Raw genomic sequence first — 230,686 nt, 5'->3', positions numbered from 1 at the left:
GACCACTGGCACGATTGCCGCCGGAATTGCCGGCCAGCGCCAGGCTGTCACCGGCTGATACCCACTCGCCCACTTCCCGCAACAGGCTCTGGTTATAACCATACAGGGTCAGGTAGCCGTTGCCGTGATCGACAATGGTGAGCAGGCCGTAGCCGCGCAGCCAGTCTGCAAACACGACGCGGCCGGCGTACACCGACCGCACCGGTGTGCCGGCAGACGCATTCAGGATGACTCCCTGCCAGCGTAGTGCCCCTTCGCGGGCACTGTTGTAGCTGGTGCCGATATTTCCATCCAGAGGCCATGGCAGTTTGCCGGCCAGCTTGCCGAAGGGTTTTCCGCCCAGGTCGGCGGGGATATCGTCGAGACTGCGCTGCATGTCTGCCAGCAATTTTTCCAGCTGCTGTTGGTCTTGCTTGAGCTGGTTGAGGCTGGAGCTGCGGTCATCCAGGGAGCGGTTCAGGCTGGCCAGGGTCTGCTGGCGGCTTTTCTGGGCCCCCTGCAATTTATCGGCATGGCGCTGTACGTCGCTGCGCTTGTCGAGCAGGGCCTGGCGTGCCTGCTCCACGCGCAGGCTGACAGCCATCAGTTCATCAAGCTCACCATTCACCTGTTGCAAGCGATCACTGCGAGCACGCTGGTAGTATTCCTGGTAGCGCAGCAGGCGGGCAATCTGGTCCGGTTGCTCCTGGTTCAGCAGCAGTTTGATGCGTTCCTGGCGGCCGGCCTGATAACTGGCGCGGACGGTTTTGGCCAGCCAGTTGAGCTGGGTCTGCTTTTCCCGGGCCAGCTGAGCCTGTTCCTTTTCCAGTTTGGCCAGTCGCTGGCGGGCCTCGCCGGCCTGTTGTTCCAGATTGCGTTGTTCACGGGACAGGCGACTGATGCGAAGCTCGGCTTCGCGCAGATCCGCCTGAACTGAATCCCGCTTGCGCAGTTCCCGGTTCTGGGCGGCACTGAGCTCGCTGATGCGGTCCTTGAGCTGCGCCAGTTGGGCCTTTGACGGTGTGTTTTCGCCCCAGGCCAGGGTGGGCAGGAGCAATAGCAGCAGTAATCCGGGGCGCATGGTTTTACCTTACCCCCTTGCGGGTGTGTATACTTGGCGCCGATTTTCCATCGGCGCGGGGCTGTCCAATTATCTGCACAGCGTCGGCCATTGCCACTGATTCGGGGTTCCAATGAGCCAATTGCTTGAATTTGCCAGTAACCATTACCTTCTGGTGTCCGCCTTTTTTCTGCTGTGGGCCGTTTTCTTTGTGCTTGAGTCCCGCCGTGGCGGCAAGGCTCTGAGTCCTCAGCTGGCCACCAATCTGGTCAACCAGAAGGATGCGGTGATTGTTGACCTGCGCGATAGCGATGAGTTTCGTGCCGGACATATTGCCGGCAGCATCAATATCCCTGCCAGCCAGGCCCTTGAGCGTATTGCAGAACTGGAAAAATACAAGGACAAACCCATTATTCTGACTTGTGATATGGGCGCCAAGGCCTCACATCTCGGTCGTCAGCTGCGTGGTAAGGGCTTTGACGAGCTGTATCGCATCCAGGGCGGTCTCAACGCCTGGCGCGGGGCTTCCCTGCCTGTGGTTAAAGACTAGGCGGGAGGTGAATATGGCCAAAGTGGAGCTTTATACCACAGGTTGGTGCCCTTTTTGCGTTCGCGCCAAGCAGTTGCTGAACAGCAAAAACATTCCGTACCACGATACGGATGTGGATCGAGAGCCTGATCAACGTGCGGTGATGATGCAGCGTGGCGGGGCTCGTACGGTGCCACAGATCTTTATTGATGATCGCCCCATCGGCGGTTGTGATGAACTTTATGCTCTGGAGCGCGCAGGGGAGCTGGATTCGCTGCTCGGCGCCAATTCGGGGGAGTCGGGAACAAAGTAACAGGAGAAAAACCATGGCCGAACAACAACAGGTTTTCCAGCTGCAGCGTATTTATCTGAAAGATGCCTCTTTCGAGTGCCCGGGGGCGCCGGAAGTGTTCCTGGAAGAGTGGAAGCCCAAGGTTAATGTACAGCTCAATAACGGCGCCCGCCGCATTGGCGAGACCGATGAATTTGAAGTGGAGTTGACTGTCACGGTCACCGCTAAGGACGAGAAGGAAGAGAAAACCTTCTATCTGGCAGAAGTGAAGCAGGCCGGTATCTTCACCGTGAAGGGTGTGGAGGGCGAAGAGCGTGCCCAGTTGCTCGGTGCCTACTGCCCGAACCTGCTGTTCCCTTATGTGCGCGAAGTGGTCTCGGACCTGGTCGCCAAGGGCTCCTTCCCGCAAATGGTCCTGCAGCCGATCAACTTCGATGCCCTGTACCAGCAGCAACGCCAGCAGCAGGCGAAAGCGCAGGCTGAAGCTGAGGGTGAGACGGTTCAGTAAGAATTGATAATTGAAAATGGATAATTGATAACGCCACGGATTGACGTTGCTATTGTCTTTAAATGCAAGAGGCCGCGTCCAAACGCTTGGACGCGGCCTCTTGCGTTTCAGGACTTGATGTCCGTTCCCGCGAGTTATCAATTATCCATTCTCAATTGCCCCTATGTAGTCCAGCTGCCGCCATGCCTCATACAGCGTCACCGACACCGCATTGGCAAGATTGAGGCTGCGGCTGTTCGCCACCATGGGCAGGCGCAGTTTTTGGGTGGGTGGCAGGCTGTCGAGAATGTCGGTGGGCAGGCCGCGGGTTTCCGGACCGAACAGCAGCACATCCTCGTCTGCGAACACCGCATCACTGTGTGGCTGGCTGGCCCGGGTGGTCAGGGCAAACAGGCGTTTACCCTCCATTGCGTCCAGAAAAGCGACAAAATCCGCATGCACGGTGAGGTGGGCCAGTTCATTGTAGTCCAGCCCGGCGCGGCGCAGTTTCTTTTCCTCCAGGGAAAAGCCCAGTGGCTCTATCAGGTGCAGGTGGGCCCCGGTGTTGGCGGCCAGGCGGATGATGTTACCGGTGTTGGGGGGGATTTCCGGTTCGAACAGTGCGATATGGAGCATGGGAACCTGTTTCAAGTCTGGGCGCAGCGAATTCTGTCGCCGGGCTCTTATTGCGACTGCGCAGTGTAGTCATTCTGCCTTAACAAGGGTAATCGCCCGTTCGTGTTGCGGCGAAGCACTGCTCTTATGTTTTGCCTTGGTGGGCCGCGCATGGTACTGCTTGTTACCTGTGAGGGAAAAAATAACAAGGCTGGTACCATGATACTGAAACACACGCTGTTTGCGGCGCTGTTTTTACTGGTTGCTTGTGGTGAACAAGAAGACAAGCCCGGCGATATTCTGCATGTTGCTCCTTATTCTTCTGCCTGTATCGGTGCGGGGCCAATGGATTGTCTGAGGGTGCGCAGTGATGACGAAGCCAACTTTCAGCTTTTCTATAATCATATCGATGGTTTCGAGTTCGAGCCCGGTCACCGCTATACGCTGCGAGTAAAAATAGAGGAAGTGGCGTCACCGCCAGCAGACGGCAGCAGCTTGCGTTACACCCTGCTGGAGGTGGTGAGCAAGGAAGCGGTCAACCCCTGATGAATGAGAGGACACTGCCGTGAAGCGTGTTTTCCATGCCCGCGACGGTATTGAAGCGCATATGCTGGCGGACCTGCTGGATCAGGTGGGTATCATGGCGCAGGTTCAGGGCGACATGTTGCAGGGAGCCGTAGGAGAGCTGCCTGCGGCGGGCCTGGCGTCGGTGTGGGTGGCGGAAAGCGATGAGTCGAGAGCTCGTGAGGTGATCGCCGAGTTTGAGACGAGTCAGCCTGCAGACACCGTGCAAGCGGCTCGCCCTGAGGCGCAGCGCTCTTTCACCCAGGGGTTGTTGCTGGGAATGGTGATCGGCGCTGTGGTGATGTTGATGTTGCTGCGTTGAAAAAGCTTGGACACAAAAAAGCCGGGCATCGCCCGGCTTTTTTGTGTCAAACGTTGGCGTAGCGGGAGGAGTTCGCTTTGCGCATTCCTCCCCGCGACCATTGTTGCGTTTACCTTCCGGCGCGCTTGCGCTCGGTTTCGGTAAGCAGCTTCTTGCGGATACGCAGACAGTTCGGGGTCACTTCCACCAGCTCGTCATCTTCGATGAAGTCCAGTGCCTGCTCCAGGCTGAAACGAATCGGCGGAGTCAGGACGATGTTTTCATCGGTGCCGGAGGCGCGCATGTTGGTGAGCTGTTTGCCCTTGGTGGGGTTGACCACCAGGTCGTTGCCGCGGCTGTGGATGCCGATGATCTGGCCTTCGTACACATCCACGTTCGGATCGATCAGCATCCGGCCACGCTCCTGCAGGTTGAACAGGGCGAAGCCCAGCACCTTGCCCTTGACCATGGACACCAGCACACCGTTGATGCGCTTGGCCATGTCGCCGGCCTTGTATTCGCCGTAGTGGCTGAAGGTGCTGTTGAGGATGCCGGTGCCGGAGGTGAGGGTCAGGAACTGGCTACGGAAGCCGATCAGACCACGGCTGGGCACCAGGAACTCGAGGCGTACCCGGCCCTTGCCGTCCGGCTCCATGTTGGTCATTTCCGCACGACGCAGACCCAGATGCTCCATGATGGCACCCTGGTGTTGCTCTTCCACATCGGCGATCACGGTTTCGTAGGGCTCCTGCTTGACGCCATCCTCTTCACGGATGATCACCTGCGGGCGGCCAACGGCCAGCTCGAAGCCTTCGCGACGCATGTTCTCGATCAACACGGACAGGTGCAGCTCTCCACGGCCGGAGACGCGGAACTGGTCGGCGCTGCCGGTTTCTTCCACGCGCAGGGCCACGTTGTGCTTGAGCTCCGCTTCCAGGCGTTCGCGGATCTGGCGGCTGGTGACGAATTTGCCATCCTGGCCGGCGAACGGCGAGGTGTTCACGTGGAAGAACATGCTCACGGTGGGCTCGTCCACGCTCAACGGCGGCAACGCTTCCACGCTGGCCGGATCACACAGGGTGTCGGAAATGTTCAGCGGGTCGAGGCCGGTGATGCAGACGATTTCGCCGGCAGAGGCAGTGGGGGCGTCAACACGCTCCAGACCGTGATAGCCCATGATGGTGAGGATCTTGCCATTGCGGACATTGCCATCGGCGCCGATTACTTTCACCGGGCTGTTGGCCTTGATGTTGCCGCGCTTGACCCGGCCAATGCCGACGATGCCCAGGTAGCTGTTGTAGTCCAGGGAGGAAATCTGCATCTGGAACGGACCGTCCGCGTCCACGTTCGGGTAGTCCACCTTGTCTACGATGGTCTGCAGCAGCGGGGTCATGTCGTCGGCCATGTTGTCTGCTTCCAGACCGGCAATGCCGTTCAGGGCTGACGCGTAAATGACCGGGAAATCCAGTTGCTCGTCGGTGGCGCCAAGGTTATCGAACAGGTCGAATACCTGATCCATGACCCAGTCCGGTCGCGCGCCCGGGCGGTCGATTTTGTTGATTACCACGATTGGCTTGAGGCCGGCGGCAAAGGCTTTCTGGGTTACGAAGCGGGTTTGCGGCATGGGGCCATCCACCGCGTCTACCAGCAGCAATACGCAATCCACCATGGACATGACCCGCTCTACCTCGCCACCGAAATCGGCGTGGCCGGGGGTGTCGACGATGTTGATGCGGTATTCATTCCACTGGATGGCAGTGTTCTTGGAGAGGATGGTGATGCCCCGTTCCTTCTCCAGATCGTTAGAGTCCATTACCCGCTCAATATCGCCAGCGCGATCTCCCAGGGTGCCGGATTGTTGCAACAGCTTGTCCACCAGGGTGGTCTTGCCGTGGTCAACGTGGGCGATGATGGCGATATTGCGCAGACGTTCAATCACAGATGTAGCTCCGTTAAGAAATGGGCGGGATGACGCTCGTGCCTGATCTCGACCTGTACGCAGCCACGTAGTGGGCGTTGAAAAGGGTCTGGCATCCCGCGGGGGCGCGCATTATACCAGCGCTGGGCGCAGGTGATAGCCCGTCGGTCAGGCTTTCGCGTAACATTTGCGAATGTGAAAAGATTCAAAAATTTACGGTTGTTCCTGCGAGTGGGCTGCGGATCGCCTAGAATGGCGCAACCATTTCCCCGGAGAAGGGTCAGACTCACCGTCTTTCTCCGTTGTCGGTGCCGAAAATTCGGCAATAACGCTTTTATAATCAGGTTGTTATGATGCGAATCCCCTTGGTGCTGATAGGGGCGCTGGTGCCTGCCGTGGCCCTGTCTGAGGTGCCACCAGTCAACAAGAGAATCTATGGTCTGCACGAAAGCGTGCATGTCGGTGAACTGGGTATTACGGTGCCGGCCAAGCTGGACACCGGGGCGGACTCCGCCTCCCTGAGTGCCCGTTACATAAAGACCTTTGAGCGTGACGGGGTGAAAATGGTTGAGTTTGATATAGCCATCGACAGGGATGACCGTGAAGAGTGGGGCATCCAGCAGAATCAGTGGGATGACGTGGAATTGCCACTGGCCGGGCATGTGCGGATAAAGCGCCGGGCAGAGAGTGTTCAGGACGGCGAGCGGGATTTCAGCCGCCGGCCAATGGTGACGTTGACGATATGCATGGGCGATCGTGAGCAGAAAATAGATGTCAATCTGACAGACCGGAGCGAGTTTCGTTACCCGCTTCTGGTCGGTGCGGATGCCCTGATGGGCCTGGGAGCCCTGGTAGACCCGTCGTTGTCCATGTCTGTGGGCGCGCCACGCTGCCGGGAGGATCAGGAGGATGAACTGATGATGGAGGCTGCCGGGGCGCATTAACATGGGGTCTGTCAAACTACAGGCACGGATTTTGGCCGTGTTTCTCTTGCTGCTGGGTGGCGGCAGTATCGCTTACCAGTTGCTAGTGCAGAAGGTGCCGCTGACTCAGGATGAGAAGGACCCGGTGTGGGTGGTCGATGCCCAGGTCAGCTTTACTGCCAGGGCCAACAAACCGATCAAGGTGCGCATGTTCGTGCCGCCACAGGGGGCCGGTTACACCACCCTCAACGAAAGCTTTATCTCCAATAACTATGGCGTAAACGTCAATGTGGAGAAGGGCAACCGACAGGTCACCTGGTCCGCCCGTCGTGCCGAGGGTAATCAGTATCTTTACTATCGGCTGATGCTTACCCCCCGTTTTGCGGAAACCCGCGAGAATGAGCCGGGCCCCCAGTTCCGGCCGGCCCCGGTGCTGGACGGAGCGGAAAAGTTGGCGGCCGAAGCGCTGTTGCAGCCGATCCGTCAGCATTCCGCCGATGTGGAAACCTTCATTGGCGAAACCATCAAGCGGGTGAATGAACTGGAAAACGACAACGTCCAGTTGTTGCTCGGCGGTGATGTGAGTCCGGAAAACCGAGCCCAGGTAGTGGATCTGCTGCTTGCCATGTCCCATATTCCTGCTCAGCCGGTGCATACCCTGCGACTGGTGGAAAGTCAGGAACAGCAGCCCGAACTGTGGTTGCGGACCTATAACGGAAAGCGCTGGCTGTACTTCAACCCGCTGGATGGCCAGCAGGGTTTGCCGGATGACCGAGTGGTATGGTGGAGCGGCAGTGAGTCGTTGCTGAATGTCGAAGGCGGGCGCTCGGCGAATATGACACTGAGCGTGCACCGTAATGAAATGAGTGCCCTGCAACTGGCTCGGTCCCTGCGGCTGCAGGATGCCAGCAGCTTTATCGATTTCTCCCTGTACGAGTTGCCGCTGCCCTCTCAGCAGCTATTCCGCATTCTGATGATGATCCCGGTGGGCGTACTGCTGGTCCTGCTGATCCGTTCCCTGGTGGGTATGGAAACTCTGGGCACTTTTACGCCAGTGTTGATTGCCCTGGCGTTCCGGGAAACCTAGGTGATCTGGGGGGTGCTGCTGTTTACCTTCATCACCGCTATTGGCCTGTCGGTGCGCTCCTATCTTGAGCATTTGAAACTGCAGCTGTTGGCGCGGCTGTCCATTGTGCTCACCTTTGTGGTAATCCTGATGGCAGTCATCAGTCTGTTTGGCTATAAGTTGGGTGTGTCATCAGGGTTGTCGGTGGCACTGTTCCCCATGGTGATTCTGACCATGGTGATCGAGCGGGTTTCCATTGTCTGGGAAGAGCGCGGTGGAACCCAGTCCCTGAAAGTGGCGCTGGGTACCCTGGTGGCTGCGGTGTTGTGTCATTTGCTTATGGTATGGCCGCCGCTGGTCTATTTCGTCTTTACCTTCCCGGGTGTGCTGTTGTGCATGTCCGCAGTGATGGTGTTGATGGGGCATTACCGTGGCTACCGCCTCACTGAATTGATGCGCTTCCGGGCGATGGTGGAGCGCTGACATGTTCTGGTCCAAGACCCGCAAGGCCCTGCGTGCCCGTGGCGTAATGGGTATTAACCAGCGCAACGGTGATTACATCCTCCGCTATAACAAGCGCAGTCTGTATCCGCTGGTGGACGACAAGCTGCAGACCAAGCAGATGGCGCTGGATGCGGGCATTCGGGTGCCGGAGCTGTACGGTGCCATCGCCACCGAACAGGGAATCAGCACCCTGCACCGGGTGGTGGAAACCCATCGGGATTTCGTCATCAAGCCGGCTCAGGGTGCGGGCGGTGACGGTATCATGGTGATTGCCGATCGCTTCGAGGACTATTTCCGTTCCGCCTCCGGGCGCATCGTGACTACCGAGGAGCTGGAACATCATATTTCCGGGATTATCTCCGGTATTTATTCCCTGGGCGGCCACCGTGATCAGGCCCTGATTGAATACCGGGTGCGGTCCACCGAGCTGTTCAATCGCATCAGTTTCGAGGGGGTGCCGGATATTCGCATCATCGTGCTGCAGGGTTACCCGGTGGCGGCCATGCTGCGTCTGCCTACCCGCCAATCCCAGGGCAAGGCCAACCTGCATCAGGGTGCTATTGGTGTGGGTCTGGACCTGTCCAGCGGCGTGACTCTGGGTGGCACCTGGCACAACCAGAGAATCGAGCGCCATCCAGACACCGCCAATGCGGTGGCCGGCCTGACCGTGCCGGACTGGGAAGAGTGTCTGGAGCTGGCCGCCCGTTGTTATGATCTGACCGGCCTGGGCTATCTGGGGGTGGATCTGGTGATGGACCGGGAATTCGGGCCGATGATGTTGGAGCTGAATGCCCGACCAGGGTTGAACATCCAGATCGCCATGGATGATGGTCTGCTGCGTCGCTGCAGTATTATTGAGGACCACCTGGACAGCCTCGGCAATATCCGTCGCCCGGTGGCGGAACGTATCGCGTTCTCCAAAAAGCATTTCGCCGTGGCCGGACCGGTGCCGGTTAGCGAACCTGATTCCGCCGTTACGCCTTGATTCTCTGAGCGCGCTGATCTCCCTCCCATAGCTGAAGATCAGCAGGTCTTCGGGATTCCTCGCACACAGTAGAGGCGGTAGCTGCCGTTGACCGTGGGGTTGTGCGGAAAGACCCGGTTCAATTCAAAGGCTCAGGCCACTGCTCAAATTAGTTGTAGCGGGGCTTGGATCAGTGATTGGTGCTGTGCCCTCCGGCCAGGTTTTGGCATTTTGATTCCCCGATTATGCACGGACGCTGCCTGTCTTGAGGAGCCCTGCGTGCCCTTCAGGTGACAGCCAGGCCGGGGTGAAGGGTGCGTCAGGAGCGCGTGATTGCTATACTGCGCCGCCCATTTTTTGAGCGCCGATCAAGGCAGCAGGTTTTTTCACATGATGTCTTCTGTAACTGAGTCAACCCAACCGATTAAGCGCCGTGCTATCGCACTGGTGTCCGGCGGGCTGGATTCCATGCTGGCAGTGAAGGTGATGCAGGAGCAGGGGATTGAGGTGGAGGGCGTCAATTTCTTCACCGGTTTCTGTGTGGAAGGCCATACCCATGCCATCCGCAAGAAGGACAAGGACAAGGAAAAGCGTAATAACGCCCTGTGGGTGGCCGAACAGCTGGGCATCAAGATGCACATCATTGATATCTCCGAGGAGTACAAAGATGTGGTGCTCAACCCCAGACATGGCTACGGGGCCAACCTCAACCCTTGTCTGGACTGCAAGATTTTCATGGTTAACCAGGCCACCCTGATGATCAACAAGGCCCGGGAGTTGGCCGGCGATAGGGGTTTTGATTTTATCGTCACTGGCGAGGTGATCGGCCAGCGTCCGAAAAGCCAGCGCAAGGCAACCATGCCGATTATCAGCGCGGAATCCGGCGCGGACGAGCGTCTGCTGCGGCCGCTATGCGCGAAGAACTTGCCAGCTACCCTGCCCGAACGTGAGGGCTGGGTAGACCGGGAATCCCTGCACGATTTTTCCGGCCGCAGCCGTAAGCCGCAAATGGCCCTGGCCAAGAAGTTCGGGCTGGATGACTTTGCCCAGCCTGCCGGTGGTTGCTGCTTTCTTACCGACGAATCCTATTCCAACAAGTTGGCGGATCTGTGGAAGGCCCGCAACGAGCGTCGCTACGAGCTTGATGACATCATGCTGTTAAAGGTGGGGCGTCATATACGTCCGCAGCCCCATTTAAAGCTGATCATCAGCCGGGAGGAAGGCGAGAACCGTTTCCTGGAGGGGTATCGCTACCAGTTTACCAGCATTACCACAGTGAGCTGCCCGGGGCCTTTGGCCTTGGTGGATGGCAATTTCCAGAATGATGAGGAAATGCAGCAGGCGGCGGCGATCGTGGCCCGTTATTCCAAGGGGCGTTCGTCGGATGAGGTTACCCTGGAAGTGCGCAGCCCGGATGGTGTGGCGCGCCAGGTCACTGTAGAGCCATTTCACCCGGATGCAGTGCCGTTGGCCTGGAATGTGGGGTAAAGGCAGCTATGAGCTGTTGGCTGCGAGGAAAACAAAAAAGTGCTGCTGGGGTTGTGCTTCGTTTGGGGCGCGGCACCCTCTTTAGAAGCTAGAAGCTAGAAGCTAGAAGCTAGAAGCTAGAAGCTAGAAGCTAGAACCCAGGGATCCCTGATGACCGAAGCTGTTCATGAACTGGATGTGCGCCGCATGTTGTGCCCCATGCCGGTGATCAAGACGCAGAATAAGGTGCGCACTCTGGCCACCGGCGATTGCCTGCGTGTGGTATGCACGGACCCCGGAGCGCTAAGCGATATCCCTGCCTGGTGCCGTATCAACGGGCATCAGGTGCTGGAAACCGGCGAGGCGGGCAACGAGGTGTTTGTGGTCCTGCGGGTCGGCGAAGACAATGGTGCACTATTTTAGTGCCATAAAATGGTGCGGCGCACCACAATAATGCACTATGAGGTGTTATCTTTCCCCTGATTCTGTATTTTAGCGTCAAATGCGCTAAAAAAGGGCTGGCATGGAACTTGCCTCCCTATTGGCAAAGCAGGCCTGGTGGCCGAGAATACCGGCTCTCTGTTCTGCCCTGATGCGGGGCGGGGCCATGAGCCAGAGACAAACCCGCTGTTCCTTAGGAGGACGCACGACAATGTCTGAAAAGACCCTCAAGCTGATTAAAGAAAATGATGTGAAATGGGTGGACCTGCGCTTCACCGATAGCCGTGGTAAGGAGCAGCACGTAACCCTCCCCGTGGGCGAAATCGACGAAGATTTCTTCCAGGATGGCAAAATGTTCGATGGCTCTTCCATCGCTGGCTGGAAAGGCATCAACGAGTCCGACATGGTGATGATGCCGGACGACGAGTCTGCCGTACTGGACCCGTTCACTGATGTGGCGACCGTCAACCTGCGCTGCGACATCCTCGAGCCGTCCACCATGCAGGGTTATGAGCGTGATCCGCGTTCCGTTGCCCGTCGTGCCGAGGAATACCTGAAGTCTACCGGTATTGCTGACACCGCACTGTTCGGTCCGGAGCCGGAATTCTTCGTATTTGATTCCGTGCAGTGGAAATCCGACATGCAGGGTTCCATGTACAATATTCACTCCGAAGAAGCAGCGTGGGTATCCCACGAAGACTTCGAAGGTGGCAACATTGGTCACCGTCCGGGCGTGAAAGGCGGCTACTTCCCGGTTCCGCCGGTAGATAGCCTGCACGACCTGCGTGGCGCCATGTGTTCCGCCATGGAGCAGATGGGTCTGCAGATCGAAGTGCATCACCACGAAGTGGGTACTGCGGGCCAGTGTGAAATCGGCGTTGGCGCCAACACCCTGACTGCCAAGGCTGACGAAGTACAGATTCTCAAGTACTGCGTACACAACGTGGCTCACGCCTACGGCAAAACAGCCACCTTCATGCCCAAGCCGCTGATCGGTGATAACGGTTCCGGTATGCACGTTCACGTGTCCCTGGGTAAAGATGGCAAAAACCTGTTCGCGGGTGACGGCTATGCAGGCCTGTCCGACGAAGCGCTGTACTTCATCGGCGGCATCATCAAGCACGCCCGTGCCCTGAACGCGTTCACCAATGCGTCCACCAACGCCTACAAGCGTCTGGTGCCCGGCTTCGAAGCCCCGGTAATGCTGGCCTACTCTGCCCGTAACCGTTCTGCTTCCATCCGGATTCCGTTTGTGAACAGCGCCAAGGCGCGTCGTATCGAAGCGCGTTTCCCTGATCCGTCTGCGAACCCGTACCTGTGTTTCGCGTCTCTGCTGATGGCTGGCCTGGACGGCATCAAGAACAAGATGCACCCTGGCGATGCCATGGATAAGGATCTGTACGATCTGCCGGCAGAAGAAGCCAAGGACATCCCGACCGTGGCGCATACCCTGACCATGGCGCTGGATTGCCTGGAAGCCGATATGGACTTCCTGACCGAAGGCGACGTGTTCTCCAAGGATATGCTGGAAGGCTACATCGCCCTGAAGCGTGGTGAGGTTGAACGTCTCAACATGACCCCGCACCCGGTCGAGTTCGATATGTACTACTCCTGCTGATTTCCCCTGGGAAAGCTCGCAGAAAGAAGGCCCCCGCTAGTCGGGGGCTTTTTTTGTCTGAAGAAAGACGGTAATGCATATGGTGTTTTGTGCATTTTGCCCTTTTCATCTTTCCAGAGGCTGTTCAGAATCGAAAGAAAGAGGGAGGTGTCCAGATGCTCAGGTTGATAGCGGGTATTGCCGTGCTGCTTATGACGGTTGTGTTGCAGGCTGAAGACGGGATTGTCGACGAAGAGGGCGCTTCCGCCGCGCAATCCAGAATTTACAAGCAGACGATGCCGGACGGTTCGGTGCAGTTCACGGATAAGCCTTTGTCTTCAGGGGCAGAGCCCGTTGATATCCGTAGTGTGAACACTGTGGAGGGTGCGAAAAAGACAGTGCGCCCGGTGGACAGCGAGCTACGGAAAAGTGCGCCTCCGGTAGTTTCCCGGCAGGAGTATGCCGGTCTGGCGGTCTCCAGTCCTGAGCCGGGTGCGACCATCCGTAACCCGGTGGAGTCGATACCCATTGAAGTGGCCATCAAGCCACAGCTACAACCAGGCGATCGGCTGGAGTTGACGCATAATGGTCAGGTTCTTGAAGGAACTTCACTGGATCGGCCAGAGCGAGGCACGCATCAAATTCAGGCTCGGATTTTGAGTGCCGAGGGTGAGGTCCTGATCGAATCTGAAATTGTTGAGATCTATATCCACAGGACAACGGTGGGGGATATCAAACGGCAGCAGCAGCCCTCGAACGGGGGTGATACCGCCATACGTCCTGGCACATCGCAGCGCCCTGTTCAGCCGCTGCGCCCCTATTCGGCCCGCCCTTAAAGCACTGCTTTGGTGCAATTCTGCCTTGCCATCCCCTAAACTCATTATAGGCTCTGAGTCCTGTCGGGTTGTAGTGCCTGTTAGGTACGCATTATAGGTGCCAGCCCAAGTGGCCTGATAATTGCTTATGCCCTGTTATGGGCCAACAGTTGATGGGTGGTGTCACCTTGCACAAACGTTTACTCGATCACCTGCGTACCGCAGTGATCATGCTTGATGACAATCTGCAGGTCCGCTACCTGAATCCGGCGGCGGAAATGCTGCTTGCGACCAGTGCCAGCCGTGCCATGGGTCAGCCATTACCGGACTATTTCTTTGATGATGAGGAAGCCCGTGCTGCCCTGCGCCAGTGCATTCGGGACGAGCATCCGTTTACCCGTCGGGAAGCCCGCCTGGCAGTGTCCCCCGGCTATGAAATAACGGTGGATTACTCAGTCAGCCCGATCAATGAGCCGGGGCAGACGCTGTGTCTGTTGATGGAACTTCAACCGCTGGACCGGCTGTTGCGCATTACCCGGGAAGAGGCGCTGATCCATGCTCATCAGGCCACCCGGGCGCTGGTGCGCGGTGTGGCACACGAGATCAAGAATCCGTTGGGCGGCATCCGCGGTGCTGCACAGTTGCTGGAGCGAGCCCTGCCGACCCCGGATCTGACCGAGTACACCAAGGTCATCATTGATGAGGCGGACCGGTTGCGCACGGTGGCAGACCGTATGCTGGGTCCGCGCAAACCGCCGGAATTCAAGGCGGTGAATATCCATGAGTGCCTGGAGCATGTGCGGCAATTGTTGCTGGCGGAACATCCCAGGGGTGTGTCCATCTGGCGGGATTACGATATCAGCCTGCCGGATGTGATCGCCGACCGGGATCAGATGATCCAGGTGCTGCTCAATATTATCCGCAACGCCACCCAGGCCTTGTTGGAATCGCACACCGAGGATGCCCGCATCATCATGCGCACACGGGTGTTGCGGCAGTTCACCATCGGCTCACTGCGCCACCGCCTGGTGCTGCGGGTGGATATTATCGACAACGGCCCGGGCATAGCTCCGGATGTGCAGGAGACCCTGTTCTATCCCATGGTCAGTGGCCGGGCCAGTGGTACCGGGCTGGGATTGTCCATTGCCCAGTCCATCATCAGCCAGCACCAGGGGCTGATCGAGTGCGAAAGCGTACCGGGCAAAACCGTATTCAGTATTTTGCTGCCAATGGAGCAGCCGGAAGTAACGGAGAGCGAACAGTCATGAGCGCCTATGTAGCCGTGAGTAACGACAACAGTGAAAATCCAGGGAGAGGCCGGTCATGAGCGTAACCGTATGGGTAGTCGACGATGACCGCTCCATTCGCTGGGTGCTGGAAAAGGCACTGAGCCAGGAAGGATACGCGGTAACCTGTTTCGAAGATGGCGATGAGGCGCTGAATACCCTGGAAGAGGGAGCGCAGGAGCCGGAGGTGCTGATCAGTGACGTGCGAATGCCCGGTACTGATGGCCTGCGCATGCTCAAGATCCTGCAGCGCAAGAATCCGGACCTGCCGGTGATCATCATGACCGCCCATTCCGATCTGGATTCGGCGGTGGCCTCCTACCAGGGCGGGGCCTTTGAGTACCTGCCCAAGCCGTTTGATGTGGATGAGGCGGTAGCGCTGGTGCGCCGCGCCATCAAGCACCGGGAAGAATCCCGTGGTGAACAGCCGGCCGCGGTGGAGGAAGAGTCCACTGAGATTATCGGTGAAGCACCGGCCATGCAGGAGGTGTTTCGCGCTATTGGTCGGCTCAGCCATTCCAACGTCACCGTATTGATCAATGGCCAGTCCGGTACCGGTAAAGAGCTGGTGGCGCGGGCACTGCATAGCCATTCCATGCGGCGGGAAAAGAATTTCGTTGCCCTGAACATGGCGGCCATTCCCAAGGATCTGATCGAGTCGGAACTGTTTGGCCATGAAAAAGGTGCCTTTACTGGCGCCAACAACCAGCGTGTAGGCCGCTTCGAGCAGGCCAATGGCGGCACCCTGTTTCTCGATGAAATCGGTGATATGCCGCTGGAAGCGCAGACCCGTCTGTTGCGGGTATTGCAGGAAAGTGAGTTTTACCGGGTCGGAGGTACAACGCCTATCCATGTGGACGTGCGGATTATTGCCGCCACCCACCAGGATTTGGAAAAACTGGTGAAGGAAGGGGACTTCCGGGAGGATTTGTTCCACCGGCTAAACGTGATTCGCATCCATATTCCGCGTATGGCCGAGCGCCGCGAAGACATTCCCCGGCTGGCCAATTATTTTCTCCAGCGTGCAGGCCATGAATTGGGTGTGGAGCCGAAAATTCTGCACAAGGATACCGAGAAATACCTGTCTGCCCAGGCGTGGCCGGGCAATGTGCGGCAGCTGGAAAATACCTGTCGCTGGCTGACCGTAATGGCGTCCGGTCGCGAAGTCCTTGTGGATGATTTGCCCCCGGAATTGAAAGAAGCGGGTGCCGCCAAGGGGGCTGATGTGTCCGGCGACTGGCTCAAGTCCCTGCGCAACTGGGCCGATCGCGCCCTGTCACAGGGTGAGCGCAGCATCCTCGAACAGGCGGTTCCCGGCTTTGAGCGCACCATGATCGAAGTGGCCCTGCAGCACACCGGCGGCCGCAAACGTGACGCCGCCGCTCTGCTCGGCTGGGGGCGAAACACTCTTACCCGCAAGATCAAGGAGCTGGATATGGAAGGAGAGTTGACAGCAGGGGAAGAGGATTGAAAGGCAATTGATGATTGAGAATGGATAATTGATAACTCGCCAGAAGGGATAGTAAAGCTTAAAACGCAAGAGGCCGCGACAATGGTTTAGTCGCGGCCTCTTGCACTCAAAGATAACAGAACGCCAACCCGCGTCGTTATCAATTATCAATTCACTCCCTAAGCCCGTTCGCCGTCAGCCCCTCAATCTTCCACTCTCCGTCCTCGCGCCAGTCGCTCACCACCCGGTAGCTGTCGGCGTTGTCGGGCATCACGCTTTGCCCGCCCCAGGCGAAGGCGGTGAAGGTGACGCGGGCGTGGCGCTGGGTAACCGGATCCAGCTCGATGTTGATCTGGGTGAGTGCGAGCTGACGCTTCGGGTAGCGCAGGAAAGTGCCCATCACCAGGCGCCGAAGCTCGTCGCGCTGCAGGATCTGGCCGCCACGCTGAATCTCTGCCGGATCGGTGAGGGCATCCATAACCGTGCCGGTATCGCCGGCTTCTATGGCTGTCTCAAGCTTTTCCAGAGCATCCAGAATGGCTTGCTCCGGTGGTGTTTTGTTGCAGCCAGCGATCAACAGTTGCAGGGCAATCAGCAGCAGGTATGCTGAAATCTTTCTGCAGACAAGTGCAGTTCTCATGGCGTTATTTCCCTTGCCGAACAGTTATCGGCAGTCTCTGGTGCCGGTGGGTCAGGGGCATCAGCTTTATGTGGAAGAAAGTGGTAACCCGAACGGCGTGCCAGTGATCGTGTTGCACGGTGGCCCCGGTGGCGGTTGCTCGCCGTTCATGGGCCGCTTTTTCGATCCCCGGCGGTTTCGCATTATTCTCTTCGACCAGCGGGGTAGTGGTCAAAGCCGTCCCTTTGCGTCTACCAGCCACAATACCACCTCGCATCTGATTGCTGATCTGGAATCTCTCCGCGAGGCCCTTGGGGTGGAGCGATGGCGAGTGTTTGGTGGTTCCTGGGGCGTCACTCTGGCTCTGGCCTATCTGGCGGCGCATCCGCAGCGAGTCGTCGGTATGGTGCTGCGGGGCGTCTTCCTCTGTCGTCAGCAGGATCGTGACTGGCTTTATACGTCAGAGGGTGCGGCGCGGCTGTTCCCTGAAGAATGGGCTGCATTACAGAAGCAGGCCCCGCCTGGCGAGGGGAGCCTGCTGCAGCGCTATCATCAGGGGCTGAAAGGAGATCGTGCCCGCTATCATGCCCGCAGCTGGTGTAACTGGGAGTCCACGCTGGCGTTAACGTCGGTGCTACCGTCCGGTGAAGCCAGTGACGATGAGTTATGCATGGCCATGCAGGAAACCCATTATTTTCTTCATGATGGTTTCCTGACAGCGCCGTTGCTGGAGGCTTGTGCCGGCATGACCCTGCCGGTGGAAATGGTTCACGGCACCCGGGATTTTGTCTGCCCGGCGGATCAGGCCCTTGCTCTGCATCAGGTATTGCCAGGCAGTCGACTCCACTGGGTGGAAGGGGGCAGTCATTCTTCCTCCGACCCGGCGATTTCCAATGCACTGATGGATGCGGTAAATCGACTGGAAAAGAGGATTGACGATTGAAGGTGTTGTTGCAGCGTGTCAGCGAAGCGTCGGTGACGGTGTCCGGTGATTGTGTGGGGCGCATTGGTCAAGGTCTGCTGTTGCTGGTTGGCATTGAGCCCGGCGACGATGAGGCTACGATTGCGCGTATGGCCGAGAGGACGGTGGGATATCGGGTGTTTGCCGACAGTGATGACAAGATGAACCTGGATGTGCGAGATATTCATGGCGCAATTCTTGCTATATCCCAGTTCACTCTGGCGGCAGATACCCGCAAAGGGCGTCGGCCCAGCTTCAGCAAGGCAGCCCAGCCGGAGCAGGGCAAACAGCTATACGAGGGTTACCTGCGGGAGCTGGAGAAACAGAATATTCCGGTGCGCAGCGGAGTCTTTGGTGCCGATATGCAGGTTCAACTCGTCAATGATGGACCCGTCACATTTCTTTTGAGCTCGTGACACCGGTTTTGCAATTGTATTGCAAAGGTCCTCGCCTTGTTTATGATGAAGTTTGTTACCTGATTACGGGTGACGGGGAGAGCACTGAGCAGCATCGCTGCAAAAGGGTTGCGAAATACAGCCTGGTGCTGTGAAGTATCCCCAGGGACGACATATAAAAACTTGGAGGTATCTCAGGATGAAAAAGACGCTTATCGCTGCCACTCTGCTTGGCGCTTCTACTTCTGCCATGGCTGTAGCACCGGGTGGTCCGGGCTGTGGTTGGGGCAACTTGTTGTTCGAAGGCAACTCCGGTCTGCCCATGCACCTGCTGGCGACCATTGTGAATGGCACCTCCGGCAACGCCACCTTTGGTATGACTACCGGCACCAACGGTTGTGATACCAATGGTTCTCTGACCTACAGCGGCCAGAGCCTGCTGGGTATGACCGGTGTGATGGAAGAAGTGGCTCAGGATATGGCAACCGGTGAAGGCGAAGCCCTGACCGCACTGTCCGTATCCATGGGCATCGAAGCTGGCGACCGCGCTCGCTTCAATGCTGCCATGCATGAAAACTTTGCAGTTATCTTCCCGCACCAGGATGTGACTGCCGAAGAAGTCATGGCCAGCATCACCGAGGTAATGAAGCAGGACCAGAGCCTGTCCAAGTACCTGGCGTAAACGGCTAGCACGTTTACCGACAAGCCCCGCCCAACGGCGGGGCTTTGTTTGTCTGATCTGAAATCACGGATTCAGGTCTGAATTTCCCCCGCCCGAATCACGGATAATACCGGATGCGCACTGGACTGTTTTGTGTGCTGCTGTGCTGGATTGCCCCGGCGTTGGCCGCGAACTCCTCTCCCTCATTGGTTGATCTTGCCGCTTCATCACGATGGCAGGCTCTCATGCATGTAAATCCCGGTGCCACCCTGCGTGACCGGGGACGCAGTTATATCGACGACGACAATTATTTTCTGGCAGACAATGGCAAGGATGATGTGCTTGCCGAATTGCGGGCAACGGCTGCTGCGCTTGAGCCGGCAGAAGCCCCGGATCGTTGTCGTTTCCCTGCCCGCTATCGTTTCCTGGCCGGGCATTTCAATTGGCAGGATGATACGCCGTTTGCCCACTGCGAGGATTATTCCGAATGGCGTGCTGCGGTACAGGCCAGTCGGGCAGTGCTGGTTTTTCCTGCGGCTTATCTGAACAGCCCGTCTTCCATGTTCGGTCACACTCTGTTGCGCCTGGATCAGGGCGAAGGCAGTGCCGTGTGGTTGTCCTGGGCGGTGAACTTCGGTGCGGTATCCAGCGAGGCCGACAATTCCCTGTTTCATATTTACCGGGGTCTGGCGGGTGGTTATCCCGGGCGATTTGCCCTGGTCCCTTACGTGCAAAAAATTCAGGAATACTCCCACATGGAAAACCGCGACATGTGGGAGTACACCCTGGACCTGGATCAGCAGGAAATTGACTGGCTGATTGAGCATCTGTGGGAATTGAAGGACATCAATTTCGATTACTACTTTTTTGATGAAAATTGCTCCTTTCGTTTGCTGGAGCTGGTGGAGGTAGCACGTCCGGGGTCGCAGCTGCTGACAGAATTACGGTTTGCCGAAGTGCCGGTGAATACGGTGCGCGCCCTGGATGACCGGGATCTGATCAGCGAGCGCCACTACCGGCCCTCCAAGGCGGTGGAGCTGGATAACCTGCGCCGCCAGATGACGCCGCGCCAACAGAAGCTGGCCCGGCGTCTGGCGGATGATCCCGGTTTAATGGAATCGGAAGAATTCCTGCAAGCCGGTGCGGAGCAGCAGGCGCAGATGGTCACCACAGCCTACCGCTATCTGCGCCTGGTCAACCGCAAGGGGGCACGGGATCCAGAGGTCGCCAGGGATTCCTTTGTCTTGCTGACAAAGATGAATCAGTTGCCCAGGGTCGATGTGCCGGAAACGCAGGACCCCGAGCCGCCGGAAGCCGGCCATGGCACCCAGATGCTGGCGCTGGCTGGTGGTCAGCGCGAAGGAAACCAGGATTTTGGGGAACTGAGTTACCGGCTGACCTATCATGACTTGCTGGATAATAATTACGGGTTTCTGCGCGGAGCACAGATCCAGGGGCTCGGACTGACGTTGCGCAGCACGGAATCCGGTGATCCACGACTGGAAGAACTGGATGTGGTGAGCATTCGCTCGCTGGCCCCCCGTAACCGCTTCAGCAAACCGCTGAGCTGGTATGTGGAGGGTGGCCTGGAGAGAGCCTGGGCGGGGCGTCGCAGACTGGTTCGCTATGTTCAGGGCGGTGCGGGTGGCAGCTGGGCCATGGGGAACTGGCAGCCTTACCTGTTAACCAGCCTGCGAATGGAAAATAATAGCGACTTCGATACCTTCCTCACCCCCGGGGCCGGGCTGGATGCCGGTCTGCTCTACCAGCGTGGGCGCTGGCAGTGGCAAGTGGGGAGCGTGGGGCATTACTTCAACAACGATACCTATCGACATACCTCCGAGCTTGCCGTGCACTGGGCGTTTGCCCGACAGCACGGACTGCGGGCATCGCTGAGCCGGGAAGGCTGGCGCGGGGATGGTGATAACGAGTTCAAACTGCAATGGCGATGGTACTTCGACTGATCCTGCTGACTGGGCTGGCCATGGCGCTGGCCGGCTGCAGCAAACTGTTCTTCTATCCCATGGAGCCCTGGGTACAAAACCCGGAAAACCAGGGGCTCAGCTACGAGGATGTGGTGTTGATCCATCCGCGCGGGCTGCGCCTGCATGGCTGGTGGCTGCCGGCAGCCGGTGATGGTCATGTGCGTGGCACCGTGTATTTTCTTCATGGCAATGCTCAGAACATCAGCACCCATCTGGCCAGTGTGCAATGGTTGCCAGAGCAGGGGTATAACGTTTTTCTCCTTGATTACCGTGGCTATGGTTTGTCAGAGGGAAAGCCGAAACTGCCGGCGGTGTTCGACGATGTGCAGCTGGGGCTGGACTGGTTGCGCAATGCCAAGAGTGCCGAGGGCCCGCTGACAGTGTTTGGTCAGAGCCTGGGGGGCGCCATGGCAGCGACGGTGCTGGGAGATGCCGAGAATCAGGGTGCGGCGGACTGCGTGGTGCTGGAGGCGGCGTTTGCCAGTTATCGGGGTATCACCAATGATGTGATGAAAGGCAGCTGGTTGCTGTGGCCGCTGCGTTGGTTGGTGCTACCGGGTATGCCCGGCACCGACCTGGACCCGGAATCCCGTATTGCAGGGGTGGCACCGACGCCCTTGCTGGTGATGCACAGCGAAGACGACCCGATTATTCCCTATGACCACGGCAAGCGGTTGTTTGCTGCTGCCAGCGAGCCGAAAACGTTCCAGCGCTTGCGTGGCGGGCATATCGAAAGCACCCGGGATCCGTCGGTGCAGCAACGCATAGTGGATTTTCTGCAGCACAATGGCTGCGCCGCACCGGCACCAGCGCCACCGGCCCGTGATGACGGTATGGATGGCCTGGCGCCGTTGCCGTTGCCGCCAGCGCCAACCGGCAATAATGGCTACCGCTTTTAATGAAGGAGGCTGCCGAGCGCGAGACTGTGCGTAGGGGGTAGATTAGGCCAAAGGGCGTAATCCACCATAAGGTGGGAGAGTGTTCGATGTGCCTGGTCTGGTGGATTACGCCTTCGGCTAATCCACCCTACGGGTCGGGCGTCTCCTGCTGTTTCTGCTTTTCCCGACGTATCAAACGCGCGGCCATCAGGCCAACCTCGAACAGGAACCACATGGGCAGCGCCAGCAGGGTCTGGCTGATGATGTCCGGTGGTGTCAGCAGCATGCCTACCACGAAGCAGCCCACCACCACATAGGCGCGGGCGCTGGCCAGTTTTTCCACTGTGGTGGCCCCGGTACTGACCAGCAGCACGATGGCGATGGGTAACTCAAAGGCCAGCCCGAACGCCAGGAACAGGGCCAGCACAAAATCCAGATAGCTGCTGATGTCCGTGGTCACCGCCACCCCTTCCGGGGCAATGGCGGTAAAGAACTGGAACATCAGCGGGAATACCACGAAATAGGCAAAGGCAGCGCCGGCGTAAAACAGCAGCACGCTGCTGCCCAGTAGCGGGATGGCCAGGCGTTTTTCATGCCGGTACAGGCCAGGTGCCACAAAGGCCCAGGCCTGATGCAGGATAAAGGGCATGGCCACGAAGATGCTCAGATACAGGGTTAGTTTGAAGGGCGCCAGGAACGGCGAGGCGACGCCGGTGGCGATCATGCTGGTACCTTCCGGCATGGCCTGCATCAGCGGTTTGGCCACGAGGGTGTACAGTTCTCGAGAGAAATAAAACAGCCCCAGGAACACCACGGAGATGGCTGCCATGGCTTTGAGCAGGCGATTGCGCAGTTCCAGCAAATGGGCAATCAGTGGCTGGCCGGAATCGTTGCTGGCGTCATTCATGGCGCGGTGGTTCCTGGGTTTTTTCACTGTCGTCGGCGGAGTCCGCTTGCGAGTCGCGGGGGGTTCTCGCCTTGGCAATCTGTTCCGGGCTTAGCAGGCTTTCTTTGGCGTCGCGGATGCTGTCTTCATCCAGGCCCATCTCGCGCATCTGTTTTTCCATGCGTTCGCGCATGTCCTGGGTGACCGCTTCGCGCTCCAGTTCGCTTTTCAGATGATTGAAGGTGGAGCGGGCACGACCGATCCATTGCCCCAAAGTGCGCGCCACCGTGGGAAGACGCTCGGGGCCAAGCACCACCAGACCAATGACGAAGATCAGGGTAAGTTCGGCAAAGCCGATATCGAACATGGAAACCTCTTAACGGGGCGTTGGAGAAGCCGAAAGCCCGGGCCAGATCAGGCTTGTTCTTTTTCCTTGTCCTTTTCGGTTTTTTGTTCGGGAGCCTCTTTCTCTTCGTCGGCCAGGCGCTTCTGATCCTGCTCTTCCTCGCCGTCTTTCATGGCATTTTTGAAGCCTTTTACGGCTCCGCCAAGGTCGCCACCCATATTGCGCAGCTTCTTGGTGCCGAACAACAGGACCACGATGGCCAGAAGGATCAGTAACTGCCAAATGCTGATGCCGGAAAACATGCTGTCTCTCTCCAGTAGGTCAGGCGCCGATAGTCAGGGCGGTTCAGTGCTTGCTGCCGCGCGCCGCTTTTTCGTCATGGCCGGACAGGCCGAAGCGGCGCTCCAGTTCTGCCAGTACCTTGTCAGGGTGTTCTCCCAGTTTGGCCAACATGACCAGACTATGGAACCACAAATCTGCGGTTTCGCTGATCAGCGCATCGGTTTTGCCGCTGACCTCCGCGTCGCGGGCGGCGAGAATGGTTTCCACCGCTTCCTCGCCCACTTTTTCCAGGATCTTGTTCAATCCTTTGGCGTACAGGCTGGCCACGTAGGAGCTGTCCGGGTCGGAGCCCTTGCGGGATTCAAGCACCTGATGGAGCTGACTGAGTATATCTGACATAGCGTTTGTACTTTCTTTATTGTTGGCGCCTGCTGCGGGCGGGCGCCGACGGATTATCCGGTGTGCCGCAGTGCGGTGCCACAGTCTAGCGCCGCCAGCTCCAGCTCACCAGCAGCATGGCAGCCGCGGCCAGTGGCCAGCTGAAATGGGGGGTTGCCAGCCACACGGCGGTGCCGGCGCAGCCCAGGCCGGCCAGACCGGCAAACAGCTTGTGCCGATGGCGTAACAGGGCCTGTTCGAAGCGGGCTTCCAGGCGGTCCTGTTGATAGGGCAGTTCGCGCAGGCTTTCCAGACCGTCGCGCAGCAGATCCGGCATGTCTGGCAGCTGGGCGGTCCACTCCGGCATGCGGTTCTGCAGCTTTTTTAGCGTGGCGCTGGGCCCGTATTCGGCCAGCATCCAGGCCTCCAGCAGCGGCCGTCCGGTGCTCCAGATATCCAGTTGCGGGTAAATGCTGCGCCCCAGCCCTTCGATATGTACCAGGGTCTTCATCAGCAGGATGTACTGCACCGGCATTTCGATGTGGTAGTTGCGCGCCATATCGAACAGCTTCATCACCAGCGGCGCGAATTCCAGCTGGTCCAGTTGGGCGGAGCGCACCGGCTCGACAATGTCGATCACGGCCCGCTCAAAGCGGGGGCGGTCGATGGGGGCGGTATTCCAGCCGGCGCGGATCACCGCATCCACCAGGGCGCTGTAATCCTCGCGCATGACGGCCAGCACCATGCGGCCCAGCACGTTCAGGTCTTCCTTCGACAAGCGCCCGGCGATGGCCGCATCCACGGCCATATACTGGGGGGATTCCGGGTGTTCCGGGTTGACGAAGATGTTGCCCGGGTGCATGTCCGCGTGGAAAAAGTTGAAACGGAATACCTGGGAAAAGAAGATCTCCACGCCCCGTTCTGCGAGCACCTTGGGATCAATGCCGGCAGCCTTGATGCGCTCGATATCATTCACCGGGATGCCGTGAATGCGATCCATGATGATCACGGTGGGACTGGACAGCTCCAGATGAATGGCCGGGATATGCAGCAGCGGGCTGAACAGGAAGTGCCGGCGCATGGTTTCGCTGTTGCGGGCCTCGGCGGCCAGATCCAGTTCGCCAAGGATGATGTCCCGATAATCCTGTACCACCCGGGCCGGGCGGAAATAGCGGGCATCGCGCCACAACCGTTCCAGCCAGCGGGCGCCGAAGGCCATTACCTTCAGGTCCCGGTGCACCACCGGACGGATGGTGGGGCGCAGTACCTTGGCCACCACCTGTTGGCCATTGTGCAGGGTAGCGGCATGGACCTGGGCCACGGAGGCGGCGGCCATGGGCGTTGTGTCAAAGTCGAGGAATACCTCATCGAAGGGTTGGCTCAGGCTGGCTTCCACCAGATCCCGGGCCTGTTGCCCGTCGAAGGGCGCCACCTGGTCCTGCAGTCGGGCCAGGGCGCTGGTCCACTCCGGTGGCAGCATGTCCTGGCGGGTGGCCAGCAGTTGGCCGAACTTGATGAAGATGGGGCCGAGGCGTTCCAGGGCCTTCTGCAGGCGCTCGCCTTCGCTGAGTTTGCCGGTGCCAAGCCAGCTTGAAGGTACCAGGAATGACAGCATCAGCAGCACATTGCGCAGCGGATGCGAGGGCAGCAGGGCAATCAGCCGGTAGCGGCACACCACATGGGCGACCACCAGAATGCGGGTAACGGGCAGCATCAGTCGGTGGCGCTCCCGTTGCTGGTATTGCCGGACCGTGCAGTGCGCAGGCGCTGGATACGGGCATCCAGACGGTCCACGTCCATGCGCAGCTCGTCCACGTCCTGACCGAATTCGTAGACGTCCCGGCGCCCGGGGGTCAGGCCGGATTCGTTGCCCACGTAGTCGGCCAGTTGCTCGGTCAGCCGACCGGCGGCCTGGCGGGCCCAGCCGAACAGGCGACGGGCGCTATAATCCAGTTGCTGGGCCAGTTCCGAGCCGGTCACCGGCTCTAGGATGGCGCCCCAGTCGATTTGCAGTTCACGGGCCAGTTGCTGCATTTCCTGCAACAGTTCCCGGTTGCCGCTGATATCCACCGGGCCGCCAATGACGCCGGGGCGGGTATTCCAGTTGAGCAGCAGGGAGGCCAGGTCCATGGGGTTGCCCTTTACCGTGACATCCGCGTTGGCATCGCTGCGGTGATATAACTCCACCCCGTCTTCCACGATCAGCGCATAGATGGCCAGCGGCGGTAAGGTCACCTCGATGGCCAGCAGGCGCCCGGCATGCAGCGCCAGCCGGTCGGCGCTGGCCGGATCGGAGCGCAGGGCGGTGTTAATGGCTCGTTCCACCGTAGCCAGAGCGGTGGTGGAGAGGAGGCCGGGGGAGCGGGACTGGTCTTTCAGACTCAAAATTTGAACCCTCTGTGCAGCGCCACGATGCCACCCAGCATGTTGAAGTATTCGGTACGGGCGAAGCCGGCCTGGTCCATCATCCCCTGCAGAGTGTCCTGGTCCGGGTGCATGCGGATGGACTCGGCCAGGTACTGGTAGCTGTCTGCGTCATTGACGATCAGCTTGCCCAGTTTGGGCCATACGCCGAAGGAGTACAGCTCGTAGGCCTTGGCCAGGGGCTTGTGCACCGGGGTGGAAAATTCCAGTACCAGCAGCCGGCCACCGGGTTTCAGTACCCGCAGCATGGAGCGCAGGGCGGCATCCTTGTCGGTGATGTTGCGCAGGCCGAAGGCAATGGTGATGCAGTGGAAGCTGTTGTCTTCGAAGGGCAGGCATTCGCCGTTTACCTGGGCGACCTGGGTATTGTGGCTGCAACCCGCGTCGAACAGACGGTCGCGGCCCACTGCCAGCATGGCGTCATTGATATCTGCCAGCACCACCTGCCCAGTTTCGCCGACAAGACGGGAAAACTTGATGGCCAGGTCACCGGTGCCGCCGGCCAGATCGAGTACCTTGTGGCCCGGACGAATGCCGGCAAGTTCGATGGTCATGCGCTTGAGCAGGCGATGGCTACCCATGGAAATCAGGTCGTTCATGACATCGTATTTGCCCGCCACCGAGCGGAATACGCCAGCCACTTTCTGCTGCTTTTCCTGCCACGGTACCTGCTGGTAACCGAAGTGGGTGACCTTGGTTTCGTCGTTCATGTCAGTCCTCGAAGGGGGCCGGGTGATGGTCGTAGACCTTCTGCATGATGGTCTCTTCCCGTGCGGCCAGCTGCTCCAGCAACAGGCCCACACTGGGCACTGGCTTCATCACCCGGAAGCTGCGATCCATGAAATCATACAGGTTCGTAAAGCCTGCCGCATGGGCCGGTCTGCGTACCATGCGAAAGGTGGTCTGTATCATTCGCGAGCGGATATAGCGGTCCAGCCGATGGCCAAGCTCAGCCACCAATTGTAGCTGGCGCTGGCGGGCAGGGTGATGGCTTTGCTGGCGAAACCCCTTGAGGTAGGTCAGCTCCGTGAGCGGTTGATCCAGCTCGTCACTCAGCCAGTCGGTGACCTGCTCGTCCAGCTCCTGGGTGAGAATGGCGGCCTCCAGAGCGCTGGCGGAGGTGGCCATGACCTTGTCCGGCAGCAGCTTCATGGCCTTGGGCAGGGCGCGCCGGATTTCCCGGGCCACCGGTAGCAGCTCGCGACCACCGTAGACTTCCTCGAGGAGAAAACGGATGCCCTCCGCCGTGGCCGGAGCGTTCAGAAGATGGCGATGGGTGTGCTTGAGACGTTCCCCCTGCCAGTCCTGTAGACGTTGCAGGCGGGCGAGAAACAGGGTGTCGTCGCCATGCTGGCGCAGGGCAAAGAAACGGTCCAGATAGTGTTGTAGTTGTTCGCCGGCGGTCATGGTTTTTCCTCCGGCGGGGATCATAGCAGGAAAGGGGGTGGACGACGGAAGTCAGGCATCCAACACTTGCAGGTTTCGTGTCAGATGCCCGACCTCAGACGCGGGCCATCAGAGGATGTAGCGGCTCAGATCCTCGTCATCGGCCAGCTCACCCAGATAGCGGTCCACCGCTTCGGCGTCGAGTACCAGCGCCTTGTCGTGGTACTGGGTGGCCAGGGAGTCGGCATCGTAGCTGATCTCTTCCAGTAGCTTTTCCAGTACCGTGTGCAGACGGCGGGCACCGATATTTTCGGTGCGCTCGTTGACCTGCCAGGCCACCTCGGCGATGCGCCGGATGCAGTCGTCGGTGATCTCCAGATTAAGCCCTTCGGTGTCCAGCAGGGCCTTGTACTGCTCGGTGAGCGAACATCTGGGTTCGGTGAGAATGCGCTGGAAGTCATCTGGCGTCAGCGCGCTTAGTTCCACGCGAATGGGCAGACGGCCTTGCAGCTCCGGGATCAGGTCGCTGGGTTTGGACAGGTGGAAGGCGCCGGAGGCGATGAACAGGATGTGGTCGGTTTTCACCATGCCGTATTTGGTAGACACGGTGCAGCCTTCGATCAGCGGCAGCAGATCGCGCTGGACCCCTTCCCGGGATACATCGGTGCCGCCGCTTTCGCCGCGTTTGGCCACCTTGTCGATTTCATCCAGGAACACAATGCCGTTGTTTTCCACCGCATCAATGGCCTGCACCTTCAATTCGTCTTCATTGACGAAACGTGCCGCTTCCTCGTCGCGGATCAGTCGGTAGGCTTCGCGGACACGCAGTTTCTGGGTGCGCTTGTTACCGCTGCCGCCCATTTTCGAGAACATCTGCTGCAGCTGGCTGGTCATCTCTTCCATGCCTGGCGGTGCCATGATTTCCACCCCGGCCGGGTTGCTGGACACCTCGATCTCGATTTCCTTGTCGTCCAGCTCACCCTCGCGCAGTTTCTTGCGAAAGATCTGACGGGTGCTGTTGTCGGTCTTGTTCTCTTCCTCGCCGCGGGCGGCGGGTAGTAGGGCATCGAGAATGCGTTCCTCTGCGGCATCATCAGCCTGGCTGCCGACGCGGGCGATGGCTTTCTCGCGTAGCATCTTGATGGCCATTTCCACCAGGTCACGAATGATGGATTCCACATCGCGGCCCACATAGCCCACTTCCGTGAACTTGGTGGCCTCGATCTTGATAAAGGGGGCATCGGCCAGTTTGGCCAGGCGGCGGGCAATTTCGGTCTTGCCCACGCCGGTAGGGCCAATCATCAGAATATTTTTGGGCGCCACTTCAGCGCGCATTTCTGCCGGAAGCTGCATGCGACGCCAGCGGTTGCGTAGGGCCAGGGCAACGGATTTTTTCGCCGGCTCTTGGCCGACAATGTGCTTGTTCAGTTCATGAACAATTTCGCGCGGGGTCAGGTTTGGCATCGGATTACCAGCTCAATTCTTCAATGGTTTGCTGTTGATTGGTGTAGACGCAGATATCGCCGGCAATGGTCAGGCTCTTCTCGACAATATCTCCGGCAGCCAACTCGGTGTTGTGTAGCAGGGCGGTGGCGGCTGCCTGGGCAAAGGGTCCACCGGAACCGATAGCGATCAGGTCGTTTTCCGGCTCAATGACATCGCCATTGCCGGTGATGATCAGTGAGGCTTCCTTGTCGGCCACGGCCAATAGAGCTTCCAGGCGACGCAGGGCGCGGTCGGTGCGCCAATCCTTGGCCAGCTCTACAGCGGCACGGACCAGATGGCCCTGGTGTTTTTCCAGTTGCGCTTCAAATCGCTCAAACAGGGTGAAGGCATCGGCGGTGCCGCCGGCAAACCCGGCAATGACCTTGCCGTGGTAGAGGCGGCGCACCTTGCGGGCATTGCCTTTCATGACGGTGTTGCCCAGTGACACCTGGCCGTCACCGCCAATCACAACGCTATTGCCGCGGCGTACGGATACGATAGTGGTCACGGTAAGCTCCTTTTATAGTGGTTTTGCAGATGTGGGGCTGGCGATAAGGGATTCAAGGGAAGAGAGGGCATTTGATGATTGATAGTGGATAGCTCGCGAGGGGGTTTGGTGCCGGGCCAGCAGAGGGTGCGCTCATGGTTTCGTTGCGACGTCTGCGCTTTGAGAGTCACAGCCATGGATTGGGTCGTTATCAATTATCCATTAGCCGCAGGAGCTTGATCCCGCCTCGCTTGCGGGCAAGCTCCTGCAGTTGGAACGTCCTCACTTCTTCATCTTGATCGGCAGGGTCTCAATGCCATTGCCGGCCAGTTGATCCTGGGCCCGGTGCATGGCGTTAAGGTTGTCGTAGGGGCCGATCATGACCCGGTGCCAGCTGTCTCCGCTTTCCAGGTCCACGGACTGAATGGAGGCATCGAAGCCCTTCAGGATCAGCTCGGCACGGCGGCGGTCGGCATCCTCGTTGCGGCGAAAACTGCCCGCTTGCAGCAGATAGCGCTCGCTGCTGGAGCGTGTGCCGGCGTCCGGTTTGCGTTCGCTGGTCGGTTTGTCCTGAGCGGGTTTGCGGCTGTCCCGGCTGCCAGAATCGGTTTCATTCTGCGGCACGATCACTTCCATCTTCGGCAGTACTGCGTAGAAATCGAATTGCGGGGAATCGTCGCTGCTGTCCTTTTTCGGTGCTGGCTTGGCCGGTTTGGCGGGCTGCTCCGGCTTCTGTGCCACCTTGCCGTTATTTCCTTGCTCCAGCTGGGTCTTGCCCAGGTGAAACAGGAACGCCACAAACAGGCCCACCATCAGCCCGGTGAACAGCCACACCCAGCCCGGGACCTGGCGTTGCGTCTTCTTGCGTACCGGGCCGCGGCTGGCCCCTCGTTTGCTGGTGTTCTTTGCCATGGGGTGTCCTGTGGTTCTCGGCTACATCCGTTCGAGCGGGCTCAGGCCCAGCAGTTCCATGCCCTGTTTCAGGGTGCGGGCGGTAAGGGCTGCCAGCTTCAGGCGGCTCTGTTTGAGGGCCTCATTGTCGCCGGAGAGGATCGGGCAATGCTCGTAAAAAGTGGAAAACAGGCCGGCCACGTCATACAGATAGGTGCAGAGCAGGTGTGGCAGGCCTTTTTCGGCCACGCTTTCCAGTACTTCCCCGAATTGCACCAGGCGGGCGGCCAGTGCCTGCTCCGCGTCTTCCTGAAGCTGGAAGTCACCGCTGACCTGGGCCATCTCCAGACCGGCCTTGCGGAATACGCTGGCCACCCGGGTGTAGGCGTAGAGCAAATAGGGGGCGGTGTTGCCTTCGAAGCTGAGCATCTGCTCGAAATTGAAGATGTAGTCACTGCTGCGGTTCTTCGACAGGTCCGCGTATTTCACTGCGCCAATACCCACGGCGTGGGCGATGGTTCGCAGGTCCTGGTCGTCCAGTTGCGGGTTCTTGTCCTTGACCAGGGTATAAGCGCGTTCTTCAGCTTCGTCGAGCAGATCAATCAGTTTCACGGTGCCGCCGTCGCGGGTCTTGAACGGGCGACCGTCCGGGCCGTTCATGGTGCCGAAGCCCATGTGTTCGAGCTCGGTGGGCTCAGGCACAAAGCCGGCCCGTTTGGCCAGGCTGAACATCTGCTGGAAGTGCAGGGCCTGACGCTGGTCCACGAAGTAGAGCATGCGGTCGGCATGCAGGGTGCCGGCCCGGTAGCGCAGGGCGGCCAGGTCGGTGGTGGCGTACAGATAGCCACCGTCGGCTTTCTGCACGATCACCGGCAGCGGGGCACCTTCCTTGTTCTTGAATTCGTCCATGAACACGCACTGGGCGCCCTGATCCTCGCTGAGCAGGCCTCTGGCGTCCAGATCGCTGACCACTTGCGCCAGGTCATCGTTGTAGGCGCTTTCACCGCGCACGTCCGCTGGAGTCAAGCTGACGCCCAGGCGGTCATAGACGGCCTGGCAGTGGCTCAGGGAGACGCTGTTGAATTCCCGCCACAGAGCCAGGCAGTCTTCGTCGCCGGCCTGAAGTTTTACTACCAGGCTGCGAGCGCGGGTGGCGAATGCGTCGGATTCGTCAAAGCGCTGCTTGGCGGCACGGTAGAAACCTTCCAGGTCTCCTAGCTCGCGGGACAGCTCGGTGTCGCTTTCCTCGCTTTTCTGTTCGTCCAGGTAGGCCAGCAGCATGCCGAACTGGGTGCCCCAATCGCCCACGTGATTCTGGCGAACCACCGCGTGGCCGAGGAATTCCAGGGTGCGCACCACTGCATCGCCGATGATGGACGAGCGCAGGTGCCCCACGTGCATTTCCTTGGCCAGATTGGGGGATGAGTAGTCCACCACCACGGTCTGTGCCTGCTCAGGGCGGGGTACAGCAAGGTATGGGTCCGCCAGTGCCTGATCCAGCAGGCCGGTGAGCCAGTCATCGGCCTGGAAAAAATTGATAAAACCGGGGCCGGCGATTTCCACTTTGGCCACGGCGTTGTCCGCCGGCAGGGCGGCAATCAGTTTTTCCGCCAGGTCGCGGGGCTTCATGCCAGCGGGTTTGGCCAGCATCAGCGCGATATTGGTGGCGAAGTCGCCGTGGCTCTTGTCCTTGGTGCGGTCGATCTGCGCCGGGCGCTTGGCCTCGGCGGGCAGAGCCCCCTCGGCAATCAGGGTGTCCAGGGCGCTGTCGATCAGGGTAATCAGGCGTTCTTTCATGGCATTCTTTTGTGGAGGGCATCTGGGCCGTTCGATTGGGCGGCGATTGTACGGGAAATGGCGGGATTACGCAGCACGGGACACGCAGCGCGCGCCCCGCGGTCCACAGCATGCTGCCTTCTCACAACATATCAATTGGATCCACATCCAGATGCCAGCGGCACTGGCGGGCGGTGGGCAGGGTGCGGGCCTGTTCCAGCAACAGGCTGATGGCCTGGTGCAGGGGGGGGCGGCTGGTACATTGCAGCAACATCTGGGTGCGGTAGCGGCCGGCGCGTCTTTCCATGGGGGCGGGGACCGGGCCCAGCAGGTGCACGTCCGGGGGCAGGGGAATACCTGCAAGCTGCTGCAGAAACTCCATGGCCTTGTTCATGCTCATGGCTTCGCAGCGGAACAGGGCCAGGTGGCCGAAGGGGGGCAGGCCGGCCATCTTCCGTTCCTCCAGCAAGGCGCTGGCCAGGGCCGGGTAGTCGCCGCTGGCGGCCAGTTGCAGGAGTGGGTGGTCCGGGTGGCGGGTCTGCAGCAGTACCCGCCCCTGGTTTTCCCGGCCGCTGCGGCCTGCCACTTGCAGCAGCAGTTGGGCGGCCTGTTCCGGGCCGCGAAAGTCGGCGCTGAGAAAGCCGGCATCCATATCCAGAATCACTACCAGAGACAGTTTCGGGAAGTGATGCCCCTTGGCCAGCATCTGGGTGCCCACCATTACCACCGGGTTGCCTTGCTGGATGGTGGCCAAGTGGGCGTCCAGGCTGCCCTTGCGGCGGGTGGCATCCCGGTCGATGCGGATTACCGGCACCTGTATTGACTGTTCCAGCAATTCGGTGAGTTTTTCGGTGCCGCTGCCAGCTTCATGGATGGCGCTGGAGCCGCAGTCCGGGCAACGCGATGGCACCCGTTGCTGATAGTCGCAGTGGTGACAGCGCAGACTGCCTTCGCTGCGGTGCCAGGTGAGGAAGCTGTCGCAACGGCGGCATTCCGCCTGCCAGCCGCAATCCTGGCAGAGAATCATGGGGGCGTAGCCGCGCCGGTTGATAAAGACCAGGGCCTGGTTGCCCTGCTCTACGCAGTGTTTTATCGCCTGCAGGGACTGGGGGAGCAGTGGCTGGCCGGGGGCGGCCAGGGTGCCATCGAGGATTTCGATGGGCGGGCGTCCCTGATCCGTGGCCCGTTGCGACAGTTTCAGCCATTGAAAGCGCTCTTGCCGAGCGAGCTGCAGTGTTTCCAGGGCTGGGGTGGCGCTGCCGAGTACTACCGGGATGTCCAGTTGCTGGGCTCGCCAGGTGGCCAGGTCGCGGGCGTGGAAGCGAAAGCCATCCTGTTGTTTCAGCGAGGCGTCGTGGGCTTCGTCGACGATGATCAGGCCCGGGTCGGCGAGCGGGGTAAAGATGGCAGAACGGGTGCCGATGATGATGCGTGCCTTGCCATCCCGGGCGGCCAGCCAGTTGTCCAGCCGTTCCCGGTCGCTGAGTCCGGAGTGCAGGGTGACCACCGGCACGGCGAAGCGCTGGCGGAAGCGTTGCACGGTCTGCGGTGTCAGGCCGATTTCCGGAATCAGCACCAGTACCTGCTTGCCGGCGGTGAGATGCGCGGTCATGGCCTGTAAGTAGACCTCGGTCTTGCCACTGCCGGTGACACCGTCGAGCAGGAAGGGGGTAAACCCCCTGGCTTCCTGCAGGGCACGGATGGCCTTGCGCTGTTCTGCGTTGGCGGCCAGGGGCGGCTGGGCCAGAATGTCCTTGGGCGGCGCGTCATCGTCCAGAGCCACCTGCTCCGCCCAGCCCTTGTCTCGCAGGCTGGCCAGGGTGGCTGAGGGAACCTCCAGGGCGGCGAGCATGGCGCTGCTCAGCCCCTTGGGGTGATCCCGCAAGGTGTGCAGGGCCTGGCGCTGGCGGGGAGCCCGGCTGACCTGGTCGTCGCTGACATGGTGGCCCCGTTCGGTAAGCTGCCAGCGCTTTTCCTGGCTCGCTTCGGCGTCGTTGCCCTGGCGCAGCAGGGCCGGCAGGGCGTAATTGAGGACCTCGCCGAGGGGGTGGTGGTAGTAGCGGGCGGCCCGTTCGCACAGCTGGTAAAGCTCTGTCGGCAGGACAGGGCTGTCGTCCAGTACCCGTTGAACGGCTTTGAGTTTGGGGTAATCGCTGTTGCCGTGACCGTGGACCAGGCCCACCAGGGTTCGCCGACCGAAAGACACTTGTACCCGGCAGCCGCGCGGAGGCGGGGTGTCGCCCGGGTACAGGTAGTCAAAGCAGCCTGTTAGCGGGACCGGCAGGGCAATTTGCAGGGTTTTCTTGGCTGACAAGGGCGTTCCTGAAGACTGCTGCGCCAAAGAGCCTTCAAATAGGCCCTCAGCGCTTGCGGATTGGGATTAAGCTGTTATGATTCGCCTTCTTTTTCCCAGACGCAAGCCGTGTGGTGCCTGTCGTAGAGCCAGGTAGCGACACATATTGGAGCTCAGCCATGAAACCAGAGATTCATCCCGAATACCAGGCAGCGACTTATACCTGCAGCTGCGGTAACGTTATTGAAAGCCATTCCACCCGCGGTGGTGCGATGGACCTGGACGTTTGTTCCGCTTGCCATCCTTTCTATACTGGCAAGCAGAAGCAAGCCGACAGCGGTGGCCAGATCGACAAGTTCAAGCAGCGCTTCGGCATGATGCGCAGCAAGAAGGACTAAACAGCGTTTTCACCGCAGTTTATGTAGCCTTTAAAAAGCACCCTGCGGGGTGCTTTTTGCTTTGAGATCTTGCGTACACAGTGTTTAGCCTGACAGTTTAGCCCGACTAGGGACCAGCGGAGACCAGCATGTCTGAGGATTTGAGAACGGCGGCCCTGGAATACCACGCCAAACCGCGGCCAGGGAAAATCAGCGTTGAGGTGACCAAGCCGGCGGCAACCAGCCGTGATCTGAGCCTGGCCTATAGTCCGGGTGTGGCGGAACCGGTGCGCGAGATCGCCCGGGAGCCGGAGCTGGCCTACCGCTTTACTGCCAAGGGCAATCTGGTGGCCGTGATCAGTGATGGCACTGCCATCCTGGGCCTTGGCAATCTGGGTGCGCTGGCGTCCAAGCCGGTGATGGAAGGCAAGGGGATTCTGTTCAAGCTGTTTGCCGGTATTGATGTGTTCGATATCGAAGTGGACGCGGAAGACTCCCAGGCCTTTATCGACACTGTGGTGCGTATCCATCGCACGTTTGGCGGTATCAACCTGGAAGATATCCGGGCGCCGGAGTGTTTCGAGATCGAGCGCATCCTTAAAGAGCAGTGCGATGTGCCGGTCTTCCACGATGATCAGCACGGTACCGCCATCGTGGTGGGGGCCGGTCTGATCAATGCGCTGGAAATCCAGAAAAAGCGTATCGAAGACATCAAGGTGGTCTGTGTGGGTGCCGGCGCCGCTGGCGTGGCATCGGTGCGGCTGCTGATCGAGATGGGTGCGCGCAAGGAAAATATCCTGGTGCTGGATCGCAAGGGCGTGATTCATAGCCGTCGAGACGATCTCAACCAGTACAAGGCGGCGCTGGCCAACGATACCGACAAGCGCACCCTGAACGATGCAGTGGAAGATGCGGATGTGTTTATCGGTGTTTCCGGCCCGGATATGCTGACCCCGGAAATGGTCAAGAAGATGGCCCCTCGGCCGATCATCTTTGCCCTGGCCAATCCGGATCCGGAAATTCGCCCGGAGGTGGCCAAGGCGGCGCGCCCGGATGCGATCGTGGCTACCGGTCGTTCCGACTTTCCCAACCAGGTGAACAATGTGCTGTGTTTCCCGTACATGTTCCGTGGTGCGCTGGATGTGCGCTCCACCTCGATCACCGAGGAAATGAAGATCGCTGCGGTGCACGCCATTGCCGAGCTGGTGCGCGAAGCGCCGCCTCAGGAAGTGCTGGACGCTTATGGCGGTGAGCCGCTGACCTTTGGCGCCGACTACATCATTCCCAAGCCCAATGATCCTCGTCTGTTGGGCCGTGTGTCCTCGGCGGTGGCTCGTGCGGCGGTGGATTGTGGTGTGGCTCGCAAGGGGTATCCCTCGCACTATCCGTTGAGCTCCCTGGATGAGATTTTCCCGGAGTTGTGATGGGGCGCGCTTGATCCAAGACGCTTGATGCAAGACGAAAAAACCGCCGAAAGGCGGTTTTTTTATGGGCCTGTCGAACCTGATGCTTGACGCGAAAACGCTGTCCTTAAAGTGATTAGCGTCAGGCGTCAGGCGTCAGGCGTCAGGCATTAAAATATCTGTTCCGGCGCGCTGTTGCTGCCGCCGGGGCCGCGCTGGGGTTCTATTTCCGGCACTTGGTCCTCAATAAAGTACTCGCGGATGGCATTGGGGTTGTCCGGGCGCGCTAGCAGGCCGCTGTCGGGGTCGATCCGCACGGTGGAGATGCCGGAGGGTTGTTCCAGCTGTCGTTCCGGAACCCCTTGCAGGGCAGGGCCCATGTAATCGATCCAGATTGGCAGGGCCGCCTTACCGCCGTATTCGCCCCAGCCCAGGTTGGCCGGGTTGTCGAAGCCTACCCAGACAGTGGCCACCAGGTCCGGAGAATAGCCGGAGAACCAGGCATCCACCTGGTCGTTGGTGGTACCTGTCTTGCCGGCCAGGTCGTCACGGCCCAGGGCACGGGCCTTGTTGCCGGTGCCTACCCGAATCACGTCCTGGAGCATGGAGTTCATCAGCCAGGCAATGCGCGGATCCAGTACCCGGGGGGCCATGACCGGTTCTGGCTGAATTGGTGTGCCCGGTTTGTCGGCGCTATCCTTGTTGTCCGGATCCGATGGCTCCGGCGACGACGCCAGTTCGGGGATCTCGTCCTCCAGTTTGAGGGGCGGCAGACAAGGGGGCTCGCACAGAATGACGTCCGCTGCCTGCCAGAGGATGTCGCCATCCGCATTTTCAATGCGCTGAATGGCCCAGGGGGTCACCCGGTAGCCACCGTTCGCGAAGATGCCGTAGGCGCTGGCGATATCCATCGGAGTGACGCTGGCACTACCCAGTGCCAGCGACAGGTCACGCTGAAAGCCGTCAGCGGGCAGGCCGAAGCGCTTCAGAGTGCCCATGGCCTGGCTGATGCCGATCTGACGCAGAATGCGAATGGAGACCAGGTTCAGGGAGCGATACAGGGCCTCGCGCATGCGGGTGGGGCCGTAGAACTTGCCGCTGGCGCCGGTGGGGCGCCAGGCGGTTTCCAGTTTGTCGTCATCGAACACCACGGGCGCGTCATTGATGATGGAGGCAGGTGTGAAGCCGTTCTCCATGGCCGAAGTATAGATAAAGGGTTTGAATACGGAGCCTGCCTGGCGCTCACTTTGCACGGCTCGGTTGAAGTTGGAAGCCGAAAAGCTGTAGCCGCCCTGCATGGCGAGCACGGCGCCGGTGGCCGGGTCCAGTGAGACCAGGGCGGATTGCGCGACGGGCAACTGGGCCAGGCGCCAGCGGCGGTTATCGTCGGGGCCCACCGGACGGACGCGGATGATGTCGCCCCGGGTTAGTACATCGGCGGCTTTCTGGGGCTCTTCGCCGACATATTTGTTGTTGAGCTGGGGGCGGGCCCAGCGGATATCATTCCAGGCCAGTTGGGCGCGCTTACCATCGCGGAACAGTATGTCTGCATCCTGTTCGCCAACGCGGGTGACGATGACCGGTTGCAGGGGGCCGATTCGTTGCTGGTTGCGGATCATCTTTACCCAGCGGGCGACGTTCGGATCCAGTCCGGTAATAGTTTTCTCGATTTCCGCTTTTTCTGCCTGAGCAGGCAGTTCGCTCTCTTCTGTTGGAGGTTGTTCGCTGTCTGACACGTCGATGGCTGATAATGCCGGGGCTTCGCTGATATCCTGCTGCACTACGGGGCCGCGATAGCCATGGCGCTCATCGTAGCTGTGCAGGCCGGTGCGCAGTGCCTGAACGGCCGCTGTCTGGCGCTTGCTGTCGATGGTGGTGATGATGCGAATGCCATCGGTAAAAATATCCTGCTCCACCAGTTTCGCAGCCTGCAGGCGGACCATTTCGCCCACATAGGCGGCGTCCACCTCGGGCTGGGCGGCATGGAAGCGGGCGCTTACCGGTTCGGCCTGAGCTACCTTGCGAGCCTCAGGAGTAAGAACACCGGTTTCTTCCATGCGAAACAGGATCCAGTTGCGCCGCACCCGCGCCCGTTCCGGGTTGGTGATCGGGTTATAGGCTGAAGGGGCCTTTGGGAGGCCGGCGATCATGGCCTGCTGGGCGATATTGAGTTCTCCCACCGATTTGCCGTAATAGACTTGGGCGGCGGCTTCGGCGCCGTAGGCCCGGTGCCCCAGATAGATTTTGTTCAGGTATAGCTCAAGTATCTCTTCCTTGCTGAGTACCCGCTCGATTTGGATGGCCAGGACAATCTCGTTGAATTTGCGCAGAAAGCGCTGGTCCCGGCTGAGGAAGAAGTTACGCGCCACCTGCATGGTGATGGTGGAGCCACCGGAGCGGATTTCCCGGTAGCGGGCCAGTTCCACGGCGGCTCGTACGAGACCCTTCAGGTCAACGCCATTGTGTCTGAAGAAACGCTCATCTTCGGCAGCCAATACCGCCTGGACCAGGGTTTCCGGCAATTCCCCGTAGGATACCGGTTGTCGGCGTTTTTCCCCGTATTCAGCAATAAGTTTTATATCGCTGCTATAAATGCGCAGGGGAATCTGGTATTCCACCTCGCGGATCTGGCTGGCTGGTGGCAGTTGTGGGGCCAGATACAGATAGCTGGCGGCCAGAATGGATAGCCCGCTACCGGCGCCGGCAATCAGGAGAAGGAGCAGGTATCGGGTCCAGGAGGGTAAGCGCATGTTTTCGACAACTACTGGCTGGTATCGGTAGAAAGGCCTAGCGGGCCCGTGAAGTGGGTCATTATATGGTGGAAAGGTTGTTGTGATCTAATATCTGTTCTGCTATTACTACACCTAAAGTGATTCGACATAAAAAACGTGTAAGTGTATCTTTATCAAGAAAAAACACTTTAATAATAACCAGACGGGACGACAACAGTGCTGCCTTTCCTCAGAAAAAAGGCCCAGACACTACTGGGGATCGACATAAGCTCCACGGCGGTGAAGCTGCTCGAGCTGTCGAAATCGGGGAACCGCTACAAGGTCGAAAGCTATGGGGTTGAGCCCCTGCCGGCCAACGCGGTTGTCGAAAAAAACATCAGTGACGTGGAGGGCGTCGGGGATGCTATCGCCCGTCTGGTGAGCCGCGCCCGTCCCGGGGTCAAAGCCGCGGCGGTGGCGGTGTCCGGCTCTGCCGTGATCACCAAGCTGATTGAAATGGACGCCTCTCTCAACGAAGACGAGCTGGAAAGCCAGCTGAAAGTGGAGGCGGATCAGTACATCCCTTTCCCGCTGGATGAAGTGCGTATGGACTTCCAGGTCATGGGGCCTGTTGAAGGTAATGACGAGCGCGTGGAAGTGCTTGTGGCAGCGTCTCGCACCGAAAACGTGGAAATGCGGACCGACGCTCTGGAGATTGGTGGCTTGCAGGCCAAGGCGGTGGATGTGGAAGCCTATGCCATGGAGCGGGCTTTCCAGCTTGTGCTGCCGGGTCTGCCCAACGCTGAGGAGCTGGAGACCGTGGCGGTCTTTGATATCGGTGCCACCATGACCACGTTGAACGTCTTTCATCAGGGTCGCAGCGTCTATACTCGTGAGCAGTTGTTTGGTGGTAAGCAGCTGACCGAAGAAATTCAGCGGCGTTATGGTATTTCCATGGAGGAGGCTGGCCTGGCCAAGAAAACCGGTGAATTGCCCGATGATTATGAGGCGGAAGTCCTTCAGCCTTTCAAAGATGCTGTCGTTCAGCAAGTCAATCGCTCCTTGCAATTTTTCTACGGCTCCACCCAGTTCAATGAGGTGGACTATATCCTGTTGGCCGGCGGGTCGGCTTCTATCCAGGATCTGGCAGAGCTAATCCAGGAGAAGGTTGGTGCCAACTGTTCCGTGGCCAACCCGTTCAGTGATATGGCACTGGCAAACAAAGTGGGAGCCTCTGCCATTGCCAATGATGCGCCAGCACTGATGATCGCCTGCGGCCTGGCATTGAGGAGCTTTGACCAATGACAACAACAATTAACCTGTTGCCGTGGAGAGAAGAGCGTCGTAAGCAGCAGCAGCAAGAGTTTGTCATGATGCTGGTGCTTGCTGCTATCGCGGGTGGACTCATTTTCTGGTTGTGGAAGGGGTATGTGGATCAGCAGATCTCGGACCAGCGAGCTCGAAACAGTTTTATCCAGACGAAGTCGGCAGAATTAGAGGAGAAAATCAAGGAAATCAAAGAGCTAAAAGCTCGGCGAGAGGAACTTGTTGCTCGTATGGAAGTGATTCAGAGCTTGCAAGGTAATCGGCCTACAATCGTTTATGTGTTTGACCAGCTTGTTAAGACCCTTCCGGATGGCGTCCATTACAGTCGAATAGAGCGAAAGGATGGGGAGTATACGATTGAAGGTGTGGCGGAGAGCAATAACCGCATTTCCAGGTTGATGCGAAATTTTGATAAGTCCGCATGGTTCCGGCAAGCAGCATTGCAGAGCGTTGTTGCACAAGAGAATCAGTCTGGGGCAAATAGTTTTGTGCTGACGGTCTTGCAGGACACTCCAAACAGCAAAAATGAGGAAGAAAAACAATGAAAACCTCTGAGCTGAAAGATATGGATTTGAGGGAGTTAATCGACCAACTTAACTCTCTTGATTTTGAAAATGTAGGGGGCTGGCCAGCACCGGCTAAAGCGGGTGTGGCTACTCTTGTCTTATTGGTTGTTTTGGGTTTGGGTTATTTTTTCTTTATCGCGGATGCGAACCAGCTGTTAGAGCAACAGCGCAACGAAGAAATATCGTTATTGAAGAGCTATGAGAAAAAAGCTTTTGAAGCCCATAATCTGGATCAGTTCAGGGCGCAGCTCGTCGATATGGAGCAGACTTTTGGGGCGTTGCTCAAGCAGCTGCCCAAAGAAACTGAGGTTCCCGGTCTTCTTGAAGATATCACTCACACAGGTCTCGGTAGTGGCTTGGAGTTTGAAGAGATAAAACTGGAAGATGAGGTTGAGCAGGAGTTCTATGCAGAGCTCCCGATCAAGGTCACCGCTATCGGCGACTATCATTCCTTTGGCGCTTTTGTTTCTGGTGTTTCCGGGTTGCCCAGAATCGTGACGCTGCATGATTTTTCTATATCTGTTCCTGATGAGGGGAAGGGCAAAGAAAAAGAGATGGCTTCTCTTGGCCTTCTCCGCCTAGATGTCACAGCGAAAACTTATCGCTATTCCAGCAATGACGGGGCTGTCACAAAGAATGCCTCCGCAGGTAAAAATAAATAGGTGGGGTATGCGTAAGTTAATAGCTTTCAGTGTGGCGATTTTTGCTGCCTTTGGTCTTGCAGGATGTAGCGGCGGAAGCGGGCTGCAGGGCTTGGAGTCTCGACTTGAAGAAATCAAAGCTCGTCCCAGAGGGAGAATAGAGCCGCCACCCGAATTCAAGCCAATTGCGACTTATTCATATGCCGCACATAAACTTCGGTCACCGTTCAGTAAGCCGGTAGACGAAACTGGAGCGTTTATTCCCGACGGACGCAATGTGGAGCCTGACATGGGAAGGCCAAGAGAGTACTTGGAGCGTTTCTCTCTGGACGCCTTGACAATGGTTGGTACGATTTCCCGGCCTGGCGGGGAGCTTGAAGCGCTCATCGCTGATCCAGGTGGGGCTGTTACGCGAGTGAGGCCAGGCAGTTATTTAGGGAAAAATTTCGGTGAAGTGCAGGCTGTCAGTGAAACGAAAGTTCAGCTTGTGGAAATCGTTCCAGATGGACGAGATGGCTGGGTAGAGCGCGCCAACTCCGTCTCTATTGCTGAATAATGATCGCTGGGGATCAATGATGATAAATATAGATTTTAAAACAAAAAATGGTATGTCCCGGCGTGTGACGGGGTTTTTCCTTTCTGTTCTTCTGTTCGGGGCTTTATCCTCTGCCCAGGCAAGCACTCTTAAGTCGGTTCAGGCCAATGCTCTATCTGGTGATAGTCTTGAGGTGCGCCTGACATTCAGCGGAGCTGTGCCTGAGGTAAAAGGTTACGGTATAGAAAAGCCAGCGCGTATCGCTCTCGACTTAATCGGGGCTGATAGCGTTGTTGATGAAAAACGTCAAAATATGGGGGCAGGCAATGTTCGCAGCGTCACCATCGTTGAGGCAAAAGATCGTACGAGATTGATTTTCAATCTGGATTCCTTGGCGGGTTACTCGACGAATGTAGATGGCGACACCTTGGTTGTTTTGATCGGTGACAATTTGCCTGCCGGGTCAGGGGGAGTCGGTACTGCTTCTGATGTTGTTGCTGACGCTGAGGCGGCTGTGACCGGGGTTGATTTTCGCAGGGGAGATGATGGTGAGGGCCGTGTGCTCGTTAAGTTGTCTCAGGCGTCGATCCCGGTAGATGTACAAGAAAGTGGCGATAAAATTGTTGCCCGCTTTGTCGGTGCAGGTGTATCGGATGAGCTGGTAAGGAAGCTGGATGTTACCGATTTCGCAACCCCGGTAAAGTTAGTTGAAACTAAGGCGTTAGATGGATCTACAACTATTGAGATTCAGTCTTCAGGGGCGTGGGAGTATTTGGCTTATCAGGCTGACGAGCTTTTCAGTATTAATGTGAAGCCTGTTTCCAACGATGCGGCTGAAAGGAAAAAACAGGATGCGTTTGAGTACACAGGAGAGAAGCTTTCACTGAACTTTCAGGATATTGAGGTTCGCTCAGTGCTTCAGTTGATTGCTGATTTTACCGGACTTAACTTGGTCGCTTCGGATACGGTGGATGGTCGCATCACTTTGCGGTTGCAAAATGTTCCTTGGGATCAGGCACTGGAGCTGATACTTAAAACCAAAGGTCTTGATAAGCGCAAAGTGGGTAACGTTTTGCTTGTGGCGCCTGCAGACGAAATTGCAGCTCGTGAGCAGCTTGAGCTGGAAAGTCAAAAGCAGATTGCCTCTTTGGCACCTTTGCGTACGCAGTATGTAAATGTGAATTATGCGAATGCCACTGAAATTAAAACCTTGATCAGTGGTGCCGACAAAGAAGTGGGCTCTTTGCTCAGTGAGCGTGGTTCTGTGGTTGTTGATAAGCGAACCAATACCCTCATTATTCAGGATACCCAGGCCAGACTGAATGATATTGGTGATCTTATTGAGCAGTTGGATATCCCTGTGCAGCAGGTGCTGATTGAGGCCAGAGTGGTTGTGGCTTCAAATGATGTCTCTAAAGAATTCGGTGTTCGCTGGGGCGGGCTTGGCTATGATGGTTCTCAGCTGGCGAATGAAGGTGAAACTTCAATGTTCTCCGGCCGTCTAACCAGTCTTCGCCAGCTTCATTATGCCAATATTGATCGTGATGACGATGGCTCTCTTGGTGAAATTGAAGAGTTCAATGTAGATACCAATAATGATCTGATCGTTGATTTGGGGGTTGAGTCTAGCGAGGCATCTCGTTTTGCTGTCGGCTTTACCTCTTTGGCGTCCGGGTTGATTGAGCTTGAATTGTCCGCTCTGGAGGCTGAAGGCCATGGTGAGCTTGTGGCCACGCCCAAGGTCTTGACAGCGGATCAGCAGCCGGCTGTTATCGCTGCTGGCCAGCGAGTTCCTTATGAAACGGCGACATCCTCTGGTGCGACAGCGGTGGAATTTATCGATGCGGAGCTTCGTTTGGAGGTAACTCCTCACATCACTCCGGATGGCAATATCATAATGACTCTGAAAGTGTTCAATGATGCGATAAGTGGTTTTGTAGCGGATACGCCGGTGGTCGACACAAATCGAGTCGAGACCTCTGTTTTGGTGAGTGATGGCGAGACAGTTGTTCTTGGTGGTATTTTTCAGCAGGAGAAAAGAAATTCTGTTGCGAAAACGCCGTTCCTGGGTGACTTGCCCTGGATTGGTAAGTTGTTTAGTCGAACTACAAAAGTGGATGACAAGCAGGAGTTGTTGATTTTTATTACTCCTAGGCTGATGAAGGATGCTTTGGCGAATCGGTGACCAAGACGACTAACCCCTCTCTGATACTGGTTGGCCCCATGGGTGCTGGGAAAAGCACCCTGGGTCGCCACCTTTCCCAGATACTGGATTATCCCTTCTTCGATTCTGATCGGGTTATTGAGGAAAAGACGGGAGCAGATATCCCGTGGATCTTCGATATGGAAGGCGAGGCCGGTTTTCGCCGCCGTGAGCAGGAAGCGATTGACGAGCTCACCCGTCAGAACGGTATCGTGTTGGCCACTGGTGGTGGTGTCGTGGTGACGCCCGAAAATCGGGATATGCTTCATGATCGCGGCTGCGTGGTCTATCTTTGGACCCCTGTGGACGTTCAGCTTGCCCGTACCCGCAATGACAAGAATCGCCCTCTGCTGCAAACGGCGGACCCGCGCGCCAAGCTGGAGGCGTTGTTTGCCGAGCGGGACCCTCTCTACAGACAGGTGTCTCATCACGTGGTATCCACGGCCTCAGGAAACCTGAAAAAGGTGGCGGATGACGTGTTGGCTTGTTTGGTGTCTCACCGGCAAGGATAATGTGGTCGTGAGAGGCGATGTTCGCATCGCGACTGGGTGGTGGCATGTTTAGCGACGCCTCACCCTGTCTGCAAGAATGACTCGATCCCCCCTTGCCCTTGCATCGAACCAAATGTCTGTCGGAGACCCAATGCGAACACTTCAGGTGGCCCTGGCCGAGCGTAGTTACCCGATTCATATCGGTGCCGGCTTGCTCGACACCTTTCCCCTTGCCGAGCAGGTGCGTGGCAATCAGGTAATGATCATTACCAATGAGACCATTGCCCCGCTGTATCTGGAACGTTTGACCCGACATTTTGCTGCCTCCCAGTGCGATACCCTGGTCCTGCCGGACGGGGAAAAGTTCAAGAACCTGGAAACCCTGGAGAGTATTTTTGATGCTCTGATGGCCAGGCGCCATTCGCGCACCACCACCCTGATTGCGCTGGGTGGTGGTGTGATCGGAGATATGGTCGGTTTCGCGGCGGCCTGTTATCAGCGCGGGGTGGACTTTATTCAGGTGCCTACCACGTTGCTGGCCCAGGTAGATTCCTCTGTGGGTGGCAAAACCGCGGTCAATCACCCCCGTGGAAAGAACATGATTGGCGCGTTCCATCAGCCGCGCTTGGTGTTGATAGACACTGATGTGCTGGCCACCCTGCCGCAACGTGAACTGGCGGCAGGCTATGCGGAAGTGATCAAGTATGGCCTGATTCGCGATCCGGATTTTTACCACTGGCTGGAAACCAACAATGACAAGCTGTTGTCCAGAGACAATGAGGCATTATCCGAAGCCATCTATCGCAGTTGTGAGAACAAGGCGCAGGTGGTGGCCGATGATGAAACCGAGCAGGGTAACCGCGCCCTGCTGAATCTGGGCCACACCTTCGGCCATGCCATAGAAACGGCCACGGGCTATAGTCAGTGGCTCCACGGTGAAGCGGTAGCCGTTGGCATGCTGATGGCGGTGCATATGTCGGTCAGGCTTGGCTGGGTGGATGCGGCGCTGGAGCCAGGTCTTGCGGGTGTGTTGGCGCAGTGGCAGCTGCCGGTCACGATTCCCCCGGGGATGACCCCGGATCAGTTCATTGACCTGATGGCACTGGACAAGAAAGTGCAGAATGGTCGGCTTCGTCTTGTGTTGCTGAGGCAGCTGGGTGAGGCTGTGGTCACAGCAGACTATGATGCAGTGGCATTACGGCAGACGCTGGAGGCTTTTTGTGGAACATGATGATGATCGTTTTTTCAGTGGTGCATCCCGGGGCGATTATCTGGATGCGCTGACTGCCCATGCTGGCCTGGGTTCCGTGGTGGCGCTGGAAGGGGATAGTGGTAGCGGCGTGTCTACCTTGCTTGGTCACACGGTGATGGCGTTGCTTGGTGACATGGAGATCGTCCGGATTGATGGCGCGGCTGAACATAATGCCAATGTGGTCGTCGAGTCCCTACTGCGGCACTTCGATATTGACCGGGCTGCACTGCCTGACAAACTTCGGGGAACCCTGGCTGACAGCCGGATTCTGGTAGTAGTGGATAACAGCGAAGATCTGCTGGATGAGGCGATTGCAACCATGGCCGCCCTTAAGCAGAAACTGGGCGCCCGCCTGGGTTATCTGTTCGGTGGCTTGCCCGGCACAGTGGAAAAACTGAAGGGGGCGGATCTGGCCCTGGACGATGTGCTCGATCTGCCTTCGCTGGTTGCTGATGATATTCAGGATTTTGCCTGGTTTGTGCTGGGGCTTGAGCTGGATGAGGCCCAGGCGGAGCGTCTCCGTCATGACAGTGACGGCAATATTGCCCGGTTGATTGAGTTGCTGAGCAACGGTGATGTCGGCGCCCCGGTGATGATGTCCGCTGCTGCTGAAGAGGAGGATGACTCCGAACCCGCTGCCGTATTTGCATCTCGCCCGGTTGATGAGGACTCGCAGGAAGAGTTTCATCTTTCTTCATCCGCAGTTGATGATGAGGCCGAGAGTTTTGCTGAGACTGGCGATGACCATGAGGATGTTGAACAGGAGCGGCGTGCCGCAGTGACTCCACCATGGCGCCATGTGGCGGCGGTGGTTGGTCTGCTGGCCGTGGTGGTCATCATCTGGTCGGTTTTCTCCGGCGGTAGCGATGACGGCTACGGGCAGGGAGAATCTCGTCAGCTTGCCCTTCCGGTTCCGGAGCAATCCGGCGCTGAAGAGGGTGCTGCTGCCGAAGCTCAAGAGCCTCAGACTCGCCCGTTGGCGTCATCCATGGAGCCCGTTGCCAGACTGGAAGACCTTCCCGATCGCCAGGATCCCGAGCCTGATTCAAAGACGGATGGTGATGCTGGAAGTGTGTCCTTGACGCCGGTAACGGATCCGGTCATGCAGTCAGCGCCTGCCCGGCAGGAGCCGGAAGTGCGTGTGGCACAGGAGTCTGCGGAGGCGGCGTCGCCAGAGCCGAAACAGGAAGAGCAATCGCAGGACACGCCTGCCGAACCTGATACAGTGCCCGCCAGCGAGCCGGCTCTGAGCGGCCTGGATGCGGAGTTGGGCTACCAGCGGGAAGACTGGTTGGCAACGCTGGATGATAGCCGCTGGTTCCTGCAGATTACCGTGACCAGCCAGGAGGCCAATGCTCGCGGGGTGCTGGACCAGCTGGAGCGCAAGGGGGCCTATTATCGCGCCGAGCGTAACGGAAAAGCGGTCTATCTAGTGCTTTCCGGGGACTATTCCAGCCGTCAGGCGGCACTGGATGCAAAGTCGACGTTACCTGCAAAGTTGCGCTCTGCAGGCCCATTTCCCCGCAATATAGCCGACATTCGCAGCGAACTTTGAAAACGAAAATACCCCTTGGGTGACTGTTCAATTTGTCGCCCAAGGGCGCAATGTGTAGAATGCATATCCCTTTTTTGCCGTCACCACTATCCTGACGCCATTCGCCTTCTGTAAGTCTCTGAATTTCAAGAGGAAAGGTTTTGATGCAGCAGAACTCAACGCTGGTGCGGGGGCTCACTGAGCCCGGAGAATTCCGGGACAACTGTGGTTTTGGTCTGATTGCCCATATGGAGGGCAGCGCCAGCCACGAGCTTTTGCAAACGGCCATCGAAGCACTGACATGTATGACTCACCGGGGCGGCATTAATGCCGATGGAAAAACCGGTGATGGCTGCGGTCTGTTGCTCAAGAAACCCGATTCTTTCTTCCGCAAGGTTGCGGAAGCTCAATCCATTAGTCTGCCGGACAACTATGGCGTGGGGATGATCTTTACCCACCCGGATGCCGACCAGGCGGAACAGCAGAAAGCCGCCATCAATACGGCCCTGGAAGCGCAGGACGTGCAGGTGCTGGGCTGGCGCGAAGTGCCCACCGACGACGCCTGTCTCGGTGATCTGGCCCGTGCCTCTCTGCCCGGCTTCTGGCAGGTGCTGGTGGCAGCTGACGGCAATACCGAGCAGGAGCTTAACCGCCGCCTGTTCTTTGCCCGTCGTCATGCGGAGAAGGCGTTGGAGAGCGATGGCTACTTCTACGTCTGCTCCCTGTCTGCCTCGGTGATTTCCTACAAGGGTCTGATGATGCCGGTGGACCTGCCGGCGTTCTTCCCGGACCTGGGTGACAGTGCCATGGAAACCGCCATTGTGGTGTTCCATCAGCGCTTCTCCACCAATACCTCGCCGCAGTGGCCGCTGGCCCAGCCGTTCCGGTATCTGGCTCACAACGGGGAAATCAATACCGTACAGGGCAACCGTAACTGGGCACTGGCCCGGGAAAACAAGTTCGAAAATGAACTGTTGCCCGGTCTGGAAGAGTTGAGCCCGCTGGTTAACCGCACCGGCTCCGACTCTTCCAGCATGGATAACATGCTGGAAGTGTTGTTGGCTGGCGGCATGGATCTGTTCCGCGCCGTGCGCATGATGATCCCGCCGGCCTGGCAGAACGTGGAAACCATGGATTCCGATCTGCGGGCTTTCTACGAATATAACTCCATGCACATGGAGCCCTGGGATGGCCCTGCCGGCCTGGTAATGACCGACGGCCGTTACGCGGTTTGTATGCTCGACCGTAACGGTCTGCGTCCGGCCCGCTGGGTAGTGACCAAGAACGGCTTTATTACCCTGGCTTCAGAAATCGGCGTTTACGGCTACAAGCCGGAAGACGTGGTGGCCAAGGGTCGGGTCGGGCCGGGCCAGATCCTGGCCATTGATACCGAAACCGGTGAAGTGCTGCACACCAAGGACATCGACAACCGTCTCAAGGTGCGCCACCCCTATCGGGACTGGCTGAAAGGCAACGCCCTGCGTATCGAAGCGGATTACGACCACGAAGTGGAGCGTACCGACGAGGTGGATCAACAGGATCTGCTCAGCTACCAGAAGTTTTTCCAGATCAGCTTTGAAGAGCGCGATCAGGTGCTTCGCCCGCTGGCAGAATCCGGCCAGGAAGCCACCGGCTCCATGGGCGATGATACGCCCATGGCGGTGCTGTCCCGTCGCGAGCGCTCCCTGTACGACTACTTCCGTCAACAGTTTGCTCAGGTGACCAACCCGCCCATCGATCCGCTGCGCGAAGCGATCGTGATGAGCCTGGAAACCTGTGTGGGCGCCGAGCGGAATGTGTTCGAAGAAACAGCGGATCATGCCGACCGGGCGATTTTGTCTACCCCTGTGCTGTCTCATTCCAAATTCACCAACCTGATGAAGATCGATCGTCCCGGGTACGATGTGGCCAAGCTGAGCCTGCATTACGACCCGCAGATCGGCCTGCGTCAGGCGGTGGAAAATCTTTGCGAGCAGGCCGCCCAGGCAGTCCGTGATGGCAAGGTCATTCTGGTGCTTACCGACCACGGTATTGCCCAGGATCAGCTGACCATCCACGCCCTGATGGCCACTGGTGCCGTGCACCATTACCTGACCGAAAAAGGTCTGCGCTCCGACGCCAACATCATCGTGGAAACGGCCACCGCCCGTGATTCCCATCACTTTGCTGTGCTGTTCGGCTTCGGCGCCACTGCCGTCTACCCGTACCTTGCCTATGACGTGATCTCCGACATGGTGCGCTCCGGCGAACTGCTCGGCGATGCGGTGGAGCTGCAGAAGAACTTCCGCAAGGGCATCAACAAGGGCCTGATGAAGATCCTCTCCAAGATGGGGATCTCCACTATCACGTCCTACCGCGGTGCCCAGCTGTTTGAAGCCGTGGGCGTTGCCCGCGATGTGGTGGATCTGTGTTTCCGTGGTGTGCCCAGCCGTATTCAGGGTGCCAGCTTCGAGGATTTCGAAGCGGACCAGAAGAGCCTGGCCAAGGATGCCTGGAAGCAGCGCAAGCCCATCGATGCCGGCGGTATTCTCAAGTACATCCACGGCAAGGAATATCACGCCTTCAACCCGGACGTGATTTATGCCCTGCACCGGGCTACCCAGGACAGTGACTACGACGCCTACAAAGAGTATGCCGAACTGGTCAACAAGCGCCCTGTGGCCACCCTGCGTGATCTCTTTGCCCTGCGCGATGACGTGGAAGCCATTGATGTGGAGCAGGTGGAGCCGCTGGAAAACATCCTGCTGCGCTTCGACTCCGCGGGCATGTCCCTCGGTGCTCTCAGCCCGGAGGCCCACGAGGCCATCGCCACCGCCATGAACCGTCTGGGCGGTCGCTCCAACTCCGGTGAGGGTGGTGAAGATCCGGCCCGCTACGGCACCGAGCGGGTGTCCAAGATCAAGCAGATTGCTTCCGGCCGTTTCGGTGTGACCCCGCATTATCTGGTCAACGCCGAGGTGCTGCAGATCAAGGTGGCCCAGGGCGCCAAGCCCGGCGAGGGCGGTCAGCTGCCCGGTGGCAAGGTGAATGCGCTGATCGCGCGCCTGCGTCACTCCGTGCCCGGCGTAACCCTGATTTCGCCGCCACCGCACCACGATATCTACTCCATTGAGGATCTGGCCCAGCTGATCTTCGACCTCAAGCAGGTCAACCCGGACGCCCAGGTGTCCGTGAAGCTGGTGTCCGAGCCCGGTGTGGGTACCGTGGCTTCCGGTGTGGCCAAGGCCTACGCGGACCTGATCACCATTTCCGGTTACGACGGCGGTACCGCGGCCAGCCCGCTGACCTCCATCCGCTATGCCGGCTCCCCCTGGGAGCTGGGCCTGGCGGAAGCCCATCAGGCCCTGCGTGGCAATGATCTGCGCGACAAGATCCGTCTGCAGACCGATGGTGGCCTGAAGACCGGCCTGGACGTGATCAAGGCCGCTATCCTGGGGGCCGAGTCCTTCGGTTTCGGTACCGTGCCGATGATCGTGCTGGGTTGTAAGTACCTGCGTATCTGTCACCTGAACAACTGCGCTACCGGCGTGGCGACCCAGCGTGAAGACCTGCGCAAGGAACACTTTATCGGTGCGCCGGAACTGCTGATCAACTACTTCACCTTTGTGGCCAAGGAAGTTCGTGAGTTGCTGGCGCTGTTGGGCGTGAAGAGCATTCCCGAGCTGATCGGCCGCACCGACTTGCTGAAAGTGCTGGAAGGCGAAACCGTGCGTCAGGGCAAGCTGGATCTGACGCCGATCCTGCGCAATGATCTGGTGCCGGCTGACAAGCCTACCCACTGCCAGGTCAGCCGCAACGAGCCGTTCGACAAGGCGGTGCTGAACCAGAAAATGGTTGAGGACATGCTGACGGCCATCGACAGCAAGTCCGGCGGCTCCTTCCACTATGAGATCACCAACTGTGATCGCTCCGTGGGGGCGCGGGTGTCCGGTGAAATCGCCAAGCGTCACGGCAACCTGGATATGGAAACCGCGCCGATCAAAGTCCGCTTCACCGGTACCGCCGGGCAAAGTTTCGGTGTGTTCAACGCCGGCGGCCTGCACATGTACATCGAAGGCGATGCCAATGATTACGTGGGCAAGGGCATGGCCGGTGGCAAGCTGGTGATCCGTCCGCCCAATGGCAGCCCGTTCAAGAGCCAGGAAACGGCCATTATCGGTAACACCTGCCTGTACGGTGCCACCGGCGGCAAGTTGATGGCTGCGGGTACCGCTGGCGAGCGCTTCGGGGTACGTAACTCCGGCGCCCACGCCGTGGTGGAAGGCGCTGGCGATCACTGCTGTGAATACATGACTGGCGGTTCCATCACCGTGCTGGGTCGCACCGGGCATAACTTCGGTGCCGGCATGACTGGTGGTTTCGCCTTTGTACTGGACGAAGACAACGATTTCTTCGACCGCATCAACCCGGAACTGATCGAACTGCATCGCATCAGTTCCGAAGCTACCGAATCTCACCGCAGTCACCTGCGTGGCGTGATCTCCGATTACGTGCAAGAGACCGGCAGCGAGTGGGGCCAGTACATTCTGGATAACTTTGATGCCATGAGCCGCAAGTTCTGGCTGGTTAAGCCCAAGGCCGCAAGCCTGGAAAACCTGCTCAAGAGCACGCGTGCCAATCCGGCATAACGGGGGAGACCATGGCTGAACGTTTGAGCAATAACTTCCAGTTTCTCGACGTGCCCCGGCACGATCCGAAGAAAAAGGACATTGAAGATCGCAAGCACAAGTACGAGGAAATCTACCACCCGTACGACACTCGGGAAGTGGAGCATCAGGCGCACCGTTGCCTGCACTGCGGCAACCCGTACTGTGAATGGAAGTGCCCGGTCCACAACTACATCCCCAACTGGTTGAAGCTGATCAGTGAAGGCAACCTGATGGAAGCGGTGGAGCTGAGTCACCAGACCAACTCCCTGCCGGAAGTCTGTGGCCGCGTGTGCCCGCAGGATCGCCTCTGTGAAGGGGCCTGTACCCTGAATGACGGCTTTGGTGCGGTCACCATCGGTGCCACCGAGAAATACATCACCGACACCGCCCTGGCCATGGGCTGGCGTCCGGACATGTCCAAGGTGGTGTGGACCGACAAGAAGGTCGCCGTGATTGGTGCCGGGCCTGCGGGTATCGGCTGTGCCGACGTGCTGGTACGCAGCGGTGTGAAGCCGGTGGTCTTTGACCGTTACGAGGAAATCGGCGGTCTGCTCACCTTCGGCATTCCCGAGTTCAAGCTGGAAAAACCGGTCATGGCCAAGCGCCGTGAAGTGTTTGAAGGCATGGGCGTGGAATTCCGTCTGGGCGTGGAAGTGGGCAAGGACATCACCATTGATGAACTGCTGGCCGACTACGATGCCGTCTTCATGGGCATGGGCACTTACACCTACATGAAGGGTGGGTTCCCCGGTGAAGACCTGGATGGTGTGCACGAAGCGTTGCCGTTCCTGGTGGCCAATGCCAATCGCAACCTGGGTTTCGAAAAAGACCCGGCTGACTTCATCGACATGAAGGGCAAGCGTGTTGTGGTGCTGGGTGGTGGTGACACCGCCATGGATTGTAACCGCACCTCCATCCGCCAGCAGGCGGGCAGCGTGGTCTGCGCCTACCGCCGTGACGAAGAGAACATGCCCGGTTCCCGCAAGGAAGTGGCCAACGCCAAGGAAGAAGGCGTGCAGTTCCTGTTCAACCGTCAGCCCATCGAAGTGGTGGGGGAAGACGGCAAGGTCACCGGCGTGAAAGTGGTGGAAACCAAGTTGGGCGAGGCGGACAACAACGGTCGTCGTCGTCCCGAGCCGATTCCGGGCAGCGAGGAAATTCTGCCGGCGGATGCGGTCATCGTGGCCTTTGGTTTCCGTCCCAGCCCGGCGGACTGGTTCGAGCCCAAGAATGTGACGACTGACGATTCCGGCCGTGTTCAGGCTGTTGAAGAACAGGAATTCCCATTCCAGACCAGCAACGAGAAGATCTTTGCTGGCGGCGATATGGTTCGCGGCTCTGACCTGGTGGTGACTGCCATCTGGGAAGGGCGTGAAGCGGCCAAGGGCATTCTCGATTATCTGGATGTGTGATTGACGTAGCACGCAACACGGTGCATGCGACACGCAACATCAGGGCCTGCTTTTGCAGGCCCTTTTTCTATATGATATTGAGGATTTTTTGATTTTCGCGTGTTGCGTGCAGCGTGATGCGTGGAGCGTTTCCAAAGGAACCCACATGACTTTCGCTCCTCTACAAAACGACCGTATTCTCCGTGCCCTCAACCGTGAGCCTGTGGATCAGACACCGGTGTGGATGATGCGCCAGGCCGGGCGCTATTTGCCGGAATACCGGGCCAGCCGCGAGCATGCGGGCTCTTTCATGGATCTGTGCCGGAATGCGGACCTGGCTTGCGAGGTCACCCTGCAGCCGCTGGAGCGTTACCCGCTGGACGCCGCCATTCTGTTTTCCGATATCCTCACCATTCCTGATGCCATGGGCCTGGGGCTGTATTTCGAGACCGGGGAAGGGCCGAAATTCCGCAAGGTGGTGCGCACCGAAGAAGACGTGGCGGCGTTACCGATTCCCGATGCGGAAAGCGATCTGGGTTATGTGATGAAGGCGGTCAGCACCATTCGTGGGGCTCTCAATGGCCGGATTCCCCTGATTGGCTTTTCCGGTAGCCCCTGGACTCTGGCGACCTACATGGTTGAGGGCGGCTCCAGCAAGGACTTCCGTCATCTCAAAGCCATGGTCTACAGCCAGCCAGAGTTGGCTCATGCCCTGCTGGATAAGCTGGCCCAATCGGTCACCTCGTATCTGAATGCCCAGATTCGTCATGGGGCCCAGGTGGTACAGATCTTTGATACCTGGGGTGGGGCCCTGTCCGCCGAGGCCTACCAGCAGTTTTCCCTGAAATACATGAAGAAAATCGTCGGTGGCCTGATTCGTGACCACGAAGGCCGCAAGGTGCCGGTGATCCTGTTCACCAAGAACGGTGGGCTGTGGCTGGAGTCCATGGCGGAGAGTGGCTGTGATGCCCTGGGCCTGGATTGGACCATCAACATCGGCGAAGCCCGTCGCCGCGTCGGCAACAAGGTGGCCCTGCAGGGCAACATGGACCCGGCGGTGCTGTATGCGTCTCCGGATGCCATCCGTGCGGAAGTAAAACGCATCCTGACGGATTTCGGTGATCACCCCGGGCATATTTTCAACCTGGGGCACGGCATTACGCCGCAGGTGGACCCTGCCAATGCGGGTGTCTTTATCGACGCGGTGCAGGAATTCAGCAGGAAGTAAGAGAACGATAAGCTTGAAGCTGCAACGCGAATCAGGGGCTTGTCTGGTTTGCGTTGCAGGTGCAGCGCCGGGGCTTTGGAGGCGGGCTGTTGGGTTCAGCACAGATAAAATATTCAATCGCGTTATAGCTTGAGGTCCCAAGGGGGAAATAGAGTGCGCACTGTTATAGCGGTCCTGTTGCTGGTGTGGGGTGCACCTGTAATCGCTGTGTCACTGGCTCTGGCCAAGGTGGAGCGGGCCGGGGAGGGGGAGAGCGAGCAGCAGGTCTGCGACCGGGCCTTGCAGATGATGACAGAAGAGCTGCATGTCAGCTTGCTGAGCGTTATTGCTGCTACCGATGATTATCAGAAACGTAAGCTGGCCTACAAACAGCAGGACCGGTCTGAATTCCTGCTCCGGGATGCCTATCTAAGCCAGTTGCAGGAAGAAAAGCCCTCGCTGCAGGGGCGGCGCTGGAGTGGTTCGCGCTGCACGCTGCGGGCGCGTTACGAAGCGGATATTGATGCCCTGGCCCGGCGGGTGCCGATTCCCGAGAAATCGCAGGCAAGTGGTCCGCAGCACAAGGACGAGCCGCCGCCAGGTATCGACCGGAAAACCTGGCAGCTTTTCAGCACTAGCCGGGATCGGGCCTCTCTATCACAAGCATTCAGTACCGTGTCGGTGCTGCGCATGCGGATCAGTGAGTACTACCTGTCCAGCGGCAAGTGGCCGGGCAGCCTGAATGATATGGAGATTGCGCCTGAGCAGGTGGTGGATCAGCGTATCAAACGGGCCTATATGCTCCGCGAGGGCATGCTGAAGCTGGAGCTCGCTGGCCGTCTGGAGGGCCATGAACTGACCACTTGGCCGGTGGAAGGTGGGGTGCGTGGGCTGGAGTGGCAATGCTCAACCACCGTCAATATGGGGCCGAACGGCTTCTGTGAGCAGGCGGAATAACAAACCGAGTTGAACGTTAAAAGTTGAAACGCGAACTACCTGATCTTGCTCTGAAATCTGGGTGGCCGCGTTCATTGCAGGTGGGTTGATAAGCCTTTCTTGGAGCGCGGGCATCGCCTTTGTCATGTGGCATTACCCTTGCCCGCGCTTTGTAACTTTCAACTTTGCACTTTTAACTCGATTCACCCGCCGATCTTGCGCATCTGATAGACGTTATGGGTGATGGCAACCACCTCGCCATTGGCGTCTTTCAATTCCACGTCCCATTCGAAGTCGCATTTACCCACCTCTTCGGTGGTCTTTTCGATGCGTGCGATCTCTTCCTCGCTGAGGGTGACCTCCACTGTGATATCGGTGGTAGCCGGGCGACGGAAGCGGATCGACATGTCCTTGACGATGGGGTAGCAACGCTTGGTGTCGAAGGACGTCAGGTAGATCACCCCGCCGGGCAGTTCGGCGATGGTGTAGAGGGCGCCCGCATACATGATGCCAACATGATTAATGTTGGGCTCAAAAGGCATCACCATCTTGCAGTAACCTCGTTCCACATCCAGGGTCTTTACCCCGCAGCGCTCCACAAATGGAAAGGTCTTGTCGCTGGCGGCTTTAATCAGGGTTTTCTGTTCTTCGGAAAGGGCCATGCTGTTTCTCCTTCGGTTGAGAAGAATGCTAGCAAAGGCCGGGACGGTTGCCGCAAGCCGTTTTGATCATGGCGGTGGAGGAAATGGTCAAAGAGAGCTTCAAGCGGCAAGCCTCAAACTTCAACGCCTAACCGAGTGAGCCTGGCCCATGTTTGACGGTGAAAGGGAAGCCGGGAACTTCTCACGCCGCCACTATCCAAAAGCGTAGCTCGTGCTTAAAGCGCGTCGGTCTTGGCTGCGCTGATAAAGTCATTGCGGTGCAGACCGCCAATTTTGTGGGTCCACCAGGTCACCGTCACCTTGCCGTACTCGGTGAGGATGGCCGGGTGATGGCCCTCTTTTTCGGCCAGCTCGCCAACCTGATTGGTAAAAGCCAAGGCGTCGACGAAATTCTTGAACGAGAAATGCCGTTGCAGTTTCTCGATGCCGTCTTCCTCTACCAGAATCCACTCAGGGATTTGAGGATGCAGCTCTTGGCGTTCCTGGTCGGTTACCCGGGGTGCGTCAGCCCGGCATGCTTCGCAGCTCTGTGTTGTCAGGGAAGTCATAGCAGCAGTTAATAGTGAATAGTGAATAGTTAACAGCGAAAACCCAAAAGTCAGTTTTGGGTGCTGTTTCCCGAAGTGCATAGGACCCGCGCCATTGTCATGAAGCGCGGGGTTCTGCCTATCCAGTACACACCAAGCCTGTTGCTCGTTGCAACTTCCAACTGGCTAATGTTCTCAGGCGGGTTCGCACAGTCGGACCGGATCACCATCGGTGCCGCCCGGGGCCATTTTCTTCAATAGCCGGCGCAGCTTTTCCATATCCGTGTCGTCGCGGACGCGGCCGGGAATTTCCATGCCGTCGGCCAGATTCAGCAGCACAGCCTTCATTTTTTCAGGCATCAGTACCGGTTGGCGGTGCTGCAGCACATAGATGCGGTCGCCACGCTTGAACAGCATGAAACCATAGTAGTACGTGCCGCTTTCCACCTCGCTGTCTTTCACCTGGGCGGCATCCACATTGATACCAATGATGGCGAACAGAGCACGGGGATCGGCGTCTTCCAGGAATTCCCGGTAAGAGGCTTCGGCACTGGTGATCATGGGGGCCTTGGCCACCACCTCACGCAAGTAACTGTTCAGGGTCAGGTTGAGCAGGGTCAGATCCGAGGCAAACCGCGGTGCCTGGATCATCGGATGGTTTTCCGCGCTCAGATAGTCCACACGGAAAAGACGGCCACTGCCGTCCCAGAAGGTGGTTGAGCCACCATGGCGGTCGCAGCGTTCATCAAGCACCACTTCACCCCGGAAGGTGTTGATGCTCATGTCCAGAATATAGGCGCCGGCGGGAGAGAAATAGTAATCCCCTTGCCGTTCGCCCTGCAGATTCTGGCAGCTGGCGAGCAGTAGGATGCAGATCAGTAACGCGGCAGTTTTAATTGTTTTCATTATTCGCCCCGGATAGAAAAAGCCCGTCGATCATAGCACACCCAACCGGATGTGCAGCGATTGGCAGTGATCTTCAAGGCTTAATATCAGAGGACAGGTAAATCCGCCAGGGGAATCACGATTTTCTGTGGGCTGGCCTTGCGGCTGCGGTTGTAGTGCCAGGTGGCCTGGTGGGGTTTGTCATACACCCGGGCGGGCAGTTCCGTGACGGGGGTCCGGCAGGCGCTGATCTTGCTGGCAGCCTGGTTGAAGCGGGCCAGTAGTTCGACGGCGATGGGTTGCTGCCGCTCGGTGACCGCGTCGCTGCATTGCTGGCCTTCAGCTTGCAGGTAGTTCACCGCCGGGGAGATCAGCACATACTGCTGCAGCTGTCTCTGGCTGGCATCGACCACTTCGATGCACTGGTGCACCCAGTAATAGTAGCAGTCCTGCGCACGGGCCATGGCGGCGCAGCCCATGATCAGGCATACAAGCAGGCCACGTATCATGAGGGCAATCCTCCTCGTTGCTGGCGGGCGGGTTCCCACTGCAGCAGGATGTTGTCGGTAATCAGGTGCTCGGGGATGCGATGGCGGATCTTGTCGTGCAATGCCGGCAGCTGGCTCCAGTGAATCCCGGGCAGCATATGGTGGGCCGTGTGGTAGCCCAGATTCCAGGACGGCAGATTGTAGCGTTTCAGTTCCACATTGCGCGAGGCGTGATAATGGTCCTCGAAACCGGTGCCGGCATGCTGGCCGTAGGTGTTGTCCAGCAGCATGAACAGCATTGCCGTCATGGGCAGAATGAAGAGGATCAGGGCGTTGCGTGGGTCATGGAGCATCGCCAGCAGAAGCGGAATGTTTGCAAGTACTAACAGACGGAGAAAGCGCCGGTAAAGCTGGGGGTGCTGCTTGCCGATACGATGGATTTCCGGGTAGACCTTCAGCGTATTGATAAGCACATAACGCCAGCGGGGCATAAGCGAGCCATCCGCTTGCTGCCAGGACGAGGGATCCTGTTCCGGCTCTAAATAGTACTTATGGTGGCCGATATTATGATGCAGGGTCCAGCTCAGGGGGCTGGTGCCGGTCTGGAGGTAGAGGATGCACTCGAACAGTCGGTTCAGCGGTTTTTTGACGAACACATTGACATGGTGATGGTTGTGGCAGATGGCGCCACAGGATACCTGAACCGGTAACAGGGCCAGCATGGCCAGCCAGGTTGTCAGGCCGTCACTATAGAAAAACAGGCCCAGTTGAATGGAAAACACCGCCAACACCAGGGCAACTGCGGCGAAATCAGCCCTATAGCGTACTAACATTTCAACCACCTAGACTGATGTGTCAGCCCCTACTACGAATAATGGTTGAGTGTATATTGAAACTTAGAGTGTGATGAAGACCACAAAAACCATTTTGCCGGGCGCGATGGTCAATATGCTGACATTGCACCCGGCAAAAGCTTACAGGCTTTATGGTCAATCTCTTACACGCGGCCCAGCAAGTCCCGGGCGATGGCGATGATCTGCATTTCGTCGGTGCCGGCGTAGATCTGCAGGATCTTGGCGTCGCGCATCAGCTGTTCCACACGCGATTCGCGCATGTAACCGTAGCCGCCATGGATCTGTACCGCTTCAGTGGCCACCTCCATGGCAGCCTGGGCGGCGTATAGCTTCATGGCGGAGGCCTCGGCCAGGGTCATCTGCTGGCCGGCGGCGGTCATTTCGATATAGCGGAACACCATGTTCTGCAGGTTGGTGCGAGCCACTTCCATTTTGGCCAGCTTGAGCTGGATAAGTTGATTCTGACCGATGGCTCGGCCGAACTGGACCCGGTCGTGGGCGTATTGGGTGCTCAGTTGCAGCGCCCGTTCTACCATCCCCAGGGCCATGGCGGCGACACCGGCGCGCTCCTGCATGAAGGTGCCCTTGGCGCCGCTGCGGCCGTAGCCGTCTTCACTACCGCCCAGCAGCCGGTCGGGGCCCACTTTGACGTCAGACAGGAACAGTTCGCCGGTGGGCGAGGAGCCGATGCCCATCTTCTTGAAGGGTTTGGATTGCTCCAGGCCTTCCATGCCGCTGTCGAGAATGAAGGAGACGATCTTGCGCTGGTCGGCTGGGACCCCTTCCTCATCCAGCTTGCAGATCAGGATGATGGTGTCGGCGTAGGGACCGTTGGTGATCCAGGTCTTGCTACCGTTGATGATGTAGCCACCATTGCCGTCACGTTTGGCCAGTGTCTTCATCTGTCCGAAGGCGTCGGAGCCGGCATTGGGCTCGGAGATCGCCCAGGCGCCCACCTTCTCCAGGGTGAGCAGCGGCAGTGCCCAGCGTTCTTTCTGCTCGATGGTGCCCTTGCTCATGATGGCGCCACCGCCCAGACCCATGGACACGCCCATGGCCGTGACAAGCCCTTGGGCATGTTTGCAGATTTCGATAATGGGGATCATGCGCATGGCGGCCTCTTCGCCGGCCATGGCAGAAGGGCCATCCTTTTTCTTTTCCTCGACGGTTTCCCCGGCGGCAATGGCCTTCTCCCGGGCCAGCTGTTTCTCGAAGGATTGCTGGGCCATCACATCCATGCCGAAGGTCTTTATCAGCTTGCGAAGGATGTCGTAGGGCGGCACGCCGTTGTATTCGATGTCATCCAGGTGCGGCACGATTTCCTTTTCCACGAAATCGCGCACCATCTTCTGGATCATCTGTTGTTGTTCGGACCACTGGATCATGGGGCTGTCCTGTCTGTTGAAGTGGTTTCAACAGTAACAAGCCGGACAGGCCCACCGCATTGATCAAAAAGAGCGGAAACCTTGACGTTCCGGGTCAGCAGGTTGCTAGGGAGCCGGGTGGGCGGTGATGCAGGGGAAAGGATCAAAGCTGACTCGCATGATCAGTGCGTTGTCGCCTTCGCTTGCCGCCGCAGCGTCAATGTCCTGGGGCCGCAGGCGGGGGTGGGAGCCGTCGTAGAATTTTTTGGCGGCCCTGGCATTCAGGGTGCGTTCGCGGGCAATGGCATAGCTGACGCCTTCGCCGCCCAACAAGTGGCGGATGTATTCCGCACAGGCCACATCTTCATCGCCCGTGGGATGAGAGGCCACCAGCACCACGGTGGGTGGATTCTGTTCGCGCAGATAGTTGGCCGTCGCTTGCGCATTCACCAGCCCGGCAACCAGCACTTCCTTGCTGTCCCGGGCTTTCAGGGTGGCCGCCACGCCGTTGGTGGTGCGCAGGATCAATTCCCGGTCCTGCAAGTCCGCCTGATCGATTTCCCAGGGAGAGTTGCCGAAATCAAATCCCTTGATCGGCAGGGCATCCACTTCCCCGGCCAGCAAGGCGTCGGGCAGGTGCTCGTCACGCAGGGCAAAGGCCTGTTCCGCGTTCTCCACCGGCCAGATGCAGCGCAGACCTTTGCGGAAGGCATGGTGGCTGGTGGTGAACGCACGGATCACGTCGATGATCACGGTGATGCCGTGAATATTGTGCGGCGGGTTATGTCCCTGGGCGATATGTACTTCCATCAATGATCCTTTCTTGATCGCTGGCTCAGAACAACAGACCCACACCCCAGGTGGCATTGTCGAAAATCTCTTCGTCACTGTCCTGGTATTGTTCCACCGCAATGGTGAAGGTAATGCGGTCGCCCAGGGTCATGCGGTCCTTGGGGGTACGTTTTCCAGTAAAGAAATCCACCACCGAGCGGTAGTTGAAATCGGAGCGGAAGCGCAGCAGGTCGCCGTGGTTGCCGTAGCCGTACTGGATCTGCACGATGCGACCGAACCCGATGCCGGCATAGGCGTTGTTGACCCGTTCGCCATCAGCTTCGGAGAGGTCGTCCTCGCGCTGGTCTGAGCGCAGCGGCGAATCGCCGAATTTCTTGCTGCCAACGCCGGCGTTGATGGCCACGCTGCTGTAGTTGGCATCCACAAAGAAACCGGTATCCACGTTTTCAGTGGGGTCGACACGGCCCACTGAAAAAACGGTGCCGCGAATCAGGGTGACGCCGCTGTAACGATCTTCGGCATGGGCATGGCTGGCAAGGGTGCCTGCTGTTAGTAAAAGCAGAGTTATCAAGGTTGTTATTGTTTTCATGGGTATCCCTCCGTGAACAGGGATTCATTATGCCTAACAGGCGGTTGAAATACAGTCCGGGCAGCTGATTCTGTGGTAAGTGATACTTGCATCGCGAAGCTGCCGTCAGGACCGCCGTTATTCGCGACGCAAGTATCGCTTTCCACAGTAGAAGAGACCTTTTTCAGAGGCGTCTCAACGCTCTGGAGTCCGTGCCAGGGTCCACACCCGCACTTCCGCGGCGCCATGGCGCAACAGACATTCACTGGCGGCCCGGGCGCTGCTGCCGGTGGTCATGACGTCATCCACCAGTACCAGCTTCAGCCCGCTGACTGGCCGGGTGCAGGCAAAGGCACCACGCAAATTGCGTCGCCGCTGGCTACGGCTGAGTCCTTGCTGCATGGGGGTTGATTGTTGGCGTTGCAGTGCGGGTAAGGACGGTATTTTCCACAGGCCGGCGAGACGATCGGTCAGTCGCTGGCTCTGGTCGAAACCCCGCTGCCAACGCCTTCGCCAGTGTGCGGGCAGGGCGCAGAGGGCATCAATGTCGGGCCAGGGGCAGGGAGTGTCTGCCAGTAACTGTTCGATCCCTCTTTCCGCCACCAGATCGCCGCGGTACTTGTAACGACCAATTAGCCGATCCAGTGGGAAACTGTAGCGCAGAGGGGCCTGGCTGGCGGTAAAGGGGGGAGGCTGACGCAGGCAGCGTCCACAGAGCGGAGCGGGGATGTCTTCATCGTCGTTGCCAGCAGGATGTTGCAAGCCGCACCGACACAGAGGGCCATCCAGGCGCGCCAGCAATACCAGGCAGGACGGACATACCTGGTTGCTCTGGGTTTGTCCGCTGTGCGGTTCGGCATAAGTTGGCGAAAACTGCCATCTTATGCTGGAAAACCAAGTTAATCTTAATTTAAACAATGAGTTACGAAGTGCGCCTGCTTCTGTGGGATGGCTGTCGTCATTTGGAACCTGGGTATGGTCTTGTGAAAATGTTGCAATTTGTTACAGGTTGGCCTTCTAAGCAGTTAACCCGATAAAAGCGGGTTAACTAAATACCCCATGAAGAAGCCGCCCTATCAAATCCTGGACTTCTTTTAAGCCCTCTTCATTTTGAGCTCTTTCGTATGGGGCTTGCCCTCCTAGAATGGCCAATGGCGTTGATAGCCAGCGTTTGGTTTGTGCCTCATCTTCAGAAAAGAGAGGGGAGGCTTTTGCTAAAAGGTGCTTAAAAAGTGCGGAGTCATTTTGGTCTATGCTCTGCATAATATCGCTCCATTAATAAAATAAAATTGCTTTTCGAAAATACTAACGATCACCTTTGTTTTGTGGGAAAGGGGCAGTATCGAGGAGAATATTTTTTGCTGATACGAATAGTGTATTAAAGGGGATGGATGTGGACCTTGATAGAGATCTGGCGATGTAAGTCGGTGAGGTTGTAATGCCATCATTGATCAGTGTGCTGATCAATTGATGACACATTCTTTCAGCTTCTATATGTGATTGGATTTTGAGTCTCTGGCTGTGATTTTGATATCGAGATTTTGCTTTTTCTACAAGGTTCGGCCAATTATGTTTTATGAGCCGTATTGATAAATTGGAATCTTCCGCAAGTTGTCTGAGTGTTAGGGGTGGTTCGCTATTATTTATCAAATCAGAGATGCGGAGTCGATGCTTTTCTAAGAGTTGGGCGCGCTTATGCTTATTGGGAGATATCGGGCGCCCTCGTTTAGTAGCGAATCCGTGCTGGGCTAGATAAGGCTGGCCTGTAGGGAAGTTTAAGGGGAGCTGCGCGAAGTCGGACTTCCCATTTAATGCTTCCCAAATAGAAATGTCGCAGGAATGGCAAGCCAAAAAAATATCGTGGGTGTTACTTAAATGTATGCCGCCATGTATGGCTTTCTTGAAATAAGGGTGTGTTATTTTAGAGTGATTGGCTGAGTTTTTATATTTGGCGATAGCTGCTTTTCTAATGTTGTCTTTTATTTTGAGTATATCGTAATGCATGCCTTTGGATATTGTTTCAACAATATCACTGTAGCCCCAGAAAAAACTGCCAATGTCAGATTCAGAATAATGACTCCAGGATTCAGTTAACCGGTTGTTGCAGTGTCTACATTTAGATAAGTCTCTCCATGGAATACTGGCTTGGTTTTGATATCTGCCGCATGAGGGACATCTTGATTCAAGCTTTACCCAGTGTTTTTCGCAGGCAGTTATATCCCTTAGTTGCCAGATGAGCCTGAAATAAGGTGGTGCCTGTGAATCTACGTCTTCCTTTAGGCACAGTGGGCACCATCTGAGGTCATGAGCTGCTATGTCTCTACCAAACCTGGAAAGTTCGCGGATGGGCATATAAAGATATGATCGATGGATGTTCGATTCACCTACAAGATTTTGTATTAACTTGTGGATTTTTGAGGAGCCATAAGAAACTCTGTTAATGAAGGACATGTCGCTCAGGGAGGAATTAAGGGGGGGCTTTCTTAGTGGTAATGAAGAGTTATGATCATGGAATAACATCGCTCGGTGTAGTTCAGTGCCGGTAAGGCCGTGGGCTTCAGCAAGTCTTATATAATACGATGCGCAGCATTCAATATGCCTTGTCCCGACTCCAATTAGCTTAAGCGGGTAAAATATGCTCATGTTCAAACTCCCCTTTCCCCGGGGGGCTGCATAGCGCTAACTTTACGTGGCCTTTTTGAGGCGAACGATCTTCGTTTTGTTTTGTGCGGTTTTGCATCAGGTTTGCTAATGGATTGTTGTTTGCTTGGCTGCCAATTCCACCTCTCTAAGGATTCATCCAAGGGGGATGGGTAATATTGGGATGCAATAGCTGCTTCTCGTTCCCGAAGCTCGACGTCCCTTTTAGATGGGCTTTTGGCTAGTATGCATTCAAGAGAAAGCTCTGAAAGACCTAGAGATGCACATTTGCAGCAGGCAGTTGTGATCCAGTTTAAGGCGAAGCCCGGTGATCCAGCGGAGCCTTTCATCAGAATCCGCGAGAGGTCTCCTTGAGAATTTAAAGATGCCATGCCAGGTATATGTTCTTCGAATGATTTTATGAAGAAATGAAAATTTTTCCTGTCTTGCTCTATTTTTATGTCGTAGTGCTTAAGGAATATGTTATTAGACCTCCTATGCAAATGAGTGGTTTTAGATATCATGTCTAAAGTTTCGTGGGTCCCGGTCAAGATGAGGCAGAGCTGGTTGTCCTCTGCAAAGGTTTTTAATCTGCTCATAAGTGGAACAGGGTTGTGGCAGGTTGCGGGACTAAAGCCAAGATGGGATGCCTCATCTATGACGATAAATGCGGTTTTTTTGGATTTGATCTCATTTGATAAGGTTAGGTACAAATCAGTCGTAGATTTTCGAGGGTAAAGATCGATCTTTAGTCTGGCGGTTTCTTCGCCTATTTCAATGACAAATCCAGGATTTCCTATGTCAGACAGGAGCGACTTGGCCAGCCATTTGGGGTCGATCTGATTATTGTGATCAGAATTAAGGAATATCGATCTAATAGCGGGAACGTTGGTTTCAGTCCTTTTAAAAACTTTGCTATTGAAAAGCTTGTTTATCATCGTGGTCTTGCCGGTTCCTGATGTCCCGCTTAATACGATAATGTCCCCTGGCCTATGGATTGATATGGCTGTAATTAACTCTTGATAGGCTGAATCAAAATTAGGATGAGGGACATGTCCGTTAATAATGGGGTGTAGTGCATCGCTCCACTCATCAATGTTCATTGTCGACTCCGGGTGCTGTTAAATATAACAGCGTTGATTCTTCAGCGGGGTCCTGTTTGAAGTTGAAGTCGTAATCCTCTGGTTCGGTGCTATTTAGGGGGGCTGGTTCTAAAGGTGGGTTTTGGAACTCGCTTTCAATATCGATAAGAAGTTTTGCAGTTCTTAGTTTTGCCTGGAACTTCGCATGGCTTCTAATAGACTTGCCACCAGTTATCCATAAGTTGTAAAAGGCTTGCTGAGCAGGGCTGGAGTTTTCGAATGCATCAAGGTCTCTGTGTGACGCGGTGGTCCACTGATTATTGACTCTTACATAAACAAGGCAGGGGTTTTCAGGATCGATTCTTACTTCAGTATTCTTTTTGTCAAGCTGATGATTATTCAAGGCGCTGCTGAAATATCTTCGACCCGAGACATGAAGTCCGCGACGATAGTCGAAACTGTAATCGGTAATGTTAATGGCTGTGTCTAAGTCAAAATTAAAGCCTTGTTCGTATGGGATGCCAGCCAGGGATGTTTTTTCTATTGAGCTTTTAACAAGCTGCTCTGGGGATTGGCTTCTTTCCCCATGGATTCTTTTGTTTCTCAATTTTATGAATTCATCAAAGCGTTCAATAAAATTGAGAAGAGGGAGAACTGGAAGATTTGAAGGGTCTTTATGAGAATCCATTTCGCGCCTATTTATAATCGAAGGGGTGTATCCGGGAAGGCCTGAAACAAAATCATTAATGACTTCAGAAAATGAACGCTCCACCTCTCCTCCGCCCCGGCCATATGACTTAGGGCTCAATGTTTTTTCGATGCCTAGGTGTGCCATCAAATCTTCACTATGATGAGAGGTGAGATCGGATCCACGATCTGTTCGAATCGATACGGGGAGGCGTCCCCATTCTCGTAGGGTTTTTCTGATTAATATGCTGACAATGGATTGGCTTGGTTCGCAAATATCTATATGCCATGAGAGTACAGCGTTGGAGCCACGATCCAATAATATGCTTAAAATTGGTTTTCTTGTGATCGTTTCATATCCGTCGGAAGATATCTCAACTAAGCAATCAACAGTGTGATGATCTAAGGTCGTGTCAAAAAGCCCAAATGTTGAAACGATTTCTCTATTTTCTGGAAGTGAGGGTGGCTTTTCAGCATTGAAGCCTCTTCTTCCTTTGTGTGCCTGTGCTACAGTTTCGGGAGGTATTGAATTAAGTTTGTTATAAAAGCTAGTTTTTCCTATAGGCCTATAAAGTGGATGGTGGTTGGTTGCTTCCAAATAATACTTTGCATATAAAAGACTCTTTTTAATTGGTCTTCCCATTAGCCAGTTTTTTTTGACAAAGCAGTCCAAGTAGTCAAAAACAATTTTTTCTCTCTTGGGTTTCCTGTTTCCTTTTTTTGAATGATTCGGTGCCAGTGCTGCTATTGAAGGTATCCCGCGTTGCTTGGCATCGCTTATTGCTTTTCTGTAGCGATGTACAGTTCGGCAGTGCTTCTTGTGCGCCTTGTACTTGTTTGCGGTGAGCCACTTAAGCTTTTTTATCCCTTCATCAATTTCGGATTGTGATGAATTGAAGAAGTGGGACTGATATGCATGATTTGATTTATTCGATGGTGCGTACGGCAGTTCGGTGTTTTCACTATCAGCCCCCGCCAGGCGAATTTTGGATGATCGTATGTCTTCTAGTAGGCCGTTGTTTAAAGATGTAATAACAACCCCTTTGCCTATCATTTGATAAATAGTGACTGGATCGGCATGGTCGATAAGCCTTAGTGCATTATGAACTGTTATTTCATCCGTTTCTTTGAGAAGCAGAAGTAGCTTAACGATGCTATCTTCGCTGACTGATGATGTTCTGCGTAGCGATTGGTCTAGGATTCTTAAGTTGTGCATTCGAAGTTTTCCATAGAGATCGGGAATAACAATCGAATGGAGCATTCCAAATGACTCAAAGTACTCGGAATATGATCTGTGATGTGCCGTGACTCCATCAAACTCCCACTCGAATGGGTTGCTTATTGCTAACTCTTTTACTTTCTCGTGGGATTTAACTTCAATAACAGAAATTTCATTGTCTGATTTATATACGAAGTCAGGGGTGTAGGTTACGGTTCCTTTCTTCCCGTTTTTCTTGGTTATCTGGATATTGCATGCAGGTGGCTGGCAAAAATACGCATCAATGCTGGGGTTTATCTCTAAACCAATTGCTGCAATTCTTTCTAATGCAGATTCGCAGCGTATCAGGAGATCCATTTTCCTAGACGGGTACCCAATAACCTTATTCTCTGTGGCTTTTCCGCCTGGGATTCGGCTGGGTGAGATTTTGGCGGCCAAATAAAAGTATCGTTCGGCCTCTGTTATTGAGGGGTTCCATTCATCAAAGGTATTCATTCTATTCTCCTGCGTTAGGCACAAGTGTGTCCGAACCACAGTTTGAATTGTGGTTTCTAATAGACGAGCAATGCCGCAACAGTGATTTGCTCTGTTGACATTGGTGTATTTGAGGGGGGAGAATGGAATGACTGTGCCAACAGTCTTGGGCCCCGGTTGCAGCCGGGGTCCATCCTCCCTTCTAAGTTTATGTATTCATTCGCTATTTTCTCCTCGGGCTGCTGTTTACGGTGTTGCCCTATCTAAATTGTGACATAAAGGTTCACACCTAAATTTGCACAAAATAGAGTGCGGATATCAAGGGGTTTCAAAAAAAAGATAATGGAATCAATAAGGTGGAATCATCTTTGATTCTGGGGCGGGTATGGTGACTAGAGAGTTATCCTAACCTGGCAAGGGGGTTAAATTGCATTGTGGATGTACGGGTCACCATAAATAAGCAATAACAACCGCTTTTAGATGACCGCTGAACCGAGAACCTGTTTTCTAGTAGCTTCCGGTCTGAGAGCCCTTGCCTGTCTGCAATTTCTTACATCATGTTAATCCACCAGCTATTGCCGTCGATGCCTCTGCCTTATAGCCTTTCGTGAAAATTGCAAAATGGATTGACCTAAATGAAGCGTTACTACGCTAGCAGAACCCTTTCCAAGGAAGGATTCTATGAGGTTCATCGGCAAGGATGTGATTCTTTGCCAGAAGAAGAGTATAGGGTTTTCCTGGGGATCTGGGCTGCGAGCAATCATGCTGTAAGTGTGGCACAAAATTTATTCAATAGAGCCTGCCCTTGCTCATGCTGTCTGGCTGCTGCGGTTGCGAATATAGACAGCAGTAACCATGACCAATCATTGAAACAAAATGGGTAATTACAGATTTCGGTCTAGGGCTACTATGCGTTCAAGGCAGACATTACTGCGCTAAAGAGTTCGCTTGCGTTGTTTGTTGCTTCAAGGGCTCCCCGATCTTTGGCTTGCTGCTTGTATCGCTGAGAATTCGCACCTGCGTAGATCACAAATGGGGTGTTGTTCTTGGATTCTCTTAACTTATCAAGAAGTACATAGCCCTCAGAGCTTCCTTCCTTGCGATTCATATCTGAGATGATAACCCCGTATTGATTACGGTACTTATTTACTAGATCAAGTGCTTCTTCTGTCGATGTTGCTAAAGTGATCTCTATTCCCTGTGCTTCAAAAGCATTTCGCTCATAGATATTATTATCAGGTTTGTCATCCACCCATAAGATCTTCTTCTTTTTGCTCTTATGTAATGTCTTAGGTGGCTTGCTGATCAATTTGTTAACTATTGATTCAAGGTCAGATTCGGCATTTATGGTGCCGGATTCGTCATTTGTAGCATATTTCGCAGTCGCTGCTGCTAAGGATACAGCTGAAGCTAGGTTGGCTTTTAAAAAATTCTCTTCATTAGCAAAGTCGGATGGCCCATATAGCTTCGAGTGATGCTTGGCTACCAGCCAAAGAAAGCCAAAAAAAACAACGAACGGAAATATGAAAAGGAACCAGATAAGGGGGCGGGAGTTATCGCCTAGGGAGTTTCCGAAGCCGACAACTATTGAGGCAAAACCATAGACCAATACAATGAATAGCGCAATTATACCAAGGGGACTTTTGGTGAAGCCTTGTGCTGATTCAGCGAAATCCTTGACGCCCATATCCCCGCCCCTATGTATTGTGGCTTATGCATCAATCGAAGAGTTTTTGTACGGCGTTAACAACTTTGGTGACCTTGTCGATCATCTCTGCCGTACTGCTTAGGCTTCCAAGGCATCTGGTGACGGATTCTTTGGCTTCTGAGAGACACTCTATAGCCTCATGGTACCTTGTTGTGGCCTTTTTAATCTCGATTGCTTGCTTTTTCGAAAGTAATTCAAAAATACGTCTCCTCAAGGCTAGCAGCTCACTATCATAGCTGCCCCGGTCAATAAGCTTGTCTAGGTCATAAATAAACGATTGGAGCTGATCTGTTAGTTGGGGCATGGATCCACCTTATTCCTTGGTAATGAGCACTTTTAGCGAGGAGGAAAGCGACTTCAGATCCTTGCCTAGCTCTTTGATGTCTTTTGATTTGTAGTTTTTGTCTTTGGCTACTCGACCTAAGTCTTCAGCTGAATCTTTCAGCTTGCTTAAGAGTTTGACTCCTGTATTGGATATGATGAAGCCGTTGACTTGAGCATTATGGGCCATGACGTAAGCATCAACGGCATCAACGCGGATAGCGTGTGGTAAATCGGTGCTGTTTCGGCCGTCAATCAGAACCTTAGCATTTCGTTTAAGGTTATATGCAGTTGAACAATAGACATCCAGGATGCCGTCTTCCTTATCTGCACCAGTTGTTGGGGCATTATCTGCACGTCCGTCTCTAAAAGCTGGTCTACAGGGTGAATTCCACTTTATTGAGAGGTCTTGAATCAGCATTGGAGTCACTTGATCAATAACGGTGGCGTAACTTTCCGATATCTCGATCAGTGCCTTCTTTCTCTGCCTTTCGAGGTTCCAGCGTCCCGCAACATCTATAAGTGCGGATATCGCGTCTAATTGATCTTCAGACAGGCTAAGCTCATCGGATTTTTCTGAGGCAGAAGAAAGTGAGTCCTTCAAATCATTTGCTGCTTCGGCGATGTCTTCCTTGTGGTCTGCATTGATAAGGGAGTCAATGGCGTTGCCATAAGCTGCCAGTGCGTCACTAATAGCGACTCTGGGTGCTAGATCTTCAGTGGTTACTCCCTGGTCAAGAGGGATTGCACATGTGCCCACATCAGTGTCCAGGCACTTCGCGTTCGGATTGATCTTGTAGTAAGCGACTTGAAGATCAATGATCTCTCTACGTAATTGAGTTAGGCTTTCAGAAGAAAACTCTCCTGATTCTGTGGTTGCATTGGCTATTGCCGTTGAGTCAGCTTTCTGCTGGACCGTCAGTCCGCAGCCGGTGATTGCCACCATCGCGAACAAAATAAGCCATTTCATAGACCGGTTCCCTTGCTCTGTCGCTCCTTAATGGATCCAGAGTATCCAAGATTGAAAAAAACATTGCAATGCAGTCATTTGCTTATGAGCAAGAGATGGATATATTCTGCTTGATCGAAGCTAAATCAAGCGGGAAGGATTCCAGGATGCAAATCGACGGCCACCACGCAATGACCTATGTCGCTGCACGCTGTGCAGGGTATACGCACCAAGATTCAGAAATTATCGCTTATTGCGCCCAGTATGTAGACGATGCCACTAATGACGGGTGTATCGAGTTTGATGTGGGGGCGATGTACTCAAGAGCGGCTTCCGCGCACAAAATGCTGGATTATCGGAATCTTGAAGAGCTTGCTAACCATAAGGTTTGGGTCCCGTTTCATTTTCTTCCTGGTAATGCTGGTAAGCCCGCCGAGTCTGATCACGAAGGAGACTCCTTTGTTCGAAAGCTTGTTTGTTACCCCAATTCGTTTGTGGCCCGGGATATGCTGAAGGCTTGCTACGAATCAGCAGGGAAGCCTTACTTTCTGCATCGTATCGGGATTTGCATGCATGTATTTGCTGACACTTGGGCCCATCAGGGCTTTGCGGGTGTGAATCACGCGATCAATGAGGTCGAGGAGTTGGAGAGTAATGAGCCTGAGGAAGATCAGAGCTTATTTGGCAAATTGGCAAACTTCTTCTTGTCTGAAGCCTTTCCTTTGGGGCATGGAGCGGCATTGAGCCACCCAGACAAGCCCTACTTGAAGTGGCGTTATAAGAACGGTCTAGGTGAGATTATAGATCGAGACAATCCAGCAATATTCCTGGAAGCAATTGACTATATGTGTAGAGCTCTACGGGCATTCAAGAATAATGACCGGGACTTAGACTTGGTGAATGTGTCGGGGCTTAGCGATACGGATTCAGCGGAGGTAAGACGCTTGATTCTTTCTTGCAGGGGAGGCGGTGATGCCCGTCACGAGCAATGGTTAGAGGCTATTGCGGAGGGTCGATTTTCATTTGGTCCTGCAGATTTAGGATATATACCTAAAGGGGTTGGGTCTTGGAAGCATGTGGCGATAGGCCAAGAAAAAGAAAAAGATGAAAAGGACGAGGTATTTGAGTATCGGCCAGAGTTCCTGATCTCAAACTGGAAATGCTTTCATGACGCGCTGCAGGCGGTCAGGTTCTCTATCGTGAAAGATGTCTTGCCACGATACGGGATTTGTGCTGCTTAAATAAGAATCTATTTAAGATGTTAGGGATGTTGCGTAAAGCGTTGTGTCTGATTCTGTTGCTGGCTTTCTCATCTGTGAGTGCGACAAAGAAGGAGCCTTATTGTGAGTGGGATGAAGAAATAAGTTCTAGATTTATTAAGAAGGCTGATAAACGGTTGCTTACAGAAAACAGAAAAGGGGCAAGAGAGATTGTCCGAGAATCCCTTCCTTTTGAATTGTCGACTCTTAATTTTGAATCCGATAACGAGCAGCTATTGGTTCAGCCAAACTACATAATTTGGTACGACAGTGATCTCCGTTCACCTTTGTGGGTGGCATATCACCTAAAGGGGAGCGATCTTCGTGATGGGGTTCCCCGTGAGGAGTCTTTTAGGTCGGACCCTAGATTAAAGTATTGGGAAAAATCTGACTGTGCTGATTATAAAGAGCCGATATTTGATCAGGGGCACATGGTTCCTTCGGCCGATATGAAGCGAAGCCGAGAAGCAATGGCTAGCACCTATTTGATGAGCAATATGACAGCGCAGCATTGCCACTTCAATCGTGGTCAGTGGCAGGTGCTTGAGGCTGTAGTGCGTAATTGGGCGGAAAGATACGGGGAGATATGGGTGATAAGCGGTGCAATTTATGATCGCTACGGGGAGGGTGAAAGAGATCCCGATCAAATTGCCTGGAGAATGAGCGGAGAAAGAGGGGTGCGTGTAGCAATACCGAGCCACCAATACAAAATTGTGATGCGTAAAGATGAAACGGGACTGTTGGGCGTCGCGTTCCTTATGCCTAATGAGGATAGGGTGGTCAGAACTGAAGACATGAGAGAGTACTTAGGTAATGCATCTGTGGATATTGAAGCAGTTGTTTCTAGATCAGGTTTTGATTTTGGTAAAGGGATAAAAATTAGGGAGGATGGTGAGGAATGGTTGCTGCCAATAAATTTGCCTTCGTCATTGGCGGGGCTATGTAAAGAAGGTTATTCGAAGTACTAGGATCGGCTTCACTAAACTGCTGACGCATTCATTAGATGAATGCTTGCTTCTGTATTGAGGCGTGAGCGCGACTCATATGGGGCAATCCGGCTGACGATTTTCTCTCAATAAAATAATGGCTTACAGAAGATTCTTCGTTGATTGGATTGTGGGTTGCTGGATTATGTGATGGCCTGGCTGATCGTTCCAGCCAGGACAGATTATGATTGTGCGCGATGTCATATTTCTCAGTTCAATGAAGCTGATACGACGTTTGTAGCCAATTTGTTTCCATTCTGCCTAGCGGAAAACATTACTATTGCTGATGTGAATAAATAATATTTCCACCCTCCGGGGAGCGAGGGGATAGCGTCGTAGTAAGCCGATATTAGGCTATATATGGTCAGGATTACCAAGCTGCTAAATGTATCTCTTAGCGATAGGTACCAAAAGTGCGGGGTTGTGACCTCTGCGCTATCCTTGTGCGCTTTGTACATTTTCAACCAAGTATAATGCTCTTCGTCAGGGGTTTCAGCATTGGCTATCTCAGGAATATTCTGAGTGACGAAGTGTCTGCCAAATCTATGGTCGCTATATAGAAGCTTCTTTATTCTCCATGACGGAAGTGCTTTTTTAAATCGAGTAAAAATAATTGAGTCTCGGATGTTGGATGGTAACAATGTCGTGATTATCACTGTTGCAATGAGCAAGACCGTTAACTTTGAAGCGCTTTCAATTTCATTTGAGAACGACGTTATCTCATCTATACCGTTAATGTTAAAGGAAGGAAGGAAAACTATTGCAAGTAGTGTTACGCAAGATGTTGGAAAGCTGATGGACTTTAGTGGGATTTTCATTAATTCCACTCCTCGGGAGTGATCATGGATAATGTCTTCTGATGATTTCTTCCATTAATTAGCATTATGTACGGCTGAGGCCTTTCAGAAATAAAGCGGCTAATGTTCGATAATGTGGCTTTGTCTTTAGGAGAGGCCTCGGGAGATGTTTCCGGGTGAGAGTGCCATGTTCCGACTGGAAACACTTGGTTGCCTGTTAGTTTGACTGTGTTCATTGTTTCTTCGTGATCATGTGCCGCAGGCAGGGTGGCGCTGGTGCGGCTTGGTTTTTTTTGGGCGCAATATGTAGCATCGATTACCGTGAGACGATTAAGGGTTGTGCTAAAGGAGCCCATTAAATACCCGGCGGCCTCGTTTGGGGTGTCGTGCTCTGTCCAGCGCTCTATTTTTTTGTGAGCTTCAGTTGAGATGGTGATGGTCCAGCCGTTTGTGTTCTGCTCTGTAAAGCCTGGGACTGGAATTTCATAGTGCCCTGCAGGCAAATAGTCGTCGTCTAAAGTGTTAATAAAAACCCCACTTTCTTTATCGCCTTCAAGCTTTCGGTTAATCAGGGTTTGGAAAAATGAGTTGTGTGACTGTATCGTGGAATAAGGCATTTCTAATGTGTTGCTACCGCAGCCAACTCCTAGAGAGGTTGCCCTAGAATTAGGCTGGTCTCTGCTTGAAAGCCACTCCGACACTTTTTCATTGTGAAGAGCTGAAAAGTAACTTGTCAGGGTTAGATCAAAAAGTGACTGATATTTGTTTCTGTATAAGAATATTCCAATCTTCCCTGCATGTGTGATGTAGCATTTGCAAACTGGAAGTGAGTTTATTCCAATATCAATTTCATCGGAAACTTTTGGAGATGCTGTGCAGTCGATGAGTAGATTCGCTCTTTGAACTTCTGGAGATAATAATTTTTCTCGATCGATTTCTTGGTGAATGGCTGTAATGCTATTACAGTAATAGTTGTCTTCGAGATGGCTTTTAAGTGCATGCGCTTTTGATTGTGAAATATTTAACTTTCCTAACGCATGTCGTGCTGTGTTGTGAGGTGAGAAAATGTCGTTGTCTATCAGTGTTATGTATTTTTCTCCCTGTTTGCAGAGCATGTCGGATAGTGATGACCCAATTGCACCACAGCCAGCTATGACGACATGGCTATTGCTAGCGCCTGTTGTGCCGGATATTTTGTTTAAAAGGGATCTTGATCCTATTCCTGTTACTGTGCAGGGATGTATTTTGATGGAGGATTGATTCTTAACTTCAAGCTCTATAAGAAGAGCTATGACTTCAATCGCTCCAGCTGGGCCTTCAGCTAAATCTGGGATATCTTCAATTAATCGAATTGGCCTTTTATGGGCTATTAGCACATTTAAATAGATTGAGCTGTACTTGTTATTTTTCTTGGGGAGTAGAGTTTGAGCGTATTGTTTTAGCTTGTGAGTAGAGTATTCGATGCCGCAGTATTTCAGGTATTGCTCAAAGTCCTCCCCAGATTTTATGTCTATCGGGTTGTGTGTATTTGGTTCAGAGTCTGAGGGTGCGCAGAGAAGAACTGTTGCTGTTTGGGCGGAGATTGTATTGTTGGACAGCGTTTTTTTGTATTTTTGTTTTTTCTTGGCGGTGAGATCGTGGCCTGGAAATATGCAGCCTTGAAGTTGGGTGTTTTCATATTGGAATAATGTGATATTTGATTTCGAATATAAAACCTGAGTCTCTTGTTTCATGGATGAAAAGACAAGGTTTTGCAATTCCCCGATGCGGCAGTAGCAATCTATATTTGATCCGCGTGGTGTTGGCTCCCATCCATCATGTTGTAATTCGCCATCTTGCGCATCATTCAGCCATTCGACCAAAGTATCAATGAGTCCTCTGGCTCCTTGATGTTCGTATAATGAGTTGTTGCCCCCATCTCTCCATAAACATATCGATGCGTAGCTGTTTTCAGGGGCAGGATTTAAGTGAGGGAGGTCTTTAGGAAACTCATCCCTAGTCGCCCAAATGCTAGGGCAATGGTTCGGTCGGGAGAATTTGCTGTATTCAAATGCAATTTCTTCTGGGCATACGATTCTCGGGTCTAGAGGGGCGCAAGATTCATCAATGAGTATTTCAAATGCGATAAAGAACGAGCTTCCGGACTGATGTGTGCTGATGTTTTGGGTGTTGGCGTGTGCCTGAATAAGTGAATAATCAACCCTTACTTGTTGTGGTGCTTCACTAAGGCTTACTTGGTCTGCGTTGAACCTTTTCATCGGAAAGATTAGCCTCCGTACTGAGTCGGCTTAGAGGCTGCGCCAACTGATAGGCTCTCGCTGGAATACTCGGTGTTACGTTGTTTTATCTTGATTCCTTTGTCGCTGAGTTCGAAGGTTACAGGCTTCGGTGTGTTCTGGGGGCTGTGAGTTTCCGGGTTAAAGAATCGCTTTTCGCCGCCAGTTTTTTGCTTTTCCAAAAGCCCGATATAACGCTCCTTTGCATGATAATGGGGAGGGTTGTCATCGTTTTTTTTGATTTGCTTACATGAAGCAACAACAAAACCGTTTCCTGAACAGTTGGATAGAGCCTCCCAGGCTTTGTCAGAATTCACGTACTGTTTGTTTTCGTTTTTATAGCTATAAGGCGTTCTGCTGCAATGATGGGGGGCTAGCAAAAGATTCCAAGATAATTCTTCTTTGCTGTATTCGTCATTTAATCGCTCCCAAACCTGGTACTCTGCATCTCCGGCCAACATGATGTGGAACTGCCGTTCGTTTGAAGAGTATTCCCAGCGTATGACAATGGAAGAGTTATTCCGCTTGCGCTCATCTTTCTCGGCATCATTACACTCTTCGTCTGTCGGTGCTAAAACTCTGCCCGCAAGATTGCTTGAAAGTTTGAGCTTATCCCCCTTTCGGACAATTATCAGGCGATTTCCATCCTTTCTCCTGTCTTCAGCTTTTACCTTTTTTCTGCGCTTTATTTCATCAATTAACGGCTTGGACTGAGCGGTGGTGTCTGTGAGTTTGTCTGTGTATGACGTGATCCAAATTTCTTTCACAAGAATGAGGTCTGATTCCTTAGACCAACTGGTCGGGCAGCCTGTGTGAAATAAGTCCTTGAACCCTGACACGTGGTCCTTGTCTGGGTGAGTGTTAATAAATACATCAAGCTGGCCATCTTCAAGGGCATCTCTAATGTCTTGGCCGATGTTATGTGCTTCATCATCGTTCTCATCCTGCGCGGATCCGCGATAATGAATGTCGGTGAGTACTGAATACCCTGCTTTAAGCAAAACGGTATCCGCGTTATTTACTGGATAGAACGTAATTGAGTGCATCTTCCCTTCCAATAGAATCCATTTGTATATGGGAGGCTTTGGGGGGCTGAGGAAAGAATTTCAAGTAGACAAAGAAAAATATTTCATATTCTTGTGTTTGTAGCCATCTATTCCTGTTGAGGGGCCCCAATCCCAGCTCCCGCTTTATAGCCCTCTTAGCTGAATGCGTTTCCATCATAAGTTGCTGTTTCCGCCATAAAGTGGCGTTTTTCGCCAACTTATGCCGAACCGCACATCCGCAGAACAGGCAACGGCAGGATTGATCAAAAAATAGACTGCAGTAAACTTTTGTTGCCTCTATCAGGTTGACAGGTGTCATATTGCTCCCTAGCCTGCTTGGATTCCCGAATGGAGAAGAAGCATGCCCGCAACCGCCAGCCCCGCCCAATCGCCAGCCTCTGACGTTGCTGTACGCCATGACTGGAAACGCAGTGAGATCGACGCCCTGTTTGCCCTGCCGTTCAACGATTTGCTGTTTCAGGCAGCCAGCGTGCACCGGGGCCATTTCGATCCCAATGCCGTCCAGGTGAGCACCTTGTTGTCCATCAAGACCGGCGCTTGTCCGGAGGATTGCAAATACTGCTCCCAGTCCGGTCACTACAACACCGAGCTGGAAAAGGAAAAGCTGCTGGAAGTGGCGCGGGTGGTGGAAGAGGCGCAAGCGGCCCGCGACAAGGGCGCTTCCCGTTTCTGCATGGGGGCTGCCTGGCGTAGCCCTCGCGAGAAAGATATGCCCTATGTGCTGGACATGGTGCGGCAGGTAAAATCCCTGGGGCTGGAAACCTGCATGACCCTGGGCATGCTGGATCAGGGCCAGGCGGATGCGTTGGCGGACGCTGGCCTCGATTACTACAACCACAACCTGGATACCTCGCCGGAATACTACGGTCAGGTCATCACCACCCGCACCTATAATGATCGGCTTTCCACGCTCGCCAATGTGCGCGATGCCGGCATGAAAGTGTGTTGTGGCGGTATCGTAGGAATGGGCGAACAGCGCGATGACCGGGTCGGTCTGCTGCAGCAGCTCGCTAACCTGCCGCACCATCCGGAATCCGTGCCCATCAACATGCTGGTGAAGATCGAAGGCACGCCGCTGGCGGATGTGGATGACCTGGACCCGTTCGAGTTTGTCCGCACTGTGGCGGTGGCGCGCATCCTGATGCCGCAATCCTATGTGCGTCTGTCTGCGGGTCGTCAGGAAATGAACGATGAAGCCCAGGCCCTGTGTTTCCTGGCCGGTGCCAACTCCATCTTCTACGGCGAGCGGCTGCTGACCACGGATAACCCGGAAGCCAACCACGACCAGCAACTGTTCAAGCGTTTGGGCATTCATCCCCTGGATTTGCGTCATGAAGCGTCCGACGAAGCCCATGAGGATGTGATCAAGGCCCAGGTGGCTGAACAGCAGGCAGAAGAAGCCGGGCTGTTCTACAACGCCATGTCGCAGAATGACGGCGGCAAACGCCCCGCCAAGCATGTGCTGGACAAGGACACCGGCCGTCCCGCTGCCACCGAACATTGAGTCATGGCTTTCGATCTGGCCGCCGACCTGGCGGCTCGCCATGAGCAGCACCGTTACCGCCACCCCTTGATTCAGGACGGCCCCTGTGGCCGTTATGCGGTGGTGGACGGGCGTCAGTACCTGAATTTTTGCAGCAACGACTATCTGGGGCTGGCCAATGATCCGGCGGTGATCACCGCCTTTCAGGAGGCAGCGGCAGACTGGGGCGTCGGCAGTGGTGCCTCCCATCTGGTTTGCGGTCATCAACGCCCTCACCAGCAACTGGAAGAGGCGCTGGCCGATCATGTCGGTCGTGAAAGAGCGTTGCTGTTTTCCAACGGTTATATGGCCAATATGGGCGTGATGACCGCCTTGCTGGGCAAGGGCGATGCGGTGTTTCACGACCGCCTCAATCATGCCTCCCTGCTGGATGGTGGCTTGCTCAGTGGTGCCCGTTTTCGTCGTTTTTCCCACAACGATTCATCTGCCCTGCGTGGCCAGCTGCAGCGCAGTGACGCGCGCCGTAAGCTGGTAGTCACTGACGGGGTGTTCAGCATGGACGGCGACGTGGCGCCGTTGGCTGACTATGCGACTGCCTGCGAAGACAATGATGCCTGGCTGATGGTGGACGATGCCCATGGCTTGGGCGTACTGGATGCACAGGGGCGTGGCAGTGTCTTTGCGCAGGGCGTCAATAAGCGGGTGCCGGTACTGATGGGCACGCTCGGCAAGGGGCTGGGCACCGCCGGTGCCTTCGTGGCTGGCAGCCACGCCTTGATCGAGACCCTGATACAATTCGCGCGCACTTATATCTATACCACCGCCATGCCGGCAGCGGTGGCGGCGGCCACCCTGGTGAGCCTGTCCAAGGCCCGCGAAGAACAGTGGCGAAGAGAAAAACTGGCGGCGTTGATCCAGCATTTTCGTCTCGGCGCCGAGCAACTGGGTTTCTCCCTGATGGACTCGACCACCCCGATACAGCCTTTGCTGATCGGCGCCGATCAGCAGGCCCTGGCGCTCAGTCAGCAGCTGCGCGAGCAGGGTTTTCTGGTCATCGCCATTCGGCCGCCCACGGTGCCGGAGGGCCAGGCACGATTGCGGGTCACCCTGTCGGCGGCCCATGAGGAAAACGACGTGGATGCGTTGCTGGTGGCGCTGGCGCGGTGTCAAAGAAAAGACGTTTAACCACAGAGGACACAGAGATCACTGAGAAAAACCGATAACAGCGTAGGGGGGTGTTTCTGGTCGCCCTCACCCTGCTGGGCTGTCTTGTTTTCACTCTGCGATCTCTGTGCCCTCTGTGGGTAAAAAAAGGAAATTGAATGGCCAAGTTGATCCCTTTCCACAACACCTACAAAGCCACTGGCGTCCCGGATGCGGATGCCCAGGATGTGGTGCTGATCCATGGTTGGGGTCTGCATGCCATTGTCTTTGACGACATTGTGCCGGCGTTGCTGGAACGGTTCCGGGTCACCGTGGTGGATCTGCCGGGCATGGGGCAGAGCCCGTTGCCCAATGATGACTACACCCTGGACTTTCTCGCCGACCAGGTGTTGGCGATCATGCCGGAACAGGCCCATTTGCTGGGCTGGTCCCTGGGGGGGCTGGTGGCACTGGCCATGGCAGAGAAGGCGCCGCAGAGAGTGGAGTCTGTCGTCACCGTGGCCACGTCCCCTCGCTTCACGGCGGCAGCAGATTGGCAGCCAGCCATGAAGGCGGACATCCTGGCCAAGTTTGCCGAGATGTTCGACGAGGATTACGAGGGCACCCTGGTGCGCTTCCTGGCCCTAAACTGCAAGGGCAGCGCGGCCATGCGTGAAGACACTGCGCGCTTGAAAGACATTCTTTATTTCTGCGGCTTGCCGGCGCGCCGGGCCCTGCGTGGCGGTCTCGATATTCTTCGTGATGCAGACCTGCGCGGCACGCTGAAATCCCTGCCCATGCCGGTACTGATGGTGTTCGGTGAACAGGATCATATCGTGCCGGCCGCTGCCATGGCGGCGGTGGAGCCCCTGATTCAAACCGGCCGCACCGCCTTGATCGAACAGGTGGCCCATGTGCCTTTCCTGTCCGCCCCCGATACCTTTACCCGGGCCGTCTATGACTTCTATCGCGACCATCGACTGGTTGACTGAGCCGACGATGGAGTCGCCACTCAAGACTGCCGTCAGTCAGCATTTCAGCCGCGCCGCGCGCAGCTACGATGCGCATGCTGAGCTGCAGCTGGCGGTAGGGCGCTCGCTGGTCCAGCGATTGCCCAGCCAACTGGTGACGCCGGCGGCTCTCGATCTGGGCTGTGCCACCGCCCCCTTTGCCCGTGCCCAGCAACAGGCACTGCCGGAGGTGTTATGGCAGGCGGTGGATCTGTCGTCCGAGATGCTTAACGAAGCTGCTGAACGGGGCCGACTTAACGACCATTACCAGCCCCTGTGCGCGGATGCGGAATCCCTGCCGCTGGAAGCGTCGTCCCAGGGACTGGTGTTTTCCTGTTTTGCCTTGCAGTGGTGCCACCCGGTCAGAGTCATGGCGGAGGTGTGGCGGGTGCTGGCGCAGGGCGGCCGGTTGTTGCTGGCGGTGCCCCTGGCTGGCTCCCTGCAGGAATTGACTCAGAGCTGGCAGGGGGTAAATCACCGCCCCCATGTGAATCCCTTGCCGTCGCTGAAGGACTGGCAGGACGCTGCCCTGCAGGCCGGGTTTGCCGATGGGCAATGGCAGCAACAGGTGATGGTGGAATACTACGATTCAGTCAAGCAGATAGCCCGCCGCCTCAAGGCCACCGGTGCCGATCATGTGAATGGCGCTAGCGGCCTCACCGGCAAGAATGCCTGGCAGGCCATGGTGGCCGAATACGAAACCAGGCGTACCAGCCAAGGGCTACCGTTGACCTGGAATGTGCTGTTCCTGGAATCGGAAAAGCTTGGAGGTTCGCGGGGGGTCTGATGTTTCTACAAAGCCGCTTGTAGGAGTTCCTCTTGAGGGACGAACCGTGCGAAGCACGGAATCGACCGAAGGGCGATCAAAGCGATAAGCTCAACCCAAGGATAGCTATGGAAAACCAAAAACCCCCCCTCCCCGCCCTCAAGGGCATTTTCTTTGTCACCGGCACCGACACCGAAGTCGGCAAGACCTGGGTGAGCTGTCGTCTTCTGGAGCGCGCCCGCGAAGCGGGATTGAGTTGCTACGGTCTCAAGCCGATAGCCGCCGGGTGTGAGGAAACTCCAGAGGGTTGGCGCAATGATGATGCCTTACAGTTGATGGCGGCCAGCTCGGTGACATTACCCTACGAGCTGGTCAATCCGGTGGCGTTGAAAGCGCCGGTTGCGCCTCATATTGCTGCTCAAAAGGAGGGGAAGGCCATTACCCTGTCACGCCTGGTGGGCTATGTGCGCGGTGCTTTGAGTGCCCACAAGGCAGATCTGATTCTGATCGAAGGCGCGGGCGGCTGGCGGGTGCCTCTCAATGACCGGGAAATGCTCTCCGGCCTGGCCAGTGCCCTGGAGCTACCGGTGATTCAGGTAGTGGGCATGAAACTGGGTTGCATCAATCATGCACTGTTGACCGCAGAAGCGATTGAAAAAGATGGGCTGCATTATGCGGGGACCATGGCCAACTGCTTCGGGGAGATGGACGTGCAGGAGGAGAATCTACTTACCCTGCGCCAGCATTTGCCCGGTGCGTTTGCCCTGGTGTAGCGCGTTTTTCCCGGCCGATTTCACGGCTTTTTTAGCCGTTATTCATGCCTCTGTCACCTTTAACTGGGCGGTTACAGGAGGCTACATAGTACTACAGTGCAACTACCCAAGGCCCACTGTGCCGATGCAATTTCCTGCCTAATCTTGAGTCGTCATCGCGTGAAGCGATGGCGTTCAATCAGGGGGAAGTTCCATGGATCGCAAACGACGTCGCCTGGTACAGGCGCTGGGTGCAGGCAGTACGCTCGCGCTGGCGGGTTGTGGGGGCGGTAGCAGCTCGTCACCGACACCGGTTAATACACCGACACCGAATCAGCCCGAGGTTCCGGATGAGCCTGATGCACTGCCTACTGCGTCTTTTCTGCATGGAGTGGCATCCGGGGACCCATTGTCCGACCGGGTTATTCTGTGGACGCGGGTAACACCTGACCTTGGCAATGGTGAGGATGTGGCGGTGGCGGTTACCGTGGCCAGTGATCCGGCCATGCAGCAGATTGTTGCTACCTATGCGGCAACGGCCACGGCGGCAGCGGACTACTGCGTAAAGGTGGATGCCTCGGGCTTGCAGGCAGACCGCTGGTACTACTATCAGTTTGCGGTGGCGAACAGGACCTCTGCGGTGGGGCGTACCCGGACCTTTCCGGCATCCGACCGATTTATTGATCGAGCCCGCTTCGCGGTGGTGTCCTGCTCCAATTACCCCAACGGGTTTTTCTCGGTGTACCGGGCCGTGGCCAATCACCCGGACCTGGATTTTGTCCTCCACCTTGGGGATTACATCTACGAATATGGCGCGGGAGAGTATGGGGATTTTCCCGACCGCGACCCGCTGCCTGCCCATGAAATGGTGTCGTTGAGCGATTACCGCCAACGCCATGCCCAGTACAAGACCGATCAGGATCTGCAGGCGATCCATCAGCAATTCCCCATGATCGCTGTCTGGGATGATCACGAATCCAGCAACGACAGCTACCGCGACGGTGCCGAGAATCACCAGCCGCTCACCGAAGGCGACTGGGAAACCCGCAAACAGATTGCCCAGCAGGCCTACTTCGAATGGCTGCCCATTCGCCCCCGCGAGCCGGGCAATCACAGCGTTATCTATCGCCGTTTCCAGTTCGGGGATCTGCTGGATTTGACCATGCTGGACACTCGCCTGGAAGGCCGTGACGAGCAACTGACGATTCCCGCTGACCCGGCGCGCAACGATGAAGACCGCCACCTGATCAGTGCCGAGCAAATGGACTTTCTGCTCGACAGTCTCAGTGCCTCCACCAGCCAGTGGCGTTTCATCGGCCAGCAGGTCATGTTTGCCCAGCTCAATATCGCCGAGCTGCCCAGTCTCAGTGAAGACCAGGCGCAACTGCGCGGCAATCTGTCGGCCATCAATATGGATCAATGGGATGGCTATGCGGCGGACCGGCTGAAAATTCTCAACCATATCGACGACAACAATATCGACAATGTGGTGATTCTCACCGGAGATATTCATACCTCCTGGGCCAGTGAAATCTATCGCAATCCGGGCTCATTACTCGGTGACCTGTTCGACAAGCCGCTGGCAGCGGAGCTGGTCACCCCGGCGGTGACCAGTCCGGGCTTCCCGGAGGGCGCCGCAGAGGTTGCCGGTGTGCTGATTCCAGTGGTTAACCCGCATATCCGTTATGTAGAAGCCAAATCCCGCGGTTTCATTCTGGTGGACGTGGATCGCCAGCGTACCCAGGGCGAGTTCTACTACGCGCAGAGCATCGAATCCTTCGATCTGCGTGGCCAGATTGATACCAGCAAGACCAAGGTGGTGGCGGTGAAAAGCGGCGACAGTCGCATTGTCGAAGACCTGCCCCCGTCTCGCCCGCGCACCCTGCGCACTGCGGTGTTCCATCCTCCTGTACCGAATTCCGATGAGGTGATGTCATGACTTTTCCCTGGAAACTGCTGCCCCTGGTGGCGGCATTGACGCTGACAGCCTGTGGCGGCGGAGGATCTTCCGGTTCCGGTCCGGCTAACGATGCCAATAGCGGTGGTAATGATGAGACCCCCAATACTCCATCGGAACCGGGGGGCGAGGATGGCGGAGATGAAGGCGGGGAAGGGCCGGTGGCCAGCAACCCGCCAGCGGCGCTGCGTTTTATTGTGATCGGCGATTCCGGCAGTGGCTCCGCCGGTCAGTATGCGGTGGGTGAAGCCATCGCCGAAGTCTGCCAGCGTAAAGATGAGTTCGTGGACGACATGGCGTTCCCGGGCTGTGATCTGGTTGTCGGGTTGGGCGACAACATCTACGAGTCCGGGGTCACCAGTGTGGATGATCCCCAATTCGCAGAAAAATTTGAGAAGCCTTTCGATCCGGTGCAGCTGCCGTTCTATATGGTCCTGGGCAACCACGACAATACCGCCTATGTGGGCGGCGACGGCGCGGGAAATTCGCGTGGTGAATTCCAGGTCGATTACACCTATTTCGACGGCAAACTGTCCAACCGCTGGAATATGCCGGACCGATATTTCCTGCATAGTGCCGGCACCACCCACACCAATCCCCGCTCGCTGGTGGATTTCGTGGCACTGGATTCCAACCCCATTGCCGGTGGTTTCGGTGATCCGGATATCGCCTATGCCTACCACACCTATGGGATTGATCAGCGTAACTGGACGGTGAACACTCTGGCCGGCTCCAATGCAGTGTTCAAGATCGCCATGGCCCACCATCCTTATTTATCCAATGGTACTCACGGCAACGCCGGAAACTATGATGGTGTGCCCAGCGAGATTCTGCCGGTGCTGGCCGGCGAGCGCTGGAAGGCGTTTATGGAAGAAGCAGTCTGTGATCAGACCGACTTTTTCTTTGCCGGTCACGATCATGATCTGCAGGTTCTCGAAGCGGTGCCGGAGTGCGGTCGCACCGAGTTCGTTGTCAGTGGCGCCGCCGGCAAGACCCGTTCCATTGATGACCCGGAACGTAATGCTGCGCGTTTCCAGCAAGGCGATGTCTATGGGTTCTTCTGGATGAAGGCCACCGAAGCCGACCCCGTTACCCTGGCGCCGGCCACCCTCTGCCTGGATGCCTATGTGGTAGACCCGGAGGCAGAAGGCCTGGGCGTGATCAGCAACGGCGAGCTGACTCCGGCCTATACTCACTGTTATGACAAACAGCCCATGGCGGGGCTGGTGCCGGGCAATGATTTTTCCGGCCTGCCCCTGGGTGACGGCGCCTTGCCGCTGCCATTGCCGGACGGTTTTGATGCGGATTTTACCGGGCCTCTCAAGGAGCTGCGTGAAACCCTGGTGTCCGGTTTTACCCAGGCCGGTGCCAACCTGCCTGAAGACCAGCGTCAGGTGTTCGACCAGATGATTGCCGGTACCGACATCCTGTTCAATGCCATGGATGCGGCCACCGCTGCGATTCTGCAAGGCGACAGTAGTGGAATCACCCAGTCCGTTCAGGCGGTGCTGGCGGCGTCGGAGCAATTGCAGGCCATCGATACCAGCGGTCTGCCGGCGCCCTTTGATCAGCTGGGCGGTGCGTTCGATGCCCTGGCCGCCGGTTTTGGTGGCGGTGGTGGTGACGCCGGTGAAGGCGGCACGGTGGAAGACATTGCCTTTATTGCCGGCCCGCTGGTGGCATTGTCCCGCAACCTGAACAATATCCTTGATGGCATCGAAGAGCAGGTGCCTGGTGAGGTGCCGGTGTTTGCCGGGCTGACTTCGGTGCTGTCCACCGTTTCCCTGGGCCTGGCTAATACCCTGGAGCAATTGGTGCTGCTGGATACCAGTGCCACCGGTGAGCAACTGGTGGGCACCGTACAGCAGACCCTGGAGAACCTGGTCAACGATGTGCTCTGGCTCAATCAAATTCCCGGCGCGGAGGATTATGCGACCTTGCCCGGTGATGCGCTGTCTTCAGGGCTGCTGATCGTGGTTCGGGAAGTGACCGAACAACTGGATGAGCGACTGCTCAGCCCGCTGGCTCCATTGCTGGATCTGTTGTCGCCGATCACCGGGTTGCTGGCTGGATTGTTTGATGGTTTCTGATTGCCAATAAAAACAGACAGTCTTCCTTGTCCATAAACCGTGAGGTGGAAACGCCTCGCGGTTTTTTTGAGAGAGCAATAGGGTAGAGGGAAGAGGTCGTTGGAGCCTTGCTTGCAAGGCGAAGGGCCGAAAATCTCCGGATTCTGTTGACACCTTCGCCTTGCAAGCAAGGCTCCAACGGGTAAGCGGTATCGCTTCAGGAAATGCGCAACGTCTTCACCGGGCCCGAGTGGGATAGAGGGATCACTCCCAGTTCTTCCAGGGTATTGACCACCTGGTCCACGGTAATCCGCTGCAGGCAGGGGTAACTGTCCAGGGCGCAGCTGCAGCGTTCGCAACTCTTATGACAAGGCTGCCAGCGCAGCACCCGCGCATCGGGTGAGAGTGGTCGCCAGAGGGTGTCATCGGTGGGCCCGAACAGGGCCACGGTGGGCAGCCCGCAGGCCGCGGCCAGATGCATGGGGCCGCTGTCGTTGCCGACAAAACCGCGGCTGCGTTTCAGCAAGGCGATCAGTCCGTTCAGGCTGAGCTGATCGCACAGGTCGATAACCGGCTCGCAGAGAAAGCTCTGGATGCGGGCAATCTGTTGGCGATCTTTCTGGCCGGCGCCAATCAGCAAGGGCGTCAGGCCGGCACGACGCAGGCGTTGGCAGAGGGCCGCGAATTGCTCCGCATGCCAGATCTTGTAGGTCTTGGTGGCGCCGGCATGGATGACGATCAGAGTGTCAGATTTGTGGGCGCCTTCCAGAATGCGGTTCGCTTCGTCCTGGCCTGCCACCGTGTCTTTCAGTGGCAGGTAGTGTGCCGGTGATTTCGCAGCGGGGCAGCTAAGGCTGGCATAGGCCTGCCAGCGATGGCCGGACCAGTCCGCTTGCCGTTGTCGGGTGTAGAGCCACTGGCCATGGCGGCGGCGCGGGCCGATCCGCTCGCCGGCCCCACTGAGCCGCGCCAGCGTGGCGGACTTTTGCTCACCTTCGATATCCACCACCACCTTCGCTTTGAAGCGACGCATGGTCATGACCAGTTGCAGGTAACTGCGCGCGCGCTGAAGTAATGGCGTCTGACGGGTGAGTGACTGTTCCGGGTAATACAGCAGGCGCGTTTCGTCGGGCAGGCTTTGTTCCACCAGCGTTTGATAGCGCTGACTCACCACCAGCAACGCGTCCTGTTGTGCGGTCAGCATGGCACGCAGATGGGGCAGAGCAATCAGCAGATTGCCCATGTGGCTGCAGGGAAACAGAATCAACAAGCGGGACATGACAGGCTGGTAGTTATCCATAACATGGCATAACAGCCTAGAGGGATGGGGTGTCGTTTACATGACAACAGGCAGTTACGAGCTACGAGCTACGAGCTACGCTGGTTGGATAGGGAAGGTCTGGAAAGTTACTCGTGCTTCGTCATTTCGACGAAGCCGCTGTAGGAGCGGCGCTTGAGCCGCGAACCGCGCTTGCGCGGAAATCGCCCATAGAGCAATCAGGCATTTCAGCACTCGACAGCTTCCAGAAAGAACGGCGGACAGAGCTTTGCCTCTGCCCCCTCGCTACGCTCGGTTCGCACCTCAAGCGGTGCTCCTACATTGAATTCTCAAATCCTTGCCAGGGCTTGGATCGCGCCATCAGCGACGCTCCTGCATCCTAGCTGTTCGCGACGGCACAATTCGGTTGGCACGGACGAGCCCGTCTAGAAGCTGGTAGCTAGCCGCTGCTTTCAATCCCGCTCAATCAGCCAGTCGGCAATTCGTGCCCAGCTCTGTTTCTGTGCCGCGGCGCTGCCAAGGATTCCCATGTGTCCGCCTTCAATGGTGATGAAGGTCTTGTCCTTGCTGCGGATCAGCGGCTCCATGGCCTGGCTGCATTCCGGCGTCACGATAGGGTCGTTGGCGCCGGTGATGTTCAGCACATTGGCCGTGACCTGATTCAGGTGACCTTCGGTTCCCTCCATGGGGAGCTGACCGTGGGCCACCACATTGTCGGTCCACAGGTAACGGATGATGTCCTGAATTACGCCGCCCGGGTAGGCCACCATGTCGTCCAGAAAGGCGCCGTTGGTGGCATGGGCGGAGACGAAGTCCCGGTCGTGCAGGTTCTTCACCAGATTCCAGTAGCCTTGCAGGCTGCCCACCGGGTTGGTGAGTTTGAAGGCCAGACTATTGACCCAGCCGGGAGAGCGCAGCAGTCCCGCCGGCACATCATGGATGCGCAGGCCGGTGGTGCGACGGATCCATTTGGCCCGGCGGCTGAAACGGCGGTACTGGGCACCCAGGGCGCCGTTACGGTGATAATCCGTGGGGGCGCCTACCAGTACCAGGTTCTTCACGTCCGGGTCTTCGCCCAGCGCGCTATAGCAGAGACTGAACAGGCCGCCGAAGCTCCAGCCGTGCAGGCTCAGCTGCTGCTTGCCGCTGTGCTGACGCACCTGCACCAGCAGTTTGGGCAGGTAGTCGGAAAAATAGCTGCTCAGACTCAGATGGTTGTGGTACTTGCCGGGACGACCCCAGTCCACCATGTACAGCTCGAAGCCGCGGGCGCGCAGATAGCGCACCAGACTGCGCTGGGGGAACAGGTCATAGATCAGCATGTTCACCGCCAACGGCGCCACCAGTACCAGCGGTGTACGTTGGGCGTCCCGATTTACGGGCATCACCGTGCCGTCCGTGAGGGGGATGGCGTTCTCCTGCAGCGGCGGGTAATAGCGCAGCTTCACCAGGCCGTCGTCGAACAGGGTCTCGTGGGGCGTTTGTTCGGCCTGGCTCAGGGCGTCCGCCTGAAACAGCCGGGCGCGGCCGTTATCCAGGCGCTGTAGCCAGGGGCGAGTGGTGTTGTGGAGAGCCTGTTGCAGGGTGTCAGTGATCATGGTTACACCGGCGATCAATTCGTTGGGCGGCCATTGTAGGGAAGATGCGGCAATCTGCAGTTGCTCTGCGGACCGGGCCTGATGTCAGGCGGGACACCCGGTCAATCCGGGTCATTGAATGATGGGAGGATATGGAGTAGACGAGAAAAGCGAAAATGTTTCGGCTTCAGGTGGGGCAACGGGCCGATGGCATCGGCCCGTTATTCGGAATCAGGCCGGGGTGTGTTCGCTGTACTGTCCCAGCTTGCCTTTCACCCGCACCAGGCTGCCGGCTTTCAGGTCGGCTTCGAAATTCGCTTTGCCTTCCGGGAACAACAGCACCACGGTGGAGCCAAGCAGGAAACGGCCCAGTTCGTCGCCTTTCTCCAGGGTAATGGGGGCGGTGCGCTGGTAGTCGGTGGTAACCACCTGTTTCGGCAGGGGCGTCACCTGACCGCTGAACACGGTTTCGATGCCGGCCACAATCATGGCCCCCACCAGAATCACCGCCGCCGGGCCGTGCTCGGTGTCAAAGATGCACACCAGTCGCTCGTTGCGGGCGAACAGGTTGGGCACGCCGTTGGCGGTGGCTTCGTTAACGGAAAACAGGTCGCCGGGCACGTAGCGGGTTTCGCGCAGGGTGCCGGTGACCGGCATGTGCACGCGGTGATAGTCCCGGGGAGACAGATAGATGGTGGCGAACTGGCCATTGGTGAATTCGCTGGCCAGGGCGCTGTCGCCGCCGAGCAAGTCGTACAGGGAGTAGTCGTGGCCCTTGGCCTGGAACACCTGGTTGGCGCGAATGGCACCCAGCTGGCTCACCGCTCCGTCCGCCGGGCAGGCTATGTCGGCGGCGTCCGCTGCCTCCAGTGGCCGGGCGTCCTCTTTCAGTGCCCGGGTAAAGAAGGCGTTGAAAGTCTCGAACTGGTCCGGGTCTTCGATCTGGGCTTCCGACAGGTCGATGCCAAAGCGCTTCATGAAGATGTTGATGAAAGTGGTCTTGATCCACGGCACTTCGCTACGCGCCAGCATGCCCACCAGCCGGGACAAGGCATGCTGGGGAATCAGGTATTGCAGGGTAACGAAGAGCTTGTCGCGCCAGTTATTCAAGAGAAGTCCTTAACGTGGGTTATTCGGATTTTTCCGCCGGGGTGTCGGGGTGGTTGCCCCATTCTGCCCAGGAACCGGCGTAGCCTCGGAGCATGGGGTAGCCCAGGATCTTGCCCACCAGCCAGGAAAAACTGGAGCGATGGTGGGTCTGGCAATGGCAGATCACTTCCTTGTCGGGCGTGATGCCGCGGGCCTCCAGCTCCGCACGAATGTCATCCAGGGGACGCAAACGCAGGTTGTTCTGCTTGTCCATGGGGTCGGTCCACTCGTAGTGGACAGCGCCGGGAATATGGCCGGGCTTCTGGGCAAAAGCGCGCACGCCGGAATATTCTTCTTCCGAGCGGGAATCCCAGATTGCCACCCCGGGATCCTGATAATGGGCCAGCAGGTAATCCAGGTTCACCTCGGTCAGCGGATCATGTTCGCCCACTTCGTAGTCGCTGGGGGTGGGTTCAGTGGATTCGCTACTGGTGGGGTGCCCCTCTGCCAGCCAGGCATGAATGCCGCCGTTCAGATAGCTGTAATGCTTGTGGCCAATGGCATCCAGGGTCCACAACAGTCGCCCGGCCCAGCCGCCGCCTTCGTCGTCATAGGCGATCACATGGGTATCCGGCGTCAGCCCCAATCCGGAAAACAGGTCACCGAGGGTGTCGTCATCCGGCAGCATGCCCGGTGCCGGCTGGGCGCCAGTCTGCAGGCGTCTGAAATCCAGATGAATCGCCCCGGGCACATGGGCCTGGACATAAATGGTGGGCTTGCTCAGATCAATGATGAGCAGCTTGTCATCGCCCAGGTGCTTGGCGAGGTCGGCAGGTTCGAGCAGCAGAGGAAGCATAAAAGGCAATTGATAATGGATAATTGAAAATGGATAACGAGAGACTCTGCCCGTTAGCGAGCCCCATTATCAATTATCAACTATCAATTATCCATTGCCGTCAGGAGTATCTCTCCCGCCCGTCCTCATCTAGGGTGTCGGCAATCTGGTAGAAGTTGGCCAGCCGTTCTTCGCTGATCTCGCCGCTTTCCGCCGCCATGATCAGGGCGCAGCCGGGCTCGTTGCGGTGGGAGCAGTTGCGGAATTTGCAGTGGCCGGCCAGGTCGGACAATTCCCGGTAACCGTGCAGCAGCTCATCTTCGCTGATATGCCAGAGGCCGAACTCGCGGATACCGGGGGAGTCGATCAGCTCGCCACCAGTGGGCAGGTGAAATAGCCGTGCGGTTACCGTGGTGTGCTGGCCCAGGCCGGAGCTGGCGGACAGGTCGCCCACTTGCAGGTCAGCCTCTGGCAGCACCGCATTGACCAGGGAGGATTTGCCCACCCCGGATTGCCCCACGAACACGCTGGTCTTGCCGACCAGGGCCTCCTGTAACGGCGCCAGGCCTAGGCTGTCATGGGCGCTGACTTCCAGCACCGGGTAACCGAGCCGTTGGTAAAGCGCCTTCATGTCGTCAATAAAGGGGCGCAATTCCTCATCGATCAGGTCAGCCTTGTTGAGCACCAGGGTGGCGGGAATGTCAGACAGTTCTGCCGCCACCAGATAACGGTCCAGCAGGGCGCTGGAAGGCGTCGGCAAGGGAGCAAACACCACCAGCATCTGCTCCACATTGGCGGCCACCGGTTTCAGGTTGCCGTACATGTCCGGCCGTTTCAGTACCGTATGCCGTGGCTCGATGGCCTCCACCACGCCCAGGCCTTCGCTTTTCGGCGGCTGCCAGATGACCCGGTCGCCCACCACCAGTTGTTCCAGGGTGGCGCGGAAGTGACAGCGCATGGATTCGCCATCGGCACTTTCCACGCCCACCTGCTGGCCGAAGTGGGCGGTGATGGTGCCGGTCTGCTCGTCGCCGAGATCGTCCGCCACCAGGGTCTCCAGCTCCGCGTTGCGTCGCTGTGCCCGATCGCGTTTTTCCGCCTGGATTTTTTCAATACGCCACTGTTGGCGTCGGTTGAGCTTGCGTTTGGCCACGAGGTATTCCGGTTGATTGGTGGCCGCATGCTACCATGTCGGCATAAAGCCATGATACGGAATGCCCATGACTGACAAGCGCAACAATCTGATCTGGATCGATCTGGAAATGACCGGCCTGAGCCCGGCCAACGATCGCATCATCGAAATCGCCACCATTGTCACCGATGCCCAGTTGAACCCGCTGGCCGAAGGGCCGGTGCTGGCGGTGCATCAGAGTGATGCCCTGCTGGATGGCATGGATGAGTGGAACACCGAGCACCACAATAATTCCGGGCTGGTGGCCAGGGTAAAGGAGAGCCGCATCAGCGAGATGCAGGCCCAGGCCCAGACACTGGATTTCCTGAAGGAGCATGTGGAGGCGGGTATGTCACCCATGTGTGGCAACAGCATCTGCCAGGATCGCCGTTTTCTGGCCAACTACATGCCAGAACTGGAAGCCTTCTTCCACTACCGTAACCTGGATGTGTCCACGCTGAAGGAGCTGGCGCGACGCTGGAAGCCGGAGATTCTGCCGGGCTTCAAGAAGGACAACAAGCATCTGGCGCTGGACGATATCCGCGAATCCATCGCCGAGCTGCAGTACTACCGCGAGCATTTTATTTATTGCTGATGCTGGCACGCAAAACTGTTGGTGCCACCAGTGGTGGAGAGAGCTTCCCTGTTGCCGTAGGAGCGGCGCTTGAGCCGCGAAGAGTCCCGGGAAAGACTAACCAGGATCCTCGCTACGCTCGATTCGCGGCTCATACCCACAGGGCACAGAGAGCGCCGCTCCTGCGGAGGGGATATTATGTTTGGGTGTGTCGCTCCAGCGCCCAGCACACATGCTCTTGCACTGTCTCGTCCGGAAAGTCCCGCCTGTCTCTTAGCGCCTGCACAATCTCTTCTGATCCCGGCGCATTCCCCAGCGCCACGGCAATATTTCTCAACCACTTGCGATACCCGGCCCGGCGAATGGCGCTGCCTGCGGTGCGCTCCAGAAATTCTTCCTCGCTCCAGGAAAACAACGTCACCAGATCGCTATCGCCCAGCCCGTGGCGGGGGTGAAAGTCGCCTTCGCCGGTGTGTTGGGCAAAGCGGTTCCAAGGGCACATAAGCTGGCAGTCATCGCAGCCGAAGATACGGTTGCCGATGCCTTCGCGCAGGTCTTCGGGGATGCTGCCTTCATGCTCGATGGTCAGGTAGGAAATGCAGCGCCGGGCATCCAGCTCATAGGGGGCGACAATGGCGTCGGTGGGGCAGACGGTGATGCAGGCCCGGCATTTGCCGCAGTGATCTTCACCGGGCTGATCCACCGGCAGAGGAATATCCGTGTAGATCTCGCCGAGAAAGAACCAGCTGCCCGCTTCCCGATTCAGCACCAGGGTGTGCTTGCCCTGCCAGCCCAGCCCGGCTTTGGCTGCGAGGGGCTTTTCCATCACCGGGGCACTGTCCACAAAGGCCCGGGCCAACTCACTGTCGGCCACTTCCTCGCGAATACGCGCGGCCAGGATGGCCAGGCGCTTGCGGATCAGTTTGTGATAGTCGCGGCCCAGGGCGTAGCGGGACACATAGGCCTTGTCTTTCTGTTGCAGTATCTTCACCGGTTGCGTATCCGGCGGCAGGTAATCCATCCGCGCTGAGATCACCCGCAGGGTGCCCGGTTCCAGTTCTTCTGGCCGGTAGCGTTTGTTGCCGTGGGCGGCCATCCATTTCATCTGGCCCTGGTAGCCTTTTTCCAACCAGGCTTTCAGGTCTGCCTCGGCGGCGCGCAGATCCGTGTCGGCAATGCCTATCTGCTGGAAGCCGAGCTCGCGCCCCCAGAGCTGGATCTTTTCTTTCAGTGCCTGCAGGTCCATGGTTTGAAGGGATATAATGCCGGGAAATGAACGATGAAGGGTAACATGACGACACTGTCGAAGGCTCTCTATACCGCCGCCCAGACCCGCGAACTGGACCGACTGGCGATTGCCGCCGGCACCCCGGGTGCCGAACTGATGGCCCGTGCCGGGCAGGCGGCTTTCGATACGTTGTGTGAGCGTTGGCCGGAAGCCCGGCAGATCGCCGTGCTGTGTGGCGGTGGCAATAACGGTGGCGATGGTTATGTGGTGGCGCGCCTGGCCCATGCTGCCGGGCTGGCACCACAGATCCATTTCACCACGCCACCGGAAACGCTCAAGGGTGACGCCCTGACCATGGCCGAACGCTGCCGGGATGCCGGCATCCCCATGACGCCACTGACGCTGGATCGTCTTCCCGGGGGGATGGACCTGCTGGTCGATGGCCTGCTGGGTACCGGCCTCAGTGGTGCGCTACGCGATGAAATGGCGGCCTTGCTGACCGCCCTGAATGCCTTGCCGGTGCCGCGCCTGGCGCTGGATATTCCCTCCGGCCTGGGGGCCGATACCGGCATGCCGCTGGGGGCGGTGCTGGCGGCGGATCTGACCTGTACCTTTATTGGTCTCAAGCGTGGCCTGCTGACCGGGCAGGGGCCGGTGTATAGCGGTGAACTGTGCTTTTTTGATCTGCAGGTTGACCGGGACGTGTATTCCCAAGTGCCAGCGGATTGCCGGGTGCCGGTGCCCGCCAACCTGCATGCCTTGCTGCCGCCGAGACGGATTGATGGTCACAAGGGCAACTACGGCCATGTGGTGGTCATCGGCGGAGACCACGGTTTTGCCGGTGCGCCAGTGATGAGCGCCCAGGCCGCCGCCCGCTGCGGGGCGGGCAAGGTCAGCCTGATTACCCGCCCGGATCATGTGGCAGTGGCGCTCACACGGCAGCCGGAAATCATGGTTCGCGGAGTGGACAATGCCAGCGACGCGGCGTCCTTGCTGGCGGCGGCCAGTGTTATCGCCATTGGCCCGGGCCTGGGGCGCGATGACTGGGGGCGTGCCCTGTTGGCCCTGGCGCTGGAAAGCGGCAAGCCGCTGGTGATCGATGCGGATGCATTGACGCTAATGGCGGACGATGACCGCATTGGTCAGGGAAACTGGGTGCTGACCCCTCACCCTGGTGAGGCCGGGCGGCTGCTTGGTGGGTCTGCAAAGGATATTCAGCAGGACCGCTTTGCTGCCCTGGAAACCCTGACGGCCCGTTACGGCGGCTCGGTTCTGCTGAAAGGGCTCGGTACCCTGATTCAGGGCGAGGATAGACAAGGCGAGCGCAGTTGCGCCCTGATCCGTGACGGCAACCCGGGAATGGCCTCCGGCGGTATGGGCGATGTGCTCACCGGCGTGATTGCCGCCTTACGCGCCCAAGGCCTGACAGGCTATGATGCGGCCCGGCTGGGGGCCATGATTCACGCCCGCGCCGCTGACGCCTGTGCAGCCCGGTGTGGTCCACGGGGTATGCTGGCCACGGATCTGTTGCCGTATTTGCGCGCCGAGCTGAATGAAACCTGTCTGGCTGAATGACGAGAGCGTAGATGACTGTTGAGCATGTGGAGTTGCCCGATGAAGCTGCCACCCTGGCGTTGGGGGCCCGTCTGGCCCGCCGTCTGAGCGGTGGAGGCTGCGTTTATCTGGAAGGGGACCTGGGCGCCGGCAAGACCACCCTGGTGCGCGGAATGCTGCGAGGCCTGGGTCATGAGGGGGCGGTAAAGAGCCCGACTTACACTATTGTGGAACCCTACGAGCTTGGCGGCGTCCATATCTATCACTTCGACCTGTATCGTCTTGGCGACCCGGAAGAACTGGAGTTGATAGGCGTACGGGATTATTTCTCCTCCGACAGCTTGTGCTTGCTGGAGTGGCCGGAGCGGGGCGCCGGGGTGGTGCCTTCACCGGATTTGACCATTACACTGGCCGTCAACGGCCGTGGACGAAAGGCGACCCTGGATTGGGCCTATGACGCATCGTGACAATAAGAAAAACCTTACCGCAGTGTTTGTGCTTCTGCTCAGTGGCTTCTGGGCCAGCCTGGGGTTTGCCCAGACCAACATTGATTCGGTGCGTCTGCACCGGGCCCCGGACCACACTCGCATAGTGTTTGATCTGCCCGCCCCGGTGGATCACAAACTCGACAAGCTGGCCAACCCGGATCGCATCGTGCTGGATCTGCTGGATGCCAGCCTGGGTTTCGACGTCAACACCCTGGATTACGCCAGCAGCCCCATTGCCAATATTCGTGTGGGCAAGCATAGCGACAAGACCCGTGTTGTCTTCGACATGAAAAACGGTGTGCGAACCCGTACCAATCTGCTCAAACCCATCGAGCCCCATGGCTGGCGTCTGGTGGTGGATCTGTTCGACAGCGAACTACAAAGTGCTGCCAAAACCAGTCCGGAACCGGTGAAGGAAAAGGAGGCACCCAGCGAGCCTCGATTGATGGTGGTGGCCATTGATGCAGGCCATGGTGGTGAAGATCCGGGGGCTCGCGGGCCCAGCGGTGTTTACGAGAAGACCCTGGTGCTGCAGATCGCCAAGAAGGTGGAAAAGCAGGTTAATGATCAGGCCGGTATGCGGGCGGTGATGGTTCGTGACGGGGATTATTATGTGCCTCTCGCCGAGCGTCGCCGCATCGCCCGTGAAGATCACGGGGCGGATGTGTTTATTTCCATCCACGCGGACGCCTTCACCGATGCCCGCGCCAACGGTGCTTCCGTGTTTGCCCTGTCCAGCAGTGGTGCCACCAGCGCCCGGGCCCGCTATCTTGCCAAGATTGCCAACGAATCCGACCGGGTGGCCGGGGTCTACGAAGAGGAAAAGGACGACAGCTCCTTGCTCAGCGTGCTGGCGGACCTGCGCATGAATGGTTCCATGGCCGGCAGCCTTTACCTGGGTCGGCAGGTGCTGGGAGAAATGGGCAAGGTGACCAAGCTGCACGGTAACCGGGACCGGGTGGAGCAGGCCGGGTTTGCGGTGCTCAAGGAGCCGGAAATGGTCTCGATCCTGGTGGAGACCGGTTTTATTTCCAATCCGAAGGAGGAGCGCAACCTGCGCTCCTCCGCCCATCAGAGCAAACTGGCCCGCTCTATCGTCAACGGGGTGGATGCCTATTTCCGCAATCACCCGGCACCGCATAGCTGGTATGCGGCCCAGCGCCGTGAGCACGGCGAGCAGTATCGTATCCAGCCCGGTGATACACTCTCGGAAATCGCTCGTCAGTACAGCGTCTCCGAACAAGCGATCCGTAGCGTCAATGCGTTGAATGGGGATCGAATCGTGGTCGGCCAGGTGCTGAAAATTCCCGGTTCGTGAAGACCTCCTAGTGTGGCGAACGATGTGCGGGAGCGATCATTGCACACACGTTGCCAGTGACGAGTCGCGAGTTTCGAAAAGCAAAACGTTTTGGCGTTCGCTTCTCGTTACTCGCGTCTTGCCAACGGGCTGTCCGATCGCTTTGGCATTACCTGTAATCTTTACCTGAATTCCATCAACAGAGACGCCCGTGACAAAGATCCAGCTGCTTGATTCCCGCCTTGCCAACCAGATCGCCGCCGGTGAGGTGGTGGAACGTCCTGCCTCGGTATTGAAAGAGCTGCTGGAAAATGCGCTGGATGCGGGGTCGGAATCCATTACCGTGGATGTGGAGCAGGGTGGTGTGAAGTTGGTACGGGTGCGCGATAACGGTAGCGGCATTGATCGCGATGATCTGCCCCTGGCCCTGTCCCGCCATGCCACCAGCAAGATCCGTGGACTCGACGATCTGGAAGCCATCGGCACCCTGGGGTTTCGCGGCGAGGCCCTGGCTGCAATCAGTTCGGTATCCCGGCTGACCCTGGCCAGCAACGTGGAGGGCGAAGCAGAAGGCTGGCAGGTGCAGGTGGAAGGGCGCGACATGGCTCCCTCGGTCACCCCGGCCGGGCACCCGCGCGGCACCACCGTGACCATGCGCGACCTGTTCTTCAACACGCCGGCCCGGCGTCGTTTCCTGCGCACCGAGAAAACCGAATTCAATCACCTGGAAGAAGTGTTCCGGCGCATTGCGCTCAGCGAGTTCAATACCGCTTTCCGGCTGACCCACAACCAGAAGGTGATCCACCAGTTGCCCGCCGGGCTGGATGACACCCTGCGCGCGGCGCGGGTGGCCAAGCTGTGCGGCAAGGGCTTTATGGAGCAGGCGATTCCGGTGGACGTGGAACGCGATGGCATTCGTCTGCACGGCTGGATGGGGCTGCCGACGTTTTCCCGCTCCCAGGCGGATCTACAGTATTTCTATGTGAATGGTCGGGTGATTCGCGACAAGGTGGTCAGCCACGCTGTGCGTCAGGCCTACGCGGATGTGCTTTATCACGGTCGCCATCCAGCCTATGTGCTGTTTCTGGAGCTGGACCCGGCGCAGGTGGATGTGAACGTACATCCCACCAAGCACGAGGTGCGTTTTCGCGAGCAGCGCATGGTGCACGGCTTCCTTTATAGCTCCCTGCATCGGGCCATCGCCGAAGTGCGCCCGGGCCAGTCACTGGCCGCCAGTGTGGTGGACGAAGGTGAGCCGGTGATGCCGGCCATGGAGCCCAGTCAGGCCAGCATGTCTCTGTCCGCCCCGGCGGGTCGGCCTTCCTATGCATCACCGCCGGCCAACGGATTCGGCTATGGTCAGGGCCAGCGGCAGGCGGACGCCTACGGGGCCCTGGTGCGCCCCGGGGTGGCTGAAAACCCGGTCATGCCGCCGGCCTCGGAGCAGGAAACCGTGCCGCCGCTGGGTTATGCGGTGGCGCAGTTGCATGGCATCTTTATTCTCGCTGAAAACCAGCAGGGATTGGTGGTGGTGGACATGCATGCCGCCCACGAGCGCATTACCTACGAGCGGCTGAAACAGAGCTGGTCCGATGACAAGGTGCGCAGCCAGCCATTGCTGGTGCCGGTGTCGCTGGCGGTGTCCTCCCGGGAAGCGGATTTTGCCGAGCAGCAACCCGAGGTGTTTTCCCGCCTGGGGTTCATGGTGGACCGCGCCGGGCCGGAGACCCTGGTGGTACGGGAAGTGCCGGCCATGCTGCGCGACAGTGACAGCGAAGCCATGGTGCGCGATGTCTTGTCCGACCTGCTGGCCCAGGGCAGCAGCGAACGGATAGAACAGAAGCTGGATGAGTTGCTCTCCACCATGGCCTGTCACGGCAGTGTGCGCGCCAACCGCCGGCTGACCATCCCGGAAATGAATGCCCTGCTGCGCGATATGGAAGCGACTGAGCGCTCCGGCCAGTGCAACCATGGCCGTCCCACCTGGACCCAGATGAGCCTGAAAGATCTGGATCGGTTGTTCATGCGGGGGCAGTAGGTGGACGCCGGACGCGACAGAACACCCTGTGCCATGCCGGTTCTTTTGCTGATGGGGCCCACCTGTTCCGGCAAAACTGCACTGGCCATCGAGGCGGCGCAGACCCTGCCCATCGACATCATCAATGTGGATTCAGCGCTGGTCTACCGGGGGCTGGACATCGGTGCGGCTCGGCCCTCTGATGAGGAGCTGGCGGCGGCGCCGCATCGGCTGTTGGGTTTCCGCGAGCTGGATGCGCCGTATTCGGCGGCGGATTTCCGCGCCGATGTCCTGCAGGAAATCGAACAGATCCATGCCAACGGCAAGCTGCCCCTGCTGGTCGGTGGCACCATCCTCTATTTCAAGGCGCTGGTAGAGGGACTGGCGCCTCTGCCGGAAGCGGACCCGGCGGTGCGTGCCGATATTGCCGCCCTGGCCGAACGCGAAGGCTGGCCGGCGGTGCATGCGGCACTGGCCCAGGTGGACCCGGTCAGCGCCGAGCGGCTCAAACCCACGGACCGCCAGCGCCTGCAGCGGGCACTGGAAGTCTATCGGCTAACCGGTCGGCCCCTGTCCGCTTTTCACGCGGATCATCATACAACTGTCACACAGAACCGGGATGGTCTGAGTGAGTTCAGTGCCTTGCCCTGGCCGGTTTACAGTGCGGCCCTGCTGCCACCGGATCGGGCCTGGCTGCACCACATGATCGAGCACCGTTTCCGGCAGATGCTGGAGCAGGGGTTGGTGGACGAGGTGCAGACACTGCGACAGCTGCCCGGAATCCATCGGGATCTGCCGGCCATGAAGGCGGTGGGGTATCGGCAGGTATGGGACTATCTGGACGGCCAGTATGATTATGAAAGCATGGTGGAACGGGGGATTATCGCTACCCGGCAACTGGCCAAACGACAGTTCACTTGGCTGCGTAAATGGCCGTATCTGCACGGCTTCGACAGTAACGATGCGTCACAGCGGCGGGCGCTAGTCGAGCAGCTTGCGAAGATCTGTAAATCTGTGTTTAGTTAGCCCTGTTACTGGACTTTTTGGTTTATAATTCGCCGATCATCGATTTTGAGCCATTCTGCGGCGATTTGAGAAGCACGGCGCAAATGTGTTGTGTCGGCACCTGGAACCAATTTGCCGGGTTGTTGACAAAAATTTGCCCGATAGCGCATCGGGCGAAGGCAGTGACCGTATGGGACGGTTTCACTGTGTTACAGCGCTGATTGCCCGAAGTGTTGGGCACTACTTTTTACTGTTATTTCAAGGAGACTTGCCATGTCAAAGGGGCACTCGCTACAAGACCCTTTTCTCAACGCGCTTCGTAAAGAGCGTATTCCGGTATCTATCTTTCTGGTAAACGGAATAAAGCTCCAGGGGCAGATTGAGTCTTTTGACCAATATGTCGTGCTGCTGAAAAATGCAGTCAGTCAGATGGTTTACAAACACGCGATTTCCACCGTCGTGCCTGCCCGCAACCCCCGTGGCGGCGGTAACCCGGCCATGACTACCACCGGTACAGGCGGCACCGCCGTTCCTGCTGCCGATGAGGGCTTCGGCAACCAGTAACGCTGCCGCAGATCCTGCAAAGAGCCACCTTCGGGTGGCTCTTTGCGTTGTGGCCGCGTTAACGCCTCCGATCGGTACTTTTCATGCCGGTTTCCCTGTCTTCTTCCTCTGACTGGTTTAAACTGGCGGTCTCATCCCCCATATCAGGCCTCTATGGACCTATTTGATCGTACAGAGCAGACCAGAACCGGCGCCGGTGAGCGCGCTATTCTGGTGCACCTGGATTTGCCCGATGCCATGGGACGCGAAGATCTGGATGAGTTTTATCATCTGGTCACCTCCAGTGGCGTGGAGCCGGCGGCGGAGTTGACCGGCAAGCGTGATCGGCCCGATCCTGCCCTGTTTATCGGCTCCGGCAAGACAGAAGAGCTGGCAGCGCTGGTGGCGGAAATCAACGCGGATGTGGTGCTGTTCAATCATGCTCTGAGCCCGGGCCAGGAACGCAACCTGGAGCGAGTGGTGAAATGCCGGGTACTGGATCGTACCGGCCTGATTCTGGATATCTTCGCCCAGCGTGCCCGCACCCATGAAGGTCGCCTGCAAGTAGAGCTGGCTCAGTTACGGCATCTGTCTTCCCGGCTGGTCAGAGGCTGGACTCACCTGGAACGGCAGAAGGGCGGTATCGGTCTGCGCGGTCCCGGGGAAACCCAGCTGGAAACCGATCGTCGCCTGCTGCGTGATCGTATTCGTGGCATTGAGTCGCGTCTGGGGAAGGTGCGCAAGCAGCGCGCTCAGGGGCGTCGGGCTCGCCAGCGTTCCGAAACGCCGCTAATTTCCCTGGTGGGCTACACCAACGCGGGGAAATCGACTCTCTTCAATGCCATCACCACCGGTGATGTCTATGTGGCGGATCAGCTGTTTGCCACTCTGGATCCGACCCTGCGCAAGGTAAAGGTGCCGGGCGTGGGGCCGGCGATTCTGGCGGATACGGTGGGCTTTATTCGCCATTTGCCCCACCGGCTGGTGCAGGCGTTTCGCGCCACCCTGGAAGAGACCGTTAACGCCACCTTGCTGCTGCACGTGACAGACTGCAGCGCAGAAGAGCGTGACAGTAATGTGGCGGCAGTGAATGAGGTGCTGGAAGAAATCGGTGGCGACAAGCTGCCGGTTCTGCACGTTTACAACAAGGTCGACAACCTGGGCCAGTCGCCGAAAATTGACCGGGATGAGCATGGCCATCCCTGGCGGGTGTGGATTTCCGCGCAGACCGGTGATGGCTTTGATCTGCTGTTCCAGGCCATTGCCGAACGACTGGCCGCAGGTTGGGTGGATTGCTGGGTGCGTTTGCCCGCGTCCGCCGGCCGCCTGCGCGCCCGCCTGCACGAGGCCGGTGAGGTGCTGGAAGAGCAGGCAGCGCTGGATGGCAGCATGCTCCTGCGCATCAATGTGAACCGGGTACATTTTGAGCGGCTCTTGCGTGAGCAGGGGCTGACAGAGGAAGAACTGGTGGTGCCGGCTCCTACGGTTGCAGGGGATGACGGCCCTTCCTACAATTCACAACGCTCGCACGATGCGAGCCATCAATAATCCGGTGGGCTCAGCGCCCTGACCGATTGGAGACCTACATGGCGTGGAATGAACCCGGCGGCAACAAGCCGAAGGATCCTTGGGGTGGAGGCGGTGACCAGGGGCCGCCGGATCTGGATGAAGCCCTGAAGAATCTGAAAGAAAAAATTAACAGCGTATTCGGTGGCAAGGGCGGCAAGTCCGGCGGTAGCTCCGGCAGTGGGGGCGGTTCCCCCTGGCCGGTATTGATTATCGCTGCCGTAATCGGCGTGGTGGTCTACGCCCTGGTCGGCTTTTTCCAGGTGGATCAGCGCGAACGCGCCGTGGTGCTGCGTTTTGGTGAATACAACCGCACCGTGGATCCCGGTCTTCGCTGGCGTGCGCCGATCATCGAGCAATTCCAGAAGGTCGACGTGGAGCAAAATCGCCGCTACGACATTACTGAGGCGATGCTCACCCGCGACACCAATATTGTCAGCGTGACCTTGCAGGTGCAGTACCAGGTGCTGGATCCGATTCCCTTCCTGTTGAAGGTGGCCCGTCCGGAAACCATTCTGGAGCACGCCACCAGCTCGGCCCTGCGCCATGTGGTGGGTTCCGCGACCATGGATGATGTGCTCAAGGACAACCGGGAAGCGATCCGGGTGAAGGTTCGTGAGCGTCTGGATGAGTACCTGAACCGTTACGATACCGGCCTGGTATTGAAGCAGGTGGTACTGGATCAGACCCAGGCACCGGATGCGGTACGTGATGCCTTTGACGATGTGTCCAGGGCCAAGGAAGACGAGGATCGCTTCAAGAAGGAAGCGGAAGCCTACCGTAACTCGGTTATCCCTCAGGCCCGGGGTGAGGGCAGGCGTCTGGAAGAAGAGGCGGAAGCCTATCGAAACCGTCTGATCGACAGCGCCAAAGGTGACGCGGAGCGCTTTACCGACCTGTTGGCGGAATACCGCAAGGCGCCGGAAGTGACCCGTGAGCGTCTCTACCTGGAGACAATGACCCAGGTATACAGCGCCACCAGCAAGGTGATGGTGGATGTGGATAAGGGCAACAGCCTGATTTATCTGCCACTGGAACAGCTGGTCAAGGGCGGTGCCAGCAAGGCCAGGGCGCCGCAGCAAAACGGTGCCAGCTCGAGCAGCCCATCATCGGCCGGTGCGGATGACGGCGGCAGTGGCCGCGAGGCGTCTCGCAGCCTCTACAGCACACGAAACGGGGAGTTGCGCTAATGAATAATCGTGGATGGTTGGCGCTGCTGGCGTTGGGTGTCCTGGCGCTGCTGGCGCTGGATTCCTTCTTTATTGTGAACCAGACCGAAAAAGCGGTACTCAAGCAGTTCAGCCGGATCGACAAGTCCGATATCGAACCGGGTATCTACTTCAAGTGGCCTATGGTCGAAGAAGTGGTCCGCGTGGACGGTCGTGCCCTGGTGTACGACGTGGCTACCCAGTCTTTCCTGACCGCAGAGAAGAAGCTGCTCAATGTGGATGCCTTTGTGGTCTGGCGGATCAATAATGTGCAGCGTTACATCGTCAGTGTGGGCGGTGGCTCTTCCAATGCTCAGGTAATGGAGGGCCGCGCTCGGCAGTTGCTGGACCCACGGGTCAATGAAGCCCTGCGTAACGAGTTTGCCTCACGCACGGTGTTCCAGGTGGTTGCAGGTGAAAGCAACGTGGAAAAACTGGAAGGCGACAAAGCGCTGCTGCGCGACCCGGTCACCGGCGAAGTGACCGAGGTGCCGAAGAATCAGCTGGACGAATCCATCATCCGTGCAGCAGAGGGCGAAACGCTGAACGGTGACGCTGCCGACGGAAAAATGGCCAGTGACCAGCGCGAAGCGCTGATGGATCAGGTTCGTGCGGAAGTGAACAAGTCCACCATGGAAGATTTGGGTATCGAAGTGGTGGATATCCGGGTGAAACAGGTGGACTGGCCGGACCAGGTACGTGGCCGGGTGTTCGACCGTATGCGTGCCGAGCGCCAGCGGGATGCGGCGGCTCACCGTTCCCAGGGTCGCGAGGAAGCGGAGAAAATCCGGGCCGGTGCGGACCGCAAGCGCAGTGAAATCCTTGCCGAAGCCTACCGGAAGTCCCAGGCCACCCGTGGTGAGGGTGACGCGCTGGCCGCTGCGACCTACGCTGAGGCCTACAACCAGGACAAGGAGTTCTTCCGCTTCTACCGCAGTCTCCAGGCCTACAAGGAGAGCTTCAAGGACAAGGAAGATGTGTTGATTCTGGAGCCGGATGGCGAGTTCTTCCGCTACCTGAAGGGGTCACAAGGGCAGTAGCCCTGCAGTAAGCCCATAAAAAAACCCGCTTCGGCGGGTTTTTTTATGGGCTTACTGTTTTGGGGGTACTCGAAATACCATTGTTTTTGCTTAGTTTTTTATTGATGTCGGTCAAAATGTAAGAATATGGGGTTATTCTTTTACAAAGTTCACATGAAAACAACACAAAAATCGTGCAAAATTCAAACTCTGTCACATTATGTATGTGACTAAATCGCCAAATAGCCAATTATTGGCATATTAAATTCGGCAGGATGCCTGCGAGCTGGTGTTGGGGCCAGAAGGAAGAAGCCTGCCAAGATCATAGGGGATCACGAGATGAACCGCATTATTCTTGGGGCTTTGCTGTTCTGGACAACCACTCTGTGGGCGGATGGCCCACTGTCCAGCAAGATGGACACCTATCTGGTCACTGAAAAAAATGGCCAGGAAGAGATGATTGCTACGCAAGAAGCCTCTCCGGGTGATGTGATCGAATATCGACTGGTCTATACCAACGAAGCGGAACAGCCGCTTTCCGGCCTGGAAATCACCGGGCCAATTCCCGCCAATACCGCCTACCTCAAAGACTCCGCCTCTGCGGATGTGAATGCTGAATTCACTGTCAGCATTGACGATGGCAGCAGCTTTGAGCTTGAGCCTGTAACCAGAACAACGACCGGTCCTGACGGCCAGTCAAAGAACATCATTGTTGCTCCCAGTGATTACACCCAGCTGCGCTGGGTTCCGGAAAACGGAATCCAGCCGGGCCAGGTACTGGAATACCGGTACCGGGTAAAGGTGCAATAACCGGGGGAACATGATCAGGGCCCTCCCGGGCCCGGGAAGTCTTGTGCGAGCGACTTGTGTCGCACTGGGGGAGTGGCTCACACCATGTGTGGAGGGTCGCTCTGGCAAGGCTTTCAGATCAGAAGTAGTCCGAACTTAAACTCCAATTAAAGGAAACAGCCATGAAACTTGCCTTTCAAAAGGGCCTGTTGTCTGCGCGTGTGTCCGCCTCAGCGATGGGGTTGGGGTTGGTGCTTGCCGCCGGGCAAACACTGGCTCTGACGCCTGCCGGGACCGACATTAACAACCGGGCGACAGTGACCTACGAGGACGCCAATGGCAACAGCTATTCGGCACAGTCCAATGAATCCACGGTAACCGTGGCCGAAGTGTATGCGGCCACCCTGGAGAATGACGGCAGCAAGTCCGGTGCGCCCGGTGAAACTGTCTACTTCACCCATACGCTGACCAACACCGGTAACGCCGATGATTCCTTCAGCGTTGACGGCCTGGCCGGGCTGGATGCTGCCACTGGCGCGTCCACCTACACCGTGTACCTGGATGCCAACGGCAATGGCGTACCGGATGCTGGTGAGGCTGCGGTGAACACGGTCAATCTGAATGCCGGCCAGCAGGCTGAGCTGATCGTTGCCGTACCTGTGCCGGCGGGTGCCGGTGCCGGCGATACCATCGAGTCCACCCTGCTGGTGGAATCTGTCGGTGGTGGTGCAGGCACCGTTGAGGATATCGGTGCAAACGGCGATGCCGCTACCTATGACGCTGACGGTGATAGTACCCCGGACGGTAACGACACCAACAACAATGTGGTGACGGTGACCACCGATGCGGTACTGCAGCTGAGCAAGACCGCGGTGCCGAACTTTAACGACAACACCATTACCTACACCCTGGAAGTGAAGAACAATGGTGGTCGAGCTGCGCAAGACGTGGATATCTTCGATCCGATTCCTGCCAACGCCACCTTTGCGGAAATCGTTTCTGTAAACGGTTTGCTCACCTCCAGTGGTGACCAGTGGCTGGACAGCACCGGTGCTTTGCAGGCGCTGCCGCATTCCTATGCGGGTATTGCTGACCTGGCCGATGTGACTGAGCCGGCGGGAGTGGACCTGGATGGTAACGGCACCACGGGTGAAACCCTCAAAGGTATCAACTTCCGTGATGCCATCATGGGCGTTAACACCACCGTGACCGTTGTCTATAAGGTCGACTTTGACGGCACCCTGGCCTCTGGCACCCAGATCCGCAACACCTTTGCGGCAGAAGGGGATCTGGATGGCGATAACATCCCGGATGATCCGTCTACCTCCAACACCACCACCACTACCATCCAGCAGGTTTATGCGGTGGATGCAACGGACACTGGCGATGCGGCCGATGCCGATGCCACGCTGAACGATATCGCTTTGCAGGATGAAGCAAACTCTGGCGCCGTGGTGGCGTTTGCCAATATCGTTGCCAACAACGGTAACGGCAGTGATGTGTTTGATCTCAGTATCGGTAACGATGCGGGCGCCGGTTACGCAGGTGCTGGCACGGTTCCGGCCGGCGCACAGTCCTACCCGGCAGGGACGCTGTTCACCTTCTGGAACGCAACCAACAATACCCAGCTGACTGACACCAACGGCAATGGCGTACCGGATACCGGCTCCATTGCAGCGGGCGCCGATCGCCGCATTACCGTGCGTGCTCAGCTGCCGGCAGGTGTTAGTGGCACTGGCCCGTTCGTGGCAACCATGGTGGCCACTTCCTTTGGTGACAACAGCGTCAGTGATGACAAGCTGGAAGTGCTGACTGAAATCGTGGCGCCGGCTGTGGATTTGGCCAACAGTCATTCTGCAGATCTGACTGACGCGGTTATCGATGCGGATGCCTTTAATGCGGCAGCCCCGACCACGACTACGGAAGTCGCTGTTGGCGGCATTGCTACCTTCCCGCTGTTCGTGGCCAACAACTCAGGTAATGCCCAATCCTTCACCCTGGGTGCGGACCTGCCTGCTGGCTGGGCGGTGACCTTCCGTGAGGTCGGTGTGGATACCGATGCTGATGGTACTGCCGATAACACCAGTAATGCCGGTAATGTGGTAACCGCAACCCCCAGCCTGCCTGCAGGCGCGGTGTACCAGTACCAGGCTGACGTGCAGGTGTCATCCAATGTGGCTCAGGCAGCAGCAGATTTCACTGGCGCAGGTACTGTGAATACCAACGATAGCGATGGCGATTATCCGATTCGCTTCACTGTGGTGTCTTCCTCTGACGGCACGATCACCGACCAGAAACTGGATGCGGTGGATGTGATTGCCAACCGTAATATCACCGTGTCTCCGGATGGTGCCAACCAGGTACAGCCCGGCGGGAACGTGGACTACACCCATGTGATTGCCAACGGCGGCAACACCTCCGAAGCGGTAGAGATCACCGCGGCCAACTCCCTGGCTGCAGATGGCTGGAACAACAACACCCAGCTGTTTATCGATACCACCGGTAACGGTACCCCGGATGCCTGGGTGCAGTTGGATAACCTGCCCACCGCCAATGATGTGGCAGTGCGCACGCCCAATGGCAACACCATCCTCGTGGATATCAATAACGCAGGTGCCAATCCTCTGGTCACCCTGGAGCCGGGTCAGCGTCTGGATGTTCGCGTCACCGTATTCGCGCCGTCCAATGCGCCTGCCGGTACCGTGGACAGCTACACCCTGACCGCCAGTAACGCCAATGTGTCCGATACCGCCACCGACACCACGGAAGTGGTGGTGGGTCAGGTGCGTTTGGACAAACAGGCAGCCGTTGATGCGGCGTGTGATTGTGCGGGTGGTACCTGGCCTGCTGGTGGCTTTGAGCCCGTGCAATCCACCCAGGTTGAACCCGGCCAGTGTGTTGTGTGGCAGCTGACCGCCACCAACGAAGGGGCAACCACTGCAGAAAATGTGGTGATCACTGATGAGACCACCGAGTTCACCACCTTCCAGGCGGCGGACGACGCGGTGCGCGCTTCTGACAGCGCCACCACAGCCAATACCGGCACTCTGCCGGTGGTGGAGTGGGAAATTGGCCAGCTGGTGTCGGGCGACAGTGCCCGTACCCAGTTCTGTGTCGAAGTGAACTAACGCTCCCCCAGGCATTGCCCTCCCCTTCGGGGGAGGGCTTTTCCAGGGCCGGTGCGCCGGGTCTGGAAAAGCCCCTGAGGCAAATAACAACGGGTACTGAACGCTTAATGAAATTGCTTGCCGCCCTTCGCATTGCTGTTGTCAGCATGCTGGTCTTGACCAGCGTGCTGCTACATGCTGCCACGGCGCCAGGCACAGCCTTGTTGAACCAGGCAGAAATGCGCTATTTCGATCCGCTGACAGAGCAGGTTGTTGTGGTGCGCTCCAATATTTCCCGGGTCATGGTTGGAGAAAGCCCCGCCTTTGAGGTGGACCAGGGCAAGACTCGTCAGGCCTCGGCGGGCCAGTCCGTCAGCATCGAACATACGCTCACCAATACCGGTAATGTGACCGACAGCTACACTCTGACCCTGGCTAACCTGGGTGGCGATGCGGGCGATCTGCAGGTGCTGAGGGTCTACCGCGACATCAATGGCAACGGGATCGCCGATCCTGGCGAGCCGGCTATCACGGAGATTACCTCCTTGCCGGCGGGACAGACTGTCAACCTGGTTATCAGTGGCACGGTGCCGGCATTCTTGCAGACCGGCGATGAAATCCGCTTGTCATTGCAGGGTCAGTCGCAGCTGGATAGCACTCTGATCGATACGGCATTGGATCGGATTGTGATTGGCGATGGCGCCGCTCTGGTACTCAGCAAGTCTTCCAGTCAGAGCTGTGATCTGCCGCAGCCAGAAGGCGCGATACTGGATTATCAGGTGTCGGTCACCAATGTGGGTAACACCGCGCCGGTAGAAAGAATGCTGCAGGTTTCCGGGCAACAGGAGCAGGGCGTACTGATCGAAGACTCCCTGCCGGGTAACGTCAGCCTGATGCCTGCGGCGATCAACAATATCGCGCCACTTCAGGCACAAGCTCTGGTGCACTTTGCCGGTGATGGGCAAGATGTCTGGCAGCGTTATGACGACTGGGATGGCAGCGGCACGGTAGATCGTCTGGGGCTGTTGATTCCGGCGTATCAGATTCGCAATAACCAGAGTGGTGGCTTTGCCTTCCAGGTGCAGATCAACAGCGGGCTGACCCAGGGCACCATGCTATTCAACCGCGCCTTTGTGGATCTGCAGGGCGACGGCCTGGCCGATGTGCAAAGTAACCGGGTCTGCCATCGCATTGCGGCCACCCTGTCACCGGGTATTACTTTCCAGCGCCCTTCGAATGCGGTCTTCCAGCAGAACCGTGCGCCTGTCCATAGTGAAGACAGCGATTTTGTCGATGCCGCCATTTATCCCCTGTTGCCGGAACAAAGCCAACGCATTCTGCTGGACGGGGTCTACCTGCGGCTCACGGCTTCCCAACTGAACCAGGTATTGGCCGATCAGGACTTTGTGCAGACCACCCCGGGTGGGGCGCGGCTGCTGCAAGTCTCGCTAACCTCCCGATTGACGGGTGATACCTTGCTCATGGCGGTCAAGGAGACCGGGGTTAACACCGGGGTATTCCGCAGTGTGTACCCGTTCTCTCTCAACGAGACGCGCTCCGGGGGCGGTGGTCTGTGCCCGGCAACGGCCAATGCAAACAATCTGGTGCAATATTCCGGCAGCACAACCCTGAACGAAGTGTTGGGCCTTGGCTGTGTGCTGCAGACGGGGCCGGAAGATCGCATCACCGCCACCTTCACCGTGCCGACCTTCGGTCCGGATGGCAGCGTGGTGAATGTGCAGACTGTCACGGCTCTGGCGGCAGTAGATCCGGCAGGAACGGTGTACGATTCCAGTAATGGTCGTCCTTTGCCGGATGCGGTGGTGACGCTGTTTCAGTCTCGCCAGCCCTTGGTTGATACCGGTGCCGCCAGCTGTGCCGCCTTGCCGGAAAATGCCTACGAGCGTGGGCTGCATCCTTTTACTGGCGAGATTCTGCCCAGGGAAAACACCAACACCACTGCCGCGGATAATACTCAGCAGCCAGGGCGTTATCAGTTCCCGCTGGCGACGCCGGGGCACTGTTATTATCTGGACGTGGTGCCCCCCCCGGGCTACACCTTTCCTTCCACTGTTTCACCGGATGCAGCAAAAACCTTTTTTGCCAATATCTCGGAAAGTTCCTACGGTCTCGGCGGCTATGACCCGGCTGCAGCACCGGTGGGTCGGGCAGCGGCACGAATGGCCAGCGTGGATAACCAGGGCGCGTTTCTGCTTGGGCTGGCTGATGTGTTTGTGGATATTCCCCTGGACCCGTCCGCTGCGACAGCCGCCGGGGTACTGGTGCTGGACAAACAGGTAGAAGCGGAGCGGGCGGGTGTGGGTGATGTGCTGGCCTACCGTATTGATATCACCAGCAACCATGACGGTGAGTTGTTCGCGGCCCGCATCGTTGATCGCCTTCCTTATGGGTTCCGTTATATCGAGGACAGTGCCTGGCTGGAAATCAACGATCAGCGCATCGAGATTCCCGCGCCTGCCAACAACGGCGGCAATCAACTGACCTTCCTGGTCCAGCAACAGACCGCCAGCGGGCCTCAGCCGTTGCCATTGCAGCCAGGCAGCACGGTGACCCTGCATTACGGCCTGCGCCTGTCAGCCGGCGCCGTGGATAGTGACGGCATCAACCGTGCCACGGCTCAGGCCAACAACGCTTCCGGGTTCACTTACTTCTCCAATCAGGGCGAAGCGAAAGTCCAGGTGCGTAGCGAAGGCGTACTCTCGGACCGGGCCATGGTGTTTGGCAAGGTCTACGTGGATAACGACTGTAACAATCTGCAGAACGACGGCGAATACCCGGTGGGCGGGGTGAAGCTGTATTTGTCTGACGGCTCCTGGGTGATCACCGATGAAAACGGGCAATACAGCCTCTATGGCCTGCGCCCGGGACTGCATACCATCAAGGTGGATCCGCTAACGTTGCCTGAAGGGCTGAAACTCAAGCCCATTGATAATCGCCATGCTGCAGATCCACAAAGCCGCTTCCTGGATCTGCGCCCGGGGGAATACCACCGTGCAGACTTCGCCGCCATGTGCCCGCCTGCGGACCAGCGTGACGCCATCGTCGAAAATCTGAAAGCCCGTAATGCGTCACTCTCCGGTGACTGGATGCTGGATGAGGCGGCCCGCTTCGATCCACTGCGCCAGAACAACGTGAATAACCGTCTGCGCCAGGCCGATGGCGGCGGCGATCTGGGCAGTGGTGTTTACACCCAAACCGGCGATGCCAACCTGGCGGAAGTCTGGGATCAGGTCAGCCGCAGCCAGCCGGCTACCGGCCTGGAGAGAAACATGGATCCGGTGGCCGACGCCCAGATGGGCGAGACCAAGGACATGGCAGCAAAAGTGACGCGCGAGCAGGGCGTCGCCGGTACCTGGTTATGGCCGCAGGACGGTATCAGTCGGGATGGTCGTTTGCAGGTGGTAGTGCGCGCCGGTGTGGAGCCGGAGCTGTACGTGAAAGGCAAGAAGGTGCCGCGCAGCCAATTGGGTGAGCAAGTGCTGAACCGTCGTGAAAAGGTCCAGGTGCTGAGCTGGTATGGTGTATCACTGGATGAGGGTGACAATCAGGTTGAAGTAAAAGCCCTGGACCCCTTCGGTAACGAACGGGTGCTTGCCAGTACCAAGATCCTGCGCCCGGAAGCGCCGCGCAGCCTGGAACTGGAACCGGCAGAAGATACCCTGGCGGCGGATGGCGGTCGTTCCACGCTGGCGATCAGGGTGCGAATGCTCGATGCCCGTGGTAACCCGGCGCGGGGCACCTATTTTGTCACTCTGGAACATGACAGGGGCGATTGGCTGGAAGAGGATCTGCAACCGGACAACCCTGGCCACCAGATACGGGTCAGCGACGGTGAAGGGATGATTCACCTGCGCAGCACCGAATACACCGGGCCGATCCGGCTACGAGCCCTGGTAGAAGACTTTGTCGCCACGGCGCGAGTCGAGCAGGTAGCGCCCATGCGGCCTCTGGTCGCCACCGGCTATGTGCAATTGCGTCAGGGCTTTGGTGCAAATCTGCGTGATAACGGCAATGCGCCTACCGACATCGGCGATTCACTGCCTGAAGAAGGTCTGGATGCTAACGGTGCCGTCTTCCTCAAAGGGGCGGTGCGCGGTGGTGCTCACCTGACGCTCGCCTACGATACGGATAATGATTTGGACGATGATGAAGAAATTCGCCGCGACCTGAATCCGTCAGACTCCTATCCCATCGCCGGCGATGCCTCGGTGCGCGGTTATGATGCCCGCAGCCGCAGCAAACTCTACGCCAAGCTGGAAAAAGATCGCAGCAGTCTGTTGTGGGGCGACTACCTGACCGACCCCAATTACGACTTCCAGGATCTTGGTCGGGTGCAACGCACCCTCACCGGTCTGAACGCCATTTATGAAAATGATCGAGCCCGCTTCCAGGTGTTCGGCGCCCGGCCGGAATACGAACAAGTCAGCGAGGAAATTCCCGGTAACGGTACCGCCTTGCTGTTCACCCTGGCCAATCGTCCGGCTCGCGACAGCGAAACCCTGGAGCTGATTGTCCGCGATCGCGGCAATCCGGGGCTGGTGATTTCCACTCAGCCACTGACCCGTTACGTGGATTACTCGGTGAATTACTTCACTGGCGATATCCGTTTTCATGACGTCATTCCCACCGTGGATGAAAACCTGAATCCGGTATTCATCCGTGCCAGCTATAACGTGGAAGCCTCTGATGCCGAGGAATACAACGTGCTCGGCGCCCGCTTCCGCTACCAACTCAATGACAAGCTGACTGTCAGCGCCAGCCGCACCCGCGACGAGCATGAAAGCGAAGGCTTCGACCTGAGTAGCGTGGCTGCGGAGTACGCCCTCACCGATCAGAACAGTATTTATGCGTCGTCAGCCACCATGGAAAACAATGATGACGATAGCGAAGGGGGGGCGATCAGCCTGGGCAGCCAATGGCGCTGGCAGGATGGCTCCAGCACCGATCTTCGCTGGGCCCGGGCGGAAGAGGGTTTCCGTAATCCGGCGGCGGGCATTGCTGAATCCCGGGAAGAAATGCGTCTGGATCACGAGCAGGTGCTGTCGCGCAGTCTGTCCGCCCAGGTGGAAGCCGTGCATTCCCAGTCCCTGGAAAACGACGACGCGCAAAGTAGCCTGGGTCTGATCGGCAAGAAACAGATCGGTGCCACCCAGTTACGTGCCGGGGCCCGGGGCATCGAGCAGAAAGATGACCAAGGGGAAGACCGCTTCGCAACCTGGGTTCTGGGTGCCAGCCAGGGGACGCGCCTGTTCGGCAAGCCGTTGACCGTGGGCTCGGAATACGAGCAGGCCTTCAATGACCGTGATCGACGCCGTATTGCCGCCGATGCGGACCTGGGTATTACTGACAAGACCAGCCTCTACAGCCGCTATGAGCTGATCAACAGTCTCAGTGGTGTCAATCTGCTGAACAACGAGGTGGAGACCCGCCAGTTCACCTTTGGCGTCCGTTCCGCGCTCAGCCGCAGCACCGATGTATTTTCCGAGTACCGCCTGCGCGGTGCCCAGGATGGTCGTGATGTGGCGGCAGCCAACGGGGTACGTTCGCACTTCGAAATCGAACCGGGCCTGACTTTCAGCCCGTCGGCGGAATGGATTGAAACCCTGGAGGGTAATGCCAGTCAGGATTCCACTGCCCTGTCGCTGGCGGCAGAAGACAAACGTAACCCTAATCGCCGCACTCTGGGCCGGGTGGAAACCCGCTTCGGCGATGAGCGCACCTACTACGGCTTCAGTGCTGCCAACATCTGGCGCGTCAATCTGGACTGGTCTGCCGTGGTACGTGACGACCTGCGGCTGCAATACTTCGATGGCCAGCCCAAGCAGGGCGACAATATCGTCACCCTGGGCATGGCTCGCCGCCCGCGTCTGGACAACCGCCACCACATGCTGTTCATGTACAAATGGAAAACCCAGTGGGGCGGCGACGCCGCCAGTGATCGGCGCGTACACATCCTCTCCAACCACCATAATTTTCAGCCCCACGACGACTGGATTTTCTCCGGCCGCATTGGCGCCAAGTGGCAACAGACTGAGCTGGGAAATCTGGATGTGGATACCGATGCCTATGTGGCCGATGGCCGTATTATCTGGGACATTTCTCGTCGTTTTGATCTGGATCTGCATGGCGGCGCGCTGACCACTGAAGGAGTCAGCGAACGCCGCTACAGCTTTGGCGTTGGCGTCAACGCCCTGGTGCGCCGCAATCTGCGTATGGGCGTTGGCTACAATTTCTCCGGTTTCCGCGATGATGACCTGGATCCGGAAGGCTATAACGTGGAAGGCCTGTATATCGGCCTGGAATACAAGTTTGATGAAGATGATCTGGGCTGGCTGGGAAGCAAGGCTGCCGGCCAGCGCAGTTATATGGGAGACGCGCGATGAACCGTTTGGTCATGGCGGCATACATGATGCTGGCGGCAGGTTTGTCTGGCTGTGTCAGTACTGAAGCACTGTATGCCGAGTACGAAGAAGTGTGTCCGGTAAAAGCTTCCGTGACTAACACCGGCATGGTAATGGTCACGGCGCTGGCGGCCCAGTCGAAAGGCCAGCTCTGGGAGCCGGCGTTGTATTTCGGTTTTGATGATTACGGTCTGATTGAGGATGAAGTGAAGCGTCTCGACCGCAATCTTGTCATTCTGAAGCAGTATCCGGCGTTGCAGATCAGTATTCAGGCCTTTACCGACCAGTTGGGCAGTAAGGACTACAACCGCGCTCTGGCCGAAAAACGCATGGACCAGGTCAGTGATTACCTGCAAGAAAATGGCCTGGATCGCTCGCGGATCAAAAAGGCGCCGCTGGGTAAAGAACTGCCGATCCTGCCCAGCGATAGCGAGCAGGATCGCATCGTCAACCGTCGGGTGGAGTTGATGCCGCTGGATGCACAAGGCCGTCCGCTGGTGTTGAGAGTGGATTTCCAAGGCAGCGGTGGCGACAGCTTCGTGGCACCCGAGCCGGTGAGGTAACGGGATGAATGTGACGCGCAAATCTCTGGGTATAACGTTGCTATTGTTGACTGCCGTGGCAGTCAAGGCGGCGGCGCCGGCGGCGGGAACGGTCATCAAGAACCAGGCATCGGCCAGTTACCGGGCCTGTCTGGATGATGGCTGTTCTGCGTTGGCCGAGACCCAGCGTGTCACCTCCAACCTGGTGGAAACCCTGATACAGGCGGTGCCCGGCATCGAACTGGTCAGCGCGCAAAGCAAGCCGTCGCTGCCGGGGGGCGTGGTGTATTTCCCCCACACCCTGACCAATACCGGTAATGGTCGGGATCGCTACCAGCTCTGTCTGGACAGCATCGATGCGGATATCGCTGCCTGGTCTGTATTCCCGGATGCCAATGGCGATGGTCAGCCGGACAGCGGCGCCCCCCTGTTTGCCCATACTGATCCCGATGGCTGCTGGGATTCCCCGACCCCGGACTTGTTGGCCGGTGACAGCTTTGCGCTGGTCATCGAAGCCGAGGTGAGCGGCGTGGCCATTAGCGGGCAGTCCCTGTCGCTGGATGTCACCGCTACCAGCAACAGCAATGCCGCCCTGACGGCAGCCAATACCGACACCATCAACCTGATCGAGGGGCCGGTGCTGGAAGTGGTCAAATCCCTCAGTGTTCGCCAGGGTCGCTCGCCCTCAGGGCCGGTTACGGTGACCCTGGCCTATCGCAATCCGTCCGATCAGGTTGCCACCCAGGTGGAAATCGAGGATCTGCTGCCGCAGATTTCCGTGGACGGTGTAAATGCGGGAATGACCTATGTGCCGGGTTCGGCACGCTGGACTGTTAGCGGCGCCACCGTGCTGACCGATGACGGTGACGATGGCAGCCAGGGTAGTGCCCCGGACCTGATCGATTACTGTGCCTACGATACCGGTGCGGCAAACAGCGACTGCCATGATCGGGTTCGTGCTGTCATTGCCCAGCTGCCACCGGGAGCGGTGGGTTCCCTGGCCTTTGACGTCAATATTGATGCAGGGCTGGCCGCCGGCGACCGGGTGCGCAACCTGGCAACGCTGAATTATCAGAATGGCGACGGCAGCAATGCCTTTGGGCCCTTTGATAGCAACACCGTGGATTACCGGATTATCGAGCGAGCTCTGCTGCCCGCCGTGGTGGCCAACAACAGCGAATCCGATAGCCTGACCGGCGAGGATGATAGTAGCAACACCGGTAACCGGGTGGAGTTGGCCAGCCTGGGGCAGGGTGGAGTGGCATCGTTCAGCAACGTGATCTGGAACCGGGGCGATGGCGAAGACACTTTCGATGTTCTTGTGGACCCGGCGGAGGATCGACTTGGCGCGCCTCTGGCCACGCCCTTCCCGGCGGGTACCGTGTTCCAGTTGTACAAAAGCGACGGTGGTACGCCATTGGTGGATACCGATGGCAATGGTGTTGCTGATACCGGGCCGATCCCGCTGCCGGATGCCGGTGGCCAGTGTCCGCCCCGCTTCGTGACCGACAGCATTAACTTGGCCTGTGGGGTGCGCGTGGTAATGCAGGCCACCCTGCCTCCGGATGCCCTGGGCGGTCCCTTTGAAGTCACCAAGATGGCGCGTTCTGTCACCGACCCTCAGGTCACTAACGCGGTCAGCGATATCCTCCTCAGCATTCTCGCCAACAGCGTGGATCTGACCAATGATGTGCCGGTGAATGGCGGTGCCCCCGGTGAAGGAGCGGGCCCGGAGGCGGCGCCGGTTCAGACAGTTAATGTGGCCCCGGGGGAACAGGCCATACTGCAGCTGGTGGTTAATAACACCGGCGCGCGGCAGGACTCTTATGTCCTGGCGGTCAGCGACATGGATTTTGCCCCCGGGCAGTTACCCGCAGGTTGGCAGGTGAGTTTTTATCGCGACGGTGGCAACGGCGATTGCAGCTCACTGGGCGCGGTGCTTAACAACACCGGGCTGATCCCTGCCAGCGACAATCGTCGGATCTGTGCCCGGGTAACCGCACCGGCAAACGCACAGGGCGGCGATACCCTAAATCTGTATTTCCGTGCCTTGTCGCAGACCAGCGGCGCCAGCGATATCAAGCTGGATGCGGTGGCCGTGGTGGCTGGCCCCGCCCTGGCCCTGACCCCGGATCAGGTGGGGCAGGTAGAGCCGGGAAGCTCGGTGGTCTATACCCATCAACTGGCCAACACCGGCAATGTGCCGCTCAGCAATGTGCTGCTTTCGGGCACCCCGGATGCGGCGTCCGACGATGGCTGGTCCGTGGTGCTCTATGAAGACAGTAACGGCGATGGTGTCTGGGGCCCGACAGATACGTTAATCGGAGATGGCGTGGCACTGCAGACGGCTGGCGCCGATGGCGTTCTGGATGTGGGTGAAAGCCTGGCTATTTTTTCCAAGGTGTTTGCTCCGGCCTCCGTGGCCTTCGGCATCACCAATGTGAAAACGCTCACCGCTAACGCTGAGGGCGCCAGCCAGAGTGTTAGCGATTCCGCAACGGATACCACTACAACCAACAACACCGACGTGGCCATCACCAAGGAGCAAGCCCTGGATGCGGATTGCGATGGTATTCCCGATGGCCCTGGCGCATGCAGCGGCGACAACTGTTTTGTCTTCACTCGCTTCGAAGTGACTCCCGGCGAGCAGTGCGTCATTTATCGTCTGACCGCCACCAACACCGGCGCGGAGCCTATGTATCAGGTCATCATCAACGATCGTACCCAGCCATTCACCAGCATGTTGGCAGCAGCAACCAGCTGTGAAGCCCCGGCGGGTGTTTGCAGCGTGGTGGAACCAGCGGATGCAGCCACTGGCGATGTGTCTGCCGAGATTGGGTTGCTGGGTCCCGGCGAAGCCGCCATGCTGATTTTCGGCTTACGGGTGGAATGAAAATGGCTCACAGAAACCCTTCTTACAACAATCCTTTTTTAGCGGGTATGCCGTGCGGGGTGTTTTTTGTCCTGTTGATATCGTTTTTTTTAAGTCAACAGGCATGGGGCGTCAGTGTTCCTCTGAGTGGAACGAGAAGTGTTACATCTGGCCAGGATTGTGGAGTGGCCAGCTACCGGTTTGGTACCAATACCACGTATGAAGGGCAGCCCCTGGATCTGCTTGTCGACGTCTTGAGCGAAGATAATGAGCATTCGCCAGGAGGGGGGCGACCAAGTTGCGTCGGTGTCGGCAATCAAGTCCTGGAAGTGTATATCAACGATCAGGATTTTGCAGACAATGCGGCCCATGTAGATATGCGCTTAACACTGGTGCGGGCAGGAACCTCAACCCCTGTAGAAGTTGATCGCTTGATCGTCACCGGGTTCGATCTGGATTCATCTTCAGGCACTTCCACAGATGACCTGTACTTCAATACCGGTCCTGCTACTCAATCCTACGTATCAGAAAATTCGCAGACATCTGTTCTTTCCGGCTCGTATTTTGGCGGCAACTACAATACTCGCATTCAAGGAAGAACTTCTGGTAACTGTACGGATGATAGCAATTCGGTCGACCCGGAATGCCGCGCCAGTGTGGTTTTTGTAGGAACATCAACAGCCGACATTCGTATTCAAAACGATAACGCCTATGGCAACAATTCAGGTCTGGGGTCGTATAGAGGGTACTTTATTTCCTTCAGGGTCGATGATTTTGAGGATCTTATCGAAAGCAATACGGATTATGGTGATACCTCGGCTGCGTATCCATCATCGCGCCAATCAATTTCCAGCCGGTTAGGGCTTGGCAGAGGCCTGGTGCCAGACAGCGATGGTGCGCAGCAACAAAGCGCTGATGCGCGGGGTGATGACACTGATGGTGCTGGTGGGGCGGTTGTCAATTTTGATGATGAAGATGGCATTTCCGTTGCTGGCAATGTTCTGGATGGTCGGGTTTTTGTGCCTGATGAAGATGTTGATATTGACGTTTCCACTTACGGAAGTGGTTATTTAAATGCCTGGTTCGACTGGAATCGTGATGGTGACTTCTCCGATCCCGGGGAGCGGGCAGTAAGCAATGTTTATATTGAAAATAATGGTGAGACGGTCAGCGGTGCAGGCTCCAGTAACTTTGTTACGGAAACGGCTATTCCGGTATCGGTTCCGTCGGCTATTTCGGATGGAAACAGTTATGCCAGGTTCAAGTTCACACAATCGCCGGATCCAGGGGTTGGTAACAGCCCAGATGATGGTGAGGTAGAAGATTACGCGATAACGTTGAGCTCTCTGTTCTGTGATCTTCCTGTGTCTACGAGCATGCAGTTAAGTGGCTCTGCAACCAGGGATAATGGCACGGGGGAAATCACGTTAACGCAAGATTTGGGCAATCAGGCGGGCTCGGCGTGGTCTAATGAACGCATCAGTTTGCTTTCAGCGTTTACTGTTGAGTTTTCCGTCTATCTGGGTACCAAGAATGCTGCAGGGGCTGATGGTATAGCGTTTGCGTTTCAGAATGATCCTGCGGGGAATAGTGCTACGGGTGTGTTTGGTGGCGCGTTGGGCGTGGGCGGGCTCAATCCTGCTGTTGCCGTTGAGTTTGATACCTATGATAACGGCAGCGGTTACGGCGATATTGCTAACGATCATACTGCTATTTATAACCCCGAAAATTATGCGAATTCATCCGGTGGTGGTGCTGCCAGTCTTTATAGTTCCGTGGAAGATCTTGGGAATATAGAGGACGGTAACTGGCATACCGTTCAGTTGAACTGGGATCCGGCTAGTGATCAGCTGCAGTATTTTTTTGATGGCAATCTGACGTCCACGGTGAATGTGGACTTTGTTAACACGGTTTTTTCCGGTGATCCCAACGTATATTTTGGATTCACCGCATCCACGGGTGGCTCTTCAAACTTGCAGAAAATCTGTGTCACCAGTGCGCCGCCACAGGTGCTGGTAGATTATGGTGATGCCCCAATCAGTTTTGGTGAGCCATCACATATCCTCGGCTCAAATCTGCAACTGGGTGATGAGGTGTCACCGGATGCCCTGAGCTATGACGATGAGGATGCTGCCGCTGACAGTTTCGATGATGGTGTGATCTTTCCTGGAGCGCTGCCCAATCTGACTCCCATCGAAGTCTCGGTTTCCGGTGATGATGGTTACCTGCAGGCCTGGGTTGACTGGAATGGCGACGGTGTTTTCGACGACCCACAAGAGCGTATCGCCACTGACCTCCAGGATGAGGATGGCGACGGCATTATCCTGGTGACAGCGGCACCCAGTGGCACCGTCGTAGAGGGTGACACCTATGCCCGCTTCCGTTGGTCGTCCGTGCAGGAGCTGGATGCAACGGAAGGTGCACCGGATGGTGAGGTTGAGGACTATTTGATTACCTCTCGCTCTGTTTCCCTCTGTGAGGCGGGCTCGTCCGCTTCCGGTGGAGGGATCGCTTCTGGTGGCAATGGCCCTTTCCGGGACGCAATCTACTGGCTGGACTGGAACTGTCTGGGGAAAAGCGTTTTCCAGACCTCGGATGTGATCCTGAAAAGCTGGGTGTACGGTCCCGTTGAAATTCGCGCCACAGTGTCGGATATCACGTCGCCGATTGAGCCTTATGTGACGGGTAGCTGGACGGGTGATCTCCTTGATGACCTTTATGTAGGGGTGAATCCCATCGGGTTGGGGAATGTTGACAATACCAATCCTTCATTCCGGATCGATTGGGAGGTTTTTCTTCAAGGTGATCCGATATCCGCTGAGATTATCATCGCTGATGCGGAAGATACGGATAATGGTGAATCCATTATCTCGGAAACCAATGGCGGTCCATGGGAGCTATTTGCCGTCGCCCCGGGGACCAACGATCTGCAAATGCGTTTTGAAAATGGTGGCGAGAGGATGCTGTTGTCCAGTTTGCCTGGCAATGGCGTGGGCAGCTTCCTGGCAATGACCCAGGGCGTTATGACCACCCGGCATACCATCAATACCGGTGGCGGTCAGGCATTGGCGTTCGGCGTGTTTATTCAGAAAGATCACGGTGATATTGCTGGTGGCTATCCGGAAAGTGGTGGCCATTTCGCCTCTCGGGTAGCTCAGGGCGGCGGCAAGCCGACAGCGGATACCGATATCAATAATATTTCTCTGGCAACCCTGGCTGCTCCTGAACCATATCTGGGCGTGATTCCGCCAGGCCCGGAAGAGGCGGACCAGAATTCAGCCAACGCCGATGCGGACGGTGCGGAAGAAGAGGGGGTTGTCTTCTCCTCATTAGTGCCGGGTAGTAATGCGACTCTGGACATTATCGTTACCGAGACCTCAGCGGGGCAGGGTTACCTGCAAGGCTGGATCGACTGGAACCGGGACAGCGATCTGAATGATGCTGGTGAGCAGGTGGCACTGAACGTGCGGGATAATGGCCCGGAAGATACCAACCCGGCGGCGGGTGAGATCCGGCTGAATGTGTTTGTCCCTCCGGGAGCCTTTGTAGGCGATACCTATGCCCGCTTCCGTTTCGCCAATGCCCCGGACGTGCCTGCGGGTGGCTTGCTGGTCATGGGCGGTGAAGTGGAGGACTACAAGGTGACGGTGGCCCCGGCGGCTACCGCCGGGCCATTGTCCGGCTGGGTATTTGAAGACAACGGCGTTGGGGCAATGGCCCACGATGGCCAGAAAGGGCCGGATGAGCCGGGGTTGGCGAATGTGCCGGTAACCCTGTACCACGACGTGGACAATAATGGGCAATGTTCTGCCAGCGACCCGGTGCTGGCGGAAGCCACCACGGATGGGGATGGTGCCTGGCAGCTGGTAGCGGCTCTGGCGGATGTGGGCAAGAGCGCCTGTCTGGTGGTGGCTACTCCAAATGGTTTGCTGTCGGTCTCCGAGAATAGCGGCAGCGCCGGTGCCGGTATCAATAGCGGTGCCGCCAATGACGATGTGATGAGCCTGACGGTGCCTGCCACCGGCACTGTCTGGGATGGCATCCTGTTTGGTGATGCCGGCCTGCCGATACTGGAGCCGGATCAGCAGGGCGTGGTAGCGCCGGGCGGCAGCCGTTTCTATAGCCACCGCTTTACCGCCCGTAGTGCCGGCAATGTGGACTTTGTACTGGAAGCCCCCACCACCAGCCCGGCGGCACCCGCCTGGAACGATGCGCTGTATCGTGATGACAATTGTAACGGCGAGCTGGACGGCGCGGATGCCTCCTTGCCTCTCGTCGGTGTCAATGTGACGGCGGGTGACCGGCTGTGCCTGCTGGCCAAAGTGTTTGCACCTGCGGATGCACCGGTGGAGGCGCTCCACAGCCGCCCGCTTTCCGCTACCCAGACCTATACCGGTACCGCGTTCCAGGCCACTGCGCAGGTGACGGATACGACCCGGCTGGCTGCCGGCCAGCTACAGCTGGAAAAGCAGGTGCGCAATATTGGTCCGGATGGCATCGCCAACACCGGCGATGATGTGGACGCGACCGACACCACAGCCAACCAGGCGGCGCCGGGGGATGTGTTGCGCTACCGGCTGATATTCCGTAATCAGGGAAGCAATCCTCTGACCGAGGTTATCGTCACAGACAGCACCCCGGCCTACAGCGCCCTCAATGCGGCGGCGACTTGCCCTGCTGCATTGCCGGCAGCGCTCAGCGCCTGTGCCCTGTCTGCCCCGGATGGCAGCAATGGCAGTGGCTATCAGGGTGGCCTGCAATGGCAGTTTACCGGCGAGCTGCAACCCGGCGGGCAGGGGGCTGTCAGCTATGACGTAAGGGTTAGCCAGGACTAGCCCGAAGGCCCGTTCCAGGCCCTCTGTCAGCCAGTCGATGATGGGGCGCCCGGAACCTATCTGCCGCCGGGCGACCGTGGTAGAATGCTGCAACCGGGGGCCGAGGCTCCCGGTTTTTTTGTGGCTGTCTGGCAGGAACAATGGATTTAGGCTTATTGATCAAGGCCCTGTGCCTGGTACTGGTCATAGAGGGCATTCCGCTGTTTCTGGCGCCTAATCGTGCGCGTGAGGCAGCGCTGCAGGTTGCCCGGATGCCCGGGCGAACACTGAGAATTCTGGGGCTGGTGCTGATGATACTGGGTGCCGGCCTGCTACTACTGATGCGGTCGTAAATGATGAACCAGGAAGAACAGTGGCTACTGCCCGACGGGGTAGAAGAGGTTCTCCCGGGACGAGCCCGGGCCATTGAGCAATTACGCCGGCAGACGCTGGATCTCTACCAGCGCTGGGGCTATGAACTGGTATTTCCGCCACTGATCGAATTCCTCGAATCCCTGCTCAACGGCGCCGGTCGTGATCTGGAACGGGAAACCTTCAAGATTACCGATCAACTGACTGGCCGCCTGATGGGCGTACGCGCGGATATCACGCCCCAGGTGGCGCGGATGGATGCCCACAGCCTGCGCCGTTCGGCCCCCTCTCGCCTTTGCTACTGCTCCAGCGCGCTGCGTACTCGCCCGGCCGTGGCCGGCGCCACCCGTCTGCCTTACCAGCTTGGTGTAGAGCTGTTTGGTCATGCTGGCAGCGACAGCGATCTGGAAGTGATGAGTCTGCTGCTGGATACCCTGGCTCTGGCCGGTGTGGCCGATCAGGTGGTGCTGGATCTGGGCCACGTGGGCCTGTTCCGTGGGCTGCTGGATGCCTGTGACCTGAGCGATGCCGAGCAAAGTCAGCTGGAAGACATTTACGTGCGTAAGGCGCGGGTAGAGCTGGATACCTTCCTGGCAGAGCGTGATCTGCCGGCTCCCGCGGCTCGTGCCCTGGCGGCCCTGCCCTGGTTGGCGGGTGGCGTCGACGTGATCGATCAGGCTCGCACCCTGCTGGGTGATTTTCCCGGTGCTGTGGCGGCGCTGGATGAACTGGCGGTGCTGGCCGGAGTACTGGATGCCCGGGGTGTAAAACTGCACCTGGATCTGGGCGAACTGCGTGGCTATCACTACCACACCGGCTGTGTCTTTGCCGCCTACCTGCCCGGTGAGAGCGAGCCGGTTGCCAAGGGCGGCCGTTATGACCATATCGGTGAAGTGTTCGGGCGGGCTCGCCCGGCGACCGGGTTCAGTGCCGATCTGAAAATGCTCGCGGCGCGCACTGACGCTGCCGCGCTGAGTGGCATTTTGGCGGAGGGCTCCCTGCAGGATGCTGCTTTTGTCGCCCGGGTGAACGAGCTGCGAGGTAGCGGTGAGCGGGTGGTCCTGGCCCTGACCGGAGCAGACAATGACCCGCAGGAACTGGGCTGTCAGCGCAAGCTGGTGTCAGAAGGCAGCGACTGGGTCATCAAGGATATCGACTGAACCCGTAGGAGCCATGCTTGCATGGCGAATTTGCTTGCGATGGCGTTTGTCATGCGAGCACGGCTCCTGCGATAAAGATCGTGCGTGCCCCGTTAAGCGGGTCGCGTGCAAGCGTTTGTTATAACTCAACACGGCAGCTAGCAATCATGGGTAAGAACGTAGTCATTCTCGGCACCCAGTGGGGTGATGAAGGCAAGGGCAAGATCGTCGATCTGCTTACCGATCAGGCCTCTCTGGTGGCCCGTTTTCAGGGTGGTCACAATGCCGGCCATACCCTGGTGATCGATGGCAAGAAAACCGTCCTGCATCTGATTCCTTCCGGCATTTTGCGCGATGACGTTCAGTGCCTGATCGGCAATGGTGTGGTGCTGGCCCTGGATGCCCTGCTCAAGGAAATCGGCGGCCTGGAAGACAATGGCGTGCCGGTACGTGAGCGTCTGCGCCTTTCTGCCTCCTGCCCGCTGATCCTGCCGGTGCACGTGGCACTGGATCAGGCCCGGGAAGCGGCCCGTGGCAACAAGAAGATCGGGACTACCGGTCGTGGTATCGGCCCGGCCTATGAAGACAAGGTGGCCCGTCGAGGCCTGCGCCTGGGAGATGTCTATTCCCGTGAGCGCTTCGCCGCCAAGCTCGGCGAAGTGATGGACTACCACAATTTTGTGCTGCGCAGTTACTACAATGCCGAGCCGGTGGATTTCCAGAAAACCCTGGATGAAACCCTGGCCATGGGCGAAGACGTGCGCAGCATGGTCACCGACGTGACCACCGTGCTCCACGGCGCCCGTGAGCGCAACGAGAACATCATGTTCGAAGGCGCCCAGGGCACCCTGCTGGATATCGATCACGGCACCTATCCCTATGTGACCAGCTCCAACACCACCGCTGGTGGCGCCGCCACCGGCACCGGTTTCGGCCCGCTTTATCTGGACTATGTGCTGGGCATCACCAAGGCCTACACCACCCGGGTAGGCAGCGGTCCTTTCCCCACCGAGTTGTTCGATGAGAATGGCCGTTACCTGGCAGAGAAAGGTCACGAGTTCGGTTCCACCACCGGGCGTGCCCGCCGTTGCGGCTGGTTCGATGCGGTGGCTCTGAAGCGCTCCATCCAGATCAACTCCATTACCGGCCTGTGTCTGACCAAGCTGGACGTGCTCGACGGTCTGGAAGAAGTGAATATCTGTATCGGCTATCAGGATGCGGAAGGCAACTCCCTCACCTGCGCCTGGGATGCGGATAGCTACGAAGAAGTGAAACCGGTTTACGAAAGCCTGCCCGGCTGGACCGAGTCCACCCTGGGTGCCAAATCCGTGGATGACCTGCCTGCCAATGCGGTGGCCTACCTCAAGCGAATCGAAGAAGTGACCGGTGCGCCCATCGATATTATTTCCACCGGCCCGGACCGTGTGGAAACCATCATCAAGCGGCACCCGTTCTCCTGACGGCTCCTTCCGTCACGTCACCGATGCCCGCCGGGCATCTGGTGACGTGACGGTTCGCGCTATTTGCGCCTTCCTGTTCTGCCCTGATTATCCCCCGCGCTGACTGTCTTTTGATAGACACATCCATGCATTGAAAATGACATGGTCTGTACCCCTTTTTGTCATTCGTTCTGCCTAACCTCGTTTGCGTACTTTCACCGACTCAGTGGCCGGTACGTCCGGCTGCAGGCAGGCAACGAAAACAGACACAGGGAGAACAGAGATGGGCCACCATCCCGTAGAAGACAGCAACCGTTCCGATAACACCACCATCAACACTGTGCTGGAGCAGCACCTTTCCCGTCGCCAGATCCTGCGCGGCGGCGCTACCGCTGCCACCATGGTGGCAGGTGCCAGCCTGGTGGCCTGTGGTGGCGACAGCAACAATCGTAATGGCGGTGATGCGGGTAGTGAGACGCCTGCCGAGTTGGGTTTTGCGGCGGTGCCGCGGTCACTGGAGGATCGGGTGGTGCTGCCTGATGGCTACCAGGCCAGTGTGCTGATCGCCAAAGGTGATGCGCTGTTTTCCGATATCGCGGATTACCAGAACGATGGTAGCGGTGAGGACTTCGACAAGCGTTCCGGCGATGAGCACGACGGCATGGAGTTCTTCGGCCTGGGGGCTGCGGGTGTCTGGGAGCCGAATGCCTCTGAGCGTGGCGTGTTGTGCATGAATCACGAGAATCTGGAAGATGACACCCTGCATGAGAATGGGGTGACCGATGCCGCCGATAACGGCGGTGCCCGTCCGCAGGTGGAGATTGACCGGGAAATCCTCGCCCATGGTGTGGCGTGTCTGGAAGTGATCAAAGAGGATGGCCAGTGGCGTTACGTCAAGGATTCCGCATTCAACCGTCGTGTTACCGGTGCCACTGAAGCGGTGATTTCAGGCCCCTGCGCAGGCCATGACGCCTTGAAAACCAAACTGAGCCCTGCCGGCGACAAGGGCTTTGGCACCCTCAATAACTGCGCCAGCGGCCGCACTCCCTGGGGCACCTACCTGACCTGTGAAGAAAACTGGTTTTCGTATTTCAATCGCAACGACGCGTCTGATGCGCGCAGTGCGGTCGAGAATGACCTGTTCGCGCGCTACGGCATGGGGCTGGTGAGCAAAGGGTTTTCATATCGGGAATGGGACACCGTTGCCGGCGACATGTACCAGCGGTTCAATATCAGTGTCATCGGTGCCACGGCCACGGATGATTTCCGCAATGAGCCGAACACCTTTGGCTATATTGTGGAGGTGGATCCTTTCGATACCGCCAGCAAACCGGTCAAGCGTACCGCCATGGGCCGCTTTGCCCATGAAGGCGCCATCTTTGCTCCCGCCGAAGCCGGCAAGCCGCTGGTGTATTACATGGGCGATGATTCCCGCAACGAATATCTCTACAAGTTTGTCAGTGCTGCCAGCTGGGATCCCGCTGACGTGGGTATGGGAACCACTGCGGGCAACAAATATCTGGATGACGGCAAGCTGTATGTGGCGATCTTCAACAATGACGGCACCGGCGAGTGGAAAGAGCTGAGCTTCGGAGTGAACGGGCTGGATGCAGCGAATCCCCTTTACCCCTTCTCCAGTCAGGGTGATGTAATCCTGGCGACCCGTCTTGCCGCAGACCATGTTGGTGCGACCAAGATGGATCGCCCGGAGTGGGCGGCGGTCAACCCGATGAATGGTGAGTGCTACCTGACCCTGACCAACAACAGCGGCAGAAACCGTACCCCGGATACCGTTGATGGCGTCAATCCGCGCACCTATGGCGGCTCGGGCGGTAACCCCAATGGTCACATTATCCGCTGGCGCGAAGAGGGTGGCGATCATGCCGCCACCAGCTTCGATTGGGATGTGTTCCTGTTCGGCGCCCCTGCCGACAAGGATGCTCAAAGCATCAATCTGTCCGGCCTGACCGCCGACAATGATTTCTCCAGCCCGGATGGTTTGTACTTCGACCAACGTGGTCTGTTGTGGATTCAGACCGATGATGGCGCCTATCGCGATACGGTGAATAACCAGATGCTGGTGGCTATACCGGGCGAGGTCGGTGACGGTGGCATGCTTACCTTTACCAATGATTTTGGTGCTGAGGAAAATACCACCTTCGTTGGCAAGGATGCATCGGCGGTGGACCTTCGCCGTTTCCTGGTCGGCCCGAAAGGCTGTGAAATTACCGGTATCACCATGACGCCGGATGCCCGCAGTCTGTTCATCAACGTGCAGCACCCCGGCGAGGGTGGCTCTGCCGCCAACTTCAACACGGATGTAAGCACATGGCCAAACCCGAATGGTGATGCCTTGTCATTGGGCAATGGTGTCAGCCGTCCCCGTTCTGCCACTATCGTGATCACCCGTGAAGATGGTGGTGAAATCGCACTGTAAGTCGGCAATCTAACGAAAAAAGCCGCCCACATTGTGGGCGGCTTTTTTCGTTCCGGGTTGTGTTTTTTAAAGTCAAAGCGTCACTGAGATAGCGCGTTGCTGTCATCGCGGAGTCATGCGGAGTCGGGACAATGTTCGTCATATCCCATCAGACAAACGCAGGTGAAAAACATGCTTTCCGGTATCAGCCTCTGGCAACTTCTTATTGTTCTGGTCATCGTCATCATGCTGTTTGGTACCAAACGAATCCGTAGTCTTGGTTCTGATCTGGGAGGCGCTTTCAAGGGCTTCCGGGATGCGGTCAAGGATGGCGAGAAAAGCCTGCAAGCGGAACAGGAGGATTCGGCGTCATTGGTGTCCAGTGATCTGGACTCGCAGAAAGACACCCTGCGGAGCTGAGAGTCATGCTCGATTTCGGGTTCATGGAAGTGCTGCTGGTCTGTGTGATCGCGCTGGTGGTGCTGGGGCCGGAAAAGCTACCCAGGCTGGTGCGCACTCTGGGGCAGTGGCTGGGTAAAGGCCGCGCGATGATGAAGCAGGTGCAGCAACAGCTGGAAAGCGAAGCGCGCAATCTGGATATGAAAGAACGCCGTGAAAAGATCCAGCGAGAGTTGGCGTTATTGCAACAAGAGCCTGTCGATAAGCCCCCCATGGAGGAAAATGGGCCGGCGAAGAAAATGGAGTCATCATGAATTCCATGCCGCTGACCCGGCATTTGCTGGAACTGCGCCAGCGACTGTTGCGCTCAGTCGTTGCTGTTGTGTTGATTTTCATCCCCTTGTTCATGTTTGCCGGGGACATTTATACCCTGCTGGCGCAGCCGTTGATGCAGGCGCTGCCCGAAGGCGGCAGCATGATCGCCACTGATGTAACCGGGCCTTTTCTGGTGCCCTTCAAGTTGGCGTTGTACCTGAGCATGTTATTGGCCATGCCGTTTTTACTGCACCAATGCTGGAGCTTTGTATCACCAGGGCTTTATCGGCGTGAGAAGCGTTTTGCGCGCCCGCTGTTGTTTGCCAGCGTGCTGTTGTTCTATTTCGGTGCCGTGTTTGCCTGGTTTGTGGTCATGCCGCTGTTGTTTGCGTTCTTTATCTCGGTGGCCCCGCAAGGGGTGGCGGTGATGACGGATATCGGTGCCTGGCTGGGGTTCACCATGACATTCGTGATGGCTTTTGGCATGGCCTTTGAGTTGCCCGTGGCTGTGGTGCTGCTGGTGGCTTCGGGAATTGTCACGCCGACAGTTTTGGCCGGTGGGCGGGCTTATGTGGTGGTGGGGTGTTTCGTGGCGGGCATGTTGCTGACGCCGCCGGACATTATCTCCCAGAGCCTGCTGGCGATCCCCATGTGGGTGCTCTTTGAGGTGGGGTTGCTGTGTTCGCGCTGGGTGGAGCCGATGGCGGATGACAGTGAGGCGCTGTCCTGACGGGGCGCAGGCAGGGTGTGGGGTCTAGATCACGCGGAGCCTGTCGGCAGGGGCGCTGCCAGGGCCAGCTGGTTACTTCCTGCGGCGGGTAATGATGATCAGTGCCACGGTGATGCCGATGACTGCCGCCGGAAACACTAGCAGGTAGCGTTTGCGATTGGCTTCTTTCTCGCGTTGGGCATCAGCTTGCTGAATAGCGGGGTGTTTGGCGCTGCCATCGTCGGCATAGGTGGCAACCGGCGCCAGGAACAGACTGGTGGCCAATACGAAGGCTGCGATCATGGAACGTAGGATATTCATGGCTTTCTGCACCTTGGCTCTGGGACGGCTGGCGGTGTTTGGCCTGAAACAAAAAAGGGCCCCCGTTTGGGAGCCCTTTGAATTGGTGCCGAGGAGAGGACTTGAACCTCCACGGGGTTGCCCCCACTAGCACCTGAAGCTAGCGTGTCTACCAATTTCACCACCTCGGCGTTTCGTGCTGTACCGAACCCTTCAATATAAGGTAAAGTTGCTTACCGTTTCCGGCCGGTTCATCGCGAAAGCGCGTGCATTCTAGTATATGATGGCCGGATGTCAAACCCTCTTTCCGAAAAAAATTTAATGCCCCCTAAAAAACGTTACCGTGACCCCCATGCCGATCGTGAGGCCGAAAACTACGAAAACCCTGTTCCCAGCCGGGAACTGATCCTTGAGGTGCTCAACGACCATGGCAAGCCCATGGAGTTCGAGCAAATCGCCTCCCTGCTGGAGGTGGACGAGGATGGTGAAGTCGGCCTCGAACGTCGTCTCAAAGCCATGCTGCGTGATGCCCAACTGGTACAGAACCGCAATGGCAAGCTGGGCGTGGTGTCCCGTATGGACCTGATCGCCGGCCGAGTTCAGGCTCATAAGGACGGCTTTGGCTTCCTGATTCCCGATGACAAAACCCAGAGCGACTTGTTCCTGGGGCCTCGCCAGATGGAAAAAGTCCTGGATGGGGATCGGGTGCTGGTCAGCGATGCCGGCTATAACCGCTTTGGCAAAAAAGAAGCCCGCATCGTAGAGATCACCGAACGGGTTGCCACCGAAGTGGTCGGCCGCTACTCCCGCGAGGCCGGCATCAGCTTCTTGCAGCCGGAAAACCGGCGTATTACCCGTGAAGTGCTGGTTGAGGACAAGAATGGCCTCAAACCCAACCCGGGTGACCACGTACGCGCCACGATTACCCAGTACCCCAGCCGTGACCACCATGTGCTGGTGCGTCTGGAAGAGATTATTGCCACTCCGGATCAGGCTGGCATGGAAATCGAGGTGGCCCTGCGCCGTTTCGAGATTCCTCATGTCTGGCCGGACGGTGTGGAAGCCGACGCCGAGCGTTTTGGCACCGGTGTGCCCCACAAGGCGAAAGCCCATCGGGTGGACCTGCGTGATCTGCCGCTGGTCACCATTGATGACGAAACCGCCCGGGATTTTGATGACGCGGTCTATGTGGAGCGTCGCCCCCGTGGTGGCTGGCGCCTGATCGTCGCCATTGCTGATGTCAGCCACTATGTGGCGCCGGGTTCTGCCCTGGATCGGGAGGCCGCTACCCGTGGCAATTCGGTGTACTTCCCCAACCGGGTGGTGCCGATGCTGCCGGAGGCCCTGTCCAACGGGCTGTGCTCGCTCAATCCCCATGTGGATCGGCTGTGCCTGTATTGCGACATGAGAATTTCCGCCAACGGTCGTCTGACCGGGTTTGTCTTCCGTGAAGGGGTGATGCGCTCGCGGCACCGCCTGACCTACAACAAGGTCGGCGCGATCATCGAAGAACCGGATTCCCAGTTGGCCCAGGACACCGTGGCCAGTCTGGACGACGAGTCCCTGGACATGATCTGGTCGTTCCATGAAATGTTCCTGGCACTGCGCAAGCGCCGTGCGGAACGGGGCGCCATCGATTTCGACAGCGATGACACCCGCATCATCTACGATGAAAACCAGAAGATTCAGGCCATTGTGCCGGTGACCCGCAATGTGGCGCATATCATGATCGAGGAGGCCATGCTGGCCGCCAACATCTGTTCCGCCAAACTGCTGGAAAAATCAGGTCTGCCGGCCCTGTTCCGTAACCACGAGCCTCCCAAGGAAGAGCGTCTCAGCAAGCTGCAGCAATTCCTGGGTGGCCTGGGGCTGAGCCTGGGCTGGTCGGAAGGCGCGCCCAAGCCGCACGTCTATCAGGATTTGCGTGAGCAGATTCTGGATCGACCGGATCGCAACGTGATTCAGACCATGATGCTGCGCTCCATGACCCAGGCCAAATACGAGGCGGAGAACAAAGGGCACTTCGGGCTGGCCTACAAGGCCTATACCCACTTCACCTCGCCGATTCGCCGTTATCCGGATTTGCTGGTACACCGGGCCATCCGCTTCCTCATTCGTAGCGAAGGTGAGCCCAATCACGTGGACAATCCCGGCAAACTGCCGAAGATTCCCGCTGAGAAGCTGATTCCCTACAGTCAGGCAGACATGGTGGCCATCGGTGAGCAGTGCTCCATGACCGAGCGCCGGGCTGACGACGCCACCCGCGATGTGGTGTCCTGGCTCAAATGCCAGTTCATGGAATCGCATATCGGTGACGTCTTCGAGGGTGTCATCAGCGGTGTTGCCAACTTCGGTCTCTTTATCCAGCTCAATGAGCTGCATATCGATGGCCTGGTACACGTGGCCAACCTGGATAGCGACTACTACCACTTCGATGAGGTCAATCTGACCCTCACCGGGGAAAGCAGTGGCCGCAAATTCGGGCTCGGCGATGGCGTCACCGTGCGTGTGGCGGCAGTCCATACCGAAGACCGCAAGATTGATCTGCAGCTGGAGTCGTCCACGCCTTCCGGCAAGGGTCGTCCCAAGGGCGGCAGCAAGAAAACCGGTGGCGGTAATCGCAGAGGCGGTAACAGCGAACGGGAAAAGCTGGCCAAAGGCGATATCCCCAAGGCCAAACCCAAACGGAAAGGGCCGCCACGCGGTAAAAAAGCGGCCCGGCGTAGCAGCAAGAGCTAGAGCCCTCCCTGTAGGAGCTTGCTTGCAAGCGAACCCGCTTACGGCGTTAGTAAATTCGCTTACAGGCAGGCTCCTACATCCAATCTTTGCCCGACCGTGTTGCGTGCAGGCGTTATCATGAGCAAACCCCAGAAACCCCAGATGTATTCCGGCTTCCACGCGGTGGAGGCCCTGTTGCGCCATCGTCCTGAGGCGGTGCTGGAGCTGTTTGTACAGGACAGCCGTGCCGAGCGGGAGGAGCCCCGGCTGGAGGCCATGATCCAGTCCGCCAGGGACTTCGGCATCGCGGTACAGCGGGCTCGCCGAGAGGTGCTGGAAAAGCACGCCGGTCCCCAGCATCAGGGTATCGTGGCCCGGGCGCGGCCCCGCAAGCCTGGCGATGAGAGTGGTCTGCTGAAATGGCTGGATGGCAAGCCCGCGCGGCCATGGCTGTTGATTCTGGAAAATGTCACCGACCCCCATAACCTGGGCGCCTGCCTGCGTAGTGCCGATGCGGCCGGGGTGGATGCGGTGATCGTGCCGCGCCGCAACGCCGCCGGGCTCACGCCGGTGTCCTGTCGTACGGCGGTGGGGGCGGCGGAAAGCCTGGCCTATTACGAGGTGGGCAACCTGGCCAGCCTGCTGGATCAGCTTCGTGAAAGGGGCGTTTGGGTGGTGGGCACCGCGCTCGAAGAGCGTAGTGAGTCCCTGTTTACGTTCCAGGCCCCGGATGCCCTGGCGGTCGTGATGGGCGCCGAAGGTGCCGGCCTGAAGCGGCTGACCCGGGACAAGTGCGACCAGCTACTGGAAATCCCCATGGCCGGCGAAGTGCAGAGCTTGAACGTCTCCGTGGCCACGGGGGTGATGCTGTTTCATGTGCGGGCACAGAGGGAAAGCAAGTAATAATGAATAATTAATAGTTGCGTGAGTAACGGCTTTGGTTTTCTCAACGCAAGAGGCCGCGACCAAAGGATGGGCGCGGCCTCTTGCGTTGGCAAAACCACGAACCAGCATTGCGAGTTATTAATTATTCATTATTAACTATTAATTGCCTTTCCAGCGTGGGTAGCGGCAGCGGGGTGCGGCTGACGGACAGTTCCCGCTGGATGCGCACGTTGTCCTCCAGCAGTATTTCCGGAATCTCGTCGTCATGGTTCTCGGGCAGGGCGCCGGGGACGCTGAGCGCTTTGTCGGCCAGCGTCTGGCCGGGCAGTGGCGCCAGCGGAAAGCTGATATGGGTGGTGCGGTTATAGCGAATCGGTTCCCGGTATTGCGGCTGCACATAGCCATCGGCATTGCGCACGGCGGTGTCCAGATCCTCCGGGCCGGTGACATGATGCCAGTCATTGGGGCTGCTGGGCCGGGGCGGGGCAATGGATTCGCCACGGGCGAGTCTGGCGGTCAGGCGGCTCTTGCGCTGTTGCCAGGCCAACAGATCGGTGACGAACTGGTCCTGGCGGTTGTACTCATGAATGTCCGGTCGAGGCCCCAGTGCCTGCCTCAGGGCCTGTTGCTGGGGCTGGCTCAGCCCGCTGCTACCGGCGGCCGCTGCCACCGTCGGCAGCAATGGCCCCAGCAGGGTCAGCAGGATGATTAAGCGGATCAGGGACATGGCGTGCTCCGGGGCCTCTTTCACATCTGTGCGGGGTCAGGGCGAATTCTCGCAGCCGCTGCTCAGGCAGCTTTCCACTTCAATGAGGCCGGTGGTTAACACTGACTCATTGTTAACATCCAGATAGAGCATCAGGTTACCGTTGCTGGATATCTCGACGATGGCATTGGGGTTGCCGGCCATCAGGGTGGCCAGGTCCGCCTTTCGCTCCTCGCCAAACAGGTTTCGGTAAAGCTGTTCGGTGAGCAGGTTTCGGGCGTCGCCGCCATCGTTCAGCCCGTTTAGCTGCATGCCGACAATGGTCATCGGCAGCACCAGCGGGGTGTCTGATCCGGCGTTGCCGAGCAGGGTGCGGATATGCTCTCCGGCCAGGGAGTTGCCGGGCAGGGCCGGCAGGCCAAAACTCTGTGACGTGGAGCGGTTATACCAAGTGCGGTTGCGCTGGTAGTCAATCGGGCTCAGGCGCTCTGTGCGGGCCAGGGCGCTGTCCAGGGTTTCCGGCTGGTCGATGACGGTGGGGTCGCTGCTGGCCACTGGATCGGGCTCATAATCCTGCGGGCAGGCTGCTTGATGATTGGCTTGCTGACGATTGGCCTGCTTGTACTGCATCACCTGCAGCAGGAAGTCCGAGTAGTCCGGGTAATCCTCTAGAGCCGGTTTGTCCGGCACGGCCACCGGACTGCCGCAGGGTGGCGGGGCCGATTCCTGGGCGGACAGGGGGCTCAGCAGGCATAGGCTGCACAGGCCGAAGGCCAGAGCGCTAAATTTCATGGTCGTATCCCGTTCTTGTTGTTTTCCCTTTTATTTCAGGGATTTAGGGTTAACGACGCTTCTTGTAAGCGTTTGTAGCGTTTTGTTTCTACTGAGCATACGTCCGTCTTTGCCGGATGGCAACGGATATGCCTTGAGGAAAGGGCGTGCAATGGGATAGAATCGCGCGCTTCCTGCGTCCTATAGGCTTTAGCCTGTCGAGCAGGTCTCCTTGCTTCACCGTCCTGCATTTGGCGGATGGGAAGCTGAATTGATGCCGTGAGGTATCGCAACCGTAAGGAGCTAACATGCGTCATTACGAAGTTGTGTTCCTGGTTCACCCGGACCAGAGCGAACAGGTGCCGGCCATGATCGAGCGTTATAGCGCGATCGTGACCGATGGTAAGGGCACCATCCACCGTCTTGAAGATTGGGGCCGTCGTCAGCTGGCTTACCCGATCAACAAGATCCACAAAGCCCACTACGTGATGCTGAACATCGAATGTGACGGCGAGACCCTGGGCGAGCTGGAAAACACTTTCCGCTTTAACGATGCCGTAATCCGTCACCTTGTGATTCGTTGCGACAAGGCGGCCTCCGAGCCGTCCCCGCTAGCCAAGAATGACGAGAAGGAGGGGGCTGCCAGCTGATTTTGGAAAGCAATCGCTGTGAACTCACTGGTGTGATTGTCACTTTGGAAAAAGTGATAGTGACGCCGGCAGGGGTACCGCGCCAACGCCTGTGGCTGGAGCATCGCTCCCGGCAACTGGAAGATGGCCATCCCCGCGAAGTCCAGGCCCGCGTTGCCGTGATACTGGCAGGTGGGATGACCCGACAGGCCCAGAGCCTGAAAGAGGGTCAGCGCATTAAAGTTACCGGTTGCCTGAGTCGCGCCGGTTACAAAGGTGACGCCCGGGACCGTTTGCAACTGATTGCCCAAACGCTGGACACCCTCAACCAGGATTAAAGAGGAGATTATCCAATGGCCCGTTTTTATCGCCGCCGCAAGTTCTGCCGCTTTACCGCGGAAGGTGTTGAGTACATCGATTACAAAGATCTCGACACCCTGAAAGCTTACATCACCGAAACCGGCAAAATCGTGCCCAGCCGTATTACCGGCACCAAGGCACGCTACCAGCGTCAGCTGGCCTCTGCGATCAAGCAGGCCCGCTTCCTGGCGCTGCTGCCGTACACTGACAGCCACGACAATTAAGCCGAGGGGACCATCATGCAAGTGATCCTGCTGCAAACGATCAAGAACCTGGGTGACCTGGGTGCTGTGGTGGATGTGCGTTCCGGTTACGGTCGTAACTTCCTGATTCCGCAAGGTAAAGCGTTGCCGGCTACCAAAGGCAACCTGGCCGAAGTGGAACAGCGTCGCGCCGAGCTGGAGAAGCAAGCTGCCGAGCAGCTGGCCGCCGCCCAGGAACGTGGCGAAAAACTGAACGAAGCCAGCGTGACCGTGACCTCCAAGGCCGGTGACGAAGGCAAGCTGTTCGGTTCCGTGGGTACCCGCGACATCGCCGACGCCATCACTGCTTCTACTGGTGTGGAAGTGGAAAAGGCCGAAGTGAAGCTGCCCCACGGTGCGCTGCGTAACACTGGTGAGTACGACATCGACGTGGTTCTGCACGCCGACGTGACCGTGACCATCAAGCTGGCTGTGGTTCCTGCCGAGTAATCGACAGTTGACCGACAACCGGTTTGCCCCTTGCGGGGCGCGGTGACAGAATTAGGGCATTGTCCGCAAGGGCAGTGCCCTTTTTCGTTTAGTGACAAGTTGAAAGTTCAAAGTGGAAACGCGAGCCAATCCGGTCACAATTTCAGGGTTGCTGGCCGCGTTCAGGGCGTTGGCGCGGAGAGACGTTTAGAATGGCGCTTTCGCCCCCTGTCGCGTTGCAACTTTTAACTTTCAACTTTCTCCTCTTATGTTGGTTGCCCCATGAATGATGCCCTGTCGCTGGATAAACACCTGCCGGAAAACCTCCGGGTCCCCCCCAATTCCCTGGAGGCGGAACAGGCCATTCTGGGTGGCTTGTTGCTGAATAACAGCGCCTGGGATGACGTCGCCGAGCGGATCAGCACGGAAGATTTCTATCGCAAGGAGCATCGCCAGATCTTTTCCGTCATCGGGCAACTGGTGGAAGAGGAAAAGCCCTGTGACCTGGTCACCGTGTCTCAGGCGCTGACTCATCTGGACCAGTTGGACGATGTGGGCGGCATGAACTATCTGTCCGAACTGGCTCGCAATACGCCCAGTGCTGCCAATATCAACGCCTACGCGGATATCGTGCGCGAGCGCAGCATCCTGCGGCAGTTGATCCATGTGTCCCAGGATGTCACCAAGAACGCCTTCACCCCCCAGGGCCGCAAATCCCTGGAGATTCTTGATGAAGCGGAATCGGCGATTTTCCGCATTGCCGAACAGCAGAAGAAAGGGGCGGGCCCGCTGGACATCAAAACCGTGCTGAAAAAGGCGGTGGACCGCATTGATGAGCTCTACAAGCACAAGGGCTCGCTGACCGGTCTGACCACCGGTTTCGAGGAGCTGGACAAGATCACCTCAGGCCTGCAGCCCTCCGACATGGTGGTGATTGCTGCGCGTCCTTCCATGGGTAAAACCACCTTTGCCATGAACCTGTGCGAGAACGTGGCCATCAAGAACGGCAAGCCGGTGCTGGTGTTCTCCATGGAAATGCCCGCCGATGCCATCGTCATGCGGATGCTCTCGTCCCTGGGCAGAATCAATCAGAGTTCGATTCGCTCCGGTAACCTGGACAAGGATGATTGGCCGCGCATTACCTCCGCCATTCATATGCTCAGTGAGCAGAAGATTTTCATCGACGACACCGCGGCCCTGAGCCCGCTGGAAATGCGCGCCCGGGCGCGCCGGGTTGCCCGGGAATGCGGCGGTGAGCTGGGCCTGATCATGGTCGATTATCTGCAGCTCATGCAGGTGCCCGGCGTGGAAAACCGGGTCAACGAAATCTCCGAGATTTCCCGTAATCTGAAGGGGCTGGCGAAGGAAATGAACTGCCCGGTACTGGCGCTTTCCCAGCTCAACCGCTCCCTGGAACAACGCCCCAACAAACGCCCGGTGATGTCCGACCTGCGCGAATCCGGGGCGATTGAACAGGATGCGGATCTGATCGTGTTCCTCTACCGCGATGAGGTCTATAACAAGGAAACCAACGAAAAAGGCGTGGCGGAAATCATCCTCGGCAAGCACCGGAACGGTCCCATCGGCACCGTGCGCCTGGCGTTCCGGGGTGAATTCCTGCGCTTCGATGACCTGGCACCGGAATACTATGCCCAGTTGTCGGCCATGGATGAGTGATTGAGTTGCAAGTTTCAAGAGGTAAATTGCAAGGGAGTGCTCTGGTGTGCCGGCGCGAGGCATGGTGGCGTGGGAGTGTCTCTCAATGAGAGGAACCCGTATCGAAATCCGTCCCGGGGCGCTCAGGAACAATGCGCGGCGAGCCAGGATTCTGGCAGACGGTGCCGAGGTGTTTGCCATGATCAAGGCCGACGGCTACGGCCATGGTCTGACACTGGCTGCGGATGCCCTGGCTGGAGAGGTGGATGGCTTCGGGGTGGCGGTGCTGGAAGAAGCCCGGGCCCTGCGTGAGCATGGCATCAGTGCACCGATTCTGGTGGCGGAAGGTTTTTTTGATCGCGAAGAGCTGGAGCAGGCCAGGGCCTTGTCTCTGGAGATGGTCGTGCATTCCCCCTGGCAGGTCGCCCTGTTGCAAGACAACCCCGGCCCGCTGCGCCTCTGGCTGAAGCTGAATACCGGCATGAACCGGCTGGGGCTGCGTCCTGACATTGCCCTGGAAGCCGCCGAGCAGTTGGCCGCTGCGAGCATGAACCCGGTGGGGGTGATGAGCCATTTTGCCTGCGCCGACGAAGCCGATGAGGGTCGTACTGATCCCCAGATGGCGCTGGCCGGTGAAGTGGCAGATCGCCTGGGTTTGCCTCTCTCGGCGGCCAATTCGGCGGCCCTGATCCGCTACCCCCATACCCGTGCCCAACGGGTACGGCCGGGCATTATGCTGTATGGGTCGTCACCCTTCGACTGGCAGAGTGCCGCGCAGCTGGATCTGGCGGTAAGCCACCGTTTCAGTGCCCGCCTGATCGCCATTAATGAGATCCAGCCGGGTGACACAGTGGGTTACGGCGCCACCTGGACCGCCACCCGTCCCGGTCGCATCGGCGTGGTGGCCGCCGGATATGGTGATGGTTACCCGCGTCATGCCCCCAGCGGCACTCCCGCCGCCGTTAATGGCCAGCTCACGATGTTGGTGGGGCGTGTCTCCATGGATATGCTGACCATTGACCTGCATGGCATTGAGGCCGATATCGGTGATGAGGTAGAGCTGTGGGGCGACCACGTGGACGTGGACAAGGTCGCCCGCGCCTGCGGCACCATCAGCTATGAACTGTTCTGCCAGATCACCGGTCGGCCGGAACGCGTCATCGTTTGATTCGCACAGTCGGTATCATGCGAAGCCGCTGTAGGAGCGCCGATTGAGGCGCGAAAACCAAGTGCGATTTCACCACAGAGAACACAGAGCTCTCAGAGAAAACCGGCTTATCCTCAGTTGTCTTTGTGTCCTCTGGGGTAAAAAACTCTTCCCTTCAGGCCTGGATTCGCGCCTCAAGCGGCTATCGTAGAGAGTAATACATAAGAAGGATTTTTTTGTGGCCAAGAAAAAAACTGCCTTTGTCTGCACCGATTGTGGCGCTGATTTCCCCAAGTGGCAGGGGCAATGCCCCGCCTGTGGCGCCTGGAACACCCTGCAGGAATTCGTTCATGATCCGGCCACGCCCATGTCCAAGGGCGCAGGTAGCCGTGGCGGCTTTTCCGGGCAATTGTCCGAGGTGCAGAACCTTGGCGAGATCGTGCTGGCGGAAACCCCGCGCATCAGTTCCAGCATGGGCGAGCTGGACCGGGTGCTGGGCGGAGGCCTGGTGCCGGGCTCGGCGATCCTGATTGGCGGGCACCCCGGTGCCGGCAAATCCACCTTGTTGCTGCAAATGCTGTGCAAGCTGGCGGCCACCCAGAAGTGCCTTTATATCACCGGTGAAGAATCCCTCTCCCAGGTGGCCATGCGCGCTGACCGGCTCAAGCTGCCCAAGGAGCAGCTGCGGCTGGCGGCGGAAACCGATGTGGAGCAAATACTGGATCTGGTTCGCAAGGAGCAGCCCCGGGTGCTGGTGGTCGATTCCATTCAGGTCATGTTCCTTGCTGCCCTGCAGTCCGCCCCGGGCAGTGTGGCCCAGGTGCGCGAGTGTGCGGCGGCGTTGACCCGGTTTGCCAAGCAGACCGGCACCGTGCTGTTGCTGGTGGGCCATGTCACCAAGGATGGCACCCTGGCTGGCCCCAAGGTGCTGGAGCATATGATCGACTGCTCACTGATGCTGGAAGGTTCCACGGATTCACGTTTTCGCACCTTACGTGGGCTGAAAAACCGTTTCGGTGCAGTCAACGAGCTAGGTGTGTTTGCCATGACCGGCGAAGGCCTGAAAGAAGTGAAGAACCCCTCAGCCATCTTCCTCAACCGGGCCGACGACATTGCGTCCGGTTCCCTGGTGACGGTGGTCTGGGAGGGTACTCGTCCCTTGCTGGTAGAGCTGCAGGCGCTGGTGGATGCCTCCCACTTCGGCAACCCCCGCCGGGTCTGTGTGGGCCTGGAGGCAAATCGTCTCGCCATGCTGCTGGCGGTGCTGCATCGCCATGGTGGCATCCAGGTAGGCGATCAGGATGTGTTCATGAATGTGGTGGGTGGCGTCAAGGTCACCGAAACCGCCGCCGACCTGGCCCAGGTACTGGCCATCGTCTCCAGCTTTCGCGACCGGGCTCTGGGCCGGGAACTGGTGGTGTTCGGCGAAGTGGGCCTGTCCGGCGAAATCCGCCCGGTGCCCCAGGGCCAGGAGCGTCTCTACGAAGCGGTCAAACACGGCTTCAAGAAAGCTATTGTTCCCAAGGCAAACCTTCCACGACAACTACCGGAAGGGGTGGAGGTGATCGGGGTGAGTACGGTGGGGGAGGCGCTGGAATACCTTTAGTTAATTGATAGTTGAGAATGGATAATTGATAACGTCGCGAGAAATGCCCTCACGACCTAAAACCTATGAGGCCGCGCCCAAAGCATGGGCGCGGCCTCATAAATTTCAGAAAGGGTAATGCCGCATCGCGAGTTATCAATTATCCATTCTCAACTATCAATTGCATTTCACGGGTGGAGCGTCACCCGATCTCCCTGCGCCCAGCACCAGGCATCGACGATGTCGAAGAACAGACTGACGGCGTTGGTCATCACGATGGCCACGGTGAAGGCCCATTGGCTGGCGGTCATGAAGTCGTCGCCCCAGAGGCCGGCGAGTTGGCCGAGCAGGCCCAGCTCCAGGGGGATCCAGGCGAGCAGGTGAACCAGGGACATGTCCTTGTTCATGCCGCCGTGGTGCCACATCAGTGACAGGTTGACTGCCAGAACCAGCAACAGGGCCAGGGCGGTGGCCTGGCCGCTGAAGCTGCTCAGCAGTAACAGGCTGGCGCCGTTCAGGGGCATCAGGATCAGTAGTACCCAGCCTTGCAGCCACAGGGGCAGGTTGCGAAAGGAATGCCAGGTGCCCAGCAGGCGATGTGAGGTGGAGTTGCCTTCCATGACTCAGCTCCCGTTGGTTTCACTATTCAGTGACCAGTCATAATCCAGAAATTGAATCTTCAGCCGTTCTGCGTCCAGTGATTTTCGGTGGTTGGCGGGTATCTCCAGCGTATCCGCATACTGCAGAAGGTAATGAGACAGGCTGCCGGCGGCATCGATGAAATCGTCTTCATACCAGTCGAAGATCTTTGAGACTGCCAGATGGGGCGGTTTTTCATTGAAGCGATTGCGCTGCCGGTCGGCCAGAAAGCGGCGGGTGCTGTCGGCCAGTTGCTGTTCCAGCTCCTTGGCCCGATAGGCTTCCGGGCGCAGGGCGGGGCAGCCCACGGAGGCGCAGTTCACAGCAAAATGAATGCGCGGATCCATCAGTGCGGGGTTGCCGCGAATCATGTCGTGCTCAACTTCGTCCAGGGTGCGTGCTTCACCCAGCAGGGTAAAAAAGCGCTGATCCCAGGGGCCGGAGAAGAAGGAGCCGATATCACGGATGGAGTCGGGCAGGGTGTCCTGGCGCAGGACCAGGTCGATGGTGAAGGCATTGTAGGCATTGATCAGAAAGGCAAGCTTCTTATCCCGAGGCCAGCTTTCGAAGTCATCTTTTGATACCTGCGAGAGAGCGCCCAGATATTCGTCGAGTGCTGCCCGATCCTTGCGCAAGCCAGGGTAATCAACACTGGTGGTGACTCCGCCCCGTTGCCATTGCACATGGTTGTCCAGCAATGCATCCCAGCGCTGGTGATCAAAGGCCATCAGCGGGCTGGCAAGTAATAACAGTAGTGGTAGCAGTAGCCGAGCAGCCATGGGGCCTCCAGAGAAATCGATGTGAAAATCTGTTGGCGCCCGGTCTGCAAGACGAGAGCGCCGGATGAAAATGGCAGTCTATCGTCGCCAGTTATGGAAGCGCTCCACCCACCGCAGCACGCCTTCCGGCTTGTGGGCCTTCTTCCATTCACCGGCGGCAAACTTGTTGGCTTCCGCCATGGTCGGGTAAATGTGGATGGTGCCGAGAATTTTGTTCAGACCCAGGCCGTGTTTCATGGCCAACACATATTCGGCGATCAGGTCGCCGGCACCGGCGCCGACGATGGTAACGCCGAGAATCTTGTCGCTGCTCTTGGCGGTAATCACTTTCACGAAGCCGTGATCATTGCTGTCGGCAATGGCCCGATCTAGGTCGTCGATACCATAGCGGGTCACTTCGTAATCCACTCCCTGCTCTTCGGCCTCCTGTTCGTTTAGACCAACGCGAGCCACTTCCGGGTCAGTGAATGTACACCAGGGGATCACACGGTAATCCACGGCGAAGCTTTTCAAGGAACCGAACAGCGCGTTCACTGACGCATACCAGGCCTGATGGGCGGCGGTGTGGGTGAACTGGTAGGGCCCGGCTACGTCGCCACAGGCGTAGATGTTCGGGTAGCGGCTTTGCAGTCGCTCATTGACGGTGACGGTGCCATTGCCGTTGGTGGGCAGGTTGAGCTCATCCAGACCCAGGCCATCGGTATTGGCGCGGCGACCCACTGCCACCAGTACCGCATCGAACACCAGGCGTTTTTCTTCGCCGTTGTGTTCGACATAGAGCACCTTGTCGTCGCCTTCCCGGGCAAAACGCACGGCCTTGTGTTCGGTGAGCACGTCCACGCCATTGTCGCGGAGTGAGGCGGTGACCAGGGCGGCGGCGTCGTCATCTTCGCGGGGCATGATCCGTGGCAGCATTTCCACCTGCATCACTTGGCTGCCCAAGCGAGCGAAGGTCTGGGCCAGCTCGCAGCCAATCGGGCCGCCGCCGAGTACCACCAGCCGTTTGGGTTGATCCTGCAGCTCCCACAAATTATCGGAAGTAAGGATATCCATGTCCTCGATGCCGGGAATGGGTGGCACAAAGGGGCGCGCGCCGGTGGCGATGATGATGCTGCGGGCGGTGAGTGTCTCGATGTTGTCACCGTTGCGAATTTCCACTTCCCAGGGTGAGACCATGCGCGCTTCTCCCTGGCGGCAATCCACCCCCAGTTCCGAGTAGCGTTCCACGGAGTCATGGGGTTCGATTTTTTCGATCACCCGGTGCACCCGGGCCATCAGGTTGCTGAAACGGAAATCGCTACGGATGGCATCGAAGCCGTACTTGTCTGCTTCCTTGTCGTGCCAGGCCAGACGTGCGCTTTTGATTAATGCCTTGGACGGCACGCAACCGGTGTTCAGGCAATCACCGCCCATCTTGTGCTTTTCAATCAGGGTAACCTTGGCTTTGACAGTGGCAGCGATATAGGCGCTGACCAGTCCGGCGGAACCAGCGCCAATGACGATCAGGTTGCGGTCAAAGTGATCGGGTTTCTGCCAGCCGCGATATACCTTGCGGGCCTGGAGTCTGGCCATGATGAATTTGGCAATCCAGGGGAAGATGCCCAGCAATACAAAGGCGCCGATCAGTTCCGGTGACAGCAACCCGCTGGCGCTCTCTATCTGCCCCAGTTGCGTGCCCGCCAGTACATAGACGGCGGTGCCCGCCAGCATGCCCACCTGGCTGACAAAGTAAAAAGTGCGGACCTTGATGGGGGTCAGACCCATGACCAGATTGATGACAAAAAACGGAAAAGCCGGCACCAGACGCAGGGTAAAGAGATAGAACGCCCCGTCTTTCCTGACACCTTCGTTGAGCTTTTTCAGGCGGTCGCCGAAGCGTTGCTGCACCGTATCGTGGAACAGAAACCGGGAAGCGAGAAAGGCCAGGGTGGCCCCCATGGATGAGGCAAAAGACACCAGCAGCAAGGCCACCCAGAAACCGAAAAGAGCGCCGGCGGCCAGTGTCATGATGGCAGCGCCGGGCAGGCTCAGGGCGGTAACCACCACATACATGAGAAAGAAGCCGCCCAGAATCAGTGCCGGATTTTCCTGATACAGGGCATCAAAAGAGGCTTGTTGATTCTTGATGTAATCCAGGCTCAGGTACTGGCCAAGATCGAAGAAGAAGTAGCTGGCGATCAGAGTGGCAAAGACCGCCAGCAGGATGAGTTTGCGAACATTCATGGAAAAGTCCTTGCCGGATTAACCCTGGAAAATCCAGGGTTGGTCGATCAGGGTCCAAAGCGAGCACTGCTCCTGCTCGCCAGGAGAATAAGCCGTGCCCGCCAGGGTAAGGCTGCTAAATGCCAGTAATGCCAGCACGATCATGGCCCGTTGCATTATCTTCTCCTGGTGACCGGATGCAGCAATAGGATGCGTGTCGAGAACCGGTGTTACACCGCGAGTCGATAACAGCAGGCGTTACGTCGGCGTCTCAGCAGCAGGGAGCGGCGCCGTTGCTGGCATCGTTCTCTTCAAAGGGGACGTTCAGTCCGCACCCTTCAAAGATGCCGTAATGAGTATCGAAGTTCCCGATAAAGGTGAAATGCTCGGCGAAGCGGCTTTTCTCCAGCATCAGCCAGGTGTTACCGCAGACCGGAAACACCTTGCCGGTTTCAATCACATGGTGATCATCCAGCATGAACGCATGGGGATGCTGGTCCACGGTGCCCTGATAGATCACCGCCTGGCCGTAGTCTTCGCAGGCCGGTTCCAGGCCTTCGATATTGAACAAACGGTAGGTGGCGGAATAAAAACGTTGTTGGCCGAGTCGTGCTTCGATATCCGGGTTTTCGATGGTCAGCCGGCGGGATTCCACCAGGCGGGGATCGGCAAAGCCGTTCTGCTTGGCCAGGTTGATAAAATCATTCCAGTACAGGGCACCAGCCAGACATTCACCGTACAGCACCGGGTCGTTGAGGAGCGGTTGGGGTACGCGACGATCGGCATATACATCGGAGAAAAAGAATTCGCCACCGGGTTTCAGCAGGCGTTTCACGTCACGTATTACCTTGGGCTTGTCGGTGCTGAGATTGATCACGCAGTTGGAAATAACAATGTCGAAATAGCCCTCTTGCAGATCCAGCTGATCCAGCTCTTCGATATACCCTTTCAGAAAGCGCACATTGCTTTTCGCGTAGCCGAACACGTCCCGGTGGTAGTCCTGATGACGTCTGGCTACCTCCAGCTGCTCGTCGGTCATGTCCACGCCTACCACTTCGCCCTGTTCGCCGACCAGGGCGGACAACAGATAGACGTCGCGCCCGGAGCCGGAGCCCAGGTCGAGAATACGCATGCCCTTCAATTGCTGGGGGGCCACCAGACCACAGCCGTAGTAGCGCATGACCACTTCATCATGGAGCTGCGCAAGGAGGGGTTTCAGATAGGCCGGCGGCTCCTGGTCACAGCAGGCGTTGGTCTGCAGATCGTCACTGGAGTGCAGCTGTTGGCCGTAGTAGTTCTGTACCTCTTCACGCATTGTTGATCCTCTGGTGGTGGCTTCGGTGTAACGTGGTTTCACTGCGTACGGTTTAGCGCAATGAAGTAAAGATGCCATCTTTGTGTTCAGGTTACACCGGTGAGCGGCCGTTACTGTAATTATTGCGTCAAGATGGCATCCAAGACGGCAGTAAAAAGTGAAAACAAGGACAACAGATGCAACGGAAAAGATGGAGCGCATTATTTCTCGCGCTGGCAATGGCGGGCTGTCAGCCGGCAACGGACAAGTTGGTGATTACCGGTTCCAGCACCATCGCGCCGCTGATGGCGGAGCTGGCTGAACGTTATGAGGCACAAACCGGGGTGCAGGTGGATGTGCAGAGCGGCGGTTCCGGTCGCGGCATCAGCGATGTGCGCCAGGGGCTGGCGGATCTGGGCATGGTCAGCCGTGCGCTGAAGCAGGACGAGCAGGACCTGACCGGTCATGTGATCGCCCGTGATGGCATCGCGCTGATTGTGCACGCAGAGAATCCGGTGGCGCCGCTTACCCGGGACCAGGTGATCGATATCTACACCGGAAAGCTGGACAGCTGGTCGCTGCTGGGTGGCGCAGATCGGCCCATTACTGTGGTGCACAAGGCCGACGGGCGATCGACGCAGGAGCTTTTTCTTGAGCACTTTGGCCTGGATGGCGATCAGATCCGGGCGGACCTGGTGATTGGTGAAAACCAGCAGGGGATCAAGGCGGTCGCCGGTGACCCGTATGCCATTGGCTATGTCTCCATCGGTACGGCGGTTTATGAGGCGGACCATGGTGTACCGCTGCGGTTGTTGCCGCTGCAGGGTGTGCCGGCCAGCCTGGCGACGCTGGATCAAGGCGATTACCCGTTAAGCCGCGAACTGAACCTGGTCAGCCAGGGAGAGCTACAGGCCCAGGCACAGGCGCTGCTGGATTTCATCTCCGACCCGGCGCAGGCCGAGATATACCATGCTTACTACTTTCTCCTCGCCACGCGCTGACCGGCTGCTGAGCTGGGCGCTCAGACTGGCCGGCGCGATGGCCGTGCTGGTGCTCGGCGGTATCGTGCTGGTACTGCTGATCCAGTCCGCGCCGTTTCTGTTTGATCATGGTAGTGGCCTGTGGCGCAACGACTGGCAACCCGGTCAGGCCCGTTATGGCATGGCGGCCATGGTGGCCGGCTCCATCGTGGTGAGTGTGCTGGCGCTGCTGATGGCCGGGCCGTTGGCGGTATTGTTGGCCGCCTGGTTACGATATTTCGCCCCTGTACTGCGCCGGCCGACGCTGGCGCTGGTGGAGTTGATGGCTGGGATTCCCTCGGTGGTTTATGGCCTGTGGGGGATGCTGGTTCTGGTGCCCTGGATTAACCAGTGGGCACCGCCGGGGGCCTCCTGGCTGGCGGCATCGCTGGTATTGGCCCTGATGATTTTGCCGCTGGCATTGCTGGTCACCGATACGGCCCTGGACCAGTTGCCCGCTCGCTACCTGCAGGCCGGGCAGGCGTTGTCCCTGTCCCGGGTGGGCATGCTCCGCCGGATCCTGTTGCCCCAGGCCGGGCCATCCATAGTCAGTGGGTTGGTGCTGCAATTCGGTCGTGCCCTCGGGGAAACCATGGCGGTATTGATGGTGGCGGGTAATGTGGTGCAGTGGCCAACCTCCCTGTTCGACCCGGTACGGACGTTGACCGCCAATATCGCCCTGGAAATGGCCTATGCTACTGGCGACCATCGAGTGGCACTGTTTGCCAGCGGGCTGTTGCTGTTACTGGTTACCGCGCTGCTGTTGTTGCTGAGCTGGCGGTTGCGGGGAGAAAAGCATGCGCTGGCCTGATCGTCTGGCGGCAGTGACCGGTGCATTACTGCTGCTGGCGGTGCTTGTGCCCATGGGCCTGATGCTGTGGTCGCTGATGGCGCAAGGCAGCAGTGTGTTATCCGTCGATTTTCTGTTTGAGGATCCGAGTCAGGCTGGCCGTGCCGGTGGTATCGCGTCGTTGATGATCAGCACTGGCTGGATTCTGGCGGTGTGTCTGCTGGTGGCCGTGCCGCTGGGGCTTGGCTGCGCACTGTATCTGAGTGAACAGGTGCCAGCGGGCACCCGCCGCGCCCAATGGCTGGGTGGCGTGCTGGATATGCTGGCGGCAGTGCCCTCCATTGTTTACGGCCTGTTCGGCTACCAGTTTTTTGCCATCAGTCTGGGGCTGGGGTTTTCCATTCTCAGTGGCGGTCTGGCATTGGCGCTGATGGTGTTGCCGCTGATGATTCGTAGTGCAGAGCAGGCCCTGCGGGCGGTGCCGCTGTCCTATCGGCAGGCCGGTGAGGCGCTCTCGATCAGTCGTTGGGGCTGGGTAAGACGCATCCTTGTACCGCAGGCCGCGCCGGGGATTGCGGTGGGGATTATTCTCAGCATCGGTCGGGCACTGGCTGAAACCGCCGTGCTGTTGTTCACCGCCGGCTATGTGTTGCGGCGGCCGGATTCGGTTATGGATTCCGGTCGTGCCCTGAGCGTGCATATCTACGATCTGGCCATGAACGTGCCCGGTGGTATGCCCCGGGCCGCGGCCACCGGCCTGGTGCTGGTGGCCATATTGGTGATACTGAATCTGCTGGTGCGGCGCTGGCTGCGTCCGGCTCAAGGAGTGTTGTACTGATGATGCCCCCTTCGTTGGAACTACAAGGCGTGTGTGTGCATTACGGCAACCAGGCAGCGATTGAACATGCCAGCCTGACCGTGGGTGGTGGTGAGTTGATGGCACTGGTCGGCCCCAGTGGCTGTGGCAAAAGCAGCCTGCTGGGCAGTATCAACCGCATGACCGACAGCATTCCCGGATGTCGGGTCAGTGGACGTGTATTGCTGGGAGATGAGGTTATTTCTGCCCGCCGCGATCCGGCAACGTTGCGCCGCCAGATCGGTATGGTGTTTCAGCAGCCCAATCCCTTCCCGTTGTCGATCATCGATAATCTGCGTTTCCCCCTCTCTGAACACGGCGTGCCTCGTCGCGATCGTGATGCCCTTGCTGAACAGGCCCTGCGGGCAGTGGGGCTGTGGGAGGAGGTGAAAGGGCGGTTGAATCAGTCGGCCCTGGGGCTGTCCGGCGGTCAGCAGCAGCGCCTTTGTATTGCCCGGGCGTTGGTGCTGGAGCCGCAGGTGCTGTTGCTGGACGAGCCCTGTTCCGCACTGGACCCGGTGTCCTCAAAGGTGGTGGAGGAGCTGATTGTCTCTCTGAAAGGCCGTTATACCCTGCTGATGGTCACCCATAATCTGGCGCAAGCCCGGCGTATTGCTGACAGCGTAACGGTGTGTTGGGTCGAAGCGGGGTGTGGTTGCGTGGTGGAATCCAACGGCTGCCGTCAGGTGTTCGAACACCCCAGCCACCCGATCACCGCCGCCTATTGTGCCGGGGAGGCGGGTTAGTGACATGTGGCGGCTAGGGTTGTTGGTCGGGCTCATCATGGCTGGTTGCTCAGAGCCGCAACCGGATCTGCACTGGCTTTACGGTGAGGCACTGGAAGCCCGGGTGCCTCCACCGCTGATTGTGGTGCCGGGGGTCATGGGCAGCCGGCTGGTGGCGACGGACAGCGGCAAAGAGGTCTGGCCGGGTGGGCTCGGGCGGCTGTTGTTTTCTGACTATGCGGATCTGGCCTTGCCATTGTCGGGTGACCCTCAGGAGTCAGAGTGGCAGGTGGCCGGGTTCTTTGATGGTGTAGCAGGTCAGGATTTCTATGGTCGCATTGTGCGCACCCTGGAAGAGGCGGCGGGTTACCAGCGTACCGAACCCGGAAGCCCGATTGATGAACCTGTGGCTCGCTACTACGAGTTTGATTACGACTGGCGACAGGACAACGTGGCCACTGCCCGTCACCTGCATGCTCTGATCGAACAGATTCGTCGAGACCATGATGATCCCGCCCTGAAAGTAGATGTGATTGCCCACTCCATGGGTGGCCTGGCGCTACGTTATTACCTGCGTTATGGCACCGTGGATGTGCTGGAAAGCAACGATTTTCCTGTCAACGGCGTGGGCGCCGAGCGGATTCATCGGCTGATCCTGTTGGGTACCCCGAATCTTGGCTCGATTACCGCCATGACCTCGTTGCTGGAAGGGCAGAGAGTAGGGTTGCGTCGGGTGCCGGCGGAGGTGATGTTGTCGTTTCCTTCCGTCTATCAACTGATGCCCCATGCTCTGACGCCCTGGTTGGTGACGGAAACCGGTCAGTCTTTATCCCGTGACCAGTTTGATGCCTATATCTGGAAACGTTTTCAGATCGGACCCTGGGATCCGGCGTTGGCGAAGCGGATAGAGCCGCAGCACCTTGAGTCCCTGCAGCAGGCCAGTCAACGTTACCTGGAAAGAGCCCGTCGGTTCTCCTGGTCTTTGACGGTGCCGGTGCCGGCGGGTGAGGCAGACATTTACCAGCTTGGCGGCGATTGCCATCCCTCTCACAGCCGTTTTCTGGTGGAGGAGGTTAACGGGACGTCACATCTGCGGCTGTGGCCTGAGGACATTGCGGACCGAAAGCCGGGCCGGGACTATCAGCGCTGGATGTTGGAGCCGGGGGATGGTGTGGTCACCAAGTCCTCGTTGTTGGCGCGTAATGTATTGAACCCGGCCTTGCCGCGTCACCCCCATATTCACTTTCCTCCACGCAGTGCTTTTTTTCTTTGTGAGCAACATGATGGTCTCACCGGCAATGTGAATTTTCAGGACAACTTGCTCCATCTTCTGCTCAGCATCGATCATTGATGTGAATCAGCCTGTGTCGTTTTTGCGCCAAGGGGGGGGGCGGTAATTAAAAGGAGGAAAAGGGAATGAAAAGACTGGTGACAAAGTGGAAGCGCTGGTTTCAGGGCTCGGATTCGCCGGCGCTAGGGCGCTCTCCCGCACAGCAGCGAACACTGGATCAGGCCGGTGAAAACCTGACATTGTTCTTTTTTCCCTCCTGCCCATTTTGTCGAAAGGTATTGCGTGAGATTGAGCACATGCAGCTGACCATCGAGTGTCGCAATATTCGGCAGGATGTAGGTGCCCGTGATGCCCTGAAGGCGGGAGGTGGGCGCACCACCGTGCCCTGTCTGCGTATTAGCGAGGGCGAGCAAGTCCAGTGGCTGTATGAATCGTCTGATATCGTCAGGTTCTTGCGTGCCTGGTCGGCATCGGTGTTGTCTGGCTGATACATCTTCCTATTGCCAGGGTGTAACAACCCAGGTTGCCGGGCGTCTCTCTTGTTCAATAACAATGTACCGGGGACCATTATGAATCGTATCAATGACATCTGGCGTTCGTTGCGTAGCTTGCCGCTGTGGGTGCAAATCTGGGTGGTAGGGATTCTTGTGCCGGTGAATGGTTTGCCATTTTTTCTGCTCGATACCCGGGTAGGGTTAGCTGCCAGTCTGGCGGCGCTGTTCGTAGTAGTGACCAATGTGCCGCTGATGTGGATTTACAAAGGCATGAACAAGGTGTTGTCGATCCCGCACTTGATTGCCTGGGGGCCGCTACAAATCTATCTGTTGATGCTGCTGGCTGATAGCGGCTTCCGTGCCGAAGCGGGAGCCCTGGAGTTGGGGTTGGCGGTGCTGCTGCTGGTGGTCAATGGCATCAGCCTGGCCTTTGATGTGATGGACAGTGCCAAGTGGGTGGCAGGAGACCGGGCAACACCGGGGCTAACATAACGGTGAGGCTTTGACTAAGTAAAACAGCAGGGGGATCAGGGCTGATCTTGTGGTGTATCCAGCTTTTTCAGAATGTCCTCAATCGCTGCCTCTTCCAGAGGTTGCTTGTCCCGTGGCAAAAAGCCAAGCAGGGCGCGAAGCTGGCGCACATAGCGCCGGCAATGGTGGCACATCATCAGATGCAAGCGCAGAGCAAGGCGCTCGCGAAGGCTGATCGGACTGCCATCTACCAGTGCGTCCGCTTTTTCAACGAGGTGTTGGCATTTCAGCATTCGCCTGTCTCCTGGAAGTGATCCACCATTTCGAATAAACGGGCCCTTGCTCGGTGAAGCAATACCCGCACATTCGATGCACTGATTTCCAGCATGTTACAGACATCCTCTGCGGGCAGGCCTTGCATATCACGCAGCTCCAGCACCAGGCGCTGACTGTCAGGCATGAAGTGCAGGTGCTTTTCCATACAGTGGCGCAGTTCTTCGCGGGTCAGCAGGTTGTCAGGGCTGGATAGTTCCCAGTGTTGCGGTGGGTGCTGCCAGTGGCCATCACCGTGAAAGCGATGCGCCAGTGCGTCAGGGTCGTTGGTGGGATCAAACTGAACTTCCCGGCCGCGTTTTCTGATCATCATTTTCGCCTGGTTGATCACGATGCGCGTCAGCCAGGTGCGCAACAGGCTGCGGCCCTCGAATTTTGCGATCGCTCTATGGGCGGCTATCCAGGCATCCTGTACGGCCTCTTCGGCATCTGCCGGGCTGAGTAAGGTGCGGGCGGTGGCCAGCAGCATGTTGTGATGGCCTTTGACGAGTTTGCCAAAGGCGGCCCGGTCTCCCTGGCGGAGCTGTTCGATGAATTGGGGATCTTCCAGCTGAATATCGGCCATTGGCGATTCCGGTTAGCTAACGTGGGAGCAGGTCGCTGGGGTTGTCTTCACCCTCATCCCCCTGGTGCAGCATGACCAGACGGCGCAGGTGCTGCATGTCGTCCACGGAAGGACGGCTGAACATGATGCCGATTTCCAGGCCCTGCTGACGTTTCACGGTGCCGGGCAGGGTCAGGTGAATGTCCGAATCTTCCAGGATAATGGTCAGGGTGACCGGCGAGGCATCGGGCAGGGCCAACGGCTGGCTGCTGTGCACCTGGGCGCCCATGACGGACAGGTCCGCCAGTTCTACCGCAACGGTATCCTGCTGAAAGATCAGTGTGGCTTCGCCATCAAAGGCAACGCGGTTGGCCCGGCGCCGTTCATTCATGTTGTTATGTCCTTGTTAATCCCCGCACCCCGGCGACGCTCCTGCTGCCGGGGTGACCCTCTCTCGTCTTACACCTCGATACGTTTGTATTTCATGCGCTTGGGCTGCAGGGCGTCATCACCCAGTTGCTTGCGCTTGAACTCCTCGTACTCGGTATAGGAGCCTTCAAACCATTCTACCCGTGCATCCCCCTCAAAGGAGAGAATATGGGTAGCCACCCGATCCAGGAACCAGCGATCGTGCGAAATCACGATGGCACAGCCGGGGAAGGCCAGCAGGGCTTCTTCCAGGGCCCGCAGAGTTTCCACATCCAGATCGTTGGTGGGCTCATCGAGCAGTAGCACGTTGGCGCCCTGCTTGAGGAGTTTGGCAAGGTGCAGACGGTTTCGTTCCCCGCCAGACAGATCGCCGACCCGTTTCTGTTGGTCGCCACCCTTGAAGTTGAACCGGCCCAGGTAGGCGCGGCTGGGAACTTCGTAGTTGCCGATCTTGAGAATGTCGTTGCCCTCGGACACTTCTTCCCAGACGGTTTTCTTGCTGTCCAGGTCCTCGCGGCTCTGGTCCACATAGGCCATCTGTACGGTGTCGCCGGTAACGATTTCACCGCTATCCGGGGTTTCCTGGCCCGCCAGCATGCGGAACAGGGTGGTTTTACCGGCACCGTTGGGGCCGATAATGCCGACGATAGCACCACGGGGAATCTGGAAGCTCAGATCTTCGTAGAGCAGTTTGTGGTCGAACTGCTTGCCCACGCCGTGCAACTCGAAAACCTGCTCGCCGAGACGGTCACCCGGTGGGATATAGAGTTCCTGGGTTTCGTTGCGTTTCTGGAATTCCTGGCTGGCCAGCTCTTCGAACGCGCTCACCCGGGCCTTGTTCTTGCTGCGCCGGCCCTTCGGGTTCTGGCGCACCCATTCCAGCTCCTTCTCCACGGTCTTGCGGTGGGCCGATTCGGATTTGGCTTCCTGCTCCAGGCGTTTTTCTTTCTGTTCCAGCCAGGAGGAGTAGTTGCCTTTCCAGGGGATGCCTTCGCCGCGGTCCAGTTCCAGAATCCATTCGCAGGAGTTGTCCAGGAAGTAACGGTCGTGAGTCACCGCCACCACGGTACCGGGAAACTCGTGCAGGAAACGCTCCAGCCAGGCCACGGACTCTGCGTCCAGATGGTTGGTGGGCTCATCCAGCAGCAGCATGTCAGGGGCGCTCATGATCAGGCGGCACAGGGCCACCCGGCGGCGCTCACCACCGGACAGATGCTCGACGCTGGCGTCCCAGGGTGGCAGACGCAGGGCATCGGCGGCGATTTCCAGCTTGCGCTCCAGATTATGGGCATCGCTGGTTTCGATGATGGCTTCCAGCTTGGCCTGCTCGGCGGCCAGCTTGTCGAAATCCGCATCTTCTTCCGCATAGGCAGCATAGACTTCGTCCAGCCGCTGCTGGGCGCTGAGAATCTCGGACAGGGCTTCTTCGACGATTTCGCGGACATTCTTGCTTGGGTCCAGCTCCGGCTCCTGGGGCAGGTAGCCGATATTGGTGCCCGGCTGCGGCCGTGCTTCACCCAGATAATCCTTGTCCACCCCGGCCATGATGCGCAGGAGGGTGGATTTACCCGACCCGTTCAGGCCCAGCACGCCGATCTTGGCGCCGGGAAAGAAGGACAGGGAGATGTCTTTGAGAATGTGCTTTTTCGGCGGGACAACCTTGCCCACCTTGTCCATGGTGAAGATGTACTGGCTCATAAACTCCGACCGCAGTGTCATTGAGTGTACGGGGCCCGGCGGGCCCCGTCGGAATGGCGCCTAAGCTAACGGAAAGCGCCTCTGAGTGAAAGGCCGCCGGGTCTTCCCGGGGAGGCGGGTGGAGCCGAACGGCGGATGAGATGACCGGCAGGTTCCCATGAGTCGACTTCATGTGTCTTTGCGGTCGGTTTTGGTTAGAATATGCGCCCCCGAATCCACCAATGACTCCGTAGGGTAGCCCATGTTCCCGAAATCCATGTCCATCGCCGAGTTCGATCCGGAAATCCAGGCGGCCATTGAGGCCGAGGAAGTTCGCCAGGAAGAGCATATCGAGCTGATTGCCTCTGAAAACTACGCGTCTCCACGGGTCATGGAAGCCCAGGGGTCCGTGCTGACCAACAAATACGCGGAAGGCTACCCGGGCAAGCGCTATTACGGCGGTTGCGAGAATGTGGATGTGGTCGAGCAGCTGGCCATCGACCGGGCCTGTGAACTGTTTGGCGCCGATTGGGCCAACGTACAGCCGCATTCCGGTTCCCAGGCCAACGGTGCGGTCTACATGGCCATGCTGCAGCCGGGCGACACCGTGCTGGGCATGAGCCTGGACGCCGGCGGTCACCTGACTCACGGTGCCAAGCCCAACTTCTCTGGCAAGACCTACAACGCGGTGCAGTACGGCCTGAACAACGACACCGGTCTGATCGACTACGAGCAGGTGGAAGCCCTGGCTCGTGAGCACAAGCCGAAAATGATTGTGGCCGGCTTCTCTGCCTATTCCCAAGTGGTGGATTGGCAGCGTTTCCGCGACATCGCCGACGAAGTGGGTGCCATCCTGCTGGTGGACATGGCCCACGTGGCCGGCCTGGTTGCTGCGGGTGTCTACCCGAGCCCGGTGGGCATTGCTGACATCACCACCACCACTACCCACAAGACGCTGGGTGGTCCCCGTGGCGGTCTGATCATGGGTAAGGCCAACGAAGCGATTCAGAAGAAGATCAACTCCGCGGTATTCCCCGGTGGCCAGGGTGGCCCGCTGGAGCACGTGATTGCCGCCAAGGCGATCTGCTTCAAGGAAGCCATGCAGGCTGATTTCAAAGGCTACCAGCAGCAGGTAGTGAAGAACGCCCAGGCCATGGCCAGCGTGTTCATCGAGCGTGGCTTTGATGTGGTTTCCAACGGCACCGAAAACCACCTGTTCCTGCTCAGCCTGATCAAGCAGGACATCACCGGTAAAGATGCGGATGCCGCCCTGGGTAGCGCCAACATCACAGTGAACAAGAACGCCGTCCCCAACGACCCGCGTTCCCCGTTCGTTACCTCCGGCCTGCGCATCGGCTCCCCGTCCATCACTCGTCGTGGTTTCGATGAAGCCGACGCCAAGGAACTGGCCGGCTGGATTTGCGACATCCTCGATAACATGGGCGATGAGTCTGTGATCGAGACCGTGAAGGGCAAGGTGAAGGAGATTTGTGCGCGGTTGCCGGTGTATGAGCGCTAGAAGATGAGTTGACAGTTGACAGTGGATAGTTGACAGCGAAAAGCGAACAAATACGTAGGGTCACGGATGACGACGAGGTATGCAGCGCGGGAGAAATCCCGCGCTTTTGCTTTGCGGATGATAAAGGTTTATCAGTATCTACAAGAGCAGAAGCGAGAATTCATATTAAGTAAGCAATTGCTGCGCAGTGGAACAGCAATTGGAGCCTTGGTCAGGGAAGCTGAGCAGGCTGAGAGTCGTGCAGACTTCGTGCATAAGCTGTCTATCGCTCTCAAAGAGGCTAATGAAACGGAATATTGGCTGGAGTTATTGACGGAGTCCGGCTATTTGGAGCCTTCGTCTGGTCAGTCAGTTATGGCTGACGCCAAAGAGCTAGTAAAGATATTGACGGCAATTATCAAAACCACCAAAACGCGCCGATAAACGGGTTTCAAGGTTTTAGCTGTCAATTGTCAACTATCAACTGTCAACTGGGGTTTCCATGTATTGCCCGTTCTGTAGCGCCCAAGACACCAAAGTGATCGACTCGCGTCTGGTCGCGGATGGCGGGCAGGTGCGTCGTCGGCGTGAGTGTCTTAGCTGTAACGAACGCTTTACCACCTTTGAAACGGCGGAGCTGGTGATGCCGCGGCTGGTGAAGTCCGATGGCACCCGTCAGCCGTTTGACGAAGCCAAGTTGCGGGCCGGGATGTTGCGGGCGCTGGAGAAGCGGCCGGTGAGCATGGAGGATCTGGAGGCGGCGATCAGTCGTGTCTGTCACCGCTTGCGCGCCACTGGGGAACGTGAGTTGCCGGCCCGGGAGCTGGGTGAGTTCGTGATGGAAGAGTTGCAGCAACTGGACGATGTGGCCTATGTGCGTTTCGCGTCCGTGTATCGCAGCTTCCAGGATATCTCCGAGTTTTCCGCAGAAGTAGATCGCCTGCGCGGAAGAAGTGACAAGAAAGACGACTAGTCTTTTCGTCAGGTTGAGCATCGAAAAGCCACCGGTCACAGGGCGTGACCGGTGGCTTTTTTCGTTGTGTTGCGAGCGAAGCTCAGCTGCCATGCAGCCATTGAGCAAGCAGCAGATACAGCGGGATACCTGCCAGCACATTGAACGGAAAGGTAATGCCCAGTGACGCGGCCATGGACAGGGTGGCGTTCGCCTGGGGCAGGGCGACGCGCATGGCTGCGGGCACCGCGATGTAGGACGCGCTGGCGCCCAGGACGGCGAGCAGGGTGATGCCGCCCACCGACAGCCCCAGACCGTGGCCCAGCAGGGCGCCAAGTCCGCCGGCCAGCAGCGGCATGAAGATGCCGAAGGCGGTCAGGAACGGGCCGTCTTGCTTGAGGGCGCCCAGCTGTTCCGTGGTAATCAGCCCCATCTTAAGCAGGAACAGCGCCAGGGCGCCCTGGAACAGGTCCATGAAGAAGGGGGAAATCTTGGTCAGGCTATCGCCGGCGAAGGCACCGATCAGCAGGCCGCCCACCATCAACACGATCCCCGGGCTGAGCAGGGTTTCATGGGCAAGCTGGCGGCTGGCCAGGCCGGCAGACAGCCCCTTTGCCAGCACCAGGCCGACGATGATGGCGGGAATCTCCAGCAGTACCACAAACAGCGGGAAGTAGGGCTCGTAGGCCACGCCAGCGGCATCCAGCACTGCCACGGCGACAGCGTAGGTGGCCACACTGACGCTGCCGTAATGGGCGGCAATGGCGGCCGCGTTGACCCTGTTCAGGCCGCCCACATAGCGTAGCAGCGGGAAGGCCAGTAATGGCAGAACCACGCCGAACCCCACCACCAGTAACGATTCCTGGACGATTCGCAGGCTGGCATGTTCCGCCAGGGCGGCGCCGCCCTTCAGGCCGATGGCCAGTAGCAGAAACAGGGTCAGGGTCTGATAAAGGCCGCCGGGAAAGGGAAGACGAACCTTCAATATGCCGGCGGCCAGCCCCAGCACGAAGAAAAGCACTACCGCATCAAGCTGCATAGCTATCCCCGCCTTGCTGATCACCGGTGGCGACGGCCGGGTTGCGCCCTGTCAGCCATGCCAGGGGCAGCAAGGCGATGCCGATTACCCCCAGTGGAATGCCGGCGTGCCCGTTGGCGATGAGGGCCGTGGCCAGGCCAAGGTTGATCAGGGCAACGAAGAGAATGAAAAAACGCTGTCGGGTGTGTTGTGGCATGGGACCTCCGGGTGAAATCGGAGGCCATTATCAGAGAGACAAAGATTAGATAAAAATAGATACTATCTAGGTTTGATATAGATGAAGGTCTAATCATGAGCCGGTTACATGCCCGCGTGGGTACCCTCAGACAACTGGAAATCCTGCTGGCAGTGCATGAGGCGGGTACCGTGACCGGGGCGGCGGAAACGCTGCATCTGACGCAGCCCACAGTATCCATGCAGTTGCGCAAACTGGTTGATGCCATGGGCATGCCGCTCTACCAGCAACAGGGTCGCAAATTACGCTTTACCGATGCGGGGCTGGCGGCAGTGGCCAGTGCCCGTCGGGTTATGGAGGAGTTCGAGCATCTGGACATGACCCTAGCGGACCTGCGCGGACTCAAGGCCGGGACACTGCGCCTGGCGGTGGTCACCACGGCCAAGTATTTCGTGCCCCATCTACTCGGGCCCTTCTGTGCCCTCTATCCCGGCGTGGAAGTGTCTTTCCATGTGGGCAACCGTGAGCAGATTATCGAGCGGCTGGAGCAGGGGCTGGATGATTTCTGTGTCTTCAGTCATGTTCCCGGTGGGCGCCCGCTGATCTCCAGCGCCTTCCTGGATAATCCGCTGGTGGCCATTGCCGCGGAAAACCATCCGCTGGCTCGCCGTAACCATCTGACCCTGGATGACATCGCCAGCGAGCCCTTTCTGATGCGCGAACCTGGTTCCGGTACCCGTCACGCCATCGAGCATTATCTGCAGCAGCAGGGCAAACAGCTGAATGTGAAGATGACCGTGGAAAGCAATGAAGCCATCCGCCATTCGGTGATGGCCGGGCTGGGTATTTCCATTCTCTCCGCCCATACCCTCAATCTGGGCGGTTGGGTGGGGCTGGCGCCGCTGAAGGTGGTCGGCCTTCCCATTGTGACCCAGTGGTACCTGGTGCGGCCTTCCGGGAAAAAACTCTCTATCGTGGCGCAGGCGTTCCAGCAGTTCATGGCGAACGAGGGCAAAGCGGTGCTGGCGGATTTTGTCGAGGATGCAGATCGCTTTGTTGCGGCACCGGACGCCGGCATCCAGTAGAATGCCAGCCATGTTTACGCGTCTGGATCATCAATATATGGCCCGTGCCCTGCAGCTGGCAGAGCAGGGGCTCTACACCACCGACCCCAACCCGCGGGTGGGGTGCGTGCTGGTGCGCGATGGCGAGATTGTCGGGGAAGGGTTTCATGCCCGTGCCGGCGAGCCCCATGCGGAGCGTCATGCCATGGCGGAAGCGGGTGATCGGGCTCGCGGGGCCACTGCCTATGTGACTCTGGAGCCCTGTTCCCACACCGGCCGTACCGGGCCCTGCGCGGATGCGCTGGTGGCCGCCGGGGTGGCCAGGGTAGTGGTGGCCATGGAAGACCCGAATCCCCAGGTAGCCGGTAATGGCATGCAAACGCTGGCGGCAGCGGGTATTGAAACCGCGTCCGGCTTGCTGGAAGCCGACGCGCGGGCGCTGAATCCCGGCTTTATCTCGCGTATGACACGCCAGCGGCCCTACCTGCGCATCAAGATTGCCGCCAGTGTGGATGGTCGCACGGCCATGGCCAGCGGCGAATCCCAGTGGATTACCGGCCCTGCGGCTCGCGAGGATGTGCAGCGCCTGCGTGCCCGCAGCTCTGCGGTGATTACCGGTGTCGGCACCGTGCTGGCGGACCGGCCTTCCTACACGGTTCGCCCGCAGCAGTGGGCCCTGACTGACTATCAGCAACACTCTGGGGGCAGTGACCGCGTGCGCCAGCCCTTGCGGGTGATCCTCGATCGTACCCTGCAAACCCCGCCGGGTGTGCCGGTAGTCAGCGCCCCGGGGCATTGCCTGCTGGTAGCCGGGGAGCAGCACCCGGGGCGGCAGAATGCGCTGGAGTCCGCCGGTGCCGAGGTGATGCTGCTGCCCGCCTCCGGGTCCGGGATCGACCTGCAACAGTTACTGATCGAACTGAACCGGCGCGAATGCAACGAAGTACTGGTAGAATGTGGCGCCACGCTGGCCGGGGCCTTCGTTCGCGAGGGGCTGTTCGACGAGTTGATCGTCTATATGGCGCCGGCCCTGCTGGGCTCATCGGCCCGTCCATTGCTGGGGTTGCCGCAACTGGCCAGCATGAGCGAGAAGGTGTCGCTGCAGTGGCAGGACGTGCGGCAGGTGGGTAATGACCTGCGGCTGACGCTGGTTCCGGCGTGATGGAATTTCGCCGTAGGAGCGGCGCTTGAGCCGCGAAGCGCTTCGGCAAGGTTCCCGCAGTTGGCTTCGCGGCTCAAGCGCCGCTCCTACAGCCTGAAATAACGAGGTTTTCCATGTTTACCGGCATTATTGAAGCCATGGGCCAGGTCGCGGCCATGACCCCGAAGGGGGGCGACGTGACCTTGTTGATCAAGAGCGACGCGCTGGACTTTTCCGATGTGCAGCTGGGTGATTCCATCGCCGTCAACGGCGTCTGCCTGACGGCCACGGCCCTGCCCGGTGGTGCCTTCGAGGCGGATGTATCCGGGGAAACCCTGTCGCTGACGTCACTCAAGCAGATTGCCGTGGGCAGCCAGGTAAACCTGGAAAAGGCCCTGACGCCGACCACCCGGCTGGGCGGTCATCTGGTCAGTGGTCACGTGGATGGCCTGGGCAAGATCGTGCAGATGAAGCAGGATGCCCGCTCGGTACGCATCGATATCGAAGCGCCGGCGGAGCTGGCCCGCTACATCGCCCACAAGGGCTCGATCACCGTGGATGGCATCAGCCTGACGGTGAACAGCGTGGACGGTGCGGTCTTTTCCCTGAACATCATCCCCCATACCCAGGATGTCACCACCATTGGTCAATGGAAGGTGGGGACGCCAGTGAACTTGGAAGTTGATATAATCGCCCGCTATCTGGAGCGCCTGTTGCTGGGCGACAAGGCCGCCGAGCCGAATGCGGAAGGTATCTCTATGGCATTTCTGGCCGAAAACGGGTTTTTGAAAGGCGGCTGAAGCCGCCAGTAACAAGCCGCAAGTGACAAGCTTCAACGCGATAAAAGCGGGTTGCCATCAATTGCAGGCTGGAGTGCGCCAACATCGCGGCGTACCGGAAAGACAGGGTTCGCACTGGTTTTCCTTGTAGCTTGCGGCTTGTAGCTTGCAGCTCATCACCGGTGAAAAATGCAGAGGAAGTGCCGTTTGCTTCCACGCTAAATAGGTCGAGTACCACTATGCAGCTCAACAGTATTGAAGAACTGATCGAAGATATTCGCCAGGGCAAGATGGTTGTCCTGATGGATGATGAAGACCGGGAAAACGAGGGCGATCTGGTGATGGCCGCCGAGCATGTCACCGCCGAGGCAATCAATTTCATGGCCCGCTACGGCCGTGGCCTGATCTGTATGCCCATGTCTCGCGAGCGCTGTGAGCTGCTGGAACTGCCGTTGATGGTACAGAGCAACGGCAGTGGTTTTGGTACCAAGTTCACTGTCTCCATCGAGGCCCGTGAAGGGGTGACCACCGGGATTTCCGCTGCCGATCGTGCCCGCACGGTGCAGGCCGCCGTGGCCCGCAATGCCCGCGCCTATGACATCGTCCAGCCTGGCCACATTTTCCCGTTAATGGCCGAGCCCGGTGGCGTGCTGCGGCGTGCCGGTCATACCGAGGCATCCTGTGATCTGGCCATGCTGGCCGGTTGCGAGTCCGCCGGGGTGATCTGTGAGGTGATGAACGACGATGGCTCCATGGCCCGCCGCGAAGACCTGGAAGTGTTCGCCAAGGAGCACGAGCTGAAGATTGGCACCATTGCCGATCTGATTCAGTATCGTGCGCTCAACGAGAAAACCATCGAGCTGATGTCCGATAACACCCTGGATACCTGGTACGGTGATTTCCGTCTGGTCGCCTTCCGCGACACCGTGGATGGCCTGACCCATGTGGCCCTGGTCAAAGGTGAGATCAGCGAAGACAAGGAAGTGACCGTTCGGGTGCATCAGGTGGATCCGCTGCGAGATCTGATGAGCGCCAAGATGAATGGCCGCACCGGCTGGAACATGCATCGCGTTCTGGAATCTGTCTCCCAGGCGGATGCCGGCGTGGTGATTATTCTGGGTCAGGATTATGAATCCCAGGATACCGTGGAGCGGCTGGAAGCCTTCTTCGGCGGCACTGCCAGCAAACCCAAAGGGGAATCCCGTGCCTACCGCAACATCGGTACCGGCTCCCAGATTCTCAAGGCCCTGGGGGTGCGCAAGATGCGCCTGCTCAGCTCGCCGATGAAGTTCAATGCGCTCAGTGGTTTCGATCTGGAAATCACCGAGTATGTTGAAGCAGATAGTTGAGATACGTCGGACGTCTGAAGTTTGGCGTCGGACGACAATTTCAAGAGCGTCAGACGTCCGACTTTCGACGTCCGACTGCAAGTTAAATACTGAGTCGGTCGCCGTGAGCCACCGGCACTGACAGGAAGGCAAGCATGCAAAACATCAAAACCCTGGAAGGCACTCTGAACAATGTGGGCGGTCGTTACGGTATCGTCGTTGCACGTTTCAACAGCTTTGTGGTGGAAGCCCTGCTGGAAGGCGCGGTGGATGCGCTGGTCCGTCACGGTGTCAGCCCTGATGATATCGAGATCATCCGTGTCCCCGGTGCCTGGGAGATGCCGGTGGCAGTGAAGAAGGTCATCGAAAAGCGCGATTACGATGCAGTGATCACCCTGGGTGCGGTGATTCGCGGTGGCACCGCCCACTTCGAATATGTGGCCGGCGAAGCAGCCAAAGGCATTGCCGCTGTCCAGAACGCCACAGGCGTACCGGTGGTCTTCGGTGTGTTGACCGTGGACACCATTGAACAGGCCATCGAACGTTCCGGCACCAAGGCTGGCAACAAGGGTGCCGAAGCGGCTATGAGCGCGCTGGAAATGGTCTCCCTGTTTAAGGCACTGTAATTATTCGGGACGCGGCGCGGGGCGCAGGCGTCCCGCACCACTTCCTGACGTTGAGGCAGCATGAACAATCCTTCCACACCCAGTGCCCGCCGCAAGGCGCGCCGATTCACCATGCAGGCCCTGTATCAATGGCAGCTGGCCGGTGCCGCCGTAAGCGACATCGAAGCCCAGTTCCTGGCTAACCAGGATTTTGCCAAGGCAGATCGCGAGTATTTCCATGACCTGCTGCACGGGGTGCCGGCCCAGGTGAAAGAGCTCGACGAGCTGCTGACGCCCTATCTGGATCGTCGGGTAGAGGAGCTGTCCCAGATCGAGAAAGCGATCCTGCGACTCGGCGCCTACGAGCTGAAAGAGCGCCTGGATGTACCCTATCGGGTGGTGATCAACGAAGGCATCGAACTGGCCAAGGTGTTCGGTGCCGACGATTCCTTCAAGTACGTCAACGGCGTGCTCGACAAGCTGGCGCGCAAGCTGCGCTACCAGGAAGCGTCAGAACGTCCTTTCCGCGATTGAGCGGATGCGCGCAGGGCTCCCTGCGCGCTATGCTTCTCCCATGACAGACACCCCAAAGCCGCAGAGCCTGGATGAATTTTCCCTGATTCGGCGTTACTTTCATCGCCATGGTCACCACGGTCCGGATGCCGGCGTGGTGCTTGGCCCCGGTGACGATGCGGCGATTCTGACTCCCCCCGCCGGTCAGCAACTGGTGATGACCCAGGACACAAGCCTGGCCGGGCGCCATTTCCCTGACGACATGGATGCCGCTGATGTGGGCTACCGCTGCCTGGCGGTGAATCTGTCCGACCTGGCGGCCATGGGCGCCGACCCCCTCTGGTTTCTGCTCTCGCTGACCCTGCCCAACGTGGATGAAGCCTGGCTGTCAGGCTTTGCCGATGGCATGTTTACCCTGGCCGACCAGGCCGGCATCTCCCTGGTGGGGGGCGACGTGACCCGGGGCCCGCTGTCCGTCTCCATTCAGGCCACCGGGGCAGTGCCGCCGGGGCAGGCCCTGCGCCGTGATGGCGCGCAGGCAGGCGATCAAATCTGTGTGGGCGGTGTCACCGGCGCAGGCCTGCTGGGTTTACAGCAATGGCAGCAAGGGATGCGCAGCGGTGCCGCCATCGATCACTTCCGACGTCCGTCTCCACAACTCAGCCTGGGGCAGGCGCTGCGGGGACGTGCCACGGCCTGCATCGATATCTCCGACGGGGTGCTGGCGGACCTGGGCCATATTCTGGCCGCATCCGGTAGTCTGGGGGCCTGTTTGCAGGAAGACGCCTTGCCGCTGGGCAATGCTGTGCTTGCCGGTTGCAGCGATGCAGAGCAACGTAGGCTGCAGCTCCAGGGCGGCGATGATTACCTGCTGCTTTTTACCCTGCCAGCGCAGGAAAGCCTGCCGCCGGGCTGCTATTGTCTGGGCACGGTGGACGGGCCTGCGACTGGCAGGCCAGGACGGAACAATAACGACGTTGCACGCCACTGGCTGGCAACATTTTTGAGTAACGCACACGGGCTTGTCGGCATGATGGGTGAAGCATGTTGCGTGTTGCGTACAAGCGAGAGATGTCGATGGAACTGAAACGCCCGAAGATGACAAACCCGGTCCACTTTCTTGCCTTCGGCTTTGGCTCAGGCCTGGCGCCCATTGCGCCAGGGACTTTCGGCACGGTGGCGGCCATGCCGATCTGGTGGTTGTGTGCCCAGTTGCCGATGTGGGGCTATCTGCTGGTGACGGCGCTGGTGATCGCGGTGGGCCCGTTCCTGTGTGGGAAAACCTCCCACGACATGAATGTGCACGATCACCCTGGCATTGTCTGGGATGAAATCGCCGGTCTGTTGATCACCATGATTGCGGTGCCGGTGACCTGGTGGGGGGCGCTGGCCGGGTTTGTGGCTTTCCGGGTGTTCGACATTATCAAGCCCTGGCCCATCGGCTGGCTGGACCGTCGCGTGGAAGGCGGGCTGGGGATCATGGTAGATGACCTGCTGGCCGGGGTGTATGCGGCAGTGGTGGTACAGTTGCTGATTATTTTTCTGCCGCAGTGGTTTACCTGAGTAATCGCCAGGAAGCGTCGCCACTAAGGGCTGTGGCCACAGGGCTGTCCAAGAGGTTTGTTGCATTGATCTGAATTGCCCTAATATCGTTTTGTCACTACCGCTGGCACGAAAAGGATGGCGCCACGCCGGGTTAGCCCTTAGCCTGAATGGATAATAACTGATCAACCGCAGGCAGGGATTTGCCATGTCGGATACCGATCCCCGTTCCAGGCGGGTGGTGGTGCCGGGGGTGCGCTGGTTACGCTTTCCCCGGCGCCTGGAAACCGAATACCGTGAATATCAGTGCCGGGAAGCCGTGGAAGGTTTCCGGGTCAATGCCTTCTATATTCTTCTGCTTTATCTCCTCCTGATCACCGGTATCTATGCGTTGGCGCCGGAAGCGGTACGTGGCCGCTGGCTGGCCACCTATATCTGGGTGGGGGTTATCGTGCTGGTGGCCGGCGGCCTGGCCCAGGTGTCCGCCCTGAATCGTTATTTTCCCTGGTACGCGGGGCTGGGTAGCTTTCTGGCGGTGGCGGTGTCCATGGCCATTCCCGGTTTTATCGATGGGTCGGTTTCCGTCCAGTTGGCCCATGTGTCGGTGATCTATGCGTTGGTGATTGTCTACGCCATGGTGGGGCTGCGCTTCCCGGTGGCGGTAGCGGCCTGTTGGGGTGGCGGGTTGCTGGGCTGGTGGCTGTCTGAGCGCTTCGGTCACGGGGTGGACTGGCAGGTGGCTCACCGTACCTATACCGGGGTGAGTCTGCTGGGCATGTTCCTGTGCTATACCTCAGAAGTGCGAGATCGCCAGCTGTTTTTCAACCAGCGGCAATTGCTGCGCCAGCAGCAACGCACCCAGGCTCTGGCGGAACGGCTGCATCGGCTCAGTCGCGAAGACAGTCTTACCGGGCTTGCCAACCGGCGTTCCTTTGATGAGGCCCTGGATCGGGAATGGCGGCGCTGCCAGCGTGAGCAGCAGCCGCTGACTATCATGCTGGTGGATGTGGACTGCTTCAAAGCCTACAACGACCATTACGGACACCTGCAGGGTGACCGCTGTCTGCAGCAGCTATCCAGTGAGTTACGGCGTTACGGGCGGCGGGGCGGCGACGTGGTGGCGCGCTTCGGTGGTGAAGAATTCGTGTTGCTCTATCCCGGCATTGCGGACACCGAGGCACAACAACTGGCTTCCCGGATATGTCGCTCGATACGCGCTCTGGCAATGCCGCATTCCTGCAATCCCGACACCGGCGAAGTCACCGTCAGTGTGGGCGTAGCCGTATTGACCCCCGGCCCGAAACAGACCGCAAGGGCCTTGCTGGATGCGGCGGACCGTGCCCTGTACCAGGCGAAACAAAGTGGCCGGGACACCTGGCGACTGTATGAGCCGCCACCCAGAGTGCGGCTGGTCAAGGATGACAAGGGGTTGTAGGGCTCACGCAGAATGCCTGCTGGGTGGGGCAGGTCCACCCACAAGATCTCAAACCCGATTTTCACCACAGAGGACACAGAGCTTTCAGAGAAAATCCCGAAAAGTTTTTCCTCAGTGAGCCCTGTGTCCTCTGTGGTAAAAACGGTTCGCTGTTCAGCGTGCTTCGCGCAGGCGTTGTTGTTCGCTGAGGCGGGTGCGGATTTGCGCCTCGATACCCTGGGCATCCAGTCCGGCCTCGGCCAGCAGCACATCCCGTTTGCCGTGGTGGATGAAGTGGTCCGGTAGAGCCAGGTTGAGCACATCCACCAGCAGGCCTTCCTCGTGAAGCAGTTCGTTCACCGCCGAGCCGGCGCCGCCCATACGCTGGTGGTCTTCCACGGTCACCAGCAGGGTGTGACTGGCGACAGCCTGGAGGATGGCGTCACGATCCAGCGGCTTCACCCAGCGCATATCCAGCACGGTGGCATTGAGGGCCTTGCCCGCTTCCTGCGCTGCCGGGGTGAGGGCGCCGAAAGCCAGGATCGCCACCTGCTGACCGTCACGGAGAGTACGCGCCTGGCCGATGGGCAGGGCTTCCATGGCCTTTTCAATTGCTACGCCGGGCCCGGTGCCGCGCGGGTAGCGCACCGCCGCCGGACCTTCGTGCTGGTAGGCGCTGTATAGTAACTGCCGACACTCGTTCTCGTCGGAGGGGGCGGCGATGATCATGTTGGGCACGGTGCGCAGGTAAGCCAGATCAAACACGCCGCCATGGGTGGCGCCGTCTTCGCCGACCAGGCCGGCCCGGTCCAGGCCGAAGGTCACATCCAGATCCTGCAGGGCCACGTCATGAATCAGCTGGTCGTAGCCGCGCTGCAGGAAGGTGGAGTAGATCGCCACCACCGGTTTCTGGTTTTCACAGGCCAGGCCACCGGCCAGGGTCACCGCGTGCTGTTCACAGATGGCCACGTCATGGAAGCGATCCGGGAAGCGCTGGCTGAACTCCACCATGCCGGAGCCTTCGCACATGGCCGGGGTAATGCCCACCAGGCGCTTATCCTGCTCGGCCATGTCGCACAGCCACTGGCCAAAGATGTCCTGATACTTGGGTTTCTTAGGCTGGCTGGGGACGGCCACCTGTACCTTGGGTTTGGGCTCGATTTTGTTGATGGCGTGGTAGCCCACCGGGTCCGCTTCGGCGGGGGCGAAGCCTTTGCCCTTGGTGGTGTAGACATGCAGTAACTGCGGGCCTTCCAGGGCACGCATGTTGCCCAGGGTGCGCACCAGTTCGTCCACATTGTGGCCGTCGATGGGGCCGATGTAGTTGAAGCCGATGGCCTCGAACAGCATGTCCGGGCTCACCATGTTCTTCATGCTTTCTTCCGTGCGGCGGATAAAATCCCAGGCCGCCGGCATGGTGGAGAGAACCTTCTTGCCGCCTTCGCGCAGGGCGATATAGCTCTTGCTGGCCCAGATGCGAGCGAAGTAGTTGGACAGGCCCCCCACGTTGTGGGAAATCGACATGTTGTTGTCGTTGAGAATCACCAGCAGGTTGGAGCGGGTGTGGGCGGCGTGGCTCATGGCCTCGAAGGCCTGGCCGGCGGTCATGGCGCCGTCGCCGATGATGGCCACCGCACGCCGGTCACTGCCTGCCATTTCCGCGCCCAGGGCCATGCCCAGGGCCGCGCTGATGGACGTGGACGAGTGGCCCACACCGAAGGTGTCGTACTCGGACTCGCTGCGCTTGGGAAAACCGGACAGGCCATCCTGCTGGCGGATACTGGTGATGCCTTCACGGCGGCCGGTGAGAATCTTGTGCGGGTAGCACTGGTGGCCCACATCCCACACCAGCCGGTCGTCGGGGGTGTTGTACAGATAGTGGAGGGCTACGGTCAGCTCCACCACGCCCAGACCGGCGCCGAAGTGGCCACCGCATTGGCCCACTGCGTAGAGCAGGTATTCACGCAGTTCGTCCACCACCTGTTCCAGCCGGGTGGCTGGCAGCCTTCGTAACTCGGCGGGACTGGTCAGCATGTCCAGCAGCGGAGTGGCCGGGCGAGTCAGCGGGATTTGCGTAAATGTCTTGGGCATAGAGGTATGCAGCCTGAAATGCACGGCGAAATGAGACCCTAGTATACCTTCAGCAGGCGTCAGGCGTCAGTGATCGCGGGAGATGATGTATTGCGCCAATTGTTGCAGTGGTTGGGCGCGTTCTCCGTAGTCCGCCAGGGTCTGTTGGGCCTGTTGGCAGAGCTCCCGGGCCCGCTGTTGGCTCTGCTCCAGGCCTAGCAAGGAAGGGAAGGTGCTTTTCTGCAGTTTCTGGTCGGAGCCGGAGGGTTTGCCCAGCTGTTCGGTGCCGGCGGTGATATCGAGAATATCGTCCTGTATCTGGAAGGCCAGGCCGATGGCATCGCCAAACCGGTTCAGGTCGTTGATCAGCGCAGTGGCATCCACTTCCGCGGCGAAATAGCCCAGTTGCAGGCTGGCAGTGATCAGCCGGCCGGTCTTCAGATAATGCATTTCTTCCAGTGCCGCGACAGTCTGCTGCTGGCCCTGGGCGAGCATGTCCTGCATCTGCCCGGCGGCCATGCCGTCCACGCCGGCGGCCAGGCAAAGGTGCTGGATCATGGCGATGCGGGTTTCTGCGCGGTAATGGCCGCTGTTGGCGAGCAATTCGAAAGCACGGGTATGCAGGGTGTCGCCGGCCAGGATGGCGGTGGCCTCGTCGAAAGCCTTGTGGCAGGTGGGCTGGCCCCGGCGCAGGTCGTCATCATCCATGGCGGGCAGGTCGTCGTGGACCAGCGAATAGGCATGAATCAGTTCCACGGCGGCGGCGGGCACATCGGCTTTGGCCGGTTCGGCCCCGGCCAGCTGGGCGGCACCGTAAACCAGCAGTGGGCGGATACGCTTGCCGCCGCTGAGGGCCGCATAGCGCATGGCCTGGCTCAGTCGTGGTGCGGCACTGGCGGCGGGCACGAAGGTGGCCAGTGCCTGCTCCAGACGGGCCCGGCTGGTCTCGCCGAGCTGGTCCAGGGCGGGGAAGTTACTGGCCATTGTCTTCACCGGCAAAAGGAGCCGGCTCGGCGTCAGTGTTCTGCTCCAGCAGAATACGTACCTTCTGCTCGGCCTGTTGCAGGGCCTGTTGGCACTCCCGGGAAAGGCGAACCCCTTCTTCAAAGGCTTTCAGGGACTCTTCCAGGGTCAGGTCACCAGATTCCATCCGTTCCACCAGGGATTCCAGATTGTCCAGTGAGGTTTCCAGCGCGGGGGCTGCCTGCTTTGCCATGTGTTTCTCCTAGCCTGAGTATGTCACCAAAACGCGCTAAACCATGCACAGGTGTGATGATAGCAGTCGGAAAGGCGATTTGGGCGGTCTGGGCCGGTGTATTTGGCGGGAACAGTAATGCACAGGCGGTGGTGAATCAATTGCTATCTGACCGTCTGTGGGGCCTTGAGGCGCCATTGTTCGATTTTTTTGATGGGTCGCAAGTGGCTGATAATGAAAGGGTAAAAATGGGCTTTTAGAAGCCGGGGAGAATTGATTCCAAATGGTTCTAAACAGGGGGTTCCGGTGCTGGCGGTGGCCTGCTTATAGTGAAAGGCCCACCGGGGGTCGCAGGCAGCTTCTTCCTCTGATCTCCTAAGCTATGGCGTTTAGTCTGCGTCCCCGGCGGGGATCCTATCGACGCGGCAACAACGCGAAAGGCTCAAGGGTTAAATAACGAAACAGGCCGCGCCCTGGCTGGGCGCGGCCTGTTTCGTTTCAAGCTGCACTAAGCCGTACTGTCGCCTTCAGAAATCGTAGCGCAGCCCCACAGTGAAGACCTGTCCGTCACTTTGTACCTGGTAGCCAGCCAGCGGGTTGAAGCTGTCCGAGTTGGGGGTGTAGATGGCGTAGCCCAGCTCCTCATAGAAGTATTCGGCGAAGAACTTGAGCGCCTCGGTATGCTGGTAGTCCACGCCCACATGGGCGGAATCCCCCTGAAAAAAAGCTTCGGCTTCTCCGTCGCTCTCTTCCCCCTGGGCGTACATGGCCTTGAAGGTGTACTTGTTCCAAGTGTAGGAGCCATACAGGTTGTAGGTGACGGGATCCTCATCCACGGTGACGCTGCTGTGGGAAAGCAGTTGTTCCACCTTGGCCGCAAAACGCCAAGGCCCGGTGGTGTAGGTGGCTGAGGCGCCGACCTGATCCGGGCGGTCACCGGAGTCCTGTTCGGTGTCCTGGTAGCCCGCCGCCAGGGTCAGGTTGTCCACTGACCAGGACAAGGCATATTGCATGGTATCCAGATAGCTGGTGCCGGCTTCGTCAGTCATGTCCACCCCGGATACCGTGGCGGTGATCCCGGCCATACTCGGCGAGGTATAGGTCAGGGCGTCGCGGCGGAAGGCGGCCTGGGTGGCATAACCGGAGTAGAACGAACTGAAAAAATCCACCGGGTAGGCCACGTTGTTGTAGTAAGCCAGCCACTGGGTGCCCACCGTCACGCTGCCGAACTGATCATGGGCCGCAGAAATCGTCGCCACCCGGGGCATGCTGTTGTTGTCTTCTTTATAGAGTTCATGAAAGAAGGTCGGGTCCTCGGCGCGCAGTCGGGCAGAGTTGATCGGAAATTCCAGCGTTCCAGCGATATCTACGTTGTCAAAATCGTTATAGCTGGCGTTGACGCCGAGCCGCGAATAGGCGTCGCGCAGGCCGGTGTAGGAGTCGTCCTCTCCGGGTTGAGCTTCATCCACGGAAACCGCTTCCGCCTGGATGCGTAATGAACCGTAGGGGGTCACGGTCAGTTCCGCATTGGCAGGCAGGGCAGCCATGCCGCTGATTAGCGCCGCGCTGAGCGGCAGAGTGTATGGGTATTTCATCCTTGAGCTCCCTTCTTTCGTTTTAAATTCAGACAATCAGTACCGGGCAGTGCGACAGGCTGGCGACCCGCTGGGAGACACTGCCCAGAAAGTAGCCGTCCACATCGCCACTGGTGCCCCGTGAACCCATCACGATCAGGTCCACGTTGTTGTCCTTGGCAAAACGGATAATGGCCCGGGAAGGTCTGCCTCCCTTGACGAAGGCCCGCACCTGTTCGGCGCCGGCGTCGGAGGCCAACTGTTTTGCCTGCTCTGCAACGGAAGAGGCATATTCCTTCAATGCTTCATCCGGTAGCTGCACATCGTTGGGGCGAACCATGGACAGGGACGCCTCGAACAGACTGTGATGTTTGAAAACGCAGAGCAGATACAGCTCGGCATCGTTGTCCTGCTGAAGCTTGGCGGCATGGTCCAGGGCTTTGAGCGAGCCCTGGGAGCCATCCACGGGAACCAGAATCCTTTGGTACATAACTGCCTCCTTGCGGGGAGTTATTCCTCGCTCCAGTTAGTTGAAGACCAGATCTCGCAGGGACAAGGCGATCTGTGGAAACACGATAACCAGCAGCGTGGCTAGCAGAAGCATGATGACGAAAGGTGGGGTGCCTCGTATCACCTCCCAGTACGGGCGTTTAAAAATGGCGATGGCAGTAAAGATGTCACAACCAAAGGGCGGCGTTGCCGAGCCGACCGCCACCATCATGGTAATCAGTATCCCCACATGCACCGGGTCAAGACCGGCAGAGGCCACCGCCGGAGCGAAAATGGGGGTGAGCACCAGGATCACCACGATGGGATCCACAAACATGCAGGCAATAAAGAAGGCTACGGCAATGGCCATCAGTACGCCGAAAGGCCCCGCTTCATTGATACCGATCGCTCCGAGCAAGGTCTGCGGAATCTGGGCAAAGGAGATAATCCAGGAGAAGCCGTTGCCGACTGCCACCAGAATAAATACCACCGCGGTGATCAGGCCGGTGGACTTGGCAATGGCATAGATATCCATGGCCTTGAGTGACCGGAAAATCACGAACTCCAGAATGACCGCATACAGCACACAAGCTGCGGCCGCTTCCGTCGGGCTGAAAATGCCGCCGTAGATGCCGCCGACAATGATGACGGGAAAGCCCAGTGGCCAGAGTGCTTTTCGCACCGAGGAAAAACGCTCATTCCAGCTGGCCTTGGGTTCGGTGGGCACCTTCTGGATATGGGCGTAGGCGACACAGTAGGCGGAAAACATCAGCAGGATAAGTAAGCCGGGGCCGATGCCAGCAATAAACAGTTCGGCAATGGAGGTGCCGGTAATCACCCCGTAAATAATCATGCCGATGCTGGGCGGAATCAGAAAAGCGATATCGCTGGCGTTAATGATCAGCGCCAGAGTAAAGGAATCCTTGTAACCGGATTCCAGCATGCGCGGGCGCAGCGGCGAGCCAACGGCCACCACGGTGGCCTGGGTGGAGCCGGACACCGCCCCGAACAGGGTGCAGGAGGCAGCGGTACTGACCGCCAGGCCACCTTTGATATGGCCGATAAAGGCCATCACCATGTTGACCAGCCGATTGGCAGACTGGCCACGAGTCATGATATCTGCAGCTAGAATAAACATGGGAACCGCTATCAGGGCGGTAGGGCGAATGCCGGCGAGCATTTGCTGAATAAAGAAGTCCATGCGGTCGAAACCGTCGAACATCATCACGAAGCCGACCACGGCGCCGACAATCAGCGGTACCATCATCGGAAACCCGAACAGCAAAAGCACCAACATGACGAGAAACATGATCCAGGCCATCATCCGTCAGATCTCCGTTTCCTGTTCGTCGTAACCATCGAGCACAGTGGTGGACAGATACACGTCCCGGGAGAAAATATTCTTTATCCCGGCCATGAAGTACTGAATGCCTGTGACGGTGAGCCCCACCGGCACCCATAGATAAATCAGATAAATCGGGAAGCCCAGAGTGGGCAGTACCCGGCCGCTGCTGTACACCGAGTAGATATAGCTGATCGAATACCAGCAAAGGAAAAACATGATCACGGAGGTGACGAAACTGATCAGAATCATCATCCACCTTCGGACCGAAGTCGGGAACACATCATAGATGGCGGACATGCGTATATGTCGGCCATGTCGGGCGGCATAGCCCAGCCCGGCAAAGGTGATCATGACGATCAGGATGCGGTTGAGTTCTTCGGAGAAGTGCAGACTTTCGCCAAGAATGAAACGGCCTACCACGTTTGCCACCGTGTTGATGGCCATGAGTAGGACGCCGGTAGCGAGAATAACGGCTTCGACTTTGGCGATGCCGTTGTCGAGGGTGCCGAGAAAGCCTGGCAGGGTGGACTTCTGCGGTGATGGCGCCCCATCGTTCATGATAGCGTCCTTCTGCGATTGCCGGTTGAGCGGATCATCCTGATCCGCGCCCCCGGCTTGTGGTGATTCTGGTGTTGCCGGGGAACCCCGTGGAATCCTGTGCTGCTATTCAGGGTTCCGGAATTGATTAGTCGCCGGGAACCGACCGCAGAGCTGTTCGGCCCCGGCGTGGTATTGCCTGTTATTCGTTTTCGATGGCTTCAAGGTCAGCCTTGAACTGCTCAAGCAGTTCGGCGCCGCTTTCGCCGGTCATTTCCACGAAACGGTTTTCCACCTGCGGAGCCCGCTCCCGGAATGCCTGACGCTGTTCTTTGGTCAGGCGGGTCACGGTCACCTCGTCACTGTCCTCAAGAATCTTGTCGAGCATTTTTTCACCAAGACCGGGCACGTAGCCTGCAATATGTTCAAAGGCGTGATCAGTGGCATTGCGAACCAGTTCTTTATCTTCTTCAGACAAGCCGTTGAAGAATTCCTGGTTGGCCATCATGGCCGTGGTGAACTGGTTATGGCCGGTGAAAATCAGGTTTGGCGATACTTCGTAGAGTCCGCCGGACTGGATCCAGAAAATGGGATTTTCCTGCCCCTGAATGATATTGGTCTGCAGGGCACCGTACACTTCGCCCCAGGGCAGGGGAGTCGGGGTGGCACCGAATGCCTGGTAGGTTTCGGAAAGCAGCGGATTGGTCATGGTGCGAATATTTTTGCCCTGGAAACCTTCCGGTGACGTCACCGGTTCATCGGCGGTTATCACCACTTCCCCTTCCGGGTACATGGTCAGCAGTTCCAGGCCCTGTTCAGCGTAGAGCTTGGGGAACATCTCGTTGATGGCTTTGCTTTCCTCAAAGAAGGTAACCACTTTTTCGGATTCCACCGGCAGCAGGTAAGGAATGAAGAAAATCTGTGCCTCGGGGATCAGGGAACCGGTAAAGCCCGGTGACTGGTTGACGAACTGCAGCACGCCGGCCTGGGTCAGTTCCATGATGTCATCGGATTCACCCAGCTCACCAAAGCGGTGAATCTGTAACGTGTGTGCCGAGTTGTCTTCGATGTATTCCTTGAATTTGTGTGCGAAAACATCCTGCACATCACCTTCGTATTCTTCGTGGGCATAGCGCCAGTTCTGTCCCTGTGCTTCGGCGCTGGCGGCGGGCTCTTCAGCGTTATCGCTACATGCTGCCAGTGACGCCATCATCACTGTGGCCGCGGCGGCGCCTGCTAGTGATCGAATGGTCATTGTGTACCCTCATGTCTGGTTGACGGTGAAACAATGCCCGCAAAATCTTCCATTTTTCACGAACATTGAGGTTCACCTTGGCAAAGGAAAACCGGAAGTGCAAGAAACCGGGTCCCGTTTGTGTCAGGAATATCACCTGTTTTGTGGACCGGTGCGGAGTGTGCCGAAGTGCGTCTTTTTGCGGTTTCTGGTGTAGTCGGGCTGTCGAGGAGTGCTGATGCGCTGCGGGTTTCTACGGTAAAACACCAGGGGAGCTGGTGACGCTTTCTGTTAGAATCCGCGCCATGAAACTGATCCTTGCCCCCATGGAGGGCCTGGCGGACTTCTGGGTTCGCCAGGCCCTCACCGACGTGGGCCGTTATGACTGGTGTGTCAGCGAGTTTGTCCGTGTCAGCGGCCAGCTGTTGCCGCCCCGTGTCTTCTATCGCTGGTGTCCGGAGCTGAAACAGGGCTCCCGTACCCGGGCGGGAATTCCTGTGCACGTTCAATTGTTGGGCTCGGACCCTGCCTGCATGGCGGAGAATGCGGCCCGGGCGGTGGAACTGGGCGCGCCGGCCATCGATCTGAATTTCGGTTGCCCGGCAAAAACCGTCAATCGCCATCGTGGCGGGGCTGTGCTGCTTGATGAGCCGGACGTGGTGCATGCGGTCACGGCGGCAGTGCGCCGCGCGGTGCCGTCATCCATTACCGTGTCGGTGAAGATGCGGCTGGGTAATGAAGAGGATGCGCTGGCGGTGGATAATGCCCGGGCGGTGGAAGCGGCGGGGGCTGCCTGGCTGACGGTTCATGGTCGCACCAAGCGGCAGGGTTACCGGCCGCCGGCCTACTGGGACCGCATCAGCCATATCCGTGAGGCCATATCGCTGCCGGTGATTGCCAACGGGGAAATCTGGACCCCGGAAGACGCCCGCCGTTGCCAGCATGAAAGTGGATGCCAGGATTTGATGCTGGGTCGCGGTGCGGTGGCTGATCCCTGGTTGGTCAATGCGCTACGTGATGAAGGTCGCGCCACTCGCTGGGAGGATATCCCGCCAGTGCTGAGCCGGTTTCTGGCCGATGTGATCGGCACCGGCACCGATGCCCAGGTAGCGGGGCGGGTCAAGCAGTGGCTCAGCTATCTGCGTCGTCAATGGCCCCAGGCCGGTGTGCTGTTGGAGCAGATCAAGCGTGAATCTGATCCTCAGGCTATGGCGCCGTTTCTGGCGGCGCCGATGTCGGGCCAGGCGGCGTCAGAGTAAAGCGCTGGAACGGCGGCAACACAAAAAAATCACCGTCGTGACGGTCGGCCATGGCCCGGAATGAGGCATCCAGATTGTCCAGTGCCCATGGCAATGGCGCCACGTCGTCACGAAGTTCTGCGAAAAAATCATCCCAATGCACCGGTATCACCGTGTGCGCCCCCACCGCCTGGGCGGTTTCCTCCATGAAGGCTTGCTGATAGGCCTCGCTTTGCTTGCCAAGGCTGGCGCTGGCCAGCAATGCATAATCGGCCTGGTAACGGTCCAGTTCGCCGGGCTGCATGCCGGCGCTACCCTGAATAAGCAGGCTGCCGGCCGGGTGGCTGATCACCAGCCCGTAGCTAGTGCCTTCTTCCCAGGCGCCCAGTGGCGCTGGTGGCGTTACCGGTTCGGTAATTTCCCCCTTGCCGGTCCAGTTTTCGATGGCTGCCGGTAAGGGCACGTGGCCGGCGGGTACAAAGTAGAGCGTGAAATCGCCGAACCGGTAGGGGTGGTGAGTCTGTACCGTGGTGATGCGTGCTTCCGGCAAGCCGCCACCGCGGCCCACCATGGCAGTGGACGCGGACCCTAGCAGCTGAGCGCCAGTACGCTGCGCCACCATGGGCGAATCCATGGCATGGTCGAAATGGGAATGCAGTACCGGGATGGCATCCAGCTCGCTGATGTTGGCCTGTTTCAGGGCATTATCGATACGCTGCTGATTGGGCTCGATCGTACCAAAAAGCTGGGGGATGCTGACCCGGGAAAAGTAGCCGTCGGTGAGCAAGTGGGTGGTGCCGTCGCTGACCAGCACGGTGCTGGTGCCAAGAAAGGTAAGGGTAACCTCGCCGGGTTGGGCCTGAGGCTGAGCCTGGGCAACGGGCCAGTGATCCCGTGAGGGGGATAACTGGAATGACACAGTGATAGCAACAGCCGCTACCAAAAGGGCGCCGATCATCCATCGCGCAATTTTCATGGGACATCCAATGTTGTTCTGTGGGCAGGCCGTTCCGGGCCTGGGGACGCATTTTAACGGAAAACCTGCATTCTGACAGGGAATCTACTGCAATAGACTGTGCTCTTTCGCAAAGTCGACACGATGCTGGCGGGTTTTCTGTCAGTCATATCGTTGCCCATCCCGTCCGCCCTCTCTGCCGGGGCTTCGACTAAAGTCATACTGTGCCGCCGGTGCCCTTTGGCTAGTCTTGATAGCGAGCCTATCCCGATTTGTGGATAGCCCGTTACAACGAGGACGCAGAGGGACGAGTAATGAAAGAAGAAAATGCCCGCGCCTATTGGGCTGCCAACCTGCGATTGATTCTGACCTACCTGGCTATCTGGTTCGCGGTTTCCTATGGCTGCGGAATCCTGCTGGTGGATGAACTCAATCATATTCAGTTTTTCGGATTCAAACTGGGTTTCTGGTTTGCGCAGCAAGGGGCCATCTATGTGTTCCTGGTGCTGATCATCATGTATGCGCGATCCATGAACAAGCTGGATCGTAAATTCGACGTCCACGAAGACTGAGAGGGGTAAGATTATGGATGTTCAAACACTCACCTATCTCTTTGTGGGCGGTTCCTTTGCGCTCTACATCGGGATTGCGATCTGGTCACGAGCCGGGTCGACCAAAGACTTTTACGTGGCTGGTGGCGGTGTGTCTCCCATCGCCAACGGCGCGGCGACGGCGGCGGACTGGATGTCCGCAGCCTCTTTTATTTCCATGGCGGGGATTATTGCCTACTCCGGTTACGATGCCTCGGTTTACCTGATGGGGTGGACGGGGGGCTATGTGTTGCTGGCGATGTTGCTGGCACCCTATCTTCGCAAGTTTGGCAAGTTTACGGTGCCCGATTTTATCGGTGACCGTTACTACTCGAACGTAGCGAGGACCGTGGCCGTGATCTGCGTGATCTTTGTGTCCTTTACCTACGTGGCCGGGCAGATGCGTGGCACCGGTATTGTGTTTGCCCGTTTCCTGGAAGTGAATGTGAATACCGGTGTGGTTATCGGTATGGGCATCGTGTTCTTCTATGCGGTACTTGGCGGCATGAAAGGGATTACCTATACCCAGGTGGCTCAGTATTGCGTGCTTATCTTTGCCTTCCTGGTGCCGGCAGTCTTCCTGTCCATCATGATGACCGGTCATGTGCTGCCGCAAACCGGTTTCGGTGCCACCGTGCTGGATGCGGCAGGTAATGATTCCGGGGTCTATCTGCTCAATAAACTGGATCAGGTGGTGACGGACCTGGGCTTTACTGAATATACCGATGGCTCAAAATCCACCATTGATGTGTTCTTTATCGCCGCTGCGCTGATGTGTGGTACTGCCGGTCTACCCCACGTGATCGTTCGTTTCTTCACCGTGCCGCGCGTGAAGGATGCTCGCATCAGTGCTGGCTGGGCGCTGTTCTTTATTGCCCTGCTGTACACCTCCGCTCCTGCGGTGGGTGCCTTTGCCCGACTCAACCTGATCGATACGGTTCACCAGACCCAGTATGAAAAACTGCCTGACTGGTTCTATAACTGGGAAAACTCCGGTCTGATCGGTTGGGTGGACAAGAATGGTGACGGTGCGGTGCAAATGAGTGCCGGCGCTCCCTTCGAAGGCAAGCCTACCTTTGCGGGCACCCGTGCCGAAGTCCAGGGCAGCTATGGCGAGCGGGTTCTGACCAATACGCCCACCGACAACGATGCCGAGGTATATATCGACCGTGACATCATCGTGCTGGCCAACCCGGAAATCGGCAATCTGCCGGCCTGGGTGATCGCGCTGGTCGCGGCCGGTGGGGTAGCGGCAGCATTGTCCACGGCGGCAGGGCTGTTGCTGGTGATTTCCAGTGCCATTTCCCACGACTTGTTGAAGAAGACCCTGAAGCCGGATATCACCGAGAAGCAGGAATTGCTGGCGGCTCGGGGGGCGGCAGTGGTGGCGATCTGTATCGCTGGCTACTTCGGTATCAACCCGCCTGGCTTTGTGGCGCAGGTGGTGGCGTTCGCCTTCGGTCTGGCAGCGGCGAGCTTCTTCCCGGTCATCCTCATGGGCATCTTCTACAAGCGCATGAACAAGGAAGGGGCCATCGCTGGCATGCTCACCGGGTTGGCCTTTACCTTCTGCTACATCGTCTTCTTCAAGTTCGTGTCTCCGGAGCTGAACAGCGCCGAGCACTGGCTGCTGGGCGTGTCTCCTGAAGGTATCGGTACCGTTGGCATGCTGCTCAACTTCGCCGTGGCCTTCACCGTATCCCGGTTTACCGCCCCGCCACCGGATCATATCCAGCATATCGTGGAAGATATCCGTGTTCCGCGAGGTGCCGGGGAAGCTGTGGCGCACTAAAGGTAGGAGATGAGCGAAGCCGGTGTGGAAGCAGTCAGTCCGCACCGGTTTTGCGCTTTCCGGAATAAGGGAGGAGAGTTAAAAGTTGAAAGTTCAAAGTTGAAACGAGGGCTAGGCAGACGCCTGCCAGTTGCTTTGCTTCTCGCGCTTTTAGGCGTTGAACTTTCCACTTTTAATTGATCGGTCCGTGGCCATGATTGAAAAGGAACTCGACCAGTATCCGTTCAGCCTGCTGGGAACAGCGGGTCGGCATCGTCTGAATCAGGGCACTGATCTGGCCTATTACGAGCCCGGCGATATTATTCTGGAGGCGGCCAGCCCCAGTGATTACGTCTACGTGGTTCACAAGGGCAGCGTGGCGGAGCTGGACGTGAATGCCCCGGATGGGCGCAGCCAGGTGGGAGTGTATGCCGCCGGGGATCTTTTCGGGGCCATCAGTGTACTCAACGGCAAAAGCCGTTACCGCTTCCGTGCCGAGCAACAGACCCTGTGCCACCTGATTCCCGCCGCCCTGTTTCTGGAGCTGTGCGACAGTGAGCCGGAATTTGGACGGTTCTTTCGCCAGACGCTGGCGGAAAAAAGCCAGCGTCTGGCAGAGCGGCGGGAGGGGGGCGTCACCCTGGCCGGATTCATGCTGGCACGGGTGGATCAGTGCATGCGCGAGCCCCTTGTCATGGCCCCCAAGGCGACCCTGCGCGATGCAGTGACGGCGCTCAAACAGCACGGTGTGGACAGCGTGCTGATTCACAGTGATGAGGGCTTTGCCATTGTCACCAAGACCGATCTGCTGACAGCCCTGGTAGTCAATGAACAAACTGCCGACACGCCGCTGGAAGCGGCGGCAGAGCGGCAGCTGGTGACCACCCGCCCGGACGACTATCTGTTTACCGCGCTGACCCGCATGACTCGCCACAAGGTGGCCCGGGTAGTGGTGATGGCCGGCGAGCAGGCGGTGGGTGTGGTGGAACTCACCGATGTACTCAGCTTCTTTTCCAGCCGTTCCTATGTGGTGGGTCTGGAAATCGAGAAGGCAGAATCCCTGGATGAGTTACGGCAGGCCAGCGAGCGTCTGCCGGAACTGGTGGAAGCCTTGATGGCCCAGGGCGTAAAGATGCGCTTCGCCATGGATCTGCTGGCCGCACTGAATGGGCGCATCATGGCCAAGACCTTCGGCATGGTTATGCCTGAGGAACAACAGCAGGCCTGTTTGATCATCATGGGCAGTGAGGGGCGCGGGGAGCAGATACTGAAAACCGATCAGGATAATGGCCTGATCCTGGCGGATGGTCAGCACTGGCCCTCCTGTGAAATCGACGCCCGTCGTTTTACCGAAACACTACTGATCCTGGGCTACCCGCCTTGCCCCGGCAAGTTCATGGTGTCCAACCCGGAATGGGTGGGCAGTCTGAGCCAGTGGCAGCAACGCATTCATGACTGGGCGGGGGATGTCGGTGGAGAAGGGTTGATACGCATCACAACGCTGATGGATGCCCATTGTGTGGCAGGAGACAACCGGTTGCTGGAAACCGTTCGTTCGGCCTTGTTTGATCGCTGCAGTAATGACGATTTGTTCATGGCGCATTTTGCCCGTCCTGTTCTTCAGTTTGCCACGCCACTGAACCTGTTCGGCTCCTTGAAAAAACCGCAGCATGGTATCGATATCAAGAAGGGTGCCTTGTTTCCTGTGGTTCATGGCGTGCGCGCTCTGGCGTTGCAGCAACGTATTCGTGAAACCTCAACACTGTCACGGCTGGAAAAGCTGGTGGCAGCGAAGGTGCTGGAGCCAGGCATTGCGGAAGACCTGGGCGAAGCCATGGAGCTGTTCAGTGAGCTGCGTCTGAATCATCAACTGGAGCACCTTCATGGCGATGCCATGAATATTCCCGACAACCATATTGTGGTGCAACGGCTGTCATCCCTGGAGCGGGATCTGCTCCGTGATGCCCTGCATCTGGTCAGTGAGTTCAAGCAGCGCCTGTCCCGTCGTTTCCATCTGGAATACTGAGGGCGGCCCATGGGTGCGAGGATACAAGCCATGCTGAGACAACTGCGACGTTTTAGTGATAGACACCGCCACGCTCATGGGCCTTTCGCACATCTGTTCATGCCCTATGAAGGCAGCGATGTGATCGCCATCGATTGTGAAACCACGGGTCTGGATAGCCGCCATGCTGAACTGGTATCCATTGCTGCGGTGCCTGTGAAGCAGGGGCGGGTGCTGACCAGCCAGGCGCTGGATATCAAACTGGAAGCCCCGGATAGCCTGGAAGGCAGTTCCATTCGTATTCACCGTTTGCGGCCGGTGGACCTGGATGAGGGGGAGTCCGTAGTCGCTACACTGGAGCAGCTGCTGGAATTTATCGGCAATCGTCCCCTGGTGGGCTGGTGCGTGGATTTCGATGTGGCCATGGTCAACCGCTATCTGCGCCCGCTGATGGGGTTTGATCTGCCCAACACTACTATCGAGCTGTCGTCCCTGTACCAGAAAAAAATGCGCCACTGGAAGCCGGAGCTGGAACCGGATCTGCACTTTGATGCCATGGCCGCCGCCCTGCAGGTTCCTGTCATGGAGCGGCATACCGCCCGTGGCGATGCAGTGACCGCGGCACTGATGTATCTGCAGCTGCAGAAGTCGACGATGAATTAGGTGATGGATCACGCCGTGGTCAGGACGTCTTGACCGTTGGGGCTCTGCTTGCAAAGCGAATAACTCCGACCGGTCATAAGTGCTTGGCCTTTCGCCTTGCAAGCAAGGCTCCAACACACCGATGGTGGAGAGGAAAATGCTCTACGCAGAAAAAATGGCTTTGATCGCCGGTCTCTGTATCGTGCTGTATGCCTACCTGCGTTACTGGCAACGGACCCGGGACACCCGTGGCCTGCTGATGTTCTGGCGACGGGAAATGACACTCACTGTGAGTGAATTCAAATGGCAGCGGGCAGGCGTCGCCCTATTGCTGGTAGCGGTGGCGCTACGTTTCGTTCAGGCGTTGCTATAAGCTGAAATCTGTATCCGTTAACCGGGAGCGGCGGTGTTTTCATTGTGGCAGCTGAGTGGCCTGGCACTGGGGTATGTGCTGGTGCTGTTCGTGATCGCCTGGTGGGGCGACCGGGCGGCACGCAAGGGTCGCAAAACCTTTCAGAATGCCTGGGTCTACAGCCTGGGTCTGGGTGTCTATTGCACTTCCTGGACGTTCTACGGGGCGGTGGGGGAAGCCGCACAGAACGGCTGGAACTACCTGCCCATCTACCTCGGCCCGATTCTCACGGTACTGCTGGGCGGTGCCCTGATCTACAAGATGGTGACGGTGGCCCAGCAGCATCATATTACCTCCATCGCCGATTTCCTTGCTGCCCGTTACGGCAAGTCCCGCCGGCTGGCGGTCCTGGTCACCCTGGTGGCGATCATCGGTGTGCTCCCCTATATCGCCCTGCAGCTGAAAGCCGTCACCCTGTCGTTTGATTATGTGCTCAAGGATTCCGCCCAGTACGGGGTGGATACCGCCCTGGTGGTGGCGGCACTGATGGCGGTCTTTACCCTGCTGTTCGGTACCCGCCATATCGATACCACCGAACACCAGTCCGGCCTGATGCTGGCGGTAAGCTTCGAGTCCTTTATCAAGGTAGTGGCCTTTGTGTTGCTGGGGCTTTACTGCCTGTATGCCATTTTCGATGGCCCCATGGATATGTGGCAGCAACTGGAGTTGCAAGGTGACGTGCTGCAGATTTTCGAGCCCACCCTGTTCTCGCAGAGTTTTGTCACCGCCCTGTTGCTGTCCATGGTCGCGATCCTCTGTTTGCCTCGTCAGTTCCATGCGGGGGTAGTGGAGAACAATGACCTGCGACACCTGCGCACCACCCGTTGGCTGTTTCCGCTGTATCTATTGATGTTTGCCATCTTTGTGCTGCCCATCGTGGTGGCCGGGGTCATCACCCAGCCTTATCTGATTGGTCAGGCAGACACCTATATGCTGTCGTTGCCCATAGCCCAGGACAATTCCGCCATGCTGATGGTGTCCTTTATTGGCGGCATCGCGGCGGCAACCGGCATGGTGATTGTGTCCACCATCTCGCTGGCCATCATGCTCACCAACGAGGTGCTGTTGCCCTTGTGGTTGCAGTCCCGGCTCCATGAAAAGGATCAACTGGCCGGCTTGAGCCGGCAGCTGCGATTCCTGCGCCGGGCCAGCATTCTGGTATTGCTGGGCTTGGCCTTTGCCTTCCATACCCTGATTGACCGTTTTGATGGGCTGGCCAGTATTGGCCTGCTGTCCTTTGCGGCGGTGGCCCAGTTTGCCCCGGCGCTGGTAGGGGCGCTGTATTGGCGCACCGGTCACAAGCAGGGCGCTTTTGCCGGGTTGGGTGTCGGCTTTCTGCTGTGGTTTTACTGTTTGCTGGTGCCGGTGATATTGCCCATGGAATGGGTGCAGGTGCTAAACGAACGGGGCCTGCTCGGACTGGGCTTGTTGCGGCCCCATGCCCTGTTTGGCATCGAGGGGCTGGAGCCGCTCACCCATGGCGTGTTCTGGTCTCTATTGGGGAACCTGGCAGCGTTTATCTATTTTTCCCGACGTGCGACCCACGATGCCCTCGACGAGGCTCAGGCGGCCCGGTTTGTGGACATGCCCATGGACTGGTGGCGCGAAGGGATTGGCCACCCGTCCATTACTACCGCAGAGCTGCTGGAAGTGTGCAAACGCGGGCTTGGCCATCCCCGAGCCGAGCCGCTGTTCTTCGATTACATGCGTCGGCGCAGTGTGTCCGAGGAGCTGGCATTACCGGCGCCTTTGCATCTGGTGCGCTACGTGGAGCGGTTGCTGGCGGGCACCATGGGGGCGTCTACCGCACGGATCGTGATGAGCACCCTGCTGCGCAAGCAGAACAGCCGTCATGACGATGTGGTGCGGATGATGGATGAGGCCTCCGAGCTCATCCAGTTCAATCACCAGTTGCTGCGCACCACCATCGAAACCATCAGCCAGGGTATCTGTGTGGTGGACCGAGAGATGCAGGTGGTGGCCTGGAATCAGGCCTACGTGAAGCTGTTCGATTATCCGGAGGGGCTGATCCGGCTGGGGCGGTCCATTGAGGATGTGTATCGCTATAACGCGGAGCGCGGCTACTACGAGGGTGACAACCTGGAAGAGGATGTGAGCAAGCGGGTGCAGTTGCTGCGCGAAGGTCACTCCCACCAGTTCGAGCGGGAGCTGCCCAACGGCATCGTCGTGGAAGTGCGCGGCACGCCGATGATCGGGGGTGGCTTTGTCAGTACCTACATGGATATCACCGAACGAAAACGCGACGAACAGGCCCTGCGTCAGATCAACGAAAACCTGGAAAACATGGTCTCCGAGCGCACCCGCAAGCTTACCGAGGTCAATGAAAAACTGGCCCGCGCCAACGATGGCAAGACCCGTTTCCTGGCTGCCGCCGGGCATGACCTGATGCAGCCACTCAATGCGGCCCAGCTGTTTACTTCGTCACTGCGCCAGCAGTTGATCAAGCGTGATGGTGGTGGCTTTGCCCATGAGGTGGCTGTGCTCGGGCATGTGGATACCTCCTTGCAGGCCGCCGAGCAGATCATTAGCGCGCTGATGGAAATCAGCAAACTGGATACCGGCACCATGCCCGCCCACGTGCACCCGCTGCGCCTGGGTAGTCTGATGGAACCGTTAAGCCAGGAGTTTTCTGCGCTGGCCGCCGCCAATGACCTCAGTCTGCGGGCTGTCATTTGTAACGCCGTGGTGGAAACGGATGAAGGCCTGTTGCGCCGTGTGTTGCAGAATCTGCTCTCCAATGCCATTCGCTATACCGAGCAGGGGCGTATCCTGTTTGGCTGTCGTCGCCAGCACAATGCCATCCGCATTGACGTGTGGGATACAGGCCCGGGGATTCCCGATGATCAGCACGAGGCGATCTTCCGGGAATTCCAGCGCCTGCCGCAACAAAGCCGTAAATCGATAAAGGGCCTGGGGCTGGGCCTGGCCATTGCCGATCGCATCTGTCGTCTTCTGGGACATCGTTTAACGGTTCGCTCCTGGCCGGGCAAGGGCACCGTATTCAGTGTCACCGTGCCGTTGGCCAAGGGTGAGGTGCCGCCGGTGCTGCAGGAAACAGAAACCGTCAGCCAGGGCATTCAAGGCATGCGGGTTTTCTGCGTGGATAACGATCCGGCGTTGCTCGCCAGCCTGGTGGCTGCCCTGGAGATGCTCGACTGTGAGGTGATCGCCGCCAGCGGCCTTGATGACGCCCTGAAAAAAGCCGCCACCTGCCCGGTCCCGGATATGCTGTTGGTGGATTATCAGCTGGATAATGAAGACGGCTTTACTGTTATCGACGGCCTGGACAGCGGCTGGGAAGACGTGGTCCCCGCCATCCTGATGACCGCCGACCGCAACCCGGCCGTACGCGAACGAGCGGAAGAAAAGGGGATAGGTTTTTTGCAGAAGCCGTTGACGGAGGGGATGTTGCGGCGAACGTTAGAAGCAGTGAATAGTTAACAGTGAACAGTGAACAGTTAACAGCTCGCGGTTTGGTGTTTATTTTTCTTCAAGGCATGAGGCCGCGACCAAACCATGGTCGCGGCCTCATGCGTATTAGAAACACATGCGCTCGGCGCGCACTATTAACTGTTCACTGTTAACTCCCTTCCATCCCTTGCGGTTCAATCGCCAAATCCTTCAAGGCCAATACAGCCTGGGTGCGGTTGCGTACGCCCAGTTTTCGGAAGATAGCGGTCATGTGGGCCTTGATGGTGGCTTCCGAGACATCCAGCTCGTAGGCGATGACCTTGTTCTGCATACCTTCCATCAACATTCCCATCACCCGGAATTGCTGGGGGGTGAGGCTGGCGATGCGTTCGCTCATGGCGGAATGGTCGGGCAGGGTGGGGGGCATGGCCCGGCGGGCATGTTCGGGGAGCCAGCGCTCACCCTCCATGATCTTGCGCATGGCATCGGTCATGGTATCGATGGAGGCCGACTTGGGAATAAACCCATCGGCACCAAAGTGAATGGCGCGTTGAATCACGTCGACACTTTCGGTGGCGGAAATGACCACCAGGGGCACCTTGCGATACTGCTCGCGCAGATAGACCAGGCCGGAAAAGCCATGGGTACCCGGCATGTGCAGGTCGAGCAGAATCACATCAAAGGGAATGGCCTGTTGGCCCAGGGTTTCCAGGGTGGCCAGGGAGTCCGCTTCGTGGATGGTGGCATCGACAAAGCTGGCCTCCACCGCCTGTTTCAGGGCAGCGCGGAAAAGGGGATGGTCATCGGCTATCAGTATTGTTGTCATGACCTCGATTTAATCATGAAAGAAAAAAAGATGCTGCCCTGGCGGGCAGCATTGAAGGTGGAAAAACAATAAAACAACAGACTCCCTTCAGCGTAAATTCTCTGGCTCTTGATGCATGGAGCCCTGAGAGTCGGGTTGTGCACGCTCAGGGCTCCCTGTGCTGACATGAAATTACCGGTTCACCCGGGTCTCCACCAGGCTGGCCACCACGGCCGGGTCTGCCAGGGTGGAAATATCTCCCAGGCTGTCGTGCTCGTTGGCGGCAACCTTCCTGAGGATGCGGCGCATGATTTTGCCGGAGCGGGTTTTCGGTAGCCCGGCAGTGAAATGGATCAGATCCGGTGTGGCGATGGGGCCGATCTCCCGGCGTACCCACTGGCGCAGTTCCTGGAGAAGGGCATCGCTGGCGGCTTCGCCGTCATTGAGGGTCACATAGACATAGATGCCCTGGCCCTTGATGTCGTGGGGGTAGCCGACCACGGCGGCTTCGCACACCTGCGGGTGGGCGACCAAGGCGCTTTCCACTTCGGCGGTACCCATGCGGTGGCCGGACACGTTGAGCACATCATCGACTCGCCCGGTGATCCAGTAGTAACCGTCTTCGTCGCGACGGGCGCCGTCGCCGGTGGTGTAGTAGCCGGGAAAGCTGCTGAAGTAGGTCTGCACAAAGCGCTCATGGTCGCCCCACAGGGTGCGGGCCTGGCCCGGCCAGCTGTCGGTGATCACCAGATTGCCCTCGGCGGGGCCGTCCAGCAGGTTGCCATCGTTGTCCACCAGGGCCGGTTGTACGCCGAAGAAGGGCAGGGTGGCAGCACCGGGTTTGGCTTCAATAGCTGCCGGTAGCGGACAGATCATGATGCCGCCGGTCTCTGTCTGCCACCAGGTATCCACCACGGCCGCCTGGCCGTTACCGACCACATCATGGAACCACTGCCAGGCCGCCGGATTGATCGGCTCGCCGGCGGTGGCGAGCACACGCAGTTTGTCACGGCGACTGCTCTGGCAGCAGTGATCGCCGCCGGCCATCAGGGCTCGGATCGCGGTGGGGGCGGTATAGAGAATTTCCACCTCGTAGCGGTCGATGATATCGCCCACCCGCTGATCGTTAGGGTAGTTGGGCACCCCTTCAAACATGACGCAGGTGGCACCGTTGGCCAGAGGACCGTAGACCAGATAGGTGTGCCCGGTGATCCAGCCCACATCGGCCGTGCACCAGTACACCTGGCCGGGCTGGTAATCGAATGCCAGCTGATGAGTCAATGAGGCGTAGACCATGTAGCCGCCGGTGGTATGCAGTACGCCTTTGGGTTTGCCGGTGGAGCCGGAGGTATACAGGATGAACAGCGGGTCTTCCGCGTTCATGGCTTCCGCCGGGCAGTGGCTGTCGCTCTGCGCCTGTTCCTCTGTGTAGTCCAGATCGCGACCGGGCTGCCAGTGGATGTCATTGCCCACGTGGCGAACGACCAGCACTTTTTCCACCACATCGGTGCCGTCCTGGAGCAGGGCCTCATCCACATTGCCCTTGAGTGGAACCGGCTTGCCGCCGCGGCGACCGGCATCGGCGGTGATCACCATTTTGGCGCCGCAGTCGGCAATACGACCGGCCAGCGCATCCGGGGAAAAGCCGGCAAACACCACGGAATGGATGGCGCCAATGCGGGCGCAGGCCAGCATGGCGAAAACGGCTTCCGGGATCATCGGCATATAGATCATCACCCGGTCGCCCTTGCTGACACCTTGTCGCTTGAGCGTATTGGCGAGCTGGCAGACATGCAGGTGCAGAGCCTGGTAGGTGATCTCTCGGCTCGGTTGGCCGGGTTCATCCGCTTCCCAGTACAGGGCGACCGCATCGCCATTGCCGGCCAGGTGACGGTCGATGCAATTGCTGCTGGCGTTCAGCTCGCCGTCATAAAACCAGCGAATATGGACATCATCCGGGTGGAAGCGGGTATCGCGAATTTGCTGCGGCTCGCGTAGCCAGTCGATTCGCTGAGCCTGGCTGCGCCAGAAACCGACACTGTCCTGCAGACTTTGCTGATAGAGAGACTGGTAGTCGTTGGCGTCTATCCAGCAATGGGATTTCAGTGCGGCTTTTACCGGCACGCGTTTACCCGTTTCCATGGGGCTTCCTCACTGATGTGATGCAGTTGTTATAGGAGTATTGCCAGTGTGCGAAAGCACGACGGGGGTCTGAATTAGACCTTGGTCTTAGTAGCGCAACAGGCGGCAGGCTTCAGGCAACAAGGCAAAACCGGCAAGGCATCGTAGTGGGCCTGCTGCTCCGGGCTTCTGGGATGTCACGGACTTCGACCTATGGCTAATAGTTGAGCACACAGGGTCCGAGCAAGCTGTTCGTGGAGTGACTTACGTGTTGATGAAAACAAGAGGACAGGGCCATGACAGCAATAAAACCCACGTACCTGTGTGCCGCCGTTTTGTTTGCCCACGCGGGTATCGCAGGTGCCGCAACGCTGGAGGAGCGCGTTGCCGATCTGGAGAACAAGCTGCAGCACAGCGGTGGCAATAGTCAGATCACCTTCGGCGGTTTTATCAAAGCCGATACCATTTTCAGCAAATACAGTGATGGGGAAGAAGCATCGTCGGCAATCGGGGAAGACTTTATGGTGCCCTCTACCATTCCCGTCGCCGGTGAAGAGGGTTCCGGCAAGCTGCACATGATCGCCAAACAAAGCCGTTTCTGGCTAAAGAGCGTGACGCATACCCCGGTGGGGGATGTGAAAGGCCACATCGAGATCGATTTTCAGACCAACGGCCTGGGTAATGAGCGTATTACCAACAGCTATGCGCCGCGGATTCGCCATGCCTATCTGAGCTGGGACAAATGGTTGTTCGGGCAAACCTGGTCCACCTTCTTCAATGTGAGCGCGCTACCGGAAACCCTGGACTTTGTCGGGGCTGCCGGCACCGTGTTCCAGCGGCAAGCGCAGATTCGCTACACCACTGGCCCAATCATGCTGGCCCTGGAAAACCCGTCCACCACCCTCTACGGCGGTGCGGAAAATCCCTACGACGATAACGGTGTGCCTGATGTGGTGTTGCGCTACAACCTGACCGGCGACTGGGGCAATGTGAGCCTTTCCGGCATGGGGCGTGAGCTGGCCTATCAGGACAATATTGGTGGGCAGGACCGTGACGAAAGCGAATACGGTTATGGTCTGGCTCTGGCGGGCAAGATGATGTTGGGCGAGATGGACGACGTGCGCTTCCAGCTCAATTACGGCAACGCCATTGGCCGTTACCACACGCTGAATGCGTTCCGCTCCGGGCAGATTGAAGCGGACGGTGATATCGATCTGATTGATCAGTGGAGTGCGGTTCTGGCCCTGCGTCACCACTGGAATGATACTTGGCGGTCCAATTTTGCGGTATCCATGAGCGAAGCGGACAACCCGGACACTGTGGCGGGCACCAGTAATGAAAGCGTGCAGAGCGCCCATGCCAACCTGATCTGGCAGGTGGCCAAGCCGCTGTCTCTGGGGGGCGAGTTGATCTATGCCGAGCGGGAAACCGAGGCCGGTGATGACGGTAACCTGAAGCGCGTACAGCTTACGGCCAAGTACGCATTCTAAAGAAAACATTTCACCTCAGAGGTCGCGGAGCGCATAGAGAAAAGGGTTGCACTCTGGGCCCTCTATGCTCTCTGTGGTGAAAAGATGTTTGTTTCACATAAAAAACGGGGCGCTGAAAAGCGCCCCGTTTTTTTACGTGCATTCGTGTAGCTGCGTCTCTTAATCAAGATCCGCCGGGTACACGCCGTGCTCGTCGTGCACTTCCTTGCCGCTCAGGGGCGGGGTGAAAGCGCAGGCCACCACCATGTCTTCGTCGCCACCGTAGAGCCAGTGCTCGTCGTGTTCGTCGAGCAGGTAGATAGTGCCGGGGGTGAGATCATAGACCTTGCCGTCGGCGATGGTTTCGATCTTGCCGTTGCCGGAAATCACGTACACGGATTCCCAGTGGTTCTTGTAATGGATGTGGGTCTTGGTGCCCTTGAAGATGGTGGTGATGTTGAAGGAGTGACCCATCTTGTCATCTTTCAGAGACAGGCGCACAGACTGCCAGTTGCCGTTTTCGGCTTTGACACAACGCTCTGATTTTTCGGCTTCAGCCAGAGTACGAACGATCATGAATATGACTCCTGAGCAAAAAGGGAGAGAGGAAAGGCTCCCCCGGGGAGGGGGAGCGGGCAGCCTGTTAGGCAGAGATGCTGGCAACAGAGTGCGCTTCACCGCGCTTGATGCGGTCAGTCATCACTTCGGCAACGCTTTCCTTGACGATATCCAGAGCCCGGGTCAGGTCTTCTTCATCAATGGTCAGCGGGCACAGGGTCTTGATCACCTGATCATCGGCACCGGAGGTCTCGATCACCAGCTGGCGCTTGAAGCAGGCCTTGGTGATTTCGCCGGCCACTTCGCCATCGCGAGCTACCAGGCCCTGCATCATGCCGCGACCGTTCAGGTAGAACCAGTGGTCGTCATAGGTGTTGGCGATCTCGCGGAAACGGTCGGTGATGATGTCCGCCTTGCGCTGTACTTCCTTGGCGAACTTGTCGTCGCGCCAGTAGTGGTTCAGCGCAGCGGCAGCAGTCACGAACGCCAGGTTGTGGCCACGGAAAGTACCGTTATGCTCGCCGGGTTTCCACATGTCCAGTTCCGGCTTCAGCAGCACCATGGCAAACGGCAGACCGTAGCCACTCAGGGACTTGGACAGAGTGATAATGTCCGGGGTGATGCCGATATCATCGAAGCTGAAGAAGGTGCCGGTACGGCCACAGCCAGCCTGGATGTCATCCAGAATCAGCAGCATGTCGTGTTTGCGGCACACTTTTTCCAGATTGCGCAACCAGTCAAAGCTGGCTGCGTTGATGCCGCCTTCGCCCTGCACGGTTTCTACAATCACAGCAGCCGGGTGGTCCACGCCGCTGGAAGAATCGCCCAGTACCTTGTCCAGGTACTCGGTAGTGTCGAAGGCATCGCCCAGATAGCCGTCGTACGGCATCGGTGTGACACCACCCATGGTGACACCTGCAACACCACGGTGGTGGCTGTTACCAGTAGTGGCCAGGGCGCCCAGGCTCACGCCATGGAAGCCGTTGGTAAAGCTGATGATGTTCTCGCGACCCTTGATGTTACGGGCAACCTTCAGTGCCGCTTCTACCGCATTGGTACCGGTGGGGCCGGTGAACTGCATGACATAGTCCATGTCGCGGGGCTTCAGGATCACTTCATAGAAAGCGTCCATGAATTCCCGCTTGGCGGTGGTGTGCATGTCCAGGCCATGAACAATGCCGTCACGCTGAATGTACTCGAGCAGCTTCTCTTTCAGAATCGGGTTGTTGTGGCCGTAGTTCAGGGTGCCTGCGCCGGCCAGGAAGTCGATGTATTCCTTGCCGTTTTCGTCGTACAGGTAGCTGCCTTTGGCCTGGTCGAACACTACCGGGAAGCTGCGCGCGTAGCTCATTACTTCCGATTCGTGACTGTCAAAAATGTCGGTATCCATGATTCCTGTTCCTCGCGTGAATTCGGTGCTTGTTCGTTCTGGTCTGGGTTTCAGGCTTCGTCTCTATTGAACGGCCCGATACGCAGCAGGTATTCGTCATTGTGTTCGCCGGCAAAATGAATGCGCGAATCGAACAGAATAAATTCTTCCGTGGGTATGCTGCGCTGGTAGGCGAAGCTGCGGAACATTCCCCAGGACGCTTCATTGTCCGGAGTAATGGTGGTCTCGATAAACTGAACGTCGGCGCTTTCTTCGCGCTCTATCAGCTCGGCCAGCATGCGCTTGGCCAGACCCTTGCCGCGGGCTTTCTCATGCACGGCCACCTGCCAGACAAACAACGTGTTTTGCTGCTTGGGCGGAATGTAGCCGGAGATGAAGCCCACCAGGTCGCCATCCATTTCTGCGGCGACGGAGGTGTCTGCAAAGTGCGTGCATTGCAGCAAATTGCAGTAGACGGAGTTCTCGTCCAGCGGCTTGCACTCACTGATCAGCTTGTGCACCCGGCTGCCGTCCTGGCTTTCCGGTTTACGGAAAGTAATGTCATCCTGATTGTCGGTGGATGAGTCCGTTTTCTTTGCACTGTCTGCAACCATGGTTTCACTTTTGGTCCGTTTTAGAGAAAGAGTTGGCTTCGCGTTCGCGGCGGCTGCTTAAGTCCACCGCTGGTTGGGCGCGGTCAATAGCGCCCAGGTCCAGTACTGGAGACGCATCGATGTCTCCGGCATTCATCATGGCGGCCACCCGTTGCAGGGAGCTCAGTATCAAGGACTGCTCCCAATCTTCCAGGCGGTCAAAACGCTCGATGAATTCGTCCTGAAGCGGGGTAGGGGCCTTGTCGATAATTTCATCGCCGGCCCGGGTAAGGTGGGCATACACCCGGCGTTTGTCCTGCTCGCCGCGCTTGCGCTCGACCAGCTCCCGCTTTTCCAGGCGATCCAGAATCGTGGTAATGGTGGCCTGGCTGAGGGAAACCTCATTGGCCAGATCTCCCATGGTGATTTCACCGTGGGCAGAGATCGCCTGCATGATAAGCAGTTGCGGCGATGTCAGGCCGGAGACCTTGCTCAATTTCCGTGAGTACAGGTCGGTGGCGCGGATAATCTGTCGTAAAGCGATCAGCACGTCTTCGTGTCTGGCCATTGCCGTGAGTTCTCTTGATAACAAAGTAATGTGACCGTTATTAGACATAGGATGTCTGCAATCACCTTTGAGATGTAAGGATTTAAGGAGCCTCTGAGTAACTCCTTGCGTACTCAGCGTGGCCTGAAGGGTGCAGCTGTTGTGTTTTGTTGCGACGGTCAGGGTGGTTCCCTTTCCTAGCGACAAAGCGCAGCAGATGTGCCCTTCAGGCCGCGCCCTCCGGGTCTTCCAGGCTGGCCCGCACTCTTTGTTACAATGTCTCGATGGGTTGACACACACCTTCAACATTGCGCCTAGATTGCGAACCAGCCTGAAAGACTGAGCATGCAAGGAGTTATTCAGAGGCTCCTTGACCTCGCACCGTTCAGGGCAACGCCAAGTAATTCCTTGCTAAAAGTGATAAGCTATTTTAGAGATAAAACATTTAGAAGTCAAAGTAACTGCCGACGGGAACCCGCCAAAACCGCGCCACTCTACGTCTTCTCTGGCCTGCGCGGGATTTGCCTCAAGCCCTGTCATGGGCCGAAACCCCTCCCTTAGTTGAATCAATATTGCGCGCTGGGCAAAACCGTTCCCGGGGTTGAGCTGTCCTGGCCAATGTGGCCACAGTGGTGGCGCATGGCAGGGCTTAATGCGACCATACCCTGGGCCTGAAGCGACCGCTTCGTGGGCCGTTTTTGAACGTAAGTCGACAGATTGAGGATAGAGTCTTGCAGACAATGCGACTTGCGCGCCTGGCTTTGCTGGGGGTGTTGTTTATGGGCCTGGCGCCCACGGTAATGGCGGAACCCGATGAGGCTCCCCGCCAGGAAGCTGAAAGCGAAATCGAAAAGGGGCCGGTGATTTCCCAGTTTCGGGAAAACTGGATCCTTGGCGAGCTGCGTAACCTCCGTCAGGACATGATGGAGTACCGTAACCAGATGAACCTGCTGGTCACCGACCGGGAGCTGGAAGTGGCGGACAAGGCCATGGGCTACGCCACCAATACGGTGACCTACTTCTTCTATCTGATTGCCGGCGCCGCCTCCATTCTGGCCCTGGTGGGCTGGTCCACCATCCGTGACCTGAAGGACAACGTGCGGGTCTACGCGGAAAAGGAAATGGCCCGCCTCACCAGTGAGTACGAGGCTCGCCTGGCGGACCTGGAACGGGAGCTGCGCAAGAAGTCCCTGACCATCGCCGAAAACCAGGAAGAGATCGAGCGTACCAACGAGATCCACAGCCTGTGGCTGAAGGCCACCAAAGAGCCCAGTGCCCAGGCCAAGATCGAGCTCTACGACCGGATTCTGGAACTGCGCCCGGACGATCCGGAAGCCTTGGCCTGGAAGGCGGATGCGGCCCTGGAGCTGGGGGAGCAGCGCTGGGCCCTGAGCCTGTGCGACCGGGTACTGGAAGTGGATGAAGAGAACTCCCATGCCCTATACCAGCGCGCCTGCGCCTGGGCCGGGCTGGGCGAAATCGATAATGCCTTTACCGATCTGGAGGCTGCCATCCAGACCTCGGAAACCCTGCGTCGCCACGCCCGTAGCGAAGAAATGTTCCGGCCGCTGCACGAGTTGGCCCGCTTTCAGGAACTGGTTGGAGTTACTGACGATAGCGGCCTGGCTGACTGATAGCCCGCTTCTGTCAATCCCATAGACAAAGCCGCGCCCGCAAATGGTCAATTTGCGGGATACTTTCTGCTAGACTTGCCCCCCTTGTCAGTCAGGGCGATGACGGCCGGGTTACCGTTTTGTTCACCCGGAGGGTCCTATCATGGCCCCTTGCACGCCCCTATGGAGAATCCCATGACACGTGAAACGGGTGCCGGTGGCACCAAACAGATGCCGGACGTTGCGTCCAATTCCATGGTGGATCACATCCATAGCACCCTGGATTGGGTCGGCATGAGCGAAATTCATCTGCCAGCCCGGGTCAGTGACACCCTGGCCGGCGAGCGCCCGGTGAGCACGTCCATTCAGGCCTATGTGAACCTGGCCAATCCGGACGCCAAGGGCATTCATATGTCCCGGCTGTTCCTGATGCTGGAAGAGACCTTCGGCGACCATTCGGTCAGTGCCGCGTCCATCGAGCAGCTGCTGCGTAATTTCCTGCAGACCCATGAAGGCCTCAGTACGCGTGGCTTTGTGCAGCTGGACTTTGAATACTCCATGCGTCGCCCGGCCCTGAAAAGCAGCTACTCCGGCTGGAAGAGCTATCCGGTGAGCATCAAGGGCACCCTGTGTGAAGAAGGCATGCGTATCGAGATGTACGTGGAAGTGCCATATTCCTCTACCTGCCCCTGTTCTGCAGCGCTGTCCCGCCAGCTGATTCAGGAACAGTTCCGCCGCGATTTTGCCGAAGGCAAAGTGGATGCGGATGCGGTGTTCGAATGGCTTGGTACCGAAGAGGGCATCCTGGCGACCCCACACAGCCAGCGCTCCGTGGCCCAGGTGCGGGTGTTGCTGGACCACACCGAAGGGGATGCCTTCCCGATCACCGCCTTGATCGATTCCATCGAGGGTTCCCTGAAAACGCCGGTGCAGACCGCCGTGAAACGGGTGGACGAGCAGGAATTTGCCCTGCTTAACGGTCAGAACCTGATGTTCTGCGAGGATGCGGCGCGCCGTCTCAAGCAGGCCTTGAACCCGCAGGGGTGCTACAAGGACTTCTGGCTGCGTGTGAACCACCTGGAAAGCCTGCATGCCCACAACGCGGTGGCGATCGTCACCAAAGAAGTGGACGGTGGCTACCTGCCGATTCCCTGATCCTCTCAGGGAGTTCTTTAAAGCCTCCTTCCTTAACGGGAAGGGGGCTTTTTTGTGGCTGCCGGGGCATTCAGGTCCTTGTGGGAAGCGATGCTTGCATCGCGAAGGGCTGGCACCGTTAGCGTATTGATGGCTCCACCATTTCGATTTTTCCCCGTCCCCTTCGTTGCGACCCCCTTTTGTGATTTGCGGCCACGGTGCTACCCGGTTGCTCAAGTTGTGATCAAATGCCGGGCCGGTCGTATCGATATCCGCTAGTTTGCATATCGGTACTGACGTCCCATCCAGGCCGACAACAATAAAAACACGCTAGGCAGACCAGAAATGAGTACGACTGATGCGTCCCGGCCCGCTGCGGGTCGGTTCTACCGGAAGGAACTGGTGGCATTGCTGGATCATTGTGTCCGGGTTCCGCTGACCCTGTTGCTGGCCCCGGCCGGGGCGGGCAAATCCACGCTGCTCAGCCAGTGGCAGAGCGGGGGCGAGTCCCGTGCGGTTGTGTCCCTGAACCTGCGCCCGGCGGATGATGATCCGGTGCGCTTCCTGCGCCGTTTTGCCGAACGCACCCGGGCAGTGGTGCCGGCCTTTGATACCTCCTGGTTCATGCCTTTTGACGTGGCTGAGTTGCCACCATCTTCCATTGCCGATGCCCTGTTTGATGCGCTGGAGCAGGTCCGCGAGCCCCTGTTTATTGTCTTTGATGACTTTCAGCATATCCGCAGCCCGGAAACCCTCAGCGTCATCAGCACCCTGCTGAATCAGCCACCGGCAGACGTCCATCTGATTATTGCCAGTCGTACCCAGCCGTCCTTTGATGTCAGTCGCCTGCGGCTGGACGATGCGGTGGTGGAGATCGGCGCTGCCGACCTGAAGATCCGTCGCGAGGAAGTTACCGCGCTCAATGAAGGCCTGGGTGGCACGGCCCTGGACGAGGGCGAGCTGGCCCACCTGCTTACCATCACCGAAGGCTGGATGGCCGGGGTCAAGATTGCCCTGCTGGCGGCCATGCGCTCAGGGATGCAGACCCTGCAGGACTTTGATGCCAGCCAGCCGGAGTTGATGGAGTACTTCGGCCATGCGGTCTTGAAGGGCCTGCCCGATACCGCCCGTACCCTGTTCATGCAGAGCTCTCTGCTGGACAGCTTCAGCGCCGAGCTGTGCGACCAGGTGTTGCAGAGCGATCGCGCCGCCCGCCTGATCGAAGAGCTCACCTCCCGGGAGCTGTTTCTGATCCCGGTGCCCGGCAAGCCCGGCTGGTACCGTTACCATGCGCTGCTAAAGGACTTCTTGCGCGCCCGAGTGGCCATCGACATGCCCGACTGCATCGCGCCGATTCATCGCCGGGCCACCCGCTATTTCGTGCGTCAGCAGAATTTTCGTCAGGCGGTGTGGCATGCCAAGCGGGCCGGGGACGACAGCCTGTTCATTCACTGCCTGGAGCAGGCGTTCGATTACTGGCTGCGCGAAGGCTACACCGCCCATATTCTCGACTGGGCGGAAACTCTGCCCGATAGCGTGATTCTCAGTCGCGACGAGCTGTCCGCGCCCCTGATCAGCACCCTGACCCTGTCACGCCGTTTCTTTCGCGCCCGCTATTACCTGGATGCCTTGAAGGAGGCGACACGCACTGGCGAAGCTGCCTGGGGAAACCATGCCCGGGTGATCGATTTTCTGGAAATGCACCTGCAACTGTTTCAACACGACACCGACTTCATGGAAGGCGCCAATCTGTCGCTGCTGATGGAAAGTAGCGGGCACCGGGATATCCGCGCCTTCTCCCTGGCCATGGTGGCTTATTACCATTTGCAGCATGGCCGTCTGGAATCCGCACTGGCGTTTTCCTGTCAGGCCCGGGACGTGCTGCTGCGGCTGGGGCATCATTTCACCGCCGGTTACGCCGGGTTGATTACCGCCCTGGCCAATCACCAGCTTGGCCATATCGGTGAAGCGGTGGCCTTTATCAATGAACACTTTCACGGCACCTCGCGGGATTGCCCCACCTGGTCCCTGTGGGCGACGGGCATGGTGGTAGTGCTGTACGACCAGAACCGGCTGGAAGAAGCCCAGCAACTGTGCGAAGACCTGTTGCCCATGGTGTCATCCGCCTCGGCCACGGAAGTGATTTCCACTGTCTACCTGACGCTGTCGCGGTTGCAACACTTGCAGGGCAAGCAGAAACCCTCCGAGCGCATGCTGGAAAAACTGCTCGGCATCCTGCAGCTGGGAAATTACCAACGCTTCGTCAATATGGCGGTGCTGGAAATGATGCGCCAGGCGTTTACGACCGGCCACTGGGCCCGACTGGATGCGGTGGCGGAACGGTTTGATCTGGCCGGCTGGGTCGCTGAAAACGCCGCGCGCACCCCGCCCACCTACAGCCAGAGTTGGGAGCGCAAAGGGCTGGCCGCGGCCTACTGGCTGATCGCCAATGGCCGTCTTGCCGAAGCGGAAGCCGTGTTGCAGCGGTTGCTGGCGGTGGTGAAGGCGGCGGGCATCATGACCCGGGCCTCCATCATCGAGGCCAACCTGCTGGTGATCACCGGCAAGGGGCTTTCTGCCAGCGAGCAAGCCAAGCGGGTGGATGAACTGATTACCCGTTACGGCTTGCTCAACATCAACCGCTCCGTGTTTGACGAAGCGCCGGGGCTGGCCAGCCTGATGCAGCGGCTATGGGGCAGTGGAGCCCTGATGCTGCCGGATTTCTATACCGAGCTGTTCCCTTCTGTCTTCGATGCGGCGCCCGCCAACGATCCCCTGGCGGTAGATCCGGACTCGGTACTGACGCCGAAAGAGCTGGAGATCTTCGAGCTGCTGCAGAGCGGCCTGAGCAATGCCCATATCAGCGAAAAGACCGGCACCTCCGTCACCACCACCAAGTGGCACCTGAAAAACATCTACAGCAAACTCGGCGTCTCCAGCCGCACCGAAGCCGTCCTGCGCGCCGCACCACGATAGCCTTTCTAAACCCCACCTGTAGGAGCGGCGTTTGAGCCGCGAACCGTACTCGGGAAAACATTTCCTCGCTACGCTCGGTTCGCGGCTCATACCCGCAGGGCACAGAGAGCGCCGCTCCTACAGAGGCTCCTTAATCCTATCGTTGCAAACCATGACCCGGTTCGCGATTTCCGCTCACCCCCTCCCGCAGGAGGGGGTGGAGGGGTCGACCCCGTTGCTAGAGTCCGGGCGTTGTCATCCGACATACCCGAGAACAAAAGACGGAGGCTTATCATGGCTATGACCCCCTGGGTTACCTGGCCGGCCCTCACCAAATTCGGCACCCTGGGCGTTATGGGTGCGTTGCTGGTACTGGCCGGGCAGCGGGAAGACCTGCTCGAAAACAACATGTTCGACATGGAAAGTTGGGACGAAAAGAACGCCAGCATTGTCTGCGACGAACGCAGTCTCACCGCCCGTACCGAAGACGGCACCTGTAATATTCTCGACAATCCGGCGGAAGGCTCCGCCCACGCCAACTTCGGCCGTAACGTAGACCCGGCGTCGGTGTATGCGGAAAACGCCAGTGGCAACCTGCTGACCCCCAACCCCCGGGAAGTCAGTAACCTGATCATGTCCCGTGGCGGTGATTTCAAGCCTGCCACCACCCTGAATTTTATCGCCACCTCCTGGATTCAGTTCATGGTGCACGACTGGTTCGACCATGGTCCGCGCACCGAGGCCAACCCGATTGAATTCCCGCTGCCGCCGGGCGATGTGCTGGGCGATGGCACCATGTCCGTGCAGCGTACCCGCCCGGACCCGGATGTCAGTGGCGATGAATCCATCGTCACCTACGAGAACATCAACACCCACTGGTGGGATGGCTCCCAGCTCTACGGTAGCGACAAGGACACCAACGACGAAGTACGCTCGTTCGTGGACGGCAAGCTGAAAGTGGACGGCAATGGCCGCCTGCCCACGGAATTTCTCAGCGGCAAACCCATCACCGGCTTCAATGAAAACTGGTGGGTGGGGCTGAGCATGATGCATCATCTGTTCACCCTGGAGCACAACGCTATCGCCGATATGCTCAAGGCCAACAATCCGGGCAAGTCTGATCAGTGGCTGTTCGACAAGGCGCGCCTGATCAACTCCGCGCTGATGGCCAAGATCCACACCGTGGAATGGACCCCGGCGATTCTGGCCAACCCGGTATTGGAGCGGGCCATGTACGCCAACTGGTGGGGCCTGGGCGGCGATCGCGACACCCGTGATAAATTCCAGGAAGACCTGGACGTGCTCAACAACAACCTGGGTCAACTGGGCAGCCTGTTTGATCTGGTCGGCATCGACACCGGTCTGGGCGACAGCCCCACCAGTTCCATCGAACACGCCCTGGCCGGCCTGGTCGGCTCGCGTACCCCGAACAACTACGGCGTGCCTTACACCCTGACCGAAGAATTTGTCTCCGTGTACCGCATGCACCCGCTGCTGCGCGACGAGATCAAGGTGTACGACATCGGTTCCAACATCGTCGATCAGGAAATTCCTATTGAGGACACCCGTAACGGCGACGCGGAAGACCTGCTCGGCGACGTGGGCCAGGATCGCCTGTGGTATTCCTTCGGCATCACCCACCCGGGCTCGCTGACCCTGAACAACTACCCGGACTTCCTGCGTAACCTGTCCATGCCGCTGATCGGCGACATCGACATGGCTGCTATCGACGTACTGCGTGATCGCGAACGCGGTGTGCCGCGCTACAACGAATTCCGTCGCCAGATCGGCCTCAAGCCAATCACCAGTTTCGAGGATCTCACCAGCGATCCCCAGCTGCTGGCGGACCTGAAGTCGCTCTACAACAACGACATCGAAATGATCGATACCCTGGTGGGGCAGCTGGCGGAAGAAACCCGTCCGGAAGGCTTCGGCTTCGGCGAGACTTCATTCCAGATCTTCATCCTCAATGCGTCCCGTCGTCTGATGACCGACCGCTTCTTCACCACCGACTACACCGACGAGGTCTACACCGCCGGCGGCATCGACTGGGTGGAAGATCACACCATGGTGGACGTGATCCGTCGTCACTTCCCGGCGCTGGCCACCAGCCTGGTGGGCATGAACAACGCCTTCAAACCCTGGGGCCTGAACATGCCTGATGACTATCAGGACTGGTCCGCCCAGGCCAAGCAGGATCACCTGTGGGTCAACGGCGCCCTGCGCACCAGCTACGAAGAAAGTGACGTGCCTGCCATTGAGCCCATCGACATCGGCGGCCTGATCAACTCGGTACTGTGGAAGAAAGTCCAGGATGTCACCGACGTGGCGCCCCCGGGATACAGCAAGCCGATTCATCCGCGCGGTGCCCTGGCCAAGGTGCAGTTCCAGTCTGTCGCCGGCCATGATTACAGCGGCCTGTTCCAGGGCGCCGACCACGGCCTGCTGCGCCTGTCCGTCACCGGCGACCCGTCCGACCGTGGCTTCGCCCCCGGCCTGGCCCTGAAATTGCTGGTGGACGGCAAACGCTCCGAAAACGTGTCTGCGCTCTATACCCTCAGCGGGCAGGGCGACAACCACAACATTTTCGCCAACGAACTGTCCAACTATGTGCAAGCGGAAGTGAACGAAACACTGGGCACCACCGCGCTGTTCTCGCTGGTCTCCACCAAGCCGACGTTGTTGGTGATGAGCGACATGGCCAAAGTGAACCAGGACGGTAGCGCCGCAGGCAGCGTCAAAACGCCGACGCAGGTCTACTTCGTGCCCAACCCGGATCTGAGAAACACCATCAGCACCGCCCCTCACGATTTCCGTGACGACCTCACGGCCATCCCGGCGGGCACCAAGGTGTACGACGTCTACGGCACCGATAGGCAGATCCGTAAATCCATCTGGCCCTGGGTCACCGAACGCTACGCCCGCGAGCGTCGCAACAGCGCCGTCAAAATCGGCGAACTGGTCACCCAGTCCGAGTTCACCCTGTCTCAATTCGGTGATACCGGCATCTTCTTCAAGCACCAGCGTTACGAAGACCGTTAAGGGAGAGCGGCGCTAACACCGCCACCACCGGCCCGGGCAGCCACAAGCTACCCGGGCTTTTTTATGCCCGTCGCATCACCACACCCCGTGGGAGCGGTCGTTCGACCGCGAAAACCACTTCGCTGTGCCCATCCAGCATTCCCGCAAACACTCGACCCCTGAATATCCCCTCAGGAATGTAGCGCAGCGGAGTAACGCACGTAGTTCCGTGCGGCCCGAAGGGTGAGCGTAGCGAATAACTATGCTTGCATGGCGAACCCTCAATCCACAGACCCAAACCCTCCCGTGCTCAACAGATAGGCCATCCCGGCTTGTAGGATATGGCTTACAGAAAAAGCTAAACGGTTGATATAAGGTATTTTTCAGAAAGAGGCTATACCGGGAGAATCCAGGGAATAGGCCGCTCGTTCGAGTTTTGTTAAATGGGAATGGTTGCCATTTTTTCGGTAAGGTACTGAAGATAGTGGATTCTTCGGCACTATATGTTGTACCCCGGTTGGAATTATGTCGAAAAAAGATATGTCGAATCGTTCGACTGAATACGCTGTTATAAGCCTTTAGCGGCTTCGGGTGAATAATTAGCAAAACACGAAATCCAGGTCCTGTAATTACCGCTCAAACCGGCTGGGAAGAAGCTTTCCTCATCGGGACTGAGCAAGAGCTGCTCGAATTTGCGGAGAGCATAATTCAAGCTGTGAGTTCTGCAAAAAAGGAAGAGTTCTTTGGCGAAGAAGCCCATGTTTCAAAGTTCTATGCCGTCACGGGCCAATACAGCGAAGTCCTATTTGATTGGTTAGTGGTCACAAAGGACAGCAAACAAACAATTGAACTCACGAATAAGGTGCAAGGCTTATAACAAGGCGCATCAATTCGCGGCCTGCGGCCGCCGGACGCCCTTTACATTACGGCTGCGCCTCCATTACAAGGGCGCCGTTGTGCGCAGCGTTAGCTGGAGAGATGAGATTGGATAAATCTGCAGTACAAGAACATAATTTGATTTTGCAAAGCTACTACACAGTTATTCTTCTTAATGAGCTTGGTTCTGTTTACACTAAAGGGTCGAAGTCTTTTGATAGTTTAAATTTTCCCAGCCCAGTAAAAAGAGCTTTTCAAGAGATTGGGATATTAAATCAAGGAAGTGCCCTAATGGCGCTTTACGCACTATTAGTCGTTCCTAGAGAAATAATTTCCGATGAATATAGTGACGAGTATGAAGCTATAAATACATTTCTTCGCAAAGAGGGGGATCTGCATCAAACAACATACAAAAACGAGGATGCAAATGATCTATCCTCGATTGATTTTATCCGGCACGTACGAAACGCTATCGCCCATGCCAAGATATCTTTTATAGACGATGTATCCATTATTTTCTCAGATAAAAGAGAGGCAAGGCGTAAAGGCAACGTAATCAACGTTGAGGAAATCAGCTTCAGTTTACCGTTAAGTAAACTTGCAGATTTCCTCAATTTATTAAGGGATGTACATCTTAAATACATTCAAAAACATAATTTATTATGAGCACGCCAGCTAACAAGGAAAGGTTGCAACGCCACTTCGTGGCTGGACTGCTTCGCAGCCGCAACTTTCGGCGTTAAAAATGAGAAAGACTGACAAGAAAACAGAAAACTCCCTGAGGCAGGCGCTGACCGAAGCTTGCGAGGCAGCATTGGAAAAATACGAAGGATTCCAGTGGCTCACGCACTTTGTGAACTACAGCGATTTCCCCGCGTCACTGTCGATTGTCTGTGTGTATGACACAAATGCCCATCTCGCCAAGACGGATAAGGAAGGCATGCGTGCGCTTATCAAAGAAAAACTGGCGTCTATTGAAATCAAAATGAAAGATTGTCGCCAGCAGATTCGCTTTGATACGGAAGAGAGCTGCGAGAATGAAAATGATGGGAAATGGAATGAGCGATTCAGATAGTTTCAGCCTGAAAAGTCAGAGCTGGGCCCTGCCTCGTTTTAGTCTGTTGACCTCTTGCTAGCTCACTAGCGCAGGGTGATGTACAGGCCCAAACCAAAAACGCCCACCTTCCGGTGGGCGTTTCTCGTTCAGCCTTCAGCTATAAACAGGGCTTAGAACCGCCCGTTGATCCCGAAGCCAAGGTTCGATACTTCATCGCCGCTGCGATCTACCGCGCGCAGGTATTCCACGCTGAGGAAGATCTGGTTGGTGATGGTGATGTCGGCGCCCAGGCCCAGGGACAGATCCTTGTAGTTTTCGCCGTCGGAGCCGCCGCCGGGGAAGTTGGCGGTGGTTTCGATGTAAGAGACACCGATCAGGCCGTAGGGGCGTACCGGCAGGGTGTTGGGGAACTGGCCACGGAAGTAGGCGCCGTACATGCGGTCAATTTCCAGGTCCACGTTGTTGCTCAGTTCGTCATCGCCGACACCCAGGCCCAGGCGCAGTTCGCCGCCGAGGGTTTCATCCTTGTTGATCCAGGTGCCGAATTTGAATTGCAGGGCGTTCGGCTTGGCGGAGGAGCTGGTGTTGTCCGGCTCGATCTTGCTGCTGACAATTTCCAGACCGGCGTAGCCACTTGCCTGGGCGAACATGGGCAGAGCCAGGGTGGCGGCTAGCAGTACTTTTTTCATGGTGTCTCCCGCTTGAGTCATGTGTATGACGAAGTAATGAAACGGATTGTAGTGAAAAGAAGGCGGTACGGCGACCGGGGGATCAGGAAGGGGTGTGGGAAGTCTGCCCCTCGTCGGATTCGAGAGAGGGGCAGGCAGGTCTAGCGGTTAGTGGTCGTGATCGTGCTCTTCGTCATGATCGTGGTCGTCTTCCTCGTGTTCATGGTCGCCCTCTTCGCTGCTCAGGCCTACCCAGGTGAGTTGGCCCGGGGTGAAGGTGAGGTTGAGCGGGGTGGCGAGGGCGCCGGTTTCCACGTCGACGACAATGATGGACTGGCTGTCGGCGTGGGACAGGAACACCTGGGCGGGTTCGCCGCCGACGGTCATGGAGACGCGGCTGCCGTGGCCGCTGGCCGGCGGGGCGGCGGTTTCCGGGTTGATGGCGTTTTCCACGTGGGCGTGTTCGCTCCAGTCGGCGGTGTCGACGATGCGCAGGTCGCCGCTGTCATCCAGCAGGATCAGATGCTCGCCGTGGCTGTCCAGGGCATGGTTGTCCAGGCTGACGGCGGCGCCTTCGGTCCAGTCCAGTTCTTCCGCGTCGCCATGGTCCGGGTGGATGATGAGGATGCGGTCGTCTGCGTAGGCCACGAACTGGGGCAGTTCGTGTTGGCTGTCGAAGCTGCCGACCCGCTCGCCGGCGGCCAGGCCCAGGGTGGCGTTATCCACGTGCTGGGCGGTGAAGGTTTCACCATCCTGGTGGACGATGAGGATGCCGTCACTGCAGCCGAATACGGAGTATTCCTCGTTGGAGCCAGCACCGTGCAGGTCCGGGCAATCCAGGCTGATGGTGCCTTCGCCGTGGTAGTGGTCGCCGTGCTGGTGGAGGATGTCCACTTTTTCCGGCAGGCCGCTGGCGGCGGTGCGATGGGTGGCCAGCACGATTTCCCCACGGGGTTCGGCCACACCGTGGTGGACGCTGGCGAAGGTATGGTCGGCCTCCATGCTGGCGCTTTCCAGGGAGTGGTCAGTGAGTACTTGCACCTGCGCCATCAGTGCGCTGCCGGCGTCGCCGTCGTAGAACAGGGCGGCTTGCTCACCGTGAACCCGGTAGTGGGTCGGGCGCGGGCCGGTGAGGGTGCCGACCAGGCCGGGGGCCACTTCATCCACGTGGTCGTCGTGGCGGTAGAGGCCGCCGTCGATGATCTGCACCTGGTTGGCGTTGCGCTGCATGGCCAACACGAAGCGTTTGCCTGGGCTGGTGTAGAGGGCGCTGGGGGCGTGGTTCAGAGCCAGGCTGCCGGGTAGCTGGGCCTGTTCTTCCAGGTCGTAGGCGTACAGCTGATCGCCGGCCCCGTCGCGGGACAGGATGGCCAGACGGCCCGGATGATCGCCATGTTCTTCGTGGTCATGGGCGTCGTCTTCGCCGCCGCCCAGCGGGGTGCTGCCGGTTTCGTTTTCACAGCCGGCCAGTAGCAGGGCGGCCAGCATCCAGATAAGCAGGGCCGGGCCCCGCTTGGCTGCGTGTTTGAAGCGTTGCATGGTGTTCTCCAATTCGGTTCGCGACCCCGGCGGAGTAAAGGCGCCGGGGTGAGTCGTTTTCACTGAACGATCAAGGCGTTAAAACTCGATACGGGTACCCACGGTCAGATTGCGACCCGGTTCCGGCACGGTGCTGGCCAGGAAGGAGGAGTGGTTGAATACTTCCTCGCCGAGCAGGTTGTTGCCGCGCACGTAGAAGGTGTAGCGCTGGTCGCCGCGTAGTCGGTAGCTGACGGTGACGTTGGCCATGTCATAGGCTGCGGTACGGTCCTCGAAACCGGCGATCTGGTCCTGGGCGAAGCTGCGGTAATACTCCAGCTCGGCATCGAAATGCCCCACGTAGGTGTTGAGCCGGGTACCCAGTCGCTTGGCGGGGATGCGTGGCAGGTAGCCGCCGTCATCGAAGGTGGCGCGCACCATGTCGCCGAACACGGTAATGCCGATGGGGTCGATGCCGTAGTAGCTCACCGAGGCTTCGGCACCGGTGAAGGTGGCGTCGCGCTGGCTGTACTTGATCAGGCGAAAGTCTTCGATCTGGTCCAGGGTGCGGGCATAGAGATAGTTGTTGATGCGGTTCTCGAACACGCCCAGGTCAAACAGCCAGTCGCCCTGCGTCTTGCGCAGGTTCAGGTTGGCGTTGAGGCTGATTTCGTCGTCCAGATCCCGCTGGCCGCCACCGCAGGCGCTGAACAGGCCGCACTCGTAGGTGTTGGTGGCTAGGTGGACGCCTTCGGCATACAGCTCCTGGGCGCTGGGAGCGCGCTCGGAGTGGCCCACGGACAGCACCAGTTCATAGCCCGGCACAAAGGCCCAGTTGGCGGCGGCGGACAGGGAGGTGCTGTCCTGCTTCAGATCCGGTAGCGCTTCACCGGGACGATCTTCGGGGCGCAGTCGCTGGTGCTCCTGGCGGGCCCCCAGCTCGAAACGCCATTGATCGTTGAGCCGGTACTCTTCCACGGCGAACAACGCCATGGAGCGGCTTTCGGTTTTTGGCACGAAGGCTTCACCCCCCATGGAGCTGAAGTCAAAGTCGGTGTACTGCATGCCGACCACACCCCGCCAGTTGCCGATGGGAGCGTGCTCCACTTCCAGCCGGGCATCGCCGCCGCGGTTGCGAAAGGTGGTGCCGATTTCGCCTTCCTCGATTTCATGGTGGCGGTATTCGGTGTGGTTGCCACGAAAGCGGATGGCGGTGATGCCGTCCATGGGGTTGCGGTATTCACCGCGGGCGTCCACCCGACGGCTGGCCAGGTCCACGAAGGGAGTCACTTCTTCGCCGTGCTCGTGGTCGTGCTCTTCGTCCGGGCAGTCCAGTCTACCGCGGCTGACACCGCATTCTTCGAATTCATGGTTGTGCCCAGGGAGGCCGTAGTTATCGCGGCGGTAGCTGTAGGCCATGCCGAAGAAGCCCTGATCACCGATCCAGGAGGCACCGATGCTGCTGTTGTCGCTTTCGGCGAAGGTGCCGGGCACGGTTAGGCGGTCGAAACCGTCCACTTCGTAGTCATCGGCGTCGCGGCGGCTGCCCTCCACGCGGAACACCAGATGGTCTGTGGCAGAGAAGGTGATGCCGGCGGCGGTGGCGTTTGCATCGGCCACGGTGTTGGCGCGTGCGCCGACGAAGCCTTCCACCTCCTCACGGGGGCGTTCGGTGGGGATGCGGCTGTCCAGTACATTGACCACGCCGCCACTGGCGCCGCTGCCATAAAGCAGGGTAGACGGGCCGCGCAGGACCTCGATCTGGCGGGCCAGCATGGGGTCCACAGTGACGGTGTGGTCCGGGGAAATGCTGGAGGCATCCAGCACTGCGGAGCCGTCGTTGAGTACACCCACGCGCGGGCCGCTCTGGCCACGAATGACCGGCCGGCTGGCGCCGCCACCGAAGGTATCGCTGTGCACGCCGGGCTGGTTGTTCAGGGTCTCGCCCAGGGTGGCAGCGTTTTTCTGGGTGAGGGTTTGCTGGTCCATCACCGAGTAGGGGGTGCTGGGGCTGCCGCTGCCCAGGGGCAGGGCGGACACGTTCACCGCTTCCAGTTCATTGCTATTGGATGTTGCAGTGCCCTCGGCCTGAACGACCATGGGAGCTAGCGATGCAGCCAGCGCCACGGCGACGCACCCGGCCAGGGTATGGCGTCGAGAATTCATACTAACCTCTGTCTTCACGTTTATGACAACGGGGGTGACAGTGCATGGCACGGGGACCGTTAGGGTTCGCCGGGCGGCAGCTGTCGGGTGTTGTAGGCGGTGTCAGACGGAGGCGGGTGGGCCGCGCGGGGGGTAGGAAAGTCGTTCAGGGGCGCGCCGCACCGGTGTCGCCACGGCGAGTGGCGCTGGCTCGGCATGCTGCGAGACTACGTGAACGTAGTGGCTGGGCAGGGCCAGCATGCCCTGGCCGTGGGTACAGACCTGGCAATCGGCAGCGGCCAGCAGTTCCTTGTGAGGATCATGGGGCTGGGCGTCGATGTGCGCGGGCGCATGCCAGGCAAGCAGCAACTGGGCGCAGAACAGCGCCAGAATCAATGACAGCGACAGGCCGTTGCGGGCGCGCATCATTGTGCGTTCTCCCCCGGGGCGGTGTGGTCGCTGCAGCGGTGCTGTTCCTGACCGGGCTCGGTGCCCGGCACATAGTCGAACCCGCCGGCATGCCAAGGGTGACACTTGCACAAACGCTTCGCCGCCAGCGCGCTGCCGCGCAGGCTGCCATGGACTTCCACCGCCTGTCGGGCGTATTCCGAGCAGGTGGGATAGAAGCGGCACTGGTTGCCGATCCAGGGGCTCAGCAGCTTCTGGTACAACCAGAGCATGCCGAGCAGAAACGATTTCACGGTATCAAGACCTGTGTGGTGTCAACTCAACGGGGCATGATACGGCCAATCCGGTGGCGGATGCCAGCCTGATCAAAATCGATTTTTACCACAGAGGGCACAGAGTTCACCGAGGCAAGGCTCGCCTTTGCCTGTAGGAGCTTGCTTGCAAGCGAACCGATTCGGCAGCCGCTGTGGTTCGCTTGCAAGCAAGCTCCTACAAAAAAGAAGAGGTCTGGCCGGTTGTGCCAATCTGCGGGAGGGGCCTTGTCTGGCGGCAAGCGCGGTGCATACTGCGCCACGGACATGATTGAGGAGTGTTGTTGTGAAAGCTGTTGTTGTGGCGTTGTTAATGCTGGCGGCCCCTGCCTGGGCTGCGGATTGGGAACTGAACCACGAGGGCGCGCAGCGGGGTGAGGTTACGACCTATGTGCGCGAGGTGTCTGACAGCTCGGTGAAGGCCTTCAAGGGCGTTGTGGAGTTGCAGACCAGTGCTACCTCGGTACTGGCGGTGATTACGGCGGTGGATACCTTTGAGGAATGGATCTTCCAGAGCCAGGGGGCGGACCGGCTCAGCATCAAGGAAAAAGAGCGTATCCACATGCGTTTCAATGGTATCTGGCCGGTGGCGGACCGGGACGTGGTGCTGGTCAATACGCTGACCCAGAAAGCCGATGGCGAGATTCACCTGCACAGTGAGAACGCCGAAGGCTTCAAGGACAAGCAGCAGGGTTTCGTGCGTATTCCCGCTCTGGATAACCAGTTCGTGATCACCCCCCTGGCGGACGGCTGGGTGCGGGTGAAGTTCGAGACCTTCGTGGACCCGGGCGGCAATGTGCCGGTGTGGCTGGCCAACCTGGTGTCCACCAGGGCGCCACTGGTGACCCTGGAGGGGTTGAAGGAGCAGTTGGAGAAGCCGCGGTTTGCGCAAGCGACGCGGGGGGATTTGCCGGAACTGCCGGGGATGGAGGGATTGAAGCTTTGAGCTTCTAGCCTCTAGCTGCTAGAGGCGATGCAGGATTATGGGTTGTTGAACGCAAGAGGCCGCGCCCAGGGTTTGGGTGCGGCCTCTTGCGTTTCAGGTCATGACAACTTTCTATCGCGTTGCAGCTTGAAGCTTGCCGCTATGGCCTTTTGGTTATTGGCCGTTATCGCTAGCAGGTTCGCCATGCGAGCATGGCTCCTACAGGGGGTTAGCGACTCCAGCGGGTGCCTTCGCGGGTGTCTTCCAGCTGGATGCCGGCGTCGGTGAGTTGCTGGCGGATCTCGTCGGCGCGGGCGAAGTTCTTGTCTTTCTTGGCCTGGGTGCGCTCGGCGACCAGGGTGTCGATCTCTTCGTTGCTGAGGCCGTCTTCGCTCACGTTCTTGTTCTGGAACCAGTCGGTGGGCTCGACCGTCAGCAGGCCGAGCAGGTCGGCGGCGGCCAGCAGTTCGGCTTTCAGGGCTGGTTTGTCGGCCAGCTCGGCCTTGTTCAGTTCACCGGCGATGGCGTGCAGGGCGCTGACCGCTTCGGAGGTGTTCAGGTCATCCTTGAGGGCGTCCAGCACCGGGTGGTTGTCCGGCAGCTGGTAGCCGGGTTCCGGTTCCACCGTTTCACCGCGACCGAGCAGGGCGTAGTAGAGGGTATCCAGGCCTTTTTCGGCGTTATCCAGTACGTCGGCGGAGAAGTTCAGTGGCGAGCGGTAGTGGCTGGAAAGCAGGGCAAAGCGCAGGATTTCGCCGTGGTACTGGGTAAGCAGATCGCGGACCAGACGGAAGTTGCCCAGGGACTTGGACATCTTCTCGCCGTCGATATTGATGTAGCCGTTGTGCATCCAGTAGCGCACGTAATCGGTGCCGTGGGCGCAGCAGCCCTGAGCAATCTCGTTCTCGTGGTGCGGGAAAATCAGGTCCTGGCCGCCGCCGTGGATGTCGATCACGTCACCCAGGTGTTTGTGAATCATGGCGGAGCACTCGATGTGCCAGCCTGGGCGGCCACGGCCCCAGGGAGACTCCCAGCCCGGTTGCTCGTCGGTGGACGGCTTCCAGAGGATGAAATCGCCGGGGTGGCGCTTGTAGTCGGCCACTTCCACCCGGGCACCGGCGAGCATGTCTTCCAGTTTGCGACCGGAAAGCTTGCCGTAGTCGGGCATGGATTCCACCGCGAACAGCACCTGGCCGTCGGCCTCGTAGGCGTGGCCCTTTTCCACCAGGGTCTCGATCATGGCGATCATCTCGTTGATATGGTCGGTGGCCTTGGGAATGATGTTCGGGGTTTTCGCGTTCAGAGACGCCATGTCCTCGGCGAAGGCGGCGGTGAAGCGCTCAGTGAGCACGCCGATGTCTTCGCTGTTTTCCGCCGCAGCCTTGATGATCTTGTCATCAATATCGGTGATGTTGCGGGCGTAGACCACTTCCGGGTAGAGCCGTTGCAGCAGCCGGTACAGCACATCAAAGACCACCACCGGGCGGGCGTTGCCGATATGGACGAAGTTATAGACCGTGGGGCCGCACACGTAGAGGGTGATGCGGTTGGGATCCAGCGGAATGAAGTCGTCCTTCTGCCCGGTGAGGGTGTTGTGCAGCTTGAGAGTCATTTTTTATAAAGCTCTTTCGGATCGATGATCGGCGTCTTGTCGATGGTCACGTTGTTGGCGTCGGCTTTCCAGTAGAAGCAGTCGCGGCGGCCGGTGTGGCAGGCGGGGCCGGTCTGGTCCACTTTTACCAGCACGGTGTCGGCGTCGCAGTCGATGCGCAGTTCTTTCAGCATCTGCACCTGGCCGGAGGACTCGCCTTTGCGCCAGAGTTTTTTCCGGGAGCGGGAAAAGTAGCAGACCCGGCCGGTGGCAAGGGTTTCCTCAAGGGCTTCCCGGTTCATCCACGCCATCATCAGCACTTCGCCGGTGTCATGCTGCTGGGCGATGGCGGCGATCAGGCCGTCGTCGGTGAGCTTCAGGTTGTCCAGGGCCTCTTGTAGTGGCACCTGAAAGCCTTCGGGCTGTTGTTCGTTGTCTTTGAACATGAACGCCTCCGGGGGCTGAATGCTGCCGTTGGAGCTTTGCTTGCAAAGCGAAGGGGTAACCCTCTATTCGCCTTGCGAGCAAGGCTCCAACGGTGTTTCGTGGCTTCAGATCGGCAGGCGGGTGGCGTTGGCCAGGGCGGTGACGGCGGCGTCCAGGCTTACCGTGTCGGTGGCCTGGGAACCCAGGCGGCGCAGGGCGACCTGTTGCTCTTCCGCTTCCTTTTCACCAATGACCCAGATCTGCGGCACCTTGGCGCGGGAATGCTCGCGCACCTTGAAGCCGATCTTTTCGTTACGCAGGTCCAGCTCCGCCGGGATGCCGGCCGCTTCCAGTCTTTCCTTCACGCTGCGGGCGTAGTCATCCGCCGCATTGGTGATGGTGCAAACGGCCACCGGCACCGGTGCCAGCCACAGGGGCAGGTGGCCGGCGGTGGATTCGATCAGGATGCCCAGGAAGCGCTCCAGAGAACCCAGCACCGCACGGTGCAGCATCACCGGACGCTGGCGAGAGCCGTCTTCGGCCACGTATTCCGCATCCAGGCGCTCGGGCAGCACGAAGTCCACCTGCAGGGTGCCGCACTGCCAGTCACGGCCAATGGCGTCGCGCAGGACAAATTCCAGTTTCGGTCCGTAGAAGGCCCCTTCACCCGGGTTCAATTCGCATTCCAGCCCCAGGGATTCCACCGCTTCGCGCAAAGCGCCTTCGGCCTTGTCCCAGGTCTCGTCGGCACCGGCGCGTTTTTCCGGGCGGTCAGAGAACTTGATGCGGAAGCTTTCGAAGCCGAAGTCCTTGTAGACCTCACGCAGCATGGTGATGAAAGCGGCGGTTTCTTCGTTGATCTGCCCTTCGGTACAGAAGATGTGGGCATCATCCTGACTGAAGGAGCGGGCGCGCATCAGGCCGTGCAGGGCGCCGTGGGCTTCGTTACGGAACAGGGTGGTGAACTCGCCCAGGCGAATGGGCAGGTCCCGGTAGCTCTTGATGCCCTGATTGAAGATCTGCACGTGGCCCGGGCAGTTCATGGGCTTGACCGCCATTTCCCGGTGATCGTGGGTGCAGACGGTGAACATGTCGTCGCCGTACTTGTCCCAGTGACCGGACTTTTCCCAGAGGATGCGGTCCATCATCTGCGGGGTGGCCACTTCCTGGTAGCCGCCTTTTTCCATCTTGCCGCGGATGTAGTTTTCCAGGTTCTTGCGCATGCGCCAGCCTTTCGGGTGCCAGAACATGCTGCCCACCGCTTCCTGCTGGATATGGAACAGGCCCATTTCCTTGGCCAGTTTGCGGTGGTCGCGCTTTTCCGCTTCCTCAAGCTGTTTGAGGTAGGCGTTGAGTTCTTTCTTGTCGCGCCAGGCGGTGCCGTAGATACGCTGAAGCTGAGCCTTGCTGGCATCGCCGCGCCAGTAGGCGCCGGCCACCTTCATCAACTTGAAGCCGTCGCCCAGCTTGCTGGTGCTGGGCAGGTGGGGGCCACGGCACAGGTCGATGAAATCGCCCTGGCGGTAGAGGCTCACTTCCTGGTCGGCGGGCAGGTCACGGATGATCTCCGCCTTGAATTCCTCGCCTTCTTTGAGGAAGAAGCTGACGGCTTCGTCCCGATCCCAGATTTCACGCCGTATAGACTCGTTGCGACGTACGATTTCCATCATGCGTTTTTCGATGGATTTGAGGTCTTCCGGGGTGAAAGAATCCTCCCGATAGAAGTCGTAGTAAAAGCCGTTTTCGATGGTCGGGCCAATGGTGACCTGGGTTCCCGGAAACAGCTCCTGCACGGCTTCTGCCATCACATGGGCAGCATCGTGGCGGATCAGATCGAGGCCGTCATCAGTGTCGCGGGTGATGATTTCCACCGTGGCGCCATCGTCGATGGGCAGGTAAACATCGATCAACTTGCCGTCCACTTTGGCGGCAAGTGCCTGTTTGGCGAGTTTTTTGCTGATACGCTCGGCGATGTCCAGGGCGGACGCCGGCTGATCAAACGCCATGGTTGCCCCGTCGGGCAGTTGATAGCTGACACTCATGAGAGGTAGGAATCCAGATTGGCTCGGAACCGGCAGATGGTAGGCAATCCAGACCAGAGCTTCAACCGGAACCGGCGGTATATGCGCCGGTCGGAGGGAAATAGACGTATGGCGGCCTGTTTTGCCTGAAATCCTGGCTCAGCCTATGCTTGCTGGGTAAATACACGATTTTGTTACGGATGATCATTGGGAGCTGGATTGCTCATGAATTCCTCTTTGCCCGATACCACACCGGTGACGGATGAAAACCTGATGCCGCGGTTGCTGCGGGTGGCGCAGCATCTCAGCGAGCAGCGGGACGTACCGCGCCTGCTGCAGGTGTTGCTGGATGAGGCCCTGTATCTGTGTGAGGCCGATACCGGCTGGGTGTGGCTGTATGCGGATGGTAAGCCCGAACCGGGGCTGAGCTGCCTGTGCCGCCGTTCCGGTGATGCTTTCCTGCACGAGGAGGCCAGCCTGTTCTGCCCCATGGCGCGCAAACGAGGGTTGCCCGAGCAGTGTTACGAAGACGGTAAGCCGCTGGCGGTGGACCTGTCGGAGAACGGCCTCAGCGAGGAGGATCGGCACTTACTGGATGCGCTGGCCCCGGATGCCGGCGGGTTGCGGCTGTGGCCCCTGCGGAACCACGAAGGGGTGGTCATCGGTGTGCTGCAGCTGGCCTATAACCGCGCGCTACCGGCCCGTTTGCACCGGCTGGGCAAGCACAGCGACCTGATCTTCCAGTCCCTGCTCACCTATGCGGGCATTGCCCTCAGCAACCTGAGCCAGGTGCAGGAACTCAAGGAACTGCTGGATGCCTTTATCAAGGTGCTGGCCCAGGCCATTGATGCGAAGAGCCCGCACACCAGTGCCCACTGTCAGCGGGTGCCGGTGATCACCGAGATGCTGGCCCAGGCGGCCTGTGAGGATGATTCGGACTTTGCGGATTTTTCCCTGGATGAGGATGGCTGGTACGAGTTGCACGTGGCGGCCTGGCTGCACGATTGCGGCAAGCTGGCTACCCCGGACTCGGTACTGGACAAGTCCACCAAACTGCACACCCTCCATGATCGCATCGATGAGGTGGCCAGCCGCTTTGCCGCCCTGCGTGCAGAGATCCAGTTTCGTTACGAAAAGGCCTGTCTGCTTGATCCCGCTGACGAGCCTGCCAGCCGGGAACGCATGGAAGCGGAAATCGGCCAGCTGAAGGAAGAGCTGGCGTTTCTGGAGCGGATCAACCGGGGCGGTGAGGCCATGGCTGAGGTGGATCAGCAACGGGTGCGTGATATCGCCGCGCGGCGCTGGACCGATGCCTGGGGTCAGAAAAAGCCCCTGCTCACCGACGACGAGGTCTACAACCTGTGCATTCCTCGCGGCACCCTGACTCCAGAAGAACGGCAAATCATCAACGGCCACATGGATGTGACCCTGGACATGCTTGGCTCGTTGCCGTTCCCGCCCAAGCTGCGCCAGGTGCCGGAATATGCTGGCGGCCATCATGAAAAAATGGATGGCACCGGCTTTCCGCTGGGGCTGACCCGCGACCAGATGTCGATTCCGGCGCGGATCATGGCCATCGCTGATGTGTTCGAGGCCCTTACCGCCAAGGAGCGCCCCTACAAGACGCCACTGAAACTCAGCGAAGCCCTTGGCATCTTGCAACGCATGCGCGACAACGATCACCTAGACCCGGATCTTTATCGTCTGTTCATCCGCTCCCGGGTGTGGCGCCAGTACGCCGAGAAACATCTGGATCCGGTGCAGCTGGATGTGGAGGATGGCAGCGCTTTTCTCTGAGCTACGAGCCGCGCTCGCTGGATACTGGTAGGTTGGAAAGTTCCCGGGCCCGGTGTTTCTACGAAGCCGCTGTAGGAGCTATGCTTGCATGGCGAACCGCGCTTGCGCGGAAATCGACCGCAGGGCGATCAGGGATTTCAGCACTCGACAGATCCTTCCAATGAATCCCCAGACAGGTTCTCCGTATATATTCAGTGCCGGTTTCCTCTGATCCCTGTAACCGTTTCGAGGTATTCGATGTTGCGAATTGTTGTAGGTTTGCTCGTGCTGCTGGCGGATAATGTGATGGCCAGCGACTGGCTATTGTCCCTGGAAGGGGAGCGTACCCAGGGGGCCTTGCTGCGTGGCCAGGTGGCGCCGGGGGTGGCCGTCAAACTGGATGACAGGGTGGTGCGAGTTACCGGTGACGGTTTTTTTGCTGTCGGGTTTGGCCGTGATGCGGCGCTGCAGCAGAGCCTGGTGCTGGAAAAGCAGGGCGAAACCCAACAGGTACCCGTGACCCTCAGCAAGCGGGACTATGACATCCAGCGGATTGAAGGGGTGCCCAAGCGTACCGTGGAGCCGCCGCCGGAAGCGGTGCTCAAGCGGATTCGTCGCGAGGTGGCCGAGATTAAAACGGCGCGGGATACCGACTCTGCCCTGCTGGCCTTCCTCAGTGATTTTCAGTGGCCGCTTACCGGGCGCATCAGTGGTGTTTATGGCAGCCAGCGGGTCTATAACGGGAAACCCGGCCGTCCGCACTTCGGCGTGGATGTGGCCCGGCCTACCGGCACGGTTGTTGTAGCGCCGGCAGATGCGGTGGTGAGACTGGTGCAGGGGGATAACTATTATTCCGGTGGCACCCTGATCATGGATCACGGCTATGGCGTGTCCTCCACCATGATTCACCTCAGCGAGGTACTGGTGGAAAAAGGGCAGACCGTGAAGCAGGGCGAGCCGGTGGCCAAAGTCGGCGCCTCCGGCCGCGCTACCGGTCCGCACCTGGATTGGCGATTGAACTGGTTTGAGGTGAAGCTGGATCCGGTGACGGTGGTGCCGCCGATGAATTGATAATTGAGAATGGATAATTGATAACGCCGCGGACAAGACCGGTTCGTTTTTAAACGCAAGAGGCCGCGCCCGGAATATGGGCGCGGCCTCTTGCGTTTAAAATTGCAGTAACACCGATCGCGCAGTTATCAATTATCCATTCTCAATTATCAACTAACTCAACATCTCCACCAACCCCTGACTGTTCATCAGCGCCACCCGATTACGCCCGGCACCCTTGGCCTGATAGAGGGCTTCGTCGGCCTGTTTGAGCAATTCGGCACTGTTGCTGGCGCCGTGGTCGGAGCAGGAGACTCCGACGCTGATGGTGACCACCTGGCTGACCCGGGAGCCGCTGTGGGGCAGACCCAGTTGCTCTACCCGGTTACGCATCCGTTCGGCAAACACCAGGGCATCGTTGAAGCTGGAGTCAGTGAGAACGATGACAAATTCCTCGCCGCCATAGCGCGCCACAAAATCGGTGTCCGCCTGCACCATGGAAAGGGGGACGTTGGATATTTTCTTGAGGCATTCATCCCCGGCCGGGTGGCCGTAGGTATCGTTGTACTGTTTGAAAAAATCGATATCGAACAGCAGCAGGCTGATACGTTCCGGTGCATCCGGGTTTCCCTGCTTGTGCAGATGGAACAGGTGATTGAGCCGGGACTCCATGCCGCGCCGGTTGATGCAGCCGGTGAGGCCATCCACGGTGGCCTGGTTTTCCAGCACCAGGTTGGCGGAGTGCAGCTCGTTGCGGTGTTGGTAAAGCACGTGCTCGGAAAGGAAGTGCTGGCGCAACAACCGCTCATACACGTACTGGCCAAACAGGCTCATGCTGGCAAAGGCCAGAGTCACCATGGTCAGGGTGGTGGCCTCGAAGGGGGTTCGTTCCGGGTTGGCGATCAGCGTGGCGACCATGGCGCCGATCATCACCGTGGAGCTGAGCAGTGCGGAATAGAACGGCACACGAACCAGAATGCAGATCATGATGATCGACATCGGGGTGTGCAGGAAAAAGGTATAGGAGAGCGGGTGTTCAACATGCACGCCCAGATAATTGCCGGTCAGGGCGATGGCGAAGGCCAGTGCCAGCGTGGCCGGGTGAAGCCACTCCCGCCACTGGAGTGTGCGGGCGAGGATAACGCAGCCGCCGGCCAGCATCAGGGTGAACAGCCGGGGACGCCAGGAATTGGTGATCACATCCGTGCCGATCCAGGATTCGATCAGCATGGCGGTGGCGATCAGAATGGAGACCAGTCCCAGCGCCCAGGGTGCCACCTTCGACACGCTGGCCAGAAAATACAGGCGAAAATCTTTTTCCAGCGGCTTGGGCAGACGCAGATGCCACGGCAAGCTGATGTCATTGCCAGTGGGAAGTGGATTTTGGTTCTGGGGAGCTGTCACGGCCGGTAAGGCTCCTTTCTGTCCGTGAGTCGATGGCGGCCATGTTTCATCATAGAGTATGCCCGTTATTGAAAAAAATCACAGGCCGCCAACGGCATATTGTATGGACAGAAGGTCGTTAGTGCTCAGTCCAGCAGGGCCAGAAGTGCCTGTTGTTTCCCCGCTGGCAGGCGCCGGAAGCGTTCCAGCAGGTACGCTTCCTCGTTGCCGTCAGGAATTGCTGTTTCGCCATGGGGCAAAGTAGCTGGCCAATTGCTGAGACTGTGCTGCAAGCGGGCAATGATCTCCGCATTCATGCTGCGATGGCTCAGGCCGGCGGCTTGCGCCACTTCGCCACGCATGCCATTGGGAAATCGAACCACGAACTTCTCGGCTCGCGTGGTTGCGCTGCTTGTCATAGTAACCTCTGACCTGAATCCGTGACTTCACCGCGGCGCCTGACGTAAGCCTTTGCCGCCACAGAACATTTTCTTCAGTCGACCGTATCCCCTGATATGGTGCTTCTTCAGAAAAGGCCCTGTGACAACTAACTCTTGCGCCATGCATCCACGCTGAAGTCACAGATTCAGGTCTGAATCACACCCGCGAACAATATTCAGCACTCTGATGGCAGAGTGCCGGCTTAGACAACACGACAGGGTGTAGTGTTAACAATGCTTCAGACCTTACGCATTTTTTTGCCTTTAGGCGATACTGGCAGCTTGCCATTAAGCCTCAAACAGCGACCCGGTTAACACTGAAAACGGTAAAAATTGCTTTTACATTGAATAACGCTCCATGCGACATGCGCCACGGATGCTGCTGGATGGGATGTCGAATGTTGCGTGATGCATAAAACATGTGCTGTTCTCATGTGACAGTCTCGCTGCCGGGCGCTAGAATCCATTTCAATGATGCTTCCTTGAGTGATGATTCACACCATGAATATTGGCGCGGCTGACCTGAACCTGCTCAAGTACCTGGACGTGCTGTTGCGCGAGCAGAATGTGACCCGGGCGGCGGAGCAACTGGGCATCACCCAGCCTGCCATGAGCAATTCACTCAAGCGACTGCGCGAACTGTTTGGCGATCCGCTGCTGATTCGCACCAGTGACGGCATGACCGCAACCGAGCGTGCTCAGGAATTACGCCCGCTGGTTCGCCAGATTCTGTCTCAGGCGGAGCAGTTGTTTACCCCGGAAGATGTATTCAAGCCCTCGGATAGTCGTAGGGTGTTTCGCATCATGACCAGCGACTATGCGGAAGCCACCCTGGTGCCTCATATCGTGCGCCGCCTGCGTGCCGAAGCCCCCAACGTGGTGCTGGATTTTCTGACGCCGTCGGATGTCAGTTACCAGGACATGGAGCAGGGCCGGGTGGACATGGCGGTGAACCGCTTCAACGAGATTCCCGGCTCCTTTCATCAGGTGAGCCTGTGGAAGGACTCCTTTTCCTGTCTGTTAAATCGGGATAACCCCATTGCCAGCGATTTCAACCTGGACAGCTACCTGTCGGCACAGCATATCTGGGTATCGAAAACCGGTTTCGGGGTGGGCTTCGGCATGAATCCGGAAAAACTCGGCGGGCTGGGCTGGATTGATCATGCCCTGGAGCAGTTGGGCAAGAGCCGCAAGATCAGTATCTTTACCCGTCACTACCAGATGCCCGCGTTGCTCGCCATGAACAACGACCTGGTCGCCACCCTGCCCAGCCGCGTGGCGCGCATGCAGGCACAGAACGAACGTTTGCTGATCAAGGAGCCGCCCTTCGACATTCCCCAGTTCGAACTGAAAATGGCCTGGTCGTCGTTACTACACCACAACGTGGCCCATCGCTGGTTGAGAAGACTGATTCAGGAAGAGGCGGAAAGCATTCTGGCGGAGGAGTAGCTACGAGCTACGCTGGTTGGATAGGGAAAGGGTGGAAAGTCCCTCAGACCTCGGCATTTCTACGAAACCGCTTGTAGGAGCTATGCTTGCACGGCGAACCGCGCTTGCGCGGAAATCGCCCGCAGGGCGATCAGGAATCTCAGAGCTCGACAGGTTTCAGAAAGAACCGCGGACAGATAACCCTCTGTTGCCTCGCTACGCTCGGTTCGCACCTGCAAGAGGTGCTCCTACATTTAATAGCGCCGCCAGTGCCGCTCCTACAGCCTTTGGGTCGCGGGTACGGCCCTGTTAATGGGGTGCAGTCCTTCCCGCGTTACAGCTCTTAGGTAGCCGCTACTTCTCAAATCACCGTCGCGCCGCTGAGCCAGCCGCTGTGGGTCTTGCCGGGCATGTTTTCGCCGGCTTCGGCGATGGCGCCCTTGCCGATGCCTTCAAAGGCACGCACGCGGAAGTGCTTGCCGGGGGCTTCGGTGGCCAGTTGCTCGGCGATGTGCCCGGCCAGTTGCTCCACGGTGGTGTCTGTGTCGACCAGGTAGCAATGATCTTCCGGGATCACCAGTTCGAAGTGCCCCTGGGGGGCATCGTAGCGGAAGCGGTGGTGGGGGATTTCCTCGATGTAGTAGGTCCCTTCCAGGTCTTCTTCGGTACCCAGGTAGATATCTTCCCAGCGGTCCGCCCAGAGCTTTTCCCAGTAGCGGCTGCGCCGGCCATTCTCGAAGATATGGATGCCGGAGCGGTGGCCGTGGGCAATGCGCTGGCAATTGCCGTCGTGTTTCTTCAGACCATGGGAATAATGATAGAAAGGCGCGGTCCCAGTATCTTCCTCGCGCAGCACGATGCGCACCTCGGCCACATTGTCCGGCACCACCTGTTGTACCAGGTCCATCAGGAACAGGGTCAGATTGGCCTTGGAGACTTCCGGGCCGCTCATCAGCAGCAGGCTTTCGCTGGGCGCTACCATGCGGATGGTGCCGCCCCGGTAGAGCCATTCCAGGCTGGTGTTGTTGTCCCGCTCGCTCACCGTGGCGTGCTCGCTGTCCACCGGCACCAGCAGCCTGTGGTCCACATTGTCATCGATGATCTGCTTGATGCGCTTCTTGATATGGCCGAAGTCGAACACCATGCCCTGATGATCCAGGTCGCCGGTCAATTCCAGATCGACCAGCCATGACTCGCCGACCATGCCGCGCTTGGGGTGCAGGTAGGAGAAATCGGCGACGGTTAAATTTTCGACAAAAAGAGTGGCCATGCGGTTCCGGTGGAATAAGGTTGGGTTTCGACAGACTTTCACCTGAATCCATGACTTCATCGCGGCGCCTGACGCAAGCCTTTGCTGCCACAGTAGGTTTTCTTCGGTCGATCGTATTCCCTGATACGACACTTCCTCAGAAAACCTCCTGTGACAACAAATTCTCGCGCCATGCATCCACGCTGAAGTCATGGATTCAGGTGCTATAATGCCATTATTCTGGGCTGCCGCTAAGGTGTGCGCCACACACACCGAACATTTTACGCGCAGTTACCGTGCGAGCTGTGAACCGGGGCACACCCTTCGGCCCTGAAAACTGCTCGCCCTTGCCTATCCGGAGCGATTCGAACCATGGCTGAAACCCTTTTTTCCAAAATCATCGACCGCGAGATTCCCGCCGATATCATCTTCGAAGACGACCAGTGCCTGGCCTTCCGGGATATCAGCCCCCAGGCGCCCACCCACTTCCTGGTGATCCCCAAGAAGCCCATTCCCAAGTTGTCTGATGCCGAAGAGGCGGATCAGGCCCTGCTTGGGCACCTGCTGCTGGTGGCAAGCCGTGTTGCCGAACAGGAAGGGCTGGAAGATTTCCGCCTTAACGTGAACAACGGCGCCGGCGCCAGCCAGACCGTTTTCCACCTGCATGTACACGTTCTGGGTGGCCGCTCGTTTAGCTGGCCGCCGGGCTGAAGGTGGTCAAGGCCTGGCGCTGATTGTGCGCCGCCTCCAGGAGCGACCATGAATTATCTGGCACACCTCTCCCTGGCTCGGCCGTCTGTGCCATCCAAGGTCGGCAATGTGCTGGGGGATTTCATGCATGGGGTGGAACGATCCCGGCTCAGTGAGCCGGTGCGACGGGGCCTGGACAATCACCGTCTGGTGGACCGTTTCACCGATAACCACCCCTGGGTGCAGGCTCAGCGGCGCAGCTTCTCGTCAACACGGCGCCGCTTTGCCGGTGTGGCCCTGGACGTGCTGTTTGACCATTTTCTGTGGCAGCACTGGTCGGCGTTTTATGACCATGACCGCGAGGCGGCCATTACCCGCCACTACCAGCATCTACAGTCCGGCCTGGGGCTGATGCATGCGCCCATGCGGGCAAGAGTGGAACGGCTGATTGAGCACGACCTGCTCAATCAGTACCGTGAGCTGGAGCGGGTGGGGCAGGCGCTGGATGTGATCGCCGGGCGTATTCGTTTTGCCAATGATTTTGCCGGCATCGTCGAGGAAATCGAGCCCCGCTATCAGGAGCTGGAGCGGGGGTTTCTGGATTTCTATCCCGAGCTTCAGGGCGTGGTAAAAGCCGCACGGGTGGAGGAATAGCATTCTTTGTAGGAGCTATGCCTGCATGGCGAAAAAGGTTTCAGGTTGCCTTGCAAGCAGAGGGCCCTTTTCGCCATGCAAGCATAGCTCCTACGGGAAAAGCGTTGTCGCTGTTACCACTGTGGTGGGTTTTTCACAGCGTGGGCAGATCCAGCTCCGCCATGGTGTCGTAATACAGCTCTTCCGCCAGCTTTGCATTGCGTGCCCGGGGTGAGCGCAGGGCCGGTTTGTGGTTGGCGAAGTATTCACCGGTTACCCCGTCGTACTGCGGATCCAGGGCCAGGCTGACGGGCAGGGTGGCGGCTTTTTCCGGGGTGGTGAGGGTCGGGCGGATCAGGGCCATGGCGGCCTTGGGGACATGGCGGAATATCGGTGTGTCCACGCCTCCCGGGTGCAGGGCGTTGCTGGTGATGCCGAGCTCCTGCAGGTGCTCGGCGAGCACATTGCTGAACAGGATGTTGCCCAGTTTCGATTGGCCGTAGGCATCCATTACCAGGTAGGGCTTGCGCCCACGCCAGGTTTTCTTGTTGATGCGCCCGAGCCAGTGGGCTACGGACGCCACGTGCAGAATGCGCGGCTGGTTGCCTTTCTTCAGCAACGGCAACATCAGGTGGGTGAACAGCACCGGGGCCAGGTAATTGACGCCGAACTGCATTTCGTAGCCGTCGCGGGTGAATTCCTGCTGGGTCGGCACCACGCCGGCGTTGTTGATCAGCACGTCCAGTTCACCGAGTTCGCGGTAGATCAGAGCCGCGTTGTCGCGCACATTTTCCAGATCGGAAAGGTCCAGCGGAAACAGTCGCACTTTGGCGTCCGGATGGCGGTTCTTGATGCGAGCGATGGCGGCCTGGCCCTTGGTCTGGTCGCGACAGGCCAGGGACACTTCCGCGCCGTGGCCGGCCAGTTGTTCGGCGGTACAGTAGCCGATGCCGGAATTGCCGCCGGTAATCAGAACACGCTTGCTCATGGTTTGCTCCGCTAGGGTTTGCGCCAGCTTAACAGCATGGCTGTGTCCTGTGAGGCCAATCTCAGGGGGAAGTGCGGGCGACCCAGTCGAGAATATGGTCGGCGACGTTTTGCCACTGTGGCCCCTGCAGCAGCAGGTGCGGGCCCTGGGGGTAGAAGCGGTACTCGCCTCGGTCGGCAAGGTGGTCGTGCAGATGGTTGATGCCGGCTGCCGGCACGGAGTTATCCTTGCCGCCATAGAGCAGCAGCGAGGGCACCTGTAATGATGGCGCCTGGTCGCTGGCACTGTCGGCCAGCTGGATCAGCCCCCAGTAGGCATCCATGCGGACTTCGCGGATCACCCGAGGGTCGTTTGCCAGACGTTGGGCGCTGTCAGCCGCCAGGTTGGGGTCATCGGGGTCGCGGTTTACCGTCAGCTGGTATCCGGGAGCCAGAAAGGCGGCGCTGGCGATGGCGGCATTCCAGCCGTAGCGCAGGCGGATGCCCTCGCGCACAGCAGGCCCGGCGAGCACTATTCCGGCCACTTTGTCAGGCACCTCCAGCGCTGCCAGCATCGCCACGGCGCCTCCCAGACTTTCACCCACCAGGAACACCGGGCGCTGATAGCGTTCATAGAGTTGCTCGATCTGATAGACCGCTTCTGACACCAGCTGGTCTTCCCCGGCCCACTGCCCTTGCTGGGCGCGTTCGCCGAACCCGGCCTGGTCATAACTGACCAGCAGGTGTCCGTTGTCGGCAAAGTAGGGGCCCAGCGCGTCGAAGGCAGCGCCGTAATCGCCAAAGCTGTGCAGGCCAAGGATCACCGCATCGGGATTGTCGGCGGGTTGCCAGTGGCGCAGGGTGTCGGTGAGGGCTGCGGGCGCAGCCGTGTCCTCCGCCCTCTTGTCGGAAACCAGGTTGCAGGCCGACAGCAGACCGTGAAGCATAATAAGAGTGACCAGACGGAGAATCATGCCATGAGCCTAGCAGTCAGCCCGCAACGGCGAGTGAATGCCGCCGATTTTACCCTGGTGCTGGTGGCACTGACCTGGCTGGTGGCGCGGTGCGAAGCGGATCAGCGCAAGCCTGCCGAGCCCGCACCGAACACGGTGACCATGATGGTCACTGCCACGGCCTACAATTCCCTGCACGGCCAGGGGGCGGGAGCGGACCATGCCCTGGCTGCCTGGGGGGATCGCCTCAAACCAGGAATGAAGTCCATTGCGGTGTCGCGGGATCTGATTCCCATGGGGCTGGGTCATAACGCGCAGCTGCAGATCGAAGGCCTGCCCGGTACCTGGGTGGTGAAGGACAAGATGCACTGGCGCTGGAAAAAGAAGATCGATATCTACATGGGCGAGGATGTGCAGGCGGCCCGGGAATGGGGGCGGAGGAAGGTGAAGATTACTTTTCAGGCTCCTCAGGCCGGGGAGTAGCTTGCTATCACCTCCGTCGTAGGAGCGGCGCTCGAGCCGCGAACCCTCGCTTGCGAGGGAATCGGCCATGGGCGATCAGGGATTGCAGGGCTCGGCAGGTTTCTCCGAGTAGAGCACCGATAACCCGGAAGGGGGCCGCCACGCCCCATTCGCGGCTCATACCCGCGGGGCACAGAGAGCGCCGCTCCTACAGAGGTGGGAGGGTCAGTCCCGACTCAGAAAGCTCATGAACAACCGTGTCGAGGCGCTGGGCAGGGCTTTGTCGAGGAGCTTGATCAGTTTGAAGGTGAGGCCCACCGGGTTGTGTACCGGGACTTTTTCATTGGCGGCCTGCCAGACCTTTTTGGCCACATCGTCGGCGCTCAGGTTGACGCCCATGCGGTCCACCACCGGTGCCCGGAAGCTGGCCTTTTCCACCATGGGGGTCTTCACGAACGGCGGCATGATATCGACCACGCGGATGCCCTGCCGACCCCATTCGATATTCAGCGATTCGGTGAGCGAACGCACCGCGAACTTGCTGGCGGAATAGGAGGCTAGATGCGGCACCCCGTACAGGGCCGAGGCGGAACTCATGTTGATCACCGCGGCGGCCTTGCTATCTTGCAGGAAGGGGTGGGCAGCCAGGCTCATGTTGATCAGGCCGGTCACGTTGATGTCGATGATCTGCTTGTGTTGTTCCGCGCTGATGGACTCAAAGGGTCCCATGCGCAGAATACCGGCACAGTTGAACAGCACGTCGATACCGCCGTCTTCAGCAAAGTCTCTGCAGGCATGCTGACAGGCAATGCTGTCGGTCACGTCCAGGGGCCGATACCAGCTGTTGTCCAGTTCCTTCGCCAGCCGCACCAGGGCGGTGTCGTTGACGTCGGTCAGGCCCACTCGCCAGCCTTTCTCGTGGAAGTGTTTGGCGGTGGTCAGGCCGATGCCACTGGCGGCGCCGGTGATCAGGATGCGTTTCATGCTGCGGGGTTCCAGTGTTGGTGGATAAAGCGGGCGCAGGTCATCAGCGCCTGATCCGCATCGGCCAGTACACCGGCGTGGAGCTGGAAATCATGCCAGCGTTGCGGGTGTACCTGCAGACGGGCCGGGGTGCCGGCGTCGTTCAGGGCGGCGCACAGGCGGTGGCTGTCGTTGAGCAGGATCTCGTCGCTACCGGACTGGATCAATACCGGAGGCAGGCCCGTCAGGTCGCCATTGAGCGGGGAGCAGGCCGGGCGAGTCGGATCATCACCGCCATAGGCGCCAGCGGCACTGGCCAGCCAGGCGTGGCTGAGCATGATGTCCCGGTCAGTGTCGAACAGGTCGTTGAGGCTCAGGTCCACCCAGGGAGAAATCAGGATGGTGCTGCTGGGCAAGGCGATCTTTTCCGCTTTCAGGGCTTGCAGGGCGGCCAGGGCAAGACCGCCGCCAGCGGAATCGCCGGCGATGGTCAGGGTAGCCGGGTCCACGCCCTCTGCCAGCAGGGCTTGATACACAGCCACGGCATCCTCGATGGCGGCGGGGCAGGCATGCTCCGGAGCCAGCCGGTAGTCCGGTACGACCACGCGGGCATTGGCGAATTTTGCCAGGTGCGAGGTAACCGAGCGGTGGCTTTCCGGGCTGCCAGCCACATAACCACCACCGTGCAGATAAAGCACGGTGCCTTGGGCATTCAGCGGCGCATAGTGCCGGCAGGGTACGTCCCCCAGGGGAGCCTCATGGCAGGGTACATCCCGGGCGACCAGCGTGGTTTTGGCCATGATGTCCAGCCAGCGCCGCTGTGTCTTGACGCTGAAGCGGGGGTTGGCCACCGGTTTGAACAGCATTGCCAGGGACTGGCGCAGGGCGCCGGCCAGCAATTGCTGGGTGCCGGACTGGGCCCGGCTGATTCGTTCAACGAAGGAGCTCATAGTCATTCAAATCCAGGGTCCGTGTCTGGCGGCGGTAGTCGAAGGTGAAGCCGGGCCAGTTGTTGGTGTTCTTGCCGCTTTCGGTTTTGTACCAGCTATGACAACCCTTGTCCCAGACGGTATTGCTGATTTTGTCCTGCACCTTCTTGTTGAAGTCTTCCTGAACCCGGTCGCGGACTTCCAGTGCCTTGATGCCCTGTTCGTCCATCTCCGCTACACATTGCAGGATGTAGTGAATCTGGCTTTCCAGCATGTAGATGATGGAGTTGTGGCCTAGATTGGTGTTGGGGCCATAGAGCATGAACAGGTTGGGAAAGCCGCGCACGGTGATACCCAGGTAGGCTTCGGCGCCATCTTTCCACACCGCGTTCAGGTCTGCCCCGTCACGGCCGGTAATGGTCATGGGGGTGAGAAAGTCGGTGGCTTTGAAGCCGGTGCCGTAGATGATCACATCGGCGTCGTGATGTGTGCCGGTGCTGTCGGTGAGGCCGCGCTGGTCCACCGAACTGATGCCGTGGTTGATCACCTCCACATGGTCCTGTGCCAGGGCCGGGTAGTAATCGTTGGACATCAGAATGCGCTTGCAGCCCATGGGGTAATCCGGGGTCAGTTTCTCGCGCAGGGCGGGATCCTTGATCTGCTGCTTCAGGTGCCGACTGAACAGCCACTCGTACACCTTCATGGCCTTCTGGAAAGTGGTAAAGCCCAGGGCCCGTGATTCGTTGGTGGCATAAATGCGTAGCCGGTCCAGGGTCTGGGTAATGGGTGCCTTGCTCAGTACCTGGTGTTCCAGTTTGCTGTAGGCGCGATCCGGTTTGGCAATCACATGGGCAGCGGAGCGCTGGAACAGTTTTACTTTGCCGGCCACCTTGGCCACTTCCGGCACGAACTGGATGGCGCTGGCGCCAGTGCCCACCACGGCCACGGTTTTGCCGGTCAGGTCCACGTCGTGGTCCCAGCGGGCGCTGTGGAAATGCGCACCAGCGAAATCCTCGATACCGGACAGCGGCGGGTAGGCGGGCTGGTTGAGCTGGCCGGTGGCGGTGATCAGTACCCGGGTAGTGAGGGTGTCACCGTTGGTCAGGGTCAATTCCCAGATGCCGTCTTCATCCTGGTAGCGGGCGTCGGCGACTTCCGTGTTGAAGCGGATATGCCGGTACAGGTCGTACTTGCGCGCACAGTATTGCTGGTAGGAAAAGATTTCCTGTTGCGGCGCGAAGCGGCGGCTCCACGGGTAATGGCGCTCGAAGGAAAACGAATACAGATGGGAAGGCACATCGCAGGCGGCGCCAGGGTAGGTGTTGTCGCGCCAGCAGCCACCCACGTCGTGGCCTTTCTCGATCATCAAAATATTCTCTTCGCCCTGGGCTTTCAGGCGAATGGCCATGCCGAGTCCGCCGAAGCCGGCACCGATAATCACCACGTTGTGGGTCACTTGCATGGTAAACATCCCAATAGTCTTTTATTGATGGTTACTCTAACGGGACGGATACGTCTTGTTTATGGCATTCTGGGACAGAAAATTGTGGGAAGCGGACATTTCATGGATGTACGTCGTGCCATCACCAGTGTGCGCCTGCAAATGGCCTACGCCGCCGAACAGGGGCTGGACGCGCAGGCCTGTCTGGCAGGCAGCGATATTGACCCGGCAATGCTGCATCGGCCGGAGGCGACCATTGAGCGGGCCCAGGAGCGCCGGGTGGTGGAGAACCTTTGTGCGCAGCTGGATGATCCGGTCAGACATGGCCTGGCCATGGGGCAGCGTTATCACCTGAGCAGTTACGGGGTGTGGGGCTTTGCCCTGCTCAGTAGCCCTACCTTTCGGCAGGCGGTGGAGCTGGGGGTGCGCTATCTGGATCTGACCTTTGCCTTCCTGGATATCCGCCTTGAGGAGGAGCAGGGGGAGGCGGTGTTGATCCTGGATGACAGCGGGTTACCGGAAACCATTCGCCCCTACCTGCTGGCACGGGATGCCAGCGCGGTGATGATGGTCCAGGAAGAATTGTTCGCCAGCCGTATTCCGCTGTCCTCCCTGGCCCTGCGATTGCCTGAGCAGGATCCTGCGCCGTTTACCGCTATTTTCGGGTTGCCGCCCTGTTTCGATCAGTCTCACAGTCAGGCCCGGTTTGTCGCTGGTCTTCTGGATATGCCCTTGCCTCAGGCCAACCCGGTTACCGCCCGGCTCTGCGAGGAGCAATGCCAGCAACTGCTGGTGCAGCGCTATCGACAGGGTGGGGTGGCGTTACGGGTGCGCCGCCGCCTGCTTAGCCAGCCGGGCCGCTTTCCGGATATGGAAGCCATGGCATCAGAGTTGGGTGTGACCAGTCGCACACTGCGTCGGCAGCTGCGCACTGAGGGCACCGGTTACCGGGAGTTGCTCGATGAAGTGCGACGGATGCTGGCGGAGCAGTGGTTGATTCTGGGCGGGCTGGGCATGGAAGAGATCAGCGATCGACTGGGTTTCTCCGAACTCTCCAACTTCAATCATGCTTTCCGCCGCTGGACCGGGCAGACTCCGGCCCGGTTTCGACGCGAGCGTCAGGGGAAGTGATTTTTTACCACAGAGGGCACAGAGGACACTGAGGGAAAAATCGGTTTGGGTTGGGAACTATCAAGCAAACGAGAAGCTGTCTGGTTAACCACTAAGGGCACAGGTAACACCACTGTTCTATCTCGGTGTGCTCTGTGCCCTCTGTGGTAAAAAAATGCTTTTCAAAGAAGGGTCAAGGCATCGCCGGCAGTTTCATTTCGCCTTCCTTGTCGAAGGACAGGGGCAAGGGTACCCCGGCGACTCTGGCTTTGCCGACCAGGCGATACTGCAGCGGCTTGTCCTGTTGCTGCTGGATTTTCTGCAACTGTTTGAGGCTGCTCAGCAGGCTGGTGGTAATCGTGGTGGTCACTTGGGCATCGCCCATGGCG

The 230,686-nt window shown here is 58.2% G+C and carries 204 protein-coding genes, 1 tRNA gene and 1 pseudogene (2 of these 206 running past the window's edge); 116 read left to right on the top strand and 90 right to left on the bottom strand.

All coding sequences use genetic code 11. The features are described from left to right. A protein-coding gene (locus T9A_RS03775; RefSeq protein ID WP_035245186.1) for a murein hydrolase activator EnvC family protein crosses the window boundary here: on the bottom strand, positions 1–1,060 show its 5' portion. It extends 101 nt beyond the left edge of the window; the window shows 1,060 of its 1,161 coding nt (coding positions 1–1,060); it begins with the start codon at positions 1,058–1,060; the stop codon falls past the left edge of the window. Positions 1,061–1,172: 112 nt separating this feature from the next. Between T9A_RS03775 and T9A_RS03770 the strand changes: the two genes are divergently transcribed. The 3 genes from T9A_RS03770 to secB are packed head-to-tail and all read left to right on the top strand — an operon-like array spanning position 1,173 to position 2,368. Beyond that, on the top strand, positions 1,173–1,589 hold the full coding sequence (locus tag T9A_RS03770; RefSeq protein WP_035245184.1) for a rhodanese-like domain-containing protein: 417 nt from the start codon (positions 1,173–1,175) through the stop codon (positions 1,587–1,589). Between the two features lie 13 nt (positions 1,590–1,602). Then, complete coding sequence (gene grxC / locus T9A_RS03765; protein ID WP_035245182.1) at positions 1,603–1,881, top strand: glutaredoxin 3; 279 nt, start codon at positions 1,603–1,605, stop codon at positions 1,879–1,881. Next, entirely contained in the window at positions 1,856–2,368 is a 513-nt protein-coding gene (secB, locus tag T9A_RS03760) for a protein-export chaperone SecB (RefSeq protein WP_408605291.1), read from the top strand. Before grxC ends, secB begins: the two co-directional genes overlap by 26 nt. A gap of 141 nt (positions 2,369–2,509) precedes the next feature. Here secB and trmL read toward each other — a convergent pair whose 3' ends face one another. Next, positions 2,510–2,983 (bottom strand): tRNA (uridine(34)/cytosine(34)/5-carboxymethylaminomethyluridine(34)-2'-O)-methyltransferase TrmL, encoded by a 474-nt coding sequence (gene trmL, locus T9A_RS03755; protein WP_035245179.1) that lies wholly within the window; start codon positions 2,981–2,983, stop codon positions 2,510–2,512. A gap of 198 nt (positions 2,984–3,181) precedes the next feature. Here trmL and T9A_RS03750 point away from each other — a divergent pair, with 198 nt between their 5' ends. Both T9A_RS03750 and T9A_RS03745 read left to right on the top strand, forming a co-directional pair. Beyond that, positions 3,182–3,508, top strand: a complete 327-nt coding sequence (locus tag T9A_RS03750; RefSeq protein ID WP_052042467.1) for a DUF4377 domain-containing protein — start codon at positions 3,182–3,184, stop codon at positions 3,506–3,508. 19 nt (positions 3,509–3,527) lie between these two features. Beyond that, entirely contained in the window at positions 3,528–3,848 is a 321-nt protein-coding gene (locus T9A_RS03745) for a putative signal transducing protein (RefSeq protein ID WP_035245177.1), read from the top strand. Positions 3,849–3,957: 109 nt separating this feature from the next. Here T9A_RS03745 and typA read toward each other — a convergent pair whose 3' ends face one another. Next, a complete protein-coding gene (gene typA / locus T9A_RS03740) occupies positions 3,958–5,766 on the bottom strand; it encodes a translational GTPase TypA (RefSeq protein WP_035245175.1) in 1,809 nt (602 codons plus the stop codon). 329 nt (positions 5,767–6,095) lie between these two features. On the opposite strand from typA, the gene T9A_RS03735 reads away from it, so the two are divergent. From T9A_RS03735 to glnG, 9 genes and pseudogenes are all read left to right on the top strand, one after another. Beyond that, positions 6,096–6,689 (top strand): ATP-dependent zinc protease family protein, encoded by a 594-nt coding sequence (locus tag T9A_RS03735; protein WP_035245174.1) that lies wholly within the window; start codon positions 6,096–6,098, stop codon positions 6,687–6,689. A 1-nt stretch (position 6,690) separates the two neighbouring features. After that, positions 6,691–8,217, top strand: a pseudogene (locus T9A_RS03730) (inactive transglutaminase family protein). 1 nt (position 8,218) lies between these two features. Then, a complete protein-coding gene (locus T9A_RS03725; RefSeq protein ID WP_035245172.1) occupies positions 8,219–9,223 on the top strand; it encodes an alpha-L-glutamate ligase-like protein in 1,005 nt (334 codons plus the stop codon). Positions 9,224–9,592: 369 nt separating this feature from the next. Next, complete coding sequence (locus T9A_RS03720; RefSeq protein WP_232221994.1) at positions 9,593–10,690, top strand: tRNA (5-methylaminomethyl-2-thiouridylate)-methyltransferase; 1,098 nt, start codon at positions 9,593–9,595, stop codon at positions 10,688–10,690. 150 nt (positions 10,691–10,840) lie between these two features. Further along, positions 10,841–11,092 (top strand): sulfurtransferase TusA family protein, encoded by a 252-nt coding sequence (locus tag T9A_RS03715; protein ID WP_035245170.1) that lies wholly within the window; start codon positions 10,841–10,843, stop codon positions 11,090–11,092. 229 nt (positions 11,093–11,321) lie between these two features. Then, positions 11,322–12,728, top strand: a complete 1,407-nt coding sequence (glnA, locus tag T9A_RS03710; protein WP_035245168.1) for a glutamate--ammonia ligase — start codon at positions 11,322–11,324, stop codon at positions 12,726–12,728. A gap of 155 nt (positions 12,729–12,883) precedes the next feature. Further along, complete coding sequence (locus T9A_RS03705; protein WP_035245167.1) at positions 12,884–13,543, top strand: hypothetical protein; 660 nt, start codon at positions 12,884–12,886, stop codon at positions 13,541–13,543. 137 nt (positions 13,544–13,680) lie between these two features. Further along, positions 13,681–14,790 carry a nitrogen regulation protein NR(II) gene (glnL, locus tag T9A_RS03700; protein WP_035245165.1) on the top strand — a complete coding sequence of 370 codons (1,110 nt, stop codon included), beginning with the start codon at positions 13,681–13,683 and terminating at the stop codon, positions 14,788–14,790. 55 nt (positions 14,791–14,845) lie between these two features. Beyond that, a complete protein-coding gene (gene glnG / locus T9A_RS03695) occupies positions 14,846–16,279 on the top strand; it encodes a nitrogen regulation protein NR(I) (protein ID WP_035245163.1) in 1,434 nt (477 codons plus the stop codon). Positions 16,280–16,430: 151 nt separating this feature from the next. Here the strand turns inward: glnG and T9A_RS03690 are convergent, their stop codons facing one another. Beyond that, positions 16,431–16,898 carry a nuclear transport factor 2 family protein gene (locus T9A_RS03690; protein ID WP_035245162.1) on the bottom strand — a complete coding sequence of 156 codons (468 nt, stop codon included), beginning with the start codon at positions 16,896–16,898 and terminating at the stop codon, positions 16,431–16,433. Here T9A_RS03690 and pip point away from each other — a divergent pair. The 5 genes from pip (at position 16,897) to T9A_RS03665 (ending at position 21,778) form a co-directional block, all read left to right on the top strand. Beyond that, entirely contained in the window at positions 16,897–17,820 is a 924-nt protein-coding gene (gene pip, locus T9A_RS03685; protein ID WP_035245161.1) for a prolyl aminopeptidase, read from the top strand. The two genes, T9A_RS03690 and pip, sit on opposite strands and share 2 nt — an antisense overlap. After that, positions 17,817–18,254 carry a D-aminoacyl-tRNA deacylase gene (gene dtd, locus T9A_RS03680; RefSeq protein ID WP_035245158.1) on the top strand — a complete coding sequence of 146 codons (438 nt, stop codon included), beginning with the start codon at positions 17,817–17,819 and terminating at the stop codon, positions 18,252–18,254. The genes pip and dtd overlap by 4 nt, the downstream gene beginning before the upstream one ends. A gap of 178 nt (positions 18,255–18,432) precedes the next feature. Next, entirely contained in the window at positions 18,433–18,915 is a 483-nt protein-coding gene (locus T9A_RS03675; RefSeq protein ID WP_035245157.1) for a DUF3015 domain-containing protein, read from the top strand. 113 nt (positions 18,916–19,028) lie between these two features. Further along, positions 19,029–20,858: an Lnb N-terminal periplasmic domain-containing protein gene (locus T9A_RS03670; RefSeq protein WP_035245156.1), complete on the top strand. Its 1,830-nt coding sequence runs from the start codon at positions 19,029–19,031 to the stop codon at positions 20,856–20,858. Further along, the gene (locus T9A_RS03665; protein ID WP_035245155.1) at positions 20,837–21,778 is read left to right on the top strand and encodes an alpha/beta hydrolase; all 942 of its coding nucleotides are present in this window, start codon (positions 20,837–20,839) and stop codon (positions 21,776–21,778) included. Before T9A_RS03670 ends, T9A_RS03665 begins: the two co-directional genes overlap by 22 nt. Before the next feature lie 127 nt (positions 21,779–21,905). Here the strand turns inward: T9A_RS03665 and tatC (T9A_RS03660) are convergent, their stop codons facing one another. From tatC (T9A_RS03660) to T9A_RS03600, 13 genes are all read right to left on the bottom strand, one after another. Next, positions 21,906–22,664: a twin-arginine translocase subunit TatC gene (gene tatC, locus T9A_RS03660; RefSeq protein ID WP_035245154.1), complete on the bottom strand. Its 759-nt coding sequence runs from the start codon at positions 22,662–22,664 to the stop codon at positions 21,906–21,908. Further along, positions 22,657–23,010, bottom strand: a complete 354-nt coding sequence (gene tatB, locus T9A_RS03655) for a Sec-independent protein translocase protein TatB (protein ID WP_035245153.1) — start codon at positions 23,008–23,010, stop codon at positions 22,657–22,659. Before tatB (T9A_RS03655) ends, tatC (T9A_RS03660) begins: the two co-directional genes overlap by 8 nt. 47 nt (positions 23,011–23,057) lie before the next feature. Beyond that, positions 23,058–23,291 (bottom strand): Sec-independent protein translocase subunit TatA, encoded by a 234-nt coding sequence (tatA, locus tag T9A_RS03650; RefSeq protein WP_035245152.1) that lies wholly within the window; start codon positions 23,289–23,291, stop codon positions 23,058–23,060. Between the two features lie 43 nt (positions 23,292–23,334). Continuing rightward, a complete protein-coding gene (locus T9A_RS03645) occupies positions 23,335–23,670 on the bottom strand; it encodes a phosphoribosyl-ATP diphosphatase (protein ID WP_035245151.1) in 336 nt (111 codons plus the stop codon). Between the two features lie 85 nt (positions 23,671–23,755). Then, positions 23,756–25,363, bottom strand: a complete 1,608-nt coding sequence (locus T9A_RS03640) for an AarF/UbiB family protein (RefSeq protein WP_035245150.1) — start codon at positions 25,361–25,363, stop codon at positions 23,756–23,758. Beyond that, positions 25,363–26,034, bottom strand: a complete 672-nt coding sequence (locus tag T9A_RS03635) for a ubiquinone biosynthesis accessory factor UbiJ (RefSeq protein WP_035245149.1) — start codon at positions 26,032–26,034, stop codon at positions 25,363–25,365. The genes T9A_RS03640 and T9A_RS03635 overlap by 1 nt, the downstream gene beginning before the upstream one ends. Then, complete coding sequence (gene ubiE, locus T9A_RS03630) at positions 26,031–26,783, bottom strand: bifunctional demethylmenaquinone methyltransferase/2-methoxy-6-polyprenyl-1,4-benzoquinol methylase UbiE (RefSeq protein ID WP_035245148.1); 753 nt, start codon at positions 26,781–26,783, stop codon at positions 26,031–26,033. Before ubiE ends, T9A_RS03635 begins: the two co-directional genes overlap by 4 nt. Position 26,784: 1 nt before the next feature. Beyond that, positions 26,785–27,480: a DUF8198 family protein gene (locus T9A_RS03625; RefSeq protein WP_035245147.1), complete on the bottom strand. Its 696-nt coding sequence runs from the start codon at positions 27,478–27,480 to the stop codon at positions 26,785–26,787. Positions 27,481–27,588: 108 nt separating this feature from the next. Further along, on the bottom strand, positions 27,589–28,923 hold the full coding sequence (gene hslU / locus T9A_RS03620) for an ATP-dependent protease ATPase subunit HslU (protein WP_035245146.1): 1,335 nt from the start codon (positions 28,921–28,923) through the stop codon (positions 27,589–27,591). A 4-nt stretch (positions 28,924–28,927) separates the two neighbouring features. Next, positions 28,928–29,452, bottom strand: coding sequence for an ATP-dependent protease subunit HslV (gene hslV / locus T9A_RS03615; RefSeq protein ID WP_035245145.1), 525 nt, complete (start codon positions 29,450–29,452; stop codon positions 28,928–28,930). Positions 29,453–29,713: 261 nt separating this feature from the next. Further along, positions 29,714–30,343: an SPOR domain-containing protein gene (locus tag T9A_RS03610; RefSeq protein WP_035245144.1), complete on the bottom strand. Its 630-nt coding sequence runs from the start codon at positions 30,341–30,343 to the stop codon at positions 29,714–29,716. A 21-nt stretch (positions 30,344–30,364) separates the two neighbouring features. Further along, positions 30,365–32,119, bottom strand: coding sequence for an arginine--tRNA ligase (gene argS, locus T9A_RS03605; RefSeq protein WP_035245143.1), 1,755 nt, complete (start codon positions 32,117–32,119; stop codon positions 30,365–30,367). Between the two features lie 121 nt (positions 32,120–32,240). Next, complete coding sequence (locus T9A_RS03600) at positions 32,241–34,412, bottom strand: primosomal protein N' (protein ID WP_035245141.1); 2,172 nt, start codon at positions 34,410–34,412, stop codon at positions 32,241–32,243. Between the two features lie 158 nt (positions 34,413–34,570). Between T9A_RS03600 and rpmE the strand changes: the two genes are divergently transcribed. Together rpmE and T9A_RS03590 are read left to right on the top strand one after the other, a co-directional pair. Next, complete coding sequence (rpmE, locus tag T9A_RS03595; protein WP_035245139.1) at positions 34,571–34,789, top strand: 50S ribosomal protein L31; 219 nt, start codon at positions 34,571–34,573, stop codon at positions 34,787–34,789. Between the two features lie 128 nt (positions 34,790–34,917). Beyond that, positions 34,918–36,192, top strand: a complete 1,275-nt coding sequence (locus tag T9A_RS03590; RefSeq protein ID WP_035245137.1) for a malic enzyme-like NAD(P)-binding protein — start codon at positions 34,918–34,920, stop codon at positions 36,190–36,192. 149 nt (positions 36,193–36,341) lie between these two features. Here T9A_RS03590 and T9A_RS03585 read toward each other — a convergent pair whose 3' ends face one another. After that, positions 36,342–38,921 (bottom strand): penicillin-binding protein 1A, encoded by a 2,580-nt coding sequence (locus tag T9A_RS03585; protein ID WP_035245135.1) that lies wholly within the window; start codon positions 38,919–38,921, stop codon positions 36,342–36,344. Between the two features lie 198 nt (positions 38,922–39,119). Here T9A_RS03585 and T9A_RS03580 point away from each other — a divergent pair, with 198 nt between their 5' ends. From T9A_RS03580 to T9A_RS03525, 12 genes are all read left to right on the top strand, one after another. Continuing rightward, positions 39,120–40,187 carry a pilus assembly protein PilM gene (locus T9A_RS03580; RefSeq protein ID WP_035245133.1) on the top strand — a complete coding sequence of 356 codons (1,068 nt, stop codon included), beginning with the start codon at positions 39,120–39,122 and terminating at the stop codon, positions 40,185–40,187. Beyond that, the gene (locus T9A_RS03575) at positions 40,184–40,753 is read left to right on the top strand and encodes a PilN domain-containing protein (RefSeq protein WP_035245131.1); all 570 of its coding nucleotides are present in this window, start codon (positions 40,184–40,186) and stop codon (positions 40,751–40,753) included. The genes T9A_RS03580 and T9A_RS03575 overlap by 4 nt, the downstream gene beginning before the upstream one ends. After that, positions 40,750–41,436, top strand: a complete 687-nt coding sequence (locus T9A_RS03570) for a type IV pilus inner membrane component PilO (RefSeq protein ID WP_156964814.1) — start codon at positions 40,750–40,752, stop codon at positions 41,434–41,436. Before T9A_RS03575 ends, T9A_RS03570 begins: the two co-directional genes overlap by 4 nt. Positions 41,437–41,443: 7 nt before the next feature. Next, a complete protein-coding gene (locus T9A_RS03565) occupies positions 41,444–41,971 on the top strand; it encodes a pilus assembly protein PilP (protein WP_052042465.1) in 528 nt (175 codons plus the stop codon). 16 nt (positions 41,972–41,987) lie between these two features. Further along, positions 41,988–44,135 carry a type IV pilus secretin PilQ gene (gene pilQ, locus T9A_RS03560; protein WP_232221992.1) on the top strand — a complete coding sequence of 716 codons (2,148 nt, stop codon included), beginning with the start codon at positions 41,988–41,990 and terminating at the stop codon, positions 44,133–44,135. Beyond that, positions 44,132–44,665 carry a shikimate kinase AroK gene (gene aroK, locus T9A_RS03555; protein WP_035245129.1) on the top strand — a complete coding sequence of 178 codons (534 nt, stop codon included), beginning with the start codon at positions 44,132–44,134 and terminating at the stop codon, positions 44,663–44,665. The genes pilQ and aroK overlap by 4 nt, the downstream gene beginning before the upstream one ends. Positions 44,666–44,795: 130 nt before the next feature. Further along, a complete protein-coding gene (aroB, locus tag T9A_RS03550; RefSeq protein ID WP_035245127.1) occupies positions 44,796–45,875 on the top strand; it encodes a 3-dehydroquinate synthase in 1,080 nt (359 codons plus the stop codon). After that, positions 45,865–47,451: an SPOR domain-containing protein gene (locus T9A_RS03545; protein WP_035245125.1), complete on the top strand. Its 1,587-nt coding sequence runs from the start codon at positions 45,865–45,867 to the stop codon at positions 47,449–47,451. The genes aroB and T9A_RS03545 overlap by 11 nt, the downstream gene beginning before the upstream one ends. A gap of 143 nt (positions 47,452–47,594) precedes the next feature. Continuing rightward, positions 47,595–52,058, top strand: coding sequence for a glutamate synthase large subunit (gene gltB / locus T9A_RS03540; RefSeq protein WP_035245123.1), 4,464 nt, complete (start codon positions 47,595–47,597; stop codon positions 52,056–52,058). Positions 52,059–52,069: 11 nt separating this feature from the next. Further along, positions 52,070–53,491 (top strand): glutamate synthase small subunit GltD family protein, encoded by a 1,422-nt coding sequence (locus T9A_RS03535; RefSeq protein ID WP_035245121.1) that lies wholly within the window; start codon positions 52,070–52,072, stop codon positions 53,489–53,491. A 145-nt stretch (positions 53,492–53,636) separates the two neighbouring features. Then, a complete protein-coding gene (gene hemE, locus T9A_RS03530) occupies positions 53,637–54,698 on the top strand; it encodes a uroporphyrinogen decarboxylase (RefSeq protein ID WP_035245119.1) in 1,062 nt (353 codons plus the stop codon). A 153-nt stretch (positions 54,699–54,851) separates the two neighbouring features. After that, positions 54,852–55,634: a hypothetical protein gene (locus T9A_RS03525; RefSeq protein ID WP_035245117.1), complete on the top strand. Its 783-nt coding sequence runs from the start codon at positions 54,852–54,854 to the stop codon at positions 55,632–55,634. A 182-nt stretch (positions 55,635–55,816) separates the two neighbouring features. Here T9A_RS03525 and T9A_RS03520 read toward each other — a convergent pair whose 3' ends face one another. From T9A_RS03520 to T9A_RS03445, 16 genes are all read right to left on the bottom strand, one after another. Then, positions 55,817–56,275: a PaaI family thioesterase gene (locus T9A_RS03520; RefSeq protein WP_035245115.1), complete on the bottom strand. Its 459-nt coding sequence runs from the start codon at positions 56,273–56,275 to the stop codon at positions 55,817–55,819. Between the two features lie 215 nt (positions 56,276–56,490). Then, positions 56,491–56,823, bottom strand: a complete 333-nt coding sequence (locus tag T9A_RS03515; RefSeq protein WP_035245113.1) for a 4a-hydroxytetrahydrobiopterin dehydratase — start codon at positions 56,821–56,823, stop codon at positions 56,491–56,493. Between the two features lie 174 nt (positions 56,824–56,997). Then, a complete protein-coding gene (locus T9A_RS03510) occupies positions 56,998–57,708 on the bottom strand; it encodes a hypothetical protein (RefSeq protein WP_035245111.1) in 711 nt (236 codons plus the stop codon). Positions 57,709–57,794: 86 nt separating this feature from the next. Then, positions 57,795–58,196, bottom strand: coding sequence for a hypothetical protein (locus T9A_RS03505; protein WP_035245109.1), 402 nt, complete (start codon positions 58,194–58,196; stop codon positions 57,795–57,797). Beyond that, positions 58,193–59,008, bottom strand: coding sequence for a fatty acid desaturase family protein (locus tag T9A_RS03500; RefSeq protein ID WP_035245107.1), 816 nt, complete (start codon positions 59,006–59,008; stop codon positions 58,193–58,195). Before T9A_RS03500 ends, T9A_RS03505 begins: the two co-directional genes overlap by 4 nt. A gap of 164 nt (positions 59,009–59,172) precedes the next feature. Further along, entirely contained in the window at positions 59,173–60,414 is a 1,242-nt protein-coding gene (locus T9A_RS03495; protein WP_035245106.1) for an acyl-CoA dehydrogenase family protein, read from the bottom strand. A gap of 105 nt (positions 60,415–60,519) precedes the next feature. Further along, on the bottom strand, positions 60,520–61,203 hold the full coding sequence (locus tag T9A_RS03490) for a 2-phosphosulfolactate phosphatase (protein WP_035245104.1): 684 nt from the start codon (positions 61,201–61,203) through the stop codon (positions 60,520–60,522). Between the two features lie 25 nt (positions 61,204–61,228). Continuing rightward, positions 61,229–61,774, bottom strand: a complete 546-nt coding sequence (locus tag T9A_RS03485) for a hypothetical protein (RefSeq protein WP_035245102.1) — start codon at positions 61,772–61,774, stop codon at positions 61,229–61,231. 174 nt (positions 61,775–61,948) lie between these two features. Further along, positions 61,949–62,515 carry a ComF family protein gene (locus tag T9A_RS03480; RefSeq protein ID WP_232221991.1) on the bottom strand — a complete coding sequence of 189 codons (567 nt, stop codon included), beginning with the start codon at positions 62,513–62,515 and terminating at the stop codon, positions 61,949–61,951. Positions 62,516–62,797: 282 nt separating this feature from the next. Continuing rightward, positions 62,798–63,016: an MbcA/ParS/Xre antitoxin family protein gene (locus T9A_RS03475; RefSeq protein ID WP_035245098.1), complete on the bottom strand. Its 219-nt coding sequence runs from the start codon at positions 63,014–63,016 to the stop codon at positions 62,798–62,800. 42 nt (positions 63,017–63,058) lie between these two features. Next, a complete protein-coding gene (locus T9A_RS16765) occupies positions 63,059–64,396 on the bottom strand; it encodes a TniQ family protein (protein ID WP_084573383.1) in 1,338 nt (445 codons plus the stop codon). A 2-nt stretch (positions 64,397–64,398) separates the two neighbouring features. Next, entirely contained in the window at positions 64,399–65,496 is a 1,098-nt protein-coding gene (locus T9A_RS03470; protein ID WP_035245096.1) for an ATP-binding protein, read from the bottom strand. Then, positions 65,486–67,876, bottom strand: a complete 2,391-nt coding sequence (locus T9A_RS16990) for a TnsB C-terminal domain-containing protein (RefSeq protein WP_155132219.1) — start codon at positions 67,874–67,876, stop codon at positions 65,486–65,488. The genes T9A_RS03470 and T9A_RS16990 overlap by 11 nt, the downstream gene beginning before the upstream one ends. An 886-nt stretch (positions 67,877–68,762) precedes the next feature. Beyond that, complete coding sequence (locus T9A_RS03455) at positions 68,763–69,542, bottom strand: response regulator (RefSeq protein WP_035245091.1); 780 nt, start codon at positions 69,540–69,542, stop codon at positions 68,763–68,765. A gap of 31 nt (positions 69,543–69,573) precedes the next feature. Continuing rightward, positions 69,574–69,867 (bottom strand): hypothetical protein, encoded by a 294-nt coding sequence (locus tag T9A_RS03450; protein ID WP_035245089.1) that lies wholly within the window; start codon positions 69,865–69,867, stop codon positions 69,574–69,576. 9 nt (positions 69,868–69,876) lie between these two features. Next, on the bottom strand, positions 69,877–70,854 hold the full coding sequence (locus T9A_RS03445) for a hypothetical protein (protein ID WP_035245087.1): 978 nt from the start codon (positions 70,852–70,854) through the stop codon (positions 69,877–69,879). A gap of 95 nt (positions 70,855–70,949) precedes the next feature. On the opposite strand from T9A_RS03445, the gene T9A_RS03440 reads away from it, so the two are divergent. Then, positions 70,950–72,074 carry a DUF6765 family protein gene (locus T9A_RS03440; protein WP_230457697.1) on the top strand — a complete coding sequence of 375 codons (1,125 nt, stop codon included), beginning with the start codon at positions 70,950–70,952 and terminating at the stop codon, positions 72,072–72,074. 26 nt (positions 72,075–72,100) lie between these two features. Then, positions 72,101–73,060: a DNA/RNA non-specific endonuclease gene (locus T9A_RS03435; protein WP_196220364.1), complete on the top strand. Its 960-nt coding sequence runs from the start codon at positions 72,101–72,103 to the stop codon at positions 73,058–73,060. Positions 73,061–73,287: 227 nt separating this feature from the next. Here the strand turns inward: T9A_RS03435 and T9A_RS03430 are convergent, their stop codons facing one another. From T9A_RS03430 to T9A_RS03420, 3 genes are read right to left on the bottom strand one after another with little or no spacing between them, the layout of a single operon-like run. Further along, positions 73,288–73,896, bottom strand: a complete 609-nt coding sequence (locus T9A_RS03430) for a hypothetical protein (RefSeq protein WP_035245083.1) — start codon at positions 73,894–73,896, stop codon at positions 73,288–73,290. After that, positions 73,896–76,133, bottom strand: a complete 2,238-nt coding sequence (locus T9A_RS16760) for an anti-phage 6A-MBL system cap2_3 protein (protein ID WP_084573382.1) — start codon at positions 76,131–76,133, stop codon at positions 73,896–73,898. The genes T9A_RS03430 and T9A_RS16760 overlap by 1 nt, the downstream gene beginning before the upstream one ends. Positions 76,134–76,141: 8 nt before the next feature. After that, entirely contained in the window at positions 76,142–77,197 is a 1,056-nt protein-coding gene (locus tag T9A_RS03420; RefSeq protein ID WP_035245079.1) for an anti-phage 6A-MBL system MBL-fold protein, read from the bottom strand. Positions 77,198–77,558: 361 nt separating this feature from the next. On the opposite strand from T9A_RS03420, the gene bioB reads away from it, so the two are divergent. The 7 genes from bioB (at position 77,559) to T9A_RS03385 (ending at position 86,419) form a co-directional block, all read left to right on the top strand. Beyond that, positions 77,559–78,722, top strand: a complete 1,164-nt coding sequence (gene bioB / locus T9A_RS03415) for a biotin synthase BioB (protein ID WP_035245077.1) — start codon at positions 77,559–77,561, stop codon at positions 78,720–78,722. Between the two features lie 3 nt (positions 78,723–78,725). Next, positions 78,726–79,886, top strand: a complete 1,161-nt coding sequence (gene bioF / locus T9A_RS03410; protein WP_035245076.1) for an 8-amino-7-oxononanoate synthase — start codon at positions 78,726–78,728, stop codon at positions 79,884–79,886. A 137-nt stretch (positions 79,887–80,023) separates the two neighbouring features. Next, a complete protein-coding gene (bioH, locus tag T9A_RS03405; RefSeq protein ID WP_035245074.1) occupies positions 80,024–80,836 on the top strand; it encodes a pimeloyl-ACP methyl ester esterase BioH in 813 nt (270 codons plus the stop codon). Beyond that, on the top strand, positions 80,802–81,641 hold the full coding sequence (gene bioC / locus T9A_RS03400; protein ID WP_052042462.1) for a malonyl-ACP O-methyltransferase BioC: 840 nt from the start codon (positions 80,802–80,804) through the stop codon (positions 81,639–81,641). Before bioH ends, bioC begins: the two co-directional genes overlap by 35 nt. A 107-nt stretch (positions 81,642–81,748) precedes the next feature. After that, entirely contained in the window at positions 81,749–82,393 is a 645-nt protein-coding gene (bioD, locus tag T9A_RS03395; RefSeq protein WP_035245070.1) for a dethiobiotin synthase, read from the top strand. A gap of 193 nt (positions 82,394–82,586) precedes the next feature. Next, the gene (locus T9A_RS03390; protein WP_035245068.1) at positions 82,587–84,311 is read left to right on the top strand and encodes an alkaline phosphatase D family protein; all 1,725 of its coding nucleotides are present in this window, start codon (positions 82,587–82,589) and stop codon (positions 84,309–84,311) included. After that, the gene (locus T9A_RS03385; RefSeq protein WP_035245066.1) at positions 84,308–86,419 is read left to right on the top strand and encodes a metallophosphoesterase; all 2,112 of its coding nucleotides are present in this window, start codon (positions 84,308–84,310) and stop codon (positions 86,417–86,419) included. Before T9A_RS03390 ends, T9A_RS03385 begins: the two co-directional genes overlap by 4 nt. 196 nt (positions 86,420–86,615) lie before the next feature. On the opposite strand, the gene T9A_RS03380 is transcribed toward T9A_RS03385, so the two are convergent. From T9A_RS03380 to rsgA, 5 genes are all read right to left on the bottom strand, one after another. Next, positions 86,616–87,698, bottom strand: a complete 1,083-nt coding sequence (locus T9A_RS03380) for a glycosyltransferase family 9 protein (RefSeq protein ID WP_232221990.1) — start codon at positions 87,696–87,698, stop codon at positions 86,616–86,618. Positions 87,699–88,129: 431 nt separating this feature from the next. After that, positions 88,130–89,275: an alpha/beta fold hydrolase gene (locus T9A_RS03375; protein ID WP_035245062.1), complete on the bottom strand. Its 1,146-nt coding sequence runs from the start codon at positions 89,273–89,275 to the stop codon at positions 88,130–88,132. A gap of 210 nt (positions 89,276–89,485) precedes the next feature. Next, a complete protein-coding gene (gene asd, locus T9A_RS03370) occupies positions 89,486–90,364 on the bottom strand; it encodes an archaetidylserine decarboxylase (RefSeq protein WP_035245060.1) in 879 nt (292 codons plus the stop codon). A 19-nt stretch (positions 90,365–90,383) separates the two neighbouring features. Then, positions 90,384–91,199, bottom strand: coding sequence for a sulfurtransferase (locus T9A_RS03365; protein WP_035245058.1), 816 nt, complete (start codon positions 91,197–91,199; stop codon positions 90,384–90,386). Positions 91,200–91,299: 100 nt separating this feature from the next. Further along, a complete protein-coding gene (gene rsgA / locus T9A_RS03360; protein ID WP_035245056.1) occupies positions 91,300–92,331 on the bottom strand; it encodes a small ribosomal subunit biogenesis GTPase RsgA in 1,032 nt (343 codons plus the stop codon). A 67-nt stretch (positions 92,332–92,398) separates the two neighbouring features. Here rsgA and orn point away from each other — a divergent pair, with 67 nt between their 5' ends. After that, a complete protein-coding gene (orn, locus tag T9A_RS03355) occupies positions 92,399–92,944 on the top strand; it encodes an oligoribonuclease (protein ID WP_035245055.1) in 546 nt (181 codons plus the stop codon). A gap of 175 nt (positions 92,945–93,119) precedes the next feature. Here the strand turns inward: orn and queG are convergent, their stop codons facing one another. Beyond that, a complete protein-coding gene (gene queG / locus T9A_RS03350; protein WP_035245053.1) occupies positions 93,120–94,169 on the bottom strand; it encodes a tRNA epoxyqueuosine(34) reductase QueG in 1,050 nt (349 codons plus the stop codon). Between the two features lie 45 nt (positions 94,170–94,214). Here queG and T9A_RS03345 point away from each other — a divergent pair, with 45 nt between their 5' ends. From T9A_RS03345 to tatC (T9A_RS03230), 23 genes are all read left to right on the top strand, one after another. After that, positions 94,215–95,726, top strand: coding sequence for a bifunctional ADP-dependent NAD(P)H-hydrate dehydratase/NAD(P)H-hydrate epimerase (locus T9A_RS03345; protein WP_035245510.1), 1,512 nt, complete (start codon positions 94,215–94,217; stop codon positions 95,724–95,726). A gap of 11 nt (positions 95,727–95,737) precedes the next feature. Further along, positions 95,738–96,172, top strand: a complete 435-nt coding sequence (gene tsaE / locus T9A_RS03340) for a tRNA (adenosine(37)-N6)-threonylcarbamoyltransferase complex ATPase subunit type 1 TsaE (RefSeq protein ID WP_035245051.1) — start codon at positions 95,738–95,740, stop codon at positions 96,170–96,172. Then, complete coding sequence (locus tag T9A_RS03335; RefSeq protein WP_035245049.1) at positions 96,159–97,511, top strand: N-acetylmuramoyl-L-alanine amidase; 1,353 nt, start codon at positions 96,159–96,161, stop codon at positions 97,509–97,511. The genes tsaE and T9A_RS03335 overlap by 14 nt, the downstream gene beginning before the upstream one ends. 190 nt (positions 97,512–97,701) lie before the next feature. Beyond that, positions 97,702–99,528 carry a DNA mismatch repair endonuclease MutL gene (gene mutL / locus T9A_RS03330; RefSeq protein WP_035245048.1) on the top strand — a complete coding sequence of 609 codons (1,827 nt, stop codon included), beginning with the start codon at positions 97,702–97,704 and terminating at the stop codon, positions 99,526–99,528. A 33-nt stretch (positions 99,529–99,561) separates the two neighbouring features. After that, positions 99,562–100,533: a tRNA (adenosine(37)-N6)-dimethylallyltransferase MiaA gene (gene miaA / locus T9A_RS03325; RefSeq protein WP_035245045.1), complete on the top strand. Its 972-nt coding sequence runs from the start codon at positions 99,562–99,564 to the stop codon at positions 100,531–100,533. 252 nt (positions 100,534–100,785) lie between these two features. Further along, a complete protein-coding gene (hfq, locus tag T9A_RS03320; RefSeq protein ID WP_035245043.1) occupies positions 100,786–101,076 on the top strand; it encodes an RNA chaperone Hfq in 291 nt (96 codons plus the stop codon). 153 nt (positions 101,077–101,229) lie between these two features. After that, complete coding sequence (hflX, locus tag T9A_RS03315) at positions 101,230–102,603, top strand: ribosome rescue GTPase HflX (RefSeq protein WP_035245041.1); 1,374 nt, start codon at positions 101,230–101,232, stop codon at positions 102,601–102,603. 38 nt (positions 102,604–102,641) lie between these two features. Next, positions 102,642–103,811 carry an FtsH protease activity modulator HflK gene (gene hflK / locus T9A_RS03310; protein WP_035245040.1) on the top strand — a complete coding sequence of 390 codons (1,170 nt, stop codon included), beginning with the start codon at positions 102,642–102,644 and terminating at the stop codon, positions 103,809–103,811. After that, complete coding sequence (hflC, locus tag T9A_RS03305; protein WP_035245038.1) at positions 103,811–104,869, top strand: protease modulator HflC; 1,059 nt, start codon at positions 103,811–103,813, stop codon at positions 104,867–104,869. The genes hflK and hflC overlap by 1 nt, the downstream gene beginning before the upstream one ends. 318 nt (positions 104,870–105,187) lie before the next feature. Continuing rightward, positions 105,188–105,658 (top strand): hypothetical protein, encoded by a 471-nt coding sequence (locus T9A_RS03300; RefSeq protein WP_232221988.1) that lies wholly within the window; start codon positions 105,188–105,190, stop codon positions 105,656–105,658. Positions 105,659–105,819: 161 nt separating this feature from the next. After that, positions 105,820–108,765, top strand: coding sequence for a beta strand repeat-containing protein (locus T9A_RS03295; RefSeq protein WP_035245036.1), 2,946 nt, complete (start codon positions 105,820–105,822; stop codon positions 108,763–108,765). 107 nt (positions 108,766–108,872) lie between these two features. After that, positions 108,873–115,148: a hypothetical protein gene (locus T9A_RS03290; protein ID WP_052042461.1), complete on the top strand. Its 6,276-nt coding sequence runs from the start codon at positions 108,873–108,875 to the stop codon at positions 115,146–115,148. Further along, a complete protein-coding gene (locus T9A_RS03285) occupies positions 115,145–115,729 on the top strand; it encodes an OmpA family protein (RefSeq protein ID WP_035245034.1) in 585 nt (194 codons plus the stop codon). Before T9A_RS03290 ends, T9A_RS03285 begins: the two co-directional genes overlap by 4 nt. A 10-nt stretch (positions 115,730–115,739) precedes the next feature. After that, on the top strand, positions 115,740–118,601 hold the full coding sequence (locus T9A_RS03280; protein ID WP_232221986.1) for a COG1470 family protein: 2,862 nt from the start codon (positions 115,740–115,742) through the stop codon (positions 118,599–118,601). Between the two features lie 843 nt (positions 118,602–119,444). After that, positions 119,445–119,654: a hypothetical protein gene (locus tag T9A_RS17260; protein ID WP_232222011.1), complete on the top strand. Its 210-nt coding sequence runs from the start codon at positions 119,445–119,447 to the stop codon at positions 119,652–119,654. Beyond that, on the top strand, positions 119,600–123,415 hold the full coding sequence (locus tag T9A_RS03265; protein ID WP_408605290.1) for a CshA/CshB family fibrillar adhesin-related protein: 3,816 nt from the start codon (positions 119,600–119,602) through the stop codon (positions 123,413–123,415). Before T9A_RS17260 ends, T9A_RS03265 begins: the two co-directional genes overlap by 55 nt. Before the next feature lie 140 nt (positions 123,416–123,555). Continuing rightward, positions 123,556–123,747 (top strand): DUF2065 domain-containing protein, encoded by a 192-nt coding sequence (locus T9A_RS03260; protein ID WP_035245026.1) that lies wholly within the window; start codon positions 123,556–123,558, stop codon positions 123,745–123,747. Further along, positions 123,748–124,926: an ATP phosphoribosyltransferase regulatory subunit gene (locus tag T9A_RS03255; protein ID WP_035245024.1), complete on the top strand. Its 1,179-nt coding sequence runs from the start codon at positions 123,748–123,750 to the stop codon at positions 124,924–124,926. Positions 124,927–125,072: 146 nt separating this feature from the next. Beyond that, positions 125,073–126,365: an adenylosuccinate synthase gene (locus T9A_RS03250; RefSeq protein WP_035245022.1), complete on the top strand. Its 1,293-nt coding sequence runs from the start codon at positions 125,073–125,075 to the stop codon at positions 126,363–126,365. 262 nt (positions 126,366–126,627) lie between these two features. Then, positions 126,628–128,781: a PhoX family protein gene (locus tag T9A_RS03245; protein ID WP_035245021.1), complete on the top strand. Its 2,154-nt coding sequence runs from the start codon at positions 126,628–126,630 to the stop codon at positions 128,779–128,781. Between the two features lie 171 nt (positions 128,782–128,952). After that, on the top strand, positions 128,953–129,180 hold the full coding sequence (locus T9A_RS03240) for a Sec-independent protein translocase subunit TatA (RefSeq protein WP_035245020.1): 228 nt from the start codon (positions 128,953–128,955) through the stop codon (positions 129,178–129,180). Between the two features lie 5 nt (positions 129,181–129,185). Beyond that, positions 129,186–129,473 (top strand): Sec-independent protein translocase protein TatB, encoded by a 288-nt coding sequence (gene tatB, locus T9A_RS03235; protein WP_052042460.1) that lies wholly within the window; start codon positions 129,186–129,188, stop codon positions 129,471–129,473. Continuing rightward, positions 129,470–130,204, top strand: a complete 735-nt coding sequence (gene tatC, locus T9A_RS03230; protein ID WP_035245018.1) for a twin-arginine translocase subunit TatC — start codon at positions 129,470–129,472, stop codon at positions 130,202–130,204. The genes tatB (T9A_RS03235) and tatC (T9A_RS03230) overlap by 4 nt, the downstream gene beginning before the upstream one ends. A 72-nt stretch (positions 130,205–130,276) precedes the next feature. On the opposite strand, the gene T9A_RS03225 is transcribed toward tatC (T9A_RS03230), so the two are convergent. Both T9A_RS03225 and T9A_RS03220 read right to left on the bottom strand, forming a co-directional pair. After that, entirely contained in the window at positions 130,277–130,504 is a 228-nt protein-coding gene (locus T9A_RS03225; RefSeq protein WP_035245017.1) for a hypothetical protein, read from the bottom strand. Positions 130,505–130,587: 83 nt separating this feature from the next. Then, positions 130,588–130,674, bottom strand: a tRNA-Leu gene (locus tag T9A_RS03220). Positions 130,675–130,804: 130 nt separating this feature from the next. Between T9A_RS03220 and rnr the strand changes: the two genes are divergently transcribed. Together rnr and rlmB are read left to right on the top strand one after the other, a co-directional pair. Next, complete coding sequence (rnr, locus tag T9A_RS03215) at positions 130,805–133,222, top strand: ribonuclease R (RefSeq protein WP_035245015.1); 2,418 nt, start codon at positions 130,805–130,807, stop codon at positions 133,220–133,222. A gap of 117 nt (positions 133,223–133,339) precedes the next feature. Then, positions 133,340–134,104, top strand: a complete 765-nt coding sequence (gene rlmB / locus T9A_RS03210) for a 23S rRNA (guanosine(2251)-2'-O)-methyltransferase RlmB (RefSeq protein WP_084573380.1) — start codon at positions 133,340–133,342, stop codon at positions 134,102–134,104. Between the two features lie 124 nt (positions 134,105–134,228). Here rlmB and T9A_RS03205 read toward each other — a convergent pair whose 3' ends face one another. Both T9A_RS03205 and T9A_RS03200 read right to left on the bottom strand, forming a co-directional pair. Next, positions 134,229–134,813, bottom strand: a complete 585-nt coding sequence (locus tag T9A_RS03205; RefSeq protein ID WP_035245014.1) for a hypothetical protein — start codon at positions 134,811–134,813, stop codon at positions 134,229–134,231. 36 nt (positions 134,814–134,849) lie between these two features. Continuing rightward, entirely contained in the window at positions 134,850–135,584 is a 735-nt protein-coding gene (locus tag T9A_RS03200) for a hypothetical protein (protein WP_035245012.1), read from the bottom strand. Between the two features lie 287 nt (positions 135,585–135,871). Here T9A_RS03200 and rpsF point away from each other — a divergent pair, with 287 nt between their 5' ends. From rpsF to radA, 7 genes are all read left to right on the top strand, one after another. Then, positions 135,872–136,213 (top strand): 30S ribosomal protein S6, encoded by a 342-nt coding sequence (rpsF, locus tag T9A_RS03195; RefSeq protein WP_035245010.1) that lies wholly within the window; start codon positions 135,872–135,874, stop codon positions 136,211–136,213. Positions 136,214–136,215: 2 nt separating this feature from the next. After that, the gene (gene priB, locus T9A_RS03190) at positions 136,216–136,530 is read left to right on the top strand and encodes a primosomal replication protein N (protein WP_035245008.1); all 315 of its coding nucleotides are present in this window, start codon (positions 136,216–136,218) and stop codon (positions 136,528–136,530) included. Positions 136,531–136,545: 15 nt separating this feature from the next. Further along, entirely contained in the window at positions 136,546–136,776 is a 231-nt protein-coding gene (rpsR, locus tag T9A_RS03185) for a 30S ribosomal protein S18 (protein ID WP_035245006.1), read from the top strand. A 15-nt stretch (positions 136,777–136,791) separates the two neighbouring features. Further along, positions 136,792–137,244 carry a 50S ribosomal protein L9 gene (gene rplI, locus T9A_RS03180; RefSeq protein WP_035245005.1) on the top strand — a complete coding sequence of 151 codons (453 nt, stop codon included), beginning with the start codon at positions 136,792–136,794 and terminating at the stop codon, positions 137,242–137,244. 261 nt (positions 137,245–137,505) lie between these two features. Next, positions 137,506–138,900 (top strand): replicative DNA helicase, encoded by a 1,395-nt coding sequence (gene dnaB / locus T9A_RS03175; RefSeq protein ID WP_035245003.1) that lies wholly within the window; start codon positions 137,506–137,508, stop codon positions 138,898–138,900. Between the two features lie 85 nt (positions 138,901–138,985). Next, positions 138,986–140,047 (top strand): alanine racemase, encoded by a 1,062-nt coding sequence (alr, locus tag T9A_RS03170; RefSeq protein ID WP_035245001.1) that lies wholly within the window; start codon positions 138,986–138,988, stop codon positions 140,045–140,047. Between the two features lie 217 nt (positions 140,048–140,264). Beyond that, complete coding sequence (gene radA / locus T9A_RS03165; RefSeq protein ID WP_035245000.1) at positions 140,265–141,632, top strand: DNA repair protein RadA; 1,368 nt, start codon at positions 140,265–140,267, stop codon at positions 141,630–141,632. A 167-nt stretch (positions 141,633–141,799) separates the two neighbouring features. Here radA and T9A_RS03160 read toward each other — a convergent pair whose 3' ends face one another. The 5 genes from T9A_RS03160 to T9A_RS03145 all read right to left on the bottom strand — a co-directional run bounded on the left by T9A_RS03160 (position 141,800) and on the right by T9A_RS03145 (position 146,546). After that, positions 141,800–142,231, bottom strand: a complete 432-nt coding sequence (locus T9A_RS03160; RefSeq protein ID WP_035244998.1) for a hypothetical protein — start codon at positions 142,229–142,231, stop codon at positions 141,800–141,802. Positions 142,232–142,234: 3 nt separating this feature from the next. Continuing rightward, complete coding sequence (locus T9A_RS03155; protein WP_035244997.1) at positions 142,235–143,029, bottom strand: DUF547 domain-containing protein; 795 nt, start codon at positions 143,027–143,029, stop codon at positions 142,235–142,237. Positions 143,030–143,107: 78 nt separating this feature from the next. Next, positions 143,108–145,252, bottom strand: coding sequence for a dihydrolipoyl dehydrogenase (gene lpdA / locus T9A_RS03150; protein WP_035244996.1), 2,145 nt, complete (start codon positions 145,250–145,252; stop codon positions 143,108–143,110). 18 nt (positions 145,253–145,270) lie between these two features. Further along, the gene (locus T9A_RS16985) at positions 145,271–145,408 is read right to left on the bottom strand and encodes a hypothetical protein (protein ID WP_156964813.1); all 138 of its coding nucleotides are present in this window, start codon (positions 145,406–145,408) and stop codon (positions 145,271–145,273) included. Between the two features lie 94 nt (positions 145,409–145,502). Further along, positions 145,503–146,546, bottom strand: coding sequence for a methyltransferase domain-containing protein (locus T9A_RS03145; protein WP_035244995.1), 1,044 nt, complete (start codon positions 146,544–146,546; stop codon positions 145,503–145,505). Between the two features lie 176 nt (positions 146,547–146,722). Between T9A_RS03145 and T9A_RS03140 the strand changes: the two genes are divergently transcribed. The 7 genes from T9A_RS03140 (at position 146,723) to T9A_RS03110 (ending at position 152,192) form a co-directional block, all read left to right on the top strand. Further along, the gene (locus tag T9A_RS03140; RefSeq protein WP_035244994.1) at positions 146,723–147,526 is read left to right on the top strand and encodes a phosphate ABC transporter substrate-binding protein; all 804 of its coding nucleotides are present in this window, start codon (positions 146,723–146,725) and stop codon (positions 147,524–147,526) included. Further along, entirely contained in the window at positions 147,495–148,355 is an 861-nt protein-coding gene (pstC, locus tag T9A_RS03135; protein WP_035244993.1) for a phosphate ABC transporter permease subunit PstC, read from the top strand. The genes T9A_RS03140 and pstC overlap by 32 nt, the downstream gene beginning before the upstream one ends. Next, entirely contained in the window at positions 148,342–149,172 is an 831-nt protein-coding gene (gene pstA / locus T9A_RS03130) for a phosphate ABC transporter permease PstA (RefSeq protein WP_035244992.1), read from the top strand. Before pstC ends, pstA begins: the two co-directional genes overlap by 14 nt. After that, positions 149,172–149,936, top strand: a complete 765-nt coding sequence (locus T9A_RS03125) for a phosphate ABC transporter ATP-binding protein (RefSeq protein WP_035244991.1) — start codon at positions 149,172–149,174, stop codon at positions 149,934–149,936. Before pstA ends, T9A_RS03125 begins: the two co-directional genes overlap by 1 nt. Before the next feature lie 37 nt (positions 149,937–149,973). Further along, on the top strand, positions 149,974–151,266 hold the full coding sequence (locus T9A_RS03120; protein WP_198030604.1) for a lipase/acyltransferase domain-containing protein: 1,293 nt from the start codon (positions 149,974–149,976) through the stop codon (positions 151,264–151,266). Positions 151,267–151,331: 65 nt separating this feature from the next. Continuing rightward, positions 151,332–151,694, top strand: a complete 363-nt coding sequence (locus tag T9A_RS03115) for a glutaredoxin family protein (RefSeq protein WP_052042459.1) — start codon at positions 151,332–151,334, stop codon at positions 151,692–151,694. 81 nt (positions 151,695–151,775) lie between these two features. After that, positions 151,776–152,192, top strand: coding sequence for a hypothetical protein (locus T9A_RS03110; protein WP_052042458.1), 417 nt, complete (start codon positions 151,776–151,778; stop codon positions 152,190–152,192). A gap of 35 nt (positions 152,193–152,227) precedes the next feature. Here the strand turns inward: T9A_RS03110 and T9A_RS03105 are convergent, their stop codons facing one another. From T9A_RS03105 to ettA, 4 genes are all read right to left on the bottom strand, one after another. Further along, positions 152,228–152,464, bottom strand: a complete 237-nt coding sequence (locus tag T9A_RS03105; protein WP_035244989.1) for an anti-sigma factor family protein — start codon at positions 152,462–152,464, stop codon at positions 152,228–152,230. Further along, entirely contained in the window at positions 152,458–153,069 is a 612-nt protein-coding gene (locus T9A_RS03100) for an RNA polymerase sigma factor (protein ID WP_035244988.1), read from the bottom strand. The genes T9A_RS03105 and T9A_RS03100 overlap by 7 nt, the downstream gene beginning before the upstream one ends. 16 nt (positions 153,070–153,085) lie before the next feature. Further along, positions 153,086–153,439: a PilZ domain-containing protein gene (locus tag T9A_RS03095; protein WP_035244987.1), complete on the bottom strand. Its 354-nt coding sequence runs from the start codon at positions 153,437–153,439 to the stop codon at positions 153,086–153,088. Positions 153,440–153,507: 68 nt separating this feature from the next. After that, positions 153,508–155,175, bottom strand: a complete 1,668-nt coding sequence (gene ettA, locus T9A_RS03090; RefSeq protein ID WP_035244986.1) for an energy-dependent translational throttle protein EttA — start codon at positions 155,173–155,175, stop codon at positions 153,508–153,510. A 241-nt stretch (positions 155,176–155,416) separates the two neighbouring features. On the opposite strand from ettA, the gene glyA reads away from it, so the two are divergent. From glyA to nrdR, 3 genes are all read left to right on the top strand, one after another. Beyond that, complete coding sequence (gene glyA, locus T9A_RS03085; protein ID WP_035244985.1) at positions 155,417–156,673, top strand: serine hydroxymethyltransferase; 1,257 nt, start codon at positions 155,417–155,419, stop codon at positions 156,671–156,673. Positions 156,674–156,739: 66 nt separating this feature from the next. Next, positions 156,740–157,096 (top strand): four helix bundle protein, encoded by a 357-nt coding sequence (locus T9A_RS03080; RefSeq protein WP_035244984.1) that lies wholly within the window; start codon positions 156,740–156,742, stop codon positions 157,094–157,096. 58 nt (positions 157,097–157,154) lie between these two features. Continuing rightward, a complete protein-coding gene (gene nrdR, locus T9A_RS03075; RefSeq protein WP_035244983.1) occupies positions 157,155–157,625 on the top strand; it encodes a transcriptional regulator NrdR in 471 nt (156 codons plus the stop codon). Between the two features lie 82 nt (positions 157,626–157,707). Here nrdR and T9A_RS03070 read toward each other — a convergent pair whose 3' ends face one another. Continuing rightward, entirely contained in the window at positions 157,708–158,643 is a 936-nt protein-coding gene (locus T9A_RS03070; protein ID WP_035244982.1) for a sodium-dependent bicarbonate transport family permease, read from the bottom strand. Beyond that, positions 158,633–158,839 carry a hypothetical protein gene (locus tag T9A_RS03065; RefSeq protein ID WP_035244981.1) on the bottom strand — a complete coding sequence of 69 codons (207 nt, stop codon included), beginning with the start codon at positions 158,837–158,839 and terminating at the stop codon, positions 158,633–158,635. The genes T9A_RS03070 and T9A_RS03065 overlap by 11 nt, the downstream gene beginning before the upstream one ends. Positions 158,840–158,934: 95 nt before the next feature. On the opposite strand from T9A_RS03065, the gene T9A_RS03060 reads away from it, so the two are divergent. The 9 genes from T9A_RS03060 to T9A_RS03020 all read left to right on the top strand — a co-directional run bounded on the left by T9A_RS03060 (position 158,935) and on the right by T9A_RS03020 (position 167,225). After that, positions 158,935–159,903 (top strand): LysR family transcriptional regulator, encoded by a 969-nt coding sequence (locus T9A_RS03060; RefSeq protein WP_198030603.1) that lies wholly within the window; start codon positions 158,935–158,937, stop codon positions 159,901–159,903. 10 nt (positions 159,904–159,913) lie between these two features. Further along, positions 159,914–161,044 carry a bifunctional diaminohydroxyphosphoribosylaminopyrimidine deaminase/5-amino-6-(5-phosphoribosylamino)uracil reductase RibD gene (gene ribD / locus T9A_RS03055; protein WP_035245500.1) on the top strand — a complete coding sequence of 377 codons (1,131 nt, stop codon included), beginning with the start codon at positions 159,914–159,916 and terminating at the stop codon, positions 161,042–161,044. 113 nt (positions 161,045–161,157) lie between these two features. Beyond that, the gene (locus T9A_RS03050; protein WP_035244979.1) at positions 161,158–161,823 is read left to right on the top strand and encodes a riboflavin synthase; all 666 of its coding nucleotides are present in this window, start codon (positions 161,158–161,160) and stop codon (positions 161,821–161,823) included. 218 nt (positions 161,824–162,041) lie between these two features. After that, positions 162,042–163,151: a bifunctional 3,4-dihydroxy-2-butanone-4-phosphate synthase/GTP cyclohydrolase II gene (gene ribBA, locus T9A_RS03045; RefSeq protein WP_035244978.1), complete on the top strand. Its 1,110-nt coding sequence runs from the start codon at positions 162,042–162,044 to the stop codon at positions 163,149–163,151. Positions 163,152–163,285: 134 nt separating this feature from the next. Further along, positions 163,286–163,756 (top strand): 6,7-dimethyl-8-ribityllumazine synthase, encoded by a 471-nt coding sequence (gene ribH / locus T9A_RS03040; RefSeq protein WP_035244977.1) that lies wholly within the window; start codon positions 163,286–163,288, stop codon positions 163,754–163,756. A gap of 60 nt (positions 163,757–163,816) precedes the next feature. Beyond that, positions 163,817–164,269, top strand: a complete 453-nt coding sequence (nusB, locus tag T9A_RS03035) for a transcription antitermination factor NusB (protein WP_035244976.1) — start codon at positions 163,817–163,819, stop codon at positions 164,267–164,269. A 40-nt stretch (positions 164,270–164,309) separates the two neighbouring features. Beyond that, on the top strand, positions 164,310–165,335 hold the full coding sequence (gene thiL / locus T9A_RS03030; protein WP_232221984.1) for a thiamine-phosphate kinase: 1,026 nt from the start codon (positions 164,310–164,312) through the stop codon (positions 165,333–165,335). Continuing rightward, on the top strand, positions 165,326–165,811 hold the full coding sequence (locus T9A_RS03025) for a phosphatidylglycerophosphatase A family protein (RefSeq protein WP_035244975.1): 486 nt from the start codon (positions 165,326–165,328) through the stop codon (positions 165,809–165,811). The genes thiL and T9A_RS03025 overlap by 10 nt, the downstream gene beginning before the upstream one ends. Before the next feature lie 187 nt (positions 165,812–165,998). After that, the gene (locus tag T9A_RS03020; protein WP_035244974.1) at positions 165,999–167,225 is read left to right on the top strand and encodes a GGDEF domain-containing protein; all 1,227 of its coding nucleotides are present in this window, start codon (positions 165,999–166,001) and stop codon (positions 167,223–167,225) included. A 153-nt stretch (positions 167,226–167,378) separates the two neighbouring features. On the opposite strand, the gene dxs is transcribed toward T9A_RS03020, so the two are convergent. The 8 genes from dxs to T9A_RS02975 form a co-directional block, all read right to left on the bottom strand. Then, positions 167,379–169,295: a 1-deoxy-D-xylulose-5-phosphate synthase gene (gene dxs, locus T9A_RS03015; protein WP_035244973.1), complete on the bottom strand. Its 1,917-nt coding sequence runs from the start codon at positions 169,293–169,295 to the stop codon at positions 167,379–167,381. A 66-nt stretch (positions 169,296–169,361) separates the two neighbouring features. Continuing rightward, positions 169,362–170,258, bottom strand: coding sequence for a polyprenyl synthetase family protein (locus T9A_RS03010; protein ID WP_035244972.1), 897 nt, complete (start codon positions 170,256–170,258; stop codon positions 169,362–169,364). Further along, positions 170,248–170,490: an exodeoxyribonuclease VII small subunit gene (locus T9A_RS03005; RefSeq protein WP_035244971.1), complete on the bottom strand. Its 243-nt coding sequence runs from the start codon at positions 170,488–170,490 to the stop codon at positions 170,248–170,250. The genes T9A_RS03010 and T9A_RS03005 overlap by 11 nt, the downstream gene beginning before the upstream one ends. Before the next feature lie 506 nt (positions 170,491–170,996). Then, positions 170,997–172,064 carry a porin gene (locus T9A_RS02995; protein ID WP_035244969.1) on the bottom strand — a complete coding sequence of 356 codons (1,068 nt, stop codon included), beginning with the start codon at positions 172,062–172,064 and terminating at the stop codon, positions 170,997–170,999. Between the two features lie 28 nt (positions 172,065–172,092). Then, the gene (locus tag T9A_RS02990) at positions 172,093–172,533 is read right to left on the bottom strand and encodes a universal stress protein (protein WP_035244968.1); all 441 of its coding nucleotides are present in this window, start codon (positions 172,531–172,533) and stop codon (positions 172,093–172,095) included. Between the two features lie 36 nt (positions 172,534–172,569). Then, a complete protein-coding gene (locus T9A_RS02985) occupies positions 172,570–173,853 on the bottom strand; it encodes a TRAP transporter large permease (protein ID WP_035245499.1) in 1,284 nt (427 codons plus the stop codon). 6 nt (positions 173,854–173,859) lie between these two features. After that, the gene (locus T9A_RS02980; RefSeq protein WP_035244967.1) at positions 173,860–174,435 is read right to left on the bottom strand and encodes a TRAP transporter small permease; all 576 of its coding nucleotides are present in this window, start codon (positions 174,433–174,435) and stop codon (positions 173,860–173,862) included. Between the two features lie 181 nt (positions 174,436–174,616). Beyond that, positions 174,617–175,627: a TRAP transporter substrate-binding protein gene (locus T9A_RS02975; protein WP_052042483.1), complete on the bottom strand. Its 1,011-nt coding sequence runs from the start codon at positions 175,625–175,627 to the stop codon at positions 174,617–174,619. A gap of 317 nt (positions 175,628–175,944) precedes the next feature. Here T9A_RS02975 and T9A_RS02970 point away from each other — a divergent pair, with 317 nt between their 5' ends. Beyond that, entirely contained in the window at positions 175,945–176,907 is a 963-nt protein-coding gene (locus T9A_RS02970; RefSeq protein WP_198030614.1) for a tRNA dihydrouridine synthase, read from the top strand. Here the strand turns inward: T9A_RS02970 and T9A_RS02965 are convergent. Continuing rightward, positions 176,855–177,862: an MBL fold metallo-hydrolase gene (locus T9A_RS02965; protein ID WP_052042457.1), complete on the bottom strand. Its 1,008-nt coding sequence runs from the start codon at positions 177,860–177,862 to the stop codon at positions 176,855–176,857. The genes T9A_RS02970 and T9A_RS02965 overlap by 53 nt on opposite strands. Positions 177,863–178,155: 293 nt before the next feature. Here T9A_RS02965 and T9A_RS02960 point away from each other — a divergent pair, with 293 nt between their 5' ends. The 6 genes from T9A_RS02960 to T9A_RS02935 all read left to right on the top strand — a co-directional run bounded on the left by T9A_RS02960 (position 178,156) and on the right by T9A_RS02935 (position 186,723). Beyond that, positions 178,156–178,413 (top strand): DUF4212 domain-containing protein, encoded by a 258-nt coding sequence (locus T9A_RS02960; protein WP_035244966.1) that lies wholly within the window; start codon positions 178,156–178,158, stop codon positions 178,411–178,413. A 13-nt stretch (positions 178,414–178,426) separates the two neighbouring features. Beyond that, the gene (locus tag T9A_RS02955) at positions 178,427–180,223 is read left to right on the top strand and encodes a sodium:solute symporter family protein (RefSeq protein WP_035244965.1); all 1,797 of its coding nucleotides are present in this window, start codon (positions 178,427–178,429) and stop codon (positions 180,221–180,223) included. A gap of 193 nt (positions 180,224–180,416) precedes the next feature. Further along, a complete protein-coding gene (locus T9A_RS02950) occupies positions 180,417–182,228 on the top strand; it encodes a putative nucleotidyltransferase substrate binding domain-containing protein (protein ID WP_035245495.1) in 1,812 nt (603 codons plus the stop codon). Between the two features lie 30 nt (positions 182,229–182,258). Then, complete coding sequence (locus T9A_RS02945; RefSeq protein ID WP_035244964.1) at positions 182,259–182,870, top strand: 3'-5' exonuclease; 612 nt, start codon at positions 182,259–182,261, stop codon at positions 182,868–182,870. A 136-nt stretch (positions 182,871–183,006) separates the two neighbouring features. After that, the gene (locus T9A_RS02940) at positions 183,007–183,222 is read left to right on the top strand and encodes a hypothetical protein (protein ID WP_035244963.1); all 216 of its coding nucleotides are present in this window, start codon (positions 183,007–183,009) and stop codon (positions 183,220–183,222) included. A gap of 33 nt (positions 183,223–183,255) precedes the next feature. Next, positions 183,256–186,723 carry a hybrid sensor histidine kinase/response regulator gene (locus T9A_RS02935; RefSeq protein WP_035244962.1) on the top strand — a complete coding sequence of 1,156 codons (3,468 nt, stop codon included), beginning with the start codon at positions 183,256–183,258 and terminating at the stop codon, positions 186,721–186,723. 139 nt (positions 186,724–186,862) lie between these two features. On the opposite strand, the gene T9A_RS02930 is transcribed toward T9A_RS02935, so the two are convergent. Together T9A_RS02930 and acs are read right to left on the bottom strand one after the other, a co-directional pair. Next, on the bottom strand, positions 186,863–187,519 hold the full coding sequence (locus T9A_RS02930; protein WP_035244961.1) for a response regulator: 657 nt from the start codon (positions 187,517–187,519) through the stop codon (positions 186,863–186,865). Positions 187,520–187,690: 171 nt separating this feature from the next. Continuing rightward, the gene (gene acs / locus T9A_RS02925; protein WP_035244960.1) at positions 187,691–189,640 is read right to left on the bottom strand and encodes an acetate--CoA ligase; all 1,950 of its coding nucleotides are present in this window, start codon (positions 189,638–189,640) and stop codon (positions 187,691–187,693) included. A gap of 275 nt (positions 189,641–189,915) precedes the next feature. On the opposite strand from acs, the gene T9A_RS02920 reads away from it, so the two are divergent. Further along, positions 189,916–191,109: a DcaP family trimeric outer membrane transporter gene (locus tag T9A_RS02920; protein ID WP_035244959.1), complete on the top strand. Its 1,194-nt coding sequence runs from the start codon at positions 189,916–189,918 to the stop codon at positions 191,107–191,109. Between the two features lie 159 nt (positions 191,110–191,268). Here the strand turns inward: T9A_RS02920 and T9A_RS02915 are convergent, their stop codons facing one another. The 4 genes from T9A_RS02915 to T9A_RS02900 all read right to left on the bottom strand — a co-directional run bounded on the left by T9A_RS02915 (position 191,269) and on the right by T9A_RS02900 (position 194,176). Further along, positions 191,269–191,664 (bottom strand): ectoine synthase, encoded by a 396-nt coding sequence (locus tag T9A_RS02915; protein WP_035244958.1) that lies wholly within the window; start codon positions 191,662–191,664, stop codon positions 191,269–191,271. 67 nt (positions 191,665–191,731) lie between these two features. Beyond that, positions 191,732–193,036, bottom strand: a complete 1,305-nt coding sequence (gene ectB / locus T9A_RS02910; protein ID WP_035244957.1) for a diaminobutyrate--2-oxoglutarate transaminase — start codon at positions 193,034–193,036, stop codon at positions 191,732–191,734. Between the two features lie 50 nt (positions 193,037–193,086). Next, positions 193,087–193,629, bottom strand: coding sequence for a diaminobutyrate acetyltransferase (ectA, locus tag T9A_RS02905; RefSeq protein WP_052042456.1), 543 nt, complete (start codon positions 193,627–193,629; stop codon positions 193,087–193,089). 4 nt (positions 193,630–193,633) lie between these two features. Then, the gene (locus tag T9A_RS02900; RefSeq protein ID WP_035244956.1) at positions 193,634–194,176 is read right to left on the bottom strand and encodes a MarR family winged helix-turn-helix transcriptional regulator; all 543 of its coding nucleotides are present in this window, start codon (positions 194,174–194,176) and stop codon (positions 193,634–193,636) included. Positions 194,177–194,895: 719 nt separating this feature from the next. Here T9A_RS02900 and T9A_RS02895 point away from each other — a divergent pair. The 6 genes from T9A_RS02895 to T9A_RS02870 all read left to right on the top strand — a co-directional run bounded on the left by T9A_RS02895 (position 194,896) and on the right by T9A_RS02870 (position 204,829). Next, the gene (locus tag T9A_RS02895; RefSeq protein WP_035244955.1) at positions 194,896–195,789 is read left to right on the top strand and encodes a tetratricopeptide repeat protein; all 894 of its coding nucleotides are present in this window, start codon (positions 194,896–194,898) and stop codon (positions 195,787–195,789) included. 174 nt (positions 195,790–195,963) lie between these two features. Further along, positions 195,964–196,923: a GTP cyclohydrolase FolE2 gene (gene folE2 / locus T9A_RS02890; RefSeq protein ID WP_232221982.1), complete on the top strand. Its 960-nt coding sequence runs from the start codon at positions 195,964–195,966 to the stop codon at positions 196,921–196,923. A gap of 324 nt (positions 196,924–197,247) precedes the next feature. After that, positions 197,248–199,878: a winged helix-turn-helix domain-containing protein gene (locus T9A_RS02885; RefSeq protein ID WP_035244953.1), complete on the top strand. Its 2,631-nt coding sequence runs from the start codon at positions 197,248–197,250 to the stop codon at positions 199,876–199,878. Between the two features lie 273 nt (positions 199,879–200,151). After that, the gene (locus T9A_RS02880) at positions 200,152–202,899 is read left to right on the top strand and encodes a peroxidase family protein (RefSeq protein WP_035244952.1); all 2,748 of its coding nucleotides are present in this window, start codon (positions 200,152–200,154) and stop codon (positions 202,897–202,899) included. Positions 202,900–203,862: 963 nt separating this feature from the next. Further along, entirely contained in the window at positions 203,863–204,420 is a 558-nt protein-coding gene (locus T9A_RS02875) for a HEPN family nuclease (RefSeq protein WP_156964812.1), read from the top strand. 79 nt (positions 204,421–204,499) lie between these two features. Beyond that, positions 204,500–204,829 (top strand): hypothetical protein, encoded by a 330-nt coding sequence (locus T9A_RS02870; protein ID WP_035244950.1) that lies wholly within the window; start codon positions 204,500–204,502, stop codon positions 204,827–204,829. Between the two features lie 152 nt (positions 204,830–204,981). Here T9A_RS02870 and T9A_RS02865 read toward each other — a convergent pair whose 3' ends face one another. The 5 genes from T9A_RS02865 to yidD all read right to left on the bottom strand — a co-directional run bounded on the left by T9A_RS02865 (position 204,982) and on the right by yidD (position 209,843). Next, a complete protein-coding gene (locus tag T9A_RS02865) occupies positions 204,982–205,500 on the bottom strand; it encodes an outer membrane beta-barrel protein (RefSeq protein ID WP_035244949.1) in 519 nt (172 codons plus the stop codon). A gap of 147 nt (positions 205,501–205,647) precedes the next feature. Further along, positions 205,648–207,018: a hypothetical protein gene (locus tag T9A_RS02860; RefSeq protein WP_035244948.1), complete on the bottom strand. Its 1,371-nt coding sequence runs from the start codon at positions 207,016–207,018 to the stop codon at positions 205,648–205,650. 78 nt (positions 207,019–207,096) lie between these two features. Next, the gene (locus T9A_RS02855) at positions 207,097–209,163 is read right to left on the bottom strand and encodes a TonB-dependent receptor domain-containing protein (RefSeq protein ID WP_035244947.1); all 2,067 of its coding nucleotides are present in this window, start codon (positions 209,161–209,163) and stop codon (positions 207,097–207,099) included. Between the two features lie 102 nt (positions 209,164–209,265). Continuing rightward, positions 209,266–209,571 carry a hypothetical protein gene (locus T9A_RS02850; RefSeq protein ID WP_035244946.1) on the bottom strand — a complete coding sequence of 102 codons (306 nt, stop codon included), beginning with the start codon at positions 209,569–209,571 and terminating at the stop codon, positions 209,266–209,268. Next, complete coding sequence (gene yidD / locus T9A_RS02845) at positions 209,568–209,843, bottom strand: membrane protein insertion efficiency factor YidD (protein WP_035244945.1); 276 nt, start codon at positions 209,841–209,843, stop codon at positions 209,568–209,570. Before yidD ends, T9A_RS02850 begins: the two co-directional genes overlap by 4 nt. Positions 209,844–210,147: 304 nt before the next feature. Here yidD and T9A_RS02840 point away from each other — a divergent pair, with 304 nt between their 5' ends. After that, on the top strand, positions 210,148–210,807 hold the full coding sequence (locus tag T9A_RS02840) for an SRPBCC family protein (RefSeq protein WP_232221980.1): 660 nt from the start codon (positions 210,148–210,150) through the stop codon (positions 210,805–210,807). Between the two features lie 208 nt (positions 210,808–211,015). Here T9A_RS02840 and cysS read toward each other — a convergent pair whose 3' ends face one another. From cysS to thrS, 3 genes are all read right to left on the bottom strand, one after another. Then, a complete protein-coding gene (cysS, locus tag T9A_RS02835) occupies positions 211,016–212,398 on the bottom strand; it encodes a cysteine--tRNA ligase (RefSeq protein WP_035244943.1) in 1,383 nt (460 codons plus the stop codon). Continuing rightward, entirely contained in the window at positions 212,395–212,823 is a 429-nt protein-coding gene (gene hisI, locus T9A_RS02830; RefSeq protein WP_035244942.1) for a phosphoribosyl-AMP cyclohydrolase, read from the bottom strand. The genes cysS and hisI overlap by 4 nt, the downstream gene beginning before the upstream one ends. A gap of 105 nt (positions 212,824–212,928) precedes the next feature. After that, positions 212,929–214,845, bottom strand: a complete 1,917-nt coding sequence (thrS, locus tag T9A_RS02825; protein WP_035244941.1) for a threonine--tRNA ligase — start codon at positions 214,843–214,845, stop codon at positions 212,929–212,931. 204 nt (positions 214,846–215,049) lie between these two features. On the opposite strand from thrS, the gene T9A_RS02820 reads away from it, so the two are divergent. Both T9A_RS02820 and T9A_RS02815 read left to right on the top strand, forming a co-directional pair. Next, a complete protein-coding gene (locus T9A_RS02820) occupies positions 215,050–216,621 on the top strand; it encodes an HD domain-containing phosphohydrolase (RefSeq protein ID WP_052042455.1) in 1,572 nt (523 codons plus the stop codon). Between the two features lie 237 nt (positions 216,622–216,858). After that, positions 216,859–217,671 (top strand): M23 family metallopeptidase, encoded by an 813-nt coding sequence (locus T9A_RS02815; RefSeq protein WP_035244940.1) that lies wholly within the window; start codon positions 216,859–216,861, stop codon positions 217,669–217,671. Positions 217,672–217,824: 153 nt separating this feature from the next. On the opposite strand, the gene T9A_RS02810 is transcribed toward T9A_RS02815, so the two are convergent. Both T9A_RS02810 and T9A_RS02805 read right to left on the bottom strand, forming a co-directional pair. Continuing rightward, entirely contained in the window at positions 217,825–219,003 is a 1,179-nt protein-coding gene (locus T9A_RS02810; RefSeq protein ID WP_232221978.1) for a GGDEF domain-containing protein, read from the bottom strand. Between the two features lie 176 nt (positions 219,004–219,179). Next, positions 219,180–219,452 carry an Arc family DNA-binding protein gene (locus T9A_RS02805; RefSeq protein ID WP_035244938.1) on the bottom strand — a complete coding sequence of 91 codons (273 nt, stop codon included), beginning with the start codon at positions 219,450–219,452 and terminating at the stop codon, positions 219,180–219,182. 522 nt (positions 219,453–219,974) lie between these two features. On the opposite strand from T9A_RS02805, the gene T9A_RS02800 reads away from it, so the two are divergent. Further along, on the top strand, positions 219,975–220,922 hold the full coding sequence (locus T9A_RS02800; protein WP_035245492.1) for a LysR family transcriptional regulator: 948 nt from the start codon (positions 219,975–219,977) through the stop codon (positions 220,920–220,922). A gap of 340 nt (positions 220,923–221,262) precedes the next feature. On the opposite strand, the gene T9A_RS02795 is transcribed toward T9A_RS02800, so the two are convergent. Further along, positions 221,263–222,171, bottom strand: a complete 909-nt coding sequence (locus T9A_RS02795; protein WP_035244937.1) for a 6-pyruvoyl trahydropterin synthase family protein — start codon at positions 222,169–222,171, stop codon at positions 221,263–221,265. A gap of 351 nt (positions 222,172–222,522) precedes the next feature. On the opposite strand from T9A_RS02795, the gene T9A_RS02790 reads away from it, so the two are divergent. Continuing rightward, positions 222,523–222,861, top strand: a complete 339-nt coding sequence (locus T9A_RS02790) for a histidine triad nucleotide-binding protein (protein ID WP_035244936.1) — start codon at positions 222,523–222,525, stop codon at positions 222,859–222,861. A 48-nt stretch (positions 222,862–222,909) separates the two neighbouring features. Beyond that, positions 222,910–223,494 carry an acyl carrier protein phosphodiesterase gene (locus T9A_RS02785; protein WP_035244935.1) on the top strand — a complete coding sequence of 195 codons (585 nt, stop codon included), beginning with the start codon at positions 222,910–222,912 and terminating at the stop codon, positions 223,492–223,494. A gap of 133 nt (positions 223,495–223,627) precedes the next feature. On the opposite strand, the gene T9A_RS02780 is transcribed toward T9A_RS02785, so the two are convergent. Further along, the gene (locus T9A_RS02780) at positions 223,628–224,461 is read right to left on the bottom strand and encodes an SDR family oxidoreductase (protein WP_035244934.1); all 834 of its coding nucleotides are present in this window, start codon (positions 224,459–224,461) and stop codon (positions 223,628–223,630) included. A gap of 61 nt (positions 224,462–224,522) precedes the next feature. Beyond that, entirely contained in the window at positions 224,523–225,413 is an 891-nt protein-coding gene (locus tag T9A_RS02775) for an alpha/beta fold hydrolase (RefSeq protein ID WP_084573377.1), read from the bottom strand. A 3-nt stretch (positions 225,414–225,416) separates the two neighbouring features. Between T9A_RS02775 and T9A_RS02770 the strand changes: the two genes are divergently transcribed. Further along, positions 225,417–225,875, top strand: a complete 459-nt coding sequence (locus T9A_RS02770; RefSeq protein ID WP_035244933.1) for a 3D domain-containing protein — start codon at positions 225,417–225,419, stop codon at positions 225,873–225,875. Between the two features lie 204 nt (positions 225,876–226,079). On the opposite strand, the gene T9A_RS02765 is transcribed toward T9A_RS02770, so the two are convergent. The 3 genes from T9A_RS02765 to T9A_RS02755 are packed head-to-tail and all read right to left on the bottom strand — an operon-like array spanning position 226,080 to position 229,208. Continuing rightward, positions 226,080–226,838 carry an SDR family oxidoreductase gene (locus tag T9A_RS02765; RefSeq protein ID WP_035244932.1) on the bottom strand — a complete coding sequence of 253 codons (759 nt, stop codon included), beginning with the start codon at positions 226,836–226,838 and terminating at the stop codon, positions 226,080–226,082. Next, positions 226,835–227,767, bottom strand: a complete 933-nt coding sequence (locus tag T9A_RS02760) for an alpha/beta hydrolase (RefSeq protein WP_052042454.1) — start codon at positions 227,765–227,767, stop codon at positions 226,835–226,837. Before T9A_RS02760 ends, T9A_RS02765 begins: the two co-directional genes overlap by 4 nt. Then, positions 227,751–229,208, bottom strand: a complete 1,458-nt coding sequence (locus T9A_RS02755; RefSeq protein WP_035245489.1) for a flavin-containing monooxygenase — start codon at positions 229,206–229,208, stop codon at positions 227,751–227,753. Before T9A_RS02755 ends, T9A_RS02760 begins: the two co-directional genes overlap by 17 nt. A 102-nt stretch (positions 229,209–229,310) precedes the next feature. Here T9A_RS02755 and T9A_RS02750 point away from each other — a divergent pair, with 102 nt between their 5' ends. Next, a complete protein-coding gene (locus T9A_RS02750; protein WP_035244931.1) occupies positions 229,311–230,318 on the top strand; it encodes an AraC family transcriptional regulator in 1,008 nt (335 codons plus the stop codon). Between the two features lie 172 nt (positions 230,319–230,490). Here T9A_RS02750 and T9A_RS02745 read toward each other — a convergent pair whose 3' ends face one another. Next, positions 230,491–230,686 carry the 3' end of an LEA/WHy family protein gene (locus tag T9A_RS02745; protein WP_035244930.1) on the bottom strand. The gene runs 266 nt beyond the window's last position, so 196 of the gene's 462 nt are visible here — the last part of the coding sequence; the start codon falls outside the window, past its right edge; the stop codon is at positions 230,491–230,493.

The sequence above is a fragment of the Alcanivorax jadensis T9 genome (genome assembly GCF_000756655.1).
Lineage (GTDB): Bacteria > Pseudomonadota > Gammaproteobacteria > Pseudomonadales > Alcanivoracaceae > Alcanivorax > Alcanivorax jadensis.
This window is presented reverse-complemented; position numbering and strand designations above follow the sequence as displayed.

Coding starts and splice junctions, on each gene's coding strand:
- T9A_RS02785 (WP_035244935.1), top strand. CDS start 222,910: ATGAATTATCTGGCACACCTCTCCCTGGCTCGGCCGTCTGTGCCATCC.
- T9A_RS03145 (WP_035244995.1), bottom strand. CDS start 146,546: ATGCGTGAAGAGGTACAGAACTACTACGGCCAACAGCTGCACTCCAGT.
- ribH (WP_035244977.1), top strand. CDS start 163,286: ATGCAAAACATCAAAACCCTGGAAGGCACTCTGAACAATGTGGGCGGT.
- T9A_RS03505 (WP_035245109.1), bottom strand. CDS start 58,196: ATGATACGTGGCCTGCTTGTATGCCTGATCATGGGCTGCGCCGCCATG.
- ribBA (WP_035244978.1), top strand. CDS start 162,042: ATGCAGCTCAACAGTATTGAAGAACTGATCGAAGATATTCGCCAGGGC.
- T9A_RS03120 (WP_198030604.1), top strand. CDS start 149,974: ATGGCTGGTTGCTCAGAGCCGCAACCGGATCTGCACTGGCTTTACGGT.
- T9A_RS02975 (WP_052042483.1), bottom strand. CDS start 175,627: ATGATGGCGTCACTGGCAGCATGTAGCGATAACGCTGAAGAGCCCGCC.
- T9A_RS03115 (WP_052042459.1), top strand. CDS start 151,332: ATGAAAAGACTGGTGACAAAGTGGAAGCGCTGGTTTCAGGGCTCGGAT.
- T9A_RS03205 (WP_035245014.1), bottom strand. CDS start 134,813: ATGTCCCTGATCCGCTTAATCATCCTGCTGACCCTGCTGGGGCCATTG.
- T9A_RS03645 (WP_035245151.1), bottom strand. CDS start 23,670: ATGTCAGATATACTCAGTCAGCTCCATCAGGTGCTTGAATCCCGCAAG.
- thiL (WP_232221984.1), top strand. CDS start 164,310: ATGACAGACACCCCAAAGCCGCAGAGCCTGGATGAATTTTCCCTGATT.
- T9A_RS03610 (WP_035245144.1), bottom strand. CDS start 30,343: ATGGCAAAGAACACCAGCAAACGAGGGGCCAGCCGCGGCCCGGTACGC.
- hflX (WP_035245041.1), top strand. CDS start 101,230: ATGGACCTATTTGATCGTACAGAGCAGACCAGAACCGGCGCCGGTGAG.
- T9A_RS03510 (WP_035245111.1), bottom strand. CDS start 57,708: ATGAAAACAATTAAAACTGCCGCGTTACTGATCTGCATCCTACTGCTC.
- orn (WP_035245055.1), top strand. CDS start 92,399: ATGACTGACAAGCGCAACAATCTGATCTGGATCGATCTGGAAATGACC.
- rplI (WP_035245005.1), top strand. CDS start 136,792: ATGCAAGTGATCCTGCTGCAAACGATCAAGAACCTGGGTGACCTGGGT.
- T9A_RS03535 (WP_035245121.1), top strand. CDS start 52,070: ATGGCTGAACGTTTGAGCAATAACTTCCAGTTTCTCGACGTGCCCCGG.
- ectA (WP_052042456.1), bottom strand. CDS start 193,629: ATGGTTGCAGACAGTGCAAAGAAAACGGACTCATCCACCGACAATCAG.
- T9A_RS02955 (WP_035244965.1), top strand. CDS start 178,427: ATGGATGTTCAAACACTCACCTATCTCTTTGTGGGCGGTTCCTTTGCG.
- T9A_RS02770 (WP_035244933.1), top strand. CDS start 225,417: ATGAGCCTAGCAGTCAGCCCGCAACGGCGAGTGAATGCCGCCGATTTT.
- T9A_RS03570 (WP_156964814.1), top strand. CDS start 40,750: ATGAAAACCTCTGAGCTGAAAGATATGGATTTGAGGGAGTTAATCGAC.
- T9A_RS16760 (WP_084573382.1), bottom strand. CDS start 76,133: ATGAAAAGGTTCAACGCAGACCAAGTAAGCCTTAGTGAAGCACCACAA.
- T9A_RS03435 (WP_196220364.1), top strand. CDS start 72,101: ATGTTGCGTAAAGCGTTGTGTCTGATTCTGTTGCTGGCTTTCTCATCT.
- glyA (WP_035244985.1), top strand. CDS start 155,417: ATGTTCCCGAAATCCATGTCCATCGCCGAGTTCGATCCGGAAATCCAG.
- nrdR (WP_035244983.1), top strand. CDS start 157,155: ATGTATTGCCCGTTCTGTAGCGCCCAAGACACCAAAGTGATCGACTCG.
- pstC (WP_035244993.1), top strand. CDS start 147,495: ATGCTTACTACTTTCTCCTCGCCACGCGCTGACCGGCTGCTGAGCTGG.
- hslU (WP_035245146.1), bottom strand. CDS start 28,923: ATGCCAAACCTGACCCCGCGCGAAATTGTTCATGAACTGAACAAGCAC.
- pilQ (WP_232221992.1), top strand. CDS start 41,988: ATGATGATAAATATAGATTTTAAAACAAAAAATGGTATGTCCCGGCGT.
- rpmE (WP_035245139.1), top strand. CDS start 34,571: ATGAAACCAGAGATTCATCCCGAATACCAGGCAGCGACTTATACCTGC.
- T9A_RS03200 (WP_035245012.1), bottom strand. CDS start 135,584: ATGAAATTTAGCGCTCTGGCCTTCGGCCTGTGCAGCCTATGCCTGCTG.
- T9A_RS03125 (WP_035244991.1), top strand. CDS start 149,172: ATGATGCCCCCTTCGTTGGAACTACAAGGCGTGTGTGTGCATTACGGC.
- bioD (WP_035245070.1), top strand. CDS start 81,749: ATGGAAAACCAAAAACCCCCCCTCCCCGCCCTCAAGGGCATTTTCTTT.
- thrS (WP_035244941.1), bottom strand. CDS start 214,845: ATGAGTGTCAGCTATCAACTGCCCGACGGGGCAACCATGGCGTTTGAT.
- T9A_RS03110 (WP_052042458.1), top strand. CDS start 151,776: ATGAATCGTATCAATGACATCTGGCGTTCGTTGCGTAGCTTGCCGCTG.
- bioF (WP_035245076.1), top strand. CDS start 78,726: ATGGCTTTCGATCTGGCCGCCGACCTGGCGGCTCGCCATGAGCAGCAC.
- T9A_RS03255 (WP_035245024.1), top strand. CDS start 123,748: ATGATGAACCAGGAAGAACAGTGGCTACTGCCCGACGGGGTAGAAGAG.
- rnr (WP_035245015.1), top strand. CDS start 130,805: ATGCCCCCTAAAAAACGTTACCGTGACCCCCATGCCGATCGTGAGGCC.
- T9A_RS02880 (WP_035244952.1), top strand. CDS start 200,152: ATGGCTATGACCCCCTGGGTTACCTGGCCGGCCCTCACCAAATTCGGC.
- T9A_RS02965 (WP_052042457.1), bottom strand. CDS start 177,862: ATGAAAATTGCGCGATGGATGATCGGCGCCCTTTTGGTAGCGGCTGTT.
- T9A_RS02775 (WP_084573377.1), bottom strand. CDS start 225,413: ATGATTCTCCGTCTGGTCACTCTTATTATGCTTCACGGTCTGCTGTCG.
- hflC (WP_035245038.1), top strand. CDS start 103,811: ATGAATAATCGTGGATGGTTGGCGCTGCTGGCGTTGGGTGTCCTGGCG.
- alr (WP_035245001.1), top strand. CDS start 138,986: ATGAGAGGAACCCGTATCGAAATCCGTCCCGGGGCGCTCAGGAACAAT.
- T9A_RS03025 (WP_035244975.1), top strand. CDS start 165,326: ATGGAACTGAAACGCCCGAAGATGACAAACCCGGTCCACTTTCTTGCC.
- T9A_RS03380 (WP_232221990.1), bottom strand. CDS start 87,698: ATGGATAACTACCAGCCTGTCATGTCCCGCTTGTTGATTCTGTTTCCC.
- tsaE (WP_035245051.1), top strand. CDS start 95,738: ATGACTGTTGAGCATGTGGAGTTGCCCGATGAAGCTGCCACCCTGGCG.
- ribD (WP_035245500.1), top strand. CDS start 159,914: ATGTTTACGCGTCTGGATCATCAATATATGGCCCGTGCCCTGCAGCTG.
- T9A_RS03515 (WP_035245113.1), bottom strand. CDS start 56,823: ATGACTTCCCTGACAACACAGAGCTGCGAAGCATGCCGGGCTGACGCA.
- T9A_RS02860 (WP_035244948.1), bottom strand. CDS start 207,018: ATGCAACGCTTCAAACACGCAGCCAAGCGGGGCCCGGCCCTGCTTATC.
- T9A_RS03385 (WP_035245066.1), top strand. CDS start 84,308: ATGACTTTTCCCTGGAAACTGCTGCCCCTGGTGGCGGCATTGACGCTG.
- T9A_RS03065 (WP_035244981.1), bottom strand. CDS start 158,839: ATGCCACAACACACCCGACAGCGTTTTTTCATTCTCTTCGTTGCCCTG.
- T9A_RS03470 (WP_035245096.1), bottom strand. CDS start 65,496: ATGAACATTGATGAGTGGAGCGATGCACTACACCCCATTATTAACGGA.
- T9A_RS03100 (WP_035244988.1), bottom strand. CDS start 153,069: ATGGCCGATATTCAGCTGGAAGATCCCCAATTCATCGAACAGCTCCGC.
- T9A_RS03770 (WP_035245184.1), top strand. CDS start 1,173: ATGAGCCAATTGCTTGAATTTGCCAGTAACCATTACCTTCTGGTGTCC.
- T9A_RS03520 (WP_035245115.1), bottom strand. CDS start 56,275: ATGGCCCTTTCCGAAGAACAGAAAACCCTGATTAAAGCCGCCAGCGAC.
- hfq (WP_035245043.1), top strand. CDS start 100,786: ATGTCAAAGGGGCACTCGCTACAAGACCCTTTTCTCAACGCGCTTCGT.
- queG (WP_035245053.1), bottom strand. CDS start 94,169: ATGGACCTGCAGGCACTGAAAGAAAAGATCCAGCTCTGGGGGCGCGAG.
- hisI (WP_035244942.1), bottom strand. CDS start 212,823: ATGTTCAAAGACAACGAACAACAGCCCGAAGGCTTTCAGGTGCCACTA.
- T9A_RS02950 (WP_035245495.1), top strand. CDS start 180,417: ATGATTGAAAAGGAACTCGACCAGTATCCGTTCAGCCTGCTGGGAACA.
- T9A_RS03240 (WP_035245020.1), top strand. CDS start 128,953: ATGCTTTCCGGTATCAGCCTCTGGCAACTTCTTATTGTTCTGGTCATC.
- T9A_RS03675 (WP_035245157.1), top strand. CDS start 18,433: ATGAAAAAGACGCTTATCGCTGCCACTCTGCTTGGCGCTTCTACTTCT.
- folE2 (WP_232221982.1), top strand. CDS start 195,964: ATGACACGTGAAACGGGTGCCGGTGGCACCAAACAGATGCCGGACGTT.
- T9A_RS03250 (WP_035245022.1), top strand. CDS start 125,073: ATGGGTAAGAACGTAGTCATTCTCGGCACCCAGTGGGGTGATGAAGGC.
- dnaB (WP_035245003.1), top strand. CDS start 137,506: ATGAATGATGCCCTGTCGCTGGATAAACACCTGCCGGAAAACCTCCGG.
- T9A_RS03020 (WP_035244974.1), top strand. CDS start 165,999: ATGTCGGATACCGATCCCCGTTCCAGGCGGGTGGTGGTGCCGGGGGTG.
- bioH (WP_035245074.1), top strand. CDS start 80,024: ATGGCCAAGTTGATCCCTTTCCACAACACCTACAAAGCCACTGGCGTC.
- ectB (WP_035244957.1), bottom strand. CDS start 193,036: ATGGATACCGACATTTTTGACAGTCACGAATCGGAAGTAATGAGCTAC.
- rpsR (WP_035245006.1), top strand. CDS start 136,546: ATGGCCCGTTTTTATCGCCGCCGCAAGTTCTGCCGCTTTACCGCGGAA.
- T9A_RS03095 (WP_035244987.1), bottom strand. CDS start 153,439: ATGAATGAACGGCGCCGGGCCAACCGCGTTGCCTTTGATGGCGAAGCC.
- T9A_RS03070 (WP_035244982.1), bottom strand. CDS start 158,643: ATGCAGCTTGATGCGGTAGTGCTTTTCTTCGTGCTGGGGCTGGCCGCC.
- T9A_RS02995 (WP_035244969.1), bottom strand. CDS start 172,064: ATGAAATACCCATACACTCTGCCGCTCAGCGCGGCGCTAATCAGCGGC.
- dxs (WP_035244973.1), bottom strand. CDS start 169,295: ATGCCCAAGACATTTACGCAAATCCCGCTGACTCGCCCGGCCACTCCG.
- T9A_RS02865 (WP_035244949.1), bottom strand. CDS start 205,500: ATGAAAAAAGTACTGCTAGCCGCCACCCTGGCTCTGCCCATGTTCGCC.
- T9A_RS03285 (WP_035245034.1), top strand. CDS start 115,145: ATGAACCGTTTGGTCATGGCGGCATACATGATGCTGGCGGCAGGTTTG.
- pip (WP_035245161.1), top strand. CDS start 16,897: ATGGCGTTATTTCCCTTGCCGAACAGTTATCGGCAGTCTCTGGTGCCG.
- miaA (WP_035245045.1), top strand. CDS start 99,562: ATGCCGGTTCTTTTGCTGATGGGGCCCACCTGTTCCGGCAAAACTGCA.
- T9A_RS03295 (WP_035245036.1), top strand. CDS start 105,820: ATGAAACTTGCCTTTCAAAAGGGCCTGTTGTCTGCGCGTGTGTCCGCC.
- T9A_RS02945 (WP_035244964.1), top strand. CDS start 182,259: ATGCTGAGACAACTGCGACGTTTTAGTGATAGACACCGCCACGCTCAT.
- pstA (WP_035244992.1), top strand. CDS start 148,342: ATGCGCTGGCCTGATCGTCTGGCGGCAGTGACCGGTGCATTACTGCTG.
- T9A_RS02885 (WP_035244953.1), top strand. CDS start 197,248: ATGAGTACGACTGATGCGTCCCGGCCCGCTGCGGGTCGGTTCTACCGG.
- T9A_RS03005 (WP_035244971.1), bottom strand. CDS start 170,490: ATGGCAAAGCAGGCAGCCCCCGCGCTGGAAACCTCACTGGACAATCTG.
- T9A_RS03690 (WP_035245162.1), bottom strand. CDS start 16,898: ATGAGAACTGCACTTGTCTGCAGAAAGATTTCAGCATACCTGCTGCTG.
- T9A_RS03335 (WP_035245049.1), top strand. CDS start 96,159: ATGACGCATCGTGACAATAAGAAAAACCTTACCGCAGTGTTTGTGCTT.
- T9A_RS03590 (WP_035245137.1), top strand. CDS start 34,918: ATGTCTGAGGATTTGAGAACGGCGGCCCTGGAATACCACGCCAAACCG.
- T9A_RS02805 (WP_035244938.1), bottom strand. CDS start 219,452: ATGACAAGCAGCGCAACCACGCGAGCCGAGAAGTTCGTGGTTCGATTT.
- T9A_RS03060 (WP_198030603.1), top strand. CDS start 158,935: ATGAGCCGGTTACATGCCCGCGTGGGTACCCTCAGACAACTGGAAATC.
- T9A_RS03105 (WP_035244989.1), bottom strand. CDS start 152,464: ATGCTGAAATGCCAACACCTCGTTGAAAAAGCGGACGCACTGGTAGAT.
- T9A_RS03445 (WP_035245087.1), bottom strand. CDS start 70,854: ATGAAATGGCTTATTTTGTTCGCGATGGTGGCAATCACCGGCTGCGGA.
- bioC (WP_052042462.1), top strand. CDS start 80,802: ATGACTTCTATCGCGACCATCGACTGGTTGACTGAGCCGACGATGGAG.
- T9A_RS02940 (WP_035244963.1), top strand. CDS start 183,007: ATGCTCTACGCAGAAAAAATGGCTTTGATCGCCGGTCTCTGTATCGTG.
- T9A_RS03725 (WP_035245172.1), top strand. CDS start 8,219: ATGTTCTGGTCCAAGACCCGCAAGGCCCTGCGTGCCCGTGGCGTAATG.
- hemE (WP_035245119.1), top strand. CDS start 53,637: ATGACTTTCGCTCCTCTACAAAACGACCGTATTCTCCGTGCCCTCAAC.
- T9A_RS02820 (WP_052042455.1), top strand. CDS start 215,050: ATGAATTCCTCTTTGCCCGATACCACACCGGTGACGGATGAAAACCTG.
- T9A_RS03160 (WP_035244998.1), bottom strand. CDS start 142,231: ATGGAAGGCAACTCCACCTCACATCGCCTGCTGGGCACCTGGCATTCC.
- T9A_RS03420 (WP_035245079.1), bottom strand. CDS start 77,197: ATGCACTCAATTACGTTCTATCCAGTAAATAACGCGGATACCGTTTTG.
- T9A_RS03455 (WP_035245091.1), bottom strand. CDS start 69,542: ATGGGCGTCAAGGATTTCGCTGAATCAGCACAAGGCTTCACCAAAAGT.
- T9A_RS02930 (WP_035244961.1), bottom strand. CDS start 187,519: ATGACAACAATACTGATAGCCGATGACCATCCCCTTTTCCGCGCTGCC.
- glnL (WP_035245165.1), top strand. CDS start 13,681: ATGGGCCAACAGTTGATGGGTGGTGTCACCTTGCACAAACGTTTACTC.
- T9A_RS02780 (WP_035244934.1), bottom strand. CDS start 224,461: ATGAGCAAGCGTGTTCTGATTACCGGCGGCAATTCCGGCATCGGCTAC.
- T9A_RS03715 (WP_035245170.1), top strand. CDS start 10,841: ATGACCGAAGCTGTTCATGAACTGGATGTGCGCCGCATGTTGTGCCCC.
- T9A_RS02850 (WP_035244946.1), bottom strand. CDS start 209,571: ATGATGCGCGCCCGCAACGGCCTGTCGCTGTCATTGATTCTGGCGCTG.
- T9A_RS03485 (WP_035245102.1), bottom strand. CDS start 61,774: ATGAAAACAATAACAACCTTGATAACTCTGCTTTTACTAACAGCAGGC.
- T9A_RS02895 (WP_035244955.1), top strand. CDS start 194,896: ATGCGACTTGCGCGCCTGGCTTTGCTGGGGGTGTTGTTTATGGGCCTG.
- T9A_RS03735 (WP_035245174.1), top strand. CDS start 6,096: ATGATGCGAATCCCCTTGGTGCTGATAGGGGCGCTGGTGCCTGCCGTG.
- T9A_RS02795 (WP_035244937.1), bottom strand. CDS start 222,171: ATGGCCACTCTTTTTGTCGAAAATTTAACCGTCGCCGATTTCTCCTAC.
- T9A_RS02790 (WP_035244936.1), top strand. CDS start 222,523: ATGGCTGAAACCCTTTTTTCCAAAATCATCGACCGCGAGATTCCCGCC.
- T9A_RS16765 (WP_084573383.1), bottom strand. CDS start 64,396: ATGAGCATATTTTACCCGCTTAAGCTAATTGGAGTCGGGACAAGGCAT.
- gltB (WP_035245123.1), top strand. CDS start 47,595: ATGCAGCAGAACTCAACGCTGGTGCGGGGGCTCACTGAGCCCGGAGAA.
- T9A_RS03640 (WP_035245150.1), bottom strand. CDS start 25,363: ATGCTGCCCGTTACCCGCATTCTGGTGGTCGCCCATGTGGTGTGCCGC.
- T9A_RS03245 (WP_035245021.1), top strand. CDS start 126,628: ATGGGCCACCATCCCGTAGAAGACAGCAACCGTTCCGATAACACCACC.
- T9A_RS03140 (WP_035244994.1), top strand. CDS start 146,723: ATGCAACGGAAAAGATGGAGCGCATTATTTCTCGCGCTGGCAATGGCG.
- glnA (WP_035245168.1), top strand. CDS start 11,322: ATGTCTGAAAAGACCCTCAAGCTGATTAAAGAAAATGATGTGAAATGG.
- ubiE (WP_035245148.1), bottom strand. CDS start 26,783: ATGAACGACGAAACCAAGGTCACCCACTTCGGTTACCAGCAGGTACCG.
- T9A_RS02960 (WP_035244966.1), top strand. CDS start 178,156: ATGAAAGAAGAAAATGCCCGCGCCTATTGGGCTGCCAACCTGCGATTG.
- tatA (WP_035245152.1), bottom strand. CDS start 23,291: ATGTTTTCCGGCATCAGCATTTGGCAGTTACTGATCCTTCTGGCCATC.
- T9A_RS03565 (WP_052042465.1), top strand. CDS start 41,444: ATGCGTAAGTTAATAGCTTTCAGTGTGGCGATTTTTGCTGCCTTTGGT.
- T9A_RS03575 (WP_035245131.1), top strand. CDS start 40,184: ATGACAACAACAATTAACCTGTTGCCGTGGAGAGAAGAGCGTCGTAAG.
- tatB (WP_035245153.1), bottom strand. CDS start 23,010: ATGTTCGATATCGGCTTTGCCGAACTTACCCTGATCTTCGTCATTGGT.
- T9A_RS02815 (WP_035244940.1), top strand. CDS start 216,859: ATGTTGCGAATTGTTGTAGGTTTGCTCGTGCTGCTGGCGGATAATGTG.
- T9A_RS02900 (WP_035244956.1), bottom strand. CDS start 194,176: ATGGCCAGACACGAAGACGTGCTGATCGCTTTACGACAGATTATCCGC.
- lpdA (WP_035244996.1), bottom strand. CDS start 145,252: ATGAATGTTCGCAAACTCATCCTGCTGGCGGTCTTTGCCACTCTGATC.
- T9A_RS03365 (WP_035245058.1), bottom strand. CDS start 91,199: ATGCTTCCTCTGCTGCTCGAACCTGCCGACCTCGCCAAGCACCTGGGC.
- T9A_RS16990 (WP_155132219.1), bottom strand. CDS start 67,876: ATGAATACCTTTGATGAATGGAACCCCTCAATAACAGAGGCCGAACGA.
- T9A_RS02990 (WP_035244968.1), bottom strand. CDS start 172,533: ATGTACCAAAGGATTCTGGTTCCCGTGGATGGCTCCCAGGGCTCGCTC.
- T9A_RS03705 (WP_035245167.1), top strand. CDS start 12,884: ATGCTCAGGTTGATAGCGGGTATTGCCGTGCTGCTTATGACGGTTGTG.
- cysS (WP_035244943.1), bottom strand. CDS start 212,398: ATGACTCTCAAGCTGCACAACACCCTCACCGGGCAGAAGGACGACTTC.
- argS (WP_035245143.1), bottom strand. CDS start 32,119: ATGAAAGAACGCCTGATTACCCTGATCGACAGCGCCCTGGACACCCTG.
- T9A_RS02920 (WP_035244959.1), top strand. CDS start 189,916: ATGACAGCAATAAAACCCACGTACCTGTGTGCCGCCGTTTTGTTTGCC.
- nusB (WP_035244976.1), top strand. CDS start 163,817: ATGAACAATCCTTCCACACCCAGTGCCCGCCGCAAGGCGCGCCGATTC.
- T9A_RS03475 (WP_035245098.1), bottom strand. CDS start 63,016: ATGCAGAGCATAGACCAAAATGACTCCGCACTTTTTAAGCACCTTTTA.
- T9A_RS02765 (WP_035244932.1), bottom strand. CDS start 226,838: ATGAAACGCATCCTGATCACCGGCGCCGCCAGTGGCATCGGCCTGACC.
- T9A_RS03490 (WP_035245104.1), bottom strand. CDS start 61,203: ATGGAAGTACATATCGCCCAGGGACATAACCCGCCGCACAATATTCAC.
- T9A_RS03390 (WP_035245068.1), top strand. CDS start 82,587: ATGGATCGCAAACGACGTCGCCTGGTACAGGCGCTGGGTGCAGGCAGT.
- T9A_RS03300 (WP_232221988.1), top strand. CDS start 105,188: ATGAACCGCATTATTCTTGGGGCTTTGCTGTTCTGGACAACCACTCTG.
- ettA (WP_035244986.1), bottom strand. CDS start 155,175: ATGAGCCAGTACATCTTCACCATGGACAAGGTGGGCAAGGTTGTCCCG.
- T9A_RS02800 (WP_035245492.1), top strand. CDS start 219,975: ATGAATATTGGCGCGGCTGACCTGAACCTGCTCAAGTACCTGGACGTG.
- T9A_RS03750 (WP_052042467.1), top strand. CDS start 3,182: ATGATACTGAAACACACGCTGTTTGCGGCGCTGTTTTTACTGGTTGCT.
- T9A_RS02985 (WP_035245499.1), bottom strand. CDS start 173,853: ATGGCCTGGATCATGTTTCTCGTCATGTTGGTGCTTTTGCTGTTCGGG.
- T9A_RS03345 (WP_035245510.1), top strand. CDS start 94,215: ATGACGACACTGTCGAAGGCTCTCTATACCGCCGCCCAGACCCGCGAA.
- T9A_RS02750 (WP_035244931.1), top strand. CDS start 229,311: ATGGATGTACGTCGTGCCATCACCAGTGTGCGCCTGCAAATGGCCTAC.
- tatC (WP_035245154.1), bottom strand. CDS start 22,664: ATGAATGACGCCAGCAACGATTCCGGCCAGCCACTGATTGCCCATTTG.
- T9A_RS02760 (WP_052042454.1), bottom strand. CDS start 227,767: ATGAGCTCCTTCGTTGAACGAATCAGCCGGGCCCAGTCCGGCACCCAG.
- T9A_RS03430 (WP_035245083.1), bottom strand. CDS start 73,896: ATGAAAATCCCACTAAAGTCCATCAGCTTTCCAACATCTTGCGTAACA.
- T9A_RS03010 (WP_035244972.1), bottom strand. CDS start 170,258: ATGGCCAGTAACTTCCCCGCCCTGGACCAGCTCGGCGAGACCAGCCGG.
- T9A_RS02755 (WP_035245489.1), bottom strand. CDS start 229,208: ATGCAAGTGACCCACAACGTGGTGATTATCGGTGCCGGCTTCGGCGGA.
- T9A_RS03665 (WP_035245155.1), top strand. CDS start 20,837: ATGGCGATGGTACTTCGACTGATCCTGCTGACTGGGCTGGCCATGGCG.
- T9A_RS03450 (WP_035245089.1), bottom strand. CDS start 69,867: ATGCCCCAACTAACAGATCAGCTCCAATCGTTTATTTATGACCTAGAC.
- T9A_RS03585 (WP_035245135.1), bottom strand. CDS start 38,921: ATGCGCTTACCCTCCTGGACCCGATACCTGCTCCTTCTCCTGATTGCC.
- trmL (WP_035245179.1), bottom strand. CDS start 2,983: ATGCTCCATATCGCACTGTTCGAACCGGAAATCCCCCCCAACACCGGT.
- hflK (WP_035245040.1), top strand. CDS start 102,642: ATGGCGTGGAATGAACCCGGCGGCAACAAGCCGAAGGATCCTTGGGGT.
- T9A_RS03720 (WP_232221994.1), top strand. CDS start 9,593: ATGATGTCTTCTGTAACTGAGTCAACCCAACCGATTAAGCGCCGTGCT.
- T9A_RS03290 (WP_052042461.1), top strand. CDS start 108,873: ATGAAATTGCTTGCCGCCCTTCGCATTGCTGTTGTCAGCATGCTGGTC.
- T9A_RS03155 (WP_035244997.1), bottom strand. CDS start 143,029: ATGGCTGCTCGGCTACTGCTACCACTACTGTTATTACTTGCCAGCCCG.
- T9A_RS03625 (WP_035245147.1), bottom strand. CDS start 27,480: ATGACCGCCGGCGAACAACTACAACACTATCTGGACCGTTTCTTTGCC.
- T9A_RS03050 (WP_035244979.1), top strand. CDS start 161,158: ATGTTTACCGGCATTATTGAAGCCATGGGCCAGGTCGCGGCCATGACC.
- T9A_RS03225 (WP_035245017.1), bottom strand. CDS start 130,504: ATGAATATCCTACGTTCCATGATCGCAGCCTTCGTATTGGCCACCAGT.
- acs (WP_035244960.1), bottom strand. CDS start 189,640: ATGGAAACGGGTAAACGCGTGCCGGTAAAAGCCGCACTGAAATCCCAT.
- T9A_RS03260 (WP_035245026.1), top strand. CDS start 123,556: ATGGATTTAGGCTTATTGATCAAGGCCCTGTGCCTGGTACTGGTCATA.
- grxC (WP_035245182.1), top strand. CDS start 1,603: ATGGCCAAAGTGGAGCTTTATACCACAGGTTGGTGCCCTTTTTGCGTT.
- T9A_RS16985 (WP_156964813.1), bottom strand. CDS start 145,408: ATGCAACGGGCCATGATCGTGCTGGCATTACTGGCATTTAGCAGCCTT.
- tatB (WP_052042460.1), top strand. CDS start 129,186: ATGCTCGATTTCGGGTTCATGGAAGTGCTGCTGGTCTGTGTGATCGCG.
- bioB (WP_035245077.1), top strand. CDS start 77,559: ATGCCCGCAACCGCCAGCCCCGCCCAATCGCCAGCCTCTGACGTTGCT.
- T9A_RS02980 (WP_035244967.1), bottom strand. CDS start 174,435: ATGAACGATGGGGCGCCATCACCGCAGAAGTCCACCCTGCCAGGCTTT.
- rpsF (WP_035245010.1), top strand. CDS start 135,872: ATGCGTCATTACGAAGTTGTGTTCCTGGTTCACCCGGACCAGAGCGAA.
- T9A_RS03375 (WP_035245062.1), bottom strand. CDS start 89,275: ATGATCACTGACACCCTGCAACAGGCTCTCCACAACACCACTCGCCCC.
- T9A_RS02915 (WP_035244958.1), bottom strand. CDS start 191,664: ATGATCGTTCGTACTCTGGCTGAAGCCGAAAAATCAGAGCGTTGTGTC.
- T9A_RS03440 (WP_230457697.1), top strand. CDS start 70,950: ATGGATATATTCTGCTTGATCGAAGCTAAATCAAGCGGGAAGGATTCC.
- T9A_RS03670 (WP_035245156.1), top strand. CDS start 19,029: ATGCGCACTGGACTGTTTTGTGTGCTGCTGTGCTGGATTGCCCCGGCG.
- T9A_RS03080 (WP_035244984.1), top strand. CDS start 156,740: ATGACGACGAGGTATGCAGCGCGGGAGAAATCCCGCGCTTTTGCTTTG.
- tatC (WP_035245018.1), top strand. CDS start 129,470: ATGAATTCCATGCCGCTGACCCGGCATTTGCTGGAACTGCGCCAGCGA.
- T9A_RS02870 (WP_035244950.1), top strand. CDS start 204,500: ATGAGAAAGACTGACAAGAAAACAGAAAACTCCCTGAGGCAGGCGCTG.
- T9A_RS03500 (WP_035245107.1), bottom strand. CDS start 59,008: ATGTTAGTACGCTATAGGGCTGATTTCGCCGCAGTTGCCCTGGTGTTG.
- rlmB (WP_084573380.1), top strand. CDS start 133,340: ATGAGCAAACCCCAGAAACCCCAGATGTATTCCGGCTTCCACGCGGTG.
- T9A_RS02855 (WP_035244947.1), bottom strand. CDS start 209,163: ATGAATTCTCGACGCCATACCCTGGCCGGGTGCGTCGCCGTGGCGCTG.
- glnG (WP_035245163.1), top strand. CDS start 14,846: ATGAGCGTAACCGTATGGGTAGTCGACGATGACCGCTCCATTCGCTGG.
- T9A_RS03495 (WP_035245106.1), bottom strand. CDS start 60,414: ATGATCCAGTGGTCCGAACAACAACAGATGATCCAGAAGATGGTGCGC.
- aroB (WP_035245127.1), top strand. CDS start 44,796: ATGCGAACACTTCAGGTGGCCCTGGCCGAGCGTAGTTACCCGATTCAT.